The sequence below is a fragment of the Methylococcales bacterium genome (genome assembly GCA_030949405.1).
Lineage (GTDB): Bacteria > Pseudomonadota > Gammaproteobacteria > Methylococcales > Methylomonadaceae > WTBX01.
Genome location: JAUZSN010000002.1, coordinates 2,476,938 through 2,707,623, shown reverse-complemented (window position 1 = coordinate 2,707,623; position 230,686 = coordinate 2,476,938). Strand labels below are relative to the sequence as shown.

At 37.5% G+C, this 230,686-nt stretch carries 228 protein-coding genes, 3 pseudogenes and 1 riboswitch (2 of these 232 only partly in view); of the genes and pseudogenes, 135 read left to right on the top strand and 96 right to left on the bottom strand.

Features of this window, described 5'->3' with window-relative positions; all coding sequences use genetic code 11:
* Nucleotides 1–683 carry the 5' portion of an IS110 family transposase gene (locus Q9M50_13865; GenBank protein MDQ7091699.1) on the bottom strand. The gene continues 358 nt to the left of window position 1, outside the view, so the window shows 683 of its 1,041 coding nt (coding positions 1–683); it begins with the start codon at nt 681–683; the stop codon falls past the left edge of the window.
* Nucleotides 684–905: 222 nt separating this feature from the next.
* Between Q9M50_13865 and Q9M50_13860 the strand changes: the two genes are divergently transcribed.
* The 9 genes and pseudogenes from Q9M50_13860 (at nt 906) to Q9M50_13820 (ending at nt 5,694) form a co-directional block, all read left to right on the top strand.
* Nucleotides 906–1,574 (top strand): competence protein CoiA family protein, encoded by a 669-nt coding sequence (locus tag Q9M50_13860; GenBank protein MDQ7091698.1) that lies wholly within the window; start codon nt 906–908, stop codon nt 1,572–1,574.
* Nucleotides 1,575–1,814: 240 nt separating this feature from the next.
* On the top strand, nt 1,815–2,078 hold the full coding sequence (locus Q9M50_13855; protein ID MDQ7091697.1) for a hypothetical protein: 264 nt from the start codon (nt 1,815–1,817) through the stop codon (nt 2,076–2,078).
* Nucleotides 2,079–2,269: 191 nt separating this feature from the next.
* Nucleotides 2,270–2,593, top strand: a complete 324-nt coding sequence (locus tag Q9M50_13850) for a hypothetical protein (GenBank protein ID MDQ7091696.1) — start codon at nt 2,270–2,272, stop codon at nt 2,591–2,593.
* Between the two features lie 70 nt (nt 2,594–2,663).
* The gene (locus tag Q9M50_13845; GenBank protein MDQ7091695.1) at nt 2,664–2,870 is read left to right on the top strand and encodes a hypothetical protein; all 207 of its coding nucleotides are present in this window, start codon (nt 2,664–2,666) and stop codon (nt 2,868–2,870) included.
* Nucleotides 2,871–2,900: 30 nt separating this feature from the next.
* Nucleotides 2,901–3,179, top strand: coding sequence for a hypothetical protein (locus tag Q9M50_13840; GenBank protein MDQ7091694.1), 279 nt, complete (start codon nt 2,901–2,903; stop codon nt 3,177–3,179).
* A gap of 55 nt (nt 3,180–3,234) precedes the next feature.
* Entirely contained in the window at nt 3,235–4,401 is a 1,167-nt protein-coding gene (locus Q9M50_13835; GenBank protein MDQ7091693.1) for a DUF6399 domain-containing protein, read from the top strand.
* 367 nt (nt 4,402–4,768) lie between these two features.
* On the top strand, nt 4,769–4,900 hold the full coding sequence (locus Q9M50_13830) for a hypothetical protein (GenBank protein ID MDQ7091692.1): 132 nt from the start codon (nt 4,769–4,771) through the stop codon (nt 4,898–4,900).
* Nucleotides 4,901–4,957: 57 nt separating this feature from the next.
* Nucleotides 4,958–5,272: pseudogene (locus tag Q9M50_13825) on the top strand (transposase family protein).
* A 149-nt stretch (nt 5,273–5,421) separates the two neighbouring features.
* Complete coding sequence (locus tag Q9M50_13820) at nt 5,422–5,694, top strand: transposase family protein (protein MDQ7091691.1); 273 nt, start codon at nt 5,422–5,424, stop codon at nt 5,692–5,694.
* 353 nt (nt 5,695–6,047) lie between these two features.
* Here the strand turns inward: Q9M50_13820 and Q9M50_13815 are convergent, their stop codons facing one another.
* The 7 genes from Q9M50_13815 to Q9M50_13785 form a co-directional block, all read right to left on the bottom strand.
* Entirely contained in the window at nt 6,048–7,211 is a 1,164-nt protein-coding gene (locus Q9M50_13815) for a sialidase family protein (protein MDQ7091690.1), read from the bottom strand.
* 94 nt (nt 7,212–7,305) lie between these two features.
* The gene (locus Q9M50_13810) at nt 7,306–7,650 is read right to left on the bottom strand and encodes a transposase family protein (GenBank protein MDQ7091689.1); all 345 of its coding nucleotides are present in this window, start codon (nt 7,648–7,650) and stop codon (nt 7,306–7,308) included.
* A gap of 66 nt (nt 7,651–7,716) precedes the next feature.
* Nucleotides 7,717–8,235 (bottom strand): transposase family protein, encoded by a 519-nt coding sequence (locus Q9M50_13805; protein MDQ7091688.1) that lies wholly within the window; start codon nt 8,233–8,235, stop codon nt 7,717–7,719.
* 166 nt (nt 8,236–8,401) lie between these two features.
* Entirely contained in the window at nt 8,402–9,355 is a 954-nt protein-coding gene (locus Q9M50_13800; protein ID MDQ7091687.1) for a DHH family phosphoesterase, read from the bottom strand.
* Nucleotides 9,356–9,469: 114 nt separating this feature from the next.
* On the bottom strand, nt 9,470–9,709 hold the full coding sequence (locus tag Q9M50_13795) for a hypothetical protein (protein MDQ7091686.1): 240 nt from the start codon (nt 9,707–9,709) through the stop codon (nt 9,470–9,472).
* Nucleotides 9,709–10,290 (bottom strand): sigma-70 family RNA polymerase sigma factor, encoded by a 582-nt coding sequence (locus Q9M50_13790; protein ID MDQ7091685.1) that lies wholly within the window; start codon nt 10,288–10,290, stop codon nt 9,709–9,711. Before Q9M50_13790 ends, Q9M50_13795 begins: the two co-directional genes overlap by 1 nt.
* 172 nt (nt 10,291–10,462) lie before the next feature.
* A complete protein-coding gene (locus tag Q9M50_13785; GenBank protein ID MDQ7091684.1) occupies nt 10,463–10,780 on the bottom strand; it encodes a hypothetical protein in 318 nt (105 codons plus the stop codon).
* Nucleotides 10,781–11,334: 554 nt separating this feature from the next.
* On the opposite strand from Q9M50_13785, the gene Q9M50_13780 reads away from it, so the two are divergent.
* Genes Q9M50_13780 through Q9M50_13760 form a run of 5 tightly spaced genes read left to right on the top strand, consistent with a single transcriptional unit; the run spans nt 11,335 to nt 18,157 of the window.
* A complete protein-coding gene (locus tag Q9M50_13780) occupies nt 11,335–13,365 on the top strand; it encodes a TonB-dependent receptor (GenBank protein MDQ7091683.1) in 2,031 nt (676 codons plus the stop codon).
* A 26-nt stretch (nt 13,366–13,391) separates the two neighbouring features.
* Nucleotides 13,392–15,317 (top strand): DUF2130 domain-containing protein, encoded by a 1,926-nt coding sequence (locus tag Q9M50_13775; GenBank protein ID MDQ7091682.1) that lies wholly within the window; start codon nt 13,392–13,394, stop codon nt 15,315–15,317.
* Between the two features lie 57 nt (nt 15,318–15,374).
* Nucleotides 15,375–16,604 carry an O-antigen ligase family protein gene (locus tag Q9M50_13770; protein ID MDQ7091681.1) on the top strand — a complete coding sequence of 410 codons (1,230 nt, stop codon included), beginning with the start codon at nt 15,375–15,377 and terminating at the stop codon, nt 16,602–16,604.
* Nucleotides 16,597–17,343 (top strand): glycosyltransferase family 2 protein, encoded by a 747-nt coding sequence (locus Q9M50_13765; GenBank protein MDQ7091680.1) that lies wholly within the window; start codon nt 16,597–16,599, stop codon nt 17,341–17,343. Before Q9M50_13770 ends, Q9M50_13765 begins: the two co-directional genes overlap by 8 nt.
* On the top strand, nt 17,339–18,157 hold the full coding sequence (locus Q9M50_13760; GenBank protein MDQ7091679.1) for a glycosyltransferase family 2 protein: 819 nt from the start codon (nt 17,339–17,341) through the stop codon (nt 18,155–18,157). Before Q9M50_13765 ends, Q9M50_13760 begins: the two co-directional genes overlap by 5 nt.
* Nucleotides 18,158–18,189: 32 nt before the next feature.
* Here the strand turns inward: Q9M50_13760 and Q9M50_13755 are convergent, their stop codons facing one another.
* The 4 genes and pseudogenes from Q9M50_13755 to Q9M50_13740 all read right to left on the bottom strand — a co-directional run bounded on the left by Q9M50_13755 (nt 18,190) and on the right by Q9M50_13740 (nt 21,764).
* On the bottom strand, nt 18,190–18,618 hold the full coding sequence (locus tag Q9M50_13755; protein ID MDQ7091678.1) for an OsmC family protein: 429 nt from the start codon (nt 18,616–18,618) through the stop codon (nt 18,190–18,192).
* A 112-nt stretch (nt 18,619–18,730) separates the two neighbouring features.
* On the bottom strand, nt 18,731–19,273 hold the full coding sequence (locus Q9M50_13750) for an NADP oxidoreductase (protein MDQ7091677.1): 543 nt from the start codon (nt 19,271–19,273) through the stop codon (nt 18,731–18,733).
* On the bottom strand, nt 19,270–19,980 hold the full coding sequence (locus tag Q9M50_13745; GenBank protein MDQ7091676.1) for a 2Fe-2S iron-sulfur cluster-binding protein: 711 nt from the start codon (nt 19,978–19,980) through the stop codon (nt 19,270–19,272). The genes Q9M50_13750 and Q9M50_13745 overlap by 4 nt, the downstream gene beginning before the upstream one ends.
* 4 nt (nt 19,981–19,984) lie before the next feature.
* A pseudogene (locus Q9M50_13740) lies at nt 19,985–21,764 on the bottom strand (NAD(P)H-dependent oxidoreductase subunit E).
* A 399-nt stretch (nt 21,765–22,163) separates the two neighbouring features.
* Here Q9M50_13740 and trpD point away from each other — a divergent pair.
* From trpD to trpC, 5 genes are all read left to right on the top strand, one after another.
* Nucleotides 22,164–23,180, top strand: a complete 1,017-nt coding sequence (gene trpD / locus Q9M50_13735) for an anthranilate phosphoribosyltransferase (protein ID MDQ7091675.1) — start codon at nt 22,164–22,166, stop codon at nt 23,178–23,180.
* A 13-nt stretch (nt 23,181–23,193) separates the two neighbouring features.
* Nucleotides 23,194–24,699, top strand: a complete 1,506-nt coding sequence (locus Q9M50_13730) for a serine protease (GenBank protein MDQ7091674.1) — start codon at nt 23,194–23,196, stop codon at nt 24,697–24,699.
* A 185-nt stretch (nt 24,700–24,884) separates the two neighbouring features.
* A complete protein-coding gene (locus tag Q9M50_13725) occupies nt 24,885–26,618 on the top strand; it encodes an autotransporter assembly complex family protein (GenBank protein ID MDQ7091673.1) in 1,734 nt (577 codons plus the stop codon).
* Nucleotides 26,619–26,671: 53 nt separating this feature from the next.
* Entirely contained in the window at nt 26,672–27,064 is a 393-nt protein-coding gene (locus Q9M50_13720) for a group II truncated hemoglobin (protein ID MDQ7091672.1), read from the top strand.
* Between the two features lie 57 nt (nt 27,065–27,121).
* Entirely contained in the window at nt 27,122–27,922 is an 801-nt protein-coding gene (gene trpC / locus Q9M50_13715; GenBank protein MDQ7091671.1) for an indole-3-glycerol phosphate synthase TrpC, read from the top strand.
* A gap of 130 nt (nt 27,923–28,052) precedes the next feature.
* Here trpC and Q9M50_13710 read toward each other — a convergent pair whose 3' ends face one another.
* The 5 genes from Q9M50_13710 to Q9M50_13690 all read right to left on the bottom strand — a co-directional run bounded on the left by Q9M50_13710 (nt 28,053) and on the right by Q9M50_13690 (nt 31,826).
* Nucleotides 28,053–29,993, bottom strand: a complete 1,941-nt coding sequence (locus Q9M50_13710; GenBank protein ID MDQ7091670.1) for a heme lyase CcmF/NrfE family subunit — start codon at nt 29,991–29,993, stop codon at nt 28,053–28,055.
* Nucleotides 29,990–30,427: a cytochrome c maturation protein CcmE gene (gene ccmE / locus Q9M50_13705; GenBank protein MDQ7091669.1), complete on the bottom strand. Its 438-nt coding sequence runs from the start codon at nt 30,425–30,427 to the stop codon at nt 29,990–29,992. The genes Q9M50_13710 and ccmE overlap by 4 nt, the downstream gene beginning before the upstream one ends.
* Nucleotides 30,424–30,603, bottom strand: coding sequence for a heme exporter protein CcmD (gene ccmD, locus Q9M50_13700; protein MDQ7091668.1), 180 nt, complete (start codon nt 30,601–30,603; stop codon nt 30,424–30,426). The genes ccmE and ccmD overlap by 4 nt, the downstream gene beginning before the upstream one ends.
* Before the next feature lie 35 nt (nt 30,604–30,638).
* A complete protein-coding gene (locus tag Q9M50_13695; GenBank protein ID MDQ7091667.1) occupies nt 30,639–31,388 on the bottom strand; it encodes a heme ABC transporter permease in 750 nt (249 codons plus the stop codon).
* Nucleotides 31,389–31,505: 117 nt separating this feature from the next.
* Nucleotides 31,506–31,826: a non-heme iron oxygenase ferredoxin subunit gene (locus tag Q9M50_13690; GenBank protein MDQ7091666.1), complete on the bottom strand. Its 321-nt coding sequence runs from the start codon at nt 31,824–31,826 to the stop codon at nt 31,506–31,508.
* Nucleotides 31,827–32,496: 670 nt separating this feature from the next.
* Between Q9M50_13690 and Q9M50_13685 the strand changes: the two genes are divergently transcribed.
* From Q9M50_13685 to Q9M50_13665, 5 genes and pseudogenes are all read left to right on the top strand, one after another.
* A complete protein-coding gene (locus Q9M50_13685; protein ID MDQ7091665.1) occupies nt 32,497–32,979 on the top strand; it encodes a Fe-S cluster assembly transcription factor in 483 nt (160 codons plus the stop codon).
* A 60-nt stretch (nt 32,980–33,039) separates the two neighbouring features.
* Nucleotides 33,040–34,078: pseudogene (locus Q9M50_13680) on the top strand (cysteine desulfurase family protein).
* 2 nt (nt 34,079–34,080) lie between these two features.
* Nucleotides 34,081–34,404: an iron-sulfur cluster assembly accessory protein gene (locus Q9M50_13675; protein MDQ7091664.1), complete on the top strand. Its 324-nt coding sequence runs from the start codon at nt 34,081–34,083 to the stop codon at nt 34,402–34,404.
* 53 nt (nt 34,405–34,457) lie between these two features.
* Complete coding sequence (locus tag Q9M50_13670; GenBank protein MDQ7091663.1) at nt 34,458–34,808, top strand: HopJ type III effector protein; 351 nt, start codon at nt 34,458–34,460, stop codon at nt 34,806–34,808.
* Nucleotides 34,809–35,243: 435 nt separating this feature from the next.
* Entirely contained in the window at nt 35,244–37,295 is a 2,052-nt protein-coding gene (locus tag Q9M50_13665) for a DUF748 domain-containing protein (GenBank protein MDQ7091662.1), read from the top strand.
* On the opposite strand, the gene Q9M50_13660 is transcribed toward Q9M50_13665, so the two are convergent.
* From Q9M50_13660 to Q9M50_13640, 5 genes are all read right to left on the bottom strand, one after another.
* On the bottom strand, nt 37,253–38,200 hold the full coding sequence (locus Q9M50_13660; GenBank protein ID MDQ7091661.1) for a diguanylate cyclase: 948 nt from the start codon (nt 38,198–38,200) through the stop codon (nt 37,253–37,255). The genes Q9M50_13665 and Q9M50_13660 overlap by 43 nt on opposite strands.
* On the bottom strand, nt 38,193–41,150 hold the full coding sequence (locus Q9M50_13655; GenBank protein MDQ7091660.1) for a response regulator: 2,958 nt from the start codon (nt 41,148–41,150) through the stop codon (nt 38,193–38,195). Before Q9M50_13655 ends, Q9M50_13660 begins: the two co-directional genes overlap by 8 nt.
* Nucleotides 41,134–41,688, bottom strand: coding sequence for a YfiR family protein (locus Q9M50_13650; GenBank protein ID MDQ7091659.1), 555 nt, complete (start codon nt 41,686–41,688; stop codon nt 41,134–41,136). The genes Q9M50_13655 and Q9M50_13650 overlap by 17 nt, the downstream gene beginning before the upstream one ends.
* Nucleotides 41,676–42,728: a hypothetical protein gene (locus tag Q9M50_13645; GenBank protein MDQ7091658.1), complete on the bottom strand. Its 1,053-nt coding sequence runs from the start codon at nt 42,726–42,728 to the stop codon at nt 41,676–41,678. The genes Q9M50_13650 and Q9M50_13645 overlap by 13 nt, the downstream gene beginning before the upstream one ends.
* A 465-nt stretch (nt 42,729–43,193) precedes the next feature.
* Entirely contained in the window at nt 43,194–43,889 is a 696-nt protein-coding gene (locus Q9M50_13640; protein ID MDQ7091657.1) for a restriction endonuclease, read from the bottom strand.
* Between the two features lie 430 nt (nt 43,890–44,319).
* Between Q9M50_13640 and Q9M50_13635 the strand changes: the two genes are divergently transcribed.
* The 3 genes from Q9M50_13635 to Q9M50_13625 all read left to right on the top strand — a co-directional run bounded on the left by Q9M50_13635 (nt 44,320) and on the right by Q9M50_13625 (nt 51,585).
* On the top strand, nt 44,320–44,814 hold the full coding sequence (locus tag Q9M50_13635; GenBank protein ID MDQ7091656.1) for a chemotaxis protein CheW: 495 nt from the start codon (nt 44,320–44,322) through the stop codon (nt 44,812–44,814).
* Nucleotides 44,815–45,059: 245 nt separating this feature from the next.
* On the top strand, nt 45,060–46,853 hold the full coding sequence (locus tag Q9M50_13630; GenBank protein ID MDQ7091655.1) for a methyl-accepting chemotaxis protein: 1,794 nt from the start codon (nt 45,060–45,062) through the stop codon (nt 46,851–46,853).
* A 7-nt stretch (nt 46,854–46,860) separates the two neighbouring features.
* Entirely contained in the window at nt 46,861–51,585 is a 4,725-nt protein-coding gene (locus Q9M50_13625; protein ID MDQ7091654.1) for a response regulator, read from the top strand.
* Here Q9M50_13625 and Q9M50_13620 read toward each other — a convergent pair.
* From Q9M50_13620 to Q9M50_13605, 4 genes are all read right to left on the bottom strand, one after another.
* Nucleotides 51,582–52,412: a hypothetical protein gene (locus Q9M50_13620; protein ID MDQ7091653.1), complete on the bottom strand. Its 831-nt coding sequence runs from the start codon at nt 52,410–52,412 to the stop codon at nt 51,582–51,584. The genes Q9M50_13625 and Q9M50_13620 overlap by 4 nt on opposite strands.
* Before the next feature lie 80 nt (nt 52,413–52,492).
* On the bottom strand, nt 52,493–53,443 hold the full coding sequence (locus Q9M50_13615; protein ID MDQ7091652.1) for a GHMP kinase: 951 nt from the start codon (nt 53,441–53,443) through the stop codon (nt 52,493–52,495).
* 36 nt (nt 53,444–53,479) lie between these two features.
* Nucleotides 53,480–54,175 (bottom strand): HAD family phosphatase, encoded by a 696-nt coding sequence (locus Q9M50_13610; protein MDQ7091651.1) that lies wholly within the window; start codon nt 54,173–54,175, stop codon nt 53,480–53,482.
* A 6-nt stretch (nt 54,176–54,181) separates the two neighbouring features.
* A complete protein-coding gene (locus Q9M50_13605) occupies nt 54,182–55,063 on the bottom strand; it encodes a DNA/RNA non-specific endonuclease (GenBank protein ID MDQ7091650.1) in 882 nt (293 codons plus the stop codon).
* 60 nt (nt 55,064–55,123) lie between these two features.
* On the opposite strand from Q9M50_13605, the gene Q9M50_13600 reads away from it, so the two are divergent.
* Genes Q9M50_13600 through Q9M50_13590 form a run of 3 tightly spaced genes read left to right on the top strand, consistent with a single transcriptional unit; the run spans nt 55,124 to nt 57,375 of the window.
* On the top strand, nt 55,124–55,435 hold the full coding sequence (locus Q9M50_13600; GenBank protein ID MDQ7091649.1) for a hypothetical protein: 312 nt from the start codon (nt 55,124–55,126) through the stop codon (nt 55,433–55,435).
* A 6-nt stretch (nt 55,436–55,441) separates the two neighbouring features.
* Complete coding sequence (locus tag Q9M50_13595) at nt 55,442–56,290, top strand: ATPase (GenBank protein MDQ7091648.1); 849 nt, start codon at nt 55,442–55,444, stop codon at nt 56,288–56,290.
* 5 nt (nt 56,291–56,295) lie between these two features.
* The gene (locus tag Q9M50_13590) at nt 56,296–57,375 is read left to right on the top strand and encodes a homoserine O-succinyltransferase (GenBank protein MDQ7091647.1); all 1,080 of its coding nucleotides are present in this window, start codon (nt 56,296–56,298) and stop codon (nt 57,373–57,375) included.
* A gap of 705 nt (nt 57,376–58,080) precedes the next feature.
* Here the strand turns inward: Q9M50_13590 and Q9M50_13585 are convergent.
* From Q9M50_13585 to Q9M50_13555, 7 genes are all read right to left on the bottom strand, one after another.
* Nucleotides 58,081–58,887, bottom strand: a complete 807-nt coding sequence (locus tag Q9M50_13585) for a hypothetical protein (GenBank protein MDQ7091646.1) — start codon at nt 58,885–58,887, stop codon at nt 58,081–58,083.
* Between the two features lie 107 nt (nt 58,888–58,994).
* The gene (locus Q9M50_13580; protein ID MDQ7091645.1) at nt 58,995–59,822 is read right to left on the bottom strand and encodes an SWIM zinc finger family protein; all 828 of its coding nucleotides are present in this window, start codon (nt 59,820–59,822) and stop codon (nt 58,995–58,997) included.
* Between the two features lie 7 nt (nt 59,823–59,829).
* Entirely contained in the window at nt 59,830–62,892 is a 3,063-nt protein-coding gene (locus tag Q9M50_13575; protein ID MDQ7091644.1) for a DEAD/DEAH box helicase, read from the bottom strand.
* 185 nt (nt 62,893–63,077) lie between these two features.
* Nucleotides 63,078–63,761, bottom strand: a complete 684-nt coding sequence (locus tag Q9M50_13570; GenBank protein ID MDQ7091643.1) for a transposase — start codon at nt 63,759–63,761, stop codon at nt 63,078–63,080.
* 223 nt (nt 63,762–63,984) lie between these two features.
* On the bottom strand, nt 63,985–65,493 hold the full coding sequence (locus Q9M50_13565) for a restriction endonuclease subunit S (GenBank protein ID MDQ7091642.1): 1,509 nt from the start codon (nt 65,491–65,493) through the stop codon (nt 63,985–63,987).
* 2 nt (nt 65,494–65,495) lie between these two features.
* Nucleotides 65,496–65,915, bottom strand: a complete 420-nt coding sequence (locus Q9M50_13560) for an HI0074 family nucleotidyltransferase substrate-binding subunit (protein MDQ7091641.1) — start codon at nt 65,913–65,915, stop codon at nt 65,496–65,498.
* A gap of 11 nt (nt 65,916–65,926) precedes the next feature.
* Complete coding sequence (locus Q9M50_13555) at nt 65,927–66,070, bottom strand: hypothetical protein (protein MDQ7091640.1); 144 nt, start codon at nt 66,068–66,070, stop codon at nt 65,927–65,929.
* A gap of 673 nt (nt 66,071–66,743) precedes the next feature.
* Between Q9M50_13555 and cydB the strand changes: the two genes are divergently transcribed.
* The 15 genes from cydB (at nt 66,744) to Q9M50_13480 (ending at nt 79,293) form a co-directional block, all read left to right on the top strand.
* Entirely contained in the window at nt 66,744–67,883 is a 1,140-nt protein-coding gene (gene cydB, locus Q9M50_13550) for a cytochrome d ubiquinol oxidase subunit II (protein ID MDQ7091639.1), read from the top strand.
* Between the two features lie 145 nt (nt 67,884–68,028).
* The gene (gene sufB / locus Q9M50_13545) at nt 68,029–69,537 is read left to right on the top strand and encodes a Fe-S cluster assembly protein SufB (protein ID MDQ7091638.1); all 1,509 of its coding nucleotides are present in this window, start codon (nt 68,029–68,031) and stop codon (nt 69,535–69,537) included.
* 12 nt (nt 69,538–69,549) lie between these two features.
* Nucleotides 69,550–69,939: a sulfurtransferase complex subunit TusD gene (tusD, locus tag Q9M50_13540; protein MDQ7091637.1), complete on the top strand. Its 390-nt coding sequence runs from the start codon at nt 69,550–69,552 to the stop codon at nt 69,937–69,939.
* A 3-nt stretch (nt 69,940–69,942) separates the two neighbouring features.
* On the top strand, nt 69,943–70,299 hold the full coding sequence (gene tusC, locus Q9M50_13535; GenBank protein ID MDQ7091636.1) for a sulfurtransferase complex subunit TusC: 357 nt from the start codon (nt 69,943–69,945) through the stop codon (nt 70,297–70,299).
* Between the two features lie 23 nt (nt 70,300–70,322).
* A complete protein-coding gene (gene bioD, locus Q9M50_13530) occupies nt 70,323–70,988 on the top strand; it encodes a dethiobiotin synthase (GenBank protein ID MDQ7091635.1) in 666 nt (221 codons plus the stop codon).
* 125 nt (nt 70,989–71,113) lie between these two features.
* The gene (locus Q9M50_13525) at nt 71,114–71,479 is read left to right on the top strand and encodes an ATP synthase subunit I (GenBank protein MDQ7091634.1); all 366 of its coding nucleotides are present in this window, start codon (nt 71,114–71,116) and stop codon (nt 71,477–71,479) included.
* A 19-nt stretch (nt 71,480–71,498) separates the two neighbouring features.
* A complete protein-coding gene (gene atpB, locus Q9M50_13520; protein ID MDQ7091633.1) occupies nt 71,499–72,278 on the top strand; it encodes a F0F1 ATP synthase subunit A in 780 nt (259 codons plus the stop codon).
* Nucleotides 72,279–72,335: 57 nt separating this feature from the next.
* Nucleotides 72,336–72,602, top strand: coding sequence for a F0F1 ATP synthase subunit C (gene atpE, locus Q9M50_13515; protein ID MDQ7091632.1), 267 nt, complete (start codon nt 72,336–72,338; stop codon nt 72,600–72,602).
* Nucleotides 72,603–72,645: 43 nt separating this feature from the next.
* On the top strand, nt 72,646–73,119 hold the full coding sequence (locus Q9M50_13510) for a F0F1 ATP synthase subunit B (protein MDQ7091631.1): 474 nt from the start codon (nt 72,646–72,648) through the stop codon (nt 73,117–73,119).
* A gap of 8 nt (nt 73,120–73,127) precedes the next feature.
* On the top strand, nt 73,128–73,661 hold the full coding sequence (locus Q9M50_13505) for a F0F1 ATP synthase subunit delta (GenBank protein MDQ7091630.1): 534 nt from the start codon (nt 73,128–73,130) through the stop codon (nt 73,659–73,661).
* 16 nt (nt 73,662–73,677) lie between these two features.
* Nucleotides 73,678–75,234, top strand: a complete 1,557-nt coding sequence (gene atpA, locus Q9M50_13500) for a F0F1 ATP synthase subunit alpha (GenBank protein ID MDQ7091629.1) — start codon at nt 73,678–73,680, stop codon at nt 75,232–75,234.
* An 11-nt stretch (nt 75,235–75,245) separates the two neighbouring features.
* On the top strand, nt 75,246–76,112 hold the full coding sequence (gene atpG, locus Q9M50_13495) for a F0F1 ATP synthase subunit gamma (protein MDQ7091628.1): 867 nt from the start codon (nt 75,246–75,248) through the stop codon (nt 76,110–76,112).
* A gap of 38 nt (nt 76,113–76,150) precedes the next feature.
* On the top strand, nt 76,151–77,548 hold the full coding sequence (gene atpD, locus Q9M50_13490; GenBank protein MDQ7091627.1) for a F0F1 ATP synthase subunit beta: 1,398 nt from the start codon (nt 76,151–76,153) through the stop codon (nt 77,546–77,548).
* Nucleotides 77,549–77,632: 84 nt separating this feature from the next.
* On the top strand, nt 77,633–78,055 hold the full coding sequence (locus Q9M50_13485; GenBank protein MDQ7091626.1) for a F0F1 ATP synthase subunit epsilon: 423 nt from the start codon (nt 77,633–77,635) through the stop codon (nt 78,053–78,055).
* Between the two features lie 305 nt (nt 78,056–78,360).
* The gene (locus tag Q9M50_13480) at nt 78,361–79,293 is read left to right on the top strand and encodes a hypothetical protein (GenBank protein ID MDQ7091625.1); all 933 of its coding nucleotides are present in this window, start codon (nt 78,361–78,363) and stop codon (nt 79,291–79,293) included.
* A gap of 93 nt (nt 79,294–79,386) precedes the next feature.
* Here Q9M50_13480 and Q9M50_13475 read toward each other — a convergent pair whose 3' ends face one another.
* Both Q9M50_13475 and Q9M50_13470 read right to left on the bottom strand, forming a co-directional pair.
* The gene (locus tag Q9M50_13475; protein MDQ7091624.1) at nt 79,387–79,893 is read right to left on the bottom strand and encodes a TIGR02281 family clan AA aspartic protease; all 507 of its coding nucleotides are present in this window, start codon (nt 79,891–79,893) and stop codon (nt 79,387–79,389) included.
* A gap of 1 nt (nt 79,894) precedes the next feature.
* Complete coding sequence (locus Q9M50_13470) at nt 79,895–80,197, bottom strand: DUF2288 domain-containing protein (protein ID MDQ7091623.1); 303 nt, start codon at nt 80,195–80,197, stop codon at nt 79,895–79,897.
* 98 nt (nt 80,198–80,295) lie between these two features.
* Here Q9M50_13470 and Q9M50_13465 point away from each other — a divergent pair, with 98 nt between their 5' ends.
* Nucleotides 80,296–81,117, top strand: coding sequence for a hypothetical protein (locus tag Q9M50_13465; protein MDQ7091622.1), 822 nt, complete (start codon nt 80,296–80,298; stop codon nt 81,115–81,117).
* A gap of 98 nt (nt 81,118–81,215) precedes the next feature.
* Here the strand turns inward: Q9M50_13465 and Q9M50_13460 are convergent, their stop codons facing one another.
* Nucleotides 81,216–82,151, bottom strand: coding sequence for a hypothetical protein (locus Q9M50_13460; protein MDQ7091621.1), 936 nt, complete (start codon nt 82,149–82,151; stop codon nt 81,216–81,218).
* 101 nt (nt 82,152–82,252) lie between these two features.
* On the bottom strand, nt 82,253–83,722 hold the full coding sequence (locus Q9M50_13455) for an MBOAT family protein (GenBank protein ID MDQ7091620.1): 1,470 nt from the start codon (nt 83,720–83,722) through the stop codon (nt 82,253–82,255).
* Between the two features lie 394 nt (nt 83,723–84,116).
* Between Q9M50_13455 and Q9M50_13450 the strand changes: the two genes are divergently transcribed.
* From Q9M50_13450 to Q9M50_13440, 3 genes are read left to right on the top strand one after another with little or no spacing between them, the layout of a single operon-like run.
* Nucleotides 84,117–85,097 carry a sensor domain-containing diguanylate cyclase gene (locus Q9M50_13450; protein MDQ7091619.1) on the top strand — a complete coding sequence of 327 codons (981 nt, stop codon included), beginning with the start codon at nt 84,117–84,119 and terminating at the stop codon, nt 85,095–85,097.
* Between the two features lie 35 nt (nt 85,098–85,132).
* Nucleotides 85,133–85,768 carry an MBL fold metallo-hydrolase gene (locus Q9M50_13445; GenBank protein MDQ7091618.1) on the top strand — a complete coding sequence of 212 codons (636 nt, stop codon included), beginning with the start codon at nt 85,133–85,135 and terminating at the stop codon, nt 85,766–85,768.
* 6 nt (nt 85,769–85,774) lie between these two features.
* Entirely contained in the window at nt 85,775–86,395 is a 621-nt protein-coding gene (locus tag Q9M50_13440; protein MDQ7091617.1) for a uridylate kinase, read from the top strand.
* On the opposite strand, the gene Q9M50_13435 is transcribed toward Q9M50_13440, so the two are convergent.
* The 5 genes from Q9M50_13435 to Q9M50_13415 form a co-directional block, all read right to left on the bottom strand.
* A complete protein-coding gene (locus Q9M50_13435; protein MDQ7091616.1) occupies nt 86,355–87,074 on the bottom strand; it encodes a DUF5765 domain-containing protein in 720 nt (239 codons plus the stop codon). The genes Q9M50_13440 and Q9M50_13435 overlap by 41 nt on opposite strands.
* Nucleotides 87,075–87,174: 100 nt before the next feature.
* Nucleotides 87,175–87,621 carry a YaiI/YqxD family protein gene (locus Q9M50_13430; GenBank protein ID MDQ7091615.1) on the bottom strand — a complete coding sequence of 149 codons (447 nt, stop codon included), beginning with the start codon at nt 87,619–87,621 and terminating at the stop codon, nt 87,175–87,177.
* A gap of 41 nt (nt 87,622–87,662) precedes the next feature.
* A complete protein-coding gene (locus Q9M50_13425) occupies nt 87,663–88,388 on the bottom strand; it encodes a ComF family protein (protein ID MDQ7091614.1) in 726 nt (241 codons plus the stop codon).
* Complete coding sequence (locus Q9M50_13420; GenBank protein MDQ7091613.1) at nt 88,343–88,783, bottom strand: VOC family protein; 441 nt, start codon at nt 88,781–88,783, stop codon at nt 88,343–88,345. The genes Q9M50_13425 and Q9M50_13420 overlap by 46 nt, the downstream gene beginning before the upstream one ends.
* A 25-nt stretch (nt 88,784–88,808) precedes the next feature.
* Nucleotides 88,809–89,657, bottom strand: coding sequence for an ion transporter (locus tag Q9M50_13415; protein MDQ7091612.1), 849 nt, complete (start codon nt 89,655–89,657; stop codon nt 88,809–88,811).
* An 81-nt stretch (nt 89,658–89,738) separates the two neighbouring features.
* Here Q9M50_13415 and Q9M50_13410 point away from each other — a divergent pair, with 81 nt between their 5' ends.
* Nucleotides 89,739–90,164, top strand: a complete 426-nt coding sequence (locus tag Q9M50_13410; protein MDQ7091611.1) for an exosortase system-associated protein, TIGR04073 family — start codon at nt 89,739–89,741, stop codon at nt 90,162–90,164.
* Between the two features lie 137 nt (nt 90,165–90,301).
* Here Q9M50_13410 and serA read toward each other — a convergent pair whose 3' ends face one another.
* Nucleotides 90,302–91,885: a phosphoglycerate dehydrogenase gene (serA, locus tag Q9M50_13405; GenBank protein MDQ7091610.1), complete on the bottom strand. Its 1,584-nt coding sequence runs from the start codon at nt 91,883–91,885 to the stop codon at nt 90,302–90,304.
* A 331-nt stretch (nt 91,886–92,216) separates the two neighbouring features.
* Here serA and Q9M50_13400 point away from each other — a divergent pair, with 331 nt between their 5' ends.
* Nucleotides 92,217–93,242 (top strand): DUF475 domain-containing protein, encoded by a 1,026-nt coding sequence (locus tag Q9M50_13400; GenBank protein ID MDQ7091609.1) that lies wholly within the window; start codon nt 92,217–92,219, stop codon nt 93,240–93,242.
* A gap of 67 nt (nt 93,243–93,309) precedes the next feature.
* Here Q9M50_13400 and Q9M50_13395 read toward each other — a convergent pair whose 3' ends face one another.
* Both Q9M50_13395 and Q9M50_13390 read right to left on the bottom strand, forming a co-directional pair.
* Nucleotides 93,310–93,672 (bottom strand): septal ring lytic transglycosylase RlpA family protein, encoded by a 363-nt coding sequence (locus Q9M50_13395; GenBank protein ID MDQ7091608.1) that lies wholly within the window; start codon nt 93,670–93,672, stop codon nt 93,310–93,312.
* A gap of 83 nt (nt 93,673–93,755) precedes the next feature.
* Nucleotides 93,756–95,324 carry an anion permease gene (locus tag Q9M50_13390; GenBank protein ID MDQ7091607.1) on the bottom strand — a complete coding sequence of 523 codons (1,569 nt, stop codon included), beginning with the start codon at nt 95,322–95,324 and terminating at the stop codon, nt 93,756–93,758.
* A gap of 207 nt (nt 95,325–95,531) precedes the next feature.
* Nucleotides 95,532–95,631, top strand: a riboswitch (TPP riboswitch).
* A gap of 35 nt (nt 95,632–95,666) precedes the next feature.
* On the opposite strand from Q9M50_13390, the gene thiC reads away from it, so the two are divergent.
* The 3 genes from thiC to dtd all read left to right on the top strand — a co-directional run bounded on the left by thiC (nt 95,667) and on the right by dtd (nt 98,544).
* Complete coding sequence (thiC, locus tag Q9M50_13385; protein ID MDQ7091606.1) at nt 95,667–97,541, top strand: phosphomethylpyrimidine synthase ThiC; 1,875 nt, start codon at nt 95,667–95,669, stop codon at nt 97,539–97,541.
* 124 nt (nt 97,542–97,665) lie between these two features.
* A complete protein-coding gene (locus Q9M50_13380; protein ID MDQ7091605.1) occupies nt 97,666–98,076 on the top strand; it encodes a hypothetical protein in 411 nt (136 codons plus the stop codon).
* Between the two features lie 18 nt (nt 98,077–98,094).
* Nucleotides 98,095–98,544: a D-aminoacyl-tRNA deacylase gene (dtd, locus tag Q9M50_13375; protein ID MDQ7091604.1), complete on the top strand. Its 450-nt coding sequence runs from the start codon at nt 98,095–98,097 to the stop codon at nt 98,542–98,544.
* 7 nt (nt 98,545–98,551) lie between these two features.
* On the opposite strand, the gene Q9M50_13370 is transcribed toward dtd, so the two are convergent.
* Complete coding sequence (locus Q9M50_13370) at nt 98,552–99,403, bottom strand: radical SAM protein (protein ID MDQ7091603.1); 852 nt, start codon at nt 99,401–99,403, stop codon at nt 98,552–98,554.
* A gap of 78 nt (nt 99,404–99,481) precedes the next feature.
* On the opposite strand from Q9M50_13370, the gene fae reads away from it, so the two are divergent.
* Together fae and Q9M50_13360 are read left to right on the top strand one after the other, a co-directional pair.
* Nucleotides 99,482–100,030 carry a formaldehyde-activating enzyme gene (gene fae / locus Q9M50_13365; protein MDQ7091602.1) on the top strand — a complete coding sequence of 183 codons (549 nt, stop codon included), beginning with the start codon at nt 99,482–99,484 and terminating at the stop codon, nt 100,028–100,030.
* A gap of 79 nt (nt 100,031–100,109) precedes the next feature.
* Nucleotides 100,110–100,319, top strand: coding sequence for a SlyX family protein (locus Q9M50_13360; protein MDQ7091601.1), 210 nt, complete (start codon nt 100,110–100,112; stop codon nt 100,317–100,319).
* On the opposite strand, the gene Q9M50_13355 is transcribed toward Q9M50_13360, so the two are convergent.
* Nucleotides 100,316–101,230 carry a quinoprotein relay system zinc metallohydrolase 2 gene (locus tag Q9M50_13355; GenBank protein ID MDQ7091600.1) on the bottom strand — a complete coding sequence of 305 codons (915 nt, stop codon included), beginning with the start codon at nt 101,228–101,230 and terminating at the stop codon, nt 100,316–100,318. The two genes, Q9M50_13360 and Q9M50_13355, sit on opposite strands and share 4 nt — an antisense overlap.
* An 84-nt stretch (nt 101,231–101,314) precedes the next feature.
* Complete coding sequence (gene ffh, locus Q9M50_13350) at nt 101,315–102,670, bottom strand: signal recognition particle protein (GenBank protein ID MDQ7091599.1); 1,356 nt, start codon at nt 102,668–102,670, stop codon at nt 101,315–101,317.
* Nucleotides 102,671–102,825: 155 nt separating this feature from the next.
* On the opposite strand from ffh, the gene ccsA reads away from it, so the two are divergent.
* From ccsA to Q9M50_13330, 4 genes are all read left to right on the top strand, one after another.
* The gene (ccsA, locus tag Q9M50_13345) at nt 102,826–103,620 is read left to right on the top strand and encodes a cytochrome c biogenesis protein CcsA (GenBank protein MDQ7091598.1); all 795 of its coding nucleotides are present in this window, start codon (nt 102,826–102,828) and stop codon (nt 103,618–103,620) included.
* A gap of 331 nt (nt 103,621–103,951) precedes the next feature.
* The gene (locus tag Q9M50_13340) at nt 103,952–106,213 is read left to right on the top strand and encodes a fused MFS/spermidine synthase (protein MDQ7091597.1); all 2,262 of its coding nucleotides are present in this window, start codon (nt 103,952–103,954) and stop codon (nt 106,211–106,213) included.
* Nucleotide 106,214: 1 nt separating this feature from the next.
* Nucleotides 106,215–107,249 carry a UDP-3-O-(3-hydroxymyristoyl)glucosamine N-acyltransferase gene (gene lpxD, locus Q9M50_13335; GenBank protein ID MDQ7091596.1) on the top strand — a complete coding sequence of 345 codons (1,035 nt, stop codon included), beginning with the start codon at nt 106,215–106,217 and terminating at the stop codon, nt 107,247–107,249.
* 30 nt (nt 107,250–107,279) lie between these two features.
* Nucleotides 107,280–107,981 carry a rhomboid family intramembrane serine protease gene (locus Q9M50_13330; GenBank protein MDQ7091595.1) on the top strand — a complete coding sequence of 234 codons (702 nt, stop codon included), beginning with the start codon at nt 107,280–107,282 and terminating at the stop codon, nt 107,979–107,981.
* 89 nt (nt 107,982–108,070) lie between these two features.
* Here the strand turns inward: Q9M50_13330 and Q9M50_13325 are convergent, their stop codons facing one another.
* Nucleotides 108,071–109,228, bottom strand: a complete 1,158-nt coding sequence (locus Q9M50_13325) for a TMEM43 family protein (GenBank protein MDQ7091594.1) — start codon at nt 109,226–109,228, stop codon at nt 108,071–108,073.
* Between the two features lie 73 nt (nt 109,229–109,301).
* Here Q9M50_13325 and cbiB point away from each other — a divergent pair, with 73 nt between their 5' ends.
* The gene (gene cbiB, locus Q9M50_13320) at nt 109,302–110,261 is read left to right on the top strand and encodes an adenosylcobinamide-phosphate synthase CbiB (protein MDQ7091593.1); all 960 of its coding nucleotides are present in this window, start codon (nt 109,302–109,304) and stop codon (nt 110,259–110,261) included.
* 39 nt (nt 110,262–110,300) lie between these two features.
* Here the strand turns inward: cbiB and Q9M50_13315 are convergent, their stop codons facing one another.
* Nucleotides 110,301–111,152 carry a hypothetical protein gene (locus Q9M50_13315; GenBank protein MDQ7091592.1) on the bottom strand — a complete coding sequence of 284 codons (852 nt, stop codon included), beginning with the start codon at nt 111,150–111,152 and terminating at the stop codon, nt 110,301–110,303.
* Between the two features lie 52 nt (nt 111,153–111,204).
* Nucleotides 111,205–113,247 (bottom strand): TonB-dependent receptor, encoded by a 2,043-nt coding sequence (locus Q9M50_13310; protein MDQ7091591.1) that lies wholly within the window; start codon nt 113,245–113,247, stop codon nt 111,205–111,207.
* Nucleotides 113,248–113,794: 547 nt separating this feature from the next.
* On the opposite strand from Q9M50_13310, the gene Q9M50_13305 reads away from it, so the two are divergent.
* The 3 genes from Q9M50_13305 (at nt 113,795) to Q9M50_13295 (ending at nt 117,810) form a co-directional block, all read left to right on the top strand.
* The gene (locus Q9M50_13305; GenBank protein MDQ7091590.1) at nt 113,795–114,559 is read left to right on the top strand and encodes a hypothetical protein; all 765 of its coding nucleotides are present in this window, start codon (nt 113,795–113,797) and stop codon (nt 114,557–114,559) included.
* Between the two features lie 227 nt (nt 114,560–114,786).
* The gene (locus tag Q9M50_13300; protein MDQ7091589.1) at nt 114,787–115,794 is read left to right on the top strand and encodes a discoidin domain-containing protein; all 1,008 of its coding nucleotides are present in this window, start codon (nt 114,787–114,789) and stop codon (nt 115,792–115,794) included.
* Between the two features lie 108 nt (nt 115,795–115,902).
* Nucleotides 115,903–117,810: a multiheme c-type cytochrome gene (locus Q9M50_13295; GenBank protein MDQ7091588.1), complete on the top strand. Its 1,908-nt coding sequence runs from the start codon at nt 115,903–115,905 to the stop codon at nt 117,808–117,810.
* A 257-nt stretch (nt 117,811–118,067) separates the two neighbouring features.
* On the opposite strand, the gene Q9M50_13290 is transcribed toward Q9M50_13295, so the two are convergent.
* Nucleotides 118,068–119,348, bottom strand: a complete 1,281-nt coding sequence (locus Q9M50_13290; protein ID MDQ7091587.1) for a hypothetical protein — start codon at nt 119,346–119,348, stop codon at nt 118,068–118,070.
* Between the two features lie 204 nt (nt 119,349–119,552).
* On the opposite strand from Q9M50_13290, the gene Q9M50_13285 reads away from it, so the two are divergent.
* From Q9M50_13285 to Q9M50_13250, 8 genes are all read left to right on the top strand, one after another.
* Nucleotides 119,553–121,610 (top strand): sodium:proton antiporter, encoded by a 2,058-nt coding sequence (locus Q9M50_13285; protein MDQ7091586.1) that lies wholly within the window; start codon nt 119,553–119,555, stop codon nt 121,608–121,610.
* 169 nt (nt 121,611–121,779) lie between these two features.
* Entirely contained in the window at nt 121,780–122,484 is a 705-nt protein-coding gene (gene ubiG / locus Q9M50_13280) for a bifunctional 2-polyprenyl-6-hydroxyphenol methylase/3-demethylubiquinol 3-O-methyltransferase UbiG (GenBank protein MDQ7091585.1), read from the top strand.
* A gap of 3 nt (nt 122,485–122,487) precedes the next feature.
* The gene (locus tag Q9M50_13275; GenBank protein MDQ7091584.1) at nt 122,488–123,156 is read left to right on the top strand and encodes an HAD-IA family hydrolase; all 669 of its coding nucleotides are present in this window, start codon (nt 122,488–122,490) and stop codon (nt 123,154–123,156) included.
* Nucleotides 123,147–123,878: an SDR family NAD(P)-dependent oxidoreductase gene (locus tag Q9M50_13270; GenBank protein ID MDQ7091583.1), complete on the top strand. Its 732-nt coding sequence runs from the start codon at nt 123,147–123,149 to the stop codon at nt 123,876–123,878. The genes Q9M50_13275 and Q9M50_13270 overlap by 10 nt, the downstream gene beginning before the upstream one ends.
* Nucleotides 123,879–123,885: 7 nt before the next feature.
* Nucleotides 123,886–124,443 (top strand): putative Fe-S cluster assembly protein SufT, encoded by a 558-nt coding sequence (gene sufT, locus Q9M50_13265; GenBank protein MDQ7091582.1) that lies wholly within the window; start codon nt 123,886–123,888, stop codon nt 124,441–124,443.
* Nucleotides 124,444–124,694: 251 nt separating this feature from the next.
* Nucleotides 124,695–125,810, top strand: coding sequence for a molecular chaperone DnaJ (dnaJ, locus tag Q9M50_13260; protein MDQ7091581.1), 1,116 nt, complete (start codon nt 124,695–124,697; stop codon nt 125,808–125,810).
* Between the two features lie 19 nt (nt 125,811–125,829).
* Nucleotides 125,830–126,693, top strand: a complete 864-nt coding sequence (gene dapB, locus Q9M50_13255) for a 4-hydroxy-tetrahydrodipicolinate reductase (GenBank protein MDQ7091580.1) — start codon at nt 125,830–125,832, stop codon at nt 126,691–126,693.
* A 61-nt stretch (nt 126,694–126,754) separates the two neighbouring features.
* Nucleotides 126,755–127,588: a glycosyltransferase family A protein gene (locus Q9M50_13250; protein MDQ7091579.1), complete on the top strand. Its 834-nt coding sequence runs from the start codon at nt 126,755–126,757 to the stop codon at nt 127,586–127,588.
* A 30-nt stretch (nt 127,589–127,618) separates the two neighbouring features.
* On the opposite strand, the gene Q9M50_13245 is transcribed toward Q9M50_13250, so the two are convergent.
* Nucleotides 127,619–128,509 (bottom strand): hypothetical protein, encoded by an 891-nt coding sequence (locus Q9M50_13245; GenBank protein MDQ7091578.1) that lies wholly within the window; start codon nt 128,507–128,509, stop codon nt 127,619–127,621.
* Between the two features lie 433 nt (nt 128,510–128,942).
* Here Q9M50_13245 and Q9M50_13240 point away from each other — a divergent pair, with 433 nt between their 5' ends.
* The 3 genes from Q9M50_13240 to Q9M50_13230 are packed head-to-tail and all read left to right on the top strand — an operon-like array spanning nt 128,943 to nt 132,031.
* Nucleotides 128,943–130,280: an ATP-binding protein gene (locus Q9M50_13240; protein MDQ7091577.1), complete on the top strand. Its 1,338-nt coding sequence runs from the start codon at nt 128,943–128,945 to the stop codon at nt 130,278–130,280.
* Nucleotides 130,273–130,728, top strand: coding sequence for a response regulator (locus tag Q9M50_13235; protein ID MDQ7091576.1), 456 nt, complete (start codon nt 130,273–130,275; stop codon nt 130,726–130,728). The genes Q9M50_13240 and Q9M50_13235 overlap by 8 nt, the downstream gene beginning before the upstream one ends.
* Nucleotides 130,721–132,031 carry a diguanylate cyclase gene (locus tag Q9M50_13230; GenBank protein MDQ7091575.1) on the top strand — a complete coding sequence of 437 codons (1,311 nt, stop codon included), beginning with the start codon at nt 130,721–130,723 and terminating at the stop codon, nt 132,029–132,031. The genes Q9M50_13235 and Q9M50_13230 overlap by 8 nt, the downstream gene beginning before the upstream one ends.
* Nucleotides 132,032–132,048: 17 nt before the next feature.
* Here the strand turns inward: Q9M50_13230 and Q9M50_13225 are convergent, their stop codons facing one another.
* From Q9M50_13225 to Q9M50_13200, 6 genes are all read right to left on the bottom strand, one after another.
* Complete coding sequence (locus tag Q9M50_13225; GenBank protein ID MDQ7091574.1) at nt 132,049–132,735, bottom strand: (5-formylfuran-3-yl)methyl phosphate synthase; 687 nt, start codon at nt 132,733–132,735, stop codon at nt 132,049–132,051.
* Nucleotides 132,732–133,298 (bottom strand): DUF447 family protein, encoded by a 567-nt coding sequence (locus Q9M50_13220; protein ID MDQ7091573.1) that lies wholly within the window; start codon nt 133,296–133,298, stop codon nt 132,732–132,734. The genes Q9M50_13225 and Q9M50_13220 overlap by 4 nt, the downstream gene beginning before the upstream one ends.
* A gap of 107 nt (nt 133,299–133,405) precedes the next feature.
* A complete protein-coding gene (locus Q9M50_13215; GenBank protein MDQ7091572.1) occupies nt 133,406–134,707 on the bottom strand; it encodes a hypothetical protein in 1,302 nt (433 codons plus the stop codon).
* 20 nt (nt 134,708–134,727) lie between these two features.
* Complete coding sequence (locus Q9M50_13210; protein MDQ7091571.1) at nt 134,728–135,303, bottom strand: DUF697 domain-containing protein; 576 nt, start codon at nt 135,301–135,303, stop codon at nt 134,728–134,730.
* A gap of 538 nt (nt 135,304–135,841) precedes the next feature.
* The gene (locus Q9M50_13205; protein MDQ7091570.1) at nt 135,842–138,091 is read right to left on the bottom strand and encodes an ABC transporter substrate-binding protein; all 2,250 of its coding nucleotides are present in this window, start codon (nt 138,089–138,091) and stop codon (nt 135,842–135,844) included.
* Nucleotides 138,081–139,133, bottom strand: a complete 1,053-nt coding sequence (locus Q9M50_13200) for a prohibitin family protein (protein ID MDQ7091569.1) — start codon at nt 139,131–139,133, stop codon at nt 138,081–138,083. Before Q9M50_13200 ends, Q9M50_13205 begins: the two co-directional genes overlap by 11 nt.
* Nucleotides 139,134–139,628: 495 nt before the next feature.
* Between Q9M50_13200 and Q9M50_13195 the strand changes: the two genes are divergently transcribed.
* From Q9M50_13195 to Q9M50_13100, 20 genes are all read left to right on the top strand, one after another.
* Nucleotides 139,629–140,144 carry a DUF697 domain-containing protein gene (locus Q9M50_13195; protein ID MDQ7091568.1) on the top strand — a complete coding sequence of 172 codons (516 nt, stop codon included), beginning with the start codon at nt 139,629–139,631 and terminating at the stop codon, nt 140,142–140,144.
* A 97-nt stretch (nt 140,145–140,241) separates the two neighbouring features.
* On the top strand, nt 140,242–140,997 hold the full coding sequence (locus Q9M50_13190) for a class I SAM-dependent methyltransferase (protein MDQ7091567.1): 756 nt from the start codon (nt 140,242–140,244) through the stop codon (nt 140,995–140,997).
* Nucleotides 140,998–141,011: 14 nt separating this feature from the next.
* Complete coding sequence (locus Q9M50_13185; protein ID MDQ7091566.1) at nt 141,012–141,278, top strand: hypothetical protein; 267 nt, start codon at nt 141,012–141,014, stop codon at nt 141,276–141,278.
* 96 nt (nt 141,279–141,374) lie between these two features.
* Entirely contained in the window at nt 141,375–141,905 is a 531-nt protein-coding gene (locus Q9M50_13180) for a hypothetical protein (protein MDQ7091565.1), read from the top strand.
* Nucleotides 141,906–143,528: a cyclic peptide export ABC transporter gene (locus tag Q9M50_13175; GenBank protein MDQ7091564.1), complete on the top strand. Its 1,623-nt coding sequence runs from the start codon at nt 141,906–141,908 to the stop codon at nt 143,526–143,528. It abuts the gene before it with no gap.
* An 18-nt stretch (nt 143,529–143,546) separates the two neighbouring features.
* Entirely contained in the window at nt 143,547–145,181 is a 1,635-nt protein-coding gene (locus tag Q9M50_13170; protein MDQ7091563.1) for a cyclic peptide export ABC transporter, read from the top strand.
* Between the two features lie 152 nt (nt 145,182–145,333).
* Complete coding sequence (locus tag Q9M50_13165) at nt 145,334–145,852, top strand: transposase family protein (protein ID MDQ7091562.1); 519 nt, start codon at nt 145,334–145,336, stop codon at nt 145,850–145,852.
* A gap of 135 nt (nt 145,853–145,987) precedes the next feature.
* Nucleotides 145,988–146,260 carry a transposase family protein gene (locus Q9M50_13160; protein MDQ7091561.1) on the top strand — a complete coding sequence of 91 codons (273 nt, stop codon included), beginning with the start codon at nt 145,988–145,990 and terminating at the stop codon, nt 146,258–146,260.
* A 101-nt stretch (nt 146,261–146,361) separates the two neighbouring features.
* Nucleotides 146,362–155,760 carry an amino acid adenylation domain-containing protein gene (locus tag Q9M50_13155; GenBank protein ID MDQ7091560.1) on the top strand — a complete coding sequence of 3,133 codons (9,399 nt, stop codon included), beginning with the start codon at nt 146,362–146,364 and terminating at the stop codon, nt 155,758–155,760.
* A gap of 9 nt (nt 155,761–155,769) precedes the next feature.
* A complete protein-coding gene (locus tag Q9M50_13150) occupies nt 155,770–157,398 on the top strand; it encodes an NAD(P)/FAD-dependent oxidoreductase (protein ID MDQ7091559.1) in 1,629 nt (542 codons plus the stop codon).
* A 46-nt stretch (nt 157,399–157,444) separates the two neighbouring features.
* Nucleotides 157,445–158,749, top strand: coding sequence for an NAD(P)/FAD-dependent oxidoreductase (locus Q9M50_13145; GenBank protein ID MDQ7091558.1), 1,305 nt, complete (start codon nt 157,445–157,447; stop codon nt 158,747–158,749).
* Nucleotides 158,706–159,059 carry a hypothetical protein gene (locus Q9M50_13140; protein MDQ7091557.1) on the top strand — a complete coding sequence of 118 codons (354 nt, stop codon included), beginning with the start codon at nt 158,706–158,708 and terminating at the stop codon, nt 159,057–159,059. Before Q9M50_13145 ends, Q9M50_13140 begins: the two co-directional genes overlap by 44 nt.
* A 14-nt stretch (nt 159,060–159,073) precedes the next feature.
* Complete coding sequence (locus tag Q9M50_13135; GenBank protein MDQ7091556.1) at nt 159,074–159,493, top strand: MFS transporter; 420 nt, start codon at nt 159,074–159,076, stop codon at nt 159,491–159,493.
* On the top strand, nt 159,453–160,304 hold the full coding sequence (locus Q9M50_13130) for an MFS transporter (protein MDQ7091555.1): 852 nt from the start codon (nt 159,453–159,455) through the stop codon (nt 160,302–160,304). Before Q9M50_13135 ends, Q9M50_13130 begins: the two co-directional genes overlap by 41 nt.
* A 5-nt stretch (nt 160,305–160,309) precedes the next feature.
* Nucleotides 160,310–160,543, top strand: a complete 234-nt coding sequence (locus tag Q9M50_13125; protein ID MDQ7091554.1) for a hypothetical protein — start codon at nt 160,310–160,312, stop codon at nt 160,541–160,543.
* 65 nt (nt 160,544–160,608) lie between these two features.
* On the top strand, nt 160,609–162,555 hold the full coding sequence (locus Q9M50_13120) for an alpha-amylase family glycosyl hydrolase (GenBank protein ID MDQ7091553.1): 1,947 nt from the start codon (nt 160,609–160,611) through the stop codon (nt 162,553–162,555).
* 157 nt (nt 162,556–162,712) lie between these two features.
* On the top strand, nt 162,713–163,675 hold the full coding sequence (locus Q9M50_13115) for an ABC transporter substrate-binding protein (protein MDQ7091552.1): 963 nt from the start codon (nt 162,713–162,715) through the stop codon (nt 163,673–163,675).
* A gap of 40 nt (nt 163,676–163,715) precedes the next feature.
* Complete coding sequence (locus tag Q9M50_13110) at nt 163,716–164,474, top strand: ABC transporter permease (protein MDQ7091551.1); 759 nt, start codon at nt 163,716–163,718, stop codon at nt 164,472–164,474.
* Nucleotides 164,471–165,211 (top strand): ATP-binding cassette domain-containing protein, encoded by a 741-nt coding sequence (locus tag Q9M50_13105; GenBank protein MDQ7091550.1) that lies wholly within the window; start codon nt 164,471–164,473, stop codon nt 165,209–165,211. Before Q9M50_13110 ends, Q9M50_13105 begins: the two co-directional genes overlap by 4 nt.
* 67 nt (nt 165,212–165,278) lie before the next feature.
* Nucleotides 165,279–165,641 (top strand): SirB2 family protein, encoded by a 363-nt coding sequence (locus Q9M50_13100; protein ID MDQ7091549.1) that lies wholly within the window; start codon nt 165,279–165,281, stop codon nt 165,639–165,641.
* Here the strand turns inward: Q9M50_13100 and Q9M50_13095 are convergent.
* The 6 genes from Q9M50_13095 to Q9M50_13070 all read right to left on the bottom strand — a co-directional run bounded on the left by Q9M50_13095 (nt 165,636) and on the right by Q9M50_13070 (nt 170,741).
* Nucleotides 165,636–166,445 (bottom strand): hypothetical protein, encoded by an 810-nt coding sequence (locus Q9M50_13095; protein ID MDQ7091548.1) that lies wholly within the window; start codon nt 166,443–166,445, stop codon nt 165,636–165,638. The two genes, Q9M50_13100 and Q9M50_13095, sit on opposite strands and share 6 nt — an antisense overlap.
* A complete protein-coding gene (locus Q9M50_13090) occupies nt 166,442–167,032 on the bottom strand; it encodes an AAA family ATPase (protein ID MDQ7091547.1) in 591 nt (196 codons plus the stop codon). The genes Q9M50_13095 and Q9M50_13090 overlap by 4 nt, the downstream gene beginning before the upstream one ends.
* Before the next feature lie 10 nt (nt 167,033–167,042).
* Complete coding sequence (locus tag Q9M50_13085; protein ID MDQ7091546.1) at nt 167,043–167,390, bottom strand: CU044_2847 family protein; 348 nt, start codon at nt 167,388–167,390, stop codon at nt 167,043–167,045.
* 6 nt (nt 167,391–167,396) lie between these two features.
* On the bottom strand, nt 167,397–167,774 hold the full coding sequence (sdhD, locus tag Q9M50_13080; protein ID MDQ7091545.1) for a succinate dehydrogenase, hydrophobic membrane anchor protein: 378 nt from the start codon (nt 167,772–167,774) through the stop codon (nt 167,397–167,399).
* Nucleotides 167,775–167,783: 9 nt separating this feature from the next.
* A complete protein-coding gene (gene sdhC / locus Q9M50_13075; protein ID MDQ7091544.1) occupies nt 167,784–168,158 on the bottom strand; it encodes a succinate dehydrogenase, cytochrome b556 subunit in 375 nt (124 codons plus the stop codon).
* 201 nt (nt 168,159–168,359) lie between these two features.
* On the bottom strand, nt 168,360–170,741 hold the full coding sequence (locus tag Q9M50_13070; GenBank protein ID MDQ7091543.1) for an ATP-binding protein: 2,382 nt from the start codon (nt 170,739–170,741) through the stop codon (nt 168,360–168,362).
* Between the two features lie 101 nt (nt 170,742–170,842).
* Here Q9M50_13070 and Q9M50_13065 point away from each other — a divergent pair, with 101 nt between their 5' ends.
* A complete protein-coding gene (locus Q9M50_13065; protein MDQ7091542.1) occupies nt 170,843–171,706 on the top strand; it encodes an isocitrate lyase/PEP mutase family protein in 864 nt (287 codons plus the stop codon).
* A 6-nt stretch (nt 171,707–171,712) separates the two neighbouring features.
* A complete protein-coding gene (gene yidD / locus Q9M50_13060) occupies nt 171,713–172,057 on the top strand; it encodes a membrane protein insertion efficiency factor YidD (protein MDQ7091541.1) in 345 nt (114 codons plus the stop codon).
* A gap of 6 nt (nt 172,058–172,063) precedes the next feature.
* Here the strand turns inward: yidD and Q9M50_13055 are convergent, their stop codons facing one another.
* From Q9M50_13055 to moaB, 4 genes are all read right to left on the bottom strand, one after another.
* Entirely contained in the window at nt 172,064–172,618 is a 555-nt protein-coding gene (locus tag Q9M50_13055) for a DUF2799 domain-containing protein (protein ID MDQ7091540.1), read from the bottom strand.
* A gap of 30 nt (nt 172,619–172,648) precedes the next feature.
* The gene (locus Q9M50_13050) at nt 172,649–172,966 is read right to left on the bottom strand and encodes a hypothetical protein (GenBank protein ID MDQ7091539.1); all 318 of its coding nucleotides are present in this window, start codon (nt 172,964–172,966) and stop codon (nt 172,649–172,651) included.
* Entirely contained in the window at nt 172,963–174,060 is a 1,098-nt protein-coding gene (locus tag Q9M50_13045; GenBank protein MDQ7091538.1) for an acyl-CoA dehydrogenase family protein, read from the bottom strand. The genes Q9M50_13050 and Q9M50_13045 overlap by 4 nt, the downstream gene beginning before the upstream one ends.
* Nucleotides 174,061–174,632: 572 nt before the next feature.
* Nucleotides 174,633–175,154 carry a molybdenum cofactor biosynthesis protein B gene (moaB, locus tag Q9M50_13040; protein MDQ7091537.1) on the bottom strand — a complete coding sequence of 174 codons (522 nt, stop codon included), beginning with the start codon at nt 175,152–175,154 and terminating at the stop codon, nt 174,633–174,635.
* Between the two features lie 205 nt (nt 175,155–175,359).
* Between moaB and Q9M50_13035 the strand changes: the two genes are divergently transcribed.
* The 13 genes from Q9M50_13035 (at nt 175,360) to dapD (ending at nt 188,187) form a co-directional block, all read left to right on the top strand.
* Nucleotides 175,360–176,985 (top strand): histidine kinase dimerization/phospho-acceptor domain-containing protein, encoded by a 1,626-nt coding sequence (locus Q9M50_13035; protein ID MDQ7091536.1) that lies wholly within the window; start codon nt 175,360–175,362, stop codon nt 176,983–176,985.
* A 138-nt stretch (nt 176,986–177,123) separates the two neighbouring features.
* Entirely contained in the window at nt 177,124–177,642 is a 519-nt protein-coding gene (locus tag Q9M50_13030; GenBank protein ID MDQ7091535.1) for a transposase family protein, read from the top strand.
* Between the two features lie 26 nt (nt 177,643–177,668).
* A complete protein-coding gene (locus Q9M50_13025; protein MDQ7091534.1) occupies nt 177,669–178,052 on the top strand; it encodes a transposase family protein in 384 nt (127 codons plus the stop codon).
* A 28-nt stretch (nt 178,053–178,080) separates the two neighbouring features.
* A complete protein-coding gene (locus Q9M50_13020; GenBank protein ID MDQ7091533.1) occupies nt 178,081–179,193 on the top strand; it encodes a response regulator in 1,113 nt (370 codons plus the stop codon).
* Entirely contained in the window at nt 179,162–179,473 is a 312-nt protein-coding gene (locus Q9M50_13015; protein ID MDQ7091532.1) for an Hpt domain-containing protein, read from the top strand. The genes Q9M50_13020 and Q9M50_13015 overlap by 32 nt, the downstream gene beginning before the upstream one ends.
* A 177-nt stretch (nt 179,474–179,650) precedes the next feature.
* Nucleotides 179,651–179,989, top strand: a complete 339-nt coding sequence (locus tag Q9M50_13010) for a hypothetical protein (protein MDQ7091531.1) — start codon at nt 179,651–179,653, stop codon at nt 179,987–179,989.
* Nucleotides 179,986–181,152, top strand: a complete 1,167-nt coding sequence (locus Q9M50_13005) for a DUF6399 domain-containing protein (GenBank protein MDQ7091530.1) — start codon at nt 179,986–179,988, stop codon at nt 181,150–181,152. Before Q9M50_13010 ends, Q9M50_13005 begins: the two co-directional genes overlap by 4 nt.
* Nucleotides 181,153–181,324: 172 nt before the next feature.
* A complete protein-coding gene (gene rnr / locus Q9M50_13000; GenBank protein ID MDQ7091529.1) occupies nt 181,325–183,574 on the top strand; it encodes a ribonuclease R in 2,250 nt (749 codons plus the stop codon).
* The gene (gene rlmB / locus Q9M50_12995; GenBank protein MDQ7091528.1) at nt 183,561–184,307 is read left to right on the top strand and encodes a 23S rRNA (guanosine(2251)-2'-O)-methyltransferase RlmB; all 747 of its coding nucleotides are present in this window, start codon (nt 183,561–183,563) and stop codon (nt 184,305–184,307) included. The genes rnr and rlmB overlap by 14 nt, the downstream gene beginning before the upstream one ends.
* Entirely contained in the window at nt 184,304–185,128 is an 825-nt protein-coding gene (locus tag Q9M50_12990) for a hypothetical protein (protein MDQ7091527.1), read from the top strand. The genes rlmB and Q9M50_12990 overlap by 4 nt, the downstream gene beginning before the upstream one ends.
* A gap of 40 nt (nt 185,129–185,168) precedes the next feature.
* Nucleotides 185,169–186,398, top strand: a complete 1,230-nt coding sequence (locus tag Q9M50_12985; protein MDQ7091526.1) for a hypothetical protein — start codon at nt 185,169–185,171, stop codon at nt 186,396–186,398.
* Between the two features lie 121 nt (nt 186,399–186,519).
* Nucleotides 186,520–187,296: a M48 family metallopeptidase gene (locus tag Q9M50_12980; protein ID MDQ7091525.1), complete on the top strand. Its 777-nt coding sequence runs from the start codon at nt 186,520–186,522 to the stop codon at nt 187,294–187,296.
* Nucleotides 187,297–187,368: 72 nt separating this feature from the next.
* Nucleotides 187,369–188,187: a 2,3,4,5-tetrahydropyridine-2,6-dicarboxylate N-succinyltransferase gene (gene dapD, locus Q9M50_12975; protein ID MDQ7091524.1), complete on the top strand. Its 819-nt coding sequence runs from the start codon at nt 187,369–187,371 to the stop codon at nt 188,185–188,187.
* 30 nt (nt 188,188–188,217) lie between these two features.
* Here the strand turns inward: dapD and Q9M50_12970 are convergent, their stop codons facing one another.
* Nucleotides 188,218–188,724 carry a HAMP domain-containing sensor histidine kinase gene (locus tag Q9M50_12970; protein ID MDQ7091523.1) on the bottom strand — a complete coding sequence of 169 codons (507 nt, stop codon included), beginning with the start codon at nt 188,722–188,724 and terminating at the stop codon, nt 188,218–188,220.
* Nucleotides 188,705–189,691 (bottom strand): histidine kinase dimerization/phospho-acceptor domain-containing protein, encoded by a 987-nt coding sequence (locus Q9M50_12965; GenBank protein MDQ7091522.1) that lies wholly within the window; start codon nt 189,689–189,691, stop codon nt 188,705–188,707. The genes Q9M50_12970 and Q9M50_12965 overlap by 20 nt, the downstream gene beginning before the upstream one ends.
* Nucleotides 189,692–189,890: 199 nt before the next feature.
* Here Q9M50_12965 and Q9M50_12960 point away from each other — a divergent pair, with 199 nt between their 5' ends.
* Nucleotides 189,891–191,606, top strand: coding sequence for a transposase (locus tag Q9M50_12960; protein MDQ7091521.1), 1,716 nt, complete (start codon nt 189,891–189,893; stop codon nt 191,604–191,606).
* Between the two features lie 20 nt (nt 191,607–191,626).
* Here the strand turns inward: Q9M50_12960 and Q9M50_12955 are convergent, their stop codons facing one another.
* From Q9M50_12955 to nhaD, 4 genes are all read right to left on the bottom strand, one after another.
* A complete protein-coding gene (locus Q9M50_12955) occupies nt 191,627–192,103 on the bottom strand; it encodes a hypothetical protein (GenBank protein MDQ7091520.1) in 477 nt (158 codons plus the stop codon).
* A gap of 9 nt (nt 192,104–192,112) precedes the next feature.
* Nucleotides 192,113–193,183 carry an MFS transporter gene (locus tag Q9M50_12950; GenBank protein ID MDQ7091519.1) on the bottom strand — a complete coding sequence of 357 codons (1,071 nt, stop codon included), beginning with the start codon at nt 193,181–193,183 and terminating at the stop codon, nt 192,113–192,115.
* A gap of 110 nt (nt 193,184–193,293) precedes the next feature.
* A complete protein-coding gene (locus tag Q9M50_12945) occupies nt 193,294–193,467 on the bottom strand; it encodes a hypothetical protein (protein MDQ7091518.1) in 174 nt (57 codons plus the stop codon).
* Between the two features lie 91 nt (nt 193,468–193,558).
* Complete coding sequence (gene nhaD / locus Q9M50_12940) at nt 193,559–194,902, bottom strand: sodium:proton antiporter NhaD (GenBank protein ID MDQ7091517.1); 1,344 nt, start codon at nt 194,900–194,902, stop codon at nt 193,559–193,561.
* A 206-nt stretch (nt 194,903–195,108) separates the two neighbouring features.
* Here nhaD and Q9M50_12935 point away from each other — a divergent pair, with 206 nt between their 5' ends.
* The 17 genes from Q9M50_12935 to Q9M50_12855 all read left to right on the top strand — a co-directional run bounded on the left by Q9M50_12935 (nt 195,109) and on the right by Q9M50_12855 (nt 213,402).
* Complete coding sequence (locus Q9M50_12935; GenBank protein ID MDQ7091516.1) at nt 195,109–196,764, top strand: nitrite/sulfite reductase; 1,656 nt, start codon at nt 195,109–195,111, stop codon at nt 196,762–196,764.
* Nucleotides 196,751–197,203 carry a DUF934 domain-containing protein gene (locus tag Q9M50_12930; GenBank protein MDQ7091515.1) on the top strand — a complete coding sequence of 151 codons (453 nt, stop codon included), beginning with the start codon at nt 196,751–196,753 and terminating at the stop codon, nt 197,201–197,203. Before Q9M50_12935 ends, Q9M50_12930 begins: the two co-directional genes overlap by 14 nt.
* A gap of 64 nt (nt 197,204–197,267) precedes the next feature.
* Nucleotides 197,268–197,861, top strand: coding sequence for an imidazoleglycerol-phosphate dehydratase HisB (gene hisB / locus Q9M50_12925; GenBank protein ID MDQ7091514.1), 594 nt, complete (start codon nt 197,268–197,270; stop codon nt 197,859–197,861).
* Nucleotides 197,861–198,502: an imidazole glycerol phosphate synthase subunit HisH gene (gene hisH, locus Q9M50_12920; GenBank protein MDQ7091513.1), complete on the top strand. Its 642-nt coding sequence runs from the start codon at nt 197,861–197,863 to the stop codon at nt 198,500–198,502. Before hisB ends, hisH begins: the two co-directional genes overlap by 1 nt.
* Nucleotides 198,503–198,719: 217 nt before the next feature.
* A complete protein-coding gene (gene hcp / locus Q9M50_12915; GenBank protein MDQ7091512.1) occupies nt 198,720–200,366 on the top strand; it encodes a hydroxylamine reductase in 1,647 nt (548 codons plus the stop codon).
* A gap of 2 nt (nt 200,367–200,368) precedes the next feature.
* A complete protein-coding gene (locus Q9M50_12910; GenBank protein MDQ7091511.1) occupies nt 200,369–201,577 on the top strand; it encodes an AAA family ATPase in 1,209 nt (402 codons plus the stop codon).
* A gap of 126 nt (nt 201,578–201,703) precedes the next feature.
* A complete protein-coding gene (locus Q9M50_12905) occupies nt 201,704–202,345 on the top strand; it encodes an HAD-IB family phosphatase (protein MDQ7091510.1) in 642 nt (213 codons plus the stop codon).
* Between the two features lie 86 nt (nt 202,346–202,431).
* Entirely contained in the window at nt 202,432–203,178 is a 747-nt protein-coding gene (locus Q9M50_12900; GenBank protein ID MDQ7091509.1) for a YebC/PmpR family DNA-binding transcriptional regulator, read from the top strand.
* Between the two features lie 58 nt (nt 203,179–203,236).
* A complete protein-coding gene (gene ybgC / locus Q9M50_12895) occupies nt 203,237–203,632 on the top strand; it encodes a tol-pal system-associated acyl-CoA thioesterase (protein ID MDQ7091508.1) in 396 nt (131 codons plus the stop codon).
* Between the two features lie 166 nt (nt 203,633–203,798).
* Complete coding sequence (gene tolQ, locus Q9M50_12890) at nt 203,799–204,476, top strand: protein TolQ (protein ID MDQ7091507.1); 678 nt, start codon at nt 203,799–203,801, stop codon at nt 204,474–204,476.
* Nucleotides 204,473–204,895 carry a protein TolR gene (tolR, locus tag Q9M50_12885; GenBank protein ID MDQ7091506.1) on the top strand — a complete coding sequence of 141 codons (423 nt, stop codon included), beginning with the start codon at nt 204,473–204,475 and terminating at the stop codon, nt 204,893–204,895. Before tolQ ends, tolR begins: the two co-directional genes overlap by 4 nt.
* A gap of 4 nt (nt 204,896–204,899) precedes the next feature.
* Nucleotides 204,900–206,339: a cell envelope integrity protein TolA gene (gene tolA / locus Q9M50_12880; GenBank protein MDQ7091505.1), complete on the top strand. Its 1,440-nt coding sequence runs from the start codon at nt 204,900–204,902 to the stop codon at nt 206,337–206,339.
* Nucleotides 206,340–206,367: 28 nt separating this feature from the next.
* The gene (tolB, locus tag Q9M50_12875) at nt 206,368–207,648 is read left to right on the top strand and encodes a Tol-Pal system beta propeller repeat protein TolB (GenBank protein ID MDQ7091504.1); all 1,281 of its coding nucleotides are present in this window, start codon (nt 206,368–206,370) and stop codon (nt 207,646–207,648) included.
* 402 nt (nt 207,649–208,050) lie between these two features.
* The gene (locus Q9M50_12870; protein ID MDQ7091503.1) at nt 208,051–208,614 is read left to right on the top strand and encodes an OmpA family protein; all 564 of its coding nucleotides are present in this window, start codon (nt 208,051–208,053) and stop codon (nt 208,612–208,614) included.
* Nucleotides 208,615–208,626: 12 nt separating this feature from the next.
* Entirely contained in the window at nt 208,627–209,388 is a 762-nt protein-coding gene (ybgF, locus tag Q9M50_12865; GenBank protein ID MDQ7091502.1) for a tol-pal system protein YbgF, read from the top strand.
* Nucleotides 209,389–209,960: 572 nt separating this feature from the next.
* Nucleotides 209,961–212,513, top strand: a complete 2,553-nt coding sequence (acnB, locus tag Q9M50_12860; GenBank protein ID MDQ7091501.1) for a bifunctional aconitate hydratase 2/2-methylisocitrate dehydratase — start codon at nt 209,961–209,963, stop codon at nt 212,511–212,513.
* A 28-nt stretch (nt 212,514–212,541) separates the two neighbouring features.
* Nucleotides 212,542–213,402, top strand: a complete 861-nt coding sequence (locus Q9M50_12855; GenBank protein MDQ7091500.1) for a hypothetical protein — start codon at nt 212,542–212,544, stop codon at nt 213,400–213,402.
* On the opposite strand, the gene Q9M50_12850 is transcribed toward Q9M50_12855, so the two are convergent.
* From Q9M50_12850 to Q9M50_12825, 6 genes are all read right to left on the bottom strand, one after another.
* Nucleotides 213,368–213,961, bottom strand: a complete 594-nt coding sequence (locus Q9M50_12850; protein MDQ7091499.1) for a DUF6399 domain-containing protein — start codon at nt 213,959–213,961, stop codon at nt 213,368–213,370. The two genes, Q9M50_12855 and Q9M50_12850, sit on opposite strands and share 35 nt — an antisense overlap.
* Before the next feature lie 35 nt (nt 213,962–213,996).
* Nucleotides 213,997–214,593: a hypothetical protein gene (locus Q9M50_12845; protein MDQ7091498.1), complete on the bottom strand. Its 597-nt coding sequence runs from the start codon at nt 214,591–214,593 to the stop codon at nt 213,997–213,999.
* The gene (locus Q9M50_12840) at nt 214,590–214,868 is read right to left on the bottom strand and encodes a hypothetical protein (GenBank protein ID MDQ7091497.1); all 279 of its coding nucleotides are present in this window, start codon (nt 214,866–214,868) and stop codon (nt 214,590–214,592) included. The genes Q9M50_12845 and Q9M50_12840 overlap by 4 nt, the downstream gene beginning before the upstream one ends.
* 424 nt (nt 214,869–215,292) lie before the next feature.
* Nucleotides 215,293–215,691 (bottom strand): type II toxin-antitoxin system VapC family toxin, encoded by a 399-nt coding sequence (locus Q9M50_12835; GenBank protein ID MDQ7091496.1) that lies wholly within the window; start codon nt 215,689–215,691, stop codon nt 215,293–215,295.
* Nucleotides 215,692–215,916, bottom strand: a complete 225-nt coding sequence (locus tag Q9M50_12830) for a hypothetical protein (protein MDQ7091495.1) — start codon at nt 215,914–215,916, stop codon at nt 215,692–215,694.
* 110 nt (nt 215,917–216,026) lie between these two features.
* Nucleotides 216,027–216,227: a hypothetical protein gene (locus Q9M50_12825; protein MDQ7091494.1), complete on the bottom strand. Its 201-nt coding sequence runs from the start codon at nt 216,225–216,227 to the stop codon at nt 216,027–216,029.
* Nucleotides 216,228–216,237: 10 nt separating this feature from the next.
* Here Q9M50_12825 and Q9M50_12820 point away from each other — a divergent pair, with 10 nt between their 5' ends.
* Genes Q9M50_12820 through Q9M50_12795 form a run of 6 tightly spaced genes read left to right on the top strand, consistent with a single transcriptional unit; the run spans nt 216,238 to nt 219,655 of the window.
* Complete coding sequence (locus Q9M50_12820; GenBank protein MDQ7091493.1) at nt 216,238–216,414, top strand: hypothetical protein; 177 nt, start codon at nt 216,238–216,240, stop codon at nt 216,412–216,414.
* Between the two features lie 29 nt (nt 216,415–216,443).
* Nucleotides 216,444–216,740: a hypothetical protein gene (locus Q9M50_12815; GenBank protein ID MDQ7091492.1), complete on the top strand. Its 297-nt coding sequence runs from the start codon at nt 216,444–216,446 to the stop codon at nt 216,738–216,740.
* Nucleotides 216,741–216,779: 39 nt separating this feature from the next.
* Nucleotides 216,780–217,946 carry a DUF6399 domain-containing protein gene (locus Q9M50_12810; protein MDQ7091491.1) on the top strand — a complete coding sequence of 389 codons (1,167 nt, stop codon included), beginning with the start codon at nt 216,780–216,782 and terminating at the stop codon, nt 217,944–217,946.
* Nucleotides 217,933–218,124: a hypothetical protein gene (locus tag Q9M50_12805; protein MDQ7091490.1), complete on the top strand. Its 192-nt coding sequence runs from the start codon at nt 217,933–217,935 to the stop codon at nt 218,122–218,124. The genes Q9M50_12810 and Q9M50_12805 overlap by 14 nt, the downstream gene beginning before the upstream one ends.
* Before the next feature lie 29 nt (nt 218,125–218,153).
* Nucleotides 218,154–218,492 carry a hypothetical protein gene (locus Q9M50_12800; GenBank protein ID MDQ7091489.1) on the top strand — a complete coding sequence of 113 codons (339 nt, stop codon included), beginning with the start codon at nt 218,154–218,156 and terminating at the stop codon, nt 218,490–218,492.
* Nucleotides 218,489–219,655, top strand: a complete 1,167-nt coding sequence (locus tag Q9M50_12795; GenBank protein MDQ7091488.1) for a DUF6399 domain-containing protein — start codon at nt 218,489–218,491, stop codon at nt 219,653–219,655. The genes Q9M50_12800 and Q9M50_12795 overlap by 4 nt, the downstream gene beginning before the upstream one ends.
* A gap of 98 nt (nt 219,656–219,753) precedes the next feature.
* Here the strand turns inward: Q9M50_12795 and Q9M50_12790 are convergent, their stop codons facing one another.
* The 11 genes from Q9M50_12790 to mutS form a co-directional block, all read right to left on the bottom strand.
* Entirely contained in the window at nt 219,754–220,062 is a 309-nt protein-coding gene (locus tag Q9M50_12790; protein MDQ7091487.1) for a hypothetical protein, read from the bottom strand.
* Between the two features lie 210 nt (nt 220,063–220,272).
* A complete protein-coding gene (locus tag Q9M50_12785; protein ID MDQ7091486.1) occupies nt 220,273–220,470 on the bottom strand; it encodes a hypothetical protein in 198 nt (65 codons plus the stop codon).
* A gap of 17 nt (nt 220,471–220,487) precedes the next feature.
* Complete coding sequence (locus Q9M50_12780) at nt 220,488–220,613, bottom strand: hypothetical protein (protein ID MDQ7091485.1); 126 nt, start codon at nt 220,611–220,613, stop codon at nt 220,488–220,490.
* A 28-nt stretch (nt 220,614–220,641) separates the two neighbouring features.
* Nucleotides 220,642–221,103 (bottom strand): transposase family protein, encoded by a 462-nt coding sequence (locus Q9M50_12775; GenBank protein ID MDQ7091484.1) that lies wholly within the window; start codon nt 221,101–221,103, stop codon nt 220,642–220,644.
* Entirely contained in the window at nt 221,066–221,569 is a 504-nt protein-coding gene (locus Q9M50_12770) for a transposase family protein (protein ID MDQ7091483.1), read from the bottom strand. Before Q9M50_12770 ends, Q9M50_12775 begins: the two co-directional genes overlap by 38 nt.
* A gap of 387 nt (nt 221,570–221,956) precedes the next feature.
* The gene (locus Q9M50_12765) at nt 221,957–222,157 is read right to left on the bottom strand and encodes a hypothetical protein (protein ID MDQ7091482.1); all 201 of its coding nucleotides are present in this window, start codon (nt 222,155–222,157) and stop codon (nt 221,957–221,959) included.
* Nucleotides 222,154–223,218 carry an AAA family ATPase gene (locus tag Q9M50_12760; protein ID MDQ7091481.1) on the bottom strand — a complete coding sequence of 355 codons (1,065 nt, stop codon included), beginning with the start codon at nt 223,216–223,218 and terminating at the stop codon, nt 222,154–222,156. The genes Q9M50_12765 and Q9M50_12760 overlap by 4 nt, the downstream gene beginning before the upstream one ends.
* A complete protein-coding gene (locus tag Q9M50_12755) occupies nt 223,154–223,288 on the bottom strand; it encodes a hypothetical protein (protein MDQ7091480.1) in 135 nt (44 codons plus the stop codon). The genes Q9M50_12760 and Q9M50_12755 overlap by 65 nt, the downstream gene beginning before the upstream one ends.
* Before the next feature lie 47 nt (nt 223,289–223,335).
* Nucleotides 223,336–223,680, bottom strand: coding sequence for a hypothetical protein (locus tag Q9M50_12750; GenBank protein MDQ7091479.1), 345 nt, complete (start codon nt 223,678–223,680; stop codon nt 223,336–223,338).
* Between the two features lie 5 nt (nt 223,681–223,685).
* Nucleotides 223,686–224,129, bottom strand: coding sequence for a hypothetical protein (locus Q9M50_12745; protein MDQ7091478.1), 444 nt, complete (start codon nt 224,127–224,129; stop codon nt 223,686–223,688).
* A 484-nt stretch (nt 224,130–224,613) separates the two neighbouring features.
* A complete protein-coding gene (gene mutS, locus Q9M50_12740) occupies nt 224,614–227,178 on the bottom strand; it encodes a DNA mismatch repair protein MutS (protein MDQ7091477.1) in 2,565 nt (854 codons plus the stop codon).
* A 36-nt stretch (nt 227,179–227,214) separates the two neighbouring features.
* On the opposite strand from mutS, the gene Q9M50_12735 reads away from it, so the two are divergent.
* A complete protein-coding gene (locus Q9M50_12735; protein MDQ7091476.1) occupies nt 227,215–227,691 on the top strand; it encodes a CinA family protein in 477 nt (158 codons plus the stop codon).
* Nucleotides 227,692–227,707: 16 nt separating this feature from the next.
* On the opposite strand, the gene Q9M50_12730 is transcribed toward Q9M50_12735, so the two are convergent.
* The 4 genes in view from Q9M50_12730 to Q9M50_12715 are tightly spaced (each overlapping or abutting the next) and all read right to left on the bottom strand, a layout consistent with a single transcriptional unit that may run on beyond the window.
* The gene (locus tag Q9M50_12730) at nt 227,708–228,274 is read right to left on the bottom strand and encodes an HAD family hydrolase (GenBank protein MDQ7091475.1); all 567 of its coding nucleotides are present in this window, start codon (nt 228,272–228,274) and stop codon (nt 227,708–227,710) included.
* Nucleotides 228,264–228,953 (bottom strand): nucleotidyltransferase family protein, encoded by a 690-nt coding sequence (locus tag Q9M50_12725; GenBank protein MDQ7091474.1) that lies wholly within the window; start codon nt 228,951–228,953, stop codon nt 228,264–228,266. The genes Q9M50_12730 and Q9M50_12725 overlap by 11 nt, the downstream gene beginning before the upstream one ends.
* Nucleotides 228,953–230,113: an FAD-dependent oxidoreductase gene (locus Q9M50_12720; GenBank protein ID MDQ7091473.1), complete on the bottom strand. Its 1,161-nt coding sequence runs from the start codon at nt 230,111–230,113 to the stop codon at nt 228,953–228,955. Before Q9M50_12720 ends, Q9M50_12725 begins: the two co-directional genes overlap by 1 nt.
* A protein-coding gene (locus Q9M50_12715; protein MDQ7091472.1) for a hypothetical protein crosses the window boundary here: on the bottom strand, nt 230,114–230,686 show its final stretch. 1,635 nt of this gene lie beyond the right edge of the window; the window shows 573 of its 2,208 coding nt (coding positions 1,636–2,208); its start codon lies off the right edge, out of view — the gene reads right to left on this strand; its stop codon occupies nt 230,114–230,116.

Below are 230,686 nucleotides of genomic sequence, written 5' to 3'. Positions count from 1 at the left end.
CCGACACCAGGAATAGTGAGTAATCGTTGGCAGTTTTCATTCTGAGCGCAGACCTGTTTTAACTTGATTTCGATCGAATCAATCCGCTCATTGAGGTGCTTCATTTCATCGTAAAGCTCTTGCAATAATTCTCGAAATATCGGTGAAAGTTGGTTTTCTGCATCCTCTAGCAACTCAGGAATAATCTTACTGACCGAGTGAATGCCTTGCGCAATGATGATGCCATATTCCATCAGCAAGCCGCGAATTTGATTCGCTTGCGCAGTGCGTCGCCCAATCAACTGGCTACGAATGCGATGCATACATTGAATATCCTGCTGCTCAACACTTTTACTGGGGACAAAGCGCATCGACTTCCGTTGCACAGCTTCGCAAATTCCTTCCGCATCCAAGGCATCGCTTTTGTTTGATTTCACATACGGCTTCACAAATTGTGGAGCCATAATTTTGACCGTATGCCCAAATTGAGAGAAAATGCGCTTCCAATAATTCGCGCCGCCGCAGGCTTCAATGCCAATTAAACACGGCGGCAGATTAGCGATAAAGGCACTCAGCTTGTTGCGTGTGAGTTTCTTTTTCAGACACACGTTATCGTCTTCATCCACGCCATGTAGCTGAAAATTATTCTTCGCCAAATCAATCCCTAAGACGGCGATATTTTTGTTTGAATTAACTTTGCTCATGACTATGACCTCACACTTGTGCTGAAAATGAATAACGGTTATTATCATCCCTTTTAGGGCGGTTGTAAAAGTGGGACGAACCATTCCATTAGCTAAAAGCGTCATAAATTTTGCAAAAAGACGCAAAATTTATGCCCCTTTTATCCGCCGCTTATTTTGGCGTTATCTTTTCTCATCTTCATTGGTAGCTTCTATATTGAATAAAGAAGGTATAAAACCAAAATGTTAAGTTGCCTGTTAAATAGCCAGTACAAGGAAGCACATAAAACCCTTAATAGAAAGCTAGAGTTTCTATGTCCCGAATGTAACTGCGCTGTAATTCTTAAAGCAGGAGGAAAAAATATTGCACACTTTGCTCATAAAGTAAGTTTTGGATGCAAACACGGTGAAGGTGAAACACTATGGCATAGAAAGGGAAAGCTGTGGGTGGCAAATTTCTATCGTGATAAGAATAGAGGTTATGAAATAAAGTTTGAGGTAGCACTTGGAAGTAGACGTACAGATGTTTTAGTAACAACATCAGAAGGAAAAAAGATTGCAGTTGAATTTCAGCGTAAAGATGAAGGGGCAACACTATATAAGAGAACAAATGATTTGCTACTTTATGTTAATGAAGTTATTTGGGTTTTTCCTTGGAATATCAAAAGAGTTGACCAGAAAAACAGGGCAACTGCAACTTATGGAGTTAATGCTCTTTATTCGGATAAAAAACCAGTTAAAGCAAAAATAATGTTTTATGATAATGTCCTTGATGTGTTGCTTACGTGCAGAAAGTACGCATGGACTTCATATGTTGAACAAACAGATTTTGGTGGAGGCTACGATAAAAAATCTAAAAGATGGTGTGAACTGGTAGTACATAAAAAATTTGAAAATGTAAAAACAAGATAACAATCGCATCCACTTGACCGTAAAAAGCGTCACTTTTTTTGCAAAAAAAGACGCAAAAAAACCGCCACTTTAAACGGCCGCTGATTTGGTCGTTAGGTTTTTGGAGTATAAAAGTGTCATTTGATATAGCCTTGTTGGACAAATTAAAAACCCCTTTTAGTAATACTGGAGGGGACAATAGTTATTTATATTTTAGTGGAGTGGTTAACTGTTTTGGTATTTATGTAGTTCAAGAAAAAAATAACTGGCAAGGTATTGTATGTTGGTGAAGCTCACGACCAAGATTTAAAGGAACGTATCAGTCAAAATTACACAGAAAGAGATAGTGGTGGTACATTTCGCATAAATTGGTGTCGTGATAATAAGCAAGGCTTTGACCAATTTAAAAATGCTCTTGATAACTGGGATATAAAAATAGTTTCAATTGACACTACATCAAAGTGGTTAATTATAGCTATTGAAGCTATTTTAATTACAGCACTGAATCCACAGTATAATAGATAATTTTAAAAATATATTTTGCAATTAAAGGTATATAAATATGTTTGGTTGGGTATCCAATTTTTTTGAATGGTTTTTAGGACTTTGGGGGAAACTTTCTCCAGAAATGAAAGAAAAAATTATTAACATTGTTGTTGAGGGTTTTGAGGTGTTTTTCCGAAGTTTTTTTAGGGATGCGACAAAGAGGTCTACTTATGAGTGAGTTCAAAGAATATTTTTTTGCTAAAAAACCTAAAAGTTTGAGTTTAGCTCACCCTTCTATACAAAGTTCAATAACAGCTATTTCTGGTTCTATTGTGGGCGGATTATCTTTTATAAATTCATTGGGTGGGCAATCATTACCTGAAAAAGGAAAAGAAAAATTTGCCAATGAAGTAAGCTCATTAGCTCATAGTGAAGGTTTCATTGAAGAATTTAGCTCCATAATTAAAGAGCCTAAAAAAGGAGAAACAGAAGATGAATTTGTTAATCGAGCTAAGAAGTCAATGAGAAAGCTTCTTTCTGAAAAACTTGGTTAATGTCACCAATATTTATGCAATTAAACCTAACAAAAAAAAATCCAGCTGACCGTTTAAAGCGTCACTTTTTTTGAAAAAAACGCCCTTTCAAGCGGTATTTTATTTTGGCGTTATGGGCTACCAACTTAAGACGGGACAAAATAAAGAACTAACTGCGATATTCTTGTATCATAGGTTAATGACTAAAAAAACAGAACAACACAGAAAATACGCGCAGCTAGTCACGCAATTATCGCTGAAATTACAACAACAGGCAAGCAAACTGTTCGTAACTTAGCTTCAATTGTTGGTCGCTCAAAAAAGCAGTGTGCATCGTCATCGTCAAGCGCAAACAAAGCGAAATCGACATCCTGAATCATCATTATGGGAAACCGAGGCAGGTAGTTCTTGGCAAAGATTAATGGTGTTTTCCGCCTTGTATGTCTTTGGATTAAAGGCAGGCGTAGGTGCAGAGACTTTATCGCTGTTTTTTAAAATGATACGGATTGACACCCATGTGGGCGTATCACCCGACGCACTGCGGACTCAAATCAATAAAATGGAAGTCTTATTGCCGCAGTTTCAGCAAGAATGCGAAAAAGTGTGAAAAAACAAACACGTAAAGTTGTTGCTGGGCTGGATGAGACTTTTTCGGCAACTTTATGATTTTAGTTTTAATGGACTTACGTTCTGGCTATCTTTTGTTGGAAGATATTAGCGATGATAGGTGCTACGATACTTGGTATAAAAAGGTTTCGCCACGATTAGAATCATTAGGCATTGAGGTTAATCATGCGATTAGTGATCGCGCTAAGGCGTTGATAAAAATGGCAGTGACGGGGTTTAAGTGCGAATCGGGGGCAGATATTTTTCATGCTCAACAAGATATGAGTCGCTGGTTAGGCGCGAAAATCGGCAGGCGTGCAGCAAGGGCTGAAAAACAGCGGCAAGCAGCGCAAACCGCAGAGTCTACTGTTTCTAAAACGGCAACGATGCAGAAAATTATTGGACTTAAAACAACACGGATAACGGCTGAAAAAGAGCTTGAAGAAGCCAAAAAAATACAAACAGATTATCACGAAAACTTACAAGGGATTGCGGATGAAGTTCATCCTTTTTCACTCAATGATAGTCGTAGAAACGATGCGGAACAGGTTGAGAAGTTGCTAGAGTTAAGAGCGCGAGCCTTTGAAAAAATAGCGGAAAAACAAGGGATTAACGATCATAAAGGCGTGATGAAAAAGTTTCGTAATCAAATAAAACCGTTAGCGGTATCCATCAGTTTTTGGTGGCTTTGGGTACGCGAAACCTTGCAAAATTTGGGGCTTGATGCGGATACCGAATATTGGTTGACCACAACATTATTACCCGTTGTTTATTGGCATCAGAAAATGGAACAAACTAAAAGCCGCAGGTCAAAGGAAAACTATCGAAAAGCTTGGGAAACCGCGTCTGATAAGCTCAAATCAGACCCATTTAGTGCAAAGTTATCAATCAGTGAAATGCAGCGATGGCTAACATTGGCGGAGCATATGGCAAGGCAGTTTCAACGCAGTTCATCTGCGGTGGAAGGGCGAAATGGCTGTTTATCGCAAATGTATCGCAATGGGCGAGGTTTGAATAAAAAGCGATTAAACGCGTTGACGGTCATTCATAACTACGGAATCAAACGTGAGGATGGCACAACCGCCGCCATGCGTTTATTTGATACCGAGTTTCCAGACTTGTTTTCATGGCTACTGAATGAAATGGGCGAGTTACCGCTTCCTAGAAATAGTCGAAAGCGTGTGTTTTCTAACCCTTTGAAATTGCTGGATGTCCCGTCTTAAATTGGTAGCCATTTTATGTACCTTAATCATAATAGAAAAATATGAAATTAACAGAAAAGTTTAATATTCTAAAAAAAGAAAATGGTTTAGTTTTTTTGGAAAAATAGCATATAAGCCAAGTAAGTCACTGTCGATTATTGAGCTAAGTGAGATAACGAATTAACACTTTATGTAAAACTATAATGTTTATGGACACAATAGACTTGTTCTTCTAAATAAAATATATTAAAATCAATTGCTTATATATACTTGATAACATTCACAATCAGTTGATACAGCCTAATAAATAAACTTTAAATTAAATTATTAAAAATAATAAATAAGCTTTATAATAAATTTCTATAAAAAATAAAAATCAAAGTATAACATGAAAATAAAAGAAATTTTACCAAGAATTTATGATGATAGACAGTTAAGAGCTTTAACAGGATTAAAAACAGAACATTTTATTTTACTATTATCTCTATTTGAAAAGACCCTTATTGAAGATCAAAAATAAAAACATGAAAATAAAGAAAGAAAATACGGTAGTGGTTTAGATAGCACATTAAAAACACCCGCAGACAAATTATTATTTATATTAAATTATATGAAGTGCTATTCTACTTTCGATCACTTAGGGTTTTCTTTTAATATGAATAAATCATGCGCTCATACTCATGTATACAAATTATTTCCAATTTTAATAAAGACGTTAGATATATTTAATGTTTTACCTGCAACAAGTTTTTCAACCCCTGAAGAAATGCAGCAGGCTTTTGGCGGAGTTCAAACATTGATAATAGATGCTACAGAGCGTGCTGTACAACGCCCTAGTGACTATGAAGAACAAAATGAATTTTACAGTGGTAAAAAAACAGCATACAATTAAAAATACCACTATAGCTTCTTTAGGTCATTTAATTTTATATATTGGGGTTAGTTTTCCGGTAAAAATCATGATTATGGAATGTTTAAAAAGAATTTAATCCAGAATTAAATTGGTTTAGTAATTTTAATATATTTATTGATTTAGGTTATTTGGGGTTTAATAATGAATATAAAACTAATTCGGTAAATATTCCTCATAAAAAACCAAATAAATCTAAGCATAATCCAAACCCAACATTAACTGAAAAACAAAAAAAAGAAAACAAAGAGATGAGTCGTGAAAGAGTCATTGTTGAGCATGTAATCGGTGGAATGAAAAGATATAGATGTCTAGTTGACAAGTTTAGAAATAAAAAAGAAGGTGTAAAAGATTTATTTTCTTTTTTAGCGGCTATCCTATGGAATTTTAACATGATATATTAACTTCTTCTTAAAGAACAAGTCTAATTAAAACACCGTGCCGAAATCCCGTATTTCACCTCACTCCATACGAGCTACGAATTATTCTTGGACAATTAAACCATCCGCTTCTACAGCGAAGTAGGACGAGTAAGAGGTTGTGAAAGTATTCAAAATTCAAGAAAAAATCAAAGTTCGATAAAGAAAAATCAATAATTTACCGCATATTTTGTACTATTTTTAGTGATTTTATTGAATACTTTCATAGTCTCATAAGCGATAACGTTTCATCCGCCAAAAATCATTGTTAAGCGCAATGTTTATTTATCATATTCATATGAAAATTGAGGCCTGTTATTTGCTCCTTTTGCATAACATCAGTCATTAATCTCAACAAGTTGATGGCCTTGATCTATGCTGGTTAAAGATAAATAGAATTGCTGCCCGTCATTTAATAAACGCGGATGACTCATTTGGCCTGTTGATGAAATAATCGTTTTATCAACTGACCATGTTTCTCCCCGATCAAGCGACGTTTTTAGTAAAACGGATGTTTGATTACCATCAAACTGTGTCCAAACAAGAGCGACATGTTGATCTATAGCCATAACATGGGGATGGCTTGCCAATTTATTTTTATCCCCTAAAGGCAAGATGTTAGAGAGTGTTTTTCCTTCGTCATCGCTATAGGCATAAAAGATTCCTTGACGCGTTTCACCTAATGAAAACCACGCTAAATGATTTCTATTTTTGCGATCAATTGCTAATGCAGGGCCATGCTCAGGACAGGCTTCTATTTGCCAATTATCTTTTGTAATGCGTTGGGGCTTTGACCATTGACCCTTTTTATTTATTTTAAAAAGTCCATGATCTCTGACTCCTTGGTTAAAAATCATTCGCGTAAAAATAACAGGTAATCCTGTCGAGCTTAATGCGGTTGCCATGCGACAGCAGGAGCAAATTCCATGGCTAATAAATTGGTTCTTAAAGGGCTGTTTTTTGGAGGCGTGATTTTTACTATAATAAAGTGCTAAAGTCCCTTTTCCTGATTGATGATTAGGGGGGGTATGACGACTATCATGCCAAAATAAATATAAATTGTCGTCGGTATCAAGTAGCATTTTTGCCATATAGTGCAGTGCGGTGTCTGCTTGGTCACTCACTAAAACGGGGGGACTAAAACTTTTTCCTTTATTATCCGAATAGCTATAAAAATTAGTGGTTTTTTGTTGCTCATCCGCATAATAAAGTACATGAATGCGACCCGATTGGCTAATGGCAATAGCCGGTGGGTTTTCTGGCCAAGCACTCATTTTTTGTGGCTTTGGATTTATTTTAATCGGTGTGCTGTAATTTTTACCTTTATCATCAGAATAATCGACATAAATAGAGTCAATAGTTGGAATTAATCGCCATAATCGACCCTTTGAGTCAAAATTAACGGCGACGGCACTCCGTAAAATTTTATAATTAACTTTAAGGGGCATCGCCTTAACCGTATTATAAGTACTGTAATTAATAATGGATAAACTAGCTAACATTAAAAGTATGAAAAAACAACGCTTATTAAATTGAACTTGCATCATCGTTAAATTATTGTGATTTTTGGCAATAGACTTGTTCTTTAAGAAGAAGTTAATATATCATGTTAAAATTCCATAGGATAGCCGCTAAAAAAGAAAATAAATATTTTACACCTTCTTTTTTATTTCTAAACTTGTCAACTAGGCATCTATATCTTTTCATTCCACCGATTACATGCTCAACAATGACTCTTTCACGACTCATCTCTTTGTTTTCTTTTTTTTGATTTTCTGTTAATGTTGGGTTTGGATTATGCTTAGATTTATTTGGTTTTTTATGAGGAATATTTACCGAATTAGTTTTATATTCATTATTAAACCCCAAATAACCTAAATCAATAAATATATTAAAATTACTAAACCAATTTAATTCTGGATTAAATTCTTTTTTAAACATTCCATAATCATGATTTTTTACCTGGAAAACTAACCCCAATATATAAAATTAAATGACCTAAAGAAGCTATAGTGGTATTTTTAATTGTATGCTGTTTTTTTTACCACTGTAAAATTCATTTTGTTCTTCATAGTCACTAGGGCGTTGTACAGCACGCTCTGTAGCATCTATTATCAATGTTTGAACTCCGCCAAAAGCCTGCTGCATTTCTTCAGGGGTTGAAAAACTTGTTGCAGGTAAAACATTAAATATATCTAACGTCTTTATTAAAATTGGAAATAATTTGTATACATGAGTATGGGCGCATGATTTATTCATATTAAAAGAAAACCCTAAGTGATCGAAAGTAGAATAGCACTTCATATAATTTAATATAAATAATAATTTGTCTGCGGGTGTTTTTAATGTGCTATCTAAACCACTACCGTATTTTCTTTCTTTATTTTCATGTTTTTCTTTTTGATCTTCAATAAGGGTCTTTTCAAATAGAGATAATAGTAAAATAAAATGTTCTGTTTTTAATCCTGTTAAAGCTCTTAACTGTCTATCATCATAAATTCTTGGTAAAATTTCTTTTATTTTCATGTTATACTTTGATTTTTATTTTTTATAGAAATTTATTATAAAGCTTATTTATTATTTTTAATAATTTAATTTAAAGTTTATTTATTAGGCTGTATCAACTGATTGTGAATGTTATCAAGTATATATAAGCAATTGATTTTAATATATTTTATTTAGAAGAACAAGTCTAATATTGTTTTTCAAAAAGTTGTTTAAAACGGGGGAGTTCATCATCTGTTAAGTGATTAATTCCTGCCGCACTTTTACGCCCGCCGCCTGTTGAAAATAAAGCGCATAATTCACCCGCCCCTGTTTTATTGGTTAACGGCGCTCTTACACTGATTTGATACCCTTGTTGCTTATTATGACTAATAATCGCATGGGCGCGATTGGGGTATTTATTCGCTAAATCATTGGCAAAAACACCACTAACCCGCCTTGCCCACAAGGTGTTTGGTAACTGATAGATGGCAACAAACTCATTAGAATAACTGGCTTCTAGGATAGCCGCTTGTTCCATATCGTCCTCATAGCCCTGAACTAACTGTTGATAAATAGTCAAGTTATTAGACATAAAATCAAAGGGGGATTGATAGGCTTCCAGTTCACGATATAAAGCATCGGGCGCAAAATGTAAATCCTCAATACAGGTACCATAACCATTGTAATTAAGACAGATCCCCAGTGTTTTTAATTGATCTAACTGAGTATTATCTAATCGACTTTTATTAACGGCTTGAATGACTTCAATAGGCATATTATCACCAAAGCCTCCAACGATTGCCCACAGGTAATGGTCACCGTTTAAATAATGATTCACTAATAAACTGGTACAGGTATTTGCTTGGGTATTAATGAGGGTTTTTAATTGAGCGTGTTGTGGAATAGTCCCCGCTAAATGATGGTCAATATAAAAAATATTGACCCCTTGATCAAGCAGTCGAACTAAATCGTGATGATTTTTTTGTAATGAAATATCTAAAACGGTGAGGTTATCGCTGCGATTTGCGTGAACACGGGTTAGTAACGTAATATCACGCTTAAAACTGGTGATAAGTTTAGACGCACAAGGCTTAGCTAAACGTAATTGCAATAAGCTACAAAGACCATCCGCATCCCCATTAAAAACATCAATTTGCATTGTATAAGGTTAGGTTTCGTAAAAAAGGTTTATTTTACGCATTCTAATGAGGTAATAATAGTCGTTCTTAGTTTAGTTTTAGCGGAATAGGGGGCTTTATCTTTTAAGAGGGGGTTATTTAGGTTTTTTAAGTATTTTTTGAATACGCTGGCGTGCCTCGCTAGACAAGCCTATATTTTTGCCATGTTCATCAATATTACCCGCTAACGTTTGAATAATGCCAAGTTGTTTAACGTAACGATGACAGGTTTTACATAACCATAAGTGAAGGGTCATTTCAATACGTTGTCGTTTTAAAATAGATGTATCTAACTGTTTAGAGGCTAAATCAATAATTTTTTCACAGCTTAACATTATTTGTTTTCTCCTTGATTAAACCAATGCGTTTCTAAACATTGCCGTAATTTCATTCGTGTTCGAGACAAGGCAACCCATAACTGATTATCTGTTTTAAAATTGAATATCTGACAACATTCTTCCGTTGATAGGCCATCAATAACACGCATTGTAAATAATTGAGCCATCGTATCGGGTAGACGTGATTGACATTGATAAAATATTTCCCAAAATTCATCATTATTTAAATTTTGCTCAGGAGAAACCCAATCGCTTAACTCCACTTGCCAGTGTCCTTGTGCATTAAATTGATGTTCAAGTAAGTCTTCCCCTAAATCAGACTCCGTTAGTAGAGGGATTTCACGCTGATATTTTCGATAATAATCCATAATTTTATGTTTTAAAATTCCAAACAGCCAGGATTTTAGTGACGATTTTTTATTAAACTTATCAACGCCCTGCATAGCGGCTAGTAATGTTTCTTGTAATAAATCTTCGGCGGTGGTTTGGCAGCGAACTCGGATAACGGCATAACGATAAAGCATATCGCCATAATCATTTAACCAGTTTTCAGGGTCTAGCGGGAAGGACTCGTTCATAGTGGAAAAAAAATGAATTTAAAAATCACAGTATATCTTAATACAGTTTTCTGATAATTAAACTTTTAGCTAAAGAGACAGCCTCGAAGACAGTTAACAATCTTCGAGGTTTTACACCTAAATTTGTACTCAGTAAATATAGAAAAGGTTGATTAACCCATCCTATTTATTTTTAGCTTTTAGGGGCTTCTTCGACCTCTTTTTTATCACTACCACATTTGCCTTCACCCGTTTTTTTATCACTACCACATTTGCCTTCGCCTGTTTTAGGGGTTTCTTTTTTATTACTACCACATTTACCTTCACCACACGCGCCTTCTTTCTTTTTCGTGGTGGCTTCATCGGCTTCAGCTAGTTGCATGTAGCCACTTGACAAATCTGTCATTTCAAATGAATTAACATCGACGACATTATTTTCTGCTTGGGCGGTTGTTACCGATAAACCCGTTAATAATAGTGTGCCTAATGTAATAATTTTAGTTTTTTTCATAATAATAGTCTCTAAGTTAATTAAGGTTTCATCAACCCAAATGATGAAACTTACTAGTTAGTCGGTTAACAAGCGCATTCCTTTCAAAAAAATTAATTAATTGTGAATTTTATAGGCAATAAAACCATAAATATTCGGTTGGCTATTGATTTTTTGTGGGCGAAAGTGCTATCTAGGCATCATAAATAATCATAAAAAGACCTATTAAAAAAATAAACTGACCTTATATTTTTTTATAAAAAAACAAGATGAAGGTCACACTTATAAGCTATAATTTATGTCTAATTAAAGTTAATAACTCAGGTTTATAGGATTATTTATTTTATTTTTATCTTAATTATTATTGTAAAACAAAGAGTTATAAATTTCCTGTCTTTTTTGTGAAAATATTTTTTATAAGCCGCCTGTTATCAAACTTTTTAATATAAAAATATGAATTTATCCCCACTCAATGTGAGTTAAGAAAAGTGAAAAATTAGTTTTTTTCAAACCTGCTAACAGCGAGCCTACCTTCCGTTATGTCTAAGTAAATTTAAGTAACCCTAAAATTATGAATGAAAATTAAACCGCCCTTTCTACTCTTACTGTCAGTCCTTATAATCCCAACGGTTTATGCTGAAAAAGCATCTATGGACGATAATGTCTTTTCAATGGAAGAATTAGTTAATATACCGATTGAACAATTATTAAACTTACAAATAACGTCATCAGTAAGTAAGGAAATACAGACGGTTCATGATTCAGCCGCCGCAGTTTTTATTATTAATAGCGAGGATATTCGCCGTAGTGGGGTTATGAATATTCCCGAAGCCTTACGCATGGCACCTGGATTGCATGTTGCTCAAATGAATGCGAATCAATGGGCGATTTCATCCCGTGGTTTTAATGAACGCGCGAGTGATAAGCTGTTGGTTTTAATGGATGGGCGGGTACTTTATCATCCTTCTATATCAGGTACGATATGGGAAAACCAAGATGTTGTTCTTGATAATATTGAACGAATTGAAGTGATTCGGGGTTCAGGGGCAACGTTATGGGGAGCGAATGCCGTTAATGGGGTTATTAATATTATTAGCAAACAAGCTGAAAAAACACAAGGAACTCAAATGAGTTTCACAGGCGGTGATGACAAATTATTTGGGCATATTCGTCATGGGTTTCAATTAAATGAACATGATTTTGGGCGAGTTTATTTTCAAAGTAAGCGTCAACAACGTTATAAAACCTCAACAGGGGGCGATAATAATGATGAGAGTCGTTTGCAATTAGCGGGGTTTCAATTAAATTTATCAGCAGAGGATGATGATTTATTGATTCAAGGGCGTGGCTTTAAAGGACGTTATAATCAACAATCCAATGTTCCTACTCTCATCGCGCCTTATACAAAAAAAATCTTTCGTAAAGAAGACTCTATTTTATTTAGTTTGTTGGCGCGTTGGGATAAAAAATTATCAAGTGATTCAAATTTTTCATTACAAGCGTATTATGATTATCAACAAAACGAAATATTTTTGTCTTCAACGGTTCATCAGTTTAATATTGATTTTTACCATCATTTAAGAATTAATGCACAACATAATTTTTCATGGGGGGTAACGTATCATTCTGTTCAAGATACATTAATAGAAAATACATTTTATAAATTCACGCCAGAAAATAAGTATTATCAAACGGTTAGTGGCTTTATGCAAGATGAGTTTACACTGGTTCCTAAAATATTAAAAATTATTATCGGGACTAAAATAGAACATAATGATTTTTCAGGTTTTGAATACCAACCTAATGTTCGTTTTATTTGGACACCTAATAAAGATCATAGTCTTTGGGGCGCGGTTTCTAGGGCGCTTAAAACCCCGACTCGCACTCAATATGATGCCAATACTTGGGCGAAACGGCCTAATGAGGTTCCCGCAACAATCAATGGTTTACCTCTTAAGCTTGAGGGGGTTAACGATCAGGTTAAATCGGTAGAAACCTTATCTTATGAATTAGGTTATCGGTTTCAATTTAAAGATAAATTTTCACTGGATGTCAGCTTATTTTATACGAATTATGACAATTTATTTAGTTATGAATTAAACGGTACGCCGTCGGTTAAATTAAGTAATGAAGGAATCCCATTCATTTCGTCACCTTTAACGATTACAAATGGCACATCAGGTTATAGTTATGGCGGAGAACTCGCTCTTTCATGGCAAGTGACTGATTTTTGGAGGTTAAACTTAGGTTATAGTTATTTTCAAGGTCGTTTTTATAATAAGGAAGGGGGTCAAGATGACGAAAGTAAAAAAAGTCCTGAAAATCAATTAAGTTTGCGTTCATCCTTTGATATTACGGATAAATTAGAGCTAGATATTTGGTTTCGTTATATTGATACACTGAAATCTGTTCAAGGGTCTCCAATTTCAGATTACAGCAGTTTGGATTTACGTTTAGGTTATCGTCCCGTGGAAAATTTAGAGTTTTCAATTATCGGTCGTAATTTAATTGAAAAACATATTGAATTTCGCCCTAGATTTGTTCAAAATGGAAACCATTCTGAATTAGACCGCCATGTTTATTTTCAAACAACGTTTAATTTTTAACTGACTAATATTTATGGGATGATAAAATGAGTCAACAACGTAGTAATATTGCTTGCCCCCAGTGTGGCTCTCAAATTGATGTTAATGATATTTTGCATCATCAAATCGAAGCCGAGATTCAAAAAAAATATACTAACGAATTAACTAAAAAAGACGCTCAGTATCACCAACAGCATCAAAACTTATTACAGCAACAAACTCAATTAGATGAACAGCGTCGTCAACAAGATTCGATTGTACAGCAACGCTTGCAGCAGGAAACACAGACGTTAAAGCAACAAATTAAGCAGCAATTAGATTATGAACATGCCGCTCAAGTCGGGGCTTTTGAGCAGGAATTAGCGACTAAATCATTCGAGCTTAAAGCCTTTAATAAGGCGAAAGCCGATATTACGCGTTTGCAACGTGAAAAAGATGAACAGAAAGCAACGATTGACGCGGATTATTCCCAACGTTTTAACAAGCGTTTAAAAGAAAAAACGGCAGAGACACGCTCTCAAGTAAAAAAAGAAATGGAAGCGCAGTCTTCAGTGCAGATTGAGGCGTTACATAATGAATTAATGCTTAAATCCACGGAATTGATAGAATTTAATCACGCTAAATCTGAAATTGAACGCTTAAAACGTGAAAAAAATGAGCAAAAAGAAGCTATTGAAGCAGAGGCTTCACAGCGTTTTAATGAACAGCGTAAACACGACCAACAAACGTTTCGTGATAAAATTACCACTGAAATGAAATCTGAATTATCAGGACAGTTGAATGAGTTACAACAGGAATTAGCGGCTAAATCTAATCAATTAAAAGATTTTAATCAGGCAAAATCTGAAATTGAGCGTTTAAAGCGTGAAAAAGAGGAGCAAAAAAATAGTATTGAAGCGGAAGCCGCTCAACGATTCAATGAACAGTTTAAACAGGAACAACAGGTTTTACGTGATAAAATCACCACTGAAATGCAATCTGAAATGTCAGGGCAGGTTAATAATTTAGAACAACAACTCGTCGCTAAATCAGAACAATTAAAAGAATTGAATCAAACGAAAGCCGATTTAATGCGCTTAAAGCGTGAAAAGGACGAAGTGCGCGGTGAAGTCGTCTTGGAAAAAGAACGGGAGTTTTCGGAAAAATTAACCGAAGAGCGTTTAAAAATACAACGTCAAACCGATGAAAATTCAGAGCTTAAGTATAAAGAATACCAAAAACAATTGGATGACCAAAAACAATTAATTGTTGAAATGAATCGTAAAGCAGAACAAGGTTCGATGCAAATGCAAGGCGAAGTACAAGAGCTTGCGATTGAAGAATGGTTAGCCTCTCATTTTCCTTTGGATGTTATTGAGGAAATTAAAAAAGGCGCGCGAGGGGCGGATTGTTTACAAACCGTTCATACCCCGATTCAACAAAATTGTGGCACGATTTATTATGAAAGTAAACGAACTAAAGAATTTCAAGCGAGTTGGATTGAAAAATTTAAAAATGATATTCGTGAAAAAAATTCAACACTGGGCGTATTAGTGACAGAGGCGATGCCAGCAGATATGCCTCGAATGGGTTTAAGAGAAGGGGTGTGGGTTTGTTCGTTTGAAGAGTTTAAAGGCTTATCTTTTGTGTTGCGGGAAACGGTGATTAAATTATCGGAAGCTCTGGCCAGTCAAGAAAATAAAGGCGAAAAAATGGAATTGTTGTATCACTATTTGACGAGTAATGAGTTTAAATTACAAATAGAGGGGATTGTTGAAGGCTTTTCTCAAATGCAAACGGATTTAGACTCAGAAAAACGCTCAATGGCGCGTATCTGGAAGCAACGTGAAAAACAATTACAGAAAGTGTTGTTAAATACGACCCACATGTACGGTTCAATTAAAGGCATTGCAGGGAGTTCAGTCGCTTCGGTGGCCTTATTAGAACTGGATAACATCGCTAGGGATGAACCCGACCTTAAACCTGCAAACTAATATCCTGTCAGATAAATAATATTTTTACCTGTGCGTTTTTAACGATTAACTTAATTTATGCTTTCTTACCAAAAATTTACTGAAAAATCTCATTTTTTTTGCCTCTGTTGTGCGATTATTATTGCGATTGTGGCTCCAATTTCAACGGCAATCACCAGTGTTGGCTGTGTTTTAATGTTAGTTGCATGGCTATTTTCAGGCAAGGTGTTAGCGAGTTTAACGATTGCTTATCAACAGGCAACAGGAAAAATGATTTTAATTTTTTTTGTTTGGTTAGTTATTGGGACTTTTTATGCGGAAACCAGTTGGCATGATAAAGTGGATACCCTGCTGAGTTGGAAGAAATTTGCTTATCTTTTTATTCTTTTAGGCTTATTTCATTCAAAAAAATGGAAAGGCTATTTCATTCATAGTTATGTTAGTTTTATGAGTCTTGCCGCGCTTATTGGGATTGTTTTATGGCAACTGAATATTGTGGTTCGTGAGGGCGCAGGGCATGATGCGGGAATTTTCATGACGAATTACGCGACCCAAAGTACGGCGTTTATAGCCGCGTTATTGGCTTGTATTTTTTTACGGCATGAAACGACCTCTACGCTAAAAAAACAAGGCTTAAGTCTCGCCATCGCGTTATTTATTATTAATATCTTTTTTATTAGTGGAGCAAGAACGGCTTACTTTGCCTTACCGATTGCGGTAGTCTTTGCGGTGGGCAGTCTTTACGGTTATAAAAAGCTCCCGATTATTATGGCGCTTGCCAGTGTATTCGTATTGCTACTGGTGGTCAGTTCTAGCACGCTACAACAACGTGTTGATGAAGGTCTCAAAGAATTTAACAGCTATGACAGTAGCCCGCATATTAGCTCGATTGGTGTTCGGGTTATTTTTGCTAAAAATACGGTGGAATTGATTAAACAACGCCCGTTATGGGGTTATGGAACCTCCTCGTTTGAATCCACCTACGGTGAGTATGCAGCAAGTCATTATCAAGGCTGGCGCGCCTTAACAACCACCGACCCGCATAATATTTATTTATATATAAGCTTAGAAAATGGCTTAATGGGTTTGTTAATTTTTTTAATTTATCTTTATGTGGCGTTTCGACAAGGGTTACAACAAGATTTTTATGGAAAACTTGCCGTCAGTTTTTTAATGACCATCACCGTTGCAAGTTTATTTAATGCGTATTTTAAAACCTTTCCTGAAGGGCATTTACTCGCTTTTTTTATGGGAATCTTACTCGCTTACAAACCTGCCTTGTTACTCGAAAAAAATACCGATGCTTAGTGTTATTATTATTACCAAAAATGAATCGCATTCCATCAGCCATTGTCTTAATTCGGTTCGTTTTGCAGATGAAATTATTGTCTTAGATTCAGGAAGTGATGATGATACGATCGAACTTTGTCGGCAATTTACGGATCAGGTTTTTAGTACGGACTGGCCAGGGTTTGGATTACAAAAACAACGCGCATTGGATAAAGCGGTGGGTGATTGGGTGTTATCTATTGATGCGGATGAAGTTGTGAGTCCTGCCTTGCAACGTGAAATAAAACAGGCGATGCAAGCCGTTGATATTGATGGCTTTGAAATTCCACGGTTATCCCGTTATTGTGGCAAAACAATTAAACATGCAGGCTGGTATCCTGATTATGTCTTACGATTATTTAAACGTGAAAAAGGCCATTTTACAGAAGCGTTAGTTCACGAACGTATTATTGTTGAAGGAACGCTTAGTCGTTTAACAGAAGCTTTTAAGCATGAAGCGTTTATTAATCTTGATGAAGTGTTACATAAGGTCAACACGTATTCTACATTGGGTGCGCGTAAGTTATATCAACAAGGAAAACGAACTTCATTGATGCAGGCTATTTTTAAAGGGGTATGGACGTTTGTTCGTACCTATTTATTAAAAGCGGCCTTTTTAGATGGGCAACAAGGATTCATGTTGGCGATTTCAAATGCAGAAGGAACCTATTATAAGCATTTGAAATTACTGGAATTGCAACACACGGAAGGCTATTAGTATGATTTCTGTGATTGTGACGACTTATAATTGGGACGCTGCACTTGAAGCCTGTATTCGTAGTTTATTTGCGCAACAGGATTTAAAGTTTGAAATTATTATTGCCGATGATGGCTCAAAAAAACCGACGACGGATTTAATTAAGCAGCTCAGTTTAGAAAGTCCTGTGGTTTTAAAGCATTGTTATCATGAGGATAAGGGATTTAGGGCGGGAACCATACGCAATAAAGCGGTTGCGTTGAGTTCAGGGGATTATTTAATTTTTATTGATGGGGATTGTATTGTTTTCCCCTACTTTATCAAACGCCATCGACATTTTGCTACCCACGGCTATTTTGTCGCAGGTAATCGTGTTTTACTTAATCCAGCCTTTACGGATCACGTTTTAAAAAATAAGTTAGCCTTACATCAACAAAGTCGATTGAAATTTATAAAATGGCGATTGCAAGGTTATATTAATCGCTTACTTCCTTTTATTTATGTCCCTTTTGACTTCTTTCGGTTACGTCATCCACAGCGTTGGCAAAAGGCAATGGCGTGTAATCTTGCGTTATGGAAAGCAGATTTTATGAACGTTAATGGCTTTGATCAACTTTTTGAAGGCTGGGGCTATGAAGATTCTGACTTAGTGATTCGTTTGATTCATTTAGGGGTTAAACGTAAAGAAGGTCGTTTTGCATTACCTGTATTACATCTTTGGCATTTTCAAAACGACCGAAATTCAGAAGATGAAAATTATCAACGCTTAATGACCCGTTTAAATAATCCTCAGTTTATCTGGGCAGAAAAAGGATTAATAACTGAGGCGAGCTAACCTGCGGTTAGTTTTCCTGCATTAAACTGAGTTTATGAGCTTTCGTTACTGGCTTTTACCTCGAAATCATGGGTAATTTCAACGCTTTTAGACAACATAATTGAGGCAGAACAGTATTTTTCAGCCGATAATTTCACTGCTCGTTCAACGACAGAGGATTTTAAGTCATTACCTGTGACGATGAAATGTAAATGAATTTTACTAAACACGCTCGGGACGGCATCAACGCGTTCAGCGGTAACTTCAGCGACACAATCAACCACGTTATGACGACCTTTTTGTAAAATTTCGATCACATCAAATGATGAACATCCTCCCACACCGAGTAATAACATTTCCATAGGACGAATGCCCATATTACGCCCGCCATGATTAGCAGGCCCATCCATAATAACGGCATGACCACTGCCTGTTTCACCGACAAACATTCTTCCATCGACCCATTTTACGGTTGCTTCCATTATTTTTTCCTCGTTATCAAGTGGTAGTTTATTAGTGTTTTATAATATAGCTTATTATTAGGCTCTAAGGATTTTAATTCAAGTTATTTATGTTTAAAGAACGCATTGCTTATCAATCATAATGAAGTAGTTCGTAAGGTAAACTCGGTTCTTGGCCTGCAATAAGATCGGTTAAAAATTTCCAAAAAACATTCGCAGAAGGGGGGCAACCTGGTAAATAATAATCGACTTTAACAATTTCATGAATGGGGTGAACTTTGTCTAATAATAACGGGAGTTCGGGATCATTGGGGATTTGTGCATTTTCGACCCCGATGCCATTGATGTAAGCCTCGTTTAAGCACTCTTCTAAGGGGATAGAGTTGCGCATGGCAGGTAATCCACCATTAATAGAGCAGGCCCCGACCGCGACTAAGAGTTTACAATTTTTACGAAATTCTCTTAGAACATGGACGTTTTCTGAATTACACACGCCACCTTCAATTAAACCAATATCACAGGTGGTACTGCAGTGTTCAATATCGGTAAGGGGGGAGCGATCAAATTCAACGAATTCAGCTAATTTTACTAATCGTTCATCAATGTCTAAAAATGACATGTGACAACCAAAACAGCCCGCTAATGAGGTGGTTGCAATTCTGATTTTATCGCTCATAAATCCGCCTCTTCCGTAAGTGAGACCTGATCTATTTGTTGATGGTCATAGGTGCGTTGTCCAATAGGCACGTTATAGCCTGTCCGTTTTTTTAGAATGGCCCCCGTTGGGCAAATATTTGCCGCGCAATCATTAATATCAAGGGTGCTTTCTTTTAATTTGCCTGAGGAGGAGTTAATAATCAGTCGTTTATTAATGCCCCGCCCACTAATGGCAAAGACATTTTTACCGTCTTTTTCCTGACTTGCGCGGACACATAAATTACAAAAAATACACCGATTATGATCTATCATCAAATCAGGGTGAGAGGCATCGACTTCTCTGTTCGCAAAAAAGTGCGGGAAATGATTATCCTGCATGGCTAAATGATAGGCGACCCCTTGTAATTGACAGTTTCCTGTTTTTTCACATGAGGGACAAAAGTGATTTCCTTCAACAAAGAGCATTTGAGTGATTTTACGCCGATCCTCTTCCAGCGCATCGGTTTTATTTAAAATATCTTGGCCCGTAGCGGCAGGAAAAGTACAGGCGGAGCAATTACGACCGTTGACTTTAACCGTACATAATTTACAACTGCCATGCGGTTTATAATCAGGGTGATGACATAAATGCGGAATATAAACACCTGCCTCCGTTGCTGCTTCTATAATGGTTTGACCTTCGGTGAAAGGAATATCTTTACCATCAATGGTTATGGTTTCACGCATTTTTTTAATCCTCGACTTGAGCTAAATAAGCCCCTGCATCATCTCGATTGGCTAAACGTCTTGCTGTTTCTAGGGAAGCGTTTAAATCAAAACCAGGCTCATAACTAATTGTTTTTAATTGTTGTTGATAAATTTCAGGGTAACGTTGTAGGGTGGTTAAAATGGGGTTAGCTGCGGTTTGACCTAGGCCGCAATGACTGTAGTTTTTCACGAGTTGGCAAAGCTCTTCTAAAGCAACGACATCCCCCGCTGAACCATGTCCATCGACTATTTTATCCAGTTGTTTTTTTAAGAGTGACGTACCTACACGACAGGGGGTGCAAAATCCACAGCTTTCATCTGCAAAAAAATGGGTGAAGTTTTTAACCCAATCTAATAGATGACGTTGTTGGTTAAAAATAATAAAGGAGCCGCCTGTTGCTAAATCTTCAAAGGCTAAAGTCCGTTCAAATTCTTCATTAGAGATAAATGTTCCAGAAGGCCCACCGACTTGAACCCCTAAAACATTCTCTGCGCCACAGTCATTTAATACCTGACTAATTCGAGTTCCAAAGGGGTATTCATAAATTCCTGCTCGTTCACAATCGCCACTGATGCTAAGAATTTTTGTGCCAGTGGATTGTTTAGTGCCTACGTTAGCAAAGGCTTGTCCGCCTATTACCGCAATTTTAGCGGCGGCGACAAACGTTTCAACATTATTAACTACGGTGGGTTTATTTAAATAACCTTCAACAACAGGGTAGGGCGGGCGGTTTCGGGGAATCCCTGCTTTACCTTCTAACGATTCAATTAACGCGGATTCTTCACCACAAATATAAGCCCCTGCCCCCTAAGCGAATTTCAATTTCAAATTCAAAATCTTGTCCGAGGATTTGTTTCCCCAATAAATTTTGTTCATTGCGAACGGCTAAAGCCGCGTTTAACGCGGCATAAAGATGTAGGTATTCGCCTCGTAAATATAAAAACCCCTGCTTAGCCCCTATAATGGCGGCACAAAGGGTCATCCCTTCAAAAACTTGATGGGCATGGCGATTAAGTAACACTCGATCTTTAAAGGTACCAGGTTCGCCTTCATCGGCATTACAAACGACATAGCGTGTGGAATTGGGTTCTTGTGAACAAAATTTCCATTTCATCGCGGTATTAAACCCAGCTCCGCCTCGTCCACGTAAACCTGAACGGTCTAGTTCATCGAGGGTTTCGGGTAATCCCCGTTTAAAGGTCGCCTTAAGTGCCTCGCCTAAAGCAATCGGTTCATTGAGTAATAAACCTGCGTTATAAATAGTATCATCCACCTTAAAAAAGTCACTTGGCCATGCGTTAAGCGGAGTTTGAGATTCGATTAAACCGACGATGTTATCAATACGGTTTTTATCTAATCGTGTAATGGCATAACCATTAATTAATCCAGCGGGGCCTTGATCACACATTCCTGTACAGGCGGTATTGGCTAAACTCACTAAGCCATCCTCACGGACTTGACCGAGTTCAAGGGATAATTTTTCCGCAAAATAAGTGGCGAGGGTTTCTTTTCCTAACATGTGGTCAGTAATGGAATCACTGAGTAAAATATCATAACGTCCACGAGGCGTTAAATGAAAAAAACTATAAAATTCAATGACACTAATAATCTGTGTTCGCTCAATTTTTAGTTGTTCCGCCAATAGCTCAATCGCTTCAGGTGGAATAAAATAAAATGTTGCTTGAATTTCTCGTAAAATAGCCAGTAAATTAACGGATTGAAACTGATTATTTTCAAACTGTTCCTGAATGAATTTTTTCATATCGTGTATTGAGTTTGTTAAAGATAAAATAATGAGGGGTATTAAACATTATTTCCCAAGTTAATGACATTAATGGATAACATGTTGCATAGGGTAGACGGTGTAAAAAGAGCTAAAAAATAGAGGTTTTTCATCCGATGCTTAAAAATTTACACCGACGTTCCCCATTAAAATTAACGAAGCCTATAAAAGCTGTCTAATATATCATTTACATTTTTTAAGGGCCTTTATTTTTTTCAAAAAATAAAAAACTAGTTTACACTTTTAAGTCTAAATTTAAAATTAGCCACTCACGGTGACGATTTAATAACTAAAATGAGTGTCGATTAAAAAAATCAGTAAATTCACCTTGATTTTGGCTTCATTTTAAAACTTTAATTAATTATTATCCCTTATCCTATGACTATTAAACACGCACTTAATACCGTTCTAAATCAACACGCCCTCACCCATCAACAAATGCGTGACGTTATGCTCCAAATAATGACAGGTAAGGCGAGTGATGCTCAGATAGCTGGCTTTTTAATTGCCTTACGCTGTAAAGGGGAGAGTATTACTGAAATTACCGCCGCCGCAGAAGTTATGCGAGAACTCGCGACCCCAATTACGGTGACAGGCGCGCATGTTATTGATACCTGTGGAACGGGAGGCGATGGGGCGAATACGTTTAATATCTCAACGACCTGTGCTTTTGTGGTGGCCGCCGCAGGGGGTACGGTTGCAAAACATGGGAATCGTTCGGTATCCAGCTCATCAGGGAGTGCCGATGTATTAGAAGCGGCGGGGGTTAATCTTAATTTATCCGCTGAACAGGGGGCGGCTTGTGTTCGTGAGGTAGGGTTAGGTTTTTTATTTGCCCCTCATTATCACGGGGCAATGAAACATGCAATGAGTGTTCGTAAGGATTTGGGAGTCCGAACGCTTTTTAATATTTTAGGGCCTTTATCAAATCCTGCGAGGTCAAAAAATCAATTGATTGGGGTTTTTTCCAAAGATTGGGTTGACTCGTTAGCGCAGGTTCTTAAAAATCTAGGGAGCGAGCATGTTTTAATTGTCAATGCGGATGACGGCTTAGATGAAATTAGTATTGCAAGTCCGACCTCTGTTGCCGAACTTAATAATGGAAAAATAAAAAGCTATCAAATCACCCCTGAAATGTTTGGCTTACCGCGTGGAAATTTAGCGGATTTAGCGGTGACTGATGCCTATTCCAGTTTAGCTAGGCTCAAATCGGTGTTAAATAATGAATCAGGTTCTGCAAAAAATATTGTGCTTTTAAATGCAGGCGCGGCTATTTATGCGGCTAATTTGACCGATTCTTTACAGGCAGGGGTTAACAAAGCCAATGAGGTTATTGAAAATGGAGAGGCACTGGCTAAACTAACGGCACTTATCGAATTTACTCATCGTTATTAAGGCTATGCAAATTATGCAAATTTTTACTTCTATCCTCTTGGGAATTTTAACGGTTTTTTTCACAAACGCTAGTTATGCGGAGAAAAAAATTATTCCTGTTGAAAATTCGGTGATTAAAATATATACGACGTTTGTCACGCCTGATTATTTATCGCCTTGGCAATTATCAAATCCTTTACATGCCTCGGGATCAGGGACTGTTATTTCGGGAAACAGAGTTTTAACGAACGCCCATGTGGTGGCCGATGCTAAATATCTTCAAGTTCAAAAATATAATGACCCTAAGAAATATATTGCCGAGGTGCGTTTTATTTCACATTATGCTGATTTAGCGATTTTAAGTGTTAAAGACAAAAGTTTTTTTAATGACTTAAATGCCCTTGAAATTGGTGAATTACCAGAGCTTCAACAAGATGTGACGGTTTATGGCTATCCTTTTGGAGGAGAAACCTTAAGTATTACCCAGGGTGTTTTATCGCGGGTTGAACAACAGTTTTATTCGCATTCCAATAGCTATTTATTAGCAGGACAAATTGATGCGGCCATTAATCCTGGGAACAGTGGCGGGCCTGTTATTGTAAATAATAAAATTGTTGGTGTGGTTATGCAGGCTATTGCCGCAGGGGTTGCGGCTAATGTAGGGTATTTTATTCCCCCAAGCATTATTCAACACGTTTTAACCGATAGTAAAGATAATAAACGGGATGGTTTTCCTGAATTAGGCTTTCGTACGCAACCCTTAGAAAATCCTTCGGCTAAATTATTTTATGGCCTAAAAAAAGATCAAAGCGGGGTTTTAGTGGTTAAGGTTTTTGAAGGGGGAGCCGCTGAGGGTAAACTTAAAAAAAATGATGTGATTTTAAAAATAGATCAGTATGAAATAGCAGGCAATGGCACCGTCAATTTTAATAAAACGTTGAGAAGTTATTATGAACATGCGATTGAATTACACCATATTGGTGATAAGGTGGAAATTACCTTTGTACGCAAAGGGAAATTACTTAAAACGGTCTTAATTGCTCAAAAAAATGAGGCGCGTTATAGCCTTGTAGGCCAACAAAAGTTTGATCATATTCCTAAATATTATATTTATGGGGGGATTGTTTTTGTTCCTTTAACTCGAAATATGCTAAATTCTTGGGGAATGCCTCAAGTTAATTCAGGCCCCTACCATTTTTTAAATTATAAGCCTGAGTGGCGATCGGTCAATAAGGAAGAATCGGTGGTGGCGTTGCAAGTTTTAGCCGCAGATGTCAATTTTGGCTATCATAATGTTAATAGTTGGTTGGTGGATAAGATTAATGGAAAGAGCATTAAAAACTTTGTGCAATTTTGTCAATTATTAAAAGCTAATAAAGAAAAGAATGTCATTTTTGAAAATAAGCAAGGTTATCAAATTGTACTTAATCATCAGGAGGTCAAGAAAAGTGAAAAATATATTTTAAAATTATATCGAATTCCTTCTATTCATTCCCTTGGGTTATTTCCTAAGCATAAAAAAAGTGTAGCGGCAAAATAGTATAAAAAAACCTTTATAGGCTATCCATTCCAGACGAGATAAAAATATTAAATTTACGCTCGTCTGGTTTTAAGAGCGTCATTGGTAGCCTTGGTTTAGGGCTGCAAGTTTGAGTATTCAATATCTTATTCTTATTATAATTCGTTATGCTTTATACGCTATTTAGAAAATTTATTTTCGGGTTGATGATCACTTTTGTTGGCTGTACAACAGGAATAATCCAAGAAAGTAATCCCTATCAAGTTGAAATTAAGGGGGTTGCTGATGAGGATTTGAACGAAAAAATTTTAAGTTATTCGTTAATGCAGAAACAGCAAGATTCACCGCCTGAGAGTTCCTTTGTTTTAACGCAGCGGGCTAAAAAAGATATTCCTACCTTTATAAAGTTACTTCGTTCCAAGGCTTACTATAACGCTAAAATAACGATTAAATTAGATCAAAAAGAAACGCCGCCGCGTCTTATTTTTAAAGTTAACTTAGGGCCGCAATATGCCTTGCAATCCGTTGTTATTCATCAAAATACCGACTCGTTAAAAAAACCAACGCTTAAACAAATTAATTTAACCCCCGATCAACCTGCTTTAACGTCGACTATTTTAGCCGCTGAGCAAAAATTATTAACGTATGCTAAACGTCAATCTTACGCCTTTGCAACCTTATGTCCTCGAAAAGTTGTTGTTAATCATGACTTAAAAACGGTCAGCGTTGAGTTATGTTTAAAAACAGGAGAGCAAGTTTTTGTGGGGGCGGTTGGTTTTACAGGCAATCAAAACATCAAAGCCGATTTTTTAAAAAAATTAATTCAGTGGCAACAAGGAACAGCCTACAATCAAAAAACAATCGATAGTCAACGGTTAAAATTAATTGATAGTCGTTTATTTATTCTGGCACGTTTGAAATTAGCTACCAAAGCGGATGAGGATGGGTATTTTCCCGTGACCTTTGAACTCAAAGAACGATTGCCTCGCACCGTTAGCGCGGGCTTAAGACTCACGACCGATGATGAATTATTTTTAGCACGTTTTGCTTGGGAGCATCGTAATTTATGGGGGCAAGGTGAAGTTATTGATGCAGCTCTAAAGGTTTCAATGATTAAATCGTCACTGGCTGCTAGTTTTCGTAAACCTGTTTTTTATCACCCCAATAATACGTTGATTATGGATAGTGAGTTTATTAGTGAGGATACGGATGCCTTTAAAAGTTTACGGGCGGAATTTGCCGTGGCTATTGAGCATCAACTGACTAAAAAACAGCGATTTAATATCGGTCTTGCGTATCAATTTTCAAGAGTCACGGAATATAATCAAATTTCTGAAAATTTTAATTTAATTTCACTGCCGATTCATTTCAACGGGGACTTTAGTGATAATTTTTTAGAGCCTACAACAGGCGGGCGTTTATCCATTGATGAACAACCTTTTTATAATTTAGGAACTGGGGCTCGCTTTCATAAGCAAAAAATTCGTTATCGACACTATTTAAGTTTAACGAAATCGGATAACTTAATTGTAGCGGGACGTATTATTATCGGAAATATTTGGGGTGAAAATCTCGTTAATATCCCCGCTGATTTACGTTATTTTGCAGGCGGAAGTGATACGGTACGGGGTTATAGTTTTCAATCATTATCCCCTAAAGATGAACAAGGGCGATTAATAGGCGGGTTATCTTTATTCGCTTTTTCAATTGAGTTACGCCAGTGGATTACTGAAAACATAGGGATTGTCGGTTTTTTAGATGGTGGGCGAGCTTACGCCGATGCTTATCAAAATTTCGCGGATTTAAAAATGGGGGCAGGCTTAGGTTTGCGTTATAAAACACCGATTGGCGCCATTCGTTTTGATCTGGCTCGTCCGCTTAATAAACGGGATGAGGATGATGAGTTTCAACTCTATATGAGTATTGGCCATACGTTTTAATGGACGGATGACCCTCACTAATTTTTTTATAGCGCAACGATAACAAATAGCAAATGACAACAGAACAGCCCACCTTTTATGCCCTTATTGGGGGTGAAAAAACGATTCTTCAGTTAGTAACGCGTTTTTATTTTCACATGGATAGTTTGCCTGAAACCACGGCACTTCGGGCTATTCATGCCGAAGATTTAACGGAAACACGGCAAAAATTATTTAAATTTTTATCGGGATGGCTGGGTGGGCCTGATTTATTTGTTCAAGAATACGGCCATCCTCGCTTAAGGCGACGGCATTTCCCTTTTGCTATTGGTGAGTCAGAGCGTGATCAATGGATGCTTTGTATGAATCATGCATTAAGCGACAGTGGAATGACGAATGAATTACAGTTAAGTTTGAAGCAAGCCTTACAGCAACTAGCCACTCACATGATTAATAAAAACGAATAAGCCACCCGAACAGGGTAAACTAGCCCCCTTTTTTTTAACTTAAATTTATAAAATTCCATGACACAACCCGCTGACATTTTGCAAAAAATTCTTACGACTAAAGTTGACGAAATTAAAACGCGTAAAGCTAAAACGCCGCTTGATTTTTTAGAGGATATTGCACGTAGTATAGAATCTCCCCGTGGCTTTGCCGCCTCGTTACAAGCACAAGCGGCTAAGAAAAAACCCGCCATTATTGCTGAGATTAAAAAAGCCTCTCCGAGTAAAGGGGTGATTAGAGAAAATTTTCAGCCTGTTCTCATTGGGCAAGATTATGCCATGAATGGCGCAACTTGCCTTTCGGTGTTAACCGATAAGACCTATTTTCAAGGGGCTGAAGTTTATTTGCAAAAAGTGCGCGAAAGTTGTCCTTTACCCGTGATTCGGAAAGACTTTATTATTGATCCCTATCAAATTCATGAGTCACGGGCATTAGGAGCCGATTGTATTTTACTGATTGTGGCGGCATTAGACGATTCTCAGCTCATTGATTTAGCTCAAGTAACGACAGGATTGGGGATGGATGTTTTAGTTGAAGTTCATAATGCGGCAGAATTAGAGCGCGCCTTAGTGTTGGAGACCCCATTAGTTGGGGTGAATAATCGTAACTTGAAAACCTTTGAAACACGGTTGCAAACCACCTTAGATTTGAAAGAACTCATCCCAAACGACCGTTTACTGATTACTGAAAGTGGAATTCAGACCACAGAGGATGTCCAGTTGATGTTGGATCATGATATTTATAGTTTTTTAGTGGGAGAAGCGTTTATGCGTGCGAGTAGTCCAGGTGCAAAAATGCGTGAGTTATTTGCGTTATAGCGGTTTTCTTTAAAGTAACAGGGTTGCAGGGTGCGACACGGCTAAGTCAGGCTACCAACTTAAGATGGGAGACGTTGAGGTTAAGCCTCGTTCTATAGTGTTCCGTTTTAAGTTGGTAGTTGCTAAGTTATTAGGCTTGTTTACGGTAACGTTTATCGGCAACTGTTAATAACCCGCCTAAAGTCATTAATAACCCGCCTAACCATAACCAGCGTACAAATGGTTTATAATGAATTCTAACGGCCCAAGCTTCGCCTTTATCGTCTAAAGGCTCGCCTAAAGCAACGTATAGATCACGCCATAAATTAGGGTCAATATCGGCTTCGGTCATCATGGAACGTTTAACGGTATATCGACGTTTTTCAGGGTGTAGTTCTGTAATTAACTCGCCCTCTTTTGTCACAACTAACGTTCCTTGATCGGCACTATAGTTTGCACCTTTTATAACTTTCGTCCCTCTAAATTCAAATAGATAGCCAGAAAGCTCGACGGTATCGCCTATTTCCATACGGATGTCACGCTCTTCACTGTAGACTGAAACCAATGTAATTCCAATGGCAACGACTGCAATTCCTGTATGCGCTAAAACCATTCCGTAATAACTTAAGGATAGTTTCGTTAATCGTGCCCAAAATGATGGACTATGTTGAAACTTATTAATAAATTCGAGTCCCGTTGTTGAGATAATCCAACTACTGAGACTCATCCCGATAAAGACTGAAAAATTAAAGCCATCACCATAAAGAAATGGAAACACAAGCCCGATGACTAGACTGGCTAGAAGGGGTTTCCATAAAATTTTAATAATCGTATCCGTATTACTTTGCCGCCATCGAACCACGGTTGATAGCCCCATCGAAACCGTCATTAATCCCATGATTGGTACAAAAACAGCATTAAAATACGGAGGGCCGACTGAAATTTTCCCACCGCCCAGTGCATCTAATAATAAAGGGTACAGTGTCCCTAAGAAAACCGTCATAGCCATGACCGTTAAAAAAACATTATTAATCAGAATCAAGGTTTCGCGCGAGGCGATTGTGAATTTAGCTTCACTTTTTACATTCGGGGCTTTAAAGGCATATAAAGTTAACGAGCCGCCAATGCTTATCACTAATAAAACGAGAATAAATAAGCCGCGTTCAGGATCAGAGGCAAACGCATGAACCGAGGTTAAAACGCCTGAGCGGACTAAAAAGGTGCCGAGTAAACTTAAGGAAAAAGCAAAAATAGCAAGTAATACTGTCCAGCTTTTAAAAACACCCCGTTTTTCGGTTACAGCTAATGAATGGACCAGTGCAGTACCGACTAACCACGGCATTAAGGACGCATTTTCAACAGGATCCCAAAACCACCAGCCACCCCAGCCTAGTTCATAATACGCCCACCAACTTCCTAGGGTGATACCGCCGGCTAAAAAGGCCCACGCAATATTTGTCCACGGACGCGACCATTTTGCCCACGATGAATCTAAACGTCCTGAGAGTAAGGCCGCAATGGCAAAGGCAAAGGCAACTGAAAAGCCCACATAGCCCATATAAAGCATCGGCGGATGTACAATTAACCCAAAATCTTGTAATAAGGGGTTTAAATCGGCCCCATCTTTTGGAAATCGGGGTAAATAACGACCAAAAGGACTGGAGGTAAAGAGTAAGAAAGAAATGAAACCGACCGCAATCATTCCCATGACAGACAACACGCGAGCGAGCATATCTAAGGGTAAGGTGCGACTAAAAAAACTGACGGCCAAGGTCCAACCACTTAAAATAAAAGCCCAGAGCAATAAGGAGCCTTCATGTCCACCCCAAATAGCACTAATTTTAAATTGCATGGGGAGCTGGCTATTAGAATGATTAGCCACATAAGCCACTGAAAAATCATCAATTGAAAAGGAATAGCCTAAACAAATCATGCTAATACTTAAAAATAAAAACTGTCCTTTGACTAATGGTTTTCCATAGTTCATCCATAACGGGTTATGGGTCATGGTGCCATAAAGTGGAACAACCGCTAAAACAGCTGATAAACACATCGAAAGGATGAGTGCAAATTCACCAATTTCTGGAATCATTGCATGGCCTCAGCTTTTTTCTTCATGGATTCTGCAATTTCAGGCGGCATATAGTTTTCATCATGCTTGGCGAGAACTTCATTGGCTTGAAAAACCCCTTTTTCATCTAAAGTTCCTTGCGCCATAATGCCTTGTCCCTCGCGAAACAGGTCCGGTAAAATGCCTGTGAAGACGACTTGAAGTTGATTGGCATTATCGGTTAATTTAAAGGCCACTTGTAACGAGTCGGTTGCGCGTTCAACACTGCCTTCAACCACCATACCACCTACACGCATTCGTGTGTTTTTAGGGGCTTCACCGCTTGCAATTTGAGAGGTGGAATAAAATAAATTAATATTTTGTTCTAAAGCGAAGAGGGTGAGGCTGACGGCTAACCCACTTCCAAAAACCAGTGCTAGAATAATGATTAGGCGTTTTTTTCTTTTTGGTGTCATAAGTTTTGTTCACGTCGTAATTGACGTTTAGCATTTTTAAAAAATAAACGTTTAGTAATGATAACGATAGCAATATTATAGATAATAATACTTGAAAATATGCCATAGCTTAACCAGACATAGAGTCCGTGTTTACCCATTTGTAAAAAATCGGCAAACGATGCAAAATGACCCATTTAAAAACTCCTTTATAAAATATAGATGCGTGTTATTAATAGTTTTTTATAACCTCTTTAGCCCAATCCGCTCGTTTTTCCCGTTGCAAGGTTTCAACTCTTGCGCGTGACAGTAACATCACCGTAAAAAAACAATAAAACCCGATGACCATAATTAGTAGAGGAATCCACATTTCAGGGGGCATGGCGGGCTTTTCAGTGAGTTTAAACGTGGCGGGTTGATGCAGTGTATTCCACCATTCCACGGAATATTTAATGATTGGAATATTGACTAAACCGACTAAGGCTAAAACCGCAGAGGCTTTATCCCCGCTGGCGATATTTTCAAAGGCCGAGGTTAATGCAATCACACCAATATAAAGAAAAAGTAAAATAAGCATTGAGGTTAGTCGTGCGTCCCAAACCCACCATGCTCCCCACGTGGGTTTGCCCCAAATAGCCCCTGTTGCCAATGCAATAACGGCAATAGAGGCTCCAATAGGGGCGGCACATTTTGCAATGACATGGGCCATTTTGATTTTCCAAATGAGGCCTACCGCCCCTGCAATGGCCATTAGCATATAACACGATTGCGCTAAAATGGCCGAGGGGACATGAATATAAATAATTCTAAAACTGTTGCCTTGTTGATAATCTTCAGGTGCAAATACCAATCCCCATACCAAACCAACGGCCATTAAAAGGATCGTGGCAAAACTAAACCAAGGTAATAATTTTCCACTAATTTCGTAGAACCATTTAGGGGAGGCCAGTTGATAAAACCAGCGAGGGAGTGTGATTTTCATTTATCTCTTTAAATTATTGAGCATTTTTAGCAAATTAAAAAAGTACAGATGTTGCATTAACCATAATAATGACCTTATTTCTAAATAATAGTTGCAACTATTTTATTAAATCAGTCTTTAATCCCAACGATTATCCCTAACTTCGATTCGCCCATTTTTAATTTGTATGGGAAAACATTCAATATCTTCATAAGCGGGGGGGGCTTTTACTTCCCCTGTTTTAACACAAAATCGTGCGCCATGCCGAGGACAAATAATTTCATATCCGTCCAATTCGCCACTGGCTATTTCGGCACCGTCATGAGTACACGCATCTTCAATGGCATAAACGTGTCCTGCTATTTTAAAAATAGCCACATCAACACCATCAATATCGGCCACCATTTTTTCGCCATTTGTTAATGCATTTTCTGCTACAACATCGACCCATCCTGCCATTTTTACCTCGTCTATTTAAACTAATTTAAAAGATAAAAAATTTTAATAATACGCGGAACGTATCTATTATTTTTTATCCATAAGGGGGGTTTGTATTCGTATTTTTATTCAGCGTTGATTACATTATATTCGGTAATGGCTCTTGTCAGAAAGAGGGAGTGATAAAATAATGTTTAGATTTTCCAATGCACGGTTTTGATAATAAACGTTAAGTTTAGAATTAAGCGTGTAGGTTAGCTTGTCACTGATAAACTAGGTTTTGTGTGTACATTGATCGTAAAAATTTAAACTTATGAGTGACTAGGGAGAGATAAATAACTTGAAATTACGTGGGTAAAAACGTACGTTTATGTCTTTCTATGAATTTTAAAACAGTAATTATGAAAGGTAAGTAAACGAATTATCTCTTTTAACGGAATGAAAACGTTGCCTAATATACGTGTTATTTTGATTGAAAGTAAACTTAAATAAAGAAAGCTTTCTTTTAAAAAATAATGATTTAACGACGTAATTTAACGATACAAGACGTTATCTGTTTAAGTTTTAGTGTGTTTTTAAGTTGTAAGTTTATAACTAAACCAAATAGGGACTGTTAAAATTTAAAAACAATAGTTGACTAATTAGCTGGGTTTATCTATAGTGAAATTTTCTAAGCTCCAGAGGATTATTTGTGCGATTAACCACTAAAGGCCGTTATGCTGTGACTGCGATGCTTGACCTTGCTTTTCATAGTAAAAAAAGCCCTGTAACGCTGACAGATATTGCAACACGACAAATTATATCCCTTTCTTACCTAGAGCAATTATTTGCCCGTTTGCGAAAGGCAGGTATGGTAACGGGGGTTAGAGGGCCTGGAGGGGGCTACCAATTAAGTCGTGATGCGACTGAAATTAGTATTGCAGAAATTATTGGGGCAGTTGATGAACAGTTGGACACGACTAAATGTGGTGGTGCGGCTAATTGTCATAATGATAGTCCTTGTTTAACACATGAGTTATGGATGGGGCTGAGTGCGCAAATTCATGATTATTTAAATAATATTTCATTAGCTGAAATATTGTCTCGGGGTTCGGTCTCTGAAATAGCGGAAAGACAAAATGAAACCATCGCTGATTATCCTAGGGTTAAGATACAGAGTAATTTTTCTAGATAAGGTATGATTTACTTTGATCATAATGCAACAACACCCATTGATGCGCGTGTTTTGGAGGCAATGCTCCCTTTTTTAAGTACGTTTTATGGGAATGCTTCGAGTTTATATCAATGGGGTCGGATTTCGCGAAGTGCGATAGAAACCGCAAGAGAACACGTGGCCGCCCTTGTCGGGGTGACTGCACCGCAAGTTATTTTTACCAGTGGTGGAACCGAGGCTAATAATCTTGCTTTACAATTAGAGGGGGCCGGTGGAGAATTGGCGGTTTCAGCGATTGAACACCCTTCGGTAACAGAAGCGGCTTTAACTCGATTTCCTTTGTCACATCGTATTGGGGTTGATAAACATGGAACGATTATTAGTGATCGCATTGATGCCTTAAATTTACCCCCGAACTCTCTGGTCTCTATTATGCTGGCCAATAATGAAACAGGGGTTATTCAACCCGTTGCGGATTATGCCGATAAGCTTAATCAACGCGGTATTAGAGTACATACGGATGCGATTCAAGCGGCGGGTAAAATCTCCGTTAATTTTAATCAACTCGGTGTAGAACGGCTTTCGTTATCAAGCCATAAATTATATGGGCCCAAGGGATGTGGCGCATTAATTATCGCAAAAGATAGCCTGATTAACCCCACTCAATTGGGGGGGTGGGCAAGAGCGAAATTTACGATCAGGGACAGAAAATAGTGCGGCCATTGTCGGTTTTGGTAAGGCGGCAGAGCTGGCTCTGATAGAACTCACGACACGGCATGAAAAACTATTGAGTTTACGGACGGTTTTGGAAACAGAATTATTAAAAATTCCTAAACTGACTATTTTTGCCTATGAAAGCATGAGATTACCCAATACACTCCAATTTTCGATTGCAGGAACGAAAGGGGAAATGCTATTAATGCAGCTGGATCAAAAAAACATCGCTGTCTCCAGTGGCTCGGCTTGTGCCGCTGCTCAGGATGAAATTAGTCCTGTCCTTACGGCGATGGGCGTTGGTTCTTCGCTGGCTAAAGGGGCGATTCGTCTCAGTCTGGGTAAAGACAATAGTATTTCGGAAATAAATTATTTTATCAAAACATTAAATTCTTTAATAAACTGATTATGGCAATTACATTAACTAAAAATGCTGCAAAGCAAATTAATAAACAATTAATCAAACGTGGCAAAGGGGTCGGTCTTAAGCTGGGTGTGAAAAAATCGGGTTGCTCAGGATTTGCTTATGTTTTAGCGTATGCGGATGAAATGGCCATAGATGACTCTGTTTTTGAGCAGTTTGATGCAAAAATTGTGGTTAAAAAGACCGATTTAGCTTTTTTAGAGGGGACTGAATTAGACTATCGTCGTGAAGGAATTAATGAGGCTTTTCAATTCAACAATCCTAATGTAACAGGAACGTGCGGGTGTGGTGAAAGCTTTGCGGTTTAATGGATTTAAAGACCAATGACCTTATTTTTACTTTTTATCTTAGAGAAACCTGAATGACGTTAAATGATTTTATTGAAACCTTAAAAAACAACCCGTCGATTTTGTTTAGTGAAACAATGGCGGTTATTGAGACTCATTATCGGTATCACCCCACGGAATTTAGTAACGGTTTGGGGGATGATAAAATTTTAAATACCGCTGGAACTAATGAGGGGTCTTGTAAATTATTTTCTTTTGCTCGCCTTCATCAATTAAATCAACAGCAAACCCTTCATCTTTTTGGCGAATATTACCAAGGCGTGTTGGCAACACCTGAAGGTTCGGATCACTCGAATATTAGAAATTTTATTAATTATGGTTGGGATGGTATTACGTTTCAAGCCACGGCCTTAGAATTACGTTAAGTGGAATAGACTTCTTTCATTAAAATAGAGGAACTCAAACTATGTTTATTTTGGGTTCCGATGCGTAGACTATTAACGTAAAATGGGACAAGTTGAGGTTAAGCTGTTCGTGCTGAGCTTGTCGAGGTATGACGACGGCTGTCGCTATCTCGTGTCGCCTCCGTTTCACTCTCCATGGCTCTCAGCGGTTGGTAGCCGATGCGTAGATCCACTTTAATGCGTTTTTCTTTATAGGCCGCTTAACTTATTAGCTATTCTTATTTAGTTTTCACACGATCATTAAGAAGGGAGCTACTTTAAAAAGTGGGGTAAACACGCTCAATTGTCGTTTTTTCATAAAATATTTTTCAACAAATTGTATAATAAACCTAATTTTAGGCTTTCGTATTTTTAGGTGTTGATAAAATTTTTGTTATGAATAAAGAAACTTAGATGATGGCTAACTATATTTTTTTACTTTTAATAGTATTTATTACGCCAACCGCTTATGCACTGGATTCAATCACCTTAAAATTAGAACAGTTAACACTGCAAAAATGGCAATTAAACGGCGTAGAAATAAAGTTAAAGGCCTTAAAAAAACAGAAGCAGCAGCTTGTTTTATCCATAAAAAAAATGCGTTTACCCAAACCCTTTGACGATTTAAAGTTGGTTGATATTCGTTGTCAGCAATTTACATGGGGGAATAATGCCATTCACTGTCAACAGGGTAAAGCCTCCCTTAAATCTAAGCGTTTTAGATCCCCTCAGTTTAATTTTTCTTTTCTTATCAGTGAGCCTAAAGCTGAATTTACCCTGAGTCAATTAAAATTATTAGGCGGGCGATTTGATTTACACGCGACTGCAAAATTAGATAAATGGGATGTAAGTCTACAGGCTAAAAAGGTTGCCTTAAACTTACTTCAACCTTTTTTATCTTCTCACCTTAAACTGTCTAAAGGTTCCGTGAGCTTTAACCTGAAAGCAAAAGGAATCGGTAATCAGTCGCGTAAATTGAAGGCTAAGGTTGCAATTAATCAGTTATCATTGCAAACAAAGGATGGTAAAAAAGCAACGGAAGCGTTTACGTTGGTAACAACGGTTGATTTAAATCAACAGCAAACAAATTGGTTTTGGCAACAACACAGTATTTTTAAAAGTGGAAATATTTATATTGAACCGTTGTATTTAGAAAATAAAAATACGAAGATTAGTTTAAAAAGTCAGGGCGTGTTTAATACCACGAATCAACAAATAGCGATTAATCAACTTAATTTTACCCATCCTGACGTGGGCTTTATCGAAAGCTATGCAAAAATTAAATTAAAACCTAAATTTGAGCTTGAGCTTGTTGATGCTCATGCTCAGATTGAAAGTTTACAGCAGTTTTCAGTGATTTATTTGAACTCAATAACCGAAACAACCTCATTAGAAGGACTTAGTTTAGAGGGAAATGTGGATGCGACAATAAAAATAAAGGATAACCAGCCTGATAACGGTTATTTAATTGCTAATTATTTGCAGCTTAACGATCTTAAAAAACGGTTTAATTTAAAAGATGGGGCGATGATACTTAAGTGGTCAAAAGATGAGAATTTTAAAGAGGATTCTATGGTGAGTTGGCGACAACTTGATTTGTTTTCCATCCCTTTTTCACGCACTTATTTCACGTTACTGTTAAAAAATAAACAAATTAGTTTATTAAAGGCATTTGATGTTCCTCTGTTAGGGGGGAAGATAAAAATTAAAACCTTTGATTGGAAGGCGGTGGAAGATAAGAGTCCTAAAGTTGTGTTTTCGGGGGCTATTGAGGCCATTTCTTTGGAAGAACTGACTAAAGCATTAGCGGTTAAATCACTTTCTGGGGATATTAGTGGGGATATTCCAGGGGTTCAATTTGAAGCAGGAAAATTGAATTTAGACGGGGGATTACAGATTAATTTATTTGAGGGTGAAATTAATATAAAAGAATTAATGCTTTCAGGGTTAGGGTCAGATTTTTCACAGTTTAACAGTACGATAGAAATAAAAAATTTAGATTTAGAATTGATGACTGATAAATTTGAGTTTGGTGGGATGAAGGGTCGGCTTTCGGGGGGAATTCGTGATTTGAAGATGGAAAACTGGAAGCCGATAACGTTTTATGCGTGGCTTGGCACTGAGGATGATGGTTCTAAACATCAAATTAGTCAAAAAGCGGTTGAAAATATTGCGAGTATTGGTGGAGGGGGTGCAGTTGATTTTGTTTCAAGAATGATTCTTGGTCTATTTGATAATTTCGATTATGAACAAATGGGCTTAGGGTGTTATTTAAACAACGGGATCTGTCAGTTAATGGGGGTCGAAGCGGCGGGTGAACGCGGGTATTATATTGTTAAGGGCGGTGGGTTGCCTCGTATTGATGTCATGGGGTATGAAACCCAAGTCGATTGGGACGAGTTATGGAAACGCCTTAGTCGGATTTCTCAATCTGATAATATCGTAGTTGAAGATCCTACGCTGGAATAGTCATTCATATTAGCGGTTATGACACAATTACGACCTTCTTTTTTGGCCTGATAGAGGGCATTGTCAACTGTCGTCATAAACTCAGAGGATGATTTGTCAGCGGTTGGTTGAATCGTTGAACAGCCTAAGCTTATGGTGACGATAGAATCTACTTGAGAATCTGCATGGGGAATTTTCAAGGCTTTTATCGCATCACACAAATTGATAGCTATCGCTTCGGTTTCTTTTTTTGAGGTGGTCGGTAAAATACACACAAATTCTTCGCCACCGTAGCGTGCTAATAAACTCGAGGATTGAGGCAGTAAATTTGCCATTGCCATCGCCACTTTTTTTAAGCACGTATCCCCAATAGCATGACCGTAACAATCGTTAAAGGTTTTAAAGTAATCAATATCAATCATAATAACCCCTAATGTGTGTTGTTGCGTTTGCATTAATTGCCACTCGTGTAACAAACTTTCATCAAAACAACGCCGATTAGCAATCCCTGTGAGTCCATCCATATTGCTTTGTTGCTGTAATAAATCCCGTATATGTTTTAATTCCAAGTGATTAAAAATTCGGGTTTTAACAATCGCGGTATTAATGGGTTTAGTAATATAATCAATGGCCCCACATTTTAACCCAGCGGCCTCATCCTCATCATCCGACAATGAGCTAATAAAAATAACAGGAATATTTTTTGTCAGTGTATTTTTTTTTAATAATTCACAGGTTTGATAGCCACTTTGTTCAGGCATGACCGCATCCAGTAAGATTAAATCAGGTTGTTGCTGTTTGGCTAATTCAATCGCCTTTTTTCCATCTAATGCGAACAATAAAGCATAGTCTGCTTCAAGAATGTTCATTAATAACTTTACATTCAATGGGTCGTCATCAACGACTAAGATCGTACTTCTAATCATTAAGAACCTCTTCGTGTTTAAATGAGCCATTCATTTTATTCAGCCATTCGTAAGCTTGTTGATAATTTAATTGATTAATCGCTAATTCAATTTTTTGTACACTCTCTTTTTGTTCGGGGGTTTGGGCGAGTTGGGCTAAATTTTTACAATCTTGCTTTGCAGAATAGCTATGAATAAGTAAGTTAGTGGCTAATTGAGATAAAACTTCATCAATTTCAAAGGATTCAGTATTTTCCACTTGATCCACACGTATTTCATTAACAGGTAATTGATGAGCTTCTTTTTGAATAAGCGCCATAATAGAGTCCGTTTCTTGCATAAGATCAGTAAAAAGAACTAAGAGATCTTGCTTTTTTGCCATACTCATTATTTTTTTCTCAATCTCAGTTGCATGATCAAAAATAACTTGAAAGCCAAGATTCCCCGCAGTTCCTTTGAGTCGGTGTAATAAAAGCATGGCCGATTGATATTGATTTTCAACAATTAATTCTTTAATCTGTTTTACCGTATAGTGGTGTTCTCGATAAAAATCATTTAAAAGTTCGTGATATAAATCGTATTCCATGTGAAGCTTAATCGCATTTTTTTGTAAAATATTATTCGTATTATTAAAGGATTTTTCATCGTGGTTTTCCGTTATTTCATCGGTATTTTGATGTTGTTTTTCGGGAACCCACTGCGTTATTAATTTAATAAGGTCGTGTAGTTTGACGGGTTTTTGCAAATAGCCATCCATTCCCGCATTAATACACTTTTCTTCTTCACCTGCTAGAACATTGGCCGTCATCGCAATTACGGTTAAATGAGAGCGTAATAAACCATCTTCTTTATTTTCTTCTTTCCTAATGGCTTGGGTGGCTAAATAACCATCCATAACAGGCATGTGGCAATCCATAAAAATTAGGTCATAATGATGTTGTTTAATCATGGTTAACGCTTCTTTGCCGTTATCACAGACATCCGCTGTAACATTTAATTTTTGTAAAAAATTACGCGCCACTTTTTGATTGACATGGTTATCATCCACGAGAAGAACATGGGCATTAAAACTTGGAAGAATAATGGCTTTTTCGGTTGAAATGAGCGTTTTTTGAGGTAATAATAATTTACTGAGGCTTTTGAAGAGTGAGGTTTGGCGTACAGGTTTCATCAAACTCGCATTAACATTTTGAGCCATAACAGAGCTTGTTGTTGAACCTAACATTAAAATAGGAAGATCGGTATAAAAAAGGTGACTACGAATTTTATTAACTAATTGAAAGCCATCGATCTCAGGCATTTGAGAATCAATAATGGCCGCATCAAAAGGGCATTCGGTATTATTATTCAGAAAATCTAAAGCAAGAGTTGCATGGCTGTAACTTTTGTAAGTAATGCCCCAATTTTGACAATAATATTCTAAAATAAGACGACTGGTTTTATTATCATCCACAATTAAGATATTTTTATGGTTAATCGAGTCGTGATTAGAGCTATTAAAGTCAGAGGTTTTTACGGACAGTTGAAACCAAAAAGTGGCACCTTCCCCCGCTTCACTATCCACATGAATACTGCCATGCATTAATTCGACGAGTTGTTTACAAATAGATAATCCAAGCCCCGTCCCTCCAAATTGACGGGTTGTAGAGACATCAACTTGACTAAAGGCATTAAAAAGCTTATGTTGCTGTTCGGGGCTAATCCCTATCCCTGTGTCACTTACAGCAAATTTAAGAGTGATGGTCTCTTTACTATCACTTTTAAGAAGTGAAACGTTGAGGCCGACTTCACCGACTGAGGTGAATTTAATTGAATTACTAATTAAGTTTAATAAAATTTGTCTTAAACGCGTGGGGTCACTGATAATGATGGAAGGCACATCAGAATGCACCAAGCAGGTTAATTCAATGCCTTTATTATGAGCCTTATCGGCTAATAATGCGGTGACATCTTCGCATAAAGGTAACAGCTCCATGTCAATCGTTTCAATTTCTAAACAGCCTGCTTCAATTTTTGAAAAATCAAGGACATCATCAATAACATTAAGCAGAGCTGAGGCTGAATTACGGGCTGTTCTTGCAAAATCTTGTTGTTCATCTTGTAATAGGGTGTCATCGAGTAACTCTAACATTCCTAAAACGCCATTCATTGACGTGCGTATTTCATGACTCATTTTAGCTAAAAAATTGCCTTTGGCTTCAGACGCATCAATGGCTTCTTGACGAGCAATGGCTAATTCACGGTTATTTTGTTGTAAAATTCGGTCGCGGGATTCAATTTCCCCCATCATGTGATTGAATCCATCAATAAGGGTGCCGACTTCATCCTGTCCTGTTTTATGTGCGCGTTTACTAAAATCACGTGTTTGGGTTACTTTTCGAGTAATGCGCGTTAATTTAATGATGGGTGTTGTAATTAATCGTTGCAATCGTACTGAAAAAAGCATGGCTAAGACAAGAACACTAACCGCGATAATCACTAAGATATAAATCAATTTTATCGTGACTGCATCTAATCGACTTAAATCAGATTCAATATGAATGCCCCCTATTTTTTCGTTATCTATTTTAATAAACTGATTAATACGAATACTTTTATCACTGACGGTGATGCTAGGGCTGGGTAAATGATGGGGGGGAATCTCATTTGAACCTTGGCGAATATAATGAGAGAGGAGCTGATTATCCGCTTTATAGAGTGCAACGGTAATAATACTGGGGTCACTGCGTAAATTCGCTAACATTTTTGCCGCGCCTATTTCGTCTTCAAACATCACCGCGGCTGAACTATTCATGGCCGTTAATTCAGTGAAAATCGCCATGTCCTCTTGTAAGCGTTCAAGAAAAAGTTGCCGGCCTCCATAGATAATAGCAATACTTGCACATAGTAAGGCGGTGGCGGTAATACTTGTAATAAGTAACAGCAGTTTTTGACTAATAGAACAATGAATTTTCTTAATTTTTAATGACATGATGCGCGAGTGATAATAATTGAAAACCGATGTTTAACTGACTGGCTTTAGCCGATAATAGACTAATCGAAAAAATGAGTCGGTTATTATGATTTCCTAATTCTATGATTCCTCCTTGAGATGCAAATCCTGCTTGTTCACTAATCGTTAAGGTGGCTTTATGCGTAAATTTTTTTAGTATTTCGGTAAAGTCACTTTCTTTAGCATTGAGAAATAAAACATGACAATCTTCTTTAAAATTTTCGTTATCCATTAAATGTAAACGAATTGGCTTATTTTGAATAGTACGTTTCGTCAGTGGTTCAAAAGCGGAATCATAGTGTTGTAAACAAACATTAAAGGTTTTTTTGTTTTTTATTAATCCAGCATCCCATTCGACGAATTTAATAAATTTATAAATAGCCCCCGCAATAACTTTTTGTTTTTGTGTGGTTTTATAATTTTCGGCAATACTTTCAATAGAGCCTGTTGCAAATAACATCATTGATAACAAGACCATCAAAAAACGCATTGTTAGTTTTCTCGTTAGAATGTCCATTGCCACCCCGCCGATACCTTCCAGTCCATTTCCATTTGTGGCCCATCGAGTGATTGATAAATAGGCAAGCCGATTTCAAGCCCTAAGTGTTGACCTTTTAACACACCTTGCGGTGCATACAGTTCAACGGCTAAGAGTAAATCTATTTGTTTTCCACCTCGAATATTAGGATTTGCTGTAGGAACCATTCTTGGGTTTAATTCGGGATCGGCTCCTTTGATGCTTCCCCACCACTGACCATTGACACGTAGCGAAGTGCTAACCCAATTTTGCCAAATTCTAGAAACCCATAAAGAGCTGTCTAATTTATCCCCTAAACGATAGTGATTGCTATTTTTTCCCGTTCTAACGGTTCCTATCATTTGAGCGCCCCAGCCCCAATCACGCGTGAGTCCTGCATAGCTAATGCCAGGTAAAAAATCAAAGGTTCCCGAACCTAATTGCATGGGATAAGGGAGCTTTTGATCTGTTCCCATGGGAGTGTCATCGTGTTTATTGATGGATCCTGTTGGCAGACTTAAGCCCCCTTTAAGACTAATAATATGTTGATCCCATTTCGTCCGAAAGGCAACGGCATTAAGCATCAGCTTGAGATCCCCTAATCCTTCTGATTTGGTGGTGAATTGTTTGCCCATTCGATTAACATGCGTCATAGAGATACGCTGATAAGGAATCATTGCCATCAGTGTTAAGTCATCTGTGGGGGCATACATTAAGGATGCCATGTGCATTTCCATTTCCATAGACGTTGGAGCAATTCTATATTTTTTTAAAATATCCGCATTACTAACTTGTTGCTCACCCGATAAATTACCTTGCATTCCCATGTGCATGAAACGATAGCCTACCATCCATTCATTTTTTTTATGAATGTGTGCCTCTAAAATATTAACCGCATTGACATCTAAAGGGATGGCTAGAATTTCTTCTAAACTGGTATCTAAAAAATTTTCTTCATCGTCGTTAGCTGAGGCAGAGATAATAAGCGAGAAAAAAACACTAGAAATCCATACCACCTTCCTAACATGCAACTTACGCATTTAATTTTTCCTAATAAGGTGACATACAATGCAAGTAATTTTAACAAATCTAGTAAAAAATAAGTATGTGGCATATTGCCACGCGACAATATGCCGCTAATAATGGCATATATATTGATTGTTAAATATGGTTTGTTTTAAAAAACATTGAGTTAATAAGGGGGATGAAAATGGGGGGTGTTATTATTGTGTTATATAGCTTAGTAAAATAGGGCATATAACATTAAGTGATAAGAGGAGGTCGTTTTTATTTTTAATCATCATGGATATTTACAATACCTTCGCCAAACATATAGAGTAAGTTGAGGTATCCTTTTAATAATTTATAACTAATTGATTTTATTGGATATAAAGCATTAAAATTTGGAGTGTTTTGGCTCAAAATTCAAATTGGCGAAGGTATTGCTATAAAAAATAATTTTTTAAGCACAATCAGGTTAATGTATCGATAAAAATTTTCATTTATTACTGTCGAATATTAATCACACTCCGACATCTTGGAAAATCACAACAGCCCCAAAATTTACGTCCGATATTTTCGCCTTTTTTACTGACTCGCATCACCATCTTTTTATCACATCGCGCACACGTCGGTATGGTGTAATCCCCTTTTGTGGCAATCGTTATTAACTGTGCTTGCTGATTTTCCGCGAGCTTACTTATTCGGTTAATGAACTCATTACCATCCACGAGTAAAATTTTTTTATCATGACAAAACGCAATAGCATCCAGTGTAAAGGCCGACGTTGTAAAAAAAATACCTTTTTCTACCTGCTCGCTTGCCATTACCCCAAATAACTCCCTAACTAAGTTGACACTTATTTTTCGACTCCACGCCTTACATTGAGCGATACCAATCAATTGATGCTTTGAGTTGGTAATTGTAATATCAATTCCACCATCGGCTCCCATTGATGTCGGTTTTGCATTACAATTTTTTATCAGCAAGTATTCAATGCATAAATTTTCGTAATTTTTCCAATCAATCGTAAGTAAAAAAGACGTTGTTAATTTAAGCGTATTTTGTTCATTCTGTTTAAAATGGGTATTTTCATAAAAAGTCTCTTTTTTTATATTAACGGTTTCTTCGAGGGAAATTAAAAAATTAGCCAAAATTGATAATAAGCCATTTTTATTTTTTTTACGGTGATACTTACTCATTATTATCTCCATTATTTGATTAGCTCTTAAATTAAGGGGGGCGTAACTAAAAAATAGTTAAATTAGACGTATTAAATAATAACGCTAATTATAGGGGATGAAAAGGCGATAAAGACTCAGTTTATCATAAATTATTTCTATGATTCAATACGGTATTTTTAAATAATGGCGTGTTTTATTTGGCGTGGAAACCGAACAGACGACCGCCGAGGTTTAAAAAAACTCGGAAATCGACCTAATCTAACGAAGTACCCTGCCGTAGGAGGCTTTGTTTAGCGATCTTACGGTATTTTATTGTGATTACTAGCACGGTTTCACATTATTTTTTAAAAAATATGAAAATTTAGCGGTAATTATTTATACTGTTTTGGCGTGAAAAAATATGTGACGATATTTGACATAAAAAATTAGACTATTTTGGAATAAACTGATGGAATTAAAAGGGAAGCTTGCGGATTTATCGTTGGTCGAGTTACTAAACAAGGCCAATGTTAATGAAAAAAATTTACGTTATGGGTTTCAAATAGGGCATTTAAACCTTATTTATGATGGAAATATAGCCTGTGAATTACTTAAAGGAAGTTCCATTTATAGTGTGCCTAATACGCCTAAATGGATGTTAGGATTAATTAATTTACGCGGTAATGTTGTCCCTGCTTTTGACCTTGAAAATTATTTTGACTTTAACCCGCTAGACGATAAACACCAGTTACTCTTAGTTTTAGGTAAGGGAGAAAAAGCGGTTGCCTTTCGAATTAAACAATATCCTGAACTCCTTAATGATTTAACGAAAGAAGCAATTATTCCAACGTTAATCCCTAAAATAGCCCCTTATATTTTAGGGGCTTATAAAGGGGAAAAAATATGGCTAGAATTTAATAAAGAACGGTTTTTTTCTGTCTTAGGTAAAATAATATGTGATTAAATAATGAAATTTGTCATGACTCGTTTTTTTGGAAGCACAGTCTTTAGTCAGATAACGGTGTAATATATAAACGCTATCAGCAGGGGTTTAATCGCTTAAGTAATAGATTCTGAGATGTGAGGCCTGCATCTTATCGTCTCTTTTTAGGGGGCGATCCAACTGGACGAAATTTTTTTCTTGACTCGTTAGCTTAAATTTCCTTAATAAGAATTAAGTAACAAAAATTATAATTAGGAATAATGTGAATGAATATTTTTCAAACAATCGAAGAAAGGTTTCTTAATATAAAAATTGCGTATAAATTTTTAATTTTATTACTGGTTTTTAGTGTGGGTTTAACCGTGATTGGGGTCGCTTTTCAGTCAGCACTTACTATGGCTGAGAAAACGCAAAAAAATGTTGCTCAGGAATCTATTATTTCTAAGTCATTAGCGCATATTCAATTTGAAATTTTAACCGCGATGTTTTATGAAAATAATTTTAGACAATTTAATCAACCTATAAAACGGGAATCGTTTAAAAAAAGTTTGCAAGAAGCACGTAATGAATTGGAATCATTAACGTTATTGTTTAAAAAAGATGCGGATACTCAGTTGATTATTCGACTTAGAAGTGTACTCGATCGCTACGAAATTTTTTTTGCAAGGCAAGTGCAATCGTCAATAGAAAGTGATAATACCGAAGTAAATGCAATCATGGATCAGCTTAAGTTGGAATTATTCAATTTATTAACCTTAAAGACGAATTATGATAGTGATGTAAAAATACAATTTGAACAGACTTATTCCAATATTAAAATTACTTTTTGGGTCACGATGGGGATTGTCTTTTTTATGCTGATTAGTATTTTATGGTGGACGGTTATTTTGGCGATGGTCCGACCTATTTCTGAATTACAATCGGTAATTAATAGTATTGCAGCGGGAAATTTAGGGGCGCGGGTGAATGCCATTAATAATGATGAGGTAGGGCATTTAGCCAATAGCTTTGATTCATTATTTGATGAGCGAGTGACCTCATTAGCTAAAACAGAATATGACCATCAGCGTTTAAATGCCTCCATTGTTGTATTGTTACGCGCCGTATCAGATTTAAGTCAAAAAGACTTAACCATAAAAGTACCTGTTGCCGAAGATATGACAGGGGCGGTTTCGGATTCAATTAATTTATTATCCCAAGAAATGGGGCGAACGTTAAAAGGGGTGGCGGATATTTCTGAGCGGGTAAATATTACCTCGGAGGAAGTTAAACAACAAGCCGCCGATGTGATGATTTATGCGAATAACCAACGCCAAGAAATTGAAGCGACCTTAAGCGAATTAAATACGGTGGTGAAAATGATGATTAAAATTGCTAAATTTTCACAAATCACCAATAAAGAATCTGAAAAAACAATGCTGAGTACGGAATCAGCCGTTGGGGCGGTGAGTGAAACGGTTGTCAGTATTAATGGTATTCGTGATATTGTTCGGGAAACGGAAAAAAGGATTAAACGGCTAGGCGAACGTTCGCAAGAAATTACCGTTGTGGTGAATATTATTAATACGATTGCGGAAAGAACTCATGTTTTATCCTTAAATGCAGGAATGCAGGCAGCGGCTGCGGGGGATGCGGGTAAGGGGTTTATGGTGGTTGCCAATGAGGTGCAACGATTGGCTGAAAGTTCACATGAGGCCACTGAAAAAATTGCAACGTTGGTTAAAAATATTCAAGTGGATACCTCGGATACGATGAAAACGATGAATTCAGTGATTACTCAAGTGGTGGATTGTATTCGTCAGGCCGAAGATGCGGGGGAACGGATGAAAGAAAGTCGAGCAACAACGGAATCATTGGTTTCAGCAGTGAAAAAAATATCCGTGGCAACGGTGGCACAATTGGATATTGGGGAAAGTCTAAAGGAACATGCGGAAACGATTCAATTAAGTACGATTAAAGCCAATGAGCAACTTCAGCAGCAAAGTAAGTTATCGGATGATTTAGTCCAAAATGCGCAAGAGTTGATTGTTAAAGTGAATGTTTTCAAGCTTCCTGAGTAATCCTCAAATGATAACCGACGAAGTGACTTATCCCTTGCTGTTCGCGACTGTTTTGAGTCAAACAGAGCGTCTATTAGATTCAAAAAAAGTAATGGCCCTTGAGTTAGAAAATTATTTAGTCAGTTGGCAATCTATGATTGAATTTGCTGGAGAACGGGCTGATTTTGCGATACAAGATGTTTTATTGTTGTTTTTAGAAAGCTGTGAGCAAGCTTTCGTTGTTGATGAAAAAATAGCGATGGAATGGGGGGCATTATTAAATAAATGGAACAGGTTAGTTGAAAATTATTTCAAGCAGCCCGCAAACCCTCAAGTGGTTAGTCAGTTAATTCATTGTTTAGATGCCTCATTGTTTGAAGCCGCGTTGTCAATGGATGATGAAGCCATGTTACTGGCAAGTTTTGAATTAACCCCGATAGATTATGAGGTTTTAGATGAGGCAAATTTAGCTAATTATGATAAGGCCCTATTATCAAAGATGATTGAGCTGCAATTTAAAGAATCCAATGTGTATTTGAAATTAGCGATTGATGAAAAAATTGCAGGCAATCAGCGAGAATTCATTGAAAATATACAGTTTTATGGTCAAAATTGGCAACAAATCGCTCTTATTCTTAAAAAGGAAAAAAAACACGCTGAACTATTAGTTTGTGTTGAAACCTTTATAGGTCGGTTAACCTCCGCATTTGAGTTGGAATATGATTTAACGGCTAAACAAGTCGAGCAGTTAAATAAATGGCAACTATTATTTTCAGAGTTATTTACGGTTCATGATGAATTTCAATCGGTTAAGGTCTTGGTGGATTACCTTAATCAATCTGCTTGGGATGAAACAGATCGTGTTGATGATAAACAATTAGAAGAAAATTTTAATGAGGCGTTAGCTGAATTAGAATCGGACTCGGTTGTAGGGGAGGTGTGTGATCTCAACATAGAAAGTTCACTTTCGCCTGCGTTTAGTCAAGCTACTGAGGTCAGTATTTGGGAGCAAATGAGGCCTATTTTTAAACAGGCGGTTGCTGAATTGAAAGTAATGGTGGATTGTCAAATTACGAATGATAGCGAAACGTTTAATCTTAGACGCGAGGCTTACACAGATGATTGGCAGCAAATTTGTTTGCATTTGGAATCAACGCCAGAAGGCTTAGGGCTTTCAAAGCTCATTTTAGTTTTTATTACGATGAGTTCGCAAACCTTTGAAAATTTGGAAGGAAAACAGCTAATTTTGCTGAATCAATGGCATTCTTTAATTGAGACCTATTTAATAACTGAGGATCGTTTTGAGATAGCGGTTTTATTAATGGACTGTTTGCGTGATGCAAATTGGGCTAATCCACTGGGTGAAAAAGAAGCTGAAAGTCTTTTAGCGGGTTTTGATACGCATCAAGGGGAATTCGCTTCCGAGGCGATGCGTTCGTATCATCCCATCTGGGATAAAATTAAGGGCTATTTTGAGGATGCCCAGCGTTACCATCATCAATTAAACGAGGTGACGAGTGTTGATGATTTACAAAAAACAACCGATTTTTTACAGAGCTATACCGATTGCTGGTTATCCATAGGCGAGGTGATTAACGAGGGTGAGACGGATGATTTATTAATTCTTAGCGATAGTTGTTTTTTATTTGCGGACAGTTGTCAGCAATGGGTAGATGCAGAGGCATTATTAACCATTGAACAGGGTGAACTATTAAAGGAATGGCTGTTTTTATTTAAAATGTATTTACATGAGGTCACTCAAAAACAAAGTTTACTGTCGTTGATTGGGGTATTAGAAAATAAATTATGGCAATCCCCCTTGTCGGCGGATGATAAAAATATGTTTGTTAGTTTTATCATGGAGGACGGTGAAATAGGGGATATTTCAAAGGAAGAAAAGGCGAGTCCAGAGGCGGTGTTAATTGAGGAGCCTGTCCACATAGAGATAGAGCCGATGATTATTCGTGCGGATTTAATTCAGATGATTAGTGATGAATTTGTGGGGTTAGTTAAAAATTTATCCCCTGCACTGATGGATTTATCGGATGCCTTGGCGTTTAAATCAAGCTTGAAAGCCCATTATTTAAAATTTGAGTACTTAGGTCGGGCCTGCCAAACCATTGGCTTACAGGGCTTAACCACGGTTTTTGAACGGGTATTTATCAACATAAGCAATCCGTGTGAACAGAATGGTCTCTTTAATGAAAATGAGCGACTATTATTTAGCGAGTGCTTATTGCTTATTCAAGTCTATATTACGGATATTAAGGATAAAAGTAACGCACTCAATTTAGTTAAGCATTTGCAGGCCCCTAGCTGGCCATCCCCGTTAAGTCCATTACACACAGACGCTTTAGTTAATCAGCTTTTAGCGGTTACTTTAGCCGCTCAAAGCGTAAGTGATAATTCTCGTAAAACGACAGTAAATGACGATGATATTTCGTTAAAATTATCGAAGGAGTTTAATCAGGAATTATTTGATTCATTGTTACAGGAATTACCGATTTTAACGGCTAATTTTTCTACGGTTATTCAAAAAATTATTTCCACCGACCCTTCTGTTGAACACTTATTAGAGGCTCAACGCATTGCACATACGTTAAAAGGCTCAGGAAATATTGTTGGAATGACAGGAATTTCGGTTCTGACTCATCATTTAGAAGAAATTTTAGCGTATTTAACTGAAAAACAGCAGTTTCCAACGAAAGCATTGGCGGTTTCTTTATTAGAGGCGGCGGATTGTTTGGAGATGATGTGTGAGGTTATTCTTGCAGGGGATGACCACGCGCCTGATGAGGCGAGGTTGGTTTTACAGTCTATTCTTGATTGGTCGAATACTTTAGCGACCGACGGTTTGTCGGATACCGTCACGGTTCAAACGCTGCCTGAGTCTGAGGCTAAATCTAAGTTAACTCATGATCCAAAACCAGTCAAAAAAGGGGAGCCTGTTGCGATGACACGCGTTCCCAGTAAATTGGTCGATAAATTATTGAGAATAACAGGGGAGAGCGGTATTCTAAGAGAGCAATTTAAAGCACGGGTTAATCATTTCTCCGAAGAGCTTAAGGCCTTAAATCAATTAACTTGCTCAATGCAGACGTTAATGTCGGAATTAGAACAAGCGGTTAATCTTCAAACACAAACCCGTCATTCGATCAAAAAAATTAACCCTGAATTTGATTCCTTAGAAATGGAGCAATATAACGAACTGCATACCGCAGCAGGTCGTTTATATGAAGTCGCAACCGATATACGCAACGTTAATGTCAATATGGATGAGGAAGTGAGTAATCTCAAATATTTGATGATGGACGCTGAAATGATTCAAAAAGAAAATCAAGAAATCGTGCAAAATATTCGTATGGTGCCTGCCAGTACGATTGCCTCCCGCTGTCATCGGGTTGTAAGGCAAGCCTGTCGAATGACCGAGAAAGAGGTGGAATTAACGATTAAAGGCGATGAGGTTCTCATCGACAGTGAAATCCTTAATGGGATGATTGAACCTTTGATGCACTTATTACGGAATTCGGTCGATCATGGCATTGAGTCAAAACAGATTCGCCAGCAAACCAATAAATGTGAACAAGGGCGGATAACGTTAGAATTTTCTCGTCAAGGGAATTATGTTGTTATTCATTGTAAAGATGATGGTAATGGACTTTCTAATGAAAATATACTCAAAACAGCGATTAAAAAATCGTTAATTACGGCGGATCAAGCCTTAACCGAGGCTGAAATTCACAAACTTATTTTGATGCCTGGTTTTTCTACGCGTATAAATGCCACACAAGTCTCTGGGCGAGGGATAGGAATGGATGTGGTGCAAACAAAAATTTCAGGATTGCAAGGACAAATGAGTTTAACCTCGCGTAAAGGCGAAGGCTTAACGATTGAAATTGCTATTCCTCAAACCCTCTCGTCAATGCTTTCATTATTAGTGCGCTGTGGGGGGCGAAATATGGCGATTTCTAATCGCGGGTTACAGAAAATTCATCATCCCAATGACTATGAGTTAATTGAAAATGAGGGGGAAGAACTCAAATGTCAAGTGGATGAAGAGCAATACCCCGTCTACTATTTTGGCACCTTATTAGGCATTTCAAATTTTAATAATAAGACGACTGAAAAAAAGCCCGCTTTACGCATTAGCGATGAAATTGGAAAAACCTATTTTGTTTTTGTGGATGAATTATTAGGGTATCGTGATTTGTTAGTTAAAAAGATGGGATGCTATATTTCACATATTCAAGGGATTACAGGGGCTTCTATTTTAGGTAATGGTGAAGTGGTTCCCGTGGTCGATTTAGTTGAAATGCTTCATCATTCTGCAAAATATGATTTTTTATTGGCGGAAGGTAAAGAAATGATGGAACAGGTCAGGGAGTTGCCGATGGCTTTAGTGGTGGATGATTCCTTAAGTGCGCGGTGCGCGGTTGAAACGTTATTAAAAGATTTAGGATTTAACGTGAGGACGGCCATTGATGGGTTGGATGCGATTAAAGAGATAGAAAATAAAGTCCCTGATATTATGGTGGTGGACTTAGAAATGCCTCGAATGAATGGGATTGAGCTAACGGCTCATTTAAAAGGCAGTGAAGAAACTAAGGCAATTCCTATTATCATGATTACCTCTCGGATGACCGATAAACATCGTAAACAGGCAGAAACCGCAGGAGTTGCCTCATTTATGACTAAACCTTTTTCTGAGGAAGAATTAGTGACGAATGTCAGTCAGTTAATGGTTAAGGTTTAAAGCGTTCTCTTTAATTTTAAAATAACCGCAGGCGTTAATCCTGTTATTTTAGTTATAATTGTTATCTCAAAATCTTCTTGCAACATCGACATCGCCATTGATAATTTTTCAGCTAATTTTCCTTTTTGAATCCCTTGTTCCTCACCGAGCTTTAAATTTTCTGCCCGTTGTGTTTGTTTAAGTTTCTCAAGATGATATTCATCAATTAATTGAGTCTCTTCTTCGGCTGAAATATTTTCTTGGTCAATGGTTGAAATGAGGGTTTGAATTTCGGGAAGTGGATAGCGAGTTTCATCAATTTGCCCATCTAATGAATCTTCAATAACCTCTAACCATTGGTTTAAGGGTTTAGGGGTTTTTGCATTCGTATAGCGTGGGCATAAAAACACAATTTTATGCGCAATGGCTTTAATATAATGCCCCGATAAATCACAGGGATCAAAATGCGTTACGAGGACATCTTTTTTATACTTATCACTTGAGGTTAAGACCACAATAGTATAGACGCTCAGGTTAAGATGATAATTAGTTGATTTTTGAATTTTGGCTAATAACTCAATACCGTGATAATACATAAAGCGTTCATAATGGTCACTGTGATTTTCATGTTGAATATTAACAATCACGCGGTTTTTTTTATCTTCACCATATAAGTCAATGCGAGGTTGAACCTTTCCTGCTTGAATATCAAATGTTTTTTTAGTTCCGACATGATCTATTTCTAAATGAAGACCTAAAGTATCGTGTACAAATTGGGTGAAAACAGCCACATTACTAAAGGCTTTCTCAAAAATAACCCCATAACGGAGTGAAGCCACTTCAATCATAAAAAATTCCTCGGCTTAATGGATTTTATGTAAGTTAAGAATAAAAAATAGAAAACTCATTTCGGAATTCTATATTGTTATTAGGTTAATTGAATTTTAGCGGCCTTGTTTTGGGTGCGTGTCATTTGAAAAGAAAGGTTATTTTCTGTATTACGTTTTTCGAGTTCACGGATTAAAGCTTGGGCGGTATTTTTACCTTTAATCGCACAGAAACCTGTCGGTCCCCATGAGGTTTGTCCAATCGCCACCGCCCCTTGTTGTTGTAACCATGCCATTGCCGCTGCAACCTCGGAACTGGTGAAAACACCGCCTTGTGCGGTGGAAAAATGTTGGCCAACCGAGTGTTGTAATTGGCTAATCACATCACCGAAGAGTTCAAGATTATTTTCAGCAACGGCGGGAAGCCCCTGCATCAATAATAAATAGCATAAACGGGCGGCTTCTTGTTGTGGAAAAGGCGGTAATTCTTTAAAGGCTTGAATTTCTTGTTGGCCATGTAAGCCTTGTCCGCGCTTATCAAAGACCAATAAAAAATACCAATCATCAGGAAGCGAGAGTTGAGAAATAACAGGCGGCGTTTGGGTGTTTTCACCGCGCCCACCATCGACAACTAAACCGCCGCGCTCAAAAACACCAATTCCAATCCCCGAACGCGCCCCGCGATCACTTAAGGTGGCAATATCACGGACACTGAGGTTTAGCGTATAAAAATGGTTTAAAGCCGAACCGATGGCTAATGCAAGTTGGGTTCCTGAGCCTAAACCCACATGTTCAGGGATGGAGGATTCAAAATTAAGGTGTAATTTATCGGAGACCTTGAGGACATTGCAAAAATGTTTTAACGTCTTTTCACTGCGGGGTGGCGCGCATCCACTGAGAGTGAACTGTTCCGCTGCCGTCAGGGTTAAATGCGTATTGATTTCATTCAGTGCGACACCAATGCTGCCAAAATGCCGTCCTAATGAGCCGCTTAAATCCATGAACCCCATGTGTAAGCGGGCGGGTGCAATGACAGAAACTTTGTTAATCAAGAGATCATCCAAATAGGGTTACGAAAGTAGTAAAAATTATACAGTAAGGCTTTTATTTTTGGGTAGATTTGCCAAGATAATTTTTGAAACCTGCGTTAGGTTATCAAAAATAATGTCAGAATGTATTAATAGGTCTTTGGCTAAGAGTGTTTGTGAAGGAATAAGCAGGGGAGATGCTCCTGCATCATAAGCCGCTTGAATGCCAATTAATGAATCTTCCAATACTAAGCATTGATTAATCGGTTGCTGTAACGAGTCGGCGGCTTTGAGAAAAAGATCAGGGGCAGGTTTGCCTCGATTGACATGGTCACGCGCAATGATTGTGGTAAAGACCCCATCGAGACCTGCAAACGTAAGGCATTCACGCGCATTGAACTCAGGACTGTTGGTTGCAATACAATAGGGAATCGCCTGTTTTTTAATGATTTTGAGTAAGGTCGATAAGCCCGCTTTTTTATCAATCCCGTTTTGTTTTACATGCGCGTACCAATACTCCCCACTTAAAGTTTGAAAGCATTTTAAATCAAACTCCCGCCCCCAATAATCGGCTAAACGTTGGTAAGCTTGATTTCCCGCTAATCCTGATAAAGACAAACAAAACGGTTCATCTAATTGATAGCCCATCGCCTTGGCCGCTTGTTGCCATGCCAGTAAGTAAGTCCTTTCGGTATCAAGGACTAAACCATCCAAATCGAAAATAAGGGCTGAAAAAGGCGGGATTTTTTGAGTCATGATTATTTAATTATTTTTTTTATTACGCGTAAGCGGCCAGTTTTTACGGTTAATTTCGGCTTCTAATTTATTTTCTAATGAATCCTCTAGTTCATGAAAAAAATCTAACCCTGTTGCGGCCTCAATAGTATCAATACTGACTACAAATTGAGTTAAGGGTTCATTGCCTTTCACGGTTTGAGGGACTAAAAAGGCTAGAAACTTAGGGTTTCCTTGTTTTGATTGAATGGCAAATATTTTATAAAATGCATCAGGAATCACAACGGTTGATGCGTTGTTTAAATAGGTTTTAGAGTCTTTAAAAATGGGGCCTGTGGTAACCCAAACACCATCGGAAAGTTGAGTAAAATAATTAACGCCCGTGGATTCTAATCGTCGCCAAAGGTTACGGTTTAAATTAGGTTTTTGCGGGGTAATATTGGTCATTATAAAGGTTTCTAACTGGGCATTTTTACCGTATAGCTTACTAATGGCATTATTCGGAGCCATGTGGCCACGATCATAACCGCTATGGGTGTAATCCTTATGAGTGACGGTTTTAATACCTCGCCAATCCGATTTAAATCGAGAGGGTCTTTTTAGGGATTTAGTTTTTTTATCAAGGGCTTTAATTTTATAAGTAACCCAGAGCGGATTCCCTTGAATATCGGAGTAACCGACTAAAAAAGCATCACTGCGTAACGTGCGTGACCATGTGGACGGTGATAGCCAACTTTGCGCCTGTGGAACGCCTTGAAAATTTAAGGCAGGACGCGCAATAAAAACTTCATAACCGTACCATCCTGCGGGGAAAAGTAAAAAAAACAACAACATCGACGGATGTTTAATCACCAGCTTGATAATAAAGAATAAGACCGATAAAAAAAATTTATGATTAATGCTTGCCATAGCTTCCTCAAATTGTATAAATTGGTCAGGTTAGATTAACTCAACTAAGAAGGTGTCGCAATGGCAACGATTACAGACCCAGTCATTGGAAACTGGTATAAAGACGTAGAAAACAATTTAAATTTTACCGTAGTGGCCATAGATAAGGACAATGACAGTATTGATGTTCAGTACTTAAATGGCGAAATTGGCAGCTATGATAAAGAAAGTTGGTATACGTCAACGTTTGATTATATTGAAGCCCCAGAAGATTGGAGTGCGCCTTATGGTCATTTAGAAACCGATGATTTAGGGTATTCAGACCCCGATACGCATTTTGATTCCAGTAGTGATGATATGAATCTTGCGGACATGTTAGATCGAACGGGGTAATTACGAATGCGGATGACAGCCGAGAAATTTTTAAACTGGGAAACTAAGCGGATTACGTTATTAGCCATGTCGGGCGCAGGGAAAACCACGCTGGCTAATAAACTCCCTAAAGATAAATGGTTTCATTATTCAGGGGATTATCGCATTGGGACGCACTATTTAAGTGAGTTTATTTTAGATAATATTAAACGCCAAGCGATGGATATTCCTTTTTTACGGAAATTATTATTATCGGATTCCATTTATATTCGCAATAATATTACCGTTGATAACCTTGCGGCGGTCTCGTGTTTCTTAGGAAAATTAGGGAATACCCACGAGGGAGGATTACCGCTCGCCGATTTTAAGACTCGACAAAAATTGCATTTAGACGCTGAAATTAAAGCGATGTTAGATGTCCCTGCATTTATTCAAAAGGCGAATGATATTTATGGGTATCGTTGTTTTCTTAATGATGCGGGGGGGAGTGTTTGTGAGCTAGATTCGACTGAAGTTTTAGAGACGTTGGCAGAAAATAGTCTTATTATTTATATTAAAATTCCAGATAGCCTAGAAAACACCATTATTGAACGGGCAAAAAGTGATCCTAAACCGCTCTATTATCGAGACTCTTTTTTAGACATCCATTTAGAAAAATTCATGGCGATTCATGGCTATACGGATTCTGAACAAATTTCACCTGATGAATTTGTTACTTGGGTATTTCCTTGTTTGTTTAAATCACGATTACCCCGTTATGAAGCCATTGCTGAACAATATGGTTATACCTTAGACGCTGATGAGGTGGCTAAGGTTGCAAATGAAGCGGATTTTATTCACTTGATTGCGACGGCAATCACCCAGCAAACGAGTTAAAATTTATGCCTTTAGTCGCGCATACCGAGTTACCGACCTTTAAGCGTCTTGCCGAAGAAGGAGAAAACGTGTTACCTGCGGATAGAGCAGGGCATCAAGATATTCGAGAATTACACATTGGAATTCTTAATATGATGCCTGATGGGGCTTTAGAAGCCACAGAACGTCAATTTATGCGCCTAGTTGGAGCTTGTAATCAAATTGCTCAGTTTCATATTCATTTATTTACCATTGACGGTTTAGTGCATAGTGTTGAAATGCAAGCGCATATTGAACAGCATTATGAAACGTTCACTCAAATTAAGCGGGAGGGTTTGGATGCCTTGATTATTAGTGGGGCTAATGTGACACAGGCTAATTTAGATGAGGAAGCGTTTTGGCAACCCTTAACCGAGGTGTTTGAATGGGCAAAAAATAATGTGACTTCCACCTTATGTTCTTGTTTAGCGACTCATGCATTAATTCAATATTGTCATGGAATTAAGCGCACTCCGTTGCCGAGTAAACGTTGGGGAGTTTTTTCACATAAAGTGATTAATCGAACCTATCCTATTCATCCTTTAATGGCAGAAAGTAATACCCGATTTGATGTTCCGCATTCACGTTTTAATGAAGTTTTTGAAGTGGATATGCTTAATCATGGGATCAAGGTTTTAGTTAAGAGTGAAGAGGCGGGGGTTCATTTAGCGGTCAGTTGTGATGGGTTTAGGATTGTCTATTTTCAAGGACACCCTGAATATGATGATATTAGTTTATTGAAAGAATATAAACGTGAGGTATTGTTATATTTTAGAAATGAGCGGGATGGTTATCCACCGCTCCCGAAAAATTATTTTTGTGAGGCGGTTGCCCATAAATTTGATAGTTATCAGGAGGAGGTGATGTTCGCTAAACAACAGCAACAGTCTTTTCCTGTATTTCCTGAAGCGGAGGTTTTGGCTTATATTGATAATACTTGGCGAGATACGGCAAAATCGGTTTTTAATAATTGGTTAGGGACGGTGTATCAAATAACGAATCAGGATCGCCGTCTTCCGTTTATGGCTGGGATAGATAAAAATAACCCGTTAGGCTTGGATGATTGATTTAGGGCGTTGTCTCGCAGTTGGATGCTATTTAAAACGTTAAGTTAGGGTTAATACCTTCGCCAATTTGAATTTTGAGCTAAAATATTCCAACACCTAATATTTTAGTTGTAATAAAATCAACCAGTTACAAATTTTTAAAATGAATTTTCAACTTAATCTATATGTTTGGCGAAGGTATTGATTGGCGTAAGTAGGTTTTTCATCTATTCGGTATATTCTTGAAGGGTCTTTATATCGACGAGTACTCCCGTTTGCGCTGAGAATGTTGCATCAGGATAACAGTACGTTTTGCAGCCTTCCCAACCTTTTCCTGTTTCACAGGCTTCAAAGAATAGTTTAGAATGTCATTCATTGTTTTGTACCTCTGTTTTTTAGATAATTGAATCTAGCGTTGCTCTCGTTGCCTCTTTTCAAGTGGAAATACCTACAGGCGTAGTTGAACGACTTGTGTTTGGTTGTGTGGGAGCGAGAAAAAAGTGGGAATTAGAGTATTCACGGTTGCATAAGCAACAATAAATCATGATGCAGGTTGCGGTCGGCTAGATGCTTGTTAAATGATTTTTTGTGGATATGGGTAGGAATAAATGGTGGCTGGGTGGAGATTTGAACTCCAATTTACCCTTCGAATAAACTTGATAAAAATATATAAATTTATTCGAAGGGTGTCCCCCCGCAAAGCGAGAGGACAGGGTCGCTTTTGCCTCAAGCTACCCAGCCATTGGTTTCCAGCATATCAATTATATAATCAGGTTGCAAGTAGTCTTGCTTAAGTTTTTGTCTCAATGCGTTATTTCTACGCTTTTCATCATCATTTATATACTTTTTAGTGATTTTTGATAAAAAATTATCATCAATATCAATTAGTTTACTACATAAGGTTTTTGCTACAGACTGCCAAGCTTGAGAATACAAAATAATGTCTCTTATATTCAAATCATCAAAATTGTTTGGGCAATGTTTAAATTTCAAGGATATTCCTATTTTACTTTTTTCCGAAAGAAAAAAATTCTCCTTTTCAGTATCAACTCCTCCGTGAAACTCAACATTTCTCATTCTTCTGAAGTAGTCAATAATAAGCAACTCTTCTTGACCTGCAAAGTCAATATATATACTTTTATCAAGTTTTTTTGGACTTTTTTTAAGGTTATTTTTTCTTACATAAACCTGAAAGATAGCTTTCCTAAGAAAGTCTACAGAGTCAACATTATAACTTTCAGTGTTACCTGTTATTTTCTTGATGAAACAAACAACATCCTCACAAAAAGACTCTGCTCTACTATTGATATAGGCAATGTGAGCTAAATTTACATACAGAGATACTTCATCAATATTAATACTTCTAGCGTTTAATCTTTTATGTTTGTATTTTTTTGAAAGTTTAGAAATTTTATATTGACTCAAGTTACTTGTTAATTCTTGTGATGCTATATCAGCTATACACATAAGGGGACTAATAGCCCCCAGAGAATGTCTAAATTGAGTCTCTATATCTCTTGGTATGAGAAACATTTATTTTCCCCCTTATCACTTAACAATTTATTAAGCGGCAACTTTACCCTAATAACACGGTATTAGCGAGTAAATAGAGCCTGATGTCCTTAAAAACTAAAGCATTATCAAACCCCATTATTTTTCCTCATCCTCAAATAAAAATCTTCCATAACCTCAATAAAAGAACCTTGTTTATGCCAAAAAGAGGGATAATCACCGCCTTTTTTAATCAATACCGCAGGAATGTTAGCCGCTTGCAACGTCGGTAACTCTTTAGGTAACGGTGTCGCCCCTTGCCAGAACTGTTTTACCGACACAGACTCAGGCATCGCTTGAAGCACAGGTCGAGTATATAAACTTGCCACAGGTATTAATTCACTTGCCCCCGCACCTTGAGCATTCACCAAAACTTTACCCAATGGCGACTTGAGTAACTCCTGCTGTAATTTTTCAGGCGCAAGCCCGCGCATTTCAAATAATAACAGCGGATTCGTATCTAAAACCGTCGCCAACCGATAACAAACCCCTGCAATATGCTTACATGGCACAGCGTAATCAGGACAATTACAGGAAACCTTAAAATCTTTATAACTGTTCGGTAATAAATGCGTTTTAAACTCAGCGAAAACCTCTTCTATATTTTCTGGAATCTCATCCACTAATAACCTAGCAATAAAAGAAGCTCGTTGCGTTAATCGGGCAATCACCTTTTTCCATTGTGCCGCTGTAAGATGGGTCATTTGCACGTCGGTTTTATAAGTCGGTTCTTTATAAACCCCAAAATAAGCATTTTTATTACCGCGAATTTTGGCTTGTACCATTCCCTTTTTAATTGTCCATTGTTTAACCCGATTATCACTTGCATAAGCGCGTCCGCGTTGTAAACGTCCACTATCGGTAAATTTTTCCAAAGCATCCAGCAAACGCTCGCCCCACCATGTTTTAGTTTTCATACTCATTTTAAGCCTCCATCACGCTGTTTTTATTAAGTGCAATCAGCTCTTTAAAGGCTTGATTATCCAGTTTCGTCAACCAGCTTTCATCATTGCCGACAATGCTATCCGCCATTTTTTGCTTATCTTCAATCATTTGGTCGATACGTTCTTCAAGTGTTCCTAAGGTTATAAATTTATGCACAAACACATTCTTTTTCTGCCCAATCCGAAACGCACGGTCAGTGGCTTGATTTTCTACCGCAGGATTCCACCATCTATCAAAATGAAACACATGATTGGCGCGGGTCAAAGTAATCCCCACACCGCCCGCTTTTAATGACAGAACAAAAACTGACGGAGGACTGTCTGGGTTTTGAAAATCCGTTATCATTTGCTCGCGCTTTTTACGACTGACACCGCCATGCAAATAATGGGTTGGATAATGTTTTTCTTTGCTTAAATACTGCATCAGCTTGTCGCCAATCTCAGTAAACTGAGTGAAAATTAACAAACTGTCACCGTCATCTATCGCTTCTGACAGCATTTCTGAGACGCGCTCTAATTTGTGTGAGCGTTCAACGGTAAAAGGGCTTTCATCTTGCAAAAACTGCGAAGGATGATTGCAGATTTGCTTGAGTTTCATCAACGTCGATAACATCAAACCCTGACGCTCTATGCCTTCACTATCATCCAGTTTTTTCTCAACGTCTTTCACCACTGCCTGATATAACGCCGCCTGTTCTTTACTCAGATTACAATATTGTTTATTTTCGATTTTATCAGGCAAATCCTTAATGATATTTTTATCGGTTTTTAAACGCCGCAAAATAAAGGGCTGAATCAACTGTTTTAACACCGCCGATTGCACACGGTTATTATTGCGTTGTATCGGCAATTCATAGTTTTTACGAAACTGGGCTTGCTTGCCTAAATAATTCGGATTCAAAAAGTTAAAAATTGACCATAAATCCATTAAGCGATTTTCGACAGGCGTACCTGTCAACGCTAAACGGTGCGGAGCTTTCAATTTTAAAATCGCCTTAGTTTGCGCGGCTTTCGGGTTTTTAATATTTTGTGCTTCATCTAAAACTACGCGATGCCATTTAACTCCCGTTAATAAGGGCGCATCTTTACGCGCCAAAGTATAAGAAGTAATCAACATATCCTGCTCTGAACACAGCTTGTTGAAGGCTTTTTTATCACTCTCACGCCCAGACCCATGATGAATAAGCGTTTTTAAATGTGGGGCAAATTTTTCAATTTCTTTTTGCCAGTTGCCAATCACCGAAGTGGGGGCGATTAATAAAGTCGGTGCCGTTTTATCCGCTTCTTTCTCTAATATCAGCGCGGCGATAACTTGCATGGTTTTCCCTAATCCCATGTCATCGGCTAAACAACCATTCAAACCCAAGGTTTCCAGATACCGCAACCACGACACCCCGCGTTTTTGATAATCGCGTAACTGAGCCTTTAATTTTTCAGGATTTTCAATTAAATCTAAGTGACTGCTATCATTAAGCTTCGCTAACATGTGCGCCAAACTGTCCGCCGCATCAACTTCCAGACTGTCGCTTTCCTCAGCCAATTTTTTTAATAATTCGTGTACTGATAATTTATCGGGGTTCTCTTTTTGCTGCTGCCAGAAAGCCAACATTTCCTGCATTTTTTCACGGTCTAATTCCATCCATTGACCGCGAAAATGCACTAATGGCGTTTTCATATCCACTAATTGCTGCCATTCTTCAACCGATACTTTCTCATCACCAATCGCAAGTTCGTAGTAATAATCGGTCAAAGAATCCATAGATAAATAGGATTTTGCCGCCGCAGTACCGCCTTTTTTCTTGTCACTTGAACGTAAACGCATTTTTGTCCGCTGCCGTCCTTTAGGCGTTAGCTTTGCAGGAATAACCACCCTAAAGCCTGCATCTTCTAAAACCCATGCGGATTCGCGTAAAAATTCAAACGCCTCTTCCAGCGTTAAAATCAAACTGGCAGGTTCGCTGGTTTCCATGCCCTGCCAAAGTTTGGGGTAAATTCGGGCAGCATGAGCTAAATTGACTAATAACTGTTGCTCAATACCCTTGCCAAATTGCTGTGTAATTAGCTCATCATAACTCTCGCCATCCTCCCAGAAATCAGCAACATCCAGTTTAAAAGACGGGTCTTTATGCGAGCAGAGTAAAAAGCTTAATTGCCAGTTATCAACTTTTCCAGCATCCGCTTCGTAAAGCTGAAAACCTAATTGCAGCGCACTTTGTTGATGAGCAGACAAGAATTTTTGTTGCCATTGATGCCATTGCTGAAATTCAGTGGAAACTTGCGAGAATGTCCGCATCGGCTCATTCGTTTGCCTGTCTAACAAAATGGTTTCTAAAAAATCATACTGTACTTTTTTAGTAAACACCTGAGGCAGTTTTTCAATGCTTGTATTTAAAATCTGATTAATCGAAACTTCGGCAAAATGGCGTAATAAAGACTCAGGCTGATAACGTTGCGAACAAGCCAAAGACATTGAAGAAACCGTTTGTTCAATTAAAGCTTCATAGGCAGGTGAAACGATTTTCCAGCAACGATAAACACCGACTTTGGTTTTAATTTTTTCAGCCACGACCGCAGGGATATACTGGTCTTTATACAGAACCTGCTTAATGGATTGGCTAAAATAATACCAGAATAAAAAGTCGCTACTGATACGCACATCATCAAGTTGATAATGCGTTAAAAAATAAATATCACCGAGGGTTTGCAAGGGATTAACGAGTGGAAAAACATGAACCTGCCATGCGTTTAATGAAATCTCCTCGCTTATTTCGCTCGTTGCCAATTCAGGCGCAGGTAAGGGCTTATTAGCCACCGTAGGTAAAAAGAGGGTTTCTAATTGTGGCTGCTTATCATTTGGCATTAAATGATAAGAAAATGCTGATTTCAAAAACTTTAAACCTTCGTCCTCAGGTAATTGTTGAGGGTGTAGATTTTTATTTTTTTTGGGTTTAACTTCATCTGTTTCTATCCAAATATAAAACTGACCTGTTTGAATAAAATCTGCTTTTGAATTTGGAATCCAAATTCCATGTATGACTTTCATGTGGTATCTCTAAGAAAATTAAATTTATGAATCAATCGCTAGATTATTAGCATACGCTTTTAAGGCTTGGCGAACGGCAACCACTTTATTAAACCCTGTCGTAGTACAAATTTTTTCAAGTTGCTCTATTTCATATTGAATAAAGCGGAATAAAGAGGTCAGTGTTAATTATATTTTCTCTTTCTTCATCCAACAGGTCTCCCTCTGTTTACACTAACCAAATTATGACCTGTTAACACCTTAATCTGTGCAATAAAATCCTCATTATCAATCGCCATGCCCTTATTCGTGATTTTGCGAATGTTATCAATTAGCTTATCATTAAGTCGTTGCTCGAATAATGACCTATAGTTTTGTTGCCTATTTTTATCATCATTACCCAAAAACAAATACTCACTATGTGGCATCCATAAATCAGAAGGTTTACCTAACGCATTAATTTGATAACTGGAAAAGGCATAATCCGCAGGATCATTAACCATAGAGGCGCGTAGAGGGTTTAACTCAATGTATCGGTAAACGGCTAACAAATAATAATCAGATTGCACTAAACTTGATTTGTAGCGACCTTCCCATAATGTGCCTGTTCTATGGTAAGTCCTATTAAAATAACACACATAAAGTCTACCGACATCTTGCACGGTCTTACTTATAGCATTTTTTTTCATCGGAGTACACAGCAGATGTATATGGTTGGTCATCAATACCCAAGCATGAATTTGCAAGTCGTGTTTTTTGGAGTAGTTTTTTAAACAATTGAGATAAAAAGTCATGTCGTTTTCATTAGTAAAGCAAACTTGACGATTGTTGCCTCGTACAATGACATGCTGTGGAATACCAATGGGACTAATTCGAGGTTTTCTAGGCATATTATTAATGACTAGCAAAAAGTTGAATTTTACAGTAAAAGAACCTGTTTTGGTAATTTAATTAACACTGACCCTTTTATTCTGACCCTTTTATTCTTTTATTCCCGCATTACGGTTGGAAAGGTACAGTATCGAACCGTAATAAAGAAATTGACCGCATTGTCAAACAACGTATTGTTGATATGGACAAATATCGTGACGCAACTAAAAAATAGCGATTAGGTTAAACAAACATCTTTTGTAGCAGTCCTTTTTTATACTCCTTTGTACCGTTTAGTTGTTTTTCTACGAGGCTTATTTTATTGTCAAGTTCGGTTAGAAAGTTGGCGATTTTAGTTTGTTCTTCAAGGGATGGAAGATTAATTTTTAGAGATTTAACTATATTAGCAGAAAGATTACCTTGCCCCCCTTGAATAAAAGTCGAAACAATAACTTCTTTTTTAAGCCTTAACCAATAATATATAAAATAGTGGTTAAACTCAGACTTTATACATAATACGGCTTGATTTATTGCACCATTTATTTTTGAAACTGCAACCTCTCCACTTGTCGCACCATATAAAGCATAAAGAATATCGCCTTTATTTACCATTCTTGCAGATGAACTATTTAACCCCTCTTTAGAAATAAACTGCTCAGTTTTTGATTTACTTATTTCACCTGATTTTATAAAAGGAATATTTCCAGTGTAATATTGTTTTTTTGTTGTTAATGGTGTTCCTCCAGAATAAAAGGTTGCTACTTCCCCTAACTTTTTAACTTCCCAATCAGGGTAAGCATTGCCGTTGTCGTCTTTAAATCTCAACGCTTGAGAAAAAACCTTTTGCATCACCCCTTTTTTATAGCGTTCTAAAAGCTGTTTTTTGTGGCTTAACTGCTCTATTTTACGGTCGATTTGGGTTAAAAAAGCAGCGATTTTTTGTTGTTCATCATCTAATGGAAGATTTAAACTTAAAGATTTTAATTGTGTTGCATATAAATGAACAACCGAAACACCTTGAGACAAGGAAGCTATATCATGTTTTTTTCTATTATTTAGATAATATGATAAAAAAACCCCATTCAACTTAGTTCTTATAATATTTAAGTCCCCACTTAAAGCCACGTTATTTTTTAAAACACATGAAGCGGTTGCAATATCTAGTTGTGTTTCACCAGAAGCAGGAATTATGACATCGTTATATTTACTTAAAACTAAAACATCTTTATTCAAATTTGTTTTTGATTTTATAGTTTTAATTGTTTCGCCATAATGAGTATATAGTTCACCATATCTAATACACTCCAAAATACCATCTTGATCTATATCTGATTTTGAAATTCCTTTACCTTTTGAAAAATCAGCAACTGTTCCCAATTTCTTAACTTCCCAATCCCCCGAAAACTCAGGAAACCGCAACACAGGCACTTTTTTATTAATGGCTTTCAATGGAAACACTATTTTCTCTTTATCAATAATTTCTTTAAAATAAGGCTTAACGGCTTTCATATCAACAATATCAACACGATAAGGCAGGCGTGAATCTTCAAAGGCTATTTTAAGCTGAGTCAATAATTTTAATGCTATCTTAGTCTTGCATTCTAGGGCTAAATCCAAATCATAACCCACTAATGAGCTGCTTTTAGCACGACTACCAAAAATCCAAACCGTGCAATCCTCTTGCAAATACTTCGCTAAAATATCCCTAACGATAACTAACTCTTTTGGTGTCACATCAAATTTAATTTTCATTATTAGTAATTTTCATTATTAGCATTAATACGGTCACTTAAAAATAAAATCTCATGATAAAACGCGGGTAACTGTTCCACAATTTCAACAGCAACATCCTCATTATAGCCATGAGAAGTATTATTTCTATTTTCCCTGTAAATATCCCACTCATCCCAACTATGCTTAACGATGCCGATTTTATAAGCGTACCGAATTAAATTAGATAACTTTTCTCGGTCGATTTCCATCGGATCGTCAGACATACTTTTTAAATAGCGGGTTAATATTTTTTTTGACATCTCATAACAGTATTCAAATCGTTGAATACAAGAATCCCTGACAAAGGTGTTGGTTTTGTCTTTTTCGTACTCTCTTAATGCCTCACCCAATGACGAAATCGCTTTATTAAAGGCGGTTAAATCGAGTCGCTGGTTATCCATTTTACAATTCCTTAAAACGGGGTTGCAATATTAAGTTGCTTGCAAAAATCTAAAATATCAAGCTGGCTGACCCCTTGATTTTGCTGACCCCTTGATTTTGACTTGATTTTCTCAAGCTGGCTGACCCCTTGATTTTCTCTTGATTTTCTAAACAAAGGGTTGTTTAATAACCTGTTTCAAGACTTTCCATATTTTAAAATTCACCTTATATTCTCACAAAATAAGGCAGCGCGACTAAAATAACCCCGACAAATACAAGAATATAGACGTTCGATATAAAATAAGGAAATATAAACAGTGCAACCCCTGTGCATAGTGGAATTATTGCCTTTTGCTTTTTACCATAAGAAAAAAATCCGAGACCGATTGCTCCAAATAGTATTCCCCAAATAAGTAATGATGTATTTTCCATTTTATAACTGACCAAATCTTGTTATCATAAATAAGCCCAAAACAATCAAAATAACTTTTTTTAGTGAAATTTATTTTGATTGTTGTCTATCACGAAGTGAAAGCGGGTGTACAGACAATAATATAATATATTGACCGTATTTTTATACACTAATTAAAGAATATTGGCAATAAATAATTTAAACCTTAATTTTGTTAGCGAGATAACTTAAAAGTTAGGTGGAGTATCTAATTTCCAATCAGGAGCTTGAGAATGAAAAATAATTGCCTTGCTTACTTTCCCCGTTTTCGGTATTGTTTTCATTAATTTAGGATACTAAAGCATCCTCGCTCTAACCTTGCTAAAAAAACCATGAAACCTATCCTCCTACGATCCGATCAAAATAACTCCTTAATTGATACCAAAGTGAACCGTCTATGAACGTTGATTATGAAATATTACGTTGCCTCAGTTGGGGAATATTATGGCTCATCGTCATTATTTTTTCTTTGTCAGGGGGCTATAATTTGGGGGTGAGTATTTTATTTCCTTTTTTAGCTAAAACTGATGAAGAACGCCAGACCCTTTTAAAATCACTGGGGGTGACATGGAATGGCCATCAACTTTGGTTTATCACTATTGGCCTTGTGTTATTTACAGCATGGCCGATGGTCTATATGGTCTTGTTTTCAGGAATGTATGCTATTTTATCCTTAGCCTGCCTTGCTTTATTTATACGGCCCTTTATCGTTTATTATCGAAATAAACTGTTATCTGAAAAAAAGCGTTTTTATTGTGATAAAGCGTTATTTTTAACAGGATTTATACCCATTTTTGCGCTAGGAATTGCAATAGGAAATCTATTAAAAGGCGTTCCTTTTCACCTTGATAGTGATATGCGAATTATTTATTACGGTGATTTTTGGAGCTTATTAAACCCGTTTACCTTCCTAACTATGATAACAACATTAGGCATCTTTATGCTCTATGGCGCAGTTTATATTCAGTTAAAAACAGATGGGGAAATGGCGGGACGGGCAAAAGAAAAAGTACAATTAGGGGCAATTATAACGGTTATTGGGTTTGTTTTGACAGGGTTATGGGTTATGCGGCTTGAAGGCTATCATATTGAATCAGAAACCTTATTTAATGGCGTTTCTAATCCTTTAGCCAAATTTGTTAAACGAGGCGAGGGCTTATGGATGGATAATTATGAACATATTCCTGCTTTAGCCGTTATTCCTATTATGGCGCTCATTAGTTGCGGGTTGACGGTAGGCTTGTCTATTCAGAATAAATTAAAATTAGCGTTTATAAGTAGCGGGGTTACTCTAGTTTTTATGATTGTTACAATGGCTTTATCTATGTTCCCTTTTATGCTGCCATCTAATATGTCATTAAATAGTTCGTTATCACTTTGGGATGCAAGTAGCAGTTATAAAACTTTATCCATAACTTTTTGGGTAACCCTTCTTTTTTTACCTGTAGCGGTAATTTATACACGTTGGGTTTCCAAACTATTAAGGCTTAACTTGAAACAAGATCTGAGTAAAGTCAGCAGTCAACCTTTATTGTAGTAAGGCAATGCCCTGTATTAATTACATTCATCGTAATAAAGTAAGCGATTAGGCGCGGATTTCTCATCTTAGAATCGGCATTGGAAATAATAACCTAGTGCTTTACTCTGAAATTAAAGAAGACTAGAATGGTTTAGTTAGTTCTATGGCTAATGGCGAAAGAGCTTATTTTTTATCCTCTCTAAAATTAAACTTAAAAATTATGTCAGCAACCAGCACCGAAATAGAAAATCTCATTGGGCAAAACTATAAGCAAGGTTTTGTAACTGAACTGGAAGCCGATACGTTTCCCGTCGGCTTAGATGAAGACGTGATTCGTAAGCTCTCCAAGGTTAAAAATGAGCCTGAATTTATGCTCGATTATCGTCTAAAAGCCTTTCGTCATTGGCAAACGATGGAAAGTCCTAATTGGGCGCAGTTAAATATTGAGCCGATTGATTATCAAGCCATTAGCTATTACTCCGCACCGAAGAAAAAAGAAAAGCTGGGGAGTTTAGATGAGGTTGATCCTGAATTATTGGAAACCTATAAAAAATTAGGGATTCCTTTAGATGAACAAAAACAATTGGCTGGGGTTGAAATTGCCGTAGATGCGGTATTTGACAGTGTTTCAGTGGCGACTACGTTTAAGGGAAAGTTACAGGATGCGGGGGTTATTTTTTGTCCTATTTCCGAAGCTATTCGTGATTATCCTGAATTAATTAAACAGTATTTAGGCTCTGTTGTTCCCACCAGTGATAATTTTTTTGCGGCGTTAAATGCTGCGGTATTTACGGATGGCTCCTTTGTTTATATTCCTAAAGGGGTTCGTTGCCCGATGGAGTTATCCACGTATTTTAGAATTAATGCCAGCAATACGGGGCAATTTGAACGAACGCTAATTATTGCAGATGAAGGCTCACATGTGTCTTATTTGGAAGGCTGTAGTGCGCCTCAACGGGATGAAAATCAACTTCATGCCGCCGTGGTTGAATTGATTATCTTAAAAGAGGCTGAGGTTAAATATTCTACCGTACAAAATTGGTACCCTGGTGATAAAGAGGGTAAAGGTGGAATTTATAACTTTGTGACGAAGCGGGCGGATTGTCGTGGGGACAATGCAAAAGTTTCATGGACTCAAGTGGAAACAGGTTCGGCAATTACATGGAAATACCCCAGTTGTGTGTTGACGGGCGATAATTCAATAGGGGAGTTTTATTCGGTTGCCTTAACCAATAATTATCAACAGGCTGATACGGGGACAAAAATGATCCATATTGGTAAAAATACCTCAAGTACGATTATTTCTAAAGGTATTTCCGCAGGGCGAGCGCAAAATACTTACCGTGGATTGGTTAAAGTTTTAAAAAATGCAGAAAATGCCCGAAATTATACACAATGTGATTCGCTATTAGTCGGAGATAGATGTGGAGCGCATACGTTTCCGTATATCGAAGTTAAGCAGCCAAGCGCCCAAATTGAACATGAAGCCACGACCTCTAAAATCAGTGAAGATCAATTGTTTTTTTGTCAGCAACGAGGATTAGCGGCGGAAGATGCGGTCTCGTTAATTGTTAATGGTTTTTGTAAAGAAGTTTTTAAAGAGTTACCGATGGAATTTGCGGTGGAAGCGCAAGCCTTGTTAGGCATTAGTTTAGAAGGCTCGGTTGGGTAGTCTATAGTTACGATGAATTATGCCATTCAAATTAATAGCAGTCCTTATGCGTCCAATGCGGGCTATCATGCGTACCAATTTATAAAAACAGCACTCCTAATGAAGCACGAGGTGTTTAGGGTGTTTTTTTATCAAGAGGGGATTTATCATGCGTTACATCACGCCAGTCCACCTGATGATGAACGCCATTTAACGGTATTATGGAGCGAGTTGGCGGCGGAATATTCGGTCGATTTAGTGGTTTGTATTTCTGCGGCACAACGGCGAGGTTTATTGCATCAAGATGAAGCGGTAAAACAACAAAAACAGGGGGATGATTTGGCTGCAGGTTTTCGTATTTCAGGGCTAGGTCAATTGGTTGAAGCAACGTTAAAAGCCGAACGTTTTATTGTGTTTGGATAAAAAATGAAAAAATATTTATTTGTACTTCGACAGGCCGCTCATCAAGGGAACTCTGTACAGGAAATGTTAGATATTATTTTAATCACGGCGGCTTTCGATCAGCAGGTTAGTTTATTATTACTGGATGACGCTGTTTTTCAATTAAAAAATAATCAGCAGGCCGAAAAATATGGCTATAAAGAAACAGGGCTGATTTTTAAAGCACTTGAGATTTATGATGTAAATGAAATTTATACTGAAATAGAATCATTAGACGATTATGGATTGAAAACTGAGGATTTATTGTTGCCCGTGAAGGTGTTGCCTCGTGGTGAAATAGCTCATTTAATGAAAAATTATGATGTCGTCTTTACGGCCTAAACTGTTGAACTGAAAGGATCACTATGAAACAAGGTTTTTTTATCACAGGAACCGATACCAGCGTTGGAAAAACATGGGCGACTGTCGCGTTAATGCACTATTTTAAAGCGCGTAATCACTCTGTTATTGCAATGAAGCCTATTGCATCAGGTTGTGAGGTCATTGAGGGGTTTTTAAGGAATGATGATGCCTTGTTACTCCAACAACAAGCATCTATGAGTGTGGATTATTCACAGATTAATTGCTATAGTTTTTTAGAGCCTGTGTCACCTCATTTGGCGGCGGGTGACACGGTGATTAGTTTGGACAAAATTGATAATGACTTTCAATTGTTGAAATCACACGTTGATATTATCTTGGTTGAAGGGGTAGGGGGCTGGTTAGTTCCTTTAAATAAGCAGGGAGATACGGTTGAAACTCTTGCTATAACACTTCAATTACCTGTTATTTTAGTGGTAGGGATTCGTTTAGGCTGTATTAATCACGCGCTTTTAACCTATCAGGCCATGAAAGCAAGTGGGGTTGTTTGTGCGGGTTGGTTGGCGATGTGTATTGATCCTGAAATGTTAAAAATAAAGGAAAATATAGAAACAATACAGCAGGGCGTTGATATACCTTTGTTAGGGGTATTACCTTATTCTAAAGAATCTGATTTTAGGTTATTAGCTGAACAGATTGTTTTTAATTAAGATTCTTTTGTTTAAGGGGAAATTACTGGGTTTTATGGATTAAACTTAATCACTGAATCAGTGAAAACAGTTGATTTAATCCCCTCTGGTCGCTATAATTCCTCGCTGTGCAAAGGAGGGAAGATATGGCGGCGAAAAAAAAAATTTCGACTGTCAGTAAAATTTTAAGGCTACAAATTACAGTCATTCTTGTAATATGCTTAGGATTTTATCTTATAGAAGGACATTCTAAAGTGCTATCGCCCTTATTAGGGGGGATTGTTGCATTCTTACCCAATTTATATCTCGCATTACGAATGGCAAGAACGACAGGGCAAGATGCCCAAAAAATAGTCCGTTCTTTTTATGCGGGGGAATCAGGGAAATTAATTTTAACAGCGATGCTGTTCATGATTGTTTTCCAACTTCCAGACATAGAATTATTACCGCTGCTGGCAACGTATGTCGCAGTTTTATCAGTTTTTTGGTTCGCGTTAATTATCCGCGACTAACTTTTTCAAGTGAGGAAAAATGGCTACGGAAGCTCATGCAGCCGAAGGCGCAACAGGATATATTGTTCATCATTTAACCCCTTTTTCAGTGGGTGAAGGCTTTTGGACGTTACATTTAGATACCTTGTTTTTCTCAGCCGTTTTAGGGGCGGTGTTTATTTGGTTTTTCAAAACGATCGCTGAAAAAGTAACCGCCGATGAACCCGGTCTTTTACAAAATTTTGCCGAAATGATTATTGAATTTGTTGATCAACAAGTTAAAGATACATTTCATGGTGAAAGCAAACTAATTGCACCGTTAGCCTTAACTATTTTTTGCTGGGTGTTTTTGTGGAATGCGATGGACTTATTACCTGTTGATTTAGTTCCAGGCATCGCTTCAATGATGGGTGTTGACTACATGCGAGTGGTACCGAGTACGGACTTAAATGGAACATTTGCCTTATCAATCAGTGTGTTTTTCCTGATTATTTTTTACAATCTCAAAATAAAAGGGGTCATTATCTTTTCTAAAGAGATTTTATTGCACCCTTTTAATACTGTTTTTTTAATTCCGTTCAACATTCTTTTAAACCTTGTTGAATATATTGCTAAACCTGTTTCACTCGCTTTGCGTTTATTTGGAAACTTGTACGCAGGGGAATTGATTTTTATTCTGATTGCTTTAATGCCTTGGTACATTCAACCTTTTCTAGGTTTTCCATGGGCTGTTTTTCATATTCTAATTATTACGCTTCAAGCCTTTATATTTATGGTATTGACCATTGTCTACCTAAGTATGGCGCATGAAGATCATTAAAAATTCTTATCATTAATATTGTATACGTTCGGAGGTATCATGGAAATTGCAGCTTTAATCGCTGATGTGCAAGGTATGACTGCTATTGCAGTGGGTTTAGTTTTAGGTTTAGGTGCATTAGGAACCGCGATTGGTTTCGGTCTTTTAGGGGGGAAGTTTCTCGAAGGGGCAGCACGTCAACCAGAAATGGTTCCTATGCTACAAGTTAAAATGTTTATTGTTGCGGGTCTTTTAGATGCGGTAACAATGATTGGTGTGGGTATGGCGTTATTTTTTACCTTTGCAAATCCGTTCTTATCTGCTGTAGAAGCTGCCGCAGGTTAATAGTGTAATCATTCATACTTTATAATTAATTGAGGAACGCATCGTGAGTATCAATGCTACTCTGATCGGACAGATGATTACGTTTACACTTCTGGTATGGTTTACCATGAAGTATATCTGGCCGCCGTTAATAGAGGCTTTAGAAGAACGTAGAAAAAAAATTGCTGATGGATTAGCTGCCGCCGAAAAAGGCCAAGAAAGAATGGATTTGGCAGAAAAACGTGCTTTAGTCGTTTTAAAAGGGGCTAGAGAGCAATCTTCTGAAATTGTCGGTCTTGCCCAAAAACGTGCCAATGAAGTAGTTGAGCAATCAAAAGAAAACGCTAAGAAAGAAGGCGAACGAATGATTGCAGCTGCAAAAGCACAAATTGAGCAGGAAATACAACAAGTTAAAGAAGGTTTGCGCCAAGAAGTTGCCACCTTAGCTTTAAGTGCTGCAGAACAGATTTTGAAAAAAGAAATCAACAAAGCAGAACATAAAACCTTAATCGCTAAAGTAGCGAGCCAATTAGGGTAAAGACACTTATGAGTGAGTTATCAACCTTAGCAAGACCTTATGCCGAAGCCGTTTTTAAACGTGCCTTAGAAACAGAGACGACAGAGCAATGGTCAACGACCTTAGCCTTTGTTGCCGCTGTTGTTAATGATATTAAATTTGCAGCGATTATAGATAATCCAAAAGTAAGCGATCAACGATTGATCGACTTATTACTGGATATTTGCAAACAGCAGACGACAACAGAAAGTGAAAACTTCTTAAAGTTACTGGTTCAAAATAATCGTTTAACGCTTGCAGACACCATTTATAAACTTTACGAAGCTCAAAAAGCTGAGAAAGAAGGTTATATAGAGGTAGCTGTTAGCGCAGCGTATGCTTTTACCAAAGAAGATGAGAAGAAATTTTTAGCGATGCTGGAAAAAGAACTCAATAAAATTGTTCACATGACGATTCAAGTGGATAAATCTTTAATTGGTGGATTCATCGCCAAAGCAGGTGACTTAGTTATTGACGGCTCTGTTAAAAGTCAACTTCAAATCATGCAAAAAACTCTACAATAAGAGTGAGAAAAACAAAATGCAATTAAACCCATCTGAAATAAGTGATCTGATAAAAGAAAAGATCGAAAATTTCGACCTGAGTGTAGAAGCGCATACGGAAGGTACGGTTGTCAGTGTGACAGACGGTATCGTTAGAATCCATGGGCTATCAAAAGCAATGCAGGGCGAAATGCTAGAATTTCCTCCAAACCCCGATGGTATGGCTACCTACGGTATGGCATTAAACCTTGAGCGTGACTCAGTGGGTGCTGTGATCTTAGGCTCTTATGAACATATCTCTGAAGGTGATACCGTAAAATGTACGGGTAACATCTTAGAAGTCCCTGTTGGTGAAGCGTTGTTAGGACGTGTTGTTGATGCGCTAGGTCAGCCCATTGATGGCAAAGGTGCGATTAAAACTACGGAAACCTCGCCTGTTGAAAAAATTGCCCCAGGCGTTATTGCGCGTCAATCGGTTGATGAGCCTGTTCAAATAGGTTTAAAATCAATTGACTCCATGATTCCTGTTGGTCGCGGACAACGTGAGCTAATTATTGGTGATCGCCAGACTGGTAAAACAGCAATTGCAGTTGATGCGATTATCAACCAAAAAGGCACAGGGATAAAATGTATCTATGTGGCGATTGGCCAAAAACGCTCCTCTATTGCCAATGTGGTTCGCAAATTAGAAGAACATGGCGCAATGGATCATACGATTATTGTTGCAGCCTCAGCGTCTGAATCAGCGGCCCTCCAGTTTGTAGCCCCTTACACAGGGTGTTCTATGGGTGAATATTTCAGAGATAAAGGCGAAGATGCGCTTATTATCTATGATGATTTAACCAAACAAGCATGGGCGTATCGTCAGGTCTCTTTATTACTTCGTCGTCCACCAGGTCGTGAAGCTTATCCTGGGGATGTTTTCTATTTACATTCACGGTTATTAGAACGTGCGGCACGTATTAATGCGAAAGAAGTTGAAAAACTGACTAATGGGAAAGTAAAAGGTAAAACAGGGTCATTAACTGCGTTACCGATTATTGAAACCCAAGCAGGCGATGTGTCGGCTTTTGTTCCAACGAACGTAATTTCGATTACGGATGGACAAATTTTCTTAGAAACGGACTTATTCAATTCAGGGATTCGTCCTGCGGTGAATGCGGGATTATCTGTATCGCGTGTAGGAGGGGCTGCCCAAACTAAGATTATTAAAAAATTAGGCGGCGGGATTCGTTTAGATTTAGCCCAGTATCGTGAATTAGCGGCCTTTGCCCAGTTTGCTTCCGATTTAGACGAAAGCACGCGCAAGCAAATTGAACGGGGTCAACGTGTGACTGAATTAATGAAGCAAAATCAATATTCACCGATGTCAGTTGCACAAATGGCGGTTTCATTATTTGCCGCTAACGAAGGCTTTCTTGATGATATTGAGGTTAATAAAGTGCGTGACTTTGAATCAGCGTTACAAGATTATATGGGTAGCGATCAAGCTGAATTAATGGATACCATCAATAGCACAGATGATTTTAATGATGACATAAAACAAGGCTTAAGTTCTGCGATTGAGACTTTCACTAAAACACATAGCTGGTAAAGGGTTGTCAAATGGCTGTTGGTAGAGAAATACGCACCAAGATTAGTAGTATTAAAAATACTCAAAAAATCACCCGCGCAATGGAAATGGTTGCCGCGAGTAAAATGCGTAAAACGCAAGCTAAAATGCGCGCAACTCGTCCGTATGCAAAAAAGATTAGCCAAATTATTAAACATTTGGCTCATGCGAATCCAGAATATAAGCATTCTTATTTAGTTGAGCGTGAAACTAAACGGATTGGTGTAATTGTCATTAGTTCTGATAGAGGTTTATGTGGTGGCTTAAACTCTAATTTATTTAGAAAAGTCGTTAGCCAGTTTAAACAATGGGACGAGGCAGATATTGACGTTGATGTTTGTACGATTGGCTCAAAAGGCGCCGCTTTTATGGGGCGATTGAACGAGTGTCAGTTATTGGGTCAAGCGGCTAAATTGGGCGATAGTCCCAGTTTAGAGGATATTGTCGGGGTGATTAAAATCATGCTGGATAATTATGATAAACAAGCGATTGATGCGCTTTATGTCGTCAGTAATGAGTTTGTTAACACCATGACCCAAAATCCAGTACTTGAAAAAATTCTTCCCATTGTCGCGAGTGACATTGATGAAGAATTAAAAGGCCATTGGGATTATATCTATGAGCCTGATGCCAAAGAAGTGCTGGATAGTTTATTGACACGTTATATTGAATCCGTTATTTATCAAGGTTTAGTTGAAAATAATGCCTGTGAGCAAGCTGCAAGAATGGTAGCAATGAAAAGTGCTTCTGATAATGCAGGTACGCTTATTGATGAGTTGCAACTGGTTTATAATAAAGCACGACAAGCCGCGATTACGCAAGAAATTTCGGAAATTGTTGCAGGAGCCGCAGCCGTTTAAACGCGAATCACTTATGAAGAATTTAAAGAGGACACACAATGAGTTCGGGTAAAATCGTTCAGATTATTGGCGCGGTCGTGGATGTAGAATTTCCACGCGACGCTTTACCAAAAGTCTATGACGCATTAAATGTAGAAGATAAAAATACTGTTTTAGAAGTTCAACAGCAATTAGGCGATGGCGTTGTCCGTTCAATTGCGATGGGAACATCTGACGGTTTAAGCCGTGGATTAAAGGTCACTAGTACGGGTGCTCCTATTTCTGTTCCTGTCGGTAAAGAAACCTTAGGACGGATTATGAATGTCTTGGGTGAGCCTATTGATGAACGAGGAGCGATTGGCGAAAAAGAAAAATGGGGAATTCACCGTAAAGCTCCTAGCTATGATGAACAATCGGCTTCTGATGATTTATTAGAAACAGGCATCAAAGTAATTGACTTAATCTGTCCTTTTGCAAAAGGGGGTAAAGTCGGTTTATTTGGTGGCGCAGGTGTGGGTAAAACCGTCAACATGATGGAATTAATCAACAACATTGCGAGAGAACATTCGGGTTTATCTGTTTTTGCTGGGGTAGGTGAACGAACGCGTGAAGGAAATGATTTCTATCACGAAATGCAAGAAGCGGGCGTTATTAATGCCGAAAACTTAAATGACTCTAAAGTCGCGATGGTTTACGGACAAATGAATGAGCCTCCAGGAAACCGTTTACGCGTTGCGTTAACAGGGTTAACCATGGCGGAATATTTTCGTGATGAAGGCCGTGATGTTTTATTTTTCGTTGATAATATTTATCGTTACACCTTAGCGGGAACGGAAGTATCGGCACTCTTAGGTCGTATGCCTTCTGCGGTAGGTTATCAGCCTAACCTTGCAGAAGAAATGGGTGTTTTACAAGAACGTATTACGTCGACTAAAAAAGGTTCGATTACTTCAATTCAAGCGGTCTATGTGCCAGCGGATGATTTAACCGATCCATCGCCTGCAACAACCTTTGCGCATTTAGATGCGACCGTAGTCTTGTCACGTCAAATTGCAGAGCTTGGAATTTATCCTGCGATTGATCCTTTAGATTCAACCAGTCGTCAGTTAGATCCTCTCGTCATTGGTCAAGATCATTATGATGTTGCTCGTGCCGTTCAGGGAATCTTACAGCGTTATAAAGAACTAAGAGATATTATTGCAATTTTAGGAATGGACGAGTTATCAGAAGAAGATAAACAAACCGTTTCCAGAGCGCGTAAAATTCAACGTTTCTTATCACAACCCTTTTTTGTGGCTGAAGTCTTTACGGGTGCGCCGGGTAAATACGTCTCTCTAGCAGATACTATTGCAGGGTTTCAAGGCATTATTGCAGGTGAATATGATAGCCTTCCTGAGCAAGCATTTTACATGGTCGGTTCGATTGATGAAGCGATAGAAAAAGCTAAAAACATGTAGTTTAAAAGGTAGATAATAGAGGATAGAGACTAGACATCTCAATTGTTGATTTATCTACTTTTAACAACCTTATAGGTAAATATGATGACAATGACTATTCATGTTGATATTGTGAGCGTAGGACAAGAAGTTTTTTCAGGTCTTGCGGAAATGGTTTTTGCCCCTGCTGAAATGGGGGAATTAGGAATTGCTCCACGTCACGCGCCTTTAATTACTAAATTAAGACCGGGTGAAGTTCGGGTTAAAATTAACGATAAAGAAACGCAACCCTTTTATATTTCTGGGGGAATGTTGGAAGTTCAACCTCATATTGTGACTATTTTGGCCGATGATGCGATTAGAGCGAAAGATATTGATGAAGCAGCCGCATTAGATGCAAAAAAAAAAGCTGAAGATGCATTAGCAGATCAAACGGGAACAATTAGTTATTCAACCGCTTCCGCGCAATTAGCAGAGGCGATGGAACAATTAAAATCCTTGGATAGGTTAAGAAAGCTTGGCCAGTAATTATTTTCAGTAATAATTATTTTGAAGCCCGATAGTGAGTGGTCACTATCGGGCTTTTTTGTGATTGTTAGAATGAAAATGTTTATATGAATTCCAAATTGATATTATTGTATGGTAATGTGGGCATCCTTCATTTAGCTTAAAAGTAGTTTACACTTTATTCTTAAAAAATAGTGGGGAGTAAAATAGCTTTAGCTATTTTCGTGACTTGCCAACTGCTAAAACTATTGGACACCGATTTAAACTGTAAACCGAAAAATGAAGGATGCCGTAATGTGGAATGGATATTTCTTAGGATATAGATAATGATAAAAAATAAATTTTTAAAATTAACGGGCTTATTTGCTAGCGCGATTATTTTCTCAAATTTTGTTTTTGCTTTACCCGCAGAACAAAATCAACTTCGTATAGAAACGGGTTTATCAAAAAGAAAAGGGGATACTGCCTTTTCAACGTTAGTTTCTTGGCGAAAAGGGGGCGATACAAAACATCGAGCCAATGGTCTAGTTTTTATTAATGGCTTTACGTCAAGAAACCCGACTTCTGCAATTACGTTGGCTAAAAAAGCAGCAAAATCGCTTAACGCGGGAATAAACTATGATGCGCCCCATGCGCGTGGAGCCATTGCTCGCTTTATTGAGGGAGAACCAACCTATTTAGTGAGTAATCGAGCGGGGTTTGATTTAGCTTATGTGACGACACGCGATTATAGCAATCAAAAACTCCATTATGATATTCCTAATGGCGATTTTAATACCACTTCCATTGATGTTGCCATCGATATTGTTTATTCAGCAGCGGTTGAGTATATTGATAATTTTTCACGTTCTAATAATAAAGGGGCGGCAGGAGGAATCATTCGTATAACGCTGGATAATAATCCACCGATCGAAATTAAAACAGTCAATAAATCAACAAAAGTAATTGAAAAAGAAATTGCCGAGGCTATAGGGACTCAGGCACAGTTTTCATCGACTCCGCTTTACCCAAATTTTGTGACGCTAAAATCAAGAAACTATAAATCCTTTGATGATGGTGAAGTTCAAATGCGTCAATTAAAGGCTCGTTCGATTACAATTGATGTTCAGGATTCGGGTTTAGGCGTTTTAACTAAATTTAAGTTTCCCGATGTTAATGAGTCAGTTGAGTCTACAAATACTATTTTTTATCTCCTTGGTTTTTTGATGGCAGGTTGTTTAGGCTATATTGTTTATAAAGTTAAACTAAAAACTGCGTAAGCCATCGGCTAAGTTCTTATAACTATAACGCTCAAGGAAAGAACGTGAATTCAAGCTATAAATAATGATAGCTTGAATCGCGGTTAGATTACTTTAATTGTAATGTCGAAGTGATAATTGCTGATTTCGCTGAATAATTTCTAAATGCCTCATAAAATTCATTCCTAATAAAATTTCATCCCCGTTCATATAGGGATTAATATGTGCTTTGAGGTTATTTAAGGTAATTGAACCTAAACTCACCTGCTTTAAATCAGTTGAATAAACCGTGATTGAACCATTTGCAGTCATTACTTGCAGGGGATAACCTTTTTTTAAGTGCAACTGATCAGCAATTTTTTCAGGGATACTTATCTGAGTTGCTCCAGTATCCAGTAAAAAAGTAACTTTATTCGTATTAATGCGTCCTGTTGCTACATAATGACCCTGGCGGTTTTGTTCTAAGATGACTTCTGCCATGCGGTTATTAAGGGCATCACTGGCTAAATTTTGGTTTGGATTATTTTGTTTTTCTAATAAAGTATTGGCCGCTAGAGTTAATAAGGCTAACAATAAAAACCAAGCTAAATAAATCATCCCTTGCCCTATTTTTTGGCTCATCTTAATTTTTATCCTGTACGAGAACCCACGGCTTAATAACAACCGCCCAGACTAAACTGTCCTTATTTATCCATTGCTGCGCTTGAGACTCGGTTACCTTGCCAATTTTGTGATTAATCATCCATGTATTAACCTGCGTTTTATTATCTTGTGAAAACTGGTAAGCCACGTCAACTAAATCTAAATCTGAGCTAACAAAGATAGCGTCGCCCTTTGCAAAAAAACGTTGTAATTCCTGCCAAGGCATTCGAGAAGTCTCTAAATTTAATTTTTTTCGGGTTATTAAATCATCTGTTTGAGTCATAAAAAAATTCTAATAGCTTTATTGGGAAGATACTGTAAAAATAAGGGGTTATTTTATAATAATTAACCCCTTAATCACTAGAAAAGAGAAAAATATTTATGTCACTTTTTACCGCTATTAAGAAAAAAACGACCCTAAGTGCTGCAACCAATCAAATTGGCAAGGCGCGAAAAGCCCAAAAGGGTAAAGCTGAGCAACTTTATAAAAGTGCTTATGAGGGCTTTGAATTTGTCCTTAGCGATAATTTAATGTTGGCCGATGCCTTATATAACTGGGGGTTTGGGTTATTAAACCAAGCTAAAACGAAAGAGGGACAACAAGCCATTGAGCTTTATGAGGAAGCGATTAATAAATACAGTTTTTGTTTAACGGTCGAGCCTTATTATTTAGGGGCAGCCGTTGAAGGGGGCGTTGCTTATATGGACATTGCTCGTATTAAAGGGGCAGCCGCTGATGATCTTTTATATCACCGTGCTAAAGCCTGTTTTAAGCAGGCAGGGACCATTCAAAAAGGGAGCGGTGCTTTTAATTTCGCGTGTCTTTATAGTATTGAAAATAATCATGAAGCCTGTCTTGCCTCTTTAAAAGAGGCGAAAGAATATGCTCATCTACCCGATGAAGCCGATATTTTAAATGACCCTGATATGAAAAATGTCATCGAAACGCCTTGGTTTCTTGAATTTATGGAAGGTATAAAAGTTGAACAAGCGGCGATTGAAAATGCGGCGGCTGAAAAGAAAAAAGCAAAAGCTGAGGCTAAACTTAGAGCGGGTGGGGCAACTAATGTTGGCAAGACTGAGAGTGTTAAAGCGGATGAGACCCCAGTCGTTGACGTTGTTTCTGAAAAAACAGATGAGCCTGAACCTGAGATTGTGCCTGAAAAAACAGATGAGACTGTGCCTGAAAAAAAGGAATCATAAACGGCGTATTTTTTATTTTGATGTTTTATAGGCTAGAAATAGGTTGAGTCTATGACCATTAGAGACGCAAGGCATGGGCATTGCGTCTCTATTAGTCGTTAAATATCTAAGTCATAGGAGATGGCTTTAGTTTGATTAAACCACGAGTAACTTATTGGGTTTTTAAGGTGATTAATTAATCGTCTTGTACGCATATCACGCGCTTTTGCATTGATATGATAATAACTATTCAGAATAAATTCAGGGGAAAATCGACTTTCATAAGGATCGCCTAAAATTAAGATGTTATGCTCATTAAGTGTCTTTTTAATTAATTTTGTAAAACCTTTAATCATTGGCGTATTTTTTAAGCTATAACAGTCTTTTCCGACGACGACAGGCCACGTTAAAACAATATGAATGCCTTGGTTTTGTAATTGCTGAATAAGTTTTAAGTTTTCTTTAAACGTCGAAGAAAGTGTAAATCCATTTTTCAAGGCATTTCCTAAAACGTATTCATCACAAGGAGTCACTTTACTGGCCTCCTCAAATTCTAAAACAAAATCTTCTTGTATAAAATCACCTCTTTCTTGATGGTTAAATCTTTCAATATGTTGCTTTAAATTACGATTATTATTTTTAAATTCTTTTCTATAATGATTAACATCATACATAAAACTTGAAAAAGGGGTGTTCCATATTTGTTTTATATCTTGAACGGGAGTGCTTTGATGGTAGTAATGTAAACTTCCGAGTAAATTATTCGTAAAAATATCAGGAATAGCCTCATAAGAATAATATTGCCACTCAAGAGGGAGTAATACAATATCCCCTTGATGCGAATATTTTTCAATGCGCCGTAATTTACTTTGTAAGGGGTACCCTGCATTATCCGCTAAATTGATGGTTAAAATATTGAGTTCTTTTTCAAGTAAATGACTATCAATCCCAAAAAAAGAATTAGAGCCACTATCAATAATAAGTCGTTGACCTTGAGTATGATTCAATAAAAATTGTTTGTAAGAATGACTGACTAAAATTTCTCGGGTGGCCATTAAATAATAGCCAACCGTATAGGTAATGATAAGGATTATAAAAGAAAGGACGGTTATTAATAAAAAAAGTTTTGATCTTTTTACGTGACTCACTGATAATCCTAGAAATTAAAATATAAAAAAGGAGACGATTCTGTTTCTATTGACAATAAATAGGAAACTAAAACGGTTAATGCAATAAAAACAGCGTGATAACTTTTAAATGTTTTTTTAGCGACCATTTCAGATGAATTTTGACAATAAAGACAAAGGATAAACCCCACTAAAAGGGCATACATAACATTAGAGCCATCGCCAATATGTTCGGTCACCTTGCCAAAAGAGACATTTTCAAATGAGGATAAAAATGAAAATAATTTTTCACGCCGATCTGTAATTACAACCCCTGATAATCCTAACATTCCTTCAATGACTTTATGGGCATCGTCCCATTCTTTGGCTCGAAAAAAGACCCAAGAAAGATTAATAAAATTAAAGGTTAAAAACCAAGCTAAAATTTTAGGTAATTTGTAACCAACGCTTGACCACAAACGATGGATGACCAAGGCGGTTCCATGTAAAACACCCCAAAATATAAATGTCCATCCCGCACCATGCCAAATTCCGCCCAGAATAAAGGTGATCCATAAATTAAAATACGTTCTAAACATACCTTTACGATTTCCACCGAGGGGAATATAAATATAATTACGTAAAAAACGAGATAAGGTGATATGCCATCGTCGCCAAAAGTCTTGAATATCTAAGGCTTTATAGGGTGAGTTAAAATTAATCGGTAATTTTATGTTAAATAATAAGGCCGCTCCAATCGCCATATCGGTATAACCACTAAAATCAAAATATAATTGAAAGCTATAAGCTAATGACGTGGCCCAGGCTTCAAAAAAATTAAGGGTTGGGGCTTGATCAAATCCTAAGGTTGCCCATTCTGCAAACGTGTCGGCAATCATTACTTTTTTAGCTAAGCCAATAGCAAAAATAAATAATCCTGTCGCAATATTGGGATAACGCTTAACTAAATTCCATTTTGAGGCAAATTGCGGCATCATTTCGGCATGATGAACAATAGGCCCGGCAATAAGCTGGGGAAAAAAGGTGACAAAAAGAGCGTAATTTAAAAAATCATATTCTGAAGTTTCTTGCCGATAAGAGTCGACTAAATAGGCAATTTGTTGAAAGGTAAAAAATGAAATAGCTAACGGTAATAACAGGTTTAGTGGGGGAACTGAGCCATCGAAAGCAAGGTTAAAATTATGAATTAAAAAATCATAATATTTAAAATAGCCTAATAACCCCAGATTAGCCACAATTCCGGTGATGAGCAGTGATTTTTTAGGAAACTGTAACCGCTTTTTTTTCTCATTTAACGCACTTCCAATGACATAATTGAACAGCATGGAGGATAAAATAAGGGGCAAATAGCTAATTTCCCACCAGCTATAAAAAAATAATGAGGCAAAAACGAGAAACGCTTTTGCACCAATAATGAAGCGTTTATGTAGAAAATAAAAGTAAATAAAAAAAGAAAGGGGTAAAAATATAAATAAAAATTCAGAGCTGTTAAAAATCATTCAATAACCAGTAAGTATTTTTAGTTAATAACTTTTAGGGTATAACAGGGTAATGCTGCCTTTTCTTTTATAACCTTTTGCCTTAACTAAATTGCGTAAGTTAAGTTTTTTTGAAACTTATATTAGTGCTTATTCTACCAGTTTTAAGTAGACAATCGACGGCATCGTTGCAGATAATGATAGAATTATGCGTTATAATTTTTTAAAAAATAATCACTAAAATAGCGCGATAAGGCTAAATTATTACGCAGTTTTTTAATAAACTGCTAACCTTAAAGTGAAAGTTACTCACCGTTAAGAGAATAGAACATTGGAAGAAGATATAACCACCGATTTAATGATATTGCAAAGTTGCCTCGACACTATGGTCAATAAGGTCGAAGGGGATAATTTGATGCTTAAAAAACTTCGTAGTTTTGAGCTGCAATTACTTGATTTAACAACGCTTCCAGAAATAATTGATTTTATTTTAAAAGAGCTTGTCGTTGTTTTTGACTTAGATGATATAAGCCTATCATTGGTTAATCAGGATAATGAAATCAGCAATTACTTAGCGAGTTACGATTATGATTACGAAAAAAATGCTAATTTAATTTTATTAGAAGATAAAATTATTCTGGTGAATAATTTTAGTAATGGGATGTATATGGGGGCTTATGAGGCTTATAAGCATGAGGTTTTTTTCCCCCTACGTGAAGAAACACCTGCAACCATTGCCATTATGCCGTTGACTCGTAAAGGGCACTATTTAGGCTCATTAAACCTTGTCAGTAAACGGGCCGATTGTTTTTTTAATAGTTTTATTAATGACTCAATGCCCCAACTGGTGGCTTTATTGGCGATGACGATTGAAAATAGTTTGCAGTTTGAGACGTTAAAGCAAGTTAAACTCATTGAAACGCTCACCCACGTTAATAACCGCCATTTTTTTGAAAGACGGCTTGTTGAAGAACTTGATCGAGGACAGCGTAGTGTTAATTATATTTCGTGTTTAATCTTTGATGTTATTTTTTCAAAGGGACGTAAAAATACCGATGCACAAAAATTAGAAAAGTATGTTTTGGAATCTATTTCTGAATTATTAAAACAACAGCTTCGAGTTTCAGATGTTTTTAGTTATTATGAAGGTAAGAAATTTGCAGCCTTATTAGTTAATGTCTCTGATGAGGTCGTTGTTGCGTTGTCTAAACGAATACAGGCGGTCTTAAAAGAACATAAAATAATTTTTTTAGGACAAACTATTTCTTTTTCTGCGGCGATAGGTCATGCAAGTTACGAATTTGATCGGGACAGCTCATCCCAAATTCAGCAGGAAATTGCTGTGAAATTAATTGATGAGGCCGATACTCATTTGCAAAAAATAAAACAAACTTAAATTCATCTGCATCCATAATCCCCAAAGGTTTATTAATGAAAATAATTACAATTCCTGTGACTTCTTTTCAACAAAACTGTTCCTTACTCATTTGTGACAACACGGGTAAAGCGGCCTTTGTTGATCCCGGTGGCGATGTTGATCAATTATTAGACGTACTTGAAAAAGAAGATGTTATTTTAGAATCCATTATCTTAACGCATGGGCATTTAGATCACGTTGGGGCAACGGCGGAGTTAGCGTCAATGTACAATATTCCGATTGAAGGGCCTCATCATGAGGATCGGTTTTTAATTGAAACTATTCCTTCGCAGTGTCAGACTTTTGGTTTTCCACCTTGTGATAGTTTTAAACCGACACGCTGGCTTGAAGAAGGGGATCGTGTTGAAATAGGGAATGAAGTATTAGAGGTCATTCATTGTCCTGGTCATACACCCGGTCACATTGTTTTGTATCATGCTGCATCTCAACGGGCCTTAGTGGGGGATGTTTTATTTAAAGGCTCTATCGGGCGTACCGATTTAGAAAAAGGGGACTTTAATACGTTGATTGATTCAATTAAAAATAAACTTTGGCCTTTAGGTGGGAAGGTTACATTTATTTCAGGGCATGGGCCTATGTCAAGTTTTGCAGAAGAAATGGAAAATAATCCTTTTGTTCACATTAATTAGAGGATTGTGACAAAAATTCATGTGGTTAAACTTGGCGGGAGTTTAGAAAAATCAAAGCAATTAATCGGTTGTTTAAATAAAATTGAAACGCTGAGTCAGGAGATGGTTATCATTGTTCCAGGGGGGGGATTATTTGCAGATAATGTTCGTCAATCCCAGCAGTGTTGGCACTTTAATGATGTGATTGCACATGAAATGGCAATTTTAGCTATGCAACAGATGGCTTTATTGTTTCAGGGGTTACAGGCCAATTTTCAGGTTCTAAATTTGGTTAACGATATTCAAAAACAAATAAAAATAAAAGCCCCTTTCAAAATTATTTGGTCGCCTTGTATTGACGAACTCAATGAAGCGACTATTAAGGCCAGTTGGGGGGTTACGTCAGATAGTTTAGCCGCTTGGCTTGCAATACAACTGCACGCCAGTCAACTAACGATAATTAAAGCTATCAATATCCCTTGTCTGGCATCATTGAGTCAATTAGAAGATCAAGGAATTATTGATCGCGAATTTTCATTTTTTGTGAGTGAGGCTTGTTTTAACATTCAAATTATCAACGCCAATCACTTTTTAGATCACTGTGATTTTAAGCAAATTCTTGAAAACTCTCTGGTTTATCCGCTTTAAAAAATTTAGTAAACATAGGCATAAAACTTGCGGTAATAGGAATGGAGTAAAAACAATACATCGCTGCGGCTTCACCTGTTGAGACTCCAAATGCCCATTGTGGAAAAAATAACGTCATCATCGCCATGCTAAAATGAAAACTGGCTATTTTTATATTGTTTTTCCATAAAAACCCGCTTATGGCTAAGGCAAATAACGAACCATGGGTGATTAATAAACCGTAGGCACTCGCAATATGGTAACCGACATGATATTTTCCCATAAATAAACACGAGACCATATCACCAATAAAATTAGGTTCAATATTAAATAATTGCCATTGTTGAGGGAAAAATTTAAACAGAATAAAAAGACCGCTTAACGATCCGCCTATTTGAGTTGCACGCTTTAACGCATTCGGATCGGATGAATAGGTCGCTAATGCGGGCATAATTGCAAAGGCTTGTAAGCAAATATGATACGCTGAGAGTTCACTGAGAAAAAGGTTGGTTCCATAGCCACATTGATCGACAACGGGGTAGGCAAAATATTGAATAAACTCCATGAGTGCAAAATGAAGAATCGCATAAGAGCGGGCTAATCTAACCCAAAAAGACTCCTTTTTATCGAAAAAGGTAATGCTTGCTGCCACTATGCCGATAACGCCTAATCCGAGTGACATATTCGCACTAAAACACATAAATCCTCCATTAATTATTAATAAAACAGCTCAGTGTAGCTTCTTTTTAATTTTTTTGTGCAATTAATCCGTAAATCTTATCACAGAGTTGGGTTGGTTTTTAAGTCGCATTAGCCAACAGTTTATCTAAATGATTTGCAAATTCTTGACGTTCACTGTGACTCAAGGGGGCTTGTCCGCCCGTATCAATACCACTGGAACGTAAGGTATCCATAAAATCTCTCATGTTTAAACGGGCTTTAATATTCTCAGTGGTATAAAGTTCGCCGCGTGGATTAAGCGCGTAAGCTCCTTTTTCGATAACTTCCGCTGCCAAAGGAATATCACCGGTAATCACTAAATCGCCAGGGACAAGTCGTTTAACAATTTCGTTATCAGCCACATCAAATCCTGATGAAACCTGAAGAAATTGGATGGTGCGGGAAGGGGGGATATGTAACGAATGATTAGCGACTAACGTTACGAAAGTTCCTGTCCGTTCTGCGGCTTTAAATAAAATAGCCTTAATAACGACGGGACACGCATCAGCATCTACCCATATTTTCATTTTAATTTCCTTTTGTTGTGTTGGTTAAACGCACCATTAATTTAGGCACGCGCACAAACCCATAATTCTATCGTGCTAACGCCTGCTTTTTTAAAAATACGCGTAATTTCTCGTAAGGTGGAGCCTGTTGTCATGACATCATCTAAAATAGCAATATGGGTATAGTTGATTTGTTTCACAAGGGAGAAGGCATTTTTAACATTTTCATGGCGTTTGTGTTTGGGTAAGCCTATTTGATGAGGCGTATTTCGATGGCGAATACAGAGTTTAGATTCAATCGGAATATGTAACTGTTTTCCCACTGTTTTAGCAATTTCTAATGATTGATTAAAACCTCGTTGGCGATAGCGTTTTTTATGGAGGGGAACAGGGATAATACATTGAGGTAATGAGGTCTTTGTTAATGAATCTGCAAAAATCTGGCCTAATAAACGTGCATTTTTATAGGTTTGATTAAACTTAAGTTGTGTAATTAAATATCCTATGGCCCCTTGATAGATAAAAGGCGCGTGGGTCGTGTTAAAATCAGGTGGGTTTGATAAACAGGTTCCACAAAGAGGGGATAGCCTTTTTGATTTTAAGGGGTAACCACATTGATAACAGCTCTGTTTATTTCGCAGTAATTGCTGAAAACAAAACTTACAAATATCTTTACCCTCGATGCCATCGTCATCACAGAGAATACACATGGATGAACGGTTAAGAATTTTGCGTGCATAATTTACCAATGGCCCGTATTTTCCATTGAAAGCCACGGTTCTTGACACGGTAATTTAGGCCCTTTTTGTAATAATTCAATAGAAATGTTGTCAGGTGATTTAAGAAAGGCCATATAACCATCGCGTGGCGGTCGATTTATAATGACCCCTTGATCGATTAATGATTGGCAAACGCTATAGATATTAGTAACTTCAAACGCTAAATGTCCAAAATTACGTCCAGCGTCATAGTTTTCACTGTCCCAATTATAGGTTAATTCTATTAAGGGGGCTTCATTCGCTTTAGCCTGCTTACTGTCTTCAGGGGCGTATAAATAGATGAGTGAAAAACGTCCTTCTTCACTTTCAATTCGATGGGATTCCATTAAGCCTAGTTTATGGCAATAAAAATCCAATGAATCGTCAAGATTTTTAACGCGTACCATCGCATGTAAATAGCGCATGTTTAAATTCCCCTTGTTTAAAAGTTTAATGTTCGAGTGGATGTCCACAGTATTTGCAAAATTGCGCATCAAAATCATGTCCTGTTGCGCCGCAATCAGGGCAAGCATCATTGGTAATTTTATCGGCTTGATAATGCTTAAATAATTCAGCACTGTATACGCCCGTAGGTACTGCAATAATACCATAACCCATAATCATAATCGCCGAGGCTATGATTTGGCCTAACGTTGATTGTGGTGCAATATCGCCATAGCCGACCGTTGTTAAGGTGACGATTGCCCAATAAATTGATTTAGGGATACTGGTAAATCCAGCATGACTGCCTTCAACAACATACATTAGTGAGCCAAAGACCACCACTAACGTTAACACAACATATAAAAAGACGGCAATTTTACGAAAACTACTGGTTAACGCATCCATAAGTATATGCGCTTCTTGCATATATTCAGAGAGCTTTAAAATTCTAAAAATTCGCAACAAACGTAAGGCACGTAGTACCAGCATATATTTTACCCCAGGAATTAAAAGCCCGATATAAGTGGGTAAAATAGACAGTAAATCGACCAGTCCAAAAAAACTGCGAACGTACAGCCACGGTTTGCGAACACAAATTAATCGTGCTAAATATTCAATGGTAAATAAGAGCGTGAAAAACCATTCGCTTATGTAAAATATTTTATAATAACGACGCTGTATGGATTCAACACTATCGAGCATCACCATGAAAATACTGAGTATTATCATAATAATTAAGATAATATCAAAGCCTTTTCCTAAACGTGTTTCTGCGCCAAAAATAATATCATTAAGCGATTCACGCCAAGCTGATAATTTGTCCCCTTTATTATAGGATTGCTTTTTAGATGCCATCGTTTACTGCTTTATTATGAGTCAAAATATTTCTTTCAGCTCTGCTATACTTCTAGCAAATTTAATTTTTGAGAATTTATGATGAAAAAAAAGTCACCATCGTTAGTGAGTCCATTGTTATTAGCGGCCATATTAACCCTATCTTCGATTGCTCAAGCGGATGAAAATAGTCAAAATACAGAATACCCTTATGGTGAAAAAGTAGGGAGTAAAGCCTTAAATGGAATAACAAATATGACGACTGCCGTGCTTGAAATACCTAAAAATATCATCAATACAACCAATAATAGTAATATTATTTATGGGGTTACGGGCGGGTTGTTTAAAGGGATTATTCACATGTTAGGGCGACTATCAACAGGGCTTGTGGATGTGATTACCATGCCTATTCCAACCTATCCTATTTCAGAACCTGCCTATATTTGGGATGATTTTGATACGGATACGTCTTACAAACCTTTGTTTCGATTAGATACCACGGTTAGGAAAAAAGAAACTAACGAGTAGAGACGTTAAGTACCTAAGATAACGAATGGAGTGAATGAAGGCTGGGTTTACGTTATTTCGCAAGCGAAACAAGCTAACCCAGTCTACCAATTTTCTTTTTATTTTATAACCTATAAATGCTTACTCTTAAAGGTTAGTTACAAACAAATTTGAGTCGCACTGTGTACCGCAGGAATCGCATGTAAGCCTGCAAATAAATCATCATTTAAGGGCGTAGAAACACTAATAATGGCCATTGCTTGCTCACTCTCATTTCCCGTACTCACTTCCATTCGTGAAATATTAATATTAGCGGTGCCTAAAACATTACTAATGGCCGCAATCACACCGGGTTTATCATCATGACGGGTGACTAATAAAATGCCTTCAGGAACCACTTCAACTTCAAATTGGTTAATACGCACTAAACGAGGATGACAGTCCCCTAATAAGGTACCTTCTAATGAAATACTTTCATCGCCATAATGGCCGACCATTTTGATTAATGATAAGTAACCTTCGGCAACATCACTTTTTGTTTCAACCAGCGAAACGCCTTGACGTTTGGCAATATTCTCAGCATTTACACGATTAACAGGGGTTGATAACTGTCCTGTAAACATTCCGACCAAAGCTTCAACTGAAATAGGTCTAATTTCAAGCTCTGACGCTTTTCCAAAGACAGCAACTTCTAAGCGTTCAATGGGTTTATTGGCTAAATTGACTAACACCTTACCTAGCATGTTGGCTAAATTCATAAATTGGCGAGATTTTTTTAATTCTTCCGCCGATAAACGCGGTAAATTTAAGGCGTTAATCGCTTCCCCTGTTTTTAAGAACGTAACCGCTTGACGAGCAATTTCAACACTGACAGCGACTTGAGCCTCGCGTGTTGATGCGCCTAAATGGGGGGTAAACGTAATATTATCTAATTCAAATAAAGGGGATTCTTTTGGAGGCTCTTGCTCATAAACATCCAATGCAGCAGCGGCAATATCATTATCTTTTAACGCATTATAAAGTGCGGCTTCATCAACCAGTCCACCGCGTGCGCAGTTAATCAACATCGCTGATTTTTTCATGGCTTTAAACTCTTTTTCACCAATAATTCCCCGTGTTTTTTCAATCATCGGGCAATGCAGCGTTAAATAATCAGCTTGAGCGATTAACTCGTCTAGGCTTACGGATTCCGCGCCCATTTGTTCAAAAACATCAGGCGCGACAAAAGGGTCATAAGCAATAACACGCATTTTTAAACCAACACCCCGTTGAGCAACAATGCGACCAATAGTTCCAAATCCTAAAATGGCTAACGTTTTATGAGAAACCTCGGATCCCATAAATTTAGCTTTTTCCCATTTACCCGAACGAACAGAGCTATCTGCTCGGGGTAATAAGCGGCTGAGTGAAAATAAATGGGCTAAAGCCAATTCGGCGGTGGTGGTTGCATTAGCATCAGGCGTATTCATGACAATAATACCTTGCTCTGTTGCCGCAGGGACATCAACATTATCAACCCCAATACCTGCTCGCCCGATAACTTTTAAATTCGTGGCGGCTTTTAAAACTTTTTTAGTGACTTGCGAACCACTACGAATTAATAACGCATCATAGTCACCAATAATTTCACAAAGCTGCGTTTCATTTAGCCCCGTTTCAATATGGATTTGAATACCATCTTGCTCGTTGAGAAAATTAATGCCAGCATCGGCTAATTTGTCAGAAATAAGAATTTTTTTCATGGATTATAAAGGAGTGATTGATAATAAAAATATATTGAATGCGTCATTTGCTGTTATCAAATAAGTATATAGACATTTTTGAACGCAATGGGCCATTATAACACAAGGGAAGTATTGCCTGCGAGCTATCCCTTATGCCCTAATAAAGGTTATTTTTATTCACATAGAATCACTATAAAGCCCTATTAATAAACGCTATCTAAAATTAAATTAAATTAAATGGATAAAAGTCGATTCGTTGATAAACTGAGACCTTGGGATAAAAATTCACCCCTTTGTTAGCCAATTCTTGCTACTATTATGGTTTACATTAAATCTTTAAGGATTCATCATGCAGCATTTTAAATATTCATTTATAGTTACAGGTATCGGCTTGTTCATTGCTTTACTTTGGGGAGGGTGGGCAGCCGTTGCCATTGTGAGTATTTTAGCTATCCTTGAAGTTAGTTTATCTTTTGATAATGCCGTTGTTAACGCAAGTGTATTAAAAAATATGGACGAACTTTGGAAACGCCGATTTTTAACCTGGGGAATGTTAATTGCGGTCCTTGGAATGCGTTTGGTTTTTCCTGTGGTAATTGTTGCCTTTGCCGCTGACTTAGGGATTTTTAAAGTCGCTTATATGGCCGTTGCGGATCCTGATTTATACGCCTCGTTTTTAACGTCGGCCCATGTTCAAATATCGGCTTTTGGTGGAACTTTTTTACTGTTAGTTTTTTTATATTTTATTCTGGATCATGAAAAAGAAGTCATGTGGCTAGAAAAACTTGAGAAAAAACTGTTTAAAGTAGGAAAATTAGATTCTGCAGAAGTTATTATTGCTCTTGTTGCCTTATTAATTATGCAGAGTTTTTTACCCGAAGAAGAAAAGTTATCGGCGTTACTCGCAGGGTTAGGAGGGATTGTCCTTTATGTTTTGATTACAAGTATTGAACTGCTCGAAGGCGAAAATGAAGATGCGATTACGGGAAAAACCTTAAAACGAACGGGGGTTATGGCGTTTGTTTATTTAGAATTTTTAGATGCCAGCTTTTCATTTGATGGGGTTATCGGTGCGTTTGCGATTACTAAAGATGTGGTTATTATTATGGTAGGTTTGGCCATTGGTGCTATGTTTGTACGTTCATTAACTATTTTTTTAGTTGATAAAGGTACATTAGATGATTATATCTTTTTGGAACATGGCGCACATTATGCAATTGGGGCATTAGCGATGATTATGCTACTCAGTATGGTAATTCATATTTCTGAAGTCTTTACGGGATTAATTGGGGTGACTTTTATTGGTTTGTCGGTTTATTCTTCTATACAATATCGAAAAGCCGAGGCAGAAATAGAAATAAAAGATAATAAATAAAGATACGGGGATTGCGTGTCCTACGATAGAGACGCGGTGTATCGCGTCTCTTACCTGAAATGAGAGCTTAAGGTTTTAAAACGGTCACGTTGACCTTTGCAAGTCCTTTTTTAACAAAGCCCAATTTTTTAGCCGCCGCGTAAGATAAATCAATCAATCGTTTTCTAAAAGCCCCTCGGTCATTAATCGTGACAACAACAGAGCGATGATTGCGTAAATTAGTCACTTTAACTTTACTGCCAAAGGCAAGCCCATTATGAGCGGCCGTTAATTTTCTTTTATCGTAGCGTTGGCCACTGGCTGTTTTTCTTCCCTGAAATTTAGCCGCATAATAACTAGCCACCCCTTTTTCTGACGCAGATACATGGGTGATGCAGAGTGAGGTTAAACCGATGAGGAAAAAAGGGAAAAAAAGTTTGTTGAGTTTCATATTTTAATAGGTTGATTATAAAAAAATAGTATAAATCATCCTGTTAGAAACTCAAAATCGCTTTATCCCTTTAGCGCATGTGATTAGGGCAACATAAAACCTCTAATGGTAAAATAGAGTAAAGCGGCTAATAACGCGGACACAGGGACAGTAATAACCCATGCCGCTGCAATTTTATAAAGGTGTGAGCGTTTTACTATTTCTTGATTATAAATACGTTTTAACCCTTTACGCTCTTTTTTACTTAACGATAAACCTGTTTTATTGGCCTTTAATTCAATTAACATTTCACCTTTAATTTTTATGGATGCCGATTTGAACCCTATTAAATAGGCTTCAACTGCTTCGGGGTTATCATCGATATGATGTAATTTAATTTCTTCAATCATAACGGCGTAACTGCGTTTTAAATATTCACGCAAAAAACCGACTCCAAATACAGCCCCTACCGCTATATGAGTAGAACTGACAGGCAATCCTAGCTGACTGGCAATAATCACCGTAATTGACGCGGCCATAGCGACACAAAAAGCCCGCATTTTATCAAGCTCAGTAATTTCACTGCCCACGGTACGAATTAATTTAGGCCCATAAAGGGCTAAACCCACCGCAATTCCTATGGCACCCACTAACATAACCCATAATGGAATGGTTGCTTTAGAAACGACCCCGCCACTAAAAATAGCATCATTAATGGCCGCCAATGGACCAACTGCATTTGCGACATCATTGGCCCCGTGCGCAAAACTAAGTAAGGCGGCAGAAATAATAAGCGGTAAGGTGAATAATCCGTTGACACTTTCTTTGGTATTACTCATTTTTTTAGCCGCCGCTTTAATTAAAGGGCGACATAAAATAAAAATAGTCACCGCTATGGTTAAACCAATCATTAATGCGGAACTAAACTCTACCTTCCAAATCTTCTTCAGCCCTTTTAAGATAAGATAGGTTGAAAAAGCCCACACCATTAACGCCACTAAAATAGGAACGACTTTCTGAGCCGCTTTAAGCATTTCTTCTTGATAAGTAATCGTACGCTTAATTAAATAAAGGAAGCTAGCGGCAATTACCCCGCCAAATAACGGTGAAATAACCCAACTCGCCGCAATTTTTCCAAAAACAGCCCAATCTGCAATTCCAAATCCACCCGCTGCAATTCCCGCGCCTAAAACACCGCCAACAATTGAATGAGTTGTTGAAACAGGTGAACCTACAAACGTGGCAATATTGAGCCAAATAGCGGCGGCAAAAAGAGCCGCCATCATTAACCAAATGAACGTATCGCTATCGGCAATCATCTCAGGATTAATAATCCCTTTTTTAATGGTACTTACCACATCCCCGCCGGCAACAATAGCCCCCATCGCTTCAAAAATCGCCGCAATTAAAATGGCGCCTCCCATTGTTAAGGCTTTAGAGCCCACCGCAGGGCCTACATTATTGGCGACATCATTAGCCCCAATATTTAAGGCCATATACCCCCCAATAACCGCAGCGGCTACTAATAATAAATGCTTATCAATGCCCCCTGACATTTCCAAGACATAAATCATTACCCCGAACATAAACAACAAAGCAATGGAAATTCTAACTAACTCAGTTTTGGCTGACGAAGTCGCATTTTCGAGTTGGTTAATATTATTTAAATCCATACAGTTTCCCCTACAGTACTCAATGATAACAATAATAAAAAACGCCATTTTAGCGTAAATAAGCTCGTTTACCGTACTTAGTGAACTAAATAATAGCTAATTACGCGAATGGGGGATAAAACTTTTTGATTTATAATAACTTGCTAAAATAGACTTTAGAATTTAACTTGCAATCCAAGCCGTTATCCTTTAATTTAGACGGTTGCTTATAAAGGCTAGGGGTGTTTTATTTTAGGATAAAGCTGAGAAAAACCCTTTGAACCTGAGCCTGGATAATACCAGCGTAGGAAAGCCCCTCATGTTTTTCTGCGCCTTAGTTTTTTGTAATTTGGAGAAAAAAGCATGAGTGCTGATTTAAAAGAAAATCCCACCACAGAAACGGCTGTAAGTCGTGTCAAAATTGCCCCTTACCCTGCCTCTGAAAAAATTTATGTTGAAGGGTCTCGCCCTGACATTCAAGTTCCAATGCGTAAGATTATCCTTTCAGATACGCCTGTTCATTTTGGAACAGAAAAAAATCCTCCGCTTTATGTTTATGATACGTCGGGCATTTATACCGACCCAACGGTTGAGGTTGATTTAAAAAAAGGATTAGCTGAAATTCGTCAGGCTTGGATTTTAGAGCGTGATGATACTGAATTATTAGAGGGGCCTTCTTCTGAATTCGGACATGAGCGTTTACATGATGCGACCACTGAGCATTTACGCTTTAAACACATTAGTCAGCCCCGTCGTGCAAAATCAGGTAAAAATGTTAGCCAAATGCACTACGCACGTCAGGGAATCGTTACCCCTGAAATGGAATTTATTGCCATTCGTGAAAATCAAAAAATGGATGAGATGCAAAATTTATGGAAAAATCAACATGCGGGTGATTCCTTAGGCGCGTCTCTTCCAGAAAAAATAACCGCTGAATTTGTCCGTGATGAAGTGGCTAGAGGGCGAGCGATTATTCCTTGTAATATTAATCACCCTGAATTAGAGCCGATGATTATTGGGCGTAATTTTTTGGTTAAAATTAATGGCAATTTAGGTAATTCAGCCATTACGTCTTCTATTGAAGATGAAGTTGAAAAAATGTTATGGGGGATTCGTTGGGGCGGCGATACCATTATGGATTTATCGACAGGTAAAAATATCCATGAAACTCGTGAGTGGATATTACGCAATTCGCCTGTGCCTATTGGAACCGTACCGATTTATCAAGCGTTAGAAAAAGTGGATGGTAAAGCTGAAAATTTAACCTGGGAAATTTTTCGTGATACGTTAATCGAACAAGCGGAACAAGGTGTTGATTATTTCACCATTCATGCGGGGGTTCGTTTGCATCACATTCCGATGACGGCAAAACGAATGACTGGTATTGTGTCTCGTGGTGGCTCAATCATGGCAAAATGGTGTTTAGCACACCATACGGAAAGTTTTTTATACACGCATTTTGAAGAAATTTGTGAAATTATGAAAGCCTATGATGTCTCGTTTTCATTAGGCGATGGATTGCGTCCAGGGTCTATTTATGATGCCAATGATGAAGCTCAGTTTGCGGAATTAGAAACGCTGGGTGAATTGACTCAAATTGCCTGGAAACATGAGGTTCAAACGATGATTGAAGGCCCAGGTCATGTGCCTTTGCACATGATTAAAGTTAACATGGAAAAACAGTTGGAAGACTGTGATGAAGCGCCTTTTTATACGCTTGGGCCTTTGACCACGGATATTGCCCCAGGTTACGATCATATTACCTCTGTTATTGGAGCCGCAAATATTGGTTGGTATGGTTGTGCAATGTTATGTTATGTGACGCAAAAAGAACATTTAGGCTTACCGAATAAAGAGGATGTTCGTGAAGGAATTGTTACTTATAAAATTGCAGCTCATGCGGCTGATTTAGCTAAAGGTCATCCTGGCGCGCAGGTGCGTGATAATGCGATGAGTAAGGCGCGTTTTGAATTTCGATGGGAAGATCAGTTTAATATTGGTTTAGATCCTGAGAAAGCGCGTGAATTTCATGATGAGACCTTGCCTAAAGATTCGGCAAAAATTGCTCATTTCTGCTCTATGTGTGGCCCTCATTTTTGTTCGATGAAAATATCTCAAGATGTGCGTGAATATGCGAAACAAAAAGGAATTAATGAAAAAGAGGCGTTAAAACAAGGGATGGATGAAAAATCAGAACAGTTTTTGAAGGAAGGGGCTGAGGTTTATCATAAAGTTTAAACGTTGGATAAGCTGAATTGGATAAGTACCTGATAGCTTTCAGGTACTTTGATAAAGTCTCGGCGAGTTGACTGAGGCACTTAGATAACGGCAATACGATATTTTAATAATTTATGGCAAGGCGATGAGTGATAATGATGCGTTTGAAAATAATGCGATTGAGGGTGAAGATGAAATCGGATCATTGAATCACAGTATGATACACGCTAATTTAGGCGGATTACTGAAATTTAAATGCGATCAACAACGGGCCGTTATGAACGAATTAAGCTTAGATATTAGTCAATATGATTTGAGCGAATACGATCTGGGGGCTAACGGTGAGTTTAAACCTGATGTCTGTGCTTATCGTCATTGCCCTGTTATTCCTAAAGGTAAAGGGGATTTAATTAAGGTTTCACAGCCTCATTCGTATAAAAATTATGATTTAAACAGTGATGAAATTATTGATGGGGGTGATGGAGATACCGTTATCGATGGCTCATGTATTCTCACTGACAAAGGGATGATGTATTGTTCTAAGGTTAACCGTTAATTATTCAAAATAAAAAATATGATTTCAATTATCCAGCGCGTAACTGAGGCCAGCGTGAGTGTGAATACGCGAGTGATAGGCTCTATTCCACAGGGTATTATGGCCTTAATGGCGGTTGAAAAAGACGACACTGAAAAAGAAGGGATTCAGATGTTGGCGCGAATTTTAAATTATCGCATTTTTGCCGATCAGGATGAAAAAATGAATCGTAGTTTAAGCGATATTAAGGGCGGCTTATTAATAGTTCCTCAATTTACCCTTGCCGCGGATACAGAAAAGGGTAATCGTCCTAGTTTTCATCGCGCCGCCTCACCTGAGCAAGGTCGTTTGCTGTTTAATTATTTACAACATCATGCTAAAGAAATTTACCCACGGGTGCAATTTGGAGAATTTGGTGCCAATATGCAGGTGAGTTTAGTGAATGATGGGCCTGTCACCTTTACCTTAAAAACCAAACGATCCAAATAGTTTGTATTTATCCTGAAACCGAAACGTGAAAACCTAGTTCTCTAATCTCATTAGCCAACGACTCTAGGGTCTCAAATGGCATTTTTTCTAAATCAACCGCTTCTTTTTGAAATGATTGGCGTTCAATCGTGTACAACATAATTTCGTTGATTAAATTGAGCGGTTTTAAACGCTGAATAAGGGTTAAATAAGCCTGTTTTTCAGAGTCTAAAAGCCCTTGATGTTGATAATTAACGAAACAGGTTTGTAGTTTAGTTTGGCATAAATGAGTGGCGGTTATCAATTTTGAAAACTGTGCTTGAGGTGACATTGAACTGTTATTAATCAATGAAATACCTTCTGACGTTGCGCTGTCCACTTTAAACCAAATTTCACCTTGATAATCCTTCAGTCGTTTTAGCCCGTGTTGCACGTCTTGACGATGGATGAAACTCCCATTCGTAATGAGGACAAAATTTGCTTGCGGTAAAACGCTCCATTTTGTTGCGCATTCACCGATAACCGTAATGGCTTTTGCAAATTCTTTAACACTCGTCGGCTCACCATTACCCGAGATAGCAATATCTTTAATAACACGTTGAGCGTCGGGAACATTAAACCGTTGATAAAAATCCCCCTCTAAAACATCGGCTAAAAAATTATTTAATTCATGTTCTAAGGTTTTAAACTCTATATTAGGAGCCGCGCCTTTTTTTAAATCGGGGACTTGGCAATAAATACAACGCCAATTACAGGCGTTATTGGGATTAAAATTAATGCCTATTGATAATCCCCCTGCACGTCTTGAAATCACAGGATAGACATAGGTTAAGCCCACAACATAACGGTCGTGGTCGATACTGGTTAGTTTTTGTGGCATCTTAAAGGTTAAAAATAGAGGGGAATCATGGTATTCTATCTAATTAAATCTATTTTATAAATACTTTGGAGTCAAAAAATGAGTGATAGAATCGTATTGCGTACAGGTGAGGCATTAGTTGCAGGTGGACCCCGAGGAACAGCGGCAGAACCTGAGATTGTCATTGGTGAATTAGATGGACCTGTTGGGACTGCATTAGCTACCTTAACAGGGGATCAAGCGAAAGGTCACTCAAAAGTATTTGCTATTTTAAATACGGATATTCAAGTTCGCCCTGTTACGTTAATGGTGAGTAAAGTAACGGTAAATAATAATCGTTATACGAATATTTTAATGGGAACGGTACAAGCGGCTATTGCGAATGGCGTTTTAGATGCGGTACGTGCAGGCGATATTCCTAAAGAAAAAGCCAATGATTTAGGGATTATTTGTTCGGTTTGGTTAAACCCTAGTGTGGCAACCGATGATAATTTAGATCATCAAATTTTATTTGATATTCATCGTAAAGCGACGGCATTGGCGATTAAAAAAGCCATGAATAATGAACCGAGTATTGATTGGTTGTTAGAAAATCAAGATTCTATTACCCATAAATATTTTCAAATGGGATTAGACGGTAAAATTTAATTTCCGTTTTTAAAGGTATTTTTTTAAAGCCTCGATGATTTTATCGGGGTTTTTTATTTTTAAGGAGTCTGAAAAAATTATGAGTGAAACGCGAATAATTGAGCTGGAAATTAAAGTAGCGTACCAAGAAGATTTGCTGCATTCACTGAATGATATTATTAGTGACCAACAAAAACAACTTTATCGTTTAGAAAATTCATTAACACTGTTGCATCAACGCCAGCAAACACTGGCGGATAATATGGAATCAACCTCGTCGGATGATAACCAGCCCCCGCCTCATTATTAGTCTTCCCATTCTAATTCTGCAAAGGCGGCTGTGATATTTTTACGATGAAACTGTTCAAATAATTTCCAGCGGTTTTTTTCAGAATAGGCGACGGATTCAACCGCCTCTTCCAAGAATTTACCCTGTTTTATCATCACTCGAATTTCATCACGCAATAAGGTTAAATAACGTTTTTGAGGTTGTAAGCTATGTTTCCAATCGGTCACAAGCGCACCATGCCCTGGAATCACATAGTCATACGATTGCTTTTCTAAACGTGCTAATTCAGCTAACCAGCCATTGATGCTCCCATCTAGGACAGGGATATGTTCCCGAAATAATAAATCAGATAACCAGAGAGTTTGGGTCTGTTTGTCATAAATGCTGAGATCATTATCGGTGTGAGCGGTTGGGTGGGCGGTTAACTCTAATTTACGTCCGCCTAGATCAAGTGTCAAATGGTCTTCTACATTAATTGTTGGGGGGATAATGTCATGAATGTTTAGGTTGATGGCCAGTGATTCAGCCGCTTTATCTAAATAATAATCACGACGAACAGCCATAGCTCTGGCTAATTTATGATGACCTACAAATTCAACCCCAGCGGTTTTAAACGCACGGTTGCCATAAATATGATCGGGGTGAACATGGGTATTAATGACATAACAAACAGGCGTGCTAGTCGTTTGGGTAATGGCTTTTTTTAAGGCGGCCCCTTGCGTCGGATTACCGCCTGAATCAATGACCGCAACACATTTTTTACCGACAATAAACCCTATGTTTGCAATAGCCCCATGATTTTTGGTATCGGGTACTTGGTGCTTTCCAAAATGAACATAAATACCTTGAGAGACTTCGTTAACAGTTAACGCCTCTAGTGCGTTCGCTTGTTGACTTATCACTAATAAAGCAATAATTCTTAACAGTTTCATAAAGGACTCTTTTGTTAGTCAATAGTAAAGAGCCGTTGATCTTAAGCATTCAGGAGTGGCGGCTCTCTTAAAATTTCAATTCGGTTAAGGACGCATTCCACGTAGGCTACTTTTCATGCCGCGCATCATATTGGTTAAATTCCCTTTTTTCATTCGTTTCATCATTTTTTGCATCATTTTATACTGCTTTAAAATTCTATTGACATCTTGTAGTTCTTGGCCAGCCCCTTCTGCAATACGACGTTTACGACTTCCTTTTATTAAATCAGGGGTGCGGCGTTCTTGCATCGTCATTGAATTAATAACCCCAATTTGTCGAGATAACGCTTTGTCATTGACTTGATCTTTTAAATGCGCGGGAACGTCATTGATTCCAGGTAATTTATCCATCATTGATTTTACCCCGCCCATGTTGTGCATTTGTTCTAATTGCTCACGAAAATCCTCTAGGTCAAAACCTTTACCCTTCATGACTTTTAAGGCTAATTTATCCGCTTTTTTCTTATCCGCTTTTTGCTCTATTTCCTCAATCAGGGATAACATATCCCCCATGCCCAAAATACGAGAGGCGATACGTTCAGGATAAAAAGGTTCAAGAGCCTCCGCTTTTTCACCCATCCCGATAAATTTAATCGGCTTCCCTGTAATATGCCGAACCGATAAGGCCGCTCCACCACGGGCATCCCCATCAGCTTTGGTTAATACAACCCCTGTTAAAGGGAGGGCATCGTTAAATGCTTTTGCCGTGTTAGCGGCATCTTGCCCTGTCATACTATCGACAACAAACAAGGTTTCAACAGGGGTTATGGCCGCATGAAGGGCTTTGATTTCGCCCATCATTTCGTCATCAATATGTAAACGTCCTGCGGTATCAACAATCACTACGTCAAGAAACTGCTTTTTAGCGGCGGCTATGGCGTTGGTGGCGATATCAACAGGTTTTTGACTAATATCACTGTCAAAAAAAGTTAAGTCTAAATCATTCGCTAAAGTTTCTAATTGTTTGATCGCTGCGGGGCGATAAACATCGGCACTAACAACCCCTACTTTTTTCTTTTTATTTTTTTGTAACCAAAGGCCTAATTTAGCAACGGTGGTTGTTTTACCCGCGCCTTGTAAACCGGCCATTAAGATAATGGCGGGGGGATTGGTTTTTAAATCCAGTTCTTCATTGGCCTCACCCATCACCATGATGAGCTCATCTTGAACAACTTTGACTAACGCTTGTCCAGGTGAAAGGCTTGTTTGTACGGTTTGACCTAAGGCTCTGTTTTTTACGCGTTCAATAAAATCAGTCACAACAGGCAAGGCAACATCGGCTTCTAATAAAGCCATTCTTACTTCGCGTAAGGTTTCTTTTATATTGTTATCAGTCAGTCTGCCCTGACCTTTTATTTTTTTAAGGGTACCACTTAAACGGTCGGTTAAATTATCAAACATAGTTATATTTTTAAGTCTTTATCAATTTAAATACGCATCCTTAGCTAAAATCAATCTATCAGAAATGATGAGCATTAGGACAAACAGGCTGAATATATTACCATACCCTACCCCTAAGCCCTTATTAGTTTACTTAATTTAAACGAGTCTTTATCATGAATGTTAATCTACTTGCTCTGCTTTCTATTTGTGCTTATTTGGGGGGTAGTGCTTGTTTAATTAAAGGTTTTTGCCAACAACCAAAACGATTTATAGCCATTTATTCAGCCTGGTTAGCGGTTATCGTACATTTTATTTATCTTGGTGTGGTTTTTTTACAGATGAACTATTTCAATTTTAGTTTATTTAATACCGCCTCTTTGATTTCAGCGTTAGTTGTTTTATTATTGCTTTTAGCCAGTCTAACGAAACCTGTTGAAAAATTAGGTCTCGTTATTTTTCCCTTTACAGCTCTATTATTAGCGTTAGATGTTATTTTTCCTGATAAGTATTCAAGTTTTCAATCTTATAGTTGGCAAATGAATGCGCATATTTTTAGCTCAATTATAGCGTTTAGTTTGTTAAGTATTGCAGCCCTACAGGCTTTATTTTTAGCGATTCAAGAAAAACAATTACGCTGTCACCCGCCTCGAAAATTTATTTTAAATTTACCTGCGTTACAAACGATGGAATCCCTTTTGTTTCAAATGATTACGATCGGTTTAATCTTTTTATCGACCTCATTATTGACAGGGGTTTTATTTATAGAGGATTTATTTGCACAACATTTAGTTCATAAAACCGTCTTATCCATTGTTGCGTGGCTGATCTTTTCCGCACTGTTAACGGGGCGATTAAACTATGGTTGGCGAGGACAAACAGCGGTACGTTTTACGCTGGTCGGTTTTTTACTTTTACTCTTAGCGTATTTTGGGAGTAAATTGGTTTTGGAAGTTATTTTGAATAAGTAGTCGCGATAAGAAATAGAAAATGAACCGCATTAAGTTATTAAAACGCCCTGCTTAGGAATAAGCACGAATTAAGTCATGCAACTTAAATTTATAAGCCTTGAGTTATCAACGTTTTTGAATTAAGTTGCCTACGCTATTTCATGCACGTTCCTTAGGATTATAAATTAGATGTCTTAAGTATCACAAAAATAGACTACCAACTTAAGATGGGACACGTTGGGCTTAACCGTCCGCCCTTCGACTGGACTCAGGACGAACGGTTAAGCCTCGCTCCATAGTATCTCGTCTTAAGTTGGTAGCCAAAAAATAATAAATATATTTTAATTGAACCATGAATCCAAATTCTCAACGTAATTTCTCTTTAATTCTTTTATTTGCCTTTACTTTATTCATCAGTGCATCGTTGATGTTTGTTGTTCAGCCGATGTTTGGAAAAACATTACTCCCTTTATTAGGTGGCTCCCCCGCAGTTTGGAATACCTGCATGGTTTTTTATCAAACCATTTTGTTTTTAGGCTATTTGTATGCTCATACGCTGACCTCACAGACAAAACAACATCGACAAATTCAAATTCATGCTGCGGTCATTATGATAAGTTTTTTGGCCTTGCCCGTTGCGTTGCCTGAAAATATTATTCCTCCGACCGAAAGTAACCCGACAGGTTGGTTAATGTGGGTTTTATTATTAGCCATTGGCTTGCCTTTTTTTGTGGTCTCGACCACGTCAACTTTATTGCAAAAATGGTTCGCGAATATGGGACATGATACCAGTCATGATCCTTACTATTTGTATGCAGCGAGTAATTCAGGGAGTTTATTAGCGTTATTGAGTTACCCTTTTTTGATTGAACCGACGATTGGTTTAGCGACTCAAAAAATAGTTTGGAGTGGGGGGTATGTCTTTTTATGTCTCTTGATTCTAGCGTGTGCGGCGTTGTTATGGCAGTCCTCGAAGCAAGAACCCGTTACTGAAACAATTGAGCCATTAGAACCTAAAATAGAAGTGGAAACGGAAACATTAACACTTTATAGGCAGATTCATTGGGGACTGCTTGCTTTTGTACCGTCAAGTTTGTTATTGGGGTTAACCAACTTTATCAGTACAGATATAGCATCCGTTCCATTATTATGGATTATTCCTTTAACCTTATTTTTATTAACCTTTGTGTTGGTTTTTTCATCATGGGCGGATAAAATTCATCCATTAATGGTGAGTTTTCAACCTGTGGTTTTATTGCCTTTTATTGCGTACTCCTTTATTAATCCTGCCCTATTACCGTATTGGCTCGATTTATTGTTACATTTACTGGCTTTTTTCTTAGCCGTGATGGTTTGTCATGGGGAATTAGCAAAATCACGGCCCTCTACGGCCCATCTAACCACCTTCTATTTGATTATGTCATTTGCAGGGATGTTGGGCGGTATGTTTAATACCTTTATTGCGCCTTTTATATTCAATGCGGTTTATGAATACCCGATTATGATTGTGGCGGCCTTACTCCTTCGCCCTGGTGTGTTAGCCAGTGATAACTTAAATGTAGAGCGATTAAAACGAGTGGCCTTACAAGGGGTTTTTCCTCTTTTAGTGTTTATCGTGGGGTTAAGCATTTATACGTTTGTTGATGATTTTCCAAACTACTTAGACAGTATTGGCGGTGGGTTAATTTTATTTGCAGGCTTAACGTACGCTTTTAGAAAACAAGCGGTGACCTTGGCATTATTAACGGGGACGTTGTTATTTTTTAGTATTGGGTTGCACAGCTCACTGTCTCATACCCTTTATCAAAAACGTAGCTTTTTTGGTGTTTTTTCAGTTCGAGAAGCGGTACTTAGAAATGAAACCAATCAACCTGAAAAATATCATGAATTATTTCATGGAACCACTAAGCATGGCGCACAACGATTGCCCTCTCATTTAAAACAAATTCCTTTAACCTATTATAGCCGTCCAGGACCGATGGGGCAGTTGTTTAAAGCTTTTGACACGGATAATAATCAATGGGTCATTGGTTCCGTAGGATTAGGGGCGGGCGCATTAGCCTGCTATGCAAAGCCGCAACAAAATTGGACTTTTTATGAAATTGATCCTTTGGTGGTTGATATTGCAAAGAATCCCAAGTATTTTGATTATTTATCCTTGTGTGCAAAAAATGCAACGATGCGTATTGGGGATGCGCGGTTATCGTTAAAAAATGAACCCGCCGAAAAATTTGATTTATTAATTTTAGATGCCTTTAGTTCAGATTCGGTTCCTATTCATTTGCTGACTCAGGAAGCGATGGGGCTTTATTTTGATAAATTAAAACCGACAGGAATTCTAGCCTTTCATATTACTAATCGTCATTTAGAGATTAAAAAAGTAATTGCCGATCATGCAAAGCAGCTAAAATTAGCGGCCTTAATTCAAGAGTTTAAACCTAAAAATCCTGCGCCTTTAGTGGTCGCAACAGACTGGGTGGTTATGGCTAAAGACCCTAAAACCCTAGCACGTTTAGATAAAAATGGGCTTGGTCATTGGCAGAAACTCCCACTGTATTTTAATATGAAACCATGGACTGATGATTTCACCAACATTTTAGATATTTGGAAATAATATGACGTTGACTATCGAAACACTGAGTAAGTTGTGTCAAGCGCAGCTGAGTAATGGAAACCCTGATACCCAGATTACCGCCGCCGCAGATATTATGGAGGCTACAGAAAATCAGGTCACGGTTTTAAGCAGTCCCAAGTACGCTAAATATTTAAAAAAAAATAAGGCTTCCGCGTGTTTTGTTTCAGATAAGTTTTTGCTAGACGATGCACCTGAAGGAATGGCGTTATTAATCTGTGCCGATCCTGAAATAAGTTTTTTAAAGGCGGTGACGGCACTTCATCCATCCAAAAAAAGAGTTGCTAAAATAGCCTCACAAACGGTGATAGCAAAGGATGTTGTTTTGGGGGAAGCCCTTCATATTGGCGCATTTACCAGTATAGATGAAAAGAGTGAAATAGGGGATAACACGCATATTTTAGCGAATGTACAAATAGGCTCGAATGTAAAAATAGGTAAAAACTGTCGAATTTATCCGCAAGTCGTAATTTATGATGATACCCGAATTGGCGATAATGTTATTATTCACTCAGGAACCGTCATTGGCGCGGACGGCTTTGGTTATAAATATCGTGATAATCAGCATATCAAAGTTCCTCATGTCGGTAATGTGGTGATTGAAAATGATGTCGAAATTGGAGCAAATACGTGTGTTGATAGAGGGGCATTAGGCTCTACTAGGATAGGCGCGGGCAGTAAAGTTGATAACTTAGTCCAATTAGGCCATAACAATAAAGTGGGACGAAATGTTATTATTTGCGGACAATCAGGAATTTCAGGTTCGTGTGTTATTGAAGATGGGGCCATCTTAGCGGGGAGTTCGGGCATTGCAGATCATGTGACTATTGGACAACAAGCGGTTGTTATGGCCAGAAGTGGGGTTTCACAAGATATAAAAGCAGGTTCTCAGGTGTTTGGATTTCCTGCAAAAGATAGAAAAATAGCATGGCGAGAATTGGCGGCCTTAACAAAACTGCCTTTGTTATTAAAAAAGTTTAAAAATTTAGAAAGTCGAGTAGACCACTTAGAAAAATAATTTTTATTGCTCTTTCTTGAGGTGAGCTAAATGATACCTATTAGAGATTCCATTCCTAGTCGCACGCGCCCGTACATTAGTTGGGTGTTAATGGCGAGTTGCATTGTTGTTTTTTTGAGTATGAAGTTTTTAATGGACTTACAACAACAGCATTTTATTTTGTATTTTTATGGGATGGTGCCGTTACGTTATTATGATCCTCAATGGGCTGTAAATTTTGGATTTCCTAGAGATTATGGGCTTTCATTTTTAAGTGGTTTATTTTTACATGGCGGTTGGTTACATTTAATTATTAATAGTTGGTTTATTTGGATTTTTGCTAAAAATATAGAAGATAGTATGGGGCATTGGAAATTTCTAGCCTTTTACTTGGCATGTGGGGTTATTTCAATGTTAACTCAATGGTTTTTTTCATCTGAATTAGCGATTCCAGTCGTTGGGGCATCAGGGGCTATTGCGGGTGTTTTAGGGGCGTATTTCTTCTTGTTTCCTTATGCACGGGTGGTTGTTTGGATTCCTATTTTATTATTACCTATTTTTGTGGAAATCCCTGCAATTGCTTTTTTAGGTTTTTGGATGATCTTACAAATACAAGAAGCGACCACTTCTATTTTTTTTGAAGGTGAAAGTTCGGGGGTTGCTTGGTGGGCGCATATCAGTGGGTTTGTAGCAGGGGCGGTTTTATACCGTTTATTTCTACGTGATGATTTTGTACAACCGAGCTATGAATAAAATTTTCAACTAAAAATAAAACTCGATTTTTTATTTTTAAATTCAGTGGGCGATTAATAATAGTTTATTGATCCCCACTGATAGCCTTTTTACTGGGTAGAGATTCCACGAAATTTTTTATCGGAGATAAGTTTAATAGCGATAATAGCTAGAACGGCGATGGTGATTAACCCCATTGCTAATAAGGGGCGATAAGCTACCCACGCTAATGCAATTGTTAACATCGCGCAGGGGAGTGTGATTAAAAAAGCGAATACTTTGGTCCCCATTGAAATTAAATCGCCTAAAATGGGGATAATACGTCCCAAAACAGCCGCGGGTTTAAAAATGATGACCAAGCCCCACCACATGATGAATGCGCCCCCGAAACGAACGGCCCACGTGATTACTGTATTTTCTCTATGCTCTGCGTTGAATAGGGCGGTTGCATCCATTAAGCCTAATTTTAATAAGTCGATAGGGCTTCCCGCCTCGGTTTGATAGGCTAAAAAATGATTATCTTGTTGTTGGGCAATTAAGCTAATCGTTGTGGCGTTAACAACTTGAAAGTTAATTCGCATGTCCCCAATTTCAGGATTATTGGTATCAAAGCCTAAATAAAGTTCATTTCCTACTAAAGTGAGTTTTTTATTGGCGAGCAGGGCAGGGGGATGACTATTGTGAAGACTCAAAGGAATTTTTTGGTTAATTTTTTTAATCTGCTGGGTATTTAACTGATAAGCCCCCAATTTTACTTGGGTCGCTTGCAGCGTTTTATTCGGATAGATTATAGGCGGGTTGTGATATTCCGTGTTGTTGAATTTTTTAGAATCAATGTATGTATCGTGCCATTCTTGACTGTAAGTGTAGGTAATTTTAGTTTCCCTACTTCCGCCCCTTTTTTCCGTTGTTTCGGTTGTTTTATTTTCTTGCCATTGATACATGGTGACATGGCGAGATAATTTAATGGCTGTTGCAAAGACATTAAAGGGTTCATCCTGTAAAACCTCCTCGGTCATTGCCAAGCCTTGAGTATGAACTAATTGACCATTATTAGCGGGTTTAATGGTTTGAGATGAGACAGAAATAACTAATTTTTGCCCTTCGACCAAGCTATTGTAAAGTTCAACAGAGCGACCTTCATTCCACCAAAGTAGTGGAAAAGATACGATAAATAAAAAAATACCCAAAAGTATGCCTTTAATAGAGCCGCCTAAGCCACCAGACCTATTTTCAGTTGTCATTCTGCTAAAAAAGTCATTACTCATCATGAACCCTTTTTTATAATTATCAATAAAAAATCATGATAACAGTTGCCGATTAACAAAGACAACGCCTTAAATGGGGGACTTACCCCTTTCGTTATTATCAATCAGGATTAATATGGAATGGATAACCAGTATTTTTATTGCAGTAGGGTTAGATTTATACTTAGGAGAGCCTAAACGTTGGCACCCTTTAATTTTTTTTGGACGCTTGGCTAGCGTTATTGAACATCATTTTCTTAAGGTCAAATTTTCAGGGACAGGGCAAAAAATAATGGGAATTGTGGCTTTAATACTCCTTTTAACGGTATTTAGCCTTCCTCTTTATTATTTACAACAATTTAGTTTATTTAATGGGCTTGTTGCGCCAATTATTTTATATTTTTGTATTGCAGCGAACAGTTTAAAGCAACATGCCGTTGATGTTTTACAGGCTTTGGATCAGGGGGATTTAAACTTAGCTCGAAAAAAAGTAGCGATGATCGTTAGTCGAGACTGTAGCCAAATGGATGAATTAGCCGTGAGACGAGCAACCCTTGAATCGGTATTGGAAAATGGCGCGGATGCTATATTTGCGCCTTTATTTTGGTTTATGATAGGCGGGGCTGCGGGGGTTGTTATCTATCGCATTTGTAATACCTTAGATGCAATGTGGGGCTATAAAAATGCCCGTTATGTGTATTTTGGCTGGGCAGCGGCACGATTAGATGATGGTTTGAATTTTATTCCTGCTCGATTAACGGCATTAAGTTATATTTTATGGGGACAAAAAAAGTTAGGGTGGCAATGTTGGAAAACTCAAGCTAAATTATTAGAAAGTCCTAATGGCGGCGTTGTGATGACAGCGGGGGCAGGCAGTTTAAATGTTCAATTAGGGGGCGGGGCTTTTTATCAGGGGGTGTATAAAGACAAACCGTTGTTTGGTAGCGAGCGACTACCTGAGAATAAAGATATTGAGCGGGCTAATCATTTAATTGATTTAACCTTAGTTTTATGGGGAGGTTTGTTACTGTTGGGGGCATTATTTTTGGTTTAGGTAAAAGGTGGACAAATAGGCCCACCTAATTTTAAAGATTTATAAAGATAAATCAGTATACCATTTCTCTAAATCGCCTAAATCAAGTAATCCACCAAAGGGCGCACCGACTACATAGAGACGACCCTCTTTTGAACCTAAGTAAATATCATTCTCAGGGTAGTGACGTGCGTAATAACCTTGTATATCGGTTGATTGTTGTGAGGAAGAGAAAAATTGAGGGTATTTTTGTTCTGCCCAAGCGTATAAACTATCAATACGTGCATTATCCGTATTCGTACTAGGGACTTTAACTTCGCCATTATCAGCAAATACAATGGTGAGTTTTATTTGATTATCATAGCCTGTTGGGCTTGATATATTTGTACACGAAGGCATACTCGCCATCCCATCGACATGACACATAGACCCCGTTAAATCGACATAAATATTATTGGCATCAAAGGTTAATAAATTAGGGTTAAAGCCAAAGGGAGTAAATTCACTGGCCACGGTTACACTGACAATGTCAGGTAAATTATTTTCAGTATCTTCAAAATGAAACCCCATCGCTGACATATACATATATTGATGATTAACATCTCGTACATTAATGCTGGTATAAGTAAGATCAATGCCTTGGGTAGTAAAATCTATGTCCCAAAGCTCAAAGGTTCCACGGCTCTTATGAAAATCTTTAATATCGGGGCTAGTGGTATTACTGGCAACAATATCAATTTCATCGGTCACCCCTAAGACAGATCCCCCCTTACCAGGGTTTACTTTATCCCAAATTTCCCATCTAACATTCATTTGAGTTCCGTCAAAAGAAGCTGAAACATTGGCAGAAGAAAGTATGAGTAATGAAGATATTACGCCATAAGTCATGGCTTTTATTTGTTTATTTATCATTTTGTTTCCTGAAAATTAACGACTAAAGAGTATCAATAAATTTTTTAATGCTTTAACTGGGGTAATCAAAATCAATAGAAATTCGTCCCCAAAAAGAACGACCCGGTTCATTAAGCTTTAAGACGGAAGGGCCGCCTGCACTGGCTGAGGCATTACGATTTAAATGTTCGGTATAAGCCTTATCAAAAATATTATCAACACCAAATTTGAATTCTATAGCAGAATGTGGTTTATAAGCAAGTTTTAATGAACTAGTAATAAAGCCTATTGTAGGGGTTGTATCAAGGGCTAATACATTACCGTAGCCTTCATGAATACGTTTTTGCTTATCAACAAAGCGGGTATTAATGGTGGCACTAAAATTTTCATAATGAATATTAAGACCGACCATCGCCTCTAAAGGCGGCGTTTGAGCTAAGGCAACATTTTGAGTGAGGTTTTTTCCATAAACATAGGAAACATTGCCTTGTAAGGTGACATATTCATGTAAATCATAAGCGGCACTAAATTCACCGCCCATACGGTGAGCGACAATATTTGCCGCAGAATCCCCCCGATGAACTAAGATAAAATTATTAATATGGCTATAAAATCCTGAAATTTCGGCTCTTAAATCGTCCCCTTGATACGATAGAACCCCATCGACTTCATTATTTTCTTCCGCACTCAAGTCAAAGCCATCCATACTATAAACTTCCCAGTAATCTGAAGCTCTTTCGGCATGACCATAACCCACGGACAGCATCATAGGCACGTCATCAAAGTTATATTCCATTCTTAAAAAACTGGCTAATAATAATTGACGACGATGTTTGTTAGAGCCTGATAGTTCAATCGAACTTGTTTCTCCCGCTCCGTGCATTGTTCCTGTACGCGTGCCTAAGCTATCGCCTCGCATTCCTGCAACCCAGCGTAAATTATCATTTGCTTGATAACTTAATTCCGTATAGAGCGCGAAATTATCAAAATCTAAAATATGATTTCGATCTTCTTGTGAAATATTTTCGGGCGTATCAACAAATTCTCTTAGGCCCCCTGCGGCATTGGCATCATAACTATCATGACGATATTCAGCCCCTGTAATTAATTCAACTTCGGGGGTTATTTCGATGGTTGATTCGGCTTTAGCATAATGACGATCCCAATATTGTCCCATCAGAATAAAATCATGAAAAGGCTCTAATTCTCTTAAAGTAAAGTTATCCATCGCATGATTGACATGGGTAAAGTCATAGCGAAGATCTATATTTTTTAACCATGAGTTAATTTCAGATTTCTCAAAATGAACCCCATAACTTGATCTATCTAAACGAGTAACATCCATGTGAATGGTCGCATTACCCATTTGGCCTTCACTTAACAAGCCATGAAGTTCTAATAACGTATTTTCATCAGGGGTATAGCCAATTGCAATACGATCATTTCGCGTATCGTAAAACGTTAAATCAATTTCGTTGCCATTCCCATCGACATAATTACTTCCCCGAGAATTATTGTGGCTATAAGAAAGATAACCGTCCTCAAATCCTAGTGAGCTATTCGTGGTTACATTTTGTTGATTAAAACTTCCATATAAATAACTACTGTAAGTACGAAAACCTAATTCATCATACTTAATGGGTTCACGCTCAAAATTAACGGTTCCCACAATAGAATTACCATTACGAACCGATTGAGGCCCTTTCAAAACGGTTAAACTGTCAAAAGACCCTGGGGTGACATACGCGGTTGCAGGATCCATACGATGATTACAGGCCCCTGCAAACGGTACCCCATCAATGGATATATTTAAACGTGTTCCCCCCAGTCCTCTTAAAAGTGGATCACTGGCGGTTCCCCCTTGTCGGATAACTGAAATCCCTGGCGTTTGTTTTAAAAGATCGGCCCCGTCAGTCGCCATTCCAAGTTTTTCTTTAATATAATCGGTTTTTTCAAAAGGCTTATCAGGAGTTGCGTAAATCGTCATTGAATCTAAGGTTAAATCTGAATCACTATTTTCTTCGGTATTTTTTTCAAGTTCTTCAGCGTAAACCGTATGAGCAAAGCTTGTAGATAAGATAAGCGTTAAAATTAAAATATTAGGATGTTTATTCATAGAGTAAATGTGTAATGAGACTGGTAAAATTAATGATTAATAGATATTTTTTAATTGCTGGGCGAGGCTAATAATAAATCATTTGCTTGAAGTTTAAGTGTTACGGCTTCTGCTAAATAAATCTTTTCCTTTGGCAATTTGTTCAGCGAGCGTTTCGACAGAGGTAATTGTCGGAAAAAAATTAATTAATATGCTTAACAGACTAATAAAGAAAATAAATTTGAATCTAATGTTGCTCATAAATTTTAAAAGGCAAATATATTTATTATAAATACTAAGGTTAATAAGCAATAAATAGACCGTTAGTAATATTTCCTCTAGATTTTAGTAAATATAGCGATGTGGAGAAAATTACAATAATTTAGGTAAGCTAAGTATTTTAATAAAACAGGTCAAAAGACTTATTTTTGTGTTATTTAACACAGTTTTATTGTTTTAAAAATTTACTTCTCTCAAACAAGGTTCTAATAATCACTCTTAACTAAATTTGGAACAATATTTGCTTTATTTAGTTTTGATTTTCATAATTTAATAGGAATTAATCAAAATGAATAAATTTGCAATAATTTTAGCAACCAGTGCATTTGCTTTTTCAGCTAACCTACTAGCAGGAGATGCAGCGAATCTTAATGAAATGGCTGCGACCAAGGTATCCAACGTTGTATATGGTGATCCAGATGGAACAGGAATTGGTTATGAGTGGACGGTAAGAATGCCTCGTCATGGTTCTGTTGAAATTCTTGGTAGCGTGGGCGGTAAAAGTTCATTTGAACCTCAGTTTCAAGCACCAGACTTTGGTTGGACGCATACCTCTGATTGGGTTGCGGTTGAATTAGCTGCTGATGCTGTTTTAGAAATTAAAGTTTCTCGTCAAGGGGGCTTTTATGAAATGAAGGTTGATGATACTGATAATAGTCAAAGCTATGTAACCGCAGGGGCAGAGTTATACCCCGCTCTTTCTGTTTATACTGGGTGGGATTCTACCACTGAAAAAGAAAAAGGAAGTTTTAACCCAGGCGGTAATTTTTGGTCAACACTTGAATTTAAAGCGGTAGAATACTCAAAATTAGGTGAAACAACCATTACGTATCGTGCTAAATTACCTGCGGGGCAGTATTCAGTTAATATTGGTGGGGTTAATGCCATTTATTGTGCAGAAACGGATGCTTGTTATAATGGCTTACATGGGTATCGTGCAAAATTTACAACGTCTCATATGCATGGTGAAAAACCTGCTGGTGAAAAACCTGCTGAACCTGGAAAACACGCGGGACATACGCCTGCTACTACGCCTGCTACTACACCTAAATAATAATTTATTACTTATAGCGTGAAACCTCGAAAAAACAATTAAAAAGTAAAAAGTAAAGATAACCGTTGGATAGACGGGGTTAGCCTGTGAAGTGAATAATACGCTAATGTTGTCAGTAGCAGGAACTAGTGAAAGTAGCGATATTTTTACACTCACAATGTTAATAGGGATCCCCTTTCTTTAGAGAAGGGGGGTAATTCTTCGCTTAATATTTCTAGGAAAATAAAATGACACCTCACTCGCTTTTAAAAACTTCGCTGTTTATTATTACTTCGCTTGGCTTGATTACACCGCCATTAAGTGCAGACCCTGTTACGCTTTCAAAAGAATTAAAATTACACGTTCCCGTTATTCATTTTCAAAATCAAGAACAATTACAGTATATTTGGGCTGATTTTGAGTATCAAAATACAAAGGATAACGCGATTGGCTTTACAGTGAGTGATTATGGGGTTTTATCAGAAAATGATATTCCTCCGTCATTATCAAATTTAACGTTAGTTACTGAAGGGGCCGCACCGAGTATTGTTGATATTACGGCAACCGATGCACGATTAACGTTTGTCAGTAGTATTCCACTTGCCTGTTCAGTCGTGTATGGAAAAACCCTTGATTTTGGTAAAATTGCAATCGACCCTAGTATGAATGGGGGCGTAATTATTGACCATAACCCGATATTAAGTAAACTAGAAGAAAATACACTTTATTACTACCGTGTTCAAGGGACAGATGCGACAGGAAAAATATATTGGTCACCGGCGGCAACATTTAAAACAACAGGGAGAACAATTACGGATAATAATTTACTTTCACTTAATAATGGCGCAACAATCACAGCCGTCAGTAGTAATTTTTCAGGGGCGGCTAATAATGAAACGTGGGGGGCAAATAGTGCTATTGATGGATCTAATTCTACAGCGTGGTCATCAAATAATGATGGCGATAATGCGTTTATTGAAATAACGTTAGCAGAATCAAAACAAATTGAAACGATCGAAGTTTTTTCTCGTTCAATGGGTGATGACACCGCAAAAATTTTAACGTTTACGATTACAACAGATAGCGGTGAGGTATTATCGTTTAATTTACCCAACACAACCCAAGCGCATCAATTTCCTCTTAATCGTCAAACAAGCTCTATTCGCTTAGATGTCGTTTCTAGTACGGGCGGAAATACAGGGTTAATTGAAATTAAAGCCTATGAAGTTTCTCCGAGTAGAACAAGTGAAATGTGAAATGTGAAATGTGAAATGTGAAATGTGAAATGTGAAATGTGAAATGTGAAATCTTTCAGAATATTGATGAATAGTTTAATTTTATAATTTACTTATATGTTGGGTTTAATGAAAATACAAATTTTAAGATTCATGAGTTTAAGCTTTTTCATGGGAAATTGTTTAGCCGATGCTAGTTTTGATTTAGAAACTAATCGGCTGACTATTCCTTTTATTCAGTACCAAGAACAGCTTTACGAAGCTGATTTAACGCTTTTATCCCCTAATAAACTTAGATTAAATCGTGCGATCCCTCATATTAATACAGTTGCTAATGCTGCACTTGTACCTACGGGTATAAATTTAAACCTTCATCTTTCAAATATTACTGTCGGTACGGAAAACTATGCTGCTGATCTGCGATATTTAGGCGATAATTTATTTCAAGTCAATAATTTATTAAAAGTAAGCAATACCCCTCTTGGGCGAACTATTTTTACCTCACAACATTTTAGTGGCTCGGGAATTTGCGCTCAATGTCACAACGAATTGGAGGATGATACGGGTAAAGATGTGTCTATTGTTTCATCATGGCAAACCAGTATGATGGCAAATTCAACCCGTGATCCATTTTGGCAGGCAAAAGTTAAAAGTGAGATAAATAGAACCCCGCAATTAAAGAGTACGATTCAAGATAAATGTACACGCTGCCATGCTCCCATGGCAAATGAAGAAGCAAGAAAGCAACATGATCCTATCCAAGCGGTATTTGGTGAGGGTATTTTGAATAAAGATAATCCTTATTTTGATTTATCAACTAATGGCGTGAGTTGTTCCTTATGTCATCAAATTTCTCCGAACGCGCCTTTTGGTACGGACGCAGGTTATTCAGGACATTTTGCTATTGATAGCTATCCAACGAGTACCGAGAGACTTATTTATGGTCCGTATCAAAATGTTAATACGATGCCAATGCGGAATATGGCTAATTTTACCCCTGTCTATAGTGAGCATATAAAAACCTCGGAGTTATGTGCGAGTTGCCATGATTTAACCACCCCTTATGCTGATGAAAATGGAACTATTTTAAGTCAGACAGTTGCAGATGAGTTTCCTGAACAAATGGTCTATAGTGAATGGCTAAACAGTGATTTTGCACAAACAAAAAGCTGTCAGCAATGTCATATGGAGCGAGCAGATGGCGTTGCGATTGCCAGTCGTCCGAGAGATAATCCTAAGCGTGATGATTTTGCCCAACACAATTTTTTAGGGGCAAATCGTTTAATGCTCTCTATTTTACAAGAATATAGAGAGCCTTTAGGCGTTGAGGCTACTGATTTTTCTAATAGTTTATCGGATGCAGAAAAATTATTGAATAATTCGGCAACATTGGCGATAACAAACACCTCATTAAACGCGGGACAATTAAAATTTAGTTTAAATATTAACAGTGAAACAGGGCATAAATTACCGACAGGTTATCCATCACGAAGAGTGATTCTCCATGTTACTGTGCGAGATGCTGACGAAAATATTGTTTTTGAAACGGGGAAAGTAAACCCTGATGGTAGCGTGGTTGAATTAGATTCAGATAAAGATCAAGGGCAATATGAGCCGCATTACCAACGGATTGAATCTCCTGAGCAGGTTCAAGTTTATGAAGCGATTATGCAAGATTATAAAAATCAAGTCACTTATACGTTATTACGAGCCAAAAGTTATGTAAAAGATAATCGTTTATTACCTAAAGGCTTTGATAAAGCAACTGTGCCTAATAAAATTCAAGTACAAGGTGCGGCTGTATCTGATGAAAATTTTATAGGGGGCAGTGATCGGGTTGAATTTGCACTTTCTAATTTAACGGAAACAAGCTATACACTTGAAGCTGAATTAATTTATCAATCATTAGCGTATGCGTTTGCACAAGATTTGTTTAAAGAGCAAGATTATGAAGTGACTCGATTTAAACAAATGTTTGAGGCTTCGTCATTAAAATCGACGAGTATGGGGAAAGTTGTGGTGAATATTGGTGAATAAAAGTAAGGCGCGTGCATGAAAAATGTCGATAATTTAATTTTTTCATGTTTCTTAATTGGGTTGTTTGAGTTACAATTAGGCGTTGGAAAAATCGCAGCGGTTTAGCTAAGTTGTTGATTTATTAAAGTGTCTTCCCCACGAACGTGGGGGTGTTTTTAGCTACTGGAGTCCAAAACATGTTTTGGACTCCACGCATCAATCTGTTACAAGGGGACAAACTCGAATGTTTCTATATTTCATGAATACTTTTACAGCCTCTATCGCTTTGGAACAGAGTCAACAAATAACGAGCTTTCAACAAATTGATAACGGTGTTTATATTTTAACGCTTTCGCCGTAACTTTTTGATGACGGGCCGTTTGTGGGGTTTCCCCTAAATAAATATTAATCCCCATCATCACATAATCAAGATCATTACTTCCAAGCGCACCATTAATAAAAAAAGTTGAATTTCTTGGAAATATTTGAAAAGGCATTGATAGCATTTCAGTTAACGCATAGGCCAATGGATTATTGTGTTGGCGGTGAATATAGTTTTTAAAATAAGTAACGACATCCCGCATTTGAAGCTCCAACCCTAATGTCCCCACGACGTAATTTTTATAGGCATAAACACCGCCCTTTAAGGCTAAAACATCCGCTAATTCGCCATAATTTTTAGCATCCAAGTTAAATCGAGGATACCAGGTGGTTAGCATGCTGCCATAGACACTGGAAATTGCATTACCTACTTGATAACCGCCTTCTAAGCGAAGTGTCCAATCAGGGTGTAAATTATAAAGTTCAGTTTCTAAGCCATAGCGAACATCATTTTCATCGGCTCGATTAATACTCGCGATAGTCGCGCCGATCAGGTGGCTTTTTGGATCACGCCAAAAAAGATGGCCGCCATAATTAAACGTCGTATCCCCATCTATTTTCCCCCCACTAATATCGGCTTGTAAACCAATACGCTTCCACGGATAAACAGCGACGTTACCTTGTGGGATATAGCTTGAATCACTGTTTAAAAAGCCCAATTCAGCACTCGTTCGGCTATAGGCGGGCAAAATATAGTCATCATCAATAAGATTAATCTCTTTACCGATTTCAACCGTTGTGGTGGCCAGTGTATGCAAACCTGCAATATAACTGCTCATGGAATCAGGATTAGAAACACTTTCATAGGTTGTGAGCATTAAATTAGCCCGATTAGCAACCAGTTCCACCGTTCCAATCGCCTTAACAACCTCATTTCTAACATCATTAAAGCCTTTATTGGTTTTAACTAAAGTATCGTTTAACATTTTTAGTTCGGTATTTAAGCCTTCACAGTTATTATTACTTGAGACTTTACAGTTATTTTTGAGTTGATTGATTAAAACAAGGGCGCGATTAAATTCGGCTTTTGCTGATTCTGCATTTTTAAGGGCATTTTTTGCGTAAGTCGTGGCTTGCGTAATCGCTTCGATATTAGTGGCAGCGGTTGTGGCATAAATGGGGAAGCTGGTTAAAAACCCTAAAACTAAAAGAAAGATTAAATTAAAGGTGATTTTCATATTTTTTCTTCGGAAATTATTTGAAAGAGAGGGCTAATTATAGGTTTAGGGTTTATTATCACGGCATCAAAGTTTGATTACAAACACTAAGCTAAAAAATCAATTTTTGAAGTCCCCCTAAATAGCGAATATCGGTCTATAATAGAGTGCTTTGAAGGGTTGTCTTTCAATTAGGATTCACTGGTTTTTCGTTTAGGAATAATAATGGACGTTGATGTTTATTTATCTGTTTTTACGCTGATGTTAATTTCCCTTGGAATTAATATTTTAGCCTTAAAAACTAAAATCCCTTACACCGTCTTGTTAGTTATTGCAGGCTCCTGTTTGGTTCCGTTGTCTGAAATGGACACCTTTTCATTTGTGACCAGTTTTCATCTCACGCCTGAGTTATTATTTTTTTTATTTTTACCCGTGTTGATTTTTGAATCGGCTTACAATATAAAAATTCGTAACATTCAGGAAAATAAATTTATTATTAGTTTATTGGCCATTGTTGGGTTATTGATTTCTACCTTTTTAATTGGTTATCTGGGTCACTGGGCGTTTAAATTATTAGGGTATGACATTCCACTTTTAGTGACGTTATTGTTTGGCGCGATTATTTCGGCAACCGATCCTGTCGCTGTGTTAGCTCTGTTTAAAGAATATGGAGCGCCTAAACGGTTAACGCTTATTTTTGAAGGGGAAAGTCTGTTTAATGATGGAACGGCCTTCGCGATATTTTTAGTGCTTTTAGAAGTAATGCTTCATGGCTATCATGGCTATTCAACGGTTATTAGTGGCGTTATTTCATTTTTTAGCATGATACTCAGTGGGATAATTTTTGGTTTGTTTATGGGGTTTTTATTCTCAAAACTGATTGAATGGGTTAAAGGCCATCAAGACTTGGAAATTACACTGACGTTATTAGTGGCTCATTTTACCTTTTTATTAGCCGAGTTGATGTCAGGAAAATGGAGTATTGCGGGGCAGGAAATTCATATTTCATCCATCATTGCAACACTCGTTGCCTCATTAGTCATTGGTAATCACGGGCGTTTTAAAATGTCGGCGAATGTTGAAGAATACATGGGAAAATTTTGGGGCTATTTTGCTTTTTTAGCAAATTCATTAGTTTTTATTTTAATGGGCTTATTATTTGCGCGATTAACGATTTCGTTAAAAGTCACCTTATTACCTATTTTAGTGATTATTACCGTGGTTATGCTGGCACGAGCGATTTCTATTTATGTCTCAGTGGGAATTGCGAACCAAATAAAATCTGAAAAAAATATTTCAATGAATTGGCAGCATTTATTATCATGGGGAAGTCTGCGGGGAGCGATTGCCGTTATCATGGTCTTGTTAATTCCAGACGATCTAACCCTGCCTACTTGGTCGTATGATTTTTCGATTAAAGAATTTATTACCGCGATTACGATTGGTTGTATTTATTTTTCGTTACTTATCAAAGCAACGACAATCGGTTCTGTGATTCGTCTTTTAAAAATTGATGTGCTATTACCTTATGAGCAATTAAGTTACTATAAAAGTAAAGCTTTAATTTATCATGATTTAGTGACCAAAATTGAAGGTTTTTATGAGCATCACCAAATTAGTCAATCGCAATATAACCTGTTTATGAGAGATTATTCAGCGCGATATGAAGACGCGTGTAAACAAGGTCAACAGCAGACCATAGGTGCCACCCATGTGGTTGAAAATATCTTGCGGATTTATACACTGGGTATTCAAAAAAGAGAATTAAAACGCATGTTTCAGTGTGATGAAATTAATGAAAATATTTATAAAAAAAATCTAACTATTTTAGAAACGCAAACGGAACGCGTCGAGCAAGATCAGCCTAAATTAACCTCATTGAATGCTTATTTTAATTCAGGATTTAGTTCGCTAATTAACAGGATAAAGCAAAGAAATCGGCAGCCACAAGAGCTTTATTTGTATTATCAAACGCAATATACGTTGATTAATAAGGTGCTTAATGAAATGGCACAATTACAAAATTCGCCGCTGGTCGAAATTTTTGGTGACCCCGAGGCGATTGAAAATGTTATTTTGATTTATCAAGGGTTAAAAGTTAAAACCATTGAACAAATGAAAAAGGAAATTAGCTCTAATCGGGATTTTTTAGATGAACTCAATGCTCAGACCGCAAAGGCTTTTTTACATACAGCACAGCATGGCACCTTAAAAGATTTATATGACCATGAAATTATCACCAATAAACTTTATGTTTTACTTAGAAAAGAATTAAACGATTAGTGAACTTAAGTCAAATACAAAGGGGTGAGTCGCCGACGACTTGAGTGAAAAAAGACTTAATTTTAACGCCAAAATAATCGGATTAGGTTTCATTTTTATTTTGAAATTTTTTTAAGACTAATAACCTAGTAATATAGTAAACTATAGCGCAATTAAACACGATATAACTATGACAACAAATAACGTACATTTACACGAAATTAATAAGTTTGGTTCACAAGCCGAACGTTGGTGGGATCCTCAAGGTGATTTTAAAACCTTACATGACGTGAATCCGTTGCGATTACAGTTCATCAAAGAACATGCTGAACTGGATGGCAAGCAGGTTGTTGATGTCGGTTGTGGCGGAGGGATTTTAACCGAAGGGTTAGCTAAAAATGGGGCAACGGCTTTAGGAATTGATCTAAGCGAGGATTTAATTGATGTTGCCGATTTGCATGGATTAGAATCAGGCGTTAATGCACGCTATCAAAAAATAAGTGTTGAAAGTTTAGCTGAAACTCATGCTGAGAAATTTGATTATGTTACGTGTATGGAAATGCTTGAGCATGTGCCAGACCCAGGTTCGATTATTGGTGCCTGTGCAAAATTAGTTAAACCCGACGGGATGGTTTTTTTCTCAACCCTTAACCGAAAACCGAAAGCTTACTTATTAGCGATTGTTGCGGCAGAAAATTTATTGAAAATAATACCTAAAGGGACGCATGATTATAAAACCTTTATTAAACCATCGGAATTAAGTCAGTCTGCTCGTGCCGCAGGATTAGAATTGCAAGGAATGGTCGGGATTGAATATAACCCGTTAACGAAGCAGCTTCACTTAGGGACGGATATTGATGTTAATTATATTGCCGTTTTTAAACGACCTCGTTAAAAAATGTTTGAATTAAAATGTGTTTTATTTGATTTAGACGGAACCCTTGTTGATACGGCCCCTGATTTAATTGCGAGCTTAAATTATGCGTTAACGCATCATGGTTTTAATCCCGTTGAAGCCTATAAAGTCAGACCTTATATTAGCTATGGGGCGGTTGCGATGATTAATAAGGCTAATGTTGATGCGAATGAAGAAATAAAAGCTAATATTTTAGAAACGTTACTCAACTATTATCAAGCTAATATTTTACACCACGGTGGGCTTTTTGACGGAATGGGCGCAACGTTAGCCTTGATTGAAGAGAAAGGACTTAAATGGGGGGTTATTACGAATAAACAGCAGCGTTTGAGCGTTCCCCTTATGGAGGCACTCGCTCTTACCGATAGAGCCGCTTGTTTAATTAGTGGCGATAGTTGTAACCACAGCAAGCCTCATCCAGAACCGATGTTGACTGCTTGCACGCATGCAGCGGTTAACCCTAAAGACTGTGTCTATATTGGCGACGCAAAACACGATATGATAGCAGGACGTGCTGTTAATATGAAAACATTGGCCGCAATCTATGGTTATTTAACGGTTGATGATAAGCCCGAAACATGGCAAGCGGATGCGTTAGTTCAATCACCTAAACAAATTAATGAATGGATAAATAAAGCATTATGTTGTTAGAAAATAAAGTGATTTTAGTTACAGGCGCAGGGGGTGGGCTCGGTGGGACTGCTTCATTAGCCTTAGCGGAGCAGGGCGCGCATGTTATTTTATTAGACAAAAGCATTCCTAAATTAGAAAAAGTTTATGATGCAATTGTCGCTCAAGGTTTTAATGAGCCGATACTTTACCCTTTTGATTTAGCAGGGTCGAGTGAGGTTCAGTACGAAGAGCTTGCAATGACCATTGCAACTAAATACGGAGCGTTACACGGATTATTGCATTCAGCCGTTGAGTTTAGTGCCTACTCTCCGATTGCGACTTACCGCACTAAAGAATGGGGAGATGCCCTTAATGTTAATTTAAATGCGCCTTTTTTATTAACCCGCGTTTTATTACCCGTTTTGCAAAAAAGTGAACACGCCTCAATTGTCTTTACGTCGGATTCTTCGGCGCAAAAAATGAACGCTTATGCAGGGGCTTATGGTGTTTCTAAAGTTGCGGTAGAGGCTTTAGCGCATATCTTAGCGAAAGAATTAGAACGTTCGGGAAAAATTAGAGTGAATAGCTTAATTCCTGGCGTGATAGATTCGCCTTTACGCAAAAAATCTTTCCCCGCAGAAGATAAAACTCAATTACCGAGAATGGATTCTTTAAACGAAATTTACACCTATTTATTCAGCGATAAAAGTATTGGGGTGACAGCTCAGAGCTTAGACGCACAAACTTATTCCTACGAGTAATCCCCTTATGTCAGAATCAAGAGAAGCTGTTATTTTAAGTCGTGATGTTAATATTGTAATGATTCCTGATGGTAATCATGGCATATTAAATCAAGGTCAAGAGGTGACTATTCATCAATCCCTTGGCAGTAATTATACCGTTATTACCGAACATGGTCACATGGTTCGTATTGCAGGGGTTGATGCAGATGCCTTAGGAAAAGATCCGCATCAACTGCATACGTTGGTTTTAGAGACCGATATAAAGTCAGTTGAAAAAAATTGTTGGGAAGTGATGAAAACGGTTTATGATCCTGAAATCCCCGTTAATATCGTCGATTTAGGGTTGATTTATCATTGCAATGTGAGTCCGACGGCCAATGAAGATAAATTAAATGATGTTCACATTATGATGACCTTAACTGCGCCAGGTTGTGGGATGGGGCCTGTTTTACAGGGGGACATTGATAAATCAATTCGAGCGTTACCCGGTGTCAGTTCGGTTAATATCGAATTAGTGTTAGATCCCCCTTGGTCTCGCGAAATGATGACTGAGGCTGCCCAAGTTCAATTAGGCTTATTTTAATGAAATGTTGTAGAATAACATCATTATTTATAAGGCATCCTCATTTTATTTTTTAATCGTATGTCATAGAGAAAACTTAGCGGGGTTAATCTTTGAAACCTATTATTGTCATTGACGTTTAAAAAAATCCCCCCATACTTTTAAAGAGTGCTTTATTTATTATGATGTTTGAAAATCATAACTAGAAATTTAAAATAAATTCCTTCAACTCAATTCTAACACCGCAGACCCTAAGGTACGGACTAAAAAACATGGCAAAAGAAGATTTTTATAAACTCCTAAGCATTGATAAAAATGCGAGCGATGCTGAAATTAAAAAAAGTTATCGTCGTTTGGCAATGAAATATCATCCAGATAGAAATACGGATAAGCCAGAAATCGCTGAAAAAAAGTTTAAAGAAATAAAAGAGGCCTACGAAATTTTATCTGATCCGAAAAAACGCTCTGCGTATGACCAATTTGGACATGCAGGCGTTGATCCTTCTATGCAAGGAGGACAGGGAGGCGGTGATGGTTTTGGGGATATTTTTGGCGATGTGTTCGGCGATATTTTCGGTGGCGGTGGTCGTCAACGTAGCAGTGTGCAACAGGGTTCTGATTTACGCTATAACCTTGAATTAACCTTAGAAGAAGCGGTGGGGGGGACCAATACTAAAATTCGTGTTCCTGTATTATCAAAATGTGGCACCTGTCATGGTTCTGGGGCTAAAAAAGGCTCATCACCTGTGAGTTGTGCGATGTGTCATGGCTTAGGTCAGGTCCGAATGCAACAGGGATTTTTCTCAGTCCAACAAGCATGTCCGACGTGTCACGGGTCAGGAAAGCAAATTAAAGACCCTTGCCGTAAATGTGATGGACAAGGACGCGTTCAAGAAACTAAAACTCTATCGGTTAAAATTCCAGCAGGAGTTGATACAGGCGATAGAATCCGTTTAGCGGGTGAAGGCGAAGCGGGTGAACGAGGCGGGCCTGCCGGTGATTTATATGTGCAAGTTCAAGTTAAAGAGCATTCAATTTTTACCCGTGAAGACGCTAATTTATATTGTGAGGTTCCCATTAGCTTTCCAACGGCGTGTTTGGGAGGGGACATCGAAGTCCCGACTTTAGATGGTAAAGTTAAATTAAAAATTCCAGTAGAAACTCAAACGGGTAAATTATTTCGTTTACGGGGTAAAGGGGTTAAGCCTGTTCGGGGGGGGGGGGCTTTGGGTGATTTGCTTTGTCGCGTACAAATTGAAACGCCTGTTAAACTTACAAAAGATCAAAAAGATTTAGTCGAAAAATTGGCCCAATCACTGATGGGTGGCGGTAAACAACATAGTCCACAAGAACATTCATGGACCGATGGTGTTAAAAGTTTTTTTTGATAAATTAACGGGATAAATGATGACAAGAATTGCGATTATTGGTGCGTCAGGACGCATGGGACGCTGTTTAATACAAGCGGCTGTTAATGAGAAATTACTGAGTGTAGCGGTTTCTCGTAGCTTCGTTGGTAAAGATGCCGGTGATCTTGCTGGGGCGGGTACACAAAATATTAGTGTGTGTTATGACTTAGAAGCCGTCTTAGATGATTTTGATGTGTTGGTTGATTTTACACGTCCTGCGGCTACTCTTGAGCATTTAAAAGTTTGTCGAAAAGCCGGTAAAAAAATTGTTATTGGCACGACAGGGTTTACAGATGATGAAAAAGCGGAAATTAAAGAAGCGTCAAAAGATATTGGTGTTATGTTGTCACCTAATATGAGTATTGGCGTTAATATATCGCTCAAATTATTGGAAATGACGGCCAAAATTATGGGGGATTATACCGATATTGAAATTATTGAAGCGCATCATCGCCATAAAGTTGACTCTCCCTCTGGAACGGCTTTATTAATGGGACAAGTTATTGCTGATACGTTAGGCTGGGATTTAGAAGAACATGCAGTCTATGGCCGAGGTAAAGGAAATATTGGCGAGCGTGAATCTGAAATTATAGGGTTTTCAACGGTTAGAGGGGGCGATATTGTCGCCGAGCATACCGTTATGTTTGCTGATGAAGGGGAACGCGTTGAAATTACCCATAAAGCAAGTAATCGAATGACCTTTGCTAATGGGGCGATTCGAGCGGCTAAGTGGTTAATGGAAGAAAAAAATGGAATTTATGATATGCAGGATGTTCTTGGACTTTCTTCGTTACACATGACGCGATTAGGATTATTGGAAACCGATCCTCAAGTAACGCGAGATTTAATTCACCGCTCTTAACAAGACGACTTAAAACCTAAAGAGTACAAAAATTATTTTGTACTCTGGGATCTGATTTTTTGTGACCTTTATTTCTGTTATTATTCCAACGTTTAACCGTGCTAGCGTATTACAGCGAGCGTTAAACTCTATTTATGCACAAACCTACCCTGCCGATGAAGTGATTGTGGTTGACGACGGTTCGACCGATGATACGGAGCAAATGATTGCCACCTATTTTCCACAGGTTATTTATAGTTATCAAACGAATCAAGGGGTGAGTGCGGCACGGAATACAGGGATTAATCAGGCAAAAGGAAACTGGCTGGCGTTCTTAGATTCTGATGATGAATGGTTACCAACTAAACTGTTCCAACAAGTCAATAGCCTTAAAAACACGGATTATCACGTCTGTCATACCGAAGAAATTTGGATACGCAATGGGGTTCGTGTTAATCAAATGAAAAAGCATAAAAAAATAGGGGGATGGATTTTTAAAGAATGCTTACCCTTGTGTGCGATGTCTCCGTCCTCAATTATGATTCATCGTCATGTTTTTAACGAAGTCGGGTTATTCGATTTATCGTTTCCTGCCTGTGAAGATTATGATTTATGGTTAAAAATCACCGAAAAATACCCTGTTTTATTGATTGAATCGCCTCAAATTAAAAAATATGGGGGGCATGATGATCAGTTATCACAGCAATACTGGGGAATGGATCGGTTTAGAATTCAAGCTTTAGAAAATTGTATCAATCGTGGGAAGCTTAGTTTGGAAGATAGGGGGTATGCAATTGAAATGTTGCTTAAAAAAGCCACTATTTTTCAAAAAGGGACATTAAAGCGAGGTAAAAAAGACGCGTTTGAGTACTATCAACGATTAATAAATTCCTTTGAAAAACCTGACAAACGTTAATGATCTGTCAAGTTTTTTGAGAAGGATGTTTTATACCTTACAATAGGACGGTATCCAGCTGCGTTCAATCATGTGACTGGGAATGTCATTAAAATCGAATGATTCGCCATCCTTTATCATTTGTTTGACATTAAATAACTCAGCCACTTCAGGAATGTCTTTAAAAAACCAAGTGTAAAATGGTTTGACTAACATTTTTGAAACTTTGATTCCAGTGGCTCCAATAAAATTACGTCGTTGTCCTACATGGGCAATTTCATCGATCGTAATTTCATCTAACAACGCTTTTAATCGGTCACGTACTTCAGGTTCATCAACTAAGACCTCATCAATCAGTTTATGTAAATGGAAATAAAAGGTAACGCCCATTAATTCGGTAACGAACGCTGGGGAGTTAAGAATAAATCCAGGTAATTTAGGAAAGACTTCATAAATTTTTTCTTTGAAAGGCGATAAGGGGACCCATTCAACCTTATCTAAACCACAGGTGTTCAGCATTTCATTAAAGAGGCGAACATGGCAAAATTCTTCGGCTAAATGGATTCTAGAGATTTTATCTTGAAGTGTTGGGGCCATTGCCATCGAAGGGGAAACTTCCCACGCGCCTTTAATGCCCACCCATTCGTGGCGAGCAAATTTATAAATTCCTGTCAGCATTAACGTCATTTTATCTAATGACTTAGGATCATCTTGCATTTCAACGTAATTACGATAAAAACTTTCAGGATTTTTTAGAGGGGTACGTAGTTTAATGGGGTTATCTTTAAAATACTGCAAGCGTTGGCGTTTTTTAGCTAAATCTTTTTCATCTTCAAATAGTTCGCCTCCATGCTGTTGAGTAAAAATCCAATAGTCATCAAAATTTTCTTTTCGCTGTTGAGCATTAGAGTCAGTAAAAATAGAATGGTATTTCAGGGGCATTATAAAAAACCTTAGTAAATAGAAGGAAAAGTAAAGTATAGCAAAAAATAAGGTAGACTTTTGGAATAGGGGATAAAATAAAATTTAGTTTTGAGCGTTATATTCTCGTTGTAAAGCGAAATTCAACCTAATAATCAACGTGATTTTTTAGTTGGGTTGTTGCGCTTTTTATTTTCGATAGTGAAAAAAAGTCGTTTATTAACTCAATTTTAGGTTAATTAATAGACAGGGTTAGTAATAAAAATAGTTTGTTTTTACGGGGTATAAATGTAAACTCTTATCCTTATGGAGATTACATCCTTTAATTTTTTAAACGATGTTGCACTATTATAAGAATTGAGGGACGTTCTGATCTATGTATTTTTATCGTAACACTTTTTTTTGGCTACTATTGATTGAGCTTGTAATTTTAAGTGTTCTCATCATAGGTGTATTGCAGACTCTGAAACGATCTAATGAAAACTTATTACGGCAACATATCATTGTTGTGGAAAAATTATTGCACGTAAGCTCTAAAAATGCGTTATTAATGAATGATATTACGGCCCTAGAAACACTTACGACCGAACTATTACAAACAAATTTATTTATTTATTTACGTTTTTTAGATGATAATGGGCGTATTATTGCGAAAGGAGGGGATACTGTGTTGTTAAAGCAAAAAATTTTGAAAGATACCTCCCTGAAAACAGCCAAGGATACTATGTTTGACGCTTCATTATCAATGGATTATGAGGCCGTTCATTATGGTACTTTACAATGGGGTTTTTCAACTAAATTATTGGAAAAATATCAATATGAAACCGCACAACCTATTATTGTTTTAGCGCTATTAAAGAGTCTTCTTTTTATTTTATTCTCATTTGCCTTAAATTGCTACTTAATACGCCGATTACAAAAGGAAAGTCACCATTTTGCAGCAGGTAACTTAAGTTATCGTCGGCATATTAACGGAAATAATGGCTTCGTTGAAACCGTGACTTTGCTAATGGCGCAATTAGAAAAATCACAGCAACAGTTATCGGCTGAAATTTTAGCGCGCGAGCAAGCGGATAAACATTTACAACAAGTTAATGCTGAATTAGCCCATTTCACGACGATTGCAGCTCATCATCTGCAAGAGCCGCCTCGACGTTTAATTAATTTTGTACAGCGTTTAAAAATACAACTTTCCTCAATAATACTGACAGAGGATGCAAAAATGTCATTACTGTTTATAGAACAAAGTGCAATTCGTCAGCGTGCTTTAGTTCAAGGTCTTGAACATTTTTTTACGGTTACTACGCTAAAACCGCCTTCAAAAAATCTCGAATTATACCCAGTTTTAGAAAAAGTTTTACAAAAGTTTGCTCATACGATTAAAATTCTTAATGCGACCGTTACCCTTGATGACTTACCACCGATTAAGATTGATGAGTCTCGTTGGTATGATATTTGTGTCATGCTCATAGATAATGCGTTGTATTATCATCATCCTGATAGAGTCCCTGTTATAAACATTAAAAGTGATTCAAAATTAGGAAAAAATTATTATTACTTTATAGATAATGGAATTGGAATTCCAAAACAATATTATGAGCGTGTTTTTAAAATTTTTGAACGTTTGCAGGTTTGTGATGAGCAAGAACGAACAGGCACTGGGCTTGCGATTGTAAAGCAACTGGTCGAGGGGTGTCATGGACGTATTTTTTTACAAGAAACGCTTAAGGGTGGGATTACGGTTGTTTTAGAATTTCCGAAAATAACCCATAGTCGGTTTTCTAATGATTAATCAACCACCGACCTCGTTTGAAATTTTACTGCTTGAAGATGAGCCAGCGGATGCTTATTTAGTTAAGGTTGCATTTAAAGAAAACCTTATTAATACCCATTTGCACCATGTTACTGATGGCTGTGAGGGCTTAGAATTTTTACAGCAATGCGGAAAATATAAAGGCGTTCCACGGCCTAATTTAATCCTGCTTGATATTAATATGCCGCGTATGAATGGGCATGAATTTTTAATTAAAATAAAAGCAGACAACGCATTAAAAAATATTCCTGTTGTCGTTTTAACGACATCTGATGTTGAAAATGATGTTATTAAGGCTTACGAACAAGGAGCCGCAGGTTATATTACTAAGCCTGTTGATATAACAAGCTTTATAAGTGCCATTAATCGATTGATTGATTATTGGTTAGCCTTAGTTCGTTTACCTACGGGGAAACACTATGAGTAGCGTAAAAACCATAAAGGTTCTATTAATAGAAGATGAGCCAGGTGATGCTGGGTTAGTTCAAATTAGTTTGCGACACACTGAGGTTGTTTGTTTTAAACTCAATTGGGTTGAAACATTGAGTGATGCAAAAATACAATTAGAAGGTCAGCACTTTGATGTGGTGTTATTAGACTTATCGTTACCTGATTCGATAGGACTAAACACACTAAAAAACACTCAAATTATCGCGCCTGAAATTCCTATTATTGTATTGACAGGACAAACAGATACCGAATTTGCCTTAAAAACGCTAAAAATAGGGGCAGCAGATTATTTAGTGAAAGGGGATTTTAGTCAAGATAGCTTAATTCGTACTATTCGCTACACCCTACAGCGATCAGAAATGGAAAAGCGTAACCAATTGTTAGTAGCGGCTTTAAATGCAACGGCAAATGGGATTATTATTACCGATCGTAAAGCCACTATAAAATGGGCTAATCCTGCCTTTACAAAATTAACAGGGTTTAGCTTAAAAGAAGCGATTGGACACAAACCCTCTGAATTAATTAAATCCAGTGAACAAGCGCAGCCTTATTATCAACAAATGTGGAAAACCTTATTATCAGGAAAACCGTGGCGAGGTGAAATTATTAATAGGCGTAAAGAGGGGACGTTATATCATGAAGAACTGAATATTGCGCCTGTACTGAATAAAGCAGGGATTATTGAACATTTTATTGGTATTAAAGAAGACATTAGTTCCCGTAAAAATATGGAAAAAAAATTACAAACATTAGCGAATACAGATCCGTTAACAGGGCTTTTTAATCGTCGGGTTTTTTTAGAGCGTTTAGAAGAGGAAACAGAATTATTAAATTGCTCGAAAGAATATTTTTCGACCTTACTGATGTTAGATTTAGATTTTTTTAAACACGTTAATGATAATTATGGACATGCAACAGGGGATAAGGTTTTATGTCATTTTGCGGATACACTAACGGCTACATTACGTTCTATCGACTTAGCCGCTCGTTTAGGGGGAGAAGAGTTTGCAATTTTATTACCGGCAACGAAAGCGGAGGGGGCGTTGGTTATTGCCGAACGTTTACGTTTAATTATTGCGAAAGAATCGGTTGAGTATCGAACTCATCAAGTTCATGTTACGGTAAGTATTGGCGTTGCAGCGTTATCAAAAGAAGATAATGACTATGAGGATGTTCTTCATCGAGCGGATGCGGCTCTTTATTGTGCTAAAGATAAAGGGAGAAACCAAAGCTGCTTGTTTTCTTACCCAGAAGGAAATGATTGTAAAAATAAAAACTAATTTTTATTTTTACTCACCTAGTAAGCTAATTGTTTGATCATTTGTTGAATACGAATGATTGCTGGATTATTTAATTGAGCTATACGATTATGTTGCTGACATAATGCCCCTCTAAATCCAAGGTAATCAGGATTTAAAGCCTGTAATTTATTAATATCAACTTCTCGTAATGAGCCTGCTAACCCTGATAATAAGTGTTGCTGTTTTGCTTGAGTGATAAAATTGGTGATCTGTTTTAAGTCCATAAGTTGCACTAATGAGCCTGATTTTTTATCCATTGTGTCTAACATAACCCCTTTAAAGCCTACGTTTTTTAAAACTTCAAGAATACTTAAGCAAGGTAACGCATCTGCAAATAAAACTGCAATTAATGAGAAATTTAAATGGTTTAATTCGGCAAGTTTTGTTAACGTTGCCATTGAATCACCCTGAGGAAAAATACCTATTTTTACATAATCAACGCCTGTTGCGGCCATTAGCTGGACCGCATTAAAAATTAAATCGGGCTGCATCGGTAAATCACCAATGGTTGCGCTTATAAGCGATTGATTTTTAATCACTTTAACAATATCGGCGACCTGTTCAACCTCTAACGCGCCTAAGGCTCCTTTTGAGGGCTGTTTAAGATCAATAATATCAACATTTGCGTTTAAAACTAATAAGGCTTCTTCCTTACTATTAACGCTTGCAAGCATTCCTGTCATGTTTTTGTAACCTTATTTTTATGTTGCTCAATTAACTCCATTAGCCACCCCCAAGCTTCCCATTCTGACTCACCCGCTGTTTTTTCGAGTCCAATTCGTAAAAAATTAAGCTCGGTTTCTATTTTTTCTAAGGGTAACCATTTTAAACGACTACATAAGATAGCCGCTTCTAATACAGCATACTGAGCGCGATTAAAACCCTTAAAGGGCGCGTGATTGACGCTATGGATACAATTACAAAATAATTTAGGTCGAACCTTATCATCTTCAACACGTAGTAACTCTAATTCACTATGGGCTAAGGTGTTCGTTAGTACGTAAGCATTAATTTTTTCAGCCGCCTGTAAATCCCACGTTTTTCGCCCCGTTAAACAACCTGCGAATACACGGACATCATCGCAATAATTAATGACCGCTATTTTTGAACGTAAAATATTATCCAAAGTTGTTGATGGCTTGAAAGGTAAAATAACAAACTCATCATTAAGGTGATGAATCCCCATTGGGGCAATATGAGTAACGCCATGTTGATTAATCGTCGTTACAATCGTTTCTTGAATCATATATAAAAAGGGCGGGTAGTCATAGCTATCATTGATAATAAGTAAAGGGGAACGGAAGAATTAGAGGGGGTGTCTTTTTAGCGATAACTTAATTTTAAAATACACATTTATGATTTGATGCGTAACTTTTTATATTTTTTATAATAAAAAAAAGAGCCTAGCAAGGCTATTAAAATAATATCACTTATAATAAAAACCAACATTTCAGGATCTAGATCTTTAGACTCTAAATTTTCTATCAACTGTAGTTTTTGAAAATCATTTTTTGATGATTCAGAGTTTGAATAGGTATAAAGGTAAAGCGTTTGGTTTAAAGGCATAAAAATAAGCGTTTGCAATACATTATCATTAAAGATAGATTGATGATGATTGTTATCATCCTGCATGATTGTTAATAAGTTAGTCGTCGGAAAACTTGGGTCAAACGAGTCTAAAAGCTGTTGTAAACGATTCCAGCGATAATAATTGTTACTAGAGTAACAGTTCTTAGGGGAGGTAATCAATACAAAACATCCAACCAAAATAAATTGATTTGATTTATTTTCAAAGCTTGAAAATCGATTCACTAAAGGGCTATTAGACAGTCTAACGGTGCCTTCTTTTTTTATATTTGCAGGACTTTCTAGCACCTGTACGTTTTTTTTATCAGCCAGTAAAATTTGTTGGTCATGTGGGTAATGACGGCCATGTAAAAAACGACTTGCCGTGCTAATATCCGTATTTTTTTTGAGCGTATTTTTAAGTGTGAATGCGACTGATTGATGGTTTTGTGAAATAATGGCGGTTTGTAATTGTGGCGATGAGTTTATTAATGAAACAAATAAACCATGACGATTAAACCCATTAATAACCCCTAGCATACCTGCAAAACCGACAGTCACGAAGGTATTTTTTTTTGATTTATAAATCGTAATCAGATGTAAAGGGTTTAGAACGGAATTATTTTTCCAATTAATATTTCTTGCAATAATAGGTGTTTTCTGGATAGGATCAAAAACTGAAATGGCAACGCCTTTGTTGATTGTCGTTAAATCACTCAGAAATTGTAATAACCAAAATTCATTGACAGAAAGCTTGCCGTCACCGAGTCGATCGGTACTCACTAGGCTTAATACATCGGCAACCGCATTAATTTCTAAACGGTTATCCGAGTTAAGTTGTTGTTTTAATAAATTTGCTTGATCATTTAATTGCTTAAAACGACTATCGCTTAATAAAAAATTTAAGTAATTATCATAACGATATTCCATATATGGAAAATTTTCTTTAATTTTTATGCCTAATTGATAACCTATTTCTTGGGCTGTTTTTTGCTGGCTATCAACCGTTAAAATAGTGATATTTGCAATGGCTTTTACAGAAATAACCGATAGAAATACCACTAAAAAAATATTTTTTAAAACAAACAAAATAGCACATCCTATATGATTTAGGCTTTAACTTCTGCTTCTACTTCTGTTGTTTTTTTGGTGCTAACAAAGCTTTTTCCTTCTTCATAAAGTTCTTTAAAATGCACTTTGGCTTTTTCAACATCAAAGTCAAGAAAAGTACCACCTGATTCAAAGTGAGCAACAAAAACTTTTCCAACAGCATACGTAGAGGCTGCTCCAACACACGCCGTACTAATCATGCCAGACGTTTGGCCAATGATAGGAACTGCTTTTAGGAGGCTACCGACGGGAAGGGCAATAGAAATAGCAAGTGAGCTTCCTAAGAGTGAGCTTACTAGTGATTTTACTAAATTTTTTGAAAAAGGGACTTGATAGCATTTAGCAAGGCTATAAAGCATTTTTAGTTGGATTGCGGTTAATGTTCCCATATCAACAAAAGGGACAGGAATAAAACCAACACCTACGGCTGCCATGGTATGGTTTTTAACAATTTCATGCGTCTCTGCAAGACGGGCTACTCTAGAGTCAAGTGGCGTTTCAGTCGCTTTAGTCTCTACTTTTTCTTGAGTTTCTTGCGGTTTTGTTGCGGTATTTTTTTTTGCAGTAACTGCCATTTTATATTCTCCTTACAGATTTTAAGATAACTTGGCTTTTTAAAGGTAAGTTAGTTTGACATTTTTTACCCTTGATTTTTAAGGGTAGCGTTCTTAATCGTACTATTTAAGAAATTCCTAATTCATCAAGAATGACCGACAGTAAAGGTTTAACTGTAATTTTCTTTTCAGAGGCTACATCATTATTTATCTAGTGGCTTTGAGTTGATGTAAGCGATAGGTAGAGGTTTTATAATTTGCGCAATAAAGAGCATTAATTATTTTTATTGGGTTCTTTTTTTACCTGTGGCCTTGGTTTTGAACTAGACACAAGTAAGAGAAGTATACCCATCAAAGGGCCAAGAAGCAACGAGGAAAAAAAATACCCCCAAAAACCCATTTTTCGATTTATACCTAATAAAGCAATCGTTATACTGGCTAAAAAATTTAATAGTAGGGGGTCTAACATAAAATCACTCTAAGTTGAATTGGTTTGAGTGTAAAAATAACTAATTACATTTATTCTATTTAAGTACCGGAGTATAAATTATTATATATTTTAATTCTCTTTTTCATGACTAAGTATTTTTTTTCTAAATTGGATTAAAATAATTTCTAAACGGTGGTTTTTTTTAAGTTCTTCAGGACTCTTATCGGTAACAAGATCGTTGGGGCCTTTTCCGACAGGAATAATTTTTTCACAGGCAATCCCTTGGTTTTGTAAATAAGTATCAATGGTTGTCGCCTGTTCTTCAGATAAGGATTGATGATTAGTGTTATCGAAATTATTATCTTGACTCGGGTTATGCACAGTAATCTTGATTTTTTTTAAGGTATCTTTTTCAATATATCCTAATAAAGCCTCTAAATAGGCTTTTCCTTCTAGGGTTAGCGTAACCTGACCTTGTTTAAAATACAAGGCCAAGGGGTGTTCCATAATGCTATTTTCGACGATACCACAGCCTTGAGAATCAATGAGGATATTAAGGGGGGTGTTTAAACATTGATCTTGATAGTCGAGTATACCATCGTGGTCATTATCAGAAGGGCAGCCTTTATTATCAACGCCTTGGCTTATTTCTGGTCTTGTGTTATTGGGACAGTGATCAATATAATCTGCACGTTTGTCGTAATCCGTATCAATAGGACAGCCCTGTTTGTTGCCTGTTTTATTAACCCCTTTTGTAATTTCTATCTTGGTATTTTGAGGGCATTGATCTATATCGTCGGTAATTTCATCCTGATCACTGTCTTTAACACAGTTTTGTCCACTAATAAATTCAATTAATTCTGGATTTTTAGGACAAGCATCCTCAAAATCTGCTTTTCCATCTTTATCAGAATCTAGAGGACATCCTTGGCTATCGATGCCTTTAGATATTTCTTCTAACGTATTTTTTAAGCAAATATCTTTGTAGTCAGGGACGGTATCGTGATCATTATCAATAGGACAACCTCTTAATAAGCCCGTTAAAAAAACACCTTGTGAGATTTCTTTGGCGGTATTTTCTGGGCAAGTATCAAGGTTATTGGGAATATTATCGTTATCTCTATCAATTTCATTGCAAATTTCAAAATTTATGACAGCGTCTTTTTTTGTATTTTTAACCTGCAAGTAGTCATAGCTACCTTGATGAAGCTCTTTAAAATAAAAAGGCTTACTTATCAACTCACCTTCTTCTGAAAACTGATACTTTCCTGTAATGCCTTGGCAAGGAGGCATGTGACGCAAGGTGTCTGCAATTCTAAGCGAAACAGTCGATTCGGCGCGTTTAATCGCATGGGCTAAAAGAATGATATTATCATAGCCTAAAGCAGTTTGTTGATTAGGTTGTAAGTCTTCACCGTATTCTTTTTTAAAAAGGGCTATAAATTTTTGACTTTGTACGAGAAGAGGGTTGAATAATGTGGGGACAATTGATTTTTTTAACTCTTTTTCATTTTCCCATTCTTTAACCATTTTTAAAAAAGAGGGGACATCTAAGGCCTCACCTCCTGCAAAGGGGGTTCTAATACCGATGTCACGGGTTTTTTGATAGATTTTTGTAACGACTTTATCGGTTGATACCACAAAAATAATATCAATAGCTGGTATTTTATTGAGTTCAATGACTAAACTTTCTATATCAAGTGTATGTCTAAAAAATGATTGTCGATAGACTATTTTGGCACCATGCTTTTCACTGATATAAGAGGAAAAAGTATTCGATAGTTCGGTAGCATAAACCTCTCTGTCGTAGAGTAAGGCTATTTTTTTATACCCTTTTTCAGCAATATACTTAGCTAAATTCACCCCCATTTCTCGATTACTAGGAATGGTTCTAAAAACGTAATTGAATTGGTGATTTGTTAATTTTATGTTAGTTGCGCTGGGGGTTAAAAAGAGGAGGCCATTGTTTTCATAAATAACAGAGGCTAATAAGGCTGTTTTTGAGGTGATATGGCCAATAACCGCTACAATATTAGGATTACTAGTGAATGATTCGGCAATATCATTAACAATATCCTGATAGCCACCTGCTGACAAGGTAGGATCCCATAACTTACTCTCATCGATATTAATAATAGCTTTTAAAGGACGGTCGAGGATTCCACCACTATTATTAATTTTTTTAATCGCTAAATTTACGCCGTCTAAAAATGATTGATCATTTTCTTCCCAAGAAATGCCGATAAGAATGGGTTCTTGCTTGTTTTGTTCAGCAATTTTAGCACGGTGTGTTGATTTTTCATGATACGACTCATCAAAACAACCGCTCAAAAGTAGCCCTGCTAAACAGCAAATAAAAAAAATAATTTTAGTTAGCATCTTCTTTTAAGGAGGCTTTTTCAGAGGGGTTGAAAGAGATTTCGGAATCAGTATTATTTTGATTTTTCTCTGTGGAAGGAGGAATAGGGGGTATTGAATTTGGGTTTATTATTTCTTCGGGTTTATTGTTAGTATTAACCGCATTAGAAGAGGGTCCATCATTTAATATAATGGGTAAACCATTTTTCCCGGCACCAATAACAATGACTTTACTGTTGTTAGATTTTGCAAGCTCTAGTGTTGCTTGAATTCCACGCCATCTTATGAGCTGATCCGAAAGTGTTTGAGCAATAATTTTTTGATAATCTTTAATGCCTCGTGCTTCAATGCGCTTACGTTCAGCTTCCCGCTCTTCTTTTTGTAGCGTAAACGTATAGGCTTTTGCTGCTTGCTCTTCAATTAATTTTTTTTCAATGGCATCTTTAATAGAATCAGGCAAAATAATGGAACGAATAATAATGCCACTGGTTGTAATATATTTTCTTCCGAGTTCTTCTAAAGCCTCAACAACCACTTTTGTTAAAATGTTATGCTTATTGGTGTAAATATCTTCGGGGTCATAAAGACTCAAACGTTTCCGCAAAACAGATTCCACTTGAGGAATAATAATCGTTTGAACATAATCAGGCCCAACTTGTTGATGTAAAACACCAAGCATTTCATATTCAGGGCGATATCGTATCGCCAAACTAATGGTGATAGGCAGACCTTGGTTTGTTAAAATGTTAAATTCATGTAAAACAGTTTGAATGCGAAGGTTATAGACGGTTAATGTATCCCAAGGGTAAATAACATGAATCCCTTCGGGGAAAACTCTATCCGTTACCGTACCAAAGAAACGCCTATATAATACACCCGCCTCACCTGACTCAATGGTGATCACAATTTGAGGCCAGAAAAAGACAAACCCTAGTGTAATTGCTAAAAAAACAACGACAAAATAAGCTATTTTTTCACGAACCCAGTGTCTAAAGTGACTGAAAATTTTAATACAAAAGTGGATTGTTTTTTTTAAAAAAACAAATAAAAATATATTTTTCATTGTAAAGTAACTCGCAAAAAAAACGTCCTTTCATCACTAAAATTTAGGAATAAAAATGCTTTTGTATAGTGTTATCGTAGGGTATCAAGATTAACTAAAGTACCTGAATAAATGATCGCCTGTTTTAATAATTCAATAAATTTATAGTCGTATTGATCTATGAAAACCTCGGTTCATCTATTTAATTTTTGAATTTGGTCTAGGCTGTAATAAATTTTAAAATTGAGAAGAAATTGTAATATAAATGGTTTTAATAGGACTCTATTATGGGGTTAATTGGCAAATATTTTTATTCCTTTAGTATCTAGCCATTCTTATTCTGTCATAATAATCGTAAAATTGTAAATTGTAAAACTATTTGTTTAACTTTTATTTTTGAGTTTTAGAATTAGTTAATAATCAAGATTTTATGAGAAATACGGGTTTTATTGCTTTTAAAATTTGTGATATGTATAATTCCTCGATATTGTTGAAGAATTAACAAGGGGAAAAAGCATGGCGATAATTTTAAATAAAGAAAAAGCAATTGAAATGGAATGTGGTAATAATTATTTAGATGTTCGAGTAAAGAGACTGGGGGGCGCACATGAGGCTGTAAAAAATTATACCATAATAGCAGCGGGTCTTGGTTTTATTCCTGTTCCCTTAGTTGATATTAGCGCATTAACCGCCATTAAATTAAAATTACTGCATCGTTTAGCCCGTGATTATGGTGTTCCATTCTATAAGAATTTAGCGTCATCTCTCATTAGTACCTTACTTAGTAGTTCTGTTGCTATCAGTATGGTATTACCGCTTGCAAGCTTACTTAAATCTATTCCTGTGGTGGGTCAAACAGCGGGCGTAATTAGTACGGCTATTATTGGGGCGGCATCAACGTATGCCGTTGGAAAGTTGTTTGTTGGGCATTTTGAGTCAGGGGGTACGTTTTTAACCTTTGATGCCAAAAAATCTAGAAATCACTTTGAAGAGCTTTATGAAGAAGGTAAAGCATTTGTTAGTTCACAATAGGATTTAGTGATATTGAGTCTTCAATTAAGCGTGTAAAAGTAACGTCTTAAATGCCGTTGATTTTTATATTTTTTTCTTATGTTTAAATTAATTTATTATGTCCGATGTTATAAAATACCAGCTTCATCAAGCTGATTCAGCTGATTCAGAATACCCTAAACAAACGCATTATTTAGATGAGGAACAACGTCTAGAGTTACCCGAATATCATAAAGATGCCCCGTTATGGAATGTTCCTGAAAACCTAATAGAAACATTACAAAGTCCATTATGTATGTCGCTTATGCCTGTTGCTCAACGGCTTTTCTTGTGGAGCTTTATCTACGGTACTTGTCCTAAACGTTATCTTGAAATTGGAACGGCCGAAGGAGGGTCTGCATTGATTGTTAATAGTGCGATTAAAGCGCTGGGGTTTAAAGATTTTCAAGGGGTTTGTATTGACCCAGAATTCAATACAACTAAGGAAGTTAAAAATATATTAGTTGAAAATTTTAGTTTTTTTGAAGAATTTAGTTCACTTGCGGTCATGAAAAAGGCAAAAAAGAAAGTGGCGGGGTTTTTTGATGTTCTTTTGGTTGATGGCGATCATACCTATGATTATGCTTTGTCTGATATTATTTTGGCGATCCCTTTTGTTCGCCCCGGTGGCTATATTTTAGTGGATGATGCTGGGTATTTTCAGGTGCGTGATGCTATTCAATATACAGTAGAACGCTTTAATTTAATTGATGCTGGCTTTATGTGTCGACATGTTATGCCCTTTGAAGAACAGCATGAAACGGCTTCTGAGGGACAATGGAAGGGTGAAAAACCGTTTATGTCGGGGCTACACATTCTTCGTAAACCGTTATAAAGATTCAAAAATAAATGTTATTAAAAGCACAGCAACTTATTAAGAATTTTTATGGGTTAAATAAAATTCAGGTTTCCCCATTATCTGATTTAACGTGTAAGGGAACGTTGTTAAAAACAACTATTAATATGACGGGTTGCAATCAAATTCTTATTGAAGAAAATACTCAATTGTTAAAAATTTCGATGCGTATTCAAGGTGAAAATAACCAAATAAATATTGGTAGCGATTGTCACGTTGAAAATTATATATTAAAAGTTTCAGATCCATTTGATGACTAAGGCTATACGTTTTAACTTAAATTTATGCATGCCTGATGATTGTAATTACTTGATATTTAAATAACATTTACAAGAAATATTTTTATTAGGGTCTTCATGAAAAATAATAACAAAAATATTATTATTAAAGGGAAAAATAATAGCTTAATAATTGCTGCGGGTTCAACTATTAAAAATATTGATATTGTAATTTGTGGTAATAATAATAAATTAATCCTAGGTAAAGGCGTTTATGCAGATACCACTTTTAGTATGATAAGTCATAATAGCCATATTACAGTAGGTGATGGCTGTACAATATTTAAGTCATTTATATCAGCGTATGATGGCAAGGATATTACTATTGGTAAAGACTGTTTATTTGCAGACCCCACCGATATTCGTACCAGTGATTATCATCCTATTTTTGATTCAAATAATAAGCATATTAATCCTAGTAAAAGCATTGTTATTGGCGATCGAGTTTGGTTGGCTCGGCAAGTAAATATTCTCAAAGGCAGTCATATTGAATCGGATGTTGTTATTGGGGTAGGTTCAGTTGTGTCGGGTCATATTCCTGCTAATTCTGTCGCTGTAGGAGTACCTGCTCATGTCATTCGTAGTGAAACTACTTGGCGATTAACCTAAATGAAACTATTTCACTTTTTAGCGCGTGAATCGGAAGCTCCTAAAAAGCAAATTCTATTTATGGCCGCTGTCTCGGGTATTGCCAATGGTTTACTATTAGCGATTATTAACTTAGCGGCGGCACAAGTCTACAATAGAGAATTAAGTGCGCGGTTATTTGTTGTTTATATTATTGCCCTACTACTCTTTATTTATACGCAAAAAATTGCTTTTGTTAAATCAATTAATGCCGTTGAAAAAGCCCTGCATCACGTTAAATTACGGATTACCGATAAAATTCGACGGGTTGATTTACGATTTATTGAGCATAATCCTGAAATAGGCAATTATACCGCCTTAACACAAGACTCTACCTTAATCTCTCAAGCGGCCATGAAAATAGTGATGGCCGCACAATCCCTGTTAGTGCTGCTTTTTAGTAGCATTTACCTTGCGATGCTATCGCCATTGAGTTTTATGCTAACGCTGGTTATGATTGGTGTTGGCGTGTTTACTTTTTTTAGCCACTATGAACAAACCAGTATAGAGCTAGATATGGCTGAAAAGAAAGAAGCTGAGTTTCTCAATAGATTTACGGCGATGCAGCATGGCTTTAAAGAGCTGCAAGTCAACCGCTGTGAAAATGATGATATGTTCAATCATTTAACGCAGTCAATTAAAGATGCGAAGCGATATAAAGTCAGTGCGAATACCCGGCTCTTTTTTGCCGCCATGCTAGGAAATTTTGTTTTTTACTTGTTATTGCTTTTAGTGGTGTCACTATTTCCTTTATTTATTGAAACAACATCAGCAGAAGCGCATAAAGTTGTTGCTACCATCTTATTTATTTTTGGCCCTGTGGGTATGTTTACAGGGGCTTTAAGTATGGTAATGAAAACGGAATCAGCGATTAAAAACCTTTATGGGCTTGAAGAAAAATTAGATAGTTCCATTCAAAGCCAAAAGCCACAAGAGCCTGAAAAATATCAGCATTTTAATACGATTCGCCTGGAAAATTTACGCTTTCATTATACAGACCCGCAAGGACATAAATTATTTTTATCTGGGCCGCATAATTTAACGATTCAGCGGGATGAAATGATTTTTATAGTGGGCGGTAATGGGAGTGGAAAATCAACCTTTCTAAAATTACTCATGGGCTTATATCACTCAGATCAAGGGCATATTTATGTGGATGATGAGAGAATTAGTCCTGAAAATTATCCCAGCTACCAAGCACTTTATTCTATTGTTTTAACCGATTTTTATTTGTTTGACCGTGTTTATGGCTTACCTGATGTTAAAGAATCAGAGGTTAATGATTGGTTGAAACGTCTACAATTAGATAAAAAAACGCATTATGAAAACCAACGATTTACCAATATAGATTTGTCAACAGGACAAAAGAAACGTTTAGCGTTTATTATTGCGGTACTCAAAAACCGACCTATTTGTATTTTTGATGAATTGGCAGCCGATCAAGACCCAGAATTTAGACAGCGTTTTTATGAGGAAATTTTACCTGACTTAAAAGCGGAAGGTCGTCTGGTTATTGTTGTTTCACATGACGATAAATATTTTCATTTAGCCGATCGAATTATTAAGCTAGAAGATGGACATATTATTTCTAGTGAAAAACATTAACGGTAATTTTTTGAGATAATGATAAAATTAGCACGCTTTATTCAAGTAGAAACAAAATCACCTAAAACGTGGATTATTTCAATGGCAGCACTCTCAGGGGTGGCGAATGGGATAATTTTAATGGCCATTAATGTGGCGGCTGATAATGTTCATGATAAGGCCAAGGAATTAGTTTTATTGGTTTTTTTATTATCCATGTTTTTAATTTATGTCTACGCGCTGCATTACGCATTGTCACAATCATTAAATGCTGTGGAAGATGGCTTAGAAAAAATAAAAATTAGAATAGCAGGTAAAATCCGTAATACAAGCTTGCGTTTTATGGAAGAGCATCAAGACATTGGGATGTATTCGGCCTTAATTCAAGATACGAATATGATTACCGAAGGGGTGGTTCAAAGCATTTATACCATTCAAAATTGCTTGATGTTAATTGTGACTGGAATGTACTTAACCGTCATGTCACCATTAGCTTTTGTGGCTGTTTTTTCTTTAGTGGGATGTATGCTCCCCATTTATTTGAAAAAATTTAATAAAACGAATGAGGAAATGGAAAGAACCGCTAAAAAAGAAGGCGAGTTTTTAAATTATTTTAATGCTGTCCTAAAAGGATTTAAAGAGTTAAAATTAAATCAGCGTGAGAGCGATGATATTTATTTACAACTTCGTAATGTCTCTAAAGATATGCAAAAAATTATGACAAGCTCTAATTTGAGCTTTATTTTTGACATGATCTTTTCAAGTAGTATCGTTTTTGCAATTTTATTAGTCACCGTATTCATCGTACCAAGTCTTACACCGACGCATAGTGATGTTATTCATAGTATTACCTCGAGTATTATTTTTATTATGGGGCCTTTAGTGATGTTAGCCACAGGTATTCCTGTGTTTGCCAAAACAAATAACTCAATAGAACGCTTATACACACTAGAAGCTAAGGTAGATTCGGTTAATTCGTCGATGAGTAATAACGCTAATCAATATCCACTTTGTACTGAGTTTAAGACCTTAGAAATGGAAGGCGCTTTATTTCATTATAGAGATGCTTCAGGGGATTGCTTATTTACCTCAGGCCCTCATAGTTTTAAGTTAGAAAAAGGCTCTTTGTTATTTATTGTGGGTGGGAATGGAAGTGGAAAGTCAACCTTTTTAAAACTTTTAACAGGGTTATATCAACCTGAAGAAGGTTCGCTTTATTTAGATGGTGAATTACTTGAAAGTTCACAATACCCTGCGTATAGAGAGTTATTTTCCATTGTATTTACGGACTTTCATCTATTCGATAGAATCTATGGCTTACCTGATTTAAATGAAAGTGATGTTAACTATTGGTTAAAAGAAATGAAGTTAGAAAAAAAGACACAATTTCATGATTATTCATTTACCAATATAAACCTGTCTACGGGACAGAAAAAACGATTAGCCTTTATTGTTGCCGTACTCAGAAACCATCCTATTTGTATTTTTGATGAACTAGCCGCTGATCAAGATCCTCAATTTCGTCAATATTTTTATGAAACCGTCTTACCTCGATTAAAAAAACAAGGACGTACCATTATTGTTGTTTCACATGATGAACCTTATTTTCATTGTGCAGACAGCGTTTTACGCTTGGAAGATGGAAAAATTAAATCATTAGACTTGTTCTTCTAAATAAAATATATTAAAATCAATTGCTTATATATACTTGATAACATTCACAATCAGTTGATACAGCCTAATAAATAAACTTTAAATTAAATTATTAAAAATAATAAATAAGCTTTATAATAAATTTCTATAAAAAATAAAAATCAAAGTATAACATGAAAATAAAAGAAATTTTACCAAGAATTTATGATGATAGACAGTTAAGAGCTTTAACAGGATTAAAAACAGAACATTTTATTTTACTATTATCTCTATTTGAAAAGACCCTTATTGAAGATCAAAAAGAAAAACATGAAAATAAAGAAAGAAAATACGGTAGTGGTTTAGATAGCACATTAAAAACACCCGCAGACAAATTATTATTTATATTAAATTATATGAAGTGTTATTCTACTTTCGATCACTTAGGGTTTTCTTTTAATATGAATAAATCATGCGCTCATACTCATGTATACAAATTATTTCCAATTTTAATAAAGACGTTAGATATATTTAATGTTTTACCTGCAACAAGTTTTTCAACCCCTGAAGAAATGCAGCAGGCTTTTGGCGGAGTTCAAACATTGATAATAGATGCTACAGAGCGTGCTGTACAACGCCCTAGTGACTATGAAGAACAAAATGAATTTTACAGTGGTAAAAAAAACAGCATACAATTAAAAATACCACTATAGCTTCTTTAGGTCATTTAATTTTATATATTGGGGTTAGTTTTCAGGTAAAAATCATGATTATGGAATGTTTAAAAAGAATTTAATCCAGAATTAAATTGGTTTAGTAATTTTAATATATTTATTGATTTAGGTTATTTGGGGTTTAATAATGAATATAAAACTAATTCGGTAAATATTCCTCATAAAAAACCAAATAAATCTAAGCATAATCCAAACCCAACATTAACTGAAAAACAAAAAAAAGAAAACAAAGAGATGAGTCGTGAAAGAGTCATTGTTGAGCATGTAATCGGTGGAATGAAAAGATATAGATGTCTAGTTGACAAGTTTAGAAATAAAAAAGAAGGTGTAAAAGATTTATTTTCTTTTTTAGCGGCTATCCTATGGAATTTTAACATGATATATTAACTTCTTCTTAAAGAACAAGTCTATTAGTAAAGCAAACGACAACTTAATTATTTATATCATCAGTTCACTCGGTTCTTTTGACCGCAAACTATAAGATCATTATGACTCAACAAAACTCCAATTCAGAAAACTCTACCCGTGAAAAACTAGATTATGAGCCGATTGCTATTGTGGGTATGGGTTGCCGTTTCCCCGGTGGCGCGAATGACCCTTATCAATTTTGGGATAATATAAAGGACGGAGTAGATTGCTTAGAGCCTACCCCTAAAAGTCGCTGGAATACCGAAACTTATTTTTCTAAAGTAAAAGGAAAAAAGGGAAAAATAAATACGCGATGGGGGGGCTATATTGATGGGCTAGATGAGTTTGATCCTTTATTTTTTGGTATTTCGCCAAGAGAAGCGGATTATATGGATCCTCAACAACGTAAATTATTGGAAGTAACCTGGGAAGCGATTGAAGAAGGGGGGCTAAAACCGTCGGAATTAAGCGGTAAAGCGGTCGGTGTTTACATTGGTGGTTTTACGTTAGATTATAAGATTTTACAATTTACGAACCCTAATTTTAATAATATTGATGCTCACACCGCTACGGGGGTGATGATGACAATGCTTTCTAATCGTATTTCGTACATCTATAATCTTAAAGGCCCAAGCTTAACGGTTGATACGGCGTGCAGCTCGTCACTTGTGAGTATCGATCTAGCCTGCCGTAGCTTACAACAAGGTGATAGTGAAATTGCTTTAGCGGGCGGCGTTTTAGCTAATTTTGCGCCCCAGTATACGGTTTCTGAATCACAAGGCGGCTTTCTTTCGCCTACAGGCTCCTCTCATGCCTTATCTGACACTGCTAATGGTTATGTTCGTTCCGAAGGGGTCGGGGTTTTTGTTCTTAAAAAACTGTCTCAAGCCGAGGCCGATGGGGATAATATCCATGCGGTTATTTTAGGCAGTGCGGTTAATCAAGATGGACGAACCCATGGAATTACCGTTCCTAGTTCTGAAGCCCAATTAAATTTAATGAAAACCGCTTATAAGCGGGCAAATGTTTCGCCAGGAAAAATACAATATATTGAAATTCATGGGACGGGAACGCCTGTCGGTGATCCTATTGAAGCCGAGTCTGTTGGAAATTTACTAAATATTGATCGTCACTCAGATGACTCTTGTTTTATCGGTTCGGTTAAAACCAATATAGGCCATACAGAAGCGGCGGCGGGTTCAGCTGGAATTATAAAAACAGTGATGGCGTTAAAACATCAGCAAATTCCCCCGCATTTGCATTTTGTTAATCCGAATCCTGCTATTGCATTTGATCAATACCCCTACGCGATTCCAACAACATTAACACCTTGGCCTAAACATGAAGGCTTAGCACTTGCAGGGGTTAACTCATTTGGGTTTGGTGGAACTAATGCTCATATCGTACTCCAAGAATATCAACCCACTCCGAAAGCTGAGATTAGCGTAACCCAACAGCCTAAATTATTGGTTATTAGTCACAATGATAAAAATTCGTTAATTCGTCAAGCACAGGCTTATGAAACGCATATTCAAGGGCTTAAGGATGAAACGGAACTCTATCATTTAGCGTATAGCAGTGCTTGTGTCCGTGAACAACATGCTTATAAGGTGGCCTTTATTTATAACGGTAAAGAACAGCTTTTAAGTCGTTTAGCGGACTATACCGCAGAAAAATCGAATGAAGGGGTTTTTGTTGAGCAAACTCAAACTGAACAATCAAATTTAGTCTGGGTATTTACGGGAATGGGGCCTCAGTGGTGGGGAATGGGGCATGAACTGTATAAAACTGAGCCTGTTTATCGTGAGACCCTTGATAAAATTGATGATGAATTTTCAAAATGGGTGGATTGGTCATTAAAAGATGAATTATTTACCTCAGAAGATCAGTCTAAAATGGCTGAGACTTGGTTGGCACAAACGGCTAACTTTGCCGTACAAGTTGCCTTAGCTGAGTTATGGAAATCTTATGGTATTCAGCCCAAAGCGATTGTTGGACATAGCACGGGTGAGGTAGCCGCTTTTTACTTAGCGGGTGTTTATAGTCTAGAAGATGCGGTAAAAATTGTTATTCACCGTAGTCGTTTGCAGCATTTAACACGCGGCATGGGAAAAATGTTAGCGGTAGGATTGTCGGAACAAGCGGTAATGCCTTACCTTGCTCCACATGAGCCGAATGTTTCTATTGGTGCGATTAATAGCCCAGGTGCCGTCACGTTAACAGGCGATGCGGATGCCTTGGGAAACATTGCACAACAATTACAGGCACAAGAAATATTTAATAAATTTTTACGCGTCGAAGTGCCTTACCATAGTGTTATTATGGAAAAAATTAAGGATGAATTATTCGAGTCGTTAGCTGATCTTTCGCCTCAAGTAGCGCATACCGATTTATATTCAACCGTCACGGGTGAAAAAATAACGGGTGAAGAAGGGGATGCTGAATACTGGTGGCGTAATGTTCGTGAACCTGTTGCTTTTGCTAAAGCCATTTCGGCTATTTTTATAGATGATTTTCAGTATTTTCTTGAAATCGGTCCCCATCCTGTTCTTGCGGCTTCTATTGGTGAAATAGCAACCAGTTTAGAGGCAGAAAGTCGAGTGTTGTACTCCATTCGTCGTAAATTTCCAGAACAAACCGATTTTTATGGGGTCTTAGCGTCGTTGAATGGTTTAGGTTTTCAGCTGGATTGGAATACGATGTATCCTAATGGACATTTTGTACGGATGCCCCGTTATCAATGGCGACAAGATAAGCATTGGTATGAAACGCCTTTTTATCAAACGTTACGTCAAGGGGAAGTACACCAGCCTTTATTGGGGGTTAAGAATGCTCAAACCTATAATTTATGGGATAGTGATGTTAGTTTGGAAAAATATCCGTACCTAAACGATCACGTTATTCAAGATAGCTGCTTATTTCCTGCGGCAGGTTATATTGAAATGATCTATGCTGCCTTGAATCAGCATTGGGGCGCGGGTTTTTACAGTATTGATAACCTAAGAATAGACAAAGGTGTTTTTCTCAGTGATGATAAAAATCCTGACTTAAAATTGGTTATTGATGAACCCCAATCAAAACTTAAAATTATTAGTCGCTCTGTGGCGATGGATACCGAGAGTTCAAACGATCCGTTGGTACAAGAAGACCAGCATATTAGTGGCTTTATTCGTAGTCGTGGGGTAAAACATTTAGCTCCTGCCATCAATCTTGATTCTAAACGGAATAACAGTCATAAATCCATTGATAAAGAAACCTGTTATGGATTATTAGCTCAGTTTGATTATCAATACGGCCATCATTTTCAATCTATTGAAACGGCTTATTTAAGTGAAAATCAAGTACTCGCAAAAATTGTACTTTCATCGAAATTAGATAGTGCGGGTTATCACTTACATCCAGCTTTATTAGATGCGTGTTTACAAACCTTATTGATTAATGAAATTGAGGGGCTTTCCGCACCAGAAGATTTTGTGGTTCGATTGCCGATTGCCATTAACGAAATTAATATTAATGCAGAAATAGGCGATCAATTTTGGTGTTTAACTGAAATCATTTCGCGTGATGAAGAAAAGATTATTGGTAACTTAAGTTTATGTAATGACCAAGGTGAGGTTTTAGGGGTCTTAAAGGGATTTAATGCACAAGCCGTGGATTCCGTTGCGGGGGGAATGAATACGAACACGATTGATAGTTGGTTATATCAAACCCAATGGATGGAACAAGAGCTAGGAGAAATTAATACGCTGGCTTTGAAGAAAGCCTATTTAATTTTTGCGGATGACGGAGGCATTGCTGAAACATTAACTGAAAAACTACGGGGCAAAGGCTCGGCAGTTTGTTTGGTTAATTCCGCTCAAGCTTATAGCATGGCAACGGATTTTAATCGGGCTAGTTTACGGACTAATAATTTTTCGCAACTAGGCCAATGTGTACACGATTTTTATCAACAGTATGGTGCAGATAGTGGCATTATTCATTGTTTAGGTTTAGACGCGACCCCTTCATTTGATGAAATGGGTGCAAGAGAACTTGAACAACTGAAAAAAATGCGTTTACACTCCTTGTTATTATTATCAAAAGTTATTGTAGAAACTGAAATTAAAGGCAAACTTTGGATCCTAAGTAGCAATGGACACGTTGTTACCGAAGATGCTGAGAATTTAAATGCTATTGCCGCCTCTATGATTGGTATTAGCCGTGTTTTAGCGCAACATGAACTGTGTGAAAACTGGGGTGCGCATATTGATTTGGATTCTGAATCAAATAGTGACAATGTCATATTAGAGTTAGGGCTTGATAGCGAAGAAGAAATTAGTTATCGACAACAGCGACGTTATAGCAATCGTTTAGTGGCCCCTGAAACGTTAAAACGTCCTTTTCCTGTTCATTTGAAAACAGATGCGTGTTATTTAGTCGCAGGTGGATTTGGTGCAATTGGACATTTAGTTTGTAAGCTTTTAATTCACCGTGGCGCACGACGCTTATTATTAATTACGCGCAGTGCATTTCCAAAACGGGAAACGTGGCAGCATATTGATAGCGATCATCGTTTGTATGAACGGATTAAGTTCATTAAGGAATTGGAGGCGATGGGGGCTGAGGTTATTTTAGCGGATATTGATGTGACTCAAGATCGCGAGCTACGCTATTATTTTGATGATTTTGCTCAACGAGGTTACCCGCCTATACGGGGCGTTTTCTTTTGTACAGGGGTGGTTAAAGATACTTTGATTTCTGCCATGGAAACCGATGATTTTGATGAAGTTTATGATACGAAAACAATTGGCGCACTGACGTTACATCAGTGTTTAAAGAAAGCCCCCTTAGATTATTTTGTTTTGTTTTCATCCATTGCCGCTCAAGTCACAACCGCAGGACAAGTCAATTATGCCAGTGCGAATAGTTTTTTAGATGCACTCGCTCATTACCGTTGTAGTCAAGGCTTACCTGCATTGAGTATTAATTGGGGGCCTTGGGCCATTGGGATGATTAAAGAATTGGGCTTAGGGCATCATTATAAAGAACAACGAGGAATGCCCCCCATTTTACCCGATGCGGGCATTAAAGTATTAGAGCGAATTTTAACGCTGCCTAATCCCCAGTTATCGGTTTGTGATGCTCAATGGAATAAAGTGTTGGCGTGGTACCCTAAAAAACCGCATCTCTTTAAAGAATTGGTTACCAAAGATGAGAGGGATGAAGATGCGGGTGATTTTTTATCGTGCTATTTAAACTGTGAAGCCAATGAGCGAAAAAATTTAGTTGAAACTGAGTTCAAAACCTTAGTGGCTACCATTCTACGTACAGATATAGCGAATTTAAATGCAACCGATACCTTAGTTGCTTTAGGGATCGACTCTATTATGGGGGTGGAATTAAATAATCGCTTGTTAGGACATTTTGGAGAACGGTTAAGTGTCGTGAAGTTATTGGGAAATTTAAATATTACTCAGTTAGCCGCAGAATTGAATGAAAAAATAATTTTATTAGCGGCATCAAAAACGAAAGCGATAGCAAACGAAGTGAGTCTTGATGTAGGGGTAGAGACTGATGATAATTGTTTGTGTACGAACGCAACGAGTTGTAATGCTGAAATTGAAGATGAATACCCTTTATCTTTTGGGCAAAAAGCGATTTGGTTTACCCATCAGCTTAATCCTCTCAGTGCGGCTTATAACATTGGTGGCGTGATGCATATTCCATCTGTCTTAAAACTGGATATATTAGATAAAGCCATAAACGGGGTGGTACAACGTCATCCAGGGTTACGCGCAAATTTTTATGTGGTGGAGGGTGAGCCCGTACAACGTATCTATGCGCATCGACCTTTTGAATTTACCGTAGTTGATGTGGCCAATCAAGATTGGGAAAGTATTCGTCAACAGGTGATTGAAGATAATCAACATCCTTTTGATTTAGAAAATGATTCATTGTTACGTATTCGACTTTATCGTCAAGCCGAAGACAGTTATTATTTTGCGATTACGATTTATCATATCGTTTCTGACGCGTGGTCAAATTATAAATTTTTAAATGAGATGCAAGATTTATATGCTCGCTATCTCAAAGAAGAGACTATCAAAATTGAACGACCTAAGGCCAGTTATCGTGATTTTGTCGAATGGGAATCGCGTTTAATTAATAGTATTCGAGGGTCAGGACTCTATAAATTTTGGCGTAATCGTTTACCTGAAAATATTCCTCAATTGGCCTTAGAAACGGATAAAAAACGCCCGTTAGTCATGACCAATAATGGGGCCTCTTATAATTTTGAAATTAATGCAGACTTAACAAAACAGCTACAAACGCTTGCTAGAAATGAAGGGGCCACTATGTTTATGGCCTTGTTGAGTCTTTATTACACATTGATGCACAAGTACACGCAGCAAAATGACATTATTATTGGTAGTCCTGTTGCAGGACGGACACAGGCAGAGTTTGCAGAGGTTTATGGTTACTTTGTGAACCCATTGCCTTTATGGGTTAATTTTGATCAAAACCCAAATTTTGTTACCTTACTTAAAGACGTTCGTGAAACCACTTTAATGGGGTTGGAAAATCAAGAGTTTCCATTTTCATTATTAGTTGATCGTTTAGAAATAGAACATGACCCCAGTCGTACGGCAATATTTCAAGTGATGTTTGTATTACTCAATCATCAAGTTGATCGGACTCATATTGATGAAAATAATGTTGCGCATTATGATGGTTTTCCTATGCAATTATTGCAAATGCCCGAGGAAGAAGGTCAATTTGATATAACCTTATCGGTTTATGAAGAAAAAGGGGTTTACTATGCTACGTTTAAATACAACACCGATTTATTTGTTGAATCAACCATTGTTCGTATGGCGGAGCATTTCTTAGAAATTGCTAAGCAAGCCGTTGCAACGCCTCAAACGGCAGTATCCACTTATCATTTACCCACGCCTAATGAACAAACCTTATTAAAACAATGGTCTGGGGTTGAGACGCAAGCCGCTCCAATAGATAGACAAAATTTTATTTCTGTTCATCAAACCATTGAAGGCATTGCTCAAACAGCGGCTAATCAAATGGCTGTTCAAATGACGAATGATTCAGGCGAAAGTGACGGGATAACGTATGCTCAACTGAATGCTGATGCGAATCAAATGGCTCACGCGCTCAAAGCGGAAGGGGTTAATCACGGTGATGTTGTTGGCTTATATCTGAAAAAATCGCCTAAATTAATAATCGCTTTACTTGCTTGTTTAAAAGTAGGGGCAAGTTATCTTGTTTTAGACGGTGATTTACCGATAGAGCGTTTAAAGCAGATGCTTGAAATTTCTGCAACGAGCTGTTTATTAAAAGCAAGTCATGCGGTTGATACCTCAACCTTGGAAATTAAAGCCTATGCTGTTGATGAACTAGGCTCCGATCATTCCAAGGAGAATCTCAATCTAACGCTTAGTCCAGAGCAAGGGGCTTATATTGTTTTTACATCGGGATCAACAGGTCGCCCTAAAGCGGTCTTGGTGACCCAAGAAAATATTGCGACGATGGCAACCGCGTGGAAAAATCAATATACACTTGAAAACACGCACGTCCATCTGCAAATGGCGCATATTAGTTTTGATGTTTTTTGTGGTGATTGGATTCGAGCGTTGAGTAATGGTAAAACGCTGCAACTTTGTCCGCGTAATAGCGTATTAAATATGCCGTTGCTATTGGAAACTATTGAGACTAATCAAGTCGATTTTGCTGAATTTGTTCCAACTGTTATTCGTAAACTGGTGAGTTATGCGCAACAAAAAGGTAAAAAACTTCCATTCAAAATGCTGGTTATCGCTTCAGAACGTTGGACATTAGAAGATTATCACGCGTTGCTAACCGTGACCGATGCTCGAATATTTAACTCTTATGGAACCTCTGAAACTACGATTGATAGTACTTTTTTTGAAGTCACCACCGATTCAATTGCATCACTACATGATTTAAGTGAGGGTATCCCTATTGGTCGCCCGTTTGAAAATAATACTGTTTATGTTTTAGATAATACGTTAAACCCTGTTCCTGTGGGGATCGTCGGTGAACTTTATATCGGGGGATCGGGCGTTTGTAAGGGGTATGTGAATGAGAGTGAGCAAACAGAGGCTTTATTTATTCCTGATCCATTTAACCGTGAATCGGAGCAATATCTTTATAAAACAGGGGATATTGTTAAATGGGATGAGCAAGGTCAATTGCATTTTTTAGGACGTAAAGATACGCAAGTCAAGGTCCGAGGGCATCGAATTGAACTCAGTGAAATTGAAAATACGGTGTTAGCTTATCAAAATATTGAACAAGCGGTTATCGTTATTCAAAATAACGCAACACAAGAGCCGTGTTTGTGTGCTTATTATCAAGTGATGGCGGATACAACGGTTGATGAAAATAATTTACAGCGTCATATTGCAGAACATTTACCAAGCTATATGATGCCTGAATTTTTTCAACAAATTGATAAATTACCTGAACTTGATAACGGTAAAGTTAATTTAAATGCCCTTCCTAAACCACAGCGAATTAGTTCATCTAATTTTCAAGCCCCCGAAACCTTGTATGAAATTAAAATGGCTGAAATTTGGGGGAAAATGCTAGGAACACAATCTGTGGGGGTTTATGATGATTTCTTTGAATTAGGCGGAAATTCACTGTATTTAATTGAATTAATGATTCAAATTCAGGATGTTTTTAATATTAAAATCACCGTTAATCAACTGTTTAAGCTTTCAACATTAGCAGGGATGTCAAAAACAGTCGAAGAAGTGATTACAGGTAAAATTGAAGGGGCGTTACCTTATATTTGTTACAATGAACAGCCTAATAATCCCCAGTATTTATTTAGCTTTCCACCAGCGGGGGGCTATAGTATTGTTTATGAAACGCTGGCAGCCCACTTACCGCCCCACTCATTATTATCTTTTAATTACTTAACAGATGAGGATAAAATCAGCCAGTATGCGTCGTTAATTTCAGGATTACAGCCACAGGGTGATATTAAATTATTTGGTTATTCTTTAGGTGGAAATCTTGCTTTTGAAGTTGGCGTAGAGCTAGAAAAACAAGGTCGTCAAGTCAGTGACATTATTATTATGGACTCTTATCGAATTGTCGATGATTTAACAATTTCGGATGAATTATTGACCGATTTTAAAATGGAATTACGTGAACATTTTAAAAAGCATACAGGGTCTGATAAAGTTGAAGAACACACGATGGCACAGGCGAATAACTATATTGATTTTAGTTATCAACAAAAAAATCTACAATTAACCAATGCGGCCGTGCATTATATTGTTGAAAATAATGATGCCGATCCTCATCGTGAAAATAAACTTAAAAGTTGGGAAGGCAGTTCAAAGACGCAAACAGAACTTTATGTGGGTACAGGTCGTCATGAAGATATGCTATTAGGTGAAAATGCTAAAATTCATGCGGATTTAATTCAAACTATTTTGAAAAAAATATAGGTGAAAACCATGTCATCACGAAAAAAAGTGCTTATTATTGGTGGAGGGCTAGGGGGATTATCCACGGGCTGTTATGCGCAAATGAATGGTTATGAGAGTGAAATTTTTGAGATGCATGAAATTCCTGGGGGGTGTTGTACGGCGTGGGAACGTCGTAAAAAATATACCTTTGATTGTTGTATTAGCTGGTTATTAGGCAGTGGACCGGGTAATGAAATGCACCAAATATGGTTAGAACTTGGAGCCATTCAAGGGAAGGAAATTAGAAATTTTGAAATTTTTAATACCATAGAGCATCCTGATGGGCGCAAAATTCATTTTTATTCTAACCCTGATAAACTTTACAGCCATTTAATGGAGGTTGCCCCTAAGGATGAAAAAATTATTAAAGAGTTTTGTGAGGGCATTCGGAAGTTTCAAAAATGCTTGGCGGTTTATCCTTTTTTAAAACCAGTCGGTCTTATGGGGTTTTGGGAAAGATCGCTAATGATGGCAAAATTTTTACCGTATTTCAATGTCATTCGGAAATCAATTTCTATGTTGATGACCGACTTTTCAGCACAATGTCAAGATCCTTTTTTACGCGAAGCCTTTAATTTCATTTTCTTTGAGAAAATGCCTAATTTTCCTGTGTTACCGTTTTATTTTAACTTAGCCAGTCATGCGAATGCGTCGGCAGGTGTGCCTGAACATGGATCTTTAGGGTTAGCCAATTCAATTGCAGCGCGTTATGAGTCGTTGGCAGGGAAAATTCATTACAATAAAAAAGTTGAAACGATTTTAGTTGAAAATGATAAGGCTATTGGGGTTGCGTTTGCCGATGGTAGCCAAGAATTTGCCGATATTATTGTTTCCGCCTGTGATGGCTATACGACGTATTATAAAATGTTAAAAGGGCAGTATTTAAGTGAAACCTATGAGCGTCTTTATTCCAAAACCATTAATGAAAAGGAAATGATTTTTCCGGGTTATTTCATTTTGTTTTTAGGGTTAAATAAAGCATGGTCGGAATTTGATCGTTGTAGCTCACATTTATTATCAGAAGATGAGTGTAAACAGTTAGTTGGAATTACCCATCCTAGTATTAATGTGCAATTACGCAGTGATTATTATCCAGAACTTGTTCCTGAGGGGCAATCGGTATTATATATCACCTATTTTTGTGATATAGACCCTTGGCGCGTGCTTAATGAAGATCGTTCAGAATCAAGAGAAGTGCAGCGTAAGGATAAAACGTATTACACTAAGCATGTCAAGCGAAGCAAAGCCTATCATTCCACTAAAAAAGACGTTTCTCGGTTTTTAATTGATTATTTAGATAAAAAACACCCTGGGTTAAAAGACTCTATTGATTGCATGGATACATCAACTCCGATGACGCAGGTTAGATATACAGGCAATTACAATGGCACGGTCTTAGGATGGCAACCCTTTGTTGATGGTGGCGAAACTTTGGAGGAAGAAGTGAAAAAAAATGGGGTAGGATTACCAGGTCTTGAAAACTTTTATCTTTCAGGGGTTTGGGCGACTACAGGAGGCTTAATTCGTGCTGCAGCCGCAGGACGGCATGTAACCCAATTTATTTGTAAAGATGATAATAAAGACTTTGTGGCTTCTTTGCCGACAGAATCTCTATAATTTTTTCAATTGAATTGTTTTGATTTGATGATATTTTAATAAACGTATGACAACAGATAAAAAAACCGCCATTATTATCGGGGCAGGAATCTCAGGATTAGCCACAGGCTGTTATTTACAGATGAATGGTTATCAAACCCGAATTTTTGAAATGCACGATCTACCTGGGGGGTGCTGTACAACATGGGATATTAAAGATTATCGCTGTGATTATTGCATCGGTTGGATGGCAGGTTGTGGCGATGAAAGTGAAAAATTTACTCAAATTTGGCGTGAATTAGGCGCGTTGCAAAATCAAAAAATTCAACATTTTGATTTATTTAATAGTGTCGTTTGTGATGAGGGTACGCGGGTTAATTTTTATGTTGACCCCGATCGCTTGCAACAGCATTTATTGGCTATTTCGCCGATTGATGAAAAGCCTATTGCCGAGTTTTGTGCCGCATTAAAAAAGTTTATGAAGTTTGTCGATGTTTATGCCTATATGGTTTTAAAACCTGATGGGTTATTGTCGTTACTTGAAAAGATTCAACAAACCTGGAAATTGTTACCCTTCATAAAACTTTTTATGCGTACAGGGGGAACGAAAATGGCTGATTTTGCGGATGAATTTCAATCACCGGTTATTCGTCAAGCGATGAAATATATTTTGTATTTAAGTCATGATACCCTTCCAATGCTACCTTTTATTACCAATATTGCTTTTTCAGGTCGTAAAGTGGCAGGCTGTCCTGAAATAGGCTCATTAGGCATTTCAGAGTTAATTGCTCAGCGTTATCAAGAGTTAGGCGGGGAAATTGTTTATGAACAAAAAATTTCAAAAATTTTGGTGACAGATAATCAAGCGGTCGGTATATCGAATTCAAATAATGAGTTTTTTCATGCGGATCATATTGTTTCAACCATGGATGGCTATCAAACACTGAAACATTTACTGGATGATCGTTATACCTCGCCTGTTTTTGAAGCGCTTTACGAAAAAGCGGTTAATGATCCGGAAGGTATTGTTTTTGAAGGAATCATGTCAATGTTTATTGGCGTTGATATTGATTTAAGTGATGAGATACATTGTACAACCTATTTTTTTAATGATGAGGAAGTCGCTGCTCTACCAGGGATTATAGATAATAGTTTTTCAATTCAAGTTCGGAGTAACATGTTTAAAGGGCTTGCACCTAAAGGAAAGTCATTAGTTTTTATGACCTGCTTATGTGACTATAAATTTTGGGAAAATCTGGATAGAATAGATAATGACCCGAAGTCTCTTAAAACCCATGTGGCTCGAAAGAGAAGTCGGGCTTATAAGGATGCAAAGAAAAAAAGTCGCGGAGATTTTTACCCAACGGTTTAATCTACTATTCCCTGAAAGTGTTGATAAAATTGAAATGACTAATGTTTCTACACCTTTAACGGTTACGCGATATATTGGCTCAATGGGGGGGTCATTATTAGGCTGGATACCTTTTTCTGATGCGGTTGAACCTCTTGAAGCGGAAGTGAAAAAATCAGGGCCTGTTTTACCAGGACTTAAGAATTTTTATATGGCAGGTCAATGGATTCACGGGGGGGGGGGGTTAATTACAACTGCATCATCAGGTCGTTGTGCGGCACAATATATTTGTTATGATGATGATAAAAAGTTTACTGCAACAGAACCTTGATAGAGAGAGTAACAATGTCATCATCACATTCCATATCCTTACCAACTAAACTATTTTTCGGTATCGGACAAATTTCAGAAGGTATGTTTACGCTTTCTTTCAGCCTTTTTGTACTTTTTTTTTACACTCAATTATTAGGTATACCCGGTTATTACACAGGAATTGCTTTATTTATCGCCTTAATTTTTGATGCGTTTAGCGATATTTGGGTAGGCACTCTTTCCGACCAATGGCATTCTCAATGGGGGCGGCGGCACCCTTTTATGCTGTTTTCAGCCGTACCGCTTGCTATTGCTTTTTATTGTTTATTTTCACCGCCCGACTTTTTGGTGGGTTCAGATTTTTTTTTAGCGATATGGTTAACTTTTTTTTGCCATATTAACCCGATTAGCGATGACTTTTTTTCAAGTCCCTTATTTGTCGTTAGGGGCTGAACTGAGTAATGATACCAGTGAGCGAACACAGTTAGTGAGTTTTCGTTATGTTTTTTCTAATATTGGGATACTCATTATTTTAATCTTAGGGTTTCAACTGTTTTTTAGTCCAACCCTTGAATTTCCTGATGGACAAATGAATCCTGCGGCCTATTCACCGTTTGCCTTTTTTATTGGCGTATTTATGATGGTGAGTATTCTTATTTCAGTTTGGGGAACAAGAAATGAAATTGCTTATTTAAAGTCGGTTCCATCCCCTGTTAAAAGGTCGGCCTCTATTCAAGAAATTTTTAAGTGTAATTTTTATAAATTAAACGTTGCTTTAGAAAACCATTCTTTTCGCTGGTTAGTACTGAGCCTTATTATTTCTTATGTCATGATCGGCATTATGAATAATCTTAGTTTTTTTATGATGAGTTTTTTTTGGGAATTAACGGCGTCTGAAATAGGAATTGTATCCAGCATTATCTTTTTAGGTATTTTTTCAGGTGTTTTTCTTACCGCTCGCATTCATCAAGTTTTGGAAAAAAAAGAAACGGTTCTTTATGGTCTTGTTATTTGGGTTATATTTTTAATTTTACCAACAGGATTACGCTTACTGGGTTGGTTTCCAAACAATGGAACGGATGAAGTAATTTGGTTATTAATGTACTTTCGATTTTTTGAAGGATTATTTTTAGTACAAATTGCGGTTAGTTTTGGTTCTATGTTAGCCGATATTGCGGACGAACATGCATTGACGACGAAAAAACATGAAGAGGGACTTTTTTTGGTGCGAGTTCTTTTGCAAGTAAATGTTCTGATGGATTAGGAACATTGGCAGCGGGTATTATCCTTGATATGATTCATTTCCCAAGTGGTGAAAATGTAAAAGTAACCGATATTGATGTAAGTACGGTCTTTCAACTGGGATTTTTTTATAGTTTTTTTATTATTATCTTTACGATTGCTTCCTATTGGTGTTGTAGTCATTATGATTTAACCCATGAAAGACATGCCATGATATTAAAACAATTAGCGGATAAAAATTTTAACGGAAATATTAAATAAACATAAGCTTGAATAACACTTAATAGCATTCGCTATAATTAAATAACTATAAATATAAACACAGTATGTCAAGTTACAAAAATATAGATCATGAATCCGCAGAATTTATACTCGAAGCCGAACTCGGTGTCGATCACTCTAATCGAATTACACCGCAAAATCCACGACCTGGTGATGCCGTTACCCTACATATTACCGTTGGAGCAAAAGTATTAGCAGATTCAGTTTATGTTGTATATTCAACCGATGGCGATCCTATTATTGAAACGACTAAAAATAAAGAAAGTTTTTATAGCTGCATCAAAGGAACACTTATTGATGCGAAATTGTCGGATGTAAGCTGGAATGCGGATGCGTGGGGGTATTTGCATCACTTTGAAGCCACATTACCCGCTTTTCCTGATGGCACACGGGTTTCTTATTTTATTTTTGCATGGTCTGAAACCGAACAAAAAGTTTATTTTGCCGATAGTTCAGCCAGTAATAATCATGATAATGTTGAAAGTATGTTCAATGAACGCTCTTCTGAAGGAAAAGGCTTAGAGCATTATGAACGGCACACCGTAACAGAAATGGGAAGGGCGACTCGATTCGTTTATCAAGTTGATAATACAACCACCCCTGAATGGGCGCATGGGGCTATATTTTATCAAGTTTTTTTAGATCGTTTTCATCCAGGGCCTAATCAATCTTTTGCAGAATATGGGGAAGGTAAAGCCTTATCTTTTGCGGATATACTCGGAGGAACGTTAGCAGGATTACGGTATAAGTTATCCTATTTATATGATCTTGGGGTTACCGCATTGTGGTTGTCCCCTTGTTATCCGAGTAATACGCATCATGGTTATGATGTCATTGATTATCGTGCGGTTAATTCACGTTTAGGCACGATGGAGGAGATGAAAGCCTTAGTCTCTGAAGTTCATGCACTGGGAATGCACATTATTTTAGATTTTGTTCCCAATCATGTTTCTAACGAACAAGAGTATTTTCAATCGGCGATTAGTGATGAAAATAGTCCTTATCGTGATTGGTTTCATTTTATTAATTGGCCTGATCATTATGAGGCTTTTTTTGCAGAGCCGACCTTACCTAAAATAAATACTAACTCGCCTGCTGCACGTGAGTACTTGATAGAGAGTGCGCGTTTTTGGTTAGATGATGTCGGTATTGATGGTTTCCGTATGGATCATGCACAAGGTGTCACTACAACATTTTGGAGTGATTATCGAACCTTAATTAAAAGTACCTCACCTAATGCGTTAACGATTGGTGAAATCACTGAAACCTCTCCCTTTTTATCACAATATCAAGGGCGTTTAGATGGGGTATTGGATTTTATTTGGGTACATGAGGCGCGAAACTTTTTTATTTTCAATTCAATTGATGCCCCAAGTTTTGAACATTTTTTAACAGGACATGATTTATTTTTTCCCGATAAAGATTTTTTATTACCGACTTTTCTGGATAATCATGATATGAACCGTTTTTTGTGGACGGCTAAAGGGGATATTCGTCGCTTGAAATTAGCCGCCCTTTGTCAATTTACGCAAAAAGCCCCTCCCATTATTTATTATGGTACAGAAGTTGGCTTATCTCAAGAATGGGATGTTCATCAGGGGGATGTTGATGTTCACGAGGCATCACGTATGCCTATGATATGGGGTGATGAGCAAGATAAGGATTTACATTCATTTTATCGACGCTTAATTCATTTTCGTCGGGAGTATCCTGCTAGTTATAAAGGGGAGAGAATTTCTTTATTAGTGGCCTCAAAAGGGTTGTTAGTTTATGGTCGTCAGTATGAAAATGAAACCGTTATAACCGCTCTTAATAACAGTGATTTAACGCATACGGTAACGGTTTCATTAAAAAAATTAATGCAACCTATTTTAGCTGATTTTAAAAATATAGAGGCTGAAGAGGTCGTTATTGAGGATCAAAAAATCACCTTAACTTTATTGGCACGAGAAGGTGAGTTATTGGTTAGTCAATCTAACGCGTCAACATAAGGCCGTATTATTTAAAAAAATTCAAATATGGGTATATCGGCGACACTATTTAAATTGGGATTTAACGCTAAAAAAATCATCTTATGACTTGAATTTAGGTAGGCGGTAATGTTTGGTTACTCCCTCCTTTATTTTAGCAAAAAACAGAGGTCACCTTATTTTGAATAAACAGCTACTTTTTATTATTCTTTTTTTATACCTTCCTTTTTCTTTGGCCTCAGAAAAACCGTTAATTCGTCTAGGTGTCTTAGCATTTGGTACCGTAAATTGGGAACTAACGGCTTTAACCGATGAAGGGGGGTTAGAAACCGCCGAATTTAATTTACAAATTCAAAAATTAGCCAATCCACAAGCAGGGAAAATTGCCCTCCAGTCAGGTGCGGTTGATATGATTGTTTCTGATTGGATTTGGGTTTCACTTCTACGTACACGGGGTGAAGATTTCACCTTTTACCCTTATTCTTCCACGTCAGGGGCTTTGATGGTCTCGGCCGATAGTGGGATTAAAAATTTAAGGGATTTAAGCAATAAAAAACTGGGTATTGCGGGGGGCGAGTTAGATAAAAATTGGTTATTATTACAAGCGAGTGCGCAGCAACAATCATTGGATATTAATAATCAGGTCACTAAAATTTATGCCGCGCCGCCGTTATTAAATCAGCAATTATTAAATTCTCGTGTGGATGCCATTATCACCTATTGGCATTTTGCAGCCCGACTTGAAGCCGAGGGTTATCAGCAATTATTAGATGGTAAAATGGTGTTGAAAAGCTTAGGTATTCATGAAATAGTGCCTAGCTTAGGGTATGTTTTTAGAGAAAGTTGGGGCAATCAGCATAAAAAAGCGGTTAATAGTTTTTTAAAATTAACGGCTATGGCCAAAGCCAAACTGTGTACAGAGGATAGCGCGTGGAAAAAAATTATTCCACTGACTAAAACTAAGGATACTCATACGCAAATTAAATTACGTCAACGTTATTGTGCGGGGCAAATTGAACACTGGGGGGCGGCTGAAAAGCAAGCGGCTGAAAAAATTTATCAATTATTCCGTAAATTAAGTCATAATAAATTAACGGGTGATTCTGAAAATTTACAAACAGGAACTTTTTGGGCATTGTAATTTAGAGGTCATTCTTTAAATTCAACTCCTTTATAACGGAATGCGATTGTTTTCAAAAAATTTAACACACTATTTTCCACTTTTATCCTTAATTATTTTTTTAGCACTGTGGCAAGGATTTGCCGTTTATATTAATGATAATACCTTGCCGCCGCCTTGGACGGTGGCTCATGTTTTAGGCGATCAAATTATCTCGGGTGAACTTCCTTATCATTTAGGCATTACGTTACTGCGTCTGGTGGCTAGCTTTTTAATTTCGATGTTATTGGGTTGTGCGATTGGAATTATTTTGGGACGAAATCAACCGCTTGATGCTTTTTTTGATAACTGGTTGGTTATTTTTTTAAATATTCCTGCCTTAGTGACGATTATTCTGTGTTATGTCTGGTTTGGGTTGGTTGAATCGGCGGCTATTTTTGCGGTCGTCATCAATAAGTTGCCGAATGTGGTGGTGACTATTCGTGAGGGAACACGGGCTTTAAATCAAGAGTTATTGGAAATGGCCCACTGTTATCGGCTAAGTAAACGTAAGATTTTGTTTCATGTGATTTGGCCGCAATTACACCCTTTTATTATGACCGCAACCCGTTCGGGTTTGGCTTTGATTTGGAAAATTATTTTAGTCGTTGAATTATTAGGGCGCAGTAATGGGATGGGGTATCAATTACATATTTATTTTCAACTTTTTGATGTGGCGAGTATTCTGGCTTATACCGTTGCTTTTGTTACGGTGATTCAATTAATTGAACTCCTTATTCTTAAACCCCTAGATCGACATGCGAAGCGGTGGCGACGATGACAGATATCGTAATTGATATAAAACATAAGACCTATCAAGCGAAAGCGAAGACCTCGGCGTATACGGCGATTAAAGATCTTAATTTAGTCTTGAAAAGTCATGAGTTTGTTTGTTTAGTCGGGCCTTCGGGCTGTGGTAAAACGACCTTACTCAATACGATTTCAGGGTTAGATACGGATTTTGAAGGCGAAATTTTAATTGGGGAGTCGCATCAGTCGCCTAACATTGGCTATGTGTTTCAAAACCCCCGTTTACTGCCTTGGCGTACCGTGCGTGAGAATATTGAATTAGTGTTGACGGGGGAGGATCATAAAGCGGTGATTGATCGTTTATTAGAAATTATGCAACTAAAGCATTTAGAGCATGTCTATCCTGAACAGTTGTCATTAGGAATGAGCCGCCGCATTGCTATTATTCGCGCGTTTGCTATTAATCCCGATATTTTATTAATGGATGAGCCGTTTGTTTCTTTAGATGCGCCTAGTGCGCGACAGGTTAGGCGCTTATTAATGACCTTATGGCAACAACGTCCCCATACGATACTTTTTGTCACTCATGATTTACGTGAGGCGATTATCTTAGCGGATAAATTAGTTTTTTTATCGGTTTCACCCATGAAAGTTGTCAGTGAAATCACCGTTCCTATTGCAAGGGACGCGCGTGATAATGAATTACGGGTTGAAGAATTTAGGCAAAAATTAATCAACGACCATGCTGAAATTAGATCGTTATTATGATTAATTAACTCTAATCGGTGTGTTTACGCAGGAATGTTTTTCTCTTAATTTAATCATCTTTTTATTTATGCTTACATTACATATTACGCTTGCCTTTACGTCCCTATTTAGTTTTATTGTTCGTGTCATTCTGTTGGCGATAAAGTCCTCTTTACTTCAACATAAGTTTTTTAAAATAGTCCCCCATATTATTGATACTGTTTTACTGTTGACAGGGCTTACCTTAGTCATACAAGGACAATGGTTAAGTGGTGAATACAGTTGGATAGCGGTTAAGCTTATTGCCTTATTCGTTTATATCGGTTTAGGGGTTATGGTCATGCGAGGTAAAGGTCTTAAACAAGGGATCGCCTTTATTATTGCGCTAACCTGTTATGGTTATATTGTGGCGGTTGCCGTGACTAAACAAGGTTTTTTAGGCTTATTATAAACGAAAATCTTGGTTGTCAATTTTCTGTTGCAACCAATTCAAAACGTCTTTACTGTGGTTAAATCGTTGTTCTTGAAGGTTAAGGTCAGCCGATAAGGTGATCACATTCCAACGTTGTAAGTGCGCTTTCAATTGATAGCTGTGGTTAACATTAAAATAATAATGCGCTTGTAGCCATTCATAATCGTCTAAAATCGCAGGATTCAAATTGGTGGCTAATGCTTGCAATGACTGAATACTTGTTGTCATTGTTTCAATAACCGTTAACATCCATGCACTGACTTTTTTTGCATTAATATGTTCAATGCCCGTCGTTTGATTATCGGAGACTACTTTAAATACTTGAATAAGTTCCGTTGTGGTAAAGCGGGCGGCTATTTCATAAAAACCACTGGCTTCCATGTCATATAAGCTCGTTGTTTGATACTGATTCTCAGGCTTAGAGACGGTTATAACGGGTAAACTTAAGCAATCAATTTGAATAATGGATTGGGGATAATAGTTTCTATTATTATCGGCATCACTAATTTTATGAACACTAAAAAGCTGTCCTAAAGCGGCCGTTTGATGGCCTGCAATGCCTGCATTAATCAAGACAGGTTTTTTTACGGATTTAAGCGAGGCTAAGGTATAAGCAACGGCCGCTGCCATAGCTATTTTTCCTGAGCCTGTCACTGTTAAACTAAGGTGTTCACTTGAGTAAATCGTAAACAAATGATGGCTGGCGTCTTTTTTTAATTTAAACTGGCTAATAAAGGCTTTGGCTTCACAGGGAAGCGCGGTAAAAATAAAACAATTAATCATAAGGCGTTACGTTGATGACGGATTAAGTCAATAAGTTGGATTTTAATTCGGTTTATTTCAACGTTATGCTTGTCATTGTTATGAATAATTAAAATCGTTTTTGATGCGTTTAAGGGCTGATAATGAATGGCTTGTTGCTCTAATACCGCAACATCCGCCTCTGAGGGGTCATCGGCTCTCAAAAAACGTTGGGCTACACGTTGACGTAAACAAGTCATAGAGACCTGTAGGTCGATAATAACAAAAGGAATCGCCAATTTTTGGGCCAATTGTTGTTGTTTTTCTAGCGATTTAGGGTGTAAAAAAGTCGCATCGACCACCACAGACTGCCCCGACCTTAGCACGGATTCTGCTTTCGTTAATAAGGCTTTATAGGTTTTATAGCTCATTTGTGGGGTATAAATACCTGCCCCTAAATCCGATTTAGTGCGTGTTAAAGGCGCGTAACCTGCAAGCTGTTTGCGAATAATATCGGAATTAAAATGAGTCGCAGAAAATAGTTTAGCTAATTGAGCGGCTAAATACGACTTACCACTTCCACTTAACCCACGCATAATGAGTAAGCAAGGTGAGGTTTTTTTAATCATGGTTATGGGTTTACGTTGGATTTTTCCATTTGATATTAACCTTAAAACTTGCCTTACTTTCGACGGAAGAAAAAACAACGCCCGCTTTCCCATTAAAACTAATGGCAAATTCTAAACTAATTTCATCAGGGGTATTAATATCTTTTAGTGAGCTTATTAAGGATTTACCTATAGGCGCAATACTTTTAATGGCATCATCAAAACTACGAGGCGCGGTGATAATATCGCTTTCTTCTGGACCACGTCGACTGCCCCCTCGACTAACCTGTTTCGGTGTTTGCGTTTGAACCTCGCTTTCTTCAAGCTGCATAAACGCAGACTCACCATTATCCAACTTGAATTCAATCATATTTGTCATCGCGCGTTATCCTAAAATGATGCGTAATAATGATAATAAGGCGGCGAGAGCTAAAAATAGAAAGCTCAGTTTAACACTCCAAACTGCCGTAATTTTAGACGCTTCATTTTTTACATAATCTTCAATAACCACTTGTAAACCTAAAGCCGCATGGTAGAAGGCGCTAATAATAAAGCTAACGGCCAATAAGCTATTAAGCGGTTCACTGAGCCACGTGACCATTTGAGTATGATTAACATCACCCAGTTGTTTGAAAAAGGCCACCACCCAAAAGGTTAAAGGGATTAATGCAATGGCGGTAATACGTTGCATCCACCAATGGTTGAGACCTGTTTTAGCCGACCCTAAGCCTAAAATAGTTGCTAATGGAGTTTTGTAATTCATCACCCTCTCCTAAATAAAAATTAATGCAAAAAAAGTTAATATCACGGACGCAACGAGTTCGATGATGGCATATTTATCCATAGTGTCTTTATCAAACGTTGAACCTACATCCCACATTAAATGGCGAATGCCATGACAAAAATGAAAAAATAGGGCATAAATAAAAAGCGTTAAAATAACCGAAACAAAAGGGTTATTGACTAAATTTTGTAAACTAGTGTAACTTTCAGTCCCTGTTGAAATTGCACAAAAACTGTAAACAAAAAACAGTAAACCAACAGAAAGCACCGTTCCTGTCATTCGGTGGGTAATTGATATAATCCCTGTTAAGGGGAGTTTATAGGCTTGAAGATGAGGCGAAAGAGGTCTGTTTGATGGCTTCATAGGATTACTCATGAGTAATTTAGATAAGTTTAAAAAACAATACGCTCTACACTATAGCAGACAAATACAATTAAATTAAACGTCGTAGGCGTGACTCTCTTAGGCTAAGGGATAAAAATTAAAAAAGGGGACTTAATTTAAACGGCGCAGGGTGAGTCTGATTTTGCCTATACCGCTTAAGTTTTAGAAATAATTAAGATTTTACCCCGATTTTTCGTCATCATCATTAATTTCAGAAATTTCTTTTAGCCGTGAAATAGCTTTAAAATTAATGGTATCTTTAGGGTATTCTCCTTTTTCATCCACATCCCCTGCAATTTCTCCCATTAATAACTCTAAGGTTTCATTCACATTATGAACCACATAAATACCAAATAAATTTTGTTCTACGGCATCAATAACTTCTTGCTTTAACATTAAATTACGTTGATTAGAGGCAGGGATAATAACGCCCTGTTGACCTGTTATTCCTCTTGCAACACATAATCTAAAAAAACCTTCAATTTTTTCATTAACCCCGCCAATAGCTTGTACTTCCCCATATTGATTAATGGAACCTGTGATGGCAAAACTTTGTTTTATTGGGGTTCGAGTCAGGGCTGATATTAAGCAGCACAATTCAGCTAAGGAGGCACTATCACCATCAATATAACCATACGACTGTTCCATGGCGATACTGGCAGAAATGGCTAATGAAAATTGTTGAGCATAACAATGACCTAAGTAGCCTGTTAAAATTAAAACCCCTTTTGAATGAATGGCCTGTCCTAATTCAGCTTCACGTTCTATATCCACAATCCCACGCGAACCAGGATGAACCGTGGTGGTAATTCTAGCGGGTGCGCCAAAAGAACTGCCACCAATTTCTAACACGGTTAAGCCATTGACTTTCCCTATGGCATTTCCTGAGGTATCAATTAAAATAGTCCCCGCTAACATTTCGTTTAAAATTTCGTCAGCGATACGGCTATGGCGATTTTCACGCGCATTTAAAGCCTGTTGAATGTCTTCACGTTCAATTAATTCCGTGGTACTTTGTTCCGATAAAAAACGAGTTTCACTGATGATTTCTAAACAATCATTCACATGGGCGGATAGTTTTTGCTGATTTTCGGCTAAACGGCAACTGTGTTCAATTAAGCGTTCCAATGCGGTATGACTTAATGCTTTCATTCCTAAATCAGTCGCATGGGTTTGCATTAACACCGTAAATTGCTGAATATTTTCATCACTGAGACTAATATCATCATCAAAATCAGCCAGTACCCTAACGATTTCATTAAATTCGCTGTCCATTTCTTCCAGCAAATAATACATATTACGTGAACCAAAAAGAATAATTTTTACATTTAAAGGAATGACTTCAGGTTTTAAAGTAATGGTATTAATACCAAATTCAGAATAAGGGGTTTCAATTTCAATTAACCCTGTTTGTAATGCCCGCTTTAACCCTTCCCAAACAAAAGGGTAGGTTAATACCTCTTCCGCGTCTAAAATTAAATACCCGCCATTAGCACGATGTAAGGAACCTGCACAAATACGCCGATAAGTGGTGACTAAGGTTCCTTGGTCACTGACATATTCAATTCGACCAAATAAATTTTGATAGGTGGGATGCGATTCATAAACCACGGGTGCGCCCGATTTTTCGGCGTAATCAACAATAATATTGGGGACGTATTGTTCCGTTAAAATGAGACGACGCGTGGTTAAATCATTTTCTTCTAAAGTCCGCGAAGGCATTAAGTAATCGGTGATAGTGCTAGTTAAATCGGTTTTAATTTCAGCTAAAAAGCTAATGACATCATCAATGTTTTGATATTTTTTAGTTAACTCGTCTAATAAGGGCGCAACTGCATAGTCGATGGTTTCGTTATCAAGTTGTTTAATTTCCTCGACCATCGCGCGTCGCCATTGAGGAAGCTCTAATAAGGTTTCACTTAAAAACTCTTCAAGTTCAGCAACATATCGATGAAAGGTTTCTCGATCTTCTTGTGGTAAGAGTGCAAACTCATCATCCTCTAATAATTTGTCTTTACGAATGGGTAAAAAGGTAATGCCATCGCCTTCTCGGTATAAGGCTACATTAAGTGTGCGTGATTGTTTATCTACTTTATCAATGGCACGGCTGTATTGTTGATTGAAGCGACGTTCAATCGCACTCTTTTTTTGTTGGTACGTAGGGCTTTCAAAGGCGGCAGGAAAGGTGGCTAATAGGTTATCAATTAGACTTTCAATATCTTTACTAAAAATTTCACCGTAGCCTGCGGGAAACTTAATCGCCACGGGTTCACGGGGTTTCGTAAAATTATCAACATAGGCGTAAGAAATAGGCGTTGGCTGTTGTTCCGCACGTTGATTTAGCGCGCTGGTAATCATGGATAACCGTCCTGTACTCGGTTGTCCCATGACAAAAATATTATAGCCTGGGTTTTTCATGGCTACGCCAAAATTCAAGGCCTCTTGCGCGCGTTGCTGACCTAAAATCCCTTGTTGCTTTGTCTTAATTTTTTTAAAGTTAGTAGAGTTTAAGGCGACGTTTAGTTTTAACGCGCTGGAATCAAGTTTTAGATGAAAGGACATAAAGGTAAGGAAAGTTAATAATTTAATAGAAAGCGTGTTATTTTAGCATTATTCATTCTCAATTAGAGCGATCTTGCGTTTAAAAAATTTAAGGATTACCCATGCTCACTGCCGCAGAGAAATTACGTCAGCTTCTTAATCAGCCTAATATCCTAGTGATGCCAGGCTGTCATGATGCACTTTCAGCTACATTATGTGAACAGGCAGGGTTTGAAACTGCTTTTATGAGTGGTTTTGCGGTTTCAGCCTCCCGCTTAGGTTTGCCTGACACAGGGCTTATTTCTTATGCTGAAATGCAGAATCAAGGACAAAATATTTGTAGCGCGGTATCCATTCCTATTTGGGGCGATGGTGATACAGGTTTTGGGAATGCGATTAATATTAAACGTACGGTTCAGGGGTACGCGCAAGCAGGCTTTGCCTGCATTATGTTAGAAGATCAGCTTGCCCCTAAACGTTGTGGACATACTCAAGGGAAAGCGGTCGTCAGTCGAGATGAGGCGGCAATGCGAATACAGGCCGCTGTGGATGCACGTGATGAAGGCGCCGATATTTTAATTATGGCTAGAACGGATGCCCGAGCAACCGATGGATTAGAGGAGGCCATTGCTCGCGCTCAATTATTTCATCAACTGGGTGCGGATATAAATTTTTTAGAAGCACCTGAAAGCATTGATGAAATGCAACAGTATTGTGATGCTGTTGACGGCCATAAAGTTGCTAATTTAATTGAGCATGGAAAAACCCCGTTGTTATCTACGGAACAGTTAGAAACAATGGGTTATAAAATAGCCGTTTATCCGTTGACCTTATTAAACGTGTCTATTCAGGCCATGCAAGGATCATTAAACGCATTAAAACGAGGCGAATCACCTGCTTCGGTATTAGATTTTGATACGTTAACAACGACAGTTGGTTTTTCGGATTATTATGATAATGAGCGACGTTATCAAACTAAAGCCTAAGTAAAAATGAAGTCACTTGTCGTTTTTTTAATTCAAATTTATCAACGCTATTTATCCCCTTACAAAGGTTTTCGTTGCGCTCATGCGGTTTTAGAGGGCGGCGATTCATGTTCGCAGGCGATTAAATTGAAGGTGTTAAATCAGGGCTGTCTTAAGGGGTTTTATTTTAGCCGCTTACAATTTGAACGCTGTCGAAAGGCGAATAAAACGTTAATAAAACGCCGTCGAATAGATCAGTGTGATTGTTTATCCGATGGTGCGTGTCAATGTATGGAGAATTGTTTTTCTAAAGATACACTGCCTAGTTTTGATAGTGCGTGTGATGTTTGTGCCTGTGATTGTTCTTTTTAACGTCATTTAATAACCTCGATTAATAAGGGATTCTAATCGGCGTTCTCGTGAATAAAGATCATCACGAATTCGTTGGCGTTCACGGTCTAAATCACGAATATCAACACGAATTTGTGAGCGGTCATCATCGGTTAATTTATTATTCAACAAGCTATTTTCTTTATCATATAAATCATCGTCTAGGCCCTCTAAATCTTCTTGGCAACGGTAGACATCATAGGCCGCTTGATTGTAACGCAAAAAAACAGCATGAGTTTCAGGGGGACAAACAGATTGATAACGATGACCCCTCAACCCCATATCAATCGCATTATCAAGCTGACAATAATCTTTTAAGCCGACATCACGTCCTTGGTTATATTGCTCATTGTCGATATGAATACCATAGTCTAAACACGCTTTTTGGTGTTGACCTAAGCGTGTAAAGGTTTTTCCCCTTCGACCATCGCTAAGGCCGAGATCAAACCATGCACCCTGCATACAATCTTCACGGCTCAAGGTTGCACAACCGCTGGTTGATAATAAAGTAACGATTAAAAGAATAGGTTTTAACGGTTTCATGGTGACGAAATAGTAAAATTAACCATTATTTTAATTCATTCCTGGAAATGAGCCGACTTCTTGAATGGTTATATTTGGAAGTGAACTGACGACTTGAACTTTAAAATCAGGGAATGATTGAACACGTTGCCATTGTCCGCAATGATTAGGAAAAGAGCTTACAAATTGTACTTTTAAATCAGGGAAGGCACTGACATATTTAATTTTTATATCTGAAAAAGAACTTACAAATTGAACTTTTCCATATAATTTTATCCCATTCACTGAACAGTATTGATTCCCTTCCGCGTTAACATTAACGTTAGGTGAAAATAGCAATAATAGAATGAATAAGAATTGAAGCATCATTTTTTCTCCGGCCCTTGATAGCCCTCACCTGTTCCAAGTAAGGCGGCAATCATGTTTTTTTGTATTTCAGACGAACCTGAAAATAAACGGCTTGCAAGGGCATCATGAACTAAATTATTCATTTTATGCGTGCTTAAAAGCCCTTTTGTTCCCATAATTTGTATGGCATCTAGACTTGATTGCAAAAAGGATTCTGAGGCGTAAAGCTTGGTTTGCGCACTGGCCAGTGTTAAGCGTTTATTTTTCATTTTTAAACGCGCACATTCATAAAGCCATAAATTAATGGTGTCTAATCGTAATTTCATGTCTGCGATTTTATGACTAATCGCTTGATTTTGTCCTAAATGGACCCCGTTAACTTGACGTTCGCGGCTATATTTGACGATGGTCTCTAATTGCCAACTCATAATGCCACTGATCCCTGCAAAAACAAAGGCACGTTCCAATTCTAACGCATTTTGTATAATTGAAGGCCCTGCTCCAATTTTCCCTAGTCTTCGGTCACTTGGAATTAAGCAGCTCTCTAGTAAGACATCGCCCATTGTTGCTGAGCTGCAGCCTGTTATTTGATGATTATCAGTAAAAAATACTTTTTTATCATCATTTTTAACTAAAAAAGCCGTTAACTTGCCTTCTAGTTTAGCATAAACAACCAGTGTATCCGCAATTGGGCTGTTAGTTATGAATCGTTTGTGGCCTTTTAAAATAAATCCTTTGTCCGTTAAGGTTGCTGTCGTCGTTAGGGCATTAATATCTGAACCTGCTTGAGGCTCAGTAATGGCATGTCCTCCAATCATTTCACCTGATAATAAAGCAGGTAACCAACGCTGTCGTTGTTGAATAGATCCGTAAGTAATTAGGGGAAATATAGCACCCCATAAATGAGCATTAATCGATAAGATTAACCCACTATCTAAACATTGTTTCCCAAGACTATGATGCGCCATGACTAATGCTTCAAAACTATCGCCATGTCCACCGAGTTCAACAGAAACGGCATGTTTTAAAAATTGAAGCCTGCCACAATGACGAAGACGTAGGCGTGATGCGTATTTGTCGCCTTGAGCGGGGATTTGGCTAAAGTCATAGTTCATGATAATTTTAAAAGTTGGCTAAGGGCTGGGGAATCATTATTTACTGCTAAAATCTTAAGGAATAAGAAATTAATGATTTCCGAAAATCGTATACAAAGTCAAAAGCGGTTTTGTAGGCGGGGATAGGCTTATTTCGCTTGCGAAATAACGTAACCCCGTATTGAGTCTCTCTAGGTTATGCTTTTTGCTATGGTAAAAAACTAACCCAGCCTACAATAAAATTTCGGATGTTATTAAATTCTTATTTCTAAGAGGTCTTATTTACGTTTTTTGTAAGGCTATTCGCCTCTACTTTGTGTAATAGCCCACTGGGTAGTTATTTTATTAAGAAAAATATAACGTTGTGATGGAAGAGACTCATTCATATTTATTGGAGGGAGGAGGGTATTTAGTCACCTCAGTATTTTTATTTTATGTACTCACACATGATACCAGTATTCATTGATAAAGGTTACAGGATACTTTGTTTCTCTTACCCTTAGAGCTTGATGTGTTATTAAAAATAAAAATCGGTGACCCACAAGAAGCCATCTTTTATGATAATTTTTACATTTTTTAAATCATAGTTCAGATTATCGTTCCAATAATCGAGGCATTAGTTGAACTAAATTACAAGGGGTTGTTTGATGGTCCAGTTGAGCCTGTATTAATTTGTCCCATGCGGTTCGACACGCGCCTGACGAACCCGGTAAACAAAAAATATAACACGCATTTGCAACGCCTGCCATGGCGCGTGATTGGATGGTTGAGGTGTTAATTTCATCATAAGAGAGCATTCTAAAAATTTCACCAAACCCATCTAATTGTTTATCTAGTAAGGGCGTAATAGCTTCAGGTGTTCCATCTCGACCCGTTACCCCCGTTCCTCCTGTGGTGATAATGGCATTAATATCGGGATGGGCAATCCATGTTGAAATAATCGCTCTAATTTGATAAATATCATCAGTCACTATGGTTTTTTCAATAACGTGATGGCCTGCTTTGTTAATGCGTTCAACTAATGTTTTTCCAGAGGTATCATCTATCTCAGTACGGGTGTCAGAAATGGTTAATACGGCTATTTTTAGGGGGATAAATATTTTTTTTTGTTTCATTTTTTACACTAAAAGTCGATAACTCAAATAAATTATTGATGAATGATCTATGATAAAGCTAAATGCGAAAAATTATTTTGTTTTGTTTGATTTTAAGAATTTTAACGGTAATTTTTTATCTTTTATTTAATTTTCAAGAAAAATGTGAGAACATTCATCCACCCAATATATTGAGTAAGTTTCATCGTTTTGAAAGGATTTTTTAATGCTAAAATCGTTGTGGTCATCTAGTTCACTTGCTATTGCCCCTGTGTTATTTGGGTGGATTATCTTTTATTTTTTCCCTAATTTTCATTGGAATTACCCACTATTTCATGTTTTTTTGGAAGGAGGGGGCGCGCTAATTGCTTTTATGCTGGCATTATTTATAACGACCATGATTAAGCAAGGACGCTTGGAAACGAATTATATTTGGTTGATCGCTTGTTTTATTTCCATGGGAACGCTTGATTTAGCTCATTCTCAAGTACAACCGGGTCAAACTTTTGTTTGGCTGCATTCCTCGGCAACCCTTATCGGTGGTTTTTTTGCGGCTTTAATTTGGGTAACCCCTGAGGTGTCTCAAAAATTTAGGCGTAAAGTCTATTTAATACTGTTAATAATGGCGACGATTGGTTTTAGCGGTTGGTCAATTGTTTACCCTGAGATGTCATTGACGATGCTTGATGAGGATAAAAAATTTACGTTAAGTGCAAAAGTTTTTAATTTAGTCGGTGGGCTGGGCTTTATTATTTCTTGGGGGTATTTTGCTTTAAAATACCATCATAAACATCATCCTGATTCTTTTTATTTTTCGAATCATTTTTGTCTTTTTGGTTTAGCAGGCGTTTTATTTGAAGCGTCAATCTTATGGGATGGCAATTGGTGGTTATGGCATTGTTTAAGAGCGTTTGCCTATCTCCTTTTAGCCCTTCATTTTGCGCAAATTTACTGGGCGGATTTAAATAATCTCACGCGACAAGCCAACGCGTTAGAGCAAGAAAAAGAACGTTTTAAAGTTTTGTTTGAACAATCAGGTTATGGAATTGTTCTTATTGAAAATGGCTTTTTTATTGATTGTAATGAAAAGGCGATCAAAATGATGGGTTATGATGATAAACAATCCATGCTGATTCAACCTGGTGATTTATCACCTCCCAAACAACCCGATGGACAATCATCTGGAGAAAAGGCACGAAGGTTAATTGCAGAGTGCCTTCAAAAAGGCTCAGTACAATTTGAATGGGTACATCGTAAAAAAAATGGGGATGATTTCTGGGTTGATGTTTTGTTAACACGACTTGATTATCAAGACAAACAAATTATACACGTTGTATTGCGTGATATTTCTAAACAAATAGAAGCACAGCGGGTTAAATCAGAATTTCTGGCTAATATGTCTCATGAGTTACGAACGCCCATTAATGGGGTTCTTGGCATTACTGAATTATTATCCAATACGCAGCTTAATAAAATTCAAAAAAATTACATCGAAACCATTCAAGTTTCAGGTGAAACGTTACTGTTAATTTTAAATGATATTCTTGATAGCTCCAAAATGGATGTAGGGGAAATATTTTTTCAAGAAAATGAATTCAATCCGAATGATATTTTAGAACACATTACCTTGTTATTAACCCAATCGGCAACGAATAAAAATATTGAATTAACGACTGAGATTTCTTTACCTGAACCTCACTACTACGCGTTAGGTGATCCTGACCGTATTCGACAAGTACTCATGAATTTAGCGAATAATGCAATCAAATTTACCGAGGAAGGTGAGGTGAGTTTGAAGTTGGTTATCAATGAAAATAATAATAGACTTGTTCTTCTAAATAAAATATATTAAAATCAATTGCTTATATATACTTGATAACATTCACAATCAGTTGATACAGCCTAATAAATAAACTTTAAATTAAATTATTAAAAATAATAAATAAGCTTTATAATAAATTTCTATAAAAAATAAAAATCAAAGTATAACATGAAAATAAAAGAAATTTTACCAAGAATTTATGATGATAGACAGTTAAGAGCTTTAACAGGATTAAAAACAGAACATTTTATTTTACTATTATCTCTATTTGAAAAGACCCTTATTGAAGATCAAAAAGAAAAACATGAAAATAAAGAAAGAAAATACGGTAGTGGTTTAGATAGCACATTAAAAACACCCGCAGACAAATTATTATTTATATTAAATTATATGAAGTGCTATTCTACTTTCGATCACTTAGGGTTTTCTTTTAATATGAATAAATCATGCGCCCATACTCATGTATACAAATTATTTCCAATTTTAATAAAGACGTTAGATATATTTAATGTTTTACCTGCAACAAGTTTTTCAACCCCTGAAGAAATGCAGCAGGCTTTTGGCGGAGTTCAAACATTGATAATAGATGCTACAGAGCGTGCTGTACAACGCCCTAGTGACTATGAAGAACAAAATGAATTTTACAGTGGTAAAAAAAACAGCATACAATTAAAAATACCACTATAGCTTCTTTAGGTCATTTAATTTTATATATTGGGGTTAATTTTCCAGGTAAAAATCATGATTATGGAATGTTTAAAAAAGAATTTAATCCAGAATTAAATTGGTTTAGTAATTTTAATATATTTATTGATTTAGGTTATTTGGGGTTTAATAATGAATATAAAACTAATTCGGTAAATATTCCTCATAAAAAACCAAATAAATCTAAGCATAATCCAAACCCAACATTAACAGAAAATCAAAAAAAAGAAAACAAAGAGATGAGTCGTGAAAGAGTCATTGTTGAGCATGTAATCGGTGGAATGAAAAGATATAGATGCCTAGTTGACAAGTTTAGAAATAAAAAAGAAGGTGTAAAAGATTTATTTTCTTTTTTAGCGGCTATCCTATGGAATTTTAACATGATATATTAACTTCTTCTTAAAGAACAAGTCTAATGAAATGCAGTGTCGATTTGAAGTCAATGATACAGGAATAGGCATCGAAGATAGCGATCAAGCCACTTTGTTTGAACCGTTTGTGCAAGTCGATTCCTCCGATACGCGTAAATATATGGGAACAGGCTTAGGCTTATCTATTTGTAAAAAATTAGTTGAAGCCATGGGGGGCGAAATTGGGATTAAAAGTCAACTAGGTGAGGGGAGTCAATTTTGGTTTTCTTTAACCTTTCCTTTCGGTGAAAATCTGGGGCAAATCGATGATCATAAATTGGAAAATTTTCGGGTTTTATTAGTTGATGATAATGCAACTAATTTAAAAATAGTGAGTGGGTTAGCTAAGTACTGGTTAATGCCATTTACCGCCGTTAATAGAGGTTCCTTAGCCTTAGAGGAAGCAAAAAAAGCCGCTCAACAAAGTAATGCTTATGATGTTGCTATTATTGATCATCAAATGCCAGAAATGGATGGGATTGAATTGATTAAAAAAATTAAATCAGACCCTGAACTAAAAGGAATAAAAACACTTTTATTGTCATCCTTGGATAAGGATATTAAGACCGAAAATTTACAACAGATGGGAATTGATGGCTATTTACGTAAACCGTCCCGTTCATCAGATTTATATAATATGGTTTCAAAATTGGTGAACGTTGTTGATGAACCCAGCATCTTGATAGACACCATAGACCCTATTGATGCGTTAGAAGAAGAACAAGAAACTAATATCCGTTCTGAAAATATTTTAATCGTTGAAGATACGGCGATTAATCAGATGGTTATTATGGGAATTTTAGAATATTTTGGTTTTATGGCGACGTGTGTTAATAATGGTCAAGAGGCTGTTGATGCGTATCAATCCAGTCAGTATCAACTTATCTTTATGGATTTGCAAATGCCTGGCATGGATGGTTATGAAGCGACTCAAGCGATTCGTGCGCTTGAAAAAAATCAGGAAAAAAAGAGAGTCCCTATTATTGCCTTAACGGCAAATGTTATGAATGGTGTCAGTGATAAAGCTTATAAGGTGGGCATGGATGATTATTTAACCAAACCTATTCGAGCCGATCTTATTCAATTGGCACTTGATAAGTGGTTACCCCAGTGTAGAAAATAATACGACAATCGAAGTTTTAGCTGTTTCTGTACTGGATGAGTTGAAATTGTCGTTGGGTATTGAACGTTTTAATTCTATTATATCCATAACACTCATAGAAATAGAAAAAAGGATAGAAACTCTTTATCAACTTATTAAAGAGGATGATCGTTCGTTATTAAAAATAACGGCTCATGGACTGAAGGGAGAATCAGCAACCCTCGGGGCTTTATTTTTATCAGACGCGTGTAAAAAAATGGAATTGATGGCCGAAAACGGTGACGCATGGCTACCAACTTAAGACGGGACAAAATAAAGAACTAACTGCGATATTCTTGTATCATAGGTTAATGACTAAAAAAACAGAACAACACAGAAAATACGCGCAGCTAGTCACGCAATTATCGCTGAAATTACAACAACAGGCAAGCAAACTGTTCGTAACTTAGCTTCAATTGTTGGTCGCTCAAAAAGCAGTGTGCATCGTCATCGTCAAGCGCAAACAAAGCGAAATCGACATCCTGAATCATCATTATGGGAAACCGAGGCAGGTAGTTCTTGGCAAAGATTAATGGTGTTTTCCGCCTTGTATGTCTTTGGATTAAAGGCAGGCGTAGGTGCAGAGACTTTATCGCTGTTTTTTAAAATGATACGGATTGACACCCATGTGGGCGTATCACCCGACGCACTGCGGACTCAAATCAATAAAATGGAAGTCTTATTGCCGCAGTTTCAGCAAGAATGCGAAAAAAGTGTGAAAAAACAAACACGTAAAGTTGTTGCTGGGCTGGATGAGACTTTTTCGGCAACTTTATGATTTTAGTTTTAATGGACTTACGTTCTGGCTATCTTTTGTTGGAAGATATTAGCGATGATAGGTGCTACGATACTTGGTATAAAAAGGTTTCGCCACGATTAGAATCATTAGGCATTGAGGTTAATCATGCGATTAGTGATCGCGCTAAGGCGTTGATAAAAATGGCAGTGACGGGGTTTAAGTGCGAATCGGGGGCAGATATTTTTCATGCTCAACAAGATATGAGTCGCTGGTTAGGCGCGAAAATCGGCAGGCGTGCAGCAAGGGCTGAAAAACAGCGGCAAGCGGCGCAAACCGCAGAGTCTACTGTTTCTAAAACGGCAACGATGCAGAAAATTATTGGACTTAAAACAACACGGATAACGGCTGAAAAAGAGCTTGAAGAAGCCAAAAAAATACAAACAGATTATCACGAAAACTTACAAGGGATTGCGGATGAAGTTCATCCTTTTTCACTCAATGATAGTCGTAGAAACGATGCGGAACAGGTTGAGAAGTTGCTAGAGTTAAGAGCGCGAGCCTTTGAAAAAATAGCGGAAAAACAAGGGATTAACGATCATAAAGGCGTGATGAAAAAGTTTCGTAATCAAATAAAACCGTTAGCGGTATCCATCAGTTTTTGGTGGCTTTGGGTACGCGAAACCTTGCAAAATTTGGGGCTTGATGCGGATACCGAATATTGGTTGACCACAACATTATTACCCGTTGTTTATTGGCATCAGAAAATGGAACAAACTAAAAGCCGCAGGTCAAAGGAAAACTATCGAAAAGCTTGGGAAACCGCGTCTGATAAGCTCAAATCAGACCCATTTAGTGCAAAGTTATCAATCAGTGAAATGCAGCGATGGCTAACATTGGCGGAGCATATGGCAAGGCAGTTTCAACGCAGTTCATCTGCGGTGGAAGGGCGAAATGGCTGTTTATCGCAAATGTATCGCAATGGGCGAGGTTTGAATAAAAAGCGATTAAACGCGTTGACGGTCATTCATAACTACGGAATCAAACGTGAGGATGGCACAACCGCCGCCATGCGTTTATTTGATACCGAGTTTCCAGACTTGTTTTCATGGCTACTGAATGAAATGGGCGAGTTACCGCTTCCTAGAAATAGTCGAAAGCGTGTGTTTTCTAACCCTTTGAAATTGCTGGATGTCCCGTCTTAAATTGGTAGCCAAACGCATGAGATTATCGAACAAATGGAAAAAATTAACTTTGCTGCAACTAAAACGATAAAAACACTTAAAACTCAGGTAAAAATAGTTTAATAATGCTATGATTCCAGAAAGCGTATCTAACGATAAAATGTCCTATTGACTGTAAGAGTTAACTTAATAAATGACCATAAACGAAACCATAAATTTTAAAACAAAAACGGATCCCTATGCTCAGCGTGAATCTGAAAAATATGAATCCCCTATTCCGAGTCGTGAATTAATTTTAGAGTTACTTGAACAGACAGGGAAGCCTTTAGGGCGGAAACAAATTGCTGAAAAATTTGGCCTAGAATCGGCGGATAATCGAGAAGCATTACGTCGCCGTTTGCGAGCGATGGAGCGTGATGGGCAGTTGCTTTTTAATCGTCGACAGAAATATTGTCAGGTTAATAATCAAGATTTAATTGCAGGTCGGGTTTTAGGTCACCCCGATGGGTTCGGTTTTTTAAAGCCCGATGATGGCTCGACGGATTTGTTTTTATCCGCGCGTGAGATGAGTGCATTGATGCATAATGATCGGGTGTTAGTTCATGTCTCTAATATGGATCGAAAGGGTCGTCGAGAAGCGGCTGTTGTTGATGTTTTAGAGCGCAATACGCACCAAATAGTTGGACGATTTTTAAAAGAAAAAGGCTTTTATTTTGTTAGTGCCGATAATAAAAAGATTTGCCAAGATATATTGATCCCTAAAGAGGGGCGTGCAAAAGCAAAAAAAGGGCAAATAGTGGTGGTTGAAATTCTTCAACAACCCACACAACGCCATCAACCCATAGGCAAAATTATTGAAATTTTGGGTAAACACATGGCCCCTGGGATGGAGATTGAGGTGGCTATTCGTTCACACGACTTACCTTATCAATGGCCTGAAAAATTACAACAAGAAATAAAACCCCTAAAAAATAATGTGCCTGACAAGGCGAAAGAAGGACGCGTCGATTTACGTGAAACACCGTTGGTTACGATAGATGGTGAAGATGCACGTGATTTTGATGATGCGGTTTATTGCAAAAAAACCCCCAAAGGCTGGAAGCTATTAGTGGCTATTGCCGATGTATCCCATTATGTTCAAGTAGGGACCGCAGTGGATAATGAGGCAAAAAACAGAAGTACCTCGGTTTACTTCCCAGAGCAAGTCATTCCGATGCTACCTGAAGTTTTATCGAATGGGTTATGCTCATTAAACCCTGATGTCGATAGATTATGCATGGTCTGCGAGCTTTATATTAATGAAGAAGGTCAGGTTGTTCGTTCACGATTTTTTGAAGCGGTTATGCGCTCACATGCCCGCATGACGTATACGGATGTTGCTAAATTGCTGGTTGAAGGCAATAAAAAACTCGCTAAAAAGTACGCCGACTTACTCCCTGATTTACAGCAACTCTATGCGTTATATCAAGCCATGCGAGTGGCGCGTGAACAACGGGGAACAATGGATTTTGATACCCAAGAAAGCCGCATTGTTTTTGGTGAAAATCGTAAAATAGAAAATATTATTCCCATCGAACGTAATGATGCGCATAAATTAATTGAAGAATTTATGATTAGTGCGAACCGAGCGGCGGCACGGTTTCTAATTCGTAAAAAAATGCCGCGATTATTAAGGATTCATGAAGCGCCCAGCACTGAAAAACTACTGACCTTAAAAACCTTTTTAGGGGAAATGGGATTGCATCTAAATGGCGAGGATAAGCCGACACCTTTAGATTTTATGGAATTACTCACATCGGTTCAAGGCCGTGTGGATTCGCATTTAATTCAAACCGTTTTATTACGCTCTATGTCCCAAGCCGTATACAGTCCTGAAACCAAAGGACATTTTGGATTGGCTTTAGAGGCGTATACCCATTTTACCTCACCGATACGCCGTTATCCTGATTTACTGGTTCATCGTGCGATTCGACATTGTATTAATCAACAAAGCCCTGAGAACTTTAGTTATAGCTTTCCTGAAATGTCAATACTTGGCGAGCATTGTTCTGCAAATGAGCGTCGAGCCGATGAAGCCACTCGTGATGTCAATAGTTGGCTTAAATGTGAATACATGATGGACAAAATTGGCGATGAGTTTTCAGGGATTATTTCAGCGGTGACAGGCTTTGGTTTTTTTGTTGAATTAACGAAAGTTTATGTTGAAGGGTTGGTGCATATTACGAATTTACCCCAAGACTTTTTTCATTTTGACCCAACGTCTCATCAATTAAAAGGCGAGCGTACTGGAATTCGTTATCGTTTAGGGGATACCGTACAAATTAAGGTAGTTCGCGTTAATTTAGATGAAAAGAAAATTGATTTTGAATTGATTCAAAAAGCTAAAAAAACAACCCGTCGTAAAAAACATAAGAAAAAGTACGCTAAAAATGAAATTAAATAAACTTTTTGGTATTCATGCGGTACAAGCTGCATTAGATTATTCACCCGATAAAATCATTCAGGTTTGGGTCGATAGAGAACGTCAAGATAAACGTCTCGGAGCATTACTAGAGCAGCTTGGACAGCATAATATTGTCATAGAAACCAGCAACCGTAAAAAGTTAGATGGCTTTGCAGACGGTAAAAGCCATCAAGGCATTGTTGCTAATGTTCAGCTCCCCGCTTTGAAAACGGAGGCCCAATTAAAAGATGATGTTAGAGTGCTTGATGGACTGCCTTTTTTCTTAGTTTTAGATCAAATTCAAGATCCTCATAATTTAGGGGCTTGTCTTCGTAGTGCGGATGCTGCGGGAGTCAATGGCATCATTATAACGAAAGATAATGCCAGTGGAATTACTTCAACGGTCTGTAAAGTCGCTTCAGGGGCTGCAGAAACCATCCCCGTCTATCAAGTGACCAATCTTGCGCGTTGTTTACGCTGGTTAAAAACTGAAAATATATGGATTGTCGGTTCAACAGGCGAGGCGACAGAGACAATTTTTGAGGCTAATTTAAATATTTCTCTTGCTTTAGTGATGGGAACAGAAGGCTCTGGGATGCGTCGTTTAACTCAAGAACATTGTGATTTATTAGTAAAAATTCCTATGGTTGGGCATGTTGAAAGCCTTAATGTATCCGTTGCCGCAGGAATTATGATTTATGAGGTCTTAAGGCAGCGAGGCATTAACGCATGAGCATTATTAACCAATTAAGAAATGAGGCTAATCTTAAGCAAGAAACGGAATTTGCAGAGACAACAGTACAACAGCAACAAGATCAAGCGTATCAAGAGCTGATTCTACCAAAAATGCAAAAAACATTTACCTTTTTAAAAGAAATTATAGGGCATTTAGGCTATCTTGAAAAAGCCATTGAAATTGAGGATTACAGTCAAAAATTTCCAGAAATAGGTGGATTGACTCAACAAGATTATCAAATAAATACCGATGGTTATAGCGGGTTTTCTGATTTTGATAAAATTAAACAGATTAATGTTACGTTTGTTTGTGTTGGTAAAGGCTCATTTGATTATGGACTGGAAGGGCGTAGTCGAATAGAAAGTGAAGTGGCTTTTTTACATTCAAAAAATATAGCCTTTGATTGGAACCAATTTGTAAATAAAAATGGGGTTGATGCGGCTCAATTTACGATTACTCGAAAAATTCCTGTTCGGTTTCGTTTTGAAGCGGATACGAATCATTCAAAAATTAAATTATTAATTAATAATCATGAAGATTTTAATGTTTACAGTAAAGCTTTTGATCCTGATGAAATTAACGATGAATTATTAGATGAAGTCATTCGTTTTATGTTAAGAAAAGACAGTGATTTCATTCGTTTAGATATTAATAATCAAGATAAATTACGAATTCAGAAAAAAGCAGAAGCATTACAAATGCAACAAGCACAATGGCTTGAGGAAATTAATGTTGAGGAACAAGAGGTTGCTACTCAAGACACCCATTCGAGTAAATTTTTTAGTCGAATAAATCTATTCACTAAACAAAAAAAGTAAGCATTTAATGATAAAAAAGACGCTAATATTATTGGTTTTTATGGGGTTATCTGGTTGCGCTAGTTTAGGTAAAGGTGTGGCGGAAGCTTTCTTAGAAAAACAAGCCGCCGAGGATGATAGACTCTGTGAAATTTGGGGGGCTGCATTTGAAGGCTTAAAACCCAACTTATATCATTCACGTAATGGAAAAACTAAACTCTTAATGATCCATGGCGTTGGCGATCATTCACCGGGTTATGCCACCGAGTTTGCGGAAAAATTAGCAAAAGAACTTGATTTATCGGTGACCTCAAAACAACATAAGAATATCGAACTAACCTCACCGAGTAATCAAAATAAAAAATTAGGGAATTTAAGAGTTCAGCGTTTTTTAGATAAATCAAAACAGCGCGAGTTATTGTTTTATGAGTTAACGTGGTCAGTGATTACCGCCAAACATAAAGAAATACTCGCCTATGATAATTCAGGGGAATATTCATTTCGTCGCACTAAACTTAACGACATAATGAAAAAGTTTACGAATGATACCGCCCCTGACCCTATTATCTATTTAGGTGAAAGTAGAGAAGATATTCTTACGGCGTTTATTCAGTCATTTTGTTGGATGGCCAGTGGTCATTGGGACGATTTACCCGAAGGATCCTCAAAGGCTTGTTGGTCCGAAAGTTTATCCTCCATAGAGAGCATTCTTAACGATCATTATGCTTTTGTCTCTCATAGCCTAGGAAGTCGAATTATCATTGACGGCTTACAAAAAATTGCTGAAATTTTAGGCAGTAAAGATAAATCCCAGAAAATATCAGAAAAACAAAAAATGATTGCCTTGGCATTACAGCATAAACAGTTGCCCCTTTACATGATGTCAAATCAATTGCCGATGTTACAGTTAGGACGAAGCTTGCCTGAAGTTAATAATCAAAAGTCGGCGTATTGTCAGCCCAAGGGAAAACTGTATTCAGAACGTATGTTATCAAAAACTCCAATTATTGCTTTTAGCGACCCTAATGATTTATTAAGTTATGCAATTCCACCTCAATTTGTGGACAAATATTTAGACTCACGCTTATGTTTTGAAGTCACTAATATTAATATTAATGTGGCCAATGTATTTGATATTTTTGGTCTTGGAAAAGTCGCTAACCCTTTGGATGCCCATATAGGCTATGATACTGATGACCGAGTGATTGGTTTAATTGCACGGGGTATTGGTAATGCGGATACGGCTGAAATTGTCAAAGAGCGTTGCAGTTGGATCGAAACCATTGATTAACGTAGTTGATTAAAAAAGAAGCGATTATCTAAAAATAATTCTTGAAAAATTTTAACGGCTTTAATAGAAGTTACGTTAAAATAGGGTCACTTTTACTTTTTTCCTAGAAAGGACATCTGCTATGTTTATAAAAAAATTACTTCCTTTATTAGCTGGCTGTCTCTTAACAGCTTGCGCAACGAGTCCTACAGGACGAACGCAAATAGCGTTTATGCCCGATGCTGAATTGAATCAAATGGGAGAACAAGCCTTTGAGGAATTAAAGGCTAAACAACCTATTAGTCGAAATGCGAACTACACTCAATTTGTAAACTGTATTGCAAGTGCCTTGGTTCAACAGGTTGGTGGACGTTGGGAAGTGGTGGTTTTTGAAGATAAGACCTTAAATGCGTTTGCTTTACCAGGTAATAAAATTGGGGTTTATACCGGTCTTATACAAATGGTTGATAATCAAGATCAGCTTGCGGCGGTTATTGGTCATGAAATTGGACATGTTTTAGCAAAGCATAGTAATGAGCGTATTTCACAGGAAAGCGCGCTTAAACAAGGATTAAACATCCTTGGTGCGATAGCTCCGCAGTCTACTTTAGGTCAGCTCGGTTTGAGTGCATTAGGTTTAGGCGCGCAATATGGCGTTTTATTACCCTATAGTCGGACGCATGAAAGTGAAGCCGATATTATGGGGATGGACTTAATGGCCAAAGCAGGGTTTGATCCTAGAGAAAGTGTTAATTTATGGGAAAAAATGAGTCGGGCTAGTCAGGGACAGCAAACCCCCGAATTTATGTCAACTCATCCCGCTTATGCAACACGGATACAAGATTTAAATAATCATTTATTGAAAGCCGTACAACTCTACCAACAATCGGCAGGAACTCGACCTAATTGTAATCGTTAAAAGACGTAAGGTTATTAACGATGACGCAGTACTATAATTAAATTTCCCAACTTTTATCACTTAAGAAAACTTATGACAGAATTAGAAAAAATCATTAATGATTCCTTTGAAAACCGTGCAGAAATTACCCCAGCGAGTGTTGGTGCCGAATTACGTGACGCTATTGAAGACGCTATTAATTTATTAGATAACGGTCAAGCGCGTGTAGCTGAGAAAATTGAGGGCGAATGGGTTGTTAACCAATGGTTAAAAAAAGCGGTTTTGCTTTCTTTTAGAATTAATGAAAATCGTGTTATGGAAGGCGGTGCAAATCGTTATTACGATAAAGTTGAAACTAAATTTGGCGCGTATACGCCCGATGATTTTGCAAAAGCAGGGGTTCGTGTTGTCCCGAATGCCAATGCCCGTCATGGGTGTTATATTGCCCCTAATACAGTTTTGATGCCTTCGTATGTGAATATAGGCGCTTATGTTGATAGTGGAACGATGGTTGATACCTGGGTAACGGTCGGTTCGTGTGCTCAAATTGGTAAAAATGTTCATCTATCAGGCGGTGTGGGTATTGGCGGGGTTTTAGAGCCATTACAAGCGGGGCCGACAATCATTGAAGATAACTGTTTCATTGGTGCGCGCTCAGAGGTTGTTGAAGGCGTTATTGTTGAAGAAGGTTCCGTTATTTCAATGGGCGTGTACATTGGGCAAAGTACAAAAATATTTAACCGTATGACAGGTGAAATAACCTACGGGCGTATTCCTGCGGGGTCGGTTGTCGTTTCGGGTAATTTACCGTCTAAAGATGGCTCACATAGTTTATATTGTGCGGTTATCATTAAACAGGTTGATGAAAAAACACGCAGTAAAACAGGATTGAATGAATTGTTGCGTGATTAATTTTTTATATTACTACCTTCGTAGGGTTGGTTAAGCCGACTCTACGGGGGGCAATGATTTTTTTAACTCAATCCAAAAAGTAGACCCTTCATCAACCACCGTATCAACACCAATACGGCCTTCCATCAAGGCCATGAGTTTTTCACAAAAACTCAACCCAATTCCATTTCCTGGAATCGTCGTATTTTTAGCCGATAAGCGTTCAAAGGGTTGAAAAAGTTTTTTCATATCCGCTTCATTAATACCATAGCCCGTATCGGTTACAAAAATCTTAACAATATGCTCATTGATGATGCTTGCTTTTACGGTAACCGTGCCTTCTGGGCGGTTATATTTAATGGCATTAGAAAATAAATTTAAGAGGACTTGATAAATTAAACGTTTATTGGCTTCAACAAAAAAAGTTTCTTCAGGTATCTGGTTAATAAAACGAACGTTTGAATCCTTAAAAGCCCCTTGAGCCGTATGAATACATTGTTCAATGGAGGAAGATAAACAAACCGTGTCCATTTTCGCTTCAATTTTTCCCGCTTCCATTTTTGAAAAACTCTAAAATATTAGAAATCAACGTGTTTAAATGTTCACTAGCCGTATAAATATAATGCACATAATCTAACTGGGACTTTGTTAAGGTTGAATGTGGATTGGTTTCTAGTAATTGAGAAAACCCCATAATGGCATTGAGCGGTGTCCGAAATTCATGACTCATATTCGATAAAAATTCAGATTTTGCGCGACTCACCTCTGTTAATTGTTGACTACGCTGATTAAATAGATCGGCTAATTGTTGAATTTCACTGGCATTAGAGGCATTCAAAAAAATATTTTTACCCTCTTTACTGGTTGATATTTTCCTTAAAGGCCGAATTAAAACACGATTTAAGTACCCTAAAATAAACAGGGTTAAAAAGGTAAAATAAGCGATCATCACAACGCTTAATTGTGAGTAAAGTAAATGTCTTGCTTGAGCAATTTTATCCAATGGAGAGACTAAAATAATTTTCCAATGCGTTTCTGGCATCGTAACAATAGAAACCAATACTGGACTATTGAGAAAATAATCATTGTCTAAAATAAACTGCGTGGGCTTTAAAATTAAAGGCGTATTTTTCTCAGTGGTAATAATATCTGTAATAACCGCCGCTTCATCAAGATTAATTTGATAGCTTTCATCCGCAATTTTTTGGCTAAGTTGTTGATGGGCTAAACTGGCCTCTGGTTTTTTTAAATTTTGAATAGCCGTTGCTATTTCTGTAAATTCGGAATGAGTTTGAATGAATTCCGTTAAATAAAGATAGTCTAGTTTTCCTGAAACCTGTCGTGTCACTAATTTTTCTTTTGGAAATGATAAAAATTTCCCATTTCGATCAAGCGCAAATGCGTAACCCTGTAAAGCTTTGGTTGAGTTTTCTAATAAACTTTTTAAACCGTTTAATTTCAAATCAATCGTACTAACACCATAAAAAACACTACCCTTATACATAGGCGCGGTGACGGTAACCATCGGCTGATTTGAATAGGGATCTACATAAGATTTTGACCAAAAGACCGCATCAGCATTTATATATTTAGCAGGAACATACCATTCTTCATGATGATAGCCTTTCGTTTCAGGCTCGTATCTACTTTAAATCTCAGGGTAAAGATAAAATTTCTAAAATAGATTTGACAACATATCATAAAAGAACGAACATTTACATACTTTGAATATCCACGACCGACAGGCTGAAACTAACGCCATTTATCAAGCGATCGCTCAAATGGAAAGTAGCGAAGCGCAGGATATTGTCAAAAAAATATTCAATCTTATTGAACGCTTAGCCAGTGATAAATTGTCTTTAGAAACTGAATTACAGCAACTTCGTGACGAGGTTAATCGCTTGAAAGGTGAGCAGGGAAAGCCTGATATCAAACCCAATAAAAATAATAAGGGTGATGATATTTCATCCGAAGACGAACGTAAAAAAGCACAAGTTGACGCGCAAAAAGAAACTAATAACGACACTGAAAATACGGACTCGGATAAGAAAAAACGCCGCCGTAAACCCAAGATCCCACGAGTTAAAATCGACCAAACGCTAAAATGCCTACTCGACAAAACTGGCTTGCCTAGCGACTTAGTATCTAAAGGCTTTGCGGAAGTGGTGATTCAAGATATTGTCATCAAAACCAATAATATTAAGTATCTCCGTGAGATTTTTTATTCACCTTCTGAAAATAAGTATTACCGCGCCCAATTGCCTGAAGGCGATCGAGGTCAGGGCGAATTTGGTATTGGAATTCGTAGCTTGATTCCCATGCTTAAGATGATGGGCGTGACCGAAAAACCCATGGTCGGTTTTTTTGAAAATATTGGCATTGTAGTGTCGCCGACTTATGTTTCTCAGCAATGGACAGACGGTTATGACTGGGCGCATCAGGAAAAAAGCGAACTTTATCGCAGCGGTATTCTCAACAGTGATTACGGGCAGATTGATGATACCAGTGCGCGAGTCAACGGTGATAACCACTATTGTCAGGTGGTCTGCAACGACTTGTTTACCGCTTATTTCACCACCAAACACAAAAACCGTTTATCGGTTCTGGACGTGCTGACCGATTATGCGCCACGCCATTATATCTACAATCAACAGGCTCAATCCTTGCTTGACGAGTTCAAGTTAGCTGATAAAGCGCGGGTAAAAGTTGATGCTCAAATACCTGTCAATACAGTGATGAATGAAGCGCAATTTAAGTTGCACTTAGCGATCTTAAATACCTTAGGCGTAAGACAGGCAACGCATGTCACCGAAGCTTGCGCCATTGCCTATTATCAGCAACAAACGGATTTTCCTGTTATTGAAACCTTGCTTGCAGACGATGCGCCGCAATTCAAATTACTGACGGAACATTTGGGGTTATGCTGGATTCACGATGCTCGCCACTACAAAAAACTCCGTCCAATTCTGGAAATACATCAGCAAGCATTAGCCGATTTTCGAGGGCTCTATTGGGAGTATTATAAGGAGTTGCTTAACTATCAAAAAAATCCCTGCCCCGATAAAAAGGCATGGTTGTTAACGCGATTTAATGAATTGTTTGCAACCACAAGCGATTATGAAGACCTCAATGATCGCATCGCCAAAACACTGGCGAAAAAGACCGAATTATTGCGAGTTTTGGAACTTCCGAAATTACCATTACATAATAATGCAGCCGAACTCGGCGCAAGAAGACAAGCGCGTGCGCGAGACATAAGCTTCCAGACTCGAAATGAGAAAGGCACGAAAATCAAAGACAGTTTTATGAGTCTTGCTGAAACGGCTAAAAAACTAGCCGTGAGTTTTTATGATTATGTTTATGACCGAGTTAGTGGTGAATTCAAAATGCCGTCTATGGCGAATCTTATCGCTCAAAAAGCGCAAAGTTTGCAGGTCTGATATTTGTTTTACCCTGAAATTTAAAGTAGATACTCAGGCTCATTATAATCATTATAGTATTCTAACGTTCCTTGTTTATTTTGTCCCCAAAAAAAACTATGTCGTTCTGTATTTTTTTCAAATAAATAGGCTTCTGGCCAAATACCCCCACCGGCAATAAAATCTTGGGCATTATTATAATTAATTAAATTGGGGAGTAATTGTTGGTGTAACGTACTGTCTGTGGGTAGTTTTTCAGAAATTTTTGCTAAAGAAATAGCCAATACTTCTGCATGGCTAATTTGTTCATCTAAACGATTAATAATCCTTATTCCTGTTAGTCGAACTTCTTCATTCATTTCTTCTTGTAGAAGTTCTTTGCCCACGGTATTCAGGATCATAAAAAGTAGTGATGCGGTGAGCAATAGTAGAATAACAAAAACGGCTGGAATTTTAAATAATAAACTTTTTTGAAATGGCGAGGCTTTGGTTTTGTTTTTTGAAGAAAATAGGTTCATTTTATGACGTTAATTTGACGCATGATTACTATGATTTTGATGATATATTAAAAATGTAACCAGCAAGATAGCAGGTAAACCCAATATTGACGCATAAATAAAAAAATATTGATAGCCATAGCCATCAACAATAACACCTGAAAATCCCCCTAAAAATTTAGCAGGTAAGGTCATTAATGAACTAAATAGGGCATATTGAGTTGCCGTATAAGCACTATGGGTCATACTGGATAAATAGGCAATAAAAACAGAAGTTGCAATCCCTCCACTGAGATTATCTGCACTAATAACCATGGCTAATAAACTTAAATTCGTTTGGCTAACGGCTAATAAAGCAAACAGTAAATTAGTCAATGCTACTAAAATAGCCCCTAATAAAAGGGGTTTCATGAGTCCATAGCGAACGACTAAAATACCGCCTAATGATGCCCCAAAAATAGTCATAAAAAAACCGAATACTTTACTAACATCGGCAATTTCTTTTTTACTAAACCCTAAATCTAAATAAAATGGGTTTGCCATTACGCCCATGGTGATGTCACTCATTTTATAAACCGCAATTAACGCTAAAATGGAGAAACCTAATTTACCATTACGGGTAAAAAATTCAACAAAGGGGCAAACGACTGCTTCTGCAAACCATGCGGTTAGGCGTGATAAAGGCGAGTGATTTTTTTCAATGCCTAAACTTTGTTCTAATTTGGCCTCAATGGCTTCCGTGTTATTATTTTTAACGGACTCAGGCTCTTTAATTAACAGGGTTGAAATGAGTCCAACTAACATGGTGGCTGCCATGACTAAATAAGCAATTTTCCAGCTCATAAATTCAGCAATATAAAGTGCGCCTGCACCTGCAACTAAGAGTGCGACACGATAACCGAAGACATAGGTGGCGGCCATTGCACCTTGATATTCTGGAATCACCGCTTCGATACGATAAGCATCAATAACGATATCCTGCGTTGCGGAACTAAAGGCAACCATCACAGCAAATAAAGCAATCTGCTGTAACTGGGTTTGCGTATCACAATACGCCATGCCGACTAATCCTGCGGCAATGCCTAATTGTGCGATTAACATCCAGCTACGTCGTCGTCCTAACCATTTTGTTAATAACGGTAAAGGTAGGCGATCAATAATGGGGGCCCGGGGCCCAAAAAACTTTAATCGAATACGTTAAACCCACCCAACTAAAAAAAACCAATAACAGACCGCGCGGTGCCTTCGTCACGTAACCATGCGGAGAGGGTAGAAAAAACTAATAAAAAAGGCAGTCCTGCGGAAAACCCTAAAAAAATCATTCCCAAGACACGCGGTTGAAAATAAATAGAAAAAGCAGCAGACCAGCTATTTTGAGTTTTCATGAATTTAGTTTTGATATTATAGGTTGGGTTGCATGTTAGGTTTATTTTCATAGACCTAACATGCAACCTAAACGATAATGAAGGTTAACGTTTAACCGTTAACCAAATAATGCGTAAGAATACTCGCAAAATAGCCTAAGGCAATCACAGGAGTCCATTTCATGTGCGTGAAAAAAGTATATTTATGATTGGATTGTCCCATTAAGGCAACCCCTGCCGCAGAACCAACAGAGAGCATTGACCCCCCCACACCTGCGGTTAATGTAACTAATAACCATTGGTATAAGTCCATATCCAGACCCATATTTAAAACGGCGAACATCACAGGAATATTATCAACAATCGCAGATAATCCACCCACTAAAATATTAGCGGCGGTTGCACCTAAGCCATCATACATCGCAACGGATAATAATTCTAAATAACCAATATAGGCTAAACCGCCCACAGAGAACACAACACCAAAGAAAAAGAATAACGTATCCCACTCGGCATCACGAATTTTATTGAAGATATCAAAAGGATTAACTTCTTCTGCTTCTTTTTCAATTAAATTAATTTTATACCCGTAAATCATTAAAATTGAAAGCCCTGCCATCATTCCCATGAAAGGCGGTAAATGTAAGAACTGTTTAAAACAAACGGCGGTTGCAATGGTTAAGGCAAATAAAATACAAATAGTAATTGCACCTTGTTTCATAACAACGGCTTCTTCGTTCGTTGCGAGCGGTTTTTCATCAGGAACCGCTAAATACATGAAAAAAGCTGGAATAATATAGTTAACAACCGAGGGAATAAATAAATTAAAGAAATCAAAGAATTCTGCGTAGCCTGCTTGCCATACCATTAAGGTGGTAATATCACCAAAAGGACTAAAAGCACCGCCTGCATTAGCAGCAACCACTAAATTCACAAAACCAATCGCAATAAATTTAGGGCTATTTGCACCGACGGCGGTTACAACAGCGCCCACTAATAAAGCAGACGTTAAGTTATCAGCAACGGCGGATAAGAAAAAGGTAATAACCCCTGTAATCCAAAACAGTTGTTTATAATTAAATTCTTTTCTAATCATCCAAGAACGCAACGCTTCAAACACATTTCGTTCTGCCATGGCGTTGATATAAGTCATTGCAACTAGCAAGAACAGCATTAATGCAGCATATTCTTTTAAATCAAATTCAATTTCTTCATGCAGCTCTTCAACAGGGACACCTATTGAGGTAGCTAATACAGCGGCATGAGCCCAAATAATGGCAGCCGCTAAGATGACGGGTTTAGATTTACTTAACCCTGTAAACTCTTCTGCCATCACAAAACCATACGCGATGATGAAAACTAATACTGTATAAATACCCCGTTCGGTTCCTGTGAGACCTAAAATATTAGCCCCCTCTTTTTCTTCAATAACGGCAGTGACTAATTCCTCAGCCATACCAAGTTCAGGTAATAAAAACAATGATGCAAAGATCAAAAATAAGCGTAACAAAATAACCTCCTACTGAATAAAGTAGATTAATAAAGGGGAAAAAATTTAACCGTAAATGGTAACATTATATAATAAGCTTTGTCATTTAATGGCTCGCAGTATATTATTATCCTTTCTGTCTTTAATTGCTTGAATAAGCACACTATCAATTCATGTACCAGTATAACGACGACGATCAAACACTTATTAACGAACGGGTTACTCAGTTTAGAGGGCAAACACAACGTTATTTAAAAGGAGAAATAGGCGAAGATGAGTTTCGCGCTTTGCGCCTAATGAATGGCATCTATATTCAAACACATGCCCCTATGTTACGAATTGCAGGGCCTTATGGCTTGCTTTCATCAACACAATTTCGTAAATTAGCCAGTATTGCACGGGATTATGATAAGGGCTACGCTCATATTACGACCCGTCAGAACATTCAATTTAACTGGCCAAAACTGGAACAAATTCCTGATATTTTAGAAGAATTAGCCAGTGTACAAATGCACGCGATTCAAACAAGTGGAAACTGCTTAAGAAATACAACGGCGGATCATTTAGCGGGAGTCTGTACAGATGAACTCGAAGATCCTCGCCCTTATTGTGAAATTATTCGCAAATGGACAATTTTACATCCTGAATTTGCGTATTTGCCGCGTAAATTTAAAATTGCCGTGAGCGCGACCGAACAAGATCGCGCCGCGACGCAATTTCACGATATTGGCGTTCATTTAGTTAAAAATGAAGCGGGTGAAATCGGTTTTAGAATTTTAGTCGGCGGCGGGTTAGGACGGACCCCTGTTATTGGAACTGAAATTAGACCGTTTTTAGAAAAGAAAGATCTACTGTCGTATTTAGACGCTATTTTACGCGTTTATAATCTTAATGGTCGTCGTGATAATAAATACCGAGCGCGGATTAAAATTTTAGTTCGAGAAGCGGGTATTGAAAAAGTGCGGGAACAGGTCGAGACGGAATGGCTAAAAATTAGAGAGGGGATGGAAGTTTCAAGTGAAACGTATGAGACGATGATCGCTCAATTTGCGCCGCCTACTTATGATGAAATTGCGAGCAAGGATGAAAGTTTCAATCCTTTATTAGAACAAGATAAAGCCTTTGCAACGTGGGTTAAGCATAATACGGTAGCCCATCGAGTCGCAGGTTATAAAGCCGTTTTTGTCTCATTAAAAGCCCCTGACTCCCCACCGGGAGATATTACGGATAGCCAATTAGATGCGGTGGCTGATTTGGCAGATAGCTATAGTTTGGGTGAAATTAGAACCACCCACCGACAAAATTTAGTGTTAGCGGATGTCAAACAAGCCGATTTGTATGTGCTTTGGCAAAAACTAGTTCCCTTACAATTAGCAACGCCTAATATTGGAACGGTAACCGACATTATTTGCTGCCCAGGTTTAGATTTTTGCGCGTTGGCAAATGCAGGTTCAATTGGAATCACGAAAGAAATTAACGATGTTTTAGATGATATGGATTACATCCATAACTTAGGCGATTTGAAAGTTAATATCTCAGGGTGTCAAAATGGTTGCGCACATCAAAGTGTGGGACATATTGGCATTTTAGGGGTTGATAAAAAAGGCGTGGAATGGTATCAATTTACCTTAGGTGGTTCGTCTGAAAATGAAGCAGCGATTGGTACGCGTTTAGGTCGCTCGCTGGCTAAAAATGAAGTGGCTACAGCCGTCTCTACTATTTTAGGGGTTTATCTTAACTTACGGGAAAGTGAAGAAGAAAGTTTTTTAAGTACCGTTAATCGTATTGGTATGAACCCATTTAAGGAGAAAGTATATGCAAATCATTAAAGACAAACAACTCGTCGCGAGCCAATGGTCTTATATTTCAGATGATGATGCGTTAGTTGAAGGGGATATTACCGTTTCATTAAACCGCTGGTGCAAAGAAAAACCGTTATTAAAGAAACATTCAGGTAAGGTGGGTGTGCGGGTTGATTCTGACGTGGATATTCTTAGGCTTGCAGAAGATGTGGATACCTTCGCTTTAATTGAACTTAATTTTTCGGCTTTCACCGATGGGCGTGGCTTTTCTCATGCTAGAATATTGAGAAAAGATTTAAATTATCAAGGAGAAATTCGAGCGGTAGGCCGTTATATGGCTGACCAAGCCTTTTATTTATCCCGAGTAGGCGTTAATGCGTTTCAAATGGAAAATGAGGAAGATTTAGTGGTGGCCTTATCCACCTTGAATGATTTTTCAATTAAATATCAAGCCTCAACCGACTAACTTTTATTTCGTAGCGTTGGCATGGCTTACGCTACGAAGTGACCTAACTTATCTTAAATTAATAATGACTCATCGTACCGCGCAAGTTGAACGAAATACACTTGAAACAAAAATTAAACTCTCGATTGATCTTGATGGCACAGGAAAGTCCTCGTTTTTCACAGGCGTTCCTTTTCTTGACCACATGTTAGATCAAGTCGCTCGGCATGGACTTATTGATTTAAAAATCAATTGTAAAGGCGATTTAGATATTGATGCACACCATACAGTTGAAGATATAGGAATCACGTTAGGAAAAGCATTTGCCGAAGCATTAGGCGATAAAAAAGGCCTCTATCGTTATGGACATGCGTATGTCCCTTTGGATGAAGCCTTATCACGTGTTGTTATTGATTTTTCAGGGCGATCGGGATTATATTATGAAGTTGATTTTCCACGTGAATTGATTGGTAATTTTGATGTCGATTTATTTCGTGAATTTTTTCAAGGCTTTGTTAATAATGCAGGGGTTTCGTTACATATCGATAATTTAAAAGGCCGTAATGCCCATCATATCGCGGAGACGGTATTTAAAGCTTTTGGGCGGGCCGTTCGGATGGCGATTACCGTTGACCCTCGCATGGAAGGGATTATTCCATCAACTAAGGGAAGTTTATAATGCCCACCGTTGCGGTTATTGATTATAGAATGGGAAATTTACACTCTATTTCCAAAGCCTTACAGCACGTTTCAGCCAATACCGAGGTTATTGTTACGGATGATGCCGCGCGTATTTTAGCGGCGGATCGGGTTGTTTTACCAGGGGTAGGGGCGATAAGAGAGTGTATGCAGGCATTGAATGACTCTAATTTATCAACCGTTATTCAAGAGGTTATAAAAACAAAACCGTTGCTGGGAATTTGTTTAGGAATGCAGGCTTTATTATCTGTTAGTGATGAAAATAATGGAGTTGAGTGTTTAGATTTTTTCAAAGGAAAAATCATTCACTTTCCTAAAAAATTAACCGATACAAAAGGGGCGGTTTTAAAAATTCCGCACATGGGTTGGAATCAAGTGACGCAACAGCCCCATCCTTTATGGAATAATATTCCTGATAACAGTCGGTTTTATTTTGTGCATAGTTATTATGCATTACCTGACGATGACAGCGTTATCGCAGCAACCACAGACTATCCACACGCGTTTGCTTGTGCCTTGACCCAAAAAAATGTTTTTGCGGTTCAGTTTCACCCTGAAAAAAGTCAAACCGTAGGCTTACAGCTATTAGAAAACTTTTTACAATGGGATGGGGTTTGTTAAGTTGTCCTTTTACTTTTAAACGATTCGGGGTTGAATAGCTTAAGTTATTTTACTTCGCACTATTTTTTTAAGAATAACGTGTAAACTAGATTGTATAGTAAGGGATTCATTTGAACTTATTAATGCAGTAAGGCTACTAAGGAAAGAAATTTTATTTATAGATAACCTTCTATTGGTATTCTATGCCTAAACCTTACACTACCATCAAAGGACAAAAATGTTTTGCTACCATTGTCAAGAAGCTAAAAAAAATAAAGCCTGTGATACCACGGGTATTTGCGGTAAAAAAGCCCCCGTTGCAAGTTTGCAAGATTTATTAGTTTATGTTTTAAAAGGGTTATCTTTTTATGTCATCAAAGCCCATCAAGTAGACATTAAAACGACACGAATTGACTCTTTTACAGCACAAGCTTTATATGCAACGGTAACCAACGTTAATTTTGATTCGGCGGAATTTGTACGTTTAATTAGTGAAACTGTTCAACGACGGAAGGTATTAAGCAAGCAACTAACCCTCCCCACTGATGAAACGATTCCTGACGAAGCGTTATGGGACTATGAGCGTATTGATGAAGCGACTTTTATTGAACAAGGTAACACCTTAAGTGTCCCTACGTTACTCAAAGAAAATGAAGCTTATCATGGCTTACGTGAAAGTTTAGTCTATAGTGTGAAAGGTCTGGCCTCATTAATTGAGCATTCATCGGTACTCGGTTATAAAAATCAAGATTTATATGATTTTGTTCATCAGGCTTTAAATTTTTCGATCAATGAGCATACGGTTGATGAGACCTTAGCTATGAATTTGCATTGTGGAAAATTAGGGCTGGAGGCTATGGCGTTATTAAATCAAGCGAATACCGAAACCTTTGGCCACCCTGTCCCGACTAAAGTTCATACCGATGTTTGGAATAACCCTGCTATTTTAATTTCAGGGCATGATTTACAAGATATTGAAGAGTTATTAGAACAAACGGCGGGAACAGGCGTGGATGTTTATACCCATGGTGAAGCCCTTGTGGCCCATGCGTATCCAAAATTCAAACGCTTTTTTAATTTAGTCGGTAATTATGGCGGCGCGTGGCAAGATCAAAAAAATCAATTTACTAAATTTAACGGTGCGTTAATTGTCACCACGAATAGCCTGCAACAAGCTAAAAAAACTTATCAAGAAAAACTCTTTACCACGGGCATGGTCGGATGGGATGCTATTCCCCATATTGATGATAGAAAGCCCGATCAAACTAAAAATTTTGCAACGCTTATTGAGCAAGCAAAACAAAATCCCCCACCAACCCTATTAACGGATACAACCGTGATAACAGGGTATGGTTTACACAGTTTATTAGCTCTGAAAAAAGAGATTGCGACCGCTATTCAAGCAAGCGAAATTAAGCGTATTATCGTTATTGCGGGATGTGATGGTCGTCATAAAGAGCGTCGTTATTACACTGAATTAGTCGAAGCATTGCCTCACGATTGGTTAATACTAACGGCTGGGGAAACTAAATATCGTTTTAATCAATTAGACTTAGGTGAAATTAAGGGCATTCCCCGCTTATTAGATGCAGGACAAACGAATGATTTTTATGCCATTATTAGTTTTCTACAAAGCTTGCAAACGGAACTAGGGCTAACGGAGTTAAATAAAATGCCCGTATCGTTTAATATTGCATGGTATGAACAACAAACCATTATCATATTTTTAGCTTTATTAGAATTAGGGGTGAAAAATATACGTTTAGGCCCGACACTCCCGCCTTTTTTTAATCAGGATATTTTGGAGAAATTAAGTGACGCATTTGCTTTAAAAGGAATTGATACCGTTGAGGCAGATATTAAAGCGATGTTAAAAGGGCAATAGTTATGTTAAAACAGTTACAACTTAAAAATTTTAAAGCATGGAAGGAACTTGATATACACTTTTCTCAAGTAACGGCTTTATTCGGTGCAAATAACTCAGGAAAAAGTAGTTTAATTCAATTCTTATTGATGTTGAAACAAACTAAAGAGGCAACGGGTAGCGGGGTGGTTTTAAATTTAAATCATGCCCCCACCTTCGTTGATTTAGGAACGTACGAAAATCTTATTTATCAACATCAGGCTCAATTACCACTAAGCTGGGTTATTGATTGGAAACCGACGAATCATTCAACGTATATTCAAACGCAAGCAAGCGTTAATTTAGCTCAACAACAACTTCAACTCCGCTCATTAGGGTATAAAACCACGCATACGTCGTTTGAATTAAATTTAAATTCACGGGGGCATTTTGATTTCATACAAAATGAAAAATTTATCAAGCAGGTTTTACACCCTGTTAAAACCCATCTTTTTCCGAATGAATCCCAAATAGATTTAGTCTCTAATTTTTTAAGAGTCTTTGAATTTGAGTATGAACAGATGATGGACGGAATTTACTATTTAAGTGCGTTACGTGAACCGGTAAAGAGAGAATATCAATGGTTTTCCTCTAACCCTGTGGGTGTTGGATTTCGAGGGGAGTGGTGTATGGAGGCTATTTTATCGGCCACTATTTGTAATGAAATGAGGCTATTAAACGATAAATTAGAACCCTTTTCCGTCATTATTTCGTATTGGTTAAAGAAATTAGGATTAGTCGATCAATTTTCGATTAAAGAAATGGCCCCTCATTCTAATTTATACCGTCCTTTGGTTAAAAAAACCAATAATAGCACCGAGTTTTTTTTAACCGATGTGGGGTTAAGTGTTTCCCAAGTCCTTCCCGTCCTCGTCTTGCTTTATTATGTTCCTGAAGAGAGTACGGTTTTAATCGACCAACCTGAAATTTATTTACACCCATCCATTCACAGTGGTTTGGCTGATATTATTTTGAATGTTTCTAAACAGCGTAATATTCAAGTCATTATTGAAAGTCATAGTGAGCATTTATTACGGCGCTTTCAAGGTCGTGTTGCCGAAAAAAGTTATTCTGTTGATGATTTAAAACTTTATGTTTGTCGTAATAATGACAAAGAATCCAGCGTAACGGATTTAAATATTAATGAATTAGGCGAAATTGAACAGTGGCCTAATCATTTTTTTAATGAATAAAGGGCTGAAATAACAGTGACAGATAAGGCCGTGTTGAAGCATAAAAAATTACAGCTAAAGGTTTGTCAATAAAAGCCCTGACGTGAAATAATATCGTAACAAAACCCTAACCCTCAAATAAAAAATATGAATTTTAAAATAATATGCTTTGATTGTGATAGTACCTTAAGTCGTATCGAAGGAATAGACGAGTGCGCCAAAGCCGTTAATTTAGGCTTAGAAATGGCAAAATTAACCAATGCAGCGATGAATGGTGAATTGCCTTTAGAGGATATTTATCAAAAACGATTAGATTTAATTAAACCGAATCAAGCGGCAATTAAATCGTTAGCCGACCTTTATATCAGTGAAATGGTTGATGGCGTTGAAGAGGTGTTCAAAACTTTACACGAACAAGGGAAACAAATTCATATTATTAGTGGAGGTTTACGCCAAGCAATTTTACCTTTAGCCGCCCATCTCAATGTTTCTGAAGACCATGTTCATGCCGTGGACGTTTCTTTTCATGAAGATGGTCGTTATCAAACCTTTAATCAGCAATCGCCTCTTGCTAGAACAGGCGGTAAAGCCGAAATTTGCCAACAAATTAATGCAGATCCTGAAAATATGGTACTCATTGGGGATGGTAAAACAGATTTAGAGGCCCAACACGTGGGGGTTAAAGTGATTGGTTTTGGGGGCGTGATGAGGCGAGAAATTGTTGAGCAACAAGCTGATTTTTATGTTACTGATAAAAATATAACCGCTATTTTAAAATTTATTTCATAAGCGTTTAGTCGATAAGCTCGGCTCAAAATGTTAAAATCCTTCTATCTTAAAACCGCTTTTGAAAGCATTAACTACAGAGAAAAACCATGGCAGGACACAGTAAATGGGCGAATATAAAACACCGTAAAGGCGCGCAAGATGCAAAACGTGGGAAAATTTTTACCAAAATAATCCGTGAAATTTCAGTGGCCGCAAAGGCAGGGGCCGACCCTGCAAATAATCCGAGTTTACGCGCAATCATTGATAAAGCACTGGGTGCTAATATGAAGCGTGATACCATTGAAAATACCATAAAAAAAGCAACGGGAACCCTCGAAGGCGTTAATTATGAAGAGGTTCGTTATGAAGGTTATGGGCCAGGTGGAATAGCGGTTATTGTCGATTGTTTAACCGATAACCGTAATCGAACCGTTGCGGAAGTACGTCATGGGTTTGCTAAAGCAGGCGGAAACTTAGGCACAGATGGTTCTGTTGCGTATATGTTTAATAAAGTAGGTATTATTAGCTACAGCAAGGATGTTGATGAAGATGATTTAATGGAAGCGGCGATGGATGCGGGGGCCGACGATATTATTACGCATGATGAGAGTATTGAAGTCATGACCGCCTCTGAAGAGTATCTTACGATTAAAGAAGCTCTGATTGCCGCAGGTTTTGAGCCTGAAAACTCAGAAGTCACGATGCAAGCTAAAAATGAAACGGAGCTGGATCTGGCGACGGCTGAAAAAATGTTACGTCTCATTGATCGGTTAGAAGATTTGGATGATGTGCAAGAGGTTTATTCTAATGCTCATATTAGTGATGAAATTTTAGAACAAATTCCAGACGAATAAACGAACCTTGAAACAAAAAAAAGTATTTTTTTTCCCAATTAACAAAAGTGATTTTACTATGACTGTATTTACGTGGCCTGTCCGAATTTATTATGAAGATACGGATGCGGGGGGGGTGGTTTATCATGCAAATTACTTAAAGTTTTTTGAACGTGGCCGAACTGAAATGTTACGGGAAAAAGGTTTTGAACAAGATCAATTGAAAATTAATGAAGGCATTATTTTTGCTATTCGTTCACTAACGATTGATTATTTAAGTCTGACTTTTTTTAATGATCTGATTGAGGTGCATTCAAAAATTAGTTGTCTCAAAAAAGCCAGTCTTATTTTTGACCAGTCCATACATCGTGGGGACACCCTCTTATCGAAAGCAACGATTACCGTCGTTTGTTTGGATGCAAAAACAATGCGCCCCAAAGCTCTTCCACAGACATTGTTAGCAGAATTTCAATAAAAAGGTAACGGCGTGAGACCGTGTGTCTCAGAGTTTTAGGACATAACGTAAGGTTTAATGAATAAATACCGACGATGCAGTGTATCGCATCGCAATAATAATCGACCTCATCCCTGTGAAATTTTGTCGTGTACAGAGTTTTAACGCAAAAAATAATAATAAACTTATGAATATTGACCTTTCCATTCTTCATCTAATTAAAGAGGCAAGTCTTGTTGTCCAACTTGTCATGCTGATTTTATTAGTCGCCTCTGTTATTTCATGGATGTTTATTATCTCTAAACGTCGTGAGTTAAAAAAAGTTATTCGTATTACCGATGAGTTTGAAAAAGAATTTTGGTCAGGCATAGAACTCACCGAGCTTTATAAAAAATTAACGGCTAACGAGTTTGAATCCGAAGGGATTGAGAAAATTTTTCTGAGCGGCTATAAAGAGTTTTCTCGAATGCGTCAAAAAGGGGATGTTGAACCTGTTGTTTTAGTGGAAAGTGCGCAAAGAGCGATGCGAATCGAATTAACACGCGAACTAGATCGACTGGATGAAGCCTTACCTTTTCTAGCAACCGTGGGGTCTACAAGTCCTTATGTTGGCTTATTTGGCACTGTTTGGGGAATCATGAACGCCTTTCGTTCATTAGTTAATGTTCAACAAGCGACCTTAACTCAGGTTGCCCCAGGGATTGCTGAAGCCTTAATTGCCACCGCTATCGGATTATTTGCCGCGATTCCTGCGGTTATTGCGTACAACCAGTTTTCCACGCGGGTTGATCGTCTAGCCAGTCGTCATGAAATGTTTATTGACGAATTTATTATTTTATTACAACGATTGGCGCATAACAAATGAGTACACGTCATCCCCGAAGAAAACCGATGTCCGAAATCAATGTTGTCCCCTACATTGATGTCATGCTTGTTTTGCTGGTCATTTTTATGGCAACCGCCCCTCTGCAACAGCAAGGGGTTGAAATTGATCTACCTATTACTAAAGGCAATCCGATTGAACAAAAAGCCAGCCCTAGCGTTATTATTACGATAAAAAAAGAGGGCCAGTATTATTTAAGTGAAAATGGGGCCAAAGCTATTTTACTCACCGATGACGCTTTAATTTCAAAAACAGTGACCCTTTATAATGATAATACCCAATTACAAATTTATATTCGTGGCGATAAAGGCGTAAATTATGGTCGTGTTGTTCGAATTATGAGTGCCTTAAAACAATCAGGGATTGCACATATAGGGTTAATGACCTCGCCTGAAGAGTAAGGTGATGAAATATCGTTTCGAGTTTTTAGTGGCCTTTATTTTTCATTTAGTGTTGATATTTTTTCTCGCTATTCGTTTTAATTTAGAACCTGAAATAGGCACAACAGAGCCTATTGCCCCTATACAGGCGGTGATGTTTGATGAGGCTGAAATTGAACAACAAATTGAAGCCTTTAATCAGCAACCAGAAATTGAAACGCAAAAAAATGAACCTGTTTTTATTCCGTTACCCGTTGTTAACTCTAAAAAAATAGAGGAAGAACAGGCAAAACAAAAAGCAGAAGAGGCCAAACAAGCGTTAATACGCTTAGCCGAATTAGAAACACAACAACGCCAAAAAGAAGAGAACGCTCGATTAGCCGCACGTGATGAAGAAAATATATTTGCGCAACAACAAGCGGAAGCTGCTGAAAAAATACGTCTTGCACAGCAGGAAATGGAACGTCAGCAAGAAATTGAAAATGATTTATTAGCTGAGTATGAAGAAGCCCAGCAAATTAAAGTAGAGCAAATAGCCCGTGAAGAAGAGATTAAAGAACGTGCGGCATTAAAACAGCAAGAAGAAGAAAAAAAAGCCTTAGAAGAAACATTGGAAGTGATTAAAAAAGAAGTGGCCTTGCTCGCTGAAAAAGAAAAGCAAGCCGCTGATTTGCAACTGGCGGAGGCAAAACATCAACAGGTGTTAGCTGAAAAAAAACAACAGGAGCAAGTAGAAAAGCGTAAGCAACAAAAGATTAGGGAACAAGCAGACCTTGCTGAACAACAAAAACAACAAGCCCTACGAATTAAAAAGCAAGCACAAGTTAAAAAAGACGCTGAAAAAAAAGAGGCCACACGTTTAGCCAACGTTAAACAGCAAAAAAAGCAAGCTGCAGCACGTTTAGCTAAGATAAAACAGTCAGCCAATAAAACCGAAGAAAAAAAACGTCTTAAAGAATCCATTGCGGCGGATATGGCCAGTCGAGGGTCTTCTTCAGAAACAAACAAGAGGGAAGATAAACGTAAGGAATTGGCAAAAAAAACCGCTCGTGAAAAATCTGCTCAAGAAAAAATAAAGCGTGAAAAATACCAACAAGCAGAAAATAAAGAGGCCAGTGCGGCGACAGAAGATGCTCAAAGGCAAACACAGCAAATAGCCGCAGCGAGGCAGGTAAAAATTGAACAAGACATTTCAAAATTCACTCGCAATCTTCAACGAGTGTTAAAAGCAGGCTGGGTTCGTCCTATCTCAATGTCTCAAGGATTAGCTTGTGTGATTCGTGTTAAATTAATCTCAACAGGGAAAGTGACTCAAGCCACGATTGAAAAAAGTAGCGGTGATTCCTTTTTTGATCGCTCAGCTTTAAATGCGGTTCATAAAGCCAGTCCCCTGCCGATTCCAAGTGATAAAGCGTTATTTGAAGAACAATTTAAATCATTTACCTTTACCTTTAGACCTGAGTAAAGTTCACCCCAATTAAGGAAATCGCTCAATGAAACATTTACAACTTTTTGGCTTTATCGTTTTATGGGGAATTTATTCACCGTTTATTCAGGCTGAATTAAATATTGATATTACCAAGGCCTTTGAAACTAAAGTTCCTATTGCCGTTTCGCCTTTTGGTTCAAGGACGACCTTACCTGAAAATATAGCTGCGATTATTAATGATGATTTAAATCGCAGTGGTTATTTTAAAACCTTGGCCGAACAAGATATGTTGACGCAACCGACCTCAGCCAGCCAAGTGCTGATGCGAAATTGGCAGATTTTAGGACAAGAATATTTATTGGTGGGTCATATTCAACCGATCAATAAGAGCTATAAAATTTTATTTCAATTGCTCGATGTTTCTAAAAATGAGCAAATTATGGATTATAAAATTATTGCAAAACGAAAAGGATTACGGCGTGCGGCCCATCAAATAAGCGATTTAGTCTATGAAAAGCTCACAGGAAATAAAGGTGTATTTGGTACAAAAATTGCTTTTGTGAGCAGTGATAATAACCTTAATAAGCGGTCTTATCGTTTACATATTGCAGATGTTGATGGCTACAACACGCAAACGATTGTGTCATCAACAGAACCGATCATGTCGCCTGCATGGTCACCTGATGGCAATAAAATAGCGTATGTTTCATTTGAAAATCATCGTGCGGCCATTTTTGTACAGATTTTAACCACAGGAGAGCGTATCAAAGTAACCTCCTTTCCTGGCATTAATGGTGCGCCTGCGTGGTCGCCTGATGGTAATCAATTAGCCCTGACCTTATCTAAAGCAGGCTCGCCTAATATTTATATTTTAAATTTAGCGAGCAAGCAATTAACTCAACTAACACATAATACGGGGATTAATACCGAACCTACTTGGTCGCCTGATGGGCGAACACTGGTCTTTACCTCGAATCAAGCAGGGGGGAAACCCCAACTTTATAAAATAGGTTATCAGGGTGGGAAGTCAACACGCCTAACGTTTAAAGGGAGTTATAATGCGAGTGCTAGTTTCTCACCGGATGGTCGTAGTATTGCAATGGTTCATGCAAATGGGGAAAATTATAAAATTGCAGTGATGAATCTTAGAACGGGGTCAGTTAAAACCTTAACTTCGGGTAGTTTAGATGAGTCGCCTAGTTTTTCAAGTAACGGTGCGATGGTTTTATATGCAACGCGGCAAGGAGGGCGAGGGGTTTTATCGGCGGTTTCAATTGATGGTAGAATTAATCAAACACTGGCGTTTAAAAACCCAGAAGTACGTGAACCTGCATGGGATCCCTAGGATAAAAGATAAAAATCGGCACTGTATGCCTTTGAGTTGGATTTAAATATTTGATGCTCAACAAGTTGAATTTATTCATTTTTAAGCGGTATTTTTTATTTTAAACTAAGCAGATACCTGTTTATTTTCTAATCTTTACGACTCTACGTTTAATATTTACTATACTTAGGAGAAGAAATTCAACTGAATTCAAATTTTTTTTTAACGCATACTCAGCAGCCCTTAGCGGTGAATTTTTATCGCTAAGGGCGTGCATAAAATTGAGAATAGACTTTTTTAGGTCGTTAATGTCACTTAAAAAATAGACTTTAGACCCTAACGATGACCGCTTTATTTGTTGTTAACAAATAAAACGGACATTATAATTAACCATATTTCAAACTATAGAGTGGAAATAGAAAGATGAGGATAAAAAAAACAGCGATCACCTTAGCTTTAATGGCAACCATTTTATCCGCTTGTAGCTCTACAAATAATACAGACCCAGGATTTATTGATAATGGGGTTCCCGATGCTTCAATAGAGAGCTATAATGCTTATGGGAATAACGCGGTTAGTGATTCTGGAACAGCAAAATATGGCTCTTCATTACAAGAAACTCAGAGTCCAAAACACACAATGGGTGATAATGCGGCAACATTCGCACCAGAGACTATTTACTTTATGTTTGACAGTAGTGAAGTTCAATCTCAATTTATCCCTATTATAAATAAATACAGCGACTATTTACGTGCAAACCCTAATAAAATTATTGTCTTAGAAGGTCATGCCGATGAGCGTGGGTCGCGTGAATATAATATTGCCTTAGGCGAAGAAAGAGCAAAATCAGTTGCAAGAATAATGGAAGCAGGCGGCGTTTTTAGAGGTCAGCTAGAATTTGTTAGTTATGGCGAAGAAAAACCTGCTTCATTTGGTCATAACGAATCCGCATGGCGTCTTAATCGTCGTGTTAATTTAATCTATTAGAGGAACTAACTCATGAAACTATCACCCATTACCCTTCTATTAACCGCCTGTGCAAGTGTAAGTACAGCTTATGCAGCTCTACCGCCTGTTTTAGATAGCTCAGTGGCTTATCGTGCGGCTATGCTACAACCTGCGACGGCAACCGATACAGCGGCGAATCAACTTATCGCGCGTTTAGATAAATTACAAGTAACTATTGCAAATCTTCAAGCAACCGTTAATCAACAAGCTGTGGCTATTAGTGGATTACAACAAGTTCAAAGTGCGGTGAACACGAATGTTGATGCGCGATTAAATACATTAGCGGTCAAAGCAAGTAAGCCTGTCGCGCCTATCATCATTTCTAATATTCCAGTTGCTGCTAAAGCGGCTATAGCTGTGGCACCCGCAGCATCAGGAAGTGAGCAACAACGTTATCAAACGGCGTATGCAACGTTAAGATCGGGCAGTGTTGATTTAGCGATGATTGACTTTCAAAATATCATCAAAGATTACCCTACAGGTTCACTTGCGGATAATGCTCAATATTGGTTAGGTGAAGCCTATTTACTGAAAGGTAAGAAAGATGATGCAATGCAAGCCTTTGATAAAGTGGTTTTAACCTACCCTAAAAGCAATAAAGTTCCTGATGCGTTGTTAAAACTTGGGTTTGTTCAGTTAAGCTTAAAAAACAAGGCAAAAGCTAAAGAGTATTTAGACTATGTTATTTTGACTTACCCTAAATCAAATGCCGCTAAATTAGCGATTCGTAAAGCGGGTCAAGCAGGCTTATAATTCTTATTTAGTGATAAATTATCTGCGCCTAGCCTAGATTTTTTATTCTCTATAAGGTGAAATAAACACTGTAGGCTTGCCTACAGTGTTTATTTGCTTAACAGGTTACTCAAAAATGTGTCTATTGCGACACCGAATACATCTTTACGGAGGGGAAATTATCCCTGTCTCAAATTTAGCCACGTTGAAAACAATACCCCTTATAGAGTAAAGTAACAACGAAAGCTAGAGATCGAAGGTCATTCTATTAAAATTCAGACCCCATTAATTAAATTAACGAAAGCTCACGTTATTCAGTAAGGGCTTGCTTTAGGGGCGAATCACCAACAAATCATTTCCTGTTTTTAGCGAATACACACGGTCATGCCTGAGATTGCCTGCCGTTTACGTAAAACAGGTTTTGAGGACGCATCGGGTCAAAGATCCTGCGCGCTATCAATAACGAATTTTTCATCTAAAACATTTAGTTTAATCCTAAAACAGTCGAGATGCGACGCATCGCATTTTTACTAAAGGATTGAAGCTATAAAACATTATCCCATAACTCCCTTACTCGCAAGGAAAATAAAGAAATGCTTGAGCAATACCGTAAACACGTTGCTGAACGTGCTGCTAAAGGACTGGTTCCTTTACCACTAACGTCTGAACAGGTTGTAGAGTTAGTTGAACTCATCAAACAACCTCCAGCGAATGAAGACGCGTTTATTTTAGATTTATTAGTGAATCGTGTTCCAGCGGGCGTTGATGAAGCGGCTTATGTTAAAGCAGGATTTTTAACCGCCGTTGCTAACCGTGAAACCCACTCACCGATTATTAATGCAGAAAAAGCAACCGAGTTATTAGGAACCATGTTGGGGGGCTATAACATTGCGCCCTTAATTGCATTATTAGAGGATGATAATTTAGCGGCTATTGCAACAAAAGCCTTATCCCATAGTTTATTAGTTTTTGATGCCTTTCATGATGTTGAACAAAAAGCAAACGCGGGAAATAGCTATGCTCAACAGGTTTTAAACGCATGGGCCGAGGCGGAATGGTTTACACGTAAACCTAAAGTCTTAGAAAAACTAACCGTTACTGTTTTTAAAGTAACAGGGGAAACCAATACGGACGATTTATCCCCCGCCCCCGATGCGTGGTCACGTCCTGACATCCCGCTACATGCTCAAGCCATGTTAAAAATTCCAAGAGAAGGCATTATGGACGCCGCAGCTCAAATTGAAACGTTAAAAGAAAAAGGCTTTCCCGTAGCTTATGTAGGGGATGTGGTAGGGACAGGCTCATCACGAAAATCGGCAACCAACTCCGTGTTATGGTACACAGGAAACGATATTCCTAATATCCCTAATAAACGCGGTGGTGGGGTGTGTATTGGTGGAAAAATTGCCCCTATTTTCTTTAATACGATGGAAGATTCAGGCGCGTTACCTTTTGAGTGTGATGTCAGTCAAATCGCAATGGGCGATGTGATTGATATTTACCCTTATCAAGGTTTAGTAAAAAGACAGGGTAGCGATGAATTACTCTGTGAGTTTTCATTAAAAACCGATGTTATTTTAGATGAAGTTCGTGCAGGTGGACGTATTCCACTTATTATTGGACGCGGTTTAACTGATAAAGCTCGTCAGGCTTTAAAGCTTGAGCCTTCACGTGTTTTTTGTCGCCCGACAACAGTGGACAGTAAGGGAAAAGGCTTTACATTAGCCCAAAAAATTGTAGGAAAAGCGTGTGGGGTGGATGGCGTTTCTCCGAATAGCTATTGTGAACCTAAAATGACCACGGTCGGTTCTCAAGATACTACAGGGCCGATGACGCGTGATGAATTAAAAGATCTTGCTTGTTTAGGGTTTTCAGCCGATTTAGTTTTACAGTCCTTCTGTCATACGGCGGCTTACCCGAAACCGATTGATGTGGCTATGCAGCATAGTTTACCTGACTTCATCATGAATCGGGGCGGGCTGGCTTTACGACCTGCCGATGGTATTATTCATTCATGGTTAAACCGCATGTTATTACCCGATACCGTCGGGACAGGTGGAGATTCACACACCCGCTTTCCACTGGGAATTTCATTTCCCGCGGGTTCTGGTCTGGTCGCTTTTGCGGCGGCGACAGGTGTCATGCCTTTAGATATGCCAGAATCGGTATTAATTCGTTTTTCAGGTGAAATGCAACCAGGCATTACCTTACGTGATTTGGTCAATGCGATTCCTTATGCAGCGATTCAAAAAGGCTTATTAACGGTTGAAAAGAAAGGTAAGAAAAACGTCTTTTCAGGGCGAATTTTAGAAATTGAAGGCTTGCCTGATTTAAAAGTAGAACAGGCTTTTGAGCTTTCTGATTCGTCAGCAGAACGTTCCGCAGGGGGCTGTACTATTCGTTTAGGAAAAGAACCTGTAATCGAATATATTACCTCGAATATCACTCTGCTAAACTGGATGATAGCAACCGGTTATGGCGATAAGCGAACCATTGAGCGACGCATTAAAGCAATGGAAGATTGGTTAGCTAATCCTGAACTCATGGAGCCTGATGCCAATGCCGATTATTTTGAAATTATTGAAATTGATTTAAATACCATTACTGAGCCTTTATTGGCCTGTCCGAATGATCCAGATGATGTTAAACCCTTATCTGAATTAGCGAATACAAAAATAGATGAAGTCTTTTTAGGCTCGTGTATGACGAATATTGGTCATTTTCGTGCCGCAGGTAAATTATTAGATAAACATGCAGGCCATTTACCGACTCAGCTTTGGGTTTCGCCGCCTACAAAAATGGATCAACGCCAATTAACGGAAGAAGGTTATTACAGTATTTTTGGACAAGCAGGGGCGCGTATGGAAATGCCGGGATGTTCCTTATGTATGGGAAATCAAGCGCGGGTTGCGGAGAATGCAACCGTTGTTTCCACCTCGACACGAAATTTTCCTAATCGTTTAGGGAATAATGCGAATGTTTATTTAGCCTCGGCAGAGCTGGCGGCAGTGTGTTCAATTATGGGAAAAATTCCAACCTTTGATGAATATATGCACCATGTCAGTCAAATTAAAGAGAGCGAAGCGGATACCTATCGTTATTTGAATTTTGATAAAATGAAGGAATATCAAGCGAAACTAGACTAAGTATTTGAAACCTGACAAGCCAAGTAGAGTGCGAATAACACTTCGCCCTACTTGGTTTTTTTTTGCTATTTTTTACCCCCCCTTTTTTATTATGAACAATCGCTTAATCGTTAAAAACTGCATTGACCAATTGACCGATGAGATGAATACCTTGTCACGATTGTTTTATAAAGAATTATTTATTCTGGATATACAATTAAAAACTATTTTTTCGGGTAATGTCGTTTTTTTAAACCGAAAATTTATCAATATGTTAGCGATGCTTAAACATGTTAAGCATTTAGAAAAAATTAAAGACTCCGTTTCTAAAACAGGGGAGCGTCATTTAGTAGAGTATGGGGCTGAAATTAAACATTTTCCACTAATGAAACAAGCCTTATTGAAAGCACTCGCACAACATTTAGGACCCGCTTATGACGAGACATTAGAACAGGCGTGGAATGAAGTGTTTGATGAGGTTAGCGATATTATGGAACAGGCGATGGTTTCGATAAAAGACTCGCAGGCTATTAATAATCAGAGTCATCGTGATGATGATTTGGAATTATTAACGGATATTGGAGGGGAAGCCGTTATATATAAAGTCCATCAACGCTTTTATGAGGTCATGTTTGAAGAGCCGTGGCTGGAGACGTTTTTTCTTGGTAAATCTAAAGAATCGCTGGTTAAAAAACAAACGGAATTTATGGTAGCGGCCTTTAATGGGGTTAATAACTATACAGGTGATACGCCCGCGTTTATACACATGCACATGTTCATTAACGATGAAATGATTGCTGTACGCGAACGGATTTTAAAAGAAGCCATTAGAGCAGAGGGCTTATCAGAGTCGATTGCGGATAGAGGCTACCAATTTAAGACGGGACATCCAGCAATTTCAAAGGGTTAGAAAACACACGCTTTCGACTATTTCTAGGAAGCGGTAACTCGCCCATTTCATTCAGTAGCCATGAAAACAAGTCTGGAAACTCGGTATCAAATAAACGCATGGCGGCGGTTGTGCCATCCTCACGTTTGATTCCGTAGTTATGAATGACCGTCAACGCGTTTAATCGCTTTTTATTCAAACCTCGCCCATTGCGATACATTTGCGATAAACAGCCATTTCGCCCTTCCACCGCAGATGAACTGCGTTGAAACTGCCTTGCCATATGCTCCGCCAATGTTAGCCATCGCTGCATTTCACTGATTGATAACTTTGCACTAAATGGGTCTGATTTGAGCTTATCAGACGCGGTTTCCCAAGCTTTTCGATAGTTTTCCTTTGACCTGCGGCTTTTAGTTTGTTCCATTTTCTGATGCCAATAAACAACGGGTAATAATGTTGTGGTCAACCAATATTCGGTATCCGCATCAAGCCCCAAATTTTGCAAGGTTTCGCGTACCCAAAGCCACCAAAAACTGATGGATACCGCTAACGGTTTTATTTGATTACGAAACTTTTTCATCACGCCTTTATGATCGTTAATCCCTTGTTTTTCCGCTATTTTTCAAAGGCTCGCGCTCTTAACTCTAGCAACTTCTCAACCTGTTCCGCATCGTTTCTACGACTATCATTGAGTGAAAAAGGATGAACTTCATCCGCAATCCCTTGTAAGTTTTCGTGATAATCTGTTTGTATTTTTTTGGCTTCTTCAAGCTCTTTTTCAGCCGTTATCCGTGTTGTTTTAAGTCCAATAATTTTCTGCATCGTTGCCGTTTTAGAAACAGTAGACTCTGCGGTTTGCGCTGCTTGCCGCTGTTTTTCAGCCCTTGCTGCACGCCTGCCGATTTTCGCGCCTAACCAGCGACTCATATCTTGTTGAGCATGAAAAATATCTGCCCCCGATTCGCACTTAAACCCCGTCACTGCCATTTTTATCAACGCCTTAGCGCGATCACTAATCGCATGATTAACCTCAATGCCTAATGATTCTAATCGTGGCGAAACCTTTTTATACCAAGTATCGTAGCACCTATCATCGCTAATATCTTCCAACAAAAGATAGCCAGAACGTAAGTCCATTAAAACTAAAATCATAAAGTTGCCGAAAAAAGTCTCATCCAGCCCAGCAACAACTTTACGTGTTTGTTTTTTCACACTTTTTCGCATTCTTGCTGAAACTGCGGCAATAAGACTTCCATTTTATTGATTTGAGTCCGCAGTGCGTCGGGTGATACGCCCACATGGGTGTCAATCCGTATCATTTTAAAAAACAGCGATAAAGTCTCTGCACCTACGCCTGCCTTTAATCCAAAGACATACAAGGCGGAAAACACCATTAATCTTTGCCAAGAACTACCTGCCTCGGTTTCCCATAATGATGATTCAGGATGTCGATTTCGCTTTGTTTGCGCTTGACGATGACGATGCACACTGCTTTTTGAGCGACCAACAATTGAAGCTAAGTTACGAACAGTTTGCTTGCCTGTTGTTGTAATTTCAGCGATAATTGCGTGACTAGCTGCGCGTATTTTCTGTGTTGTTCTGTTTTTTTAGTCATTAACCTATGATACAAGAATATCGCAGTTAGTTCTTTATTTTGTCCCGTCTTAAGTTGGTAGCCAATTTTATCTTTACCCTGAGATTTAAAGTAGATACATACTTTCTTTGTTTCTTTCTATTTTTCTGAATGAAATAGGCAGTCTAGGATTTTCTCTATCTAAACTTAAATCATTGAGTGAAATAAATTTTATATTATTATTCATTGATGCTTAACTCCTAAAAATAGATATTCATGACTTTTTATCGTAAAACTGTTTTTACCTCGTTCCCAACGTCTTCGTTGGGAACGAGAAATCAAGCCAGCCAGTCATCTATGATTAAATTAGGTACACGTTTAAACTCTCTGACATTATGTGTGACTAAAGTTGTTTGATGTGTTGTCGCAATTGCTGCAATGAGTAAATCATTTGCACCGATTATATTTCCAGATTTTGCTAGAAAAGCACGAATTTCTCCGTATTGTTCAATAACCTCATCATTAAATGCTAGGCTTGAAAACTGTGTAAAGAATTCTTGTAATATTATTTTATTGGCTGTTGTTCGTTCACTTTTACACGCTCCGTACCATAGTTCTGCTTTTACAGGTGAACAAAGCAGTAGGTTTTCTATACCGATTGTTCTAATTTTTTCAATAACGGTAGGATGATTTTTAAAAAAGGCGATGCAGATGTTGGTATCCAGTAAATAACGCATTTAAAAATCTCTTTCTTCGGGTAATCCTTCGGTTTCAATTTCAGGAAAATCAGTAATTGCGCCTGCAAATTGTTTGATAAAGGTTTCGGTATCGTTATTTTTAGTTTGTTTTTCTTCTATGGGTAATATAATTATTTCAGCTTGATGGTATTGTTTAAATTCGGGGGGAATTTTTATAGTGAGGGTATCTTGTTCTAATGAATGAAGTTGACGTAATGCAATCATAATATGTACCTACTTTTTATTTTGAGATGGTTAGTTGTTTACGATATAAAAAACGTAAGCCAGTATTTGAATTTGGTGTTTTGCTGGGGTTTACTATTGTTCTAGCTAACCTACGAGCTGCCAATAATATATTTTTCGGGTGTGTTGCTTTCTATTGCTAATAGAGCTTCTCCTATGAAAAAATCATTTTGAGCAATCGCTAACATTAATTCAATAATTGAAGCATCTTCAAGCAACCAATTAATGATACTTTCTTTGTTTCTTTCTATTTTTCTGAATGAAATAGGCAGTCTAGGATTTTCTACATCCAAACTTAAATCATTGAGTGAAATAAATGGCTACCAACTTAAGACGGGACAAAATAAAGAACTAACTGCGATATTCTTGTATCATAGGTTAATGACTAAAAAAACAGAACAACACAGAAAATACGCGCAGCTAGTCACGCAATTATCGCTGAAATTACAACAACAGGCAAGCAAACTGTTCGTAACTTAGCTTCAATTGTTGGTCGCTCAAAAAGCAGTGTGCATCGTCATCGTCAAGCGCAAACAAAGCGAAATCGACATCCTGAATCATCATTATGGGAAACCGAGGCAGGTAGTTCTTGGCAAAGATTAATGGTGTTTTCCGCCTTGTATGTCTTTGGATTAAAGGCAGGCGTAGGTGCAGAGACTTTATCGCTGTTTTTTAAAATGATACGGATTGACACCCATGTGGGCGTATCACCCGACGCACTGCGGACTCAAATCAATAAAATGGAAGTCTTATTGCCTGCAGTTTCAGCAAGAATGCGAAAAAAGTGTGAAAAAACAAACACGTAAAGTTGTTGCTGGGCTGGATGAGACTTTTTCGGCAACCTTATGATTTTAGTTTTAATGGACTTACGTTCTGGCTATCTTTTGTTGGAAGATATTAGCGATGATAGGTGCTACGATACTTGGTATAAAAAGGTTTCGCCACGATTAGAATCATTAGGCATTGAGGTTAATCATGCGATTAGTGATCGCGCTAAGGCGTTGATAAAAATGGCAGTGACGGGGTTTAAGTGCGAATCGGGGGCAGATATTTTTCATGCTCAACAAGATATGAGTCGCTGGTTAGGCGCGAAAATCGGCAGGCGTGCAGCAAGGGCTGAAAAACAGCGGCAAGCAGCGCAAACCGCAGAGTCTACTGTTTCTAAAACGGCAACGATGCAGAAAATTATTGGACTTAAAACAACACGGATAACGGCTGAAAAAGAGCTTGAAGAAGCCAAAAAAATACAAACAGATTATCACGAAAACTTACAAGGGATTGCGGATGAAGTTCATCCTTTTTCACTCAATGATAGTCGTAGAAACGATGCGGAACAGGTTGAGAAGTTGCTAGAGTTAAGAGCGCGAGCCTTTGAAAAAATAGCGGAAAAACAAGGGATTAACGATCATAAAGGCGTGATGAAAAAGTTTCGTAATCAAATAAAACCGTTAGCGGTATCCATCAGTTTTTGGTGGCTTTGGGTACGCGAAACCTTGCAAAATTTGGGGCTTGATGCGGATACCGAATATTGGTTGACCACAACATTATTACCCGTTGTTTATTGGCATCAGAAAATGGAACAAACTAAAAGCCGCAGGTCAAAGGAAAACTATCGAAAAGCTTGGGAAACCGCGTCTGATAAGCTCAAATCAGACCCATTTAGTGCAAAGTTATCAATCAGTGAAATGCAGCGATGGCTAACATTGGCGGAGCATATGGCAAGGCAGTTTCAACGCAGTTCATCTGCGGTGGAAGGGCGAAATGGCTGTTTATCGCAAATGTATCGCAATGGGCGAGGTTTGAATAAAAAGCGATTAAACGCGTTGACGGTCATTCATAACTACGGAATCAAACGTGAGGATGGCACAACCGCCGCCATGCGTTTATTTGATACCGAGTTTCCAGACTTGTTTTCATGGCTACTGAATGAAATGGGCGAGTTACCGCTTCCTAGAAATAGTCGAAAGCGTGTGTTTTCTAACCCTTTGAAATTGCTGGATGTCCCGTCTTAAATTGGTAGCCCATTGTGGCTACCAACTTAAGACGGGACAAAATAAAGAACTAACTGCGATATTCTTGTATCATAGGTTAATGACTAAAAAAACAGAACAACACAGAAAATACGCGCAGCTAGTCACGCAATTATCGCTGAAATTACAACAACAGGCAAGCAAACTGTTCGTAACTTAGCTTCAATTGTTGGTCGCTCAAAAAGCAGTGTGCATCGTCATCGTCAAGCGCAAACAAAGCGAAATCGACATCCTGAATCATCATTATGGGAAACCGAGGCAGGTAGTTCTTGGCAAAGATTAATGGTGTTTTCCGCCTTGTATGTCTTTGGATTAAAGGCAGGCGTAGGTGCAGAGACTTTATCGCTGTTTTTTAAAATGATACGGATTGACACCCATGTGGGCGTATCACCCGACGCACTGCGGACTCAAATCAATAAAATGGAAGTCTTATTGCCGCAGTTTCAGCAAGAATGCGAAAAAAGTGTGAAAAAACAAACACGTAAAGTTGTTGCTGGGCTGGATGAGACTTTTTCGGCAACTTTATGATTTTAGTTTTAATGGACTTACGTTCTGGCTATCTTTTGTTGGAAGATATTAGCGATGATAGGTGCTACGATACTTGGTATAAAAAGGTTTCGCCACGATTAGAATCATTAGGCATTGAGGTTAATCATGCGATTAGTGATCGCGCTAAGGCGTTGATAAAAATGGCAGTGACGGGGTTTAAGTGCGAATCGGGGGCAGATATTTTTCATGCTCAACAAGATATGAGTCGCTGGTTAGGCGCGAAAATCGGCAGGCGTGCAGCAAGGGCTGAAAAACAGCGGCAAGCAGCGCAAACCGCAGAGTCTACTGTTTCTAAAACGGCAACGATGCAGAAAATTATTGGACTTAAAACAACACGGATAACGGCTGAAAAAGAGCTTGAAGAAGCCAAAAAAATACAAACAGATTATCACGAAAACTTACAAGGGATTGCGGATGAAGTTCATCCTTTTTCACTCAATGATAGTCGTAGAAACGATGCGGAACAGGTTGAGAAGTTGCTAGAGTTAAGAGCGCGAGCCTTTGAAAAAATAGCGGAAAAACAAGGGATTAACGATCATAAAGGCGTGATGAAAAAGTTTCGTAATCAAATAAAACCGTTAGCGGTATCCATCAGTTTTTGGTGGCTTTGGGTACGCGAAACCTTGCAAAATTTGGGGCTTGATGCGGATACCGAATATTGGTTGACCACAACATTATTACCCGTTGTTTATTGGCATCAGAAAATGGAACAAACTAAAAGCCGCAGGTCAAAGGAAAACTATCGAAAAGCTTGGGAAACCGCGTCTGATAAGCTCAAATCAGACCCATTTAGTGCAAAGTTATCAATCAGTGAAATGCAGCGATGGCTAACATTGGCGGAGCATATGGCAAGGCAGTTTCAACGCAGTTCATCTGCGGTGGAAGGGCGAAATGGCTGTTTATCGCAAATGTATCGCAATGGGCGAGGTTTGAATAAAAAGCGATTAAACGCGTTGACGGTCATTCATAACTACGGAATCAAACGTGAGGATGGCACAACCGCCGCCATGCGTTTATTTGATACCGAGTTTCCAGACTTGTTTTCATGGCTACTGAATGAAATGGGCGAGTTACCGCTTCCTAGAAATAGTCGAAAGCGTGTGTTTTCTAACCCTTTGAAATTGCTGGATGTCCCGTCTTAAATTGGTAGCCGAACAAGTCTAATATTAACCCAAAAAGACTGCTCAAGCTCAGGTTGAGTAATAATTGTTGTAACGGGTAGCCGTAAATTACGTCCTGCTTATTCAATAACGGCTAAGGTTGTTTGTAAATGCGTAATAACTAACGGACTTTCTACCAAGGTATCATTAGAAACAATATGAACATCACGAGTACGTTTTAAAGGGGCGATTGAAAGTAACATTTCAAAAACAGCATGAGTAACTAAAGTGCTATCTTTACCGCCTGAAAAACCAATTATCCAAGGATAATTTTGTTCAGTCACAAGATATTCTTGACGAATTTCTGCAACAATTTCAGCAAACTTCTCAAGAGAGTCTGTTAATTGCTTGTTTGCTGTCGGTAAATCAAGATAATTAGAATCTTCCATAAAGCTAAAGTCAATTTTACAATATAAAAACCTTTTATTATAACAATAAACAATTCTTAAAAAATATTATTTTTGACTTGTTTCCAAACTCTGTTTGCAAAAAAAATGGGGTCGATGTAAACTTAAAATTAACAGTTTTACTTAAATTAATACCCATCATCAGTTATTTTCCCATCTTAAGTTGACAGCCGTTTTTTTAAAGGTAAAGTCTCAGGAATGATTTTTATTAAGCGCGGCTTTTATCATGGCTGAATATTCAGCCTGTGGTGTCACAGCATTATCAATTTTTAATTGTGCTTGTTTTGCGAGGTTTTGTAATTCAAAATCATTAGGGTATTGTTTAGCTATCTGAACAAATTGATTTAGCTCTTGAATTTCCTCATATTTTTCTAAACGATATTCATTCAACTTTTCTCTATCTAACGCTAATATTTCAATTGTATTTTTTCCATAAAATTATTATCAATCGCATAGGGCATTTCTTCACGAAAGCTAATATAGTCTTCTGGATTTATATATGCAGGATTAATTAATAATGGTGTTTCATCCAAAATATTAGACTTGTTCTTTAAGAAGAAGTTAATATATCATGTTAAAATTCCATAGGATAGCCGCTAAAAAAGAAAATAAATCTTTTACACCTTCTTTTTTATTTCTAAACTTGTCAACTAGGCATCTATATCTTTTCATTCCACCGATTACATGCTCAACAATGACTCTTTCACGACTCATCTCTTTGTTTTCTTTTTTTTGATTTTCTGTTAATGTTGGGTTTGGATTATGCTTAGATTTATTTGGTTTTTTATGAGGAATATTTACCGAATTAGTTTTATATTCATTATTAAACCCCAAATAACCTAAATCAATAAATATATTAAAATTACTAAACCAATTTAATTCTGGATTAAATTCTTTTTTAAACATTCCATAATCATGATTTTTACCTGGAAAATTAACCCCAATATATAAAATTAAATGACCTAAAGAAGCTATAGTGGTATTTTTAATTGTATGCTGTTTTTTTACCACTGTAAAATTCATTTTGTTCTTCATAGTCACTAGGGCGTTGTACAGCAAGCTCTGTAGCATCTATTATCAATGTTTGAACTCCGCCAAAAGCCTGCTGCATTTCTTCAGGGGTTGAAAAACTTGTTGCAGGTAAAACATTAAATATATCTAACGTCTTTATTAAAATTGGAAATAATTTGTATACATGAGTATGGGCGCATGATTTATTCATATTAAAAGAAAACCCTAAGTGATCGAAAGTAGAATAGCACTTCATATAATTTAATATAAATAATAATTTGTCTGCGGGTGTTTTTAATGTGCTATCTAAACCACTACCGTATTTTCTTTCTTTATTTTCATGTTTTTCTTTTTGATCTTCAATAAGGGTCTTTTCAAATAGAGATAATAGTAAAATAAAATGTTCTGTTTTTAATCCTGTTAAAGCTCTTAACTGTCTATCATCATAAATTCTTGGTAAAATTTCTTTTATTTTCATGTTATACTTTGATTTTTATTTTTTATAGAAATTTATTATAAAGCTTATTTATTATTTTTAATAATTTAATTTAAAGTTTATTTATTAGGCTGTATCAACTGATTGTGAATGTTATCAAGTATATATAAGCAATTGATTTTAATATATTTTATTTAGAAGAACAAGTCTATTATAGTTATGATTTTTTGCTCTTTTTTCAGGAAAATGTAAAGGAAATAAATTTTTTTTATATTCTTGATTACAACTCGAACAACTTAAGAATAAATTATCCCAATCGTAAGCCAACCAGTAATAACCAGATTTATTAAGTTTATTTTGCCTATTTTGTTTATAACCTGCTTTAGCTCGAAAATGCTCGACATCTCCATACGAAACATGGCGAAATTTTTATTCACAAAAACAACATTTGTAATATTGCATTTTCTCCAAAGCTTCTTTAACAGTTTTGTGAGCATAAATACTACTTTTAAAATCTTTTGATTTAAACTCATGTTTTCCTGCTTGATAAGCCAAACATAAAGCCTTGGTTTCTTGTTTCCCGCTTGTTTTTAATTTTTCGGGTTCTTCACACCGCTGAATAGCTATCATTGTTTGGCTTCCAATAATTTTGCAGCTCGACGGATAATCTCCATTGCACCTATATCTTCAGGGGTTTCCGCAGTAGGAATACTTCCCATTTCAACTTTTAATTCTTCGAGTCTATTTTTATCTTTTGGTGTTAATTTAGCTTTTGATAAAATTTTTCTACGTTCAGTCATATTTTTTTCATATTCTTCCGAACGCGAGCTAATCTCTCCAAATAAATCACTGGCTAATAACTGATCAACACGCCAGCCTTGTATTACATCTTTTTGAGGTTTAATTTTAACTTCGTCACCATCTCGCTCTAATACAACAATATTAGCATTTTCGGCGGCTTGAACAATTAAAGGGCTGTGTGCTGTGACAATAAATTGAGTATTAGTGAAACGCTTAGTTAAATAACCCATAATTTCACGTTGCCATTTAGGGTGTAAATGTAAGTCGATTTCATCAATTAACACTACCGCAGGTTCGGCTATTGGATCGGAACTATTAGGGTAACGTTCAAATAAATGAGCTGAAAAATCAACTATCCAAGTAATCATAGATTGATAACCTAAACTTAATTCACCTAATCTCATGTCTCCCATAAAGGTTCTAAAAATTAACTTTGGATTAAAGTTATCTTCATTTGGAGGTGAAATTTCAATCTCTTTTACATCGGGTAAAACCTTTTGCAAAATTTCTTTAACTAATTTTAATTGCTTCTGGGTTTGTTCTTGAACAGAAGACTCCATAAGAGCAGCATAGTCTTTTCGTAAAAACCATTCCTCTGCATCAATTAATTTTGCGTTCTCATCAAATAAACTAGCCGTAGTATCTAAATTCCCTGTTTCATATATAGAAGACCTGCTTAAATGCCTAATTGCTCCATAAGCAATTATTTTAAGAGAGGAAAAATAAGCCTCATTTTCTCTATAAAGGTCATTTTCAAAATATTTTGTTTTTCCAAAATAATAAAAATTTCCTGTATCTACTTTAAATTTCAGGGTAAAACAAATATCAGACCTGCAAACTTTGCGCTTTTTGAGCGATAAGATTCGCCATAGACGGCATTTTGAATTCACCACTAACTCGGTCATAAACATAATCATAAAAACTCACGGCTAGTTTTTTAGCCGTTTCAGCAAGACTCATAAAACTGTCTTTGATTTTCGTGCCTTTCTCATTTCGAGTCTGGAAGCTTATGTCTCGCGCACGCGCTTGTCTTCTTGATTCATCACTGTATTGACAGGTATTTGAGCATCAACTTTTGCCCGCGCTTTATCAGCTAACTTGAACTCGTCAAGCAAGGATTGAGCTTGTTGATTGTAGATATAATGGCGTGGCGCATAATCGGTCAGCACGTCCAGAACCGATAAACGGTTTTTGTGTTTGGTGGTGAAATAAGCGGTAAACAAGTCATTGCAGACCACCTGACAATAGTGGTTATCACCGTTGACTCGCGCACTGGTATCATCAATCTGCCCGTAATCACTGTTGAGAATACCGCTGCGATAAAGTTCGCTTTTTTCCTGAGACTTAAGCATGGGAATTAAGCTACGAAAAAGCCTTTAGATACTAAGTCGCTAGGCAAGCCAGTTTTGTCGAGTAGGCATTTTAGCGTTTGGTCGATTTTAACTCGTGGGATCTTGGGTTTACGGCGGCGTTTTTTCTTATCCGAGTCCGTATTTTCAGTGTCGTTATTAGTTTCTTTTTGCGCGTCAACTTGTGCTTTTTTACGTTCGTCTTCGGATGAAATATCATCACCCTTATTATTTTTATTGGGTTTGATATCAGGCTTTCCCTGCTCACCTTTCAAGCGATTAACCTCGTCACGAAGTTGCTGTAATTCAGTTTCTAAAGACAATTTATCACTGGCTAAGCGTTCAATAAGATTGAATATTTTTTTGACAATATCCTGCGCTTCGCTACTTTCCATTTGAGCGATCGCTTGATAAATGGCGTTAGTTTCAGCCTGTCGGTCGTGGATATTCAAAGTATGTAAATGTTCGTTCTTTTATGATATGTTGTCAAATCTATTTTAGAAATTTTATCTTTACCCTGAGATTTAAAGTAGATACTATATACAAGTCTTTTTAGCTCAGTGTGCAACAGGTAAAAACTGGTTAGAAAAACAAGACAAACCTTTAAAAATACACAATAGTATTGCAGGGCTTGATAAAGCCATTAATACATTATTTATCCCTTATGATGCACGTAATATAAATAGAGATTTTAGCGAAGAAGCTAAAATTAGAACGCACTTACTCTTTGATAGATTTAGACTTATTTCTTTATTAAAGAGTGATCTTGAATTTATTGAAGAATTAAATTCATTTAATGATGTGGTTTTGAAAGCAATTTATTTTGAAGAAGATATAGTTTAATGCTGTATTTTTCCACTTTGAAAAAACTAAGGAATTAAAATTGTTCCATCTTAAGTTGGGATACCCGTAAAATAAGCTTCTGGAGCGACTGGTTTAAGCTAAATTTTTAAACCTATAAAGTAAATCCAACGCTTTTCTAGGCGTAATCTCATCAGGGTCAATCTTCGCCAAAAGACTTAAAACAGGATGATGCGCCTGCGCTGAAAATAAATCAACTTGCCCATCATCTATTTCTATTTGCTGCTCTTGATAGGCATTATTTTCTAAATGCTGTAACTTCAATTTTGCCTGCTCAATAACCGAGCGAGGAACCCCCGCTAATGCCGCAACGTGTAAACCATAACTTTGATTCGCCGCCCCCTCTTTTACCGCATGTAAAAAAATAATTTTATCCCCATGCTCCTTAGCGTCTAAATGTAAATTATAAATAGTTTTATGCTCATCCGCTAAGGTCGTTAATTCAAAATAATGCGTTGCAAAAAGAGTAAACGCTTTCGTCACTTTAGCCAAATGTTCAGCCGCCGCCCATGCTAAGGATAAACCATCAAACGTACTCGTTCCTCGTCCAATTTCATCCATCAAAATTAAACTATTGGCCGTCGCATTATGTAAAATATTAGCCGTTTCCGACATTTCAACCATAAACGTTGAACGACCACTGGCTAAATCATCCGATGCGCCAATCCGTGTGAAAATTTTATCAACCACACCACAATTCGCTGATTTTGCAGGAACATAACAGCCAATATGAATTAACAATACAATTAAAGCCGTTTGACGCATATACGTTGATTTCCCCCCCATATTCGGGCCTGTAATAATCAGCATCCGTCGTTGTGGTGAAAAATGAACGTCATTAGCAACAAAAGGATTTTTAGACACCTGTTCAACGACAATATGCCGCCCCGCTTCAATAACAAGCCCTGTATTTATTTTTAATTCAGGTCGGTTTAACCCTAAATTATCCGCCCGTTCAGCAAAACAGGTCACAACGTCTAATTCCGCTAAGGCGATAGCACATTGTTGTAATGCCGCTAAATCATGGGCGATAATATCTAATAATTCATCATATAACGTTTTTTCAAAACTTAAGGATTGCCCTCGCGCACTTAAAACTTGATCCTCAAATGATTTTAATTCTTCGGTAATATAACGTTCAGCACTTTTTAAGGTTTGTTTTCGTCTGTAATGATCGGGAACTTTATCACTGTGAAGCCGTGAAATCTCAATGTAAAATCCATGCACACGATTATAATTAACCCTTAAGTTCGTAATCCCTGTCGCTTTACGTTCGCGGACTTCCATATCAATTAAAAACTGATCTGCATTTTGACTTAGGTTTCTAAGTTCATCTAACGCATGATTATAATGACGCGCAATAACCCCGCCATCCCGAATTAATACAGGCGGATTTTCAATAATCGCTTGTTGTAATAAATGTAAAAGGACAGGATGTTCGCCTATTTTTTGGGCTAATCCGTTTAAATGCGGATTCTCCAGTTGCTTTAATTGGTGCTGTATTTCAGGTAATACCGATAAGGTTTGTCGTAACGTAACTAAGTCACGAGGACGGGCGGATTTAAGGGCAATACGCGAACTAATACGTTCAATATCCCCGATTTGTCGAAGGGTTTCTTGTAATACCTGATAACGAGATTGCTCAAGTAAACTGTCAATGCACTGATAACGGGCATTTAAAATATCATGATCGCGTAACGGACGATTAATCCAGCGTCTAAGGCAACGACTTCCCATCGAAGTGCTGGTTTTATCTAAAACTCCTAGTAAGGTATAGTTTAATTGCCCTGATGGATGACGATCTAATTCTAAATTACGCCGACTTGCCGCATCGAGTTCGATGTAATGATGATTATTTTCAACTTTAATCCCTTGTAAGTGGGGGAGCGCATTTTGTTGCGTATCTTTTAAATATTGCAATAAGCAACCACTGGCGGCAATGGCAAGCGACATGGTTTCACATCCAAAGCCTTTTAAGTCTTGAACGTTGAATTGTCGAAGCAGTCGCTGTCTTGCGGTTTCAACCTCAAAATGCCACGGAGGACGTTTACATAAGCCTCGTTGCTCATTGATAAGGCTGGGGGGTTGCCAGTCTTCACTGATTAATAATTCCGCTGGGTTCAGTCGTTCAAGTTCGGTATGAAGTTGCTCGTTTGAGTTAACCTCTTGCAAAATAAAACGACCACTGGAAATATCTAAACAAGCCAGCCCATAATGATTTTTTTCCTCATAAAGCGCGACTAATAAGTTATCGTGCCGTTCTTCTAATAACGCTTCATCGGTTACGGTGGCGGGGGTAATAATTCGGACGACTTTACGTTCAACAGGGCCTTTTGAGGTGGCAGGATCCCCAATTTGTTCGCACATGGCGACCGATTGATTTTGTTTTAATAAACGAGCAATGTAATTTTCAGCCGCATGGTAAGGAATGCCTGCCATAGGAATGGACATTCCTGCATTTTTTCCTCGACTGGTTAAGGTAATGTCTAATAGTTGTGAGGCTGTTTTGGCATCATCAAAAAAAAGTTCGTAAAAATCGCCCATACGGTAAAATACCAGCGTATCGGGGTGCTGTGATTTGATGTGCAGGTACTGTTGCATCATCGGCGTAGGTTGCGTGGATTTTTTTTGTGTTGTCATTCGACTATTTTAACTAAACAAGGGCTGATAAACACTATGGATCAGAAATTAATTATCTTAGCGGCGGAATTGGGTAAAAAATTACAACAACAAACGCTAACCTTAGCGGTCGCTGAGTCCTGTACGGGAGGCGGAATTTCTCAGGTTATAACGGAAATAGCGGGCAGTTCACATTGGTTTGACCGAGGCTTTATTACTTATAGTAATCGCGCTAAAATTGATATGTTAGGGGTGAGTGAAACGACTTTAAATCAATCGGGGGCGGTAAGTGAGGAGACGGCCTTAGAAATGGTGGCGGGGGTTTTAAAGTACAGTCCTGTTGATTGGGCTATTTCGGTAACAGGGGTTGCAGGCCCTGATGGCGGCAGTGAAGAAAAACCTGTCGGAACTGTGTTTATTGCATGGCAAACTAAAACGACTGATCCCCTTGTTAAACACTATTTATTTAAAGGGGATCGTCACCAAATTAGACAACAGGTTATTGTTAAAGCATTAGAAGGCGTTTGTTGTTAATTTACGTCGCTATCGGTTACAGCCTCGTCGCTGGGTGAGGCATGGCTTCTATCTTTTGATGGCTAAAATAGTGATACATGGCTTCGACTGAAATAAAATCATACTTTTCTTGGTAACGACTTTTAATTAAATAACTTTTTTCAAGCCCTGCTTTTTTACCTGCGTTAATATCGCTCATTTTATCCCCAATTAATAAGGATTGATTCAGGTTTAAGTTAAATTCTTCAGCCGCGCTTAATATCATGCCTGCTTCAGGTTTTCTACATCCACAGGTTTGTTTATAATCGCCAATCCCTGCAATAGGGTGGTGTGGACAATAATAACTTTTCTCAATCGTTAGCCCTTGTTTTGAAAACTCAGCACTCACCCAGCGCATTAAGTCATCAAATTCTTTTTCAGTATAATACCCCCGACCAATGCCTGCTTGGTTGGTAATAATAAATAAGCGATAGCCTTGATTGACAAAATGATGGCATAAGTCAAAAATACCCTCAACAAAAATAAAATCTTTAGGCTGATGGACATAAGCACTATCAATATTGATAATGCCATCACGGTCTAAGAATAAGGCTTTATTTTCCATGAAACACGGTGCTTGCATGGTAATAATCGTCAGGAATACCAATGTCAATAAAATAACCTTCACTTTCAAAGGCATGGACAGATAACTGTGCTAAGTTTTGTTCTAAAAAATCCGCTTCAAAGGAGAATTTAGACGCTATTTTAAAGCGATTAAATAAATTTTTATGGATTAAATAAATACCGCCGTTAATATAACCGTCCGTTTGATATTTTTTTTCTTCAAAGGCCGTGACTCTCCCTTTTTTAATAGTGAGCGTGCCATAACGGTCAAAATCATGCATAACTTTCGTGGCTACGGTGATGTCTGCTTGTGTGTTTAAATGCAGTGTTTGCATCGCGTTTAAATCAACCTCAAAAAAAGTATCGCCATTTAAGACATAAACAGATTCATGGGTTGTCATGGATAACGCTTGAATAATCGCCCCGCCTGTCCCTAAAGGGGTTTCTTCACTGGCATAACGAATCTTTAACGTTTGATAGCGATCGTTAAAATAAGTTTTGATGCATTCTTTTTTGTAACCGACTGATAAAATAACGCTCGTTACGCCTTGTGTTATCAGTGCATCTAATAAATATTTTAGAAAAGGATAGCCATTGATTTCAGCCATCGGTTTAGGAACGTCTTTAACGACGGTTTGTAACCGTGTGCCAAAGCCGCCTGCTAATATAATGGCTTCCATTATGGTGACTCGTTATTTAATAGTTGATCGACCACATGCTCTGCAAAGGCAAATGAACAGGTAAACGCAGGGCTTACGGCATTGAGGATATGAGTTGAATGATCCGTATGTTCGACGATAAAATCCATGACTAATTCATTTTGTTGGGTATCTAATAACTGGGCTCTAATGCCTGCGGGAAGGGGTCTAAAATCATCCCCTATGTGGTGTAGCATCTGTTGGGCTTTTTCGATTAAGTTTTTCTTACGATAATTTTTAATTTCGTTGATGGCTAATTCACGAAAATTAAATTTATTTAAAATAAAAAGCTTAGTTGAATAATAAAAAATCTCTAAAAATTCAGTGAGTTTAAAGCCTTCCAAGCCCTGATAATTTTCACGCCAAAATACAGGAATAGCGGTTGGGCCTATTTTAATTTCATTGTTAGCGGTCATGGTATAATGAACCCCTAAAAAAGGGTTTTTCATATTGGGAACAGGGTAAACATTGGTTGAAATGGGTTTATCATCCCCAAAATATTTTAAATAGAGACCCTTGAACGGCAGCATGGTGTAATGTTGGCCAACCCCATGAGCTTTGGCAATTTTATCCGCATAACTCCCCGCACAATTAATAAGATAATGGTAGTCAAAATTAACGGTTTCAAAGGGTTGATTAAATATAAACCTAACCCCAGAGGCGATTAATTTATCTCTTAAGGCATAACACACTTCTTTAGGATTTACTGAGGCTGTTGAGGGGGAGTACAGGGCTTTTTGATAGGTTTTAATATTAGGGTCAATCTCGTCGGCATTGACTAATTTCGTTATTACGCCGTTCACTTTAGCGCGTTTATCCAATTCATAAAGCCAATCAAGTTCTTGCTGATTATTAGCCACGACATATTTTTGAGTTTCATTCACAAAAATAGCATTGTCATGGCAAAACGCTTTCATTTTTTTATTACCCTCGGCGGTTAGTTTGGCTTTTAGACTATCCGCTGTGTAATAAAATCCTGCGTGTAATACGCCGCTATTGCGCCCACTTGCATGAACGGCGACCTGTGATTCTTTTTCAATAATTACAATCGTGAGTTGTTTATTACGGTTTATTAAATCATGGGCAATCGTCATTCCGATAATCCCTGCGCCAACAATGAGGTAATCAATTTGTGCTGTCATTTAACGAACCTCGGTCATAACCATATTTTTAACATAGAAATATAAGGGCCTTGCCGTCACACTCGGCAGTGCAATGGAAGAGGCTTCTGAAATAAAGTGGATGGTGTTTTCCCCAGGGTGTAGTTTAAACGCAAGTACAAATTCCTCGTCCCCTCGATTGCCTATAATAATATGTTGATTCTTTTCATCATTATAAACGCTAATTTTAGACACGTTGTCTTGTTTAGTCGAAATGACAAATTTTAAATTAACAATAATAGGCTCTTTGGCTTTATTATCAATAATAAGTTGGCTTTGTTTATCGCTCCAATTCCAAATATCGACCCCACTCGCTTCCCCTGAATAAAATCCCGTTGAAAATGTATATTCAAAACGATCGGTATAAATTTGGCCTTTTTGCATGGGTTTAGCGTAAACAAGGTTAGCATTTTTATTGCGGACTTCATGGGTGACCCACATACTGTTAATACTTACATTTTTTTCTTCCACGTACAGACTATCTTCTTTGCCTTTTAATCGAAAAGGAAACGACTTAAAGCCTTCAAACGATTCGTACGTTAAAATATTGGTATC

Coding starts and splice junctions, on each gene's coding strand:
- Q9M50_13860 (MDQ7091698.1), top strand. CDS start 906: ATGTTAAGTTGCCTGTTAAATAGCCAGTACAAGGAAGCACATAAAACC.
- Q9M50_13850 (MDQ7091696.1), top strand. CDS start 2,270: ATGAGTGAGTTCAAAGAATATTTTTTTGCTAAAAAACCTAAAAGTTTG.
- Q9M50_13835 (MDQ7091693.1), top strand. CDS start 3,235: ATGATTTTAGTTTTAATGGACTTACGTTCTGGCTATCTTTTGTTGGAA.
- Q9M50_13830 (MDQ7091692.1), top strand. CDS start 4,769: ATGAAAATAAAAGAAATTTTACCAAGAATTTATGATGATAGACAGTTA.
- Q9M50_13815 (MDQ7091690.1), bottom strand. CDS start 7,211: ATGTTAGCTAGTTTATCCATTATTAATTACAGTACTTATAATACGGTT.
- Q9M50_13810 (MDQ7091689.1), bottom strand. CDS start 7,650: ATGTTTAAAAAAGAATTTAATCCAGAATTAAATTGGTTTAGTAATTTT.
- Q9M50_13805 (MDQ7091688.1), bottom strand. CDS start 8,235: ATGAAAATAAAAGAAATTTTACCAAGAATTTATGATGATAGACAGTTA.
- Q9M50_13800 (MDQ7091687.1), bottom strand. CDS start 9,355: ATGCAAATTGATGTTTTTAATGGGGATGCGGATGGTCTTTGTAGCTTA.
- Q9M50_13795 (MDQ7091686.1), bottom strand. CDS start 9,709: ATGTTAAGCTGTGAAAAAATTATTGATTTAGCCTCTAAACAGTTAGAT.
- Q9M50_13790 (MDQ7091685.1), bottom strand. CDS start 10,290: ATGAACGAGTCCTTCCCGCTAGACCCTGAAAACTGGTTAAATGATTAT.
- Q9M50_13785 (MDQ7091684.1), bottom strand. CDS start 10,780: ATGAAAAAAACTAAAATTATTACATTAGGCACACTATTATTAACGGGT.
- Q9M50_13780 (MDQ7091683.1), top strand. CDS start 11,335: ATGAAAATTAAACCGCCCTTTCTACTCTTACTGTCAGTCCTTATAATC.
- Q9M50_13775 (MDQ7091682.1), top strand. CDS start 13,392: ATGAGTCAACAACGTAGTAATATTGCTTGCCCCCAGTGTGGCTCTCAA.
- Q9M50_13770 (MDQ7091681.1), top strand. CDS start 15,375: ATGCTTTCTTACCAAAAATTTACTGAAAAATCTCATTTTTTTTGCCTC.
- Q9M50_13765 (MDQ7091680.1), top strand. CDS start 16,597: ATGCTTAGTGTTATTATTATTACCAAAAATGAATCGCATTCCATCAGC.
- Q9M50_13755 (MDQ7091678.1), bottom strand. CDS start 18,618: ATGGAAGCAACCGTAAAATGGGTCGATGGAAGAATGTTTGTCGGTGAA.
- Q9M50_13750 (MDQ7091677.1), bottom strand. CDS start 19,273: ATGAGCGATAAAATCAGAATTGCAACCACCTCATTAGCGGGCTGTTTT.
- Q9M50_13745 (MDQ7091676.1), bottom strand. CDS start 19,980: ATGCGTGAAACCATAACCATTGATGGTAAAGATATTCCTTTCACCGAA.
- trpD (MDQ7091675.1), top strand. CDS start 22,164: ATGACTATTAAACACGCACTTAATACCGTTCTAAATCAACACGCCCTC.
- Q9M50_13730 (MDQ7091674.1), top strand. CDS start 23,194: ATGCAAATTTTTACTTCTATCCTCTTGGGAATTTTAACGGTTTTTTTC.
- Q9M50_13725 (MDQ7091673.1), top strand. CDS start 24,885: ATGATCACTTTTGTTGGCTGTACAACAGGAATAATCCAAGAAAGTAAT.
- Q9M50_13720 (MDQ7091672.1), top strand. CDS start 26,672: ATGACAACAGAACAGCCCACCTTTTATGCCCTTATTGGGGGTGAAAAA.
- trpC (MDQ7091671.1), top strand. CDS start 27,122: ATGACACAACCCGCTGACATTTTGCAAAAAATTCTTACGACTAAAGTT.
- Q9M50_13710 (MDQ7091670.1), bottom strand. CDS start 29,993: ATGATTCCAGAAATTGGTGAATTTGCACTCATCCTTTCGATGTGTTTA.
- ccmE (MDQ7091669.1), bottom strand. CDS start 30,427: ATGACACCAAAAAGAAAAAAACGCCTAATCATTATTCTAGCACTGGTT.
- ccmD (MDQ7091668.1), bottom strand. CDS start 30,603: ATGGGTCATTTTGCATCGTTTGCCGATTTTTTACAAATGGGTAAACAC.
- Q9M50_13695 (MDQ7091667.1), bottom strand. CDS start 31,388: ATGAAAATCACACTCCCTCGCTGGTTTTATCAACTGGCCTCCCCTAAA.
- Q9M50_13690 (MDQ7091666.1), bottom strand. CDS start 31,826: ATGGCAGGATGGGTCGATGTTGTAGCAGAAAATGCATTAACAAATGGC.
- Q9M50_13675 (MDQ7091664.1), top strand. CDS start 34,081: ATGGCAATTACATTAACTAAAAATGCTGCAAAGCAAATTAATAAACAA.
- Q9M50_13670 (MDQ7091663.1), top strand. CDS start 34,458: ATGACGTTAAATGATTTTATTGAAACCTTAAAAAACAACCCGTCGATT.
- Q9M50_13665 (MDQ7091662.1), top strand. CDS start 35,244: ATGGCTAACTATATTTTTTTACTTTTAATAGTATTTATTACGCCAACC.
- Q9M50_13660 (MDQ7091661.1), bottom strand. CDS start 38,200: ATGATTAGAAGTACGATCTTAGTCGTTGATGACGACCCATTGAATGTA.
- Q9M50_13655 (MDQ7091660.1), bottom strand. CDS start 41,150: ATGTCATTAAAAATTAAGAAAATTCATTGTTCTATTAGTCAAAAACTG.
- Q9M50_13650 (MDQ7091659.1), bottom strand. CDS start 41,688: ATGGACATTCTAACGAGAAAACTAACAATGCGTTTTTTGATGGTCTTG.
- Q9M50_13645 (MDQ7091658.1), bottom strand. CDS start 42,728: ATGCGTAAGTTGCATGTTAGGAAGGTGGTATGGATTTCTAGTGTTTTT.
- Q9M50_13640 (MDQ7091657.1), bottom strand. CDS start 43,889: ATGAGTAAGTATCACCGTAAAAAAAATAAAAATGGCTTATTATCAATT.
- Q9M50_13635 (MDQ7091656.1), top strand. CDS start 44,320: ATGGAATTAAAAGGGAAGCTTGCGGATTTATCGTTGGTCGAGTTACTA.
- Q9M50_13630 (MDQ7091655.1), top strand. CDS start 45,060: ATGAATATTTTTCAAACAATCGAAGAAAGGTTTCTTAATATAAAAATT.
- Q9M50_13625 (MDQ7091654.1), top strand. CDS start 46,861: ATGATAACCGACGAAGTGACTTATCCCTTGCTGTTCGCGACTGTTTTG.
- Q9M50_13620 (MDQ7091653.1), bottom strand. CDS start 52,412: ATGATTGAAGTGGCTTCACTCCGTTATGGGGTTATTTTTGAGAAAGCC.
- Q9M50_13610 (MDQ7091651.1), bottom strand. CDS start 54,175: ATGACTCAAAAAATCCCGCCTTTTTCAGCCCTTATTTTCGATTTGGAT.
- Q9M50_13605 (MDQ7091650.1), bottom strand. CDS start 55,063: ATGGCAAGCATTAATCATAAATTTTTTTTATCGGTCTTATTCTTTATT.
- Q9M50_13600 (MDQ7091649.1), top strand. CDS start 55,124: ATGGCAACGATTACAGACCCAGTCATTGGAAACTGGTATAAAGACGTA.
- Q9M50_13595 (MDQ7091648.1), top strand. CDS start 55,442: ATGCGGATGACAGCCGAGAAATTTTTAAACTGGGAAACTAAGCGGATT.
- Q9M50_13590 (MDQ7091647.1), top strand. CDS start 56,296: ATGCCTTTAGTCGCGCATACCGAGTTACCGACCTTTAAGCGTCTTGCC.
- Q9M50_13585 (MDQ7091646.1), bottom strand. CDS start 58,887: ATGTTTCTCATACCAAGAGATATAGAGACTCAATTTAGACATTCTCTG.
- Q9M50_13580 (MDQ7091645.1), bottom strand. CDS start 59,822: ATGAAAACTAAAACATGGTGGGGCGAGCGTTTGCTGGATGCTTTGGAA.
- Q9M50_13575 (MDQ7091644.1), bottom strand. CDS start 62,892: ATGAAAGTCATACATGGAATTTGGATTCCAAATTCAAAAGCAGATTTT.
- Q9M50_13570 (MDQ7091643.1), bottom strand. CDS start 63,761: ATGCCTAGAAAACCTCGAATTAGTCCCATTGGTATTCCACAGCATGTC.
- Q9M50_13565 (MDQ7091642.1), bottom strand. CDS start 65,493: ATGAAAATTAAATTTGATGTGACACCAAAAGAGTTAGTTATCGTTAGG.
- Q9M50_13560 (MDQ7091641.1), bottom strand. CDS start 65,915: ATGGATAACCAGCGACTCGATTTAACCGCCTTTAATAAAGCGATTTCG.
- cydB (MDQ7091639.1), top strand. CDS start 66,744: ATGAACGTTGATTATGAAATATTACGTTGCCTCAGTTGGGGAATATTA.
- sufB (MDQ7091638.1), top strand. CDS start 68,029: ATGGCTAATGGCGAAAGAGCTTATTTTTTATCCTCTCTAAAATTAAAC.
- tusD (MDQ7091637.1), top strand. CDS start 69,550: ATGAATTATGCCATTCAAATTAATAGCAGTCCTTATGCGTCCAATGCG.
- tusC (MDQ7091636.1), top strand. CDS start 69,943: ATGAAAAAATATTTATTTGTACTTCGACAGGCCGCTCATCAAGGGAAC.
- bioD (MDQ7091635.1), top strand. CDS start 70,323: ATGAAACAAGGTTTTTTTATCACAGGAACCGATACCAGCGTTGGAAAA.
- Q9M50_13525 (MDQ7091634.1), top strand. CDS start 71,114: ATGGCGGCGAAAAAAAAAATTTCGACTGTCAGTAAAATTTTAAGGCTA.
- atpB (MDQ7091633.1), top strand. CDS start 71,499: ATGGCTACGGAAGCTCATGCAGCCGAAGGCGCAACAGGATATATTGTT.
- Q9M50_13505 (MDQ7091630.1), top strand. CDS start 73,128: ATGAGTGAGTTATCAACCTTAGCAAGACCTTATGCCGAAGCCGTTTTT.
- atpA (MDQ7091629.1), top strand. CDS start 73,678: ATGCAATTAAACCCATCTGAAATAAGTGATCTGATAAAAGAAAAGATC.
- atpG (MDQ7091628.1), top strand. CDS start 75,246: ATGGCTGTTGGTAGAGAAATACGCACCAAGATTAGTAGTATTAAAAAT.
- atpD (MDQ7091627.1), top strand. CDS start 76,151: ATGAGTTCGGGTAAAATCGTTCAGATTATTGGCGCGGTCGTGGATGTA.
- Q9M50_13485 (MDQ7091626.1), top strand. CDS start 77,633: ATGACAATGACTATTCATGTTGATATTGTGAGCGTAGGACAAGAAGTT.
- Q9M50_13480 (MDQ7091625.1), top strand. CDS start 78,361: ATGATAAAAAATAAATTTTTAAAATTAACGGGCTTATTTGCTAGCGCG.
- Q9M50_13475 (MDQ7091624.1), bottom strand. CDS start 79,893: ATGAGCCAAAAAATAGGGCAAGGGATGATTTATTTAGCTTGGTTTTTA.
- Q9M50_13470 (MDQ7091623.1), bottom strand. CDS start 80,197: ATGACTCAAACAGATGATTTAATAACCCGAAAAAAATTAAATTTAGAG.
- Q9M50_13465 (MDQ7091622.1), top strand. CDS start 80,296: ATGTCACTTTTTACCGCTATTAAGAAAAAAACGACCCTAAGTGCTGCA.
- Q9M50_13460 (MDQ7091621.1), bottom strand. CDS start 82,151: ATGGCCACCCGAGAAATTTTAGTCAGTCATTCTTACAAACAATTTTTA.
- Q9M50_13455 (MDQ7091620.1), bottom strand. CDS start 83,722: ATGATTTTTAACAGCTCTGAATTTTTATTTATATTTTTACCCCTTTCT.
- Q9M50_13450 (MDQ7091619.1), top strand. CDS start 84,117: ATGCTTAAAAAACTTCGTAGTTTTGAGCTGCAATTACTTGATTTAACA.
- Q9M50_13445 (MDQ7091618.1), top strand. CDS start 85,133: ATGAAAATAATTACAATTCCTGTGACTTCTTTTCAACAAAACTGTTCC.
- Q9M50_13435 (MDQ7091616.1), bottom strand. CDS start 87,074: ATGTGTTTTAGTGCGAATATGTCACTCGGATTAGGCGTTATCGGCATA.
- Q9M50_13430 (MDQ7091615.1), bottom strand. CDS start 87,621: ATGAAAATATGGGTAGATGCTGATGCGTGTCCCGTCGTTATTAAGGCT.
- Q9M50_13420 (MDQ7091613.1), bottom strand. CDS start 88,783: ATGCGCTATTTACATGCGATGGTACGCGTTAAAAATCTTGACGATTCA.
- Q9M50_13415 (MDQ7091612.1), bottom strand. CDS start 89,657: ATGGCATCTAAAAAGCAATCCTATAATAAAGGGGACAAATTATCAGCT.
- Q9M50_13410 (MDQ7091611.1), top strand. CDS start 89,739: ATGAAAAAAAAGTCACCATCGTTAGTGAGTCCATTGTTATTAGCGGCC.
- serA (MDQ7091610.1), bottom strand. CDS start 91,885: ATGAAAAAAATTCTTATTTCTGACAAATTAGCCGATGCTGGCATTAAT.
- Q9M50_13400 (MDQ7091609.1), top strand. CDS start 92,217: ATGCAGCATTTTAAATATTCATTTATAGTTACAGGTATCGGCTTGTTC.
- Q9M50_13395 (MDQ7091608.1), bottom strand. CDS start 93,672: ATGAAACTCAACAAACTTTTTTTCCCTTTTTTCCTCATCGGTTTAACC.
- Q9M50_13390 (MDQ7091607.1), bottom strand. CDS start 95,324: ATGGATTTAAATAATATTAACCAACTCGAAAATGCGACTTCGTCAGCC.
- thiC (MDQ7091606.1), top strand. CDS start 95,667: ATGAGTGCTGATTTAAAAGAAAATCCCACCACAGAAACGGCTGTAAGT.
- Q9M50_13380 (MDQ7091605.1), top strand. CDS start 97,666: ATGAGTGATAATGATGCGTTTGAAAATAATGCGATTGAGGGTGAAGAT.
- dtd (MDQ7091604.1), top strand. CDS start 98,095: ATGATTTCAATTATCCAGCGCGTAACTGAGGCCAGCGTGAGTGTGAAT.
- Q9M50_13370 (MDQ7091603.1), bottom strand. CDS start 99,403: ATGCCACAAAAACTAACCAGTATCGACCACGACCGTTATGTTGTGGGC.
- fae (MDQ7091602.1), top strand. CDS start 99,482: ATGAGTGATAGAATCGTATTGCGTACAGGTGAGGCATTAGTTGCAGGT.
- Q9M50_13360 (MDQ7091601.1), top strand. CDS start 100,110: ATGAGTGAAACGCGAATAATTGAGCTGGAAATTAAAGTAGCGTACCAA.
- Q9M50_13355 (MDQ7091600.1), bottom strand. CDS start 101,230: ATGAAACTGTTAAGAATTATTGCTTTATTAGTGATAAGTCAACAAGCG.
- ffh (MDQ7091599.1), bottom strand. CDS start 102,670: ATGTTTGATAATTTAACCGACCGTTTAAGTGGTACCCTTAAAAAAATA.
- ccsA (MDQ7091598.1), top strand. CDS start 102,826: ATGAATGTTAATCTACTTGCTCTGCTTTCTATTTGTGCTTATTTGGGG.
- Q9M50_13340 (MDQ7091597.1), top strand. CDS start 103,952: ATGAATCCAAATTCTCAACGTAATTTCTCTTTAATTCTTTTATTTGCC.
- lpxD (MDQ7091596.1), top strand. CDS start 106,215: ATGACGTTGACTATCGAAACACTGAGTAAGTTGTGTCAAGCGCAGCTG.
- Q9M50_13330 (MDQ7091595.1), top strand. CDS start 107,280: ATGATACCTATTAGAGATTCCATTCCTAGTCGCACGCGCCCGTACATT.
- Q9M50_13325 (MDQ7091594.1), bottom strand. CDS start 109,228: ATGAGTAATGACTTTTTTAGCAGAATGACAACTGAAAATAGGTCTGGT.
- cbiB (MDQ7091593.1), top strand. CDS start 109,302: ATGGGGGACTTACCCCTTTCGTTATTATCAATCAGGATTAATATGGAA.
- Q9M50_13315 (MDQ7091592.1), bottom strand. CDS start 111,152: ATGATAAATAAACAAATAAAAGCCATGACTTATGGCGTAATATCTTCA.
- Q9M50_13310 (MDQ7091591.1), bottom strand. CDS start 113,247: ATGAATAAACATCCTAATATTTTAATTTTAACGCTTATCTTATCTACA.
- Q9M50_13305 (MDQ7091590.1), top strand. CDS start 113,795: ATGAATAAATTTGCAATAATTTTAGCAACCAGTGCATTTGCTTTTTCA.
- Q9M50_13300 (MDQ7091589.1), top strand. CDS start 114,787: ATGACACCTCACTCGCTTTTAAAAACTTCGCTGTTTATTATTACTTCG.
- Q9M50_13295 (MDQ7091588.1), top strand. CDS start 115,903: ATGAAAATACAAATTTTAAGATTCATGAGTTTAAGCTTTTTCATGGGA.
- Q9M50_13290 (MDQ7091587.1), bottom strand. CDS start 119,348: ATGAAAATCACCTTTAATTTAATCTTTCTTTTAGTTTTAGGGTTTTTA.
- Q9M50_13285 (MDQ7091586.1), top strand. CDS start 119,553: ATGGACGTTGATGTTTATTTATCTGTTTTTACGCTGATGTTAATTTCC.
- ubiG (MDQ7091585.1), top strand. CDS start 121,780: ATGACAACAAATAACGTACATTTACACGAAATTAATAAGTTTGGTTCA.
- Q9M50_13275 (MDQ7091584.1), top strand. CDS start 122,488: ATGTTTGAATTAAAATGTGTTTTATTTGATTTAGACGGAACCCTTGTT.
- Q9M50_13270 (MDQ7091583.1), top strand. CDS start 123,147: ATGTTGTTAGAAAATAAAGTGATTTTAGTTACAGGCGCAGGGGGTGGG.
- sufT (MDQ7091582.1), top strand. CDS start 123,886: ATGTCAGAATCAAGAGAAGCTGTTATTTTAAGTCGTGATGTTAATATT.
- dnaJ (MDQ7091581.1), top strand. CDS start 124,695: ATGGCAAAAGAAGATTTTTATAAACTCCTAAGCATTGATAAAAATGCG.
- dapB (MDQ7091580.1), top strand. CDS start 125,830: ATGACAAGAATTGCGATTATTGGTGCGTCAGGACGCATGGGACGCTGT.
- Q9M50_13245 (MDQ7091578.1), bottom strand. CDS start 128,509: ATGCCCCTGAAATACCATTCTATTTTTACTGACTCTAATGCTCAACAG.
- Q9M50_13235 (MDQ7091576.1), top strand. CDS start 130,273: ATGATTAATCAACCACCGACCTCGTTTGAAATTTTACTGCTTGAAGAT.
- Q9M50_13230 (MDQ7091575.1), top strand. CDS start 130,721: ATGAGTAGCGTAAAAACCATAAAGGTTCTATTAATAGAAGATGAGCCA.
- Q9M50_13225 (MDQ7091574.1), bottom strand. CDS start 132,735: ATGACAGGAATGCTTGCAAGCGTTAATAGTAAGGAAGAAGCCTTATTA.
- Q9M50_13220 (MDQ7091573.1), bottom strand. CDS start 133,298: ATGATTCAAGAAACGATTGTAACGACGATTAATCAACATGGCGTTACT.
- Q9M50_13210 (MDQ7091571.1), bottom strand. CDS start 135,303: ATGGCAGTTACTGCAAAAAAAAATACCGCAACAAAACCGCAAGAAACT.
- Q9M50_13205 (MDQ7091570.1), bottom strand. CDS start 138,091: ATGCTAACTAAAATTATTTTTTTTATTTGCTGTTTAGCAGGGCTACTT.
- Q9M50_13200 (MDQ7091569.1), bottom strand. CDS start 139,133: ATGAAAAATATATTTTTATTTGTTTTTTTAAAAAAAACAATCCACTTT.
- Q9M50_13195 (MDQ7091568.1), top strand. CDS start 139,629: ATGGCGATAATTTTAAATAAAGAAAAAGCAATTGAAATGGAATGTGGT.
- Q9M50_13190 (MDQ7091567.1), top strand. CDS start 140,242: ATGTCCGATGTTATAAAATACCAGCTTCATCAAGCTGATTCAGCTGAT.
- Q9M50_13185 (MDQ7091566.1), top strand. CDS start 141,012: ATGTTATTAAAAGCACAGCAACTTATTAAGAATTTTTATGGGTTAAAT.
- Q9M50_13180 (MDQ7091565.1), top strand. CDS start 141,375: ATGAAAAATAATAACAAAAATATTATTATTAAAGGGAAAAATAATAGC.
- Q9M50_13175 (MDQ7091564.1), top strand. CDS start 141,906: ATGAAACTATTTCACTTTTTAGCGCGTGAATCGGAAGCTCCTAAAAAG.
- Q9M50_13170 (MDQ7091563.1), top strand. CDS start 143,547: ATGATAAAATTAGCACGCTTTATTCAAGTAGAAACAAAATCACCTAAA.
- Q9M50_13165 (MDQ7091562.1), top strand. CDS start 145,334: ATGAAAATAAAAGAAATTTTACCAAGAATTTATGATGATAGACAGTTA.
- Q9M50_13155 (MDQ7091560.1), top strand. CDS start 146,362: ATGACTCAACAAAACTCCAATTCAGAAAACTCTACCCGTGAAAAACTA.
- Q9M50_13150 (MDQ7091559.1), top strand. CDS start 155,770: ATGTCATCACGAAAAAAAGTGCTTATTATTGGTGGAGGGCTAGGGGGA.
- Q9M50_13145 (MDQ7091558.1), top strand. CDS start 157,445: ATGACAACAGATAAAAAAACCGCCATTATTATCGGGGCAGGAATCTCA.
- Q9M50_13140 (MDQ7091557.1), top strand. CDS start 158,706: ATGCAAAGAAAAAAAGTCGCGGAGATTTTTACCCAACGGTTTAATCTA.
- Q9M50_13135 (MDQ7091556.1), top strand. CDS start 159,074: ATGTCATCATCACATTCCATATCCTTACCAACTAAACTATTTTTCGGT.
- Q9M50_13130 (MDQ7091555.1), top strand. CDS start 159,453: ATGACTTTTTTTCAAGTCCCTTATTTGTCGTTAGGGGCTGAACTGAGT.
- Q9M50_13120 (MDQ7091553.1), top strand. CDS start 160,609: ATGTCAAGTTACAAAAATATAGATCATGAATCCGCAGAATTTATACTC.
- Q9M50_13110 (MDQ7091551.1), top strand. CDS start 163,716: ATGCGATTGTTTTCAAAAAATTTAACACACTATTTTCCACTTTTATCC.
- Q9M50_13105 (MDQ7091550.1), top strand. CDS start 164,471: ATGACAGATATCGTAATTGATATAAAACATAAGACCTATCAAGCGAAA.
- Q9M50_13100 (MDQ7091549.1), top strand. CDS start 165,279: ATGCTTACATTACATATTACGCTTGCCTTTACGTCCCTATTTAGTTTT.
- Q9M50_13095 (MDQ7091548.1), bottom strand. CDS start 166,445: ATGATTAATTGTTTTATTTTTACCGCGCTTCCCTGTGAAGCCAAAGCC.
- Q9M50_13090 (MDQ7091547.1), bottom strand. CDS start 167,032: ATGATTAAAAAAACCTCACCTTGCTTACTCATTATGCGTGGGTTAAGT.
- Q9M50_13085 (MDQ7091546.1), bottom strand. CDS start 167,390: ATGACAAATATGATTGAATTCAAGTTGGATAATGGTGAGTCTGCGTTT.
- sdhD (MDQ7091545.1), bottom strand. CDS start 167,774: ATGAATTACAAAACTCCATTAGCAACTATTTTAGGCTTAGGGTCGGCT.
- sdhC (MDQ7091544.1), bottom strand. CDS start 168,158: ATGAAGCCATCAAACAGACCTCTTTCGCCTCATCTTCAAGCCTATAAA.
- Q9M50_13070 (MDQ7091543.1), bottom strand. CDS start 170,741: ATGTCCTTTCATCTAAAACTTGATTCCAGCGCGTTAAAACTAAACGTC.
- Q9M50_13065 (MDQ7091542.1), top strand. CDS start 170,843: ATGCTCACTGCCGCAGAGAAATTACGTCAGCTTCTTAATCAGCCTAAT.
- yidD (MDQ7091541.1), top strand. CDS start 171,713: ATGAAGTCACTTGTCGTTTTTTTAATTCAAATTTATCAACGCTATTTA.
- Q9M50_13055 (MDQ7091540.1), bottom strand. CDS start 172,618: ATGAAACCGTTAAAACCTATTCTTTTAATCGTTACTTTATTATCAACC.
- Q9M50_13050 (MDQ7091539.1), bottom strand. CDS start 172,966: ATGATGCTTCAATTCTTATTCATTCTATTATTGCTATTTTCACCTAAC.
- Q9M50_13045 (MDQ7091538.1), bottom strand. CDS start 174,060: ATGAACTATGACTTTAGCCAAATCCCCGCTCAAGGCGACAAATACGCA.
- moaB (MDQ7091537.1), bottom strand. CDS start 175,154: ATGAAACAAAAAAAAATATTTATCCCCCTAAAAATAGCCGTATTAACC.
- Q9M50_13035 (MDQ7091536.1), top strand. CDS start 175,360: ATGCTAAAATCGTTGTGGTCATCTAGTTCACTTGCTATTGCCCCTGTG.
- Q9M50_13030 (MDQ7091535.1), top strand. CDS start 177,124: ATGAAAATAAAAGAAATTTTACCAAGAATTTATGATGATAGACAGTTA.
- Q9M50_13020 (MDQ7091533.1), top strand. CDS start 178,081: ATGCAGTGTCGATTTGAAGTCAATGATACAGGAATAGGCATCGAAGAT.
- Q9M50_13005 (MDQ7091530.1), top strand. CDS start 179,986: ATGATTTTAGTTTTAATGGACTTACGTTCTGGCTATCTTTTGTTGGAA.
- rnr (MDQ7091529.1), top strand. CDS start 181,325: ATGACCATAAACGAAACCATAAATTTTAAAACAAAAACGGATCCCTAT.
- rlmB (MDQ7091528.1), top strand. CDS start 183,561: ATGAAATTAAATAAACTTTTTGGTATTCATGCGGTACAAGCTGCATTA.
- Q9M50_12990 (MDQ7091527.1), top strand. CDS start 184,304: ATGAGCATTATTAACCAATTAAGAAATGAGGCTAATCTTAAGCAAGAA.
- Q9M50_12985 (MDQ7091526.1), top strand. CDS start 185,169: ATGGGGTTATCTGGTTGCGCTAGTTTAGGTAAAGGTGTGGCGGAAGCT.
- Q9M50_12980 (MDQ7091525.1), top strand. CDS start 186,520: ATGTTTATAAAAAAATTACTTCCTTTATTAGCTGGCTGTCTCTTAACA.
- dapD (MDQ7091524.1), top strand. CDS start 187,369: ATGACAGAATTAGAAAAAATCATTAATGATTCCTTTGAAAACCGTGCA.
- Q9M50_12970 (MDQ7091523.1), bottom strand. CDS start 188,724: ATGGAAGCGGGAAAAATTGAAGCGAAAATGGACACGGTTTGTTTATCT.
- Q9M50_12965 (MDQ7091522.1), bottom strand. CDS start 189,691: ATGGTTACCGTCACCGCGCCTATGTATAAGGGTAGTGTTTTTTATGGT.
- Q9M50_12955 (MDQ7091520.1), bottom strand. CDS start 192,103: ATGAACCTATTTTCTTCAAAAAACAAAACCAAAGCCTCGCCATTTCAA.
- Q9M50_12950 (MDQ7091519.1), bottom strand. CDS start 193,183: ATGTTAATCGCACAATTAGGCATTGCCGCAGGATTAGTCGGCATGGCG.
- Q9M50_12945 (MDQ7091518.1), bottom strand. CDS start 193,467: ATGAAAACTCAAAATAGCTGGTCTGCTGCTTTTTCTATTTATTTTCAA.
- nhaD (MDQ7091517.1), bottom strand. CDS start 194,902: ATGGCTGAGGAATTAGTCACTGCCGTTATTGAAGAAAAAGAGGGGGCT.
- Q9M50_12935 (MDQ7091516.1), top strand. CDS start 195,109: ATGTACCAGTATAACGACGACGATCAAACACTTATTAACGAACGGGTT.
- Q9M50_12930 (MDQ7091515.1), top strand. CDS start 196,751: ATGCAAATCATTAAAGACAAACAACTCGTCGCGAGCCAATGGTCTTAT.
- hisB (MDQ7091514.1), top strand. CDS start 197,268: ATGACTCATCGTACCGCGCAAGTTGAACGAAATACACTTGAAACAAAA.
- hisH (MDQ7091513.1), top strand. CDS start 197,861: ATGCCCACCGTTGCGGTTATTGATTATAGAATGGGAAATTTACACTCT.
- hcp (MDQ7091512.1), top strand. CDS start 198,720: ATGTTTTGCTACCATTGTCAAGAAGCTAAAAAAAATAAAGCCTGTGAT.
- Q9M50_12910 (MDQ7091511.1), top strand. CDS start 200,369: ATGTTAAAACAGTTACAACTTAAAAATTTTAAAGCATGGAAGGAACTT.
- Q9M50_12905 (MDQ7091510.1), top strand. CDS start 201,704: ATGAATTTTAAAATAATATGCTTTGATTGTGATAGTACCTTAAGTCGT.
- Q9M50_12900 (MDQ7091509.1), top strand. CDS start 202,432: ATGGCAGGACACAGTAAATGGGCGAATATAAAACACCGTAAAGGCGCG.
- ybgC (MDQ7091508.1), top strand. CDS start 203,237: ATGACTGTATTTACGTGGCCTGTCCGAATTTATTATGAAGATACGGAT.
- tolQ (MDQ7091507.1), top strand. CDS start 203,799: ATGAATATTGACCTTTCCATTCTTCATCTAATTAAAGAGGCAAGTCTT.
- tolR (MDQ7091506.1), top strand. CDS start 204,473: ATGAGTACACGTCATCCCCGAAGAAAACCGATGTCCGAAATCAATGTT.
- tolA (MDQ7091505.1), top strand. CDS start 204,900: ATGAAATATCGTTTCGAGTTTTTAGTGGCCTTTATTTTTCATTTAGTG.
- tolB (MDQ7091504.1), top strand. CDS start 206,368: ATGAAACATTTACAACTTTTTGGCTTTATCGTTTTATGGGGAATTTAT.
- Q9M50_12870 (MDQ7091503.1), top strand. CDS start 208,051: ATGAGGATAAAAAAAACAGCGATCACCTTAGCTTTAATGGCAACCATT.
- ybgF (MDQ7091502.1), top strand. CDS start 208,627: ATGAAACTATCACCCATTACCCTTCTATTAACCGCCTGTGCAAGTGTA.
- acnB (MDQ7091501.1), top strand. CDS start 209,961: ATGCTTGAGCAATACCGTAAACACGTTGCTGAACGTGCTGCTAAAGGA.
- Q9M50_12850 (MDQ7091499.1), bottom strand. CDS start 213,961: ATGAAAAAGTTTCGTAATCAAATAAAACCGTTAGCGGTATCCATCAGT.
- Q9M50_12835 (MDQ7091496.1), bottom strand. CDS start 215,691: ATGCGTTATTTACTGGATACCAACATCTGCATCGCCTTTTTTAAAAAT.
- Q9M50_12830 (MDQ7091495.1), bottom strand. CDS start 215,916: ATGATTGCATTACGTCAACTTCATTCATTAGAACAAGATACCCTCACT.
- Q9M50_12810 (MDQ7091491.1), top strand. CDS start 216,780: ATGATTTTAGTTTTAATGGACTTACGTTCTGGCTATCTTTTGTTGGAA.
- Q9M50_12805 (MDQ7091490.1), top strand. CDS start 217,933: ATGTCCCGTCTTAAATTGGTAGCCCATTGTGGCTACCAACTTAAGACG.
- Q9M50_12795 (MDQ7091488.1), top strand. CDS start 218,489: ATGATTTTAGTTTTAATGGACTTACGTTCTGGCTATCTTTTGTTGGAA.
- Q9M50_12790 (MDQ7091487.1), bottom strand. CDS start 220,062: ATGGAAGATTCTAATTATCTTGATTTACCGACAGCAAACAAGCAATTA.
- Q9M50_12775 (MDQ7091484.1), bottom strand. CDS start 221,103: ATGAATTTTACAGTGGTAAAAAAACAGCATACAATTAAAAATACCACT.
- Q9M50_12770 (MDQ7091483.1), bottom strand. CDS start 221,569: ATGAAAATAAAAGAAATTTTACCAAGAATTTATGATGATAGACAGTTA.
- Q9M50_12765 (MDQ7091482.1), bottom strand. CDS start 222,157: ATGATAGCTATTCAGCGGTGTGAAGAACCCGAAAAATTAAAAACAAGC.
- Q9M50_12755 (MDQ7091480.1), bottom strand. CDS start 223,288: ATGAGTCTTGCTGAAACGGCTAAAAAACTAGCCGTGAGTTTTTATGAT.
- Q9M50_12750 (MDQ7091479.1), bottom strand. CDS start 223,680: ATGCTTAAGTCTCAGGAAAAAAGCGAACTTTATCGCAGCGGTATTCTC.
- mutS (MDQ7091477.1), bottom strand. CDS start 227,178: ATGACAACACAAAAAAAATCCACGCAACCTACGCCGATGATGCAACAG.
- Q9M50_12735 (MDQ7091476.1), top strand. CDS start 227,215: ATGGATCAGAAATTAATTATCTTAGCGGCGGAATTGGGTAAAAAATTA.
- Q9M50_12730 (MDQ7091475.1), bottom strand. CDS start 228,274: ATGGAAAATAAAGCCTTATTCTTAGACCGTGATGGCATTATCAATATT.
- Q9M50_12725 (MDQ7091474.1), bottom strand. CDS start 228,953: ATGGAAGCCATTATATTAGCAGGCGGCTTTGGCACACGGTTACAAACC.
- Q9M50_12720 (MDQ7091473.1), bottom strand. CDS start 230,113: ATGACAGCACAAATTGATTACCTCATTGTTGGCGCAGGGATTATCGGA.